Source organism: Mammaliicoccus sp. H-M34, from assembly GCF_022386495.1.
Classification (GTDB): Bacteria; Bacillota; Bacilli; order Staphylococcales; family Staphylococcaceae; genus Mammaliicoccus; species Mammaliicoccus fleurettii.
In genome coordinates, this window is the sequence record NZ_JAJNIK010000003.1 from 173,014 (window position 1) to 403,699 (window position 230,686).

Consider the following 230,686-nt stretch of genomic DNA (forward strand, 5'->3'; position numbering starts at 1 on the left):
TGTAAACAGATATTATTTTTTTGACCCGCATGGGACGAAAAACGTCTAACCCAGGTTAGATTATGCCCATCTGTTAATCTTAGAGGAGGCGACTTGTTTATGGAAGATTTATTAAAGATACAACATAGACTCGTTCCTGACTTGATTGACAAGATGTATCGACGCTTTAATATCTTATCGACGATTGAGAAGAAACAACCTATTGGTCGAAGATCGTTAAGTGATGTTATGAATATTACTGAACGGGTATTGAGAACTGAAATTGAAATGTTAAAACAACAAGATTTACTCAGCGTTCAATCAACAGGCATGAAATTGACCGAAACAGGTGAACAAATTCTCGCTTCGTTATCACATTATTTAACACTATATTCTAGCTTTAATCATATTGAGGATGAAATATTTAATCGATATGGTGTGAAAGCACATATAGTGAGAGGTAATTCGGATTCAGATGAGATGGTTAAAGCAGAAATGGGTAATGTTACAGCAGAACTACTAGAACAGTCATTGTATGATCGAGCTTCAGTTTCAGTAACGGGTGGTTCAACAATGGCTAGAGTTAGTGAGTCATTACATCCATTGAATAAAGACATTTTGTTCACGCCAGCGCGTGGTGGTTTGGGAGAAAACGTAGTATTCCAGGCTAATACAATTTGTGCAAGTATGGCAAATCGAACAGGTGGGTCGTATAAGGTCTTGTATGTTCCTGACCAAGTAAGTGAAAGTTCGTATGAAACGTTGTTGACAGAACCTGCAGTAATTGAGGTACTTGATGCAATACGTCATTCAGATTTTATAATTCACGGTATTGGTGATGCGCTGAAGATGGCACAAAGAAGAAAAACATCAGAAGAAGTATTAAGCCAATTGAAACATCATCATGCAGTCGGAGAAGCTTTTGGGTATTACTTTGATTCCAAAGGTGAAGTCGTACATCGTGTTAAAACAATCGGTTTGCAACTAGAAGATTTAGCAACTAAGACAAATATTTTTGCAGTAGCAGGGGGTGCTTCTAAAGCAGAAGCTATTAAGGCTTATCTTGAGATAGCACCTAAGAATACCATCCTTATAACAGATGAAGGTGCTGCAAAAGCAATGATTAACTTGGAATAAAAGGTTTAATCGCCTTTTTGAAATAACAAATATAAAGGAGGCCATCAATAATGGCAACTAAAGTAGCAATTAATGGATTTGGCAGAATAGGTCGTTTAGCATTTAGAAGATTACAAGAAGTAGAAAACATCGAAGTAGTAGCAATCAACGATTTAACAGATGACGCAATGTTAGCTCATTTATTAAAATATGATTCTACACAAGGTCGTTTCAAAGACGAAGTAGAAGTTATCGAAGGCGGATTCCGCGTAAACGGTAAAGAAATCAAAACTTTCGAAAATCCTAACCCTAAAGAATTACCATGGGGCGATTTAGATATCGACGTAGTATTAGAATGTACTGGTTTCTTCGCTGACAAAGAAAAAGCTTCAGCTCACATCGATGCAGGTGCTAAAAAAGTATTAATTTCAGCTCCAGCTTCAGGCGATTTAAAAACTATCGTTTATAACGTTAACCATGACGAATTAGACGGTTCAGAAGAAATCGTTTCTGGTGCATCTTGTACAACTAACTGTTTAGCTCCAATGGCTAAAGTATTAAATGATCAATACGGTATCGTAGAAGGTTTAATGATGACTATTCACGCATACACTGGTGACCAAAATACTTTAGACGCTCCACATTCTAAAGGTGACTTCCGTCGTGCTCGTGCTGCGGCTCAAAACATCGTACCTAACTCAACTGGTGCTGCTAAAGCTATCGGCTTAGTAATTCCAGAATTAAAAGGTAAATTAGATGGATCAGCTCAACGTGTACCAGTAGCAACTGGTTCAGTAACTGAATTAACTGCAGTATTAGACAAAGAAGTTTCAGTAGAAGAAATCAATGCAGCAATGAAAAATGCTACAAATGATTCATTCGGTTACACTGAAGATGAAATCGTATCTTCTGATATCATTGGTATCACTTACGGTTCATTATTCGATGCAACTCAAACTCGTGTAATGACTGTTGGAGATCGTCAATTAGTTAAAACTGTATCTTGGTATGACAATGAAATGTCTTACACTTCACAATTAGTTCGTACTTTAGAATTTTTAGCAGCTCAAGCTAACAAATAATTTAAATAAATGAACTAAATAGGTTATGCTTATAAGTAAGCGGGGAGCACATCGCTTCTCCGCTTATTTTTAATCATGTTGTATTTTCTATTATCTAGAGGAGGAAGACAAATCATGTCAAAGAAGAATGTTAAAGACGTAGATTTAAAAGGTAAAAAAGTACTTGTAAGAGCAGATTTTAATGTACCAATGAAAGATGGTGCAATTACAAACGACAACAGAATCGTTCAAGCGCTTCCTACAATAAAATACATTATCGAGCAAGGCGGTAAAGTAATTTTATTCTCACATTTAGGTAAAGTGAAAACTGAAGAAGACAAAAAAGAATTATCACTTAAACCAGTAGCAGAACGCTTAAGTGAACTATTAAATAAAGAAGTAACATTTGTGCCAGAAACACGTGGAGAAAAATTAGAAAATGCTATCGATACATTAGCTGAAGGCGATGTATTAGTATTTGAAAATACACGTTTCGAAGATGTTGATGGTAAAAAAGAATCTAAAAATGATCCTGAATTAGGTAAATATTGGGCTTCATTAGGTGACGTGTTCATTAATGATGCATTCGGTACAGCTCACCGTGAACATGCTTCAAATGTTGGTATCGCATCTAACATTGAAACAGCATCTGGTTTCTTAATGGATAAAGAAATCAAATTTATCGGTGGCGTTGTAAGTGAACCAGAACGTCCTTTAGTAGCAATTTTAGGTGGAGCGAAAGTTTCAGATAAAATTGGTGTTATTGAAAACTTATTAACTATTGCAGATAAAGTTATTATCGGTGGCGGAATGGCTTATACATTCTTCAAAGCTCAAGGTAAAGAAATAGGATTATCACTTTTAGAAGAAGATAAAGTTGATTTTGCTAAAGAATTACTTGAACGTGCTGGCGACAAAATTATCTTACCAATAGATTGTAAAGTAGCGAAAGAATTTTCAAATGACGCTGAAATTACGGTCGTTTCTGCTGATGAAATTCCAGCTGATCAAGAATCAATGGATATCGGTCCTAAATCAGTTGAATTGTTTAGTGAAGCATTAGAAGGTGCAAACACAGTAGTATGGAACGGACCTATGGGTGTGTTTGAATTAAGTAACTTTGCTAAAGGTACAATTGGTGTATGTAAAGCAATTGCTAGCTTAGAAAATGCAACAACAATTATCGGTGGTGGAGATTCTGCAGCAGCTGCTATGGACTTAGGATTTGCTGATGACTTCTCACACATTTCAACAGGTGGCGGAGCTTCTCTAGAATACTTAGAAGGTAAAGAACTACCTGGCATCGTAGCTATTTCTGAAAAATAATCATAAAAGGAGTTTTTATATCATGAGAAAACCAATTATCGCAGGTAACTGGAAAATGAATAAAACAGTTCAAGAAGCAAAAGATTTTGTTAATGAACTACCAGCATTACCAGATACTAACGAGGTAGATTCAGTAATTTGTGCACCAACTTTACAATTAGATGCACTTGTTAATTTAACTAAAGAAGGCGTAGCACAAGGCTTACAAATTGGTGCTCAAAATGCATACTTTGAAGATAATGGTGCATTCACTGGTGAAACTTCTCCATCAGCACTTGAAGATTTAGGCGTTAAATATGTAGTATTAGGACATTCTGAACGTCGTGAATACTTCGGTGAAACTGACGAAGATGTTAATAAAAAAGCATTAGCAGTATTTTCTCATAATATGACACCAATCATTTGTGTTGGTGAAACATTAGAAGAAAGAGAAGCTGGTAAAGCTGAATCAGTAGTAGGCGGTCAAGTAGAAGCGGCACTTAAAGGATTTTCTAAAGATCAAGTAAAATCTACAGTAATCGCTTATGAACCTATTTGGGCAATTGGTACTGGTAAATCTTCTACTTCAGAAGATGCTAACCAAATGTGTGCACACGTACGTAACGTTGTAGCAGGAGCTTTCTCTCAAGAAGAAGCAGATGCTTTACGTGTTCAATACGGCGGTAGTGTTAAACCAGAAAATATTAAAGAATATATGGCTCAATCAGATATCGATGGCGCATTAGTTGGCGGCGCTTCATTAAAAGTTGATTCATTCGTTGCATTATTAGAGGGTGCTAAATAATGGCTAAACAACCAACAGCACTTATCATTCTTGACGGTTTTGCTAATCGTGAAGAAGAGCATGGTAATGCGGTAAAACAAGCCAACAAACCAAATTTTGATAGATATTACAACAAATATCCACATAATGAATTATCTGCATGTGGCTTAGATGTTGGTCTACCAGAAGGACAAATGGGTAATTCTGAAGTAGGTCATTTAAATATTGGTGCTGGTAGAGTCGTATACCAAAGTTTAACAAGAATAAATAAATCTATTGAAGATGGCGATTTCTTTGAAATTGAAGAATTAAAAGCAGCGATGAACCATGTCGTTAAAAATGATTCTACATTACATTTAATGGGTCTATTATCTGATGGCGGTGTACACAGCCACTATAAACATTTATTTGCACTTTTAGAATTAGCGAAAAAACAAGGCGTTAAAAAATTATATGTACACGGTTTTCTTGATGGACGTGACGTTGATCAAAAATCTGCTCTTAAATTTATTGAAGAAACAGAAGATAAATTTAAAGAAATAGGTATCGGTCAATTCGCTTCAATTTCTGGTCGTTATTATGCAATGGACAGAGATAATCGTTGGGATCGTGAAGAAAAAGCTTATGATGCTATGTCTAATGGTGAAGGTCCTGTCTTCAAAACTGCCATTGAAGGTGTAGAATCAAATTATAAAGAAGGTTTAACAGATGAATTCGTCGTGCCATTTATCGTTAAAGACGAAGAAAAAAATGTTGAAAACACTGGTGTTAACAGCCATGATTCAATGATATTCTTTAACTTCCGTCCTGATAGAGCGGCTCAACTTAGTCAAGTTTATACAAATGAAAAATTCGAAGGTTTCGAACTTAAACGTAAACTAGAAGATTTATACTTTGTAACATTCACAAACTACAGTGACGATGTATTCGCTGAAGTTGCATTTAAACCAGTTGATATTAAAAATACTATCGGTGAAGTTGCTGAAAAGCATAACTTAAACCAACTTAGAATTGCAGAAACTGAAAAATTCCCTCATGTAACATACTTTATGAGTGGTGGTAATCATTCAGAGTTTAAAGGTGAACGTCGCGTTCTTATCGACTCACCAAAAGTTGCAACTTATGACTTGAAACCTGAAATGAGTGCTTACGAAGTTAAAGATGCATTAATTGGTGAATTAGATAAAGGTGATTTAGATTTAATTATCTTAAACTTTGCTAATCCTGATATGGTAGGACATAGTGGTATGCTTGAACCTACTATCAAAGCAATTGAAGCAGTCGATGAATGTTTAGGTGAAGTAGTAGATAAGATTTTATCAATGAATGGTACAGCTATCATTACAGCAGACCATGGTAACTCTGATGAAGTGTTAACAGATAGTGAATCACCTATGACAACTCATACAACAAACCCTGTTCCTGTTATAGTTACAAAAGAAGGGGTAGAAGTAAGAAGTGGTGGTCGTCTTGCTGACTTAGCACCAACACTATTAGACTTACTTGGAGTAGAACAACCAGAAGATATGACTGGAAAAACATTAATTAAATAAAAATCAATTAACATTATAAAGGAGTTTTAATTATGCCAATTATTACAGATATTTATGCACGCGAAGTTTTAGATTCACGTGGTAATCCAACAGTAGAAGTAGAAGTATTAACTGAAAGTGGGGCTTTTGGTAGAGCATTAGTACCATCAGGAGCTTCAACAGGTGAATACGAAGCAGTAGAATTACGTGACGGAGACAAAGAACGTTATTTAGGTAAAGGTGTTCTTAAAGCTGTAGAAAACGTTAACGAAATAATTGCACCAGAAATTATTGAAGGTGAATTCTCAGTATTAGAACAAGTTTCTATCGATAAATTAATGATCGCTTTAGATGGTACACCTAACAAAGCTAAATTTGGTGCTAATGCTATCCTTGGTGTTTCTATGGCTGTAGCTCGTGCTGCATCTGATTTCTTAGGACAACCTTTATATAAATATCTTGGTGGATTCAATGGTGTTCAATTACCAGTTCCAATGATGAACATTGTAAACGGTGGTTCTCACTCAGACGCACCAATCGCATTCCAAGAATTCATGATTTTACCAGTTGGAGCTCCAACATTTAAAGAAGCTTTACGTTGGGGAGCAGAAATCTTCCATAACTTAGCTAAAATCTTAAAATCTCGTGGATTAGTAACTGCAGTAGGTGACGAAGGTGGTTTCGCTCCTAAATTTGAAGGTACTGAAGATGGCGTTGAAACAATATTAGAAGCTATTAAAGCTGTTGGTTTAGAGCCAGGTAAAGATGTATTCTTAGGATTTGACTGTGCAGCTTCAGAATTCTTCGAAAATGGCGTTTATGACTACGCTAAATTTGAAGGTGAAAACGGTGCTAAACGTTCTTCAGAAGAACAAGTAGACTTCTTAGAAGAATTAGTTAACAAATACCCAATTATCACTATTGAAGATGGTATGGACGAAAACGATTGGGACGGATGGAAAATCCTTACTGAACGTATCGGCGACCGTGTACAATTAGTAGGTGACGACTTATTCGTTACTAACACTGAAAAATTATCTGAAGGTATCGAAAAAGGTATCGGTAACTCAATCTTAATTAAAGTTAACCAAATCGGTACATTAACAGAAACATTCGAAGCAATCGAAATGGCTCAAAAAGCTGGTTACACTGCAGTAATCTCACACCGTTCAGGTGAAACAGAAGATACTACAATTTCTGATATCGCAGTAGCAACAAACGCTGGCCAAATCAAAACAGGTTCTTTATCAAGAACTGACCGTATTGCTAAATACAACCAATTATTACGTATCGAAGACGAATTATTTGAAACAGGTAAATTTGAAGGAATCAAAGCTTTCTATAACTTATCAAAATAATTGAGCATATAAAATGATTTATAAAGAGCACAAAAGGTGTAGACTCACCTTTTGTGCTTTTTTATTTTGAATAAATAAAGTGAGGTAGCCCGTGAATTTATCAAGACGTGGTCGACATGATAAATAGAAGGCGTGAATTTATCAAGACATGGCAAACATGATAAATAGAGCGGTTGAATATTTCAAGACATGGCAAACATGATAAATAGAACGGTTGAATATTGCAAGACATGGCAAACATGATAAATAGAACGGCTGAATATTGCAAGACATGGCAAACATGATAAATAGAGAGGCTGAATATTGCAAGACATGGCAAACATGATAAATAGAACGGCTGAATATTGCAAGACATGGCAAACATGATAAATAGAGAGGTTGAATATTGCAAGACGAGGCAAACATGATAAATAGAGCCTTACTTCACTACACAAAAATACATTAACTCAGGACATGTTCTTTAACGCTTTAAACCAGCAACATTTTGTCGTTTCATTCCATATCAAAATGTTCTATAATAGAGACAATGAATTTTTTAGGAGGATCATAGATGACGATTAATTTAAAAAGTGCTAAATCACCATGGTCTAGTTTAGATGGAGTAGAAGCATTAACACTTCATCCTATCAACCAATCTTTTAATAAAGAAGTAATTATTCCAGGAAGTAAAAGTGTAACTAATCGTGCTTTTATATTAGCAGGATTTAGTAATGGCACTTCAAAATTATCTGGATACTTAAAAAGTGATGATACGTATTGGTGTATGGAATCATTGAAAAAATTAGGTGCTACTTTCGAATTTATCGAAGATGAGATTCATATAACAGGAATTAATCATGCAGAATTGCCAGATAAGCAACAAATATTTATTGGTTCTGCTGGTACTACTGCGAGATTCTTACCAGGTATATTAGGTACACAAGAAAAAAGTGAAATTACAGTTACTTCAACTGAACAATTAGCAGTAAGACCTCATCAAACACTTCATGAAGCATTACAACAACTTGGAGTAGAGGTTAAATATCTTGAAGAAGAAGGTCAATTACCTATTACTATAAAAGGTACAGCGCAAACAGGTGGAAAAGTTTCAATTGCTGGTAACCAATCGAGTCAATTTATTAGTGGATTATTAATGGCTGCTCCTTTATTTAATCGTCCAACTGAAATAGAATTAACAACTAATATTGTTCAGAGCGCTTACGTTGATATAACAATTGAGATGATGCACCAATTTGGAATTAATGTTGATGTCTCAGATGATTATAAACATATGAAAGTTGAACAAGGTCAATATCAACCAGCTACATTACCTTTAGAAGCTGATTTATCAACTGCTTGTTATTTTATGGCGTTGGCTGCACTAAATAAATCAACAATTAAAATTAATCATTTAAACATGGAAAGTCATCAACCTGATTTAGAAGTTGTAGATATTCTTGAGAGAATGGGCGCAACTGTTGAAAAAGGTTCTGACTACGTCGTAATTTCTGGTCCTGAACAATTAAAAGGTCATTTAACGATAGATATGAATGCATGTTCTGACCAAGCTTTAACAATTGGTACGTTAGCTGCTTTTGCTGATGGTCCAATTACGATTACAGGAGTTGAGCATATTCGTCATCATGAATGTAATCGTGTTTCAGCATTAACTGAAAGTCTTTCTAAATTAGGTATCGATGTAGTTGAACATCAAGATGGATGGACTATCACACCAGGTCAAATTGAAGCAGCGACTTTAGACACATTTGACGATCATCGAGTAGCTATGTCACTAAGTTTAGTTGGTACTAAAATTGATGGAGTTAAGTTGCTAGACCCATCATGTGTTTCTAAGACTTGTCCGACTTATTTTGAAATGTTAAAATCTTTAGGTATTTCAGTTGAGTATAATTAACGAAAACTTGAGTGAATAATGTAAATATGCTATAATTCTACTGTTATAATAGACAGGAGGACCGAGTCCATGCATACATTTTTAATCGTCTTATTAATCATCGTTTGTATTGCATTGATTACCGTCGTGTTACTTCAAGAAGGTAAGAGTACTGGATTATCTGGTGCAATTAGTGGCGGAGCAGAACAATTATTTGGAAAACAAAAACAACGTGGAGTAGATTTATTTTTACACAGAGTTACAATTATTTTATCAATTTTATTTTTCTTATTAATGTTAGCAATTACTTACTTTAAAATGTAGTGGTCCGACTGTCTTGTCGGACTTTTTTGTTTGTTTACAAGTAAAAAAACGATACAATAGAACTAGATTATGTTAAAGGAAGGTCGATCATGAGAATTCAATTACCTAAACCTTTCTTCTTTGAAGAAGGAAAGAGAGCAGTTCTACTTTTACATGGATTCACAGGTAATTCATCAGATGTTAGACAACTAGGACGATACTTACAGAAAAAAGGATATACATCATATGCACCACACTATGAAGGTCATGGTAGACCTCCCGAAGAGATATTAGAATCAAGCCCATATGTATGGTTTAAAGATTGTCTAGATGCCTATGATTTCTTGGAAGAAAAAGGTTATACTGAAATAGCAGTAGCCGGACTTTCACTAGGTGGCGTTTTTAGTTTAAAATTAAGTTTAAAAAGAGATGTAAAAGGTATTATAACAATGTGTTCCCCTATGTTTATAAAAACAGAAGGCACAATGTTTGAAGGTGTATTAGAATATGCTAGAGAATTTAAGAAGTATGAAGGAAAAACACCTGAACAAATTGAACAGGAAATGAAACATTTTCACCCAACAAATACTTTGACTGAATTGCAAGATACAATTCAAGGTGTAAGAGATCAAGTTGATGAAGTGTTTGATCCTTTATTTGTCGTTCAAGGTAGACAAGATGAAATGATTAATCCTGATTCAGCTAATATTATTTACAATGAATCATCATCAGATGATAAAAATATTAAATGGTATGAAGAATCTGGTCATGTTATAACAATCGGACAAGAAAAAGAAAAAGTATTCGAAGACGTGTATCAGTTCTTAGAATCATTAGATTGGTCCGAATAAGACATCATAATATAAACGAGAAAGGAGGCCCACTATGAATCTAAGAGAAGAAGTTGAAGAAATCATCAATGATAAAGAATACAGTCCAATGACAGTAAGTGAATTTCAAGACGTAATGGGACTCAATAATGCTGATTCATTTAAAGAATTAATTAAAGTTCTAGTTGATTTAGAACAAACGGGTCAACTAGAAAGAACAAAGACGGATAGATATAAGAAGACAAGAGATAAATCAGATCTTGTTAAAGGTACATTGAGTCAACATAAGAAAGGTTTTGCATTTTTAAGACCTGAAGATGATACAATCGAGGATATTTTCATACCACCTAACCAAATTAATAAAGCAATGGATGGTGATGAAGTATTAGTAGAAGTTGTGCCATCTCGTGGTGACCATAAAGGTAAAATAGAAGGAAGAGTTAAAGCAATTACAACTCGTAATATTACGCAAGTAGTAGGTACATATACTGAAGCTAAGCATTTTGGCTTCGTATTACCAGATGATAAGCGTATCACTCAAGATATCTTTATCCCTAAAGGTAAAAATCTTGGTGCGATTGAAGGTCATAAAGTATTAGTAGAAATAACTGAATATGCTGATGGTTCACATAATCCTGAAGGGCATGTGAAGGCGATTCTTGGTCATAAAAATGATCCAGGTGTTGATATATTATCTATAATTTATCAACATGGTATCAATATTGAGTTTCCTGATAGTGTTATTGCAGAAGCTAAAAATGTACCCGATCAAATTAAACCTGATGAAATAAAAGATAGACGTGATTTAAGAGACGAACTGACAATTACAATTGATGGTGCAGATGCTAAAGACTTAGATGATGCTGTATCTATTAAAGCGCTTGATAATGGTTTAACAGAGCTTACTGTTAGTATTGCTGACGTCAGTTATTATGTGACTGAAAATAGTGAATTAGATAATGAAGCTTACGATAGAGCAACAAGTGTTTATCTTGTAGATAGAGTTATTCCAATGATTCCACATAGATTGAGTAATGGTATATGTTCATTAAACCCTAATGAAGATAGACTAACTTTAAGCTGTAGAATGGAAATTAACCAACAAGGTGAAGTGGTAAGTCATGATATTTTTGAAAGTGTGATCCACTCTGATTATAGAATGACTTATACGGATGTAAATTCTATTATTGAAAATGAAGATCAAGATATCCGAAATCAATATGCTGAAATTACACCAATGCTTGATTTAGCTCAACAATTATCACAACAATTAATCGCTAAACGTAAAAGACGTGGTGAAATTGATTTTGATATTAAAGAAGCACAAGTATTAGTAGATGAAGATGGCATACCAACTGACATTAAAGTAAGAGAAAGAAATGATGCTGAAAGATTAATCGAAAGCTTTATGTTATCTGCTAACGAAACAATCGCTGAGCATTTTAGTAAACTTGAAGTACCATTTATCTATCGTGTCCATGAAAATCCTAAAGCAGAAAGATTAAATAAGTTCTTTGAATTTATTGCTAATTTTGGTCTTGCTGTTAAAGGATCAAGTGAAGATATTCATCCATCAACATTACAAAAAATTGTTCAAGAAGTTGCTGGCCAAAAAGAAGAAATGGTTATTTCTACATTAATGTTAAGAAGTATGCAACAAGCTAGATACAGTGAAGATAATTTAGGACACTTTGGTTTGTCAGCTGATTATTATACACATTTCACATCACCAATTAGAAGATATCCTGACTTAATCGTCCATAGATTAATACGTAAATATTTAATCGATAAGTCTATGAATAGTAAAAATATTAGACATTGGGAAGAAGTGTTACCTAATATAGCTGAACATACATCTAAACGTGAAAGAAGAGCAATCGATGCAGAACGCGATACAGACGACTTGAAGAAATCAGAATACATGATACAACATGTAGGAGAAGTATTCACAGGTATTATCAGTTCTGTTGCTAACTTTGGTATGTTCGTTGAATTAGAGAACACAATAGAAGGTATGGTACACATCTCTAACTTAACAGATGACTATTATAATTTTGATGAGAAGAACATGGCTATTATAGGTGAACGCCAAGCTAAAGTATTTAGAATTGGTGACAAAGTGGAAGTTAAAGTAATTAACGTTAACGTTGATGAAAGAATGATAGATTTCCAAGTTGTAGGTATGCCAATAGCTGAAAAAAATAGAGAACGATTGGCGAGAGAAAAAACAATCAAAGCCAAAAAACGTACTACATCTAAAGAAGATGACAAGCCTAATCATCATAAAAAAGGCAGAGCAAAAGGTAAACAAGGCGGTAGACAAGATAACAAAGACAAAAAGCCTTATTACAAAGCTAAAAATGTAAAAAATAAAGCAAGAGGCAAGAAAAAATAGAAAGTAGGTGATGGATGTGCCAAAAGTTCAAAGCAAACCATTAGCGCAAAATCGTAAAGCAAGCCATGATTATACAATAGAAGATACGGTTGAAGCGGGAATTGTCCTTCAAGGTACTGAAATCAAATCCATTCGCCGAGGTAGTGCAAACTTAAAAGATTCATACGCACGTGTTTACAACGGAGAAATGTACGTATACAACATGCATATTGCACCGTACGAAGAAGGAAATAGATTTAACCATGATCCATTGAGAAATCGTAAATTACTTTTAAAAAGAAAAGAAATCGATAAACTCTTTGGTATTACAAGAGAAAAAGGGTATGCATTAATACCGCTTAAGCTTTACATTAAACACGGTTACTGTAAAGTGCTTTTAGGAGTAGCAAAAGGTAAGCGTGACTATGATAAACGACATGCTTTGAAAGAAAAAGAAGCAAAACGTGACGTTGAAAGAGCAATGAAACAAAGATATTAAATAATTATATTGATAAATCAATAAAAAATTGTTAAGATTAAATATACTTCTGCTAAAAAGAAGTATATTTCTTATTGAGGGGACGTTACGGATTCGACAGGGGTCCCCGAGCTTATGAAGCGTGTCGGAGGGTTGTCTTCGTCATCAACACAACAGTTATAATAACTGGCAAACAACAAAACTTAGCAGTAGCTGCGTAATAGCACTCTGCATCACCTAACAGCATCGCCTATGTGCTGTTAACGTGATTCAACTTTAAGTAGGATACGCTCGTCACTGCCGTTTGAAGTCTGACGAGAAGAGATTAATCAAACTAGCGTTGTAATAGGGTGTCAGCCCCCTGATACAACGCGAAACAATAAAGACTTGACTACACACGTAGAAACATTTGTATCAGGATCTCTGGACGCGGGTTCAACTCCCGCCGTCTCCATTATATAGCTCTCAGCCCTTGTGGTTGAGGGCTTTTTATTTTCGTTGCCCCAGTTACGCCAATGAGATAATATTTTAGGTTTTAAAACAAAAAAGTCATCCTATTTGGAAGACTTTTTTGTTCTAAAGTTTATAGTAACGAAGAAAGCTATAAATATTAACATTATAAAAAATAGTGAATTAATGAATATATCTAAGGTAAGAGATTTAAAAAAAGGTAGTTCACTAATCGTGAATAAAAGGCCAGTAATTAATATTACTATTGAAATAAGAATTATTACAATGAATGAAAATATGAAAAATGCCCAAAATTTCAAGCGTTCTTTTAATTTATTATATATTTTAAGCTCACTAAATAAGTCGAAATCATTAGAGTAATGAATTTTACGATTCATTATTTCATTAGAATTTATAATTATTCTTTCTAGATTAGAAGGTCTATTAAAAGTACAAATATAAGTATCTTCATATTTTTGCAATATGATTAATTTTTTGAATGAAATATCTAAATTGGGATAATCACTTTTCAATAAATAATAGTGTGGCATGGTATAGGCGTTTATGCTTTGTTTTATAAGTAGAATTATAAACGAAAACAAAAACGTGATTAGTGTAATAATTATAATGAACAAGTATAAGTTATCTTTATCTTTTAAGTATTCCTTTAAATCAATATCTGTCTGAGATATGAAAAAAATTTGAAAGAGAATTGAAATGAAAATAGAAGTTAAAGATAATATAAACTTATAAAAAGCACTATTTTTATTTTTTACATTTAATTTTATAAATTTGTCTTGAGTTAATGAAATTATTGAAAATATAATAAAAGAAAATAAAGTTAATGATATTGGCCCGATAAATGCCAAGCTACTCTTTACGTAAGTTAATATGTTTTCCATAATTGAAAAATCCTTTCGTGAATAATTATTCTTTTGAAATTTTTTTCTTCCTCTAAAACTCAATTCATCTATCTAAGTATTTTGTTCACCATCTATCAATCGTTTAATCAGCAACATTATTAAAATAATTACCAAATATTATATAGAACGGTTTGAATACGTGTTCTGATTTATGGCGTTTTTTATAATCTCTTAATGTTTCTATTATATGAGTTGGTGCGTAAACATCTCTAGTACCATCTTTTGTTTTAGGAATTATCATAACAGCATTATAATTAATTTTATCGTTGATATTTTTTTAGTCAATGGTGAATCTATAGAGAGAAATTATGGAATGGAGTTCTTAACTTTAATTTATGAATAATAACAAAGAAAAAAGAAAGATACTAATAAAATCCGTTGAATTAATTAATCATGATATTAGTGGATATCTTACAAAAATGATTTTTTCAGGTATTTGAAAAAACATAAGGTTGTTGAATATATATGTAGTAATAGAACTTGTTACAGATAGCTGTATGATTGATTTTATGTAACGTTCATTAGGATTCCAGTTTGAATTTTATATACAAAAATTATTCGGAGGACTTCTTTAAACCTCGTGTTTCGACTTGTGATTAATTGAGCAATAGTTTTTTGCGACCAAATTTCATATACTAAATATTTCAATGTGAAAAGATTCGCAATATGAATGATATATCATAAAACACTAGCTAGCAAAAACTAGGTAGGGTGATTTTTGTGTCATTAATTAACATCTGCAACTATGGTCTTCCAAGATATTAGTTGCACTTTTTATAAAATAATACTTTTACATTCATTTGGTGAAATGTATAATATTGTTAACTACACACAGGAAGAGGTATGGGAATGGATAATGATAAAATTAAAAACATTATTTGTAATGGTGATTTAACTTTATATTTATCAAAAAAACGCACTATAAAAGATTACAAATTATACGAATTAAAGATTTCAAAAGAAATAAGTACATGGTGTAAAGAGACACAATGTGATTTTATAGATAAAAAACAAAATTGTGATGTTGTTGACTATAATCCAGTAGCAAGTATTGATAATACAATCGAAACCTTAGATATAAAAGACTTAGAAGGTTTTGATTTAATTAAGGGAAAGTTTACACTACCTGACCATACTAATAATTTAGTGATACATAATTTAGATTTTCAGGTTTTCAGATTCCAATATAATAATGAGGAAGTTGTTATTTTTACGAGAAATCCGAAAATTGCAAAACTTGATAGAGGATTAATGGCGATTCCAGAAAAAGGAGTATATACTAAAATTAGTATTAAGAATCATATAACTTTAAATGAACATATAGAGATATTAATTTATAAAGATAAAGCATATGTGTATAAACATAATATAGTTGAATCATTATTTTTTACTAAAGAAATGTTTAAGGAAAAGGCTAAAAGTATTTTGGCAACAATAAATGAAAAAAACATAATTTCAAATTTTGATAAATTAGAAGAAGATATTTTAAATGATGGTAGATTATTTAAAAGAGTTGCAAAGTTATATAATGAAAATGATAGAGCTGAGTTGTTTATAAAAGAGAAGGAAAAGACTATTAATACTATTGAGGATCTGAAATTAGGTGTAAAATACGAACATACAGATGGGGAAAAGATAAAATTTATATATGATAGAAGTAATAAAGAGCAAAAAAGATTTTTCACTAATCTTATACTTGATGCGTATTATAAAACAATGATTGGTGGTAGAGCTGGAGAAAATAGCTCTTTCTAGTTAAAAAGGAGGGAGAAAATGTATAAATCAAGGAATTTTGATATTATAGGAGCTTTATTTAAAGCTGCATTATACATTTCTTCCTATATTCCACTTTTTGGGTTAATTTATATAAAACAAGCTGAAGAACACAAAGTAGGATTAATGAAAGTTTTTTTTATAAATAAAACTTTTTGGGTTATTATTATTATTATTTCAATTATTAGTTTACTTTTATTAATTATTTGGTTAATCGGAGAAGGGAAAAGTAAAAGGAAATATAATGAGATAGAAGCTTTAAATGTTGAAGTGTTGAATTACTTCATTACCTATTTAATCCCCATGTTATCCCTAGATGTTAGTAACAATTATAGTATTTTAATGAATGGTATTCTTTTTATGTTGATTGGTTTAGTGCATATAAGGTCTAATATGTATCACATGAATATTCTATTGTTAGTTATAGGATACAAAGTCTATAAAACTAAAAGTGGTCATATTTTAATAAGTAAAATTGAATTAGAAGATGAGACATGCGAATTAAATGTTAAACCTATAGGTGTGAGCAAATTTAATATTGTAAAAAGATGAATTCGAGATGATCTAAATAACTAAACCCCCAATAATGTAGTGAACCCAAAAAATTAAACGTTTTGGGTTCACTACATTATTTGGGGTTTTTATGTCGTTTCCAGAAAAATATTGTAAAAATTTACATAAAATGTATAATTAATACAGAAGGGCTCTAGGAGGTGTTTTTAGGATGAGTAGTTTAATAAAAAATATCATTAAAATTATAATTGTTATTTTAATGATATTAGTTTTAGTTTCTTTTGTTCAAGGTGATATAAACACAGTGATTTTTGGGATACTTTACTTTGTTTTTATTTTTATACTAATTTTTATTGATAAAGTTAACCAAAGGAGAAGATAATAATGAAAAAATTATGTCTAAGTATCATAGCAATTTCTGTTTTGTTAAGTACTTTAAGTATGGGATTACATAGTGCAGATGCTCAGGTAACACCTATAGAGGAAAAAACTTATATTCAAGATAATAAAATCTCTTCACAATATGTTGATGATGGAACAACATACTATGTTGAAGAAGAATTTACTGGAGATTACTCAGTTGAGACAAAAATATATAAAAATAATATTTCTAGTAAGAATTTAACTGAAAAAATTTATAGCTCAGTTGAAAATGATACATTAGTTCAAAAAAATGAAGACGGTAATATTATTTATTCAGAAAAAGTTGATAGTTTTTCTCCAGAAATAAATACAAATAATACCTCGACAGCTAATTCTCAAAAAGATGTTGTTATGATGGCTAAAAAGAAGGCGAAATGGGTAAAATCAGGAAAAGCATGGAGTGGTAGTAATAAAGCTAAAAAACTTACTATCGGTGCTTTAGCCATTACCATAGCAGCAATTACAAAAGTACCTGCAACTTATGCATGGGTAATTAATATCGCGAATTTCTTTTATCAAAGTACAGCGAGAACTGTTTATTATAAAGCCGTTCCTTATAAAGATGCAAATAGTTCTAAATATAGACCAACTGTTATGACTAAATATACTTTTTATAAAGATAAGGCTCATAAGAAGAAAATGGGTGCTAGAAATGTAGTTTTTAGACCATAATGAGTATTATATTTATTTAAGAAAAAGAATGGATTAGAATATAAATTACAGATATTAGCCCGCCTATAGGTATCGCCTTCAAATTGTTAGTATTCACTCTAACTTTCGAGGTGTGGTACCTAGGTGGGCTATGCTTATACCTACTATTTAGTAGTTTTGTTATACTAACAAATGATCTGTTTTGTAAATTGAATTTATTCGCTCAAGTGTCAAACGCGTGTCAATTTAGTTATAATTAAGGATGTTTCGTTACAAAGTTAAACTCTTATAAACGTTATACTTACAATATTTTACTATCATTTACATACTCTATAAAAGAATGCCGTCTCCATTATATAGCTCTCAGCCCTTGTGGTTGAGGGCTTTTTATTTTTGAGTGCACAAAATGGATGTAACAAACAAACCAAGGTCATTGATAAGTTACAGGTAGATTTATATAATGTACATCATAATAAGCATATAGAACGTATTGAACAGCGGGAAAAAATATTTACAAATAGACAATATACTTTCCGCATCCACTCTTCGTAGTGGTTATTTTTATGTGTATTTATGTTAGAATATTCAGTAAATCAAACGAAGATAAATTTTTAAAAATAGTGGGTGGCTGTAATGAGTGGTGCTATACATCATATAGAAATATATGTAGAAGATATAAATAAAACTAGAAAGTTTTATGAATGGTTATTACCTGAGTTAGGTTATAAGCTATACCAAGATTGGGAAAATGGTTTTAGTTTTAAATTAGATAAAACTTATATTGTTTTTGTAGAAGTCGAAGAAGAGTATAGAAAATATGGTTACCATAGAAAAAGAATAGGATTAAATCACATAGCTTTCAGTGTTTCAAATAGAAATAAAGTAGATAATATAAGTAATATTTTATTAGAGAACGGCATGAATATTTTGTATGAAGATAAACACCCATATGCTGGCGGTAAAAATCATTATGCTGTTTACTTCGAAGACCCAGATAGAATTAAGCTAGAAATCGTTAGTGAGGAGTGAATATTACATGATTCAATCTATAAATCACGTTACCTATTCTGTATTAGATATTAATCAATCTATTGTTTTCTATAAAGATATTTTGAAAGCTAAAATTTTAGTAGAGAGTGATTAAAACAGCTTATTTCATATTGGGTGGCCTGTGGTTAGCGCTTAATGAAGAAAAAGATATACCTAGAAATGAAATTCAATACTCATATACACATATGGCTTTTACAATAGAGGAAAGTGAATTTGACGAATGGTATCAGTGGTTAAAATATAACAATGTTAATATATTAGAAGGACGTAATAGAGATGTAAGAGATAAACAATCAATATACTTCACTGATCCAGACGGTCACAAATTAGAATTACATACAGGTACATTAAAAGATAGGTTAGACTATTATAAAGAAGAAAAGCCACATATGAAATTTTATATGTAAGGAGGTTATATTATGACAATTGAAGCAAGGTTATTTGAAGAAAAAGATTTAAATAAGATAAATGAATCTTTACCGTTTATGTAGTTTTCTTTATCACCATTAAATTTAACAAATAATGCTTCTTTTAAATTGGAATATTGTTTTGCGACATCTGAATGTTCAATTAAGTATGCTTTGAATGCGAGATATCTATTTATATCGAACTGATTATAAATATCGAATGTATGAACATGAAAAAGCCTTTCTTTTGTAACTTTATCACTTTTTGTAAAGTATCTTCTGTTTTTAATACCAAATTCACCAAGCACTTCATAATCAATGTTCTCAAAGTATGAATTATACTGGTCAACTTTGTTTATATCTTTAACAACAGGCAAAATATCGATAATAGGTTTAGCCTCTATACCCGGAATAGCTGTGCTACCAATATGGTAAATGTCAACTAAGTCTTGACCAAAAATTTGGCTAATCTTGTTAGCTTCTTTAGCGTAAATGTTAGCCCAATTTGAATTATGTGGTTCAATCGTGATTTTCATAGATTGTTCAACTCCTCAATATATTTAATTATAGTACCATTACACTAAATAAATATTCTAGTTTATAGTTTAAATAAGCTGTAGATTATTTATCAAAAAGTAATAAAATTACTTTTATAAGATTATTAGGAATAATTTAAATGAATGATGAATGTCTAAGACACATATAAAAAGAAATTTTTAGAATGAAGAAGTAATAACTGAAGAGCGAACTATACAACAGCCAACATTAGAACAACCTAAAGTCGGTAATGATAGCCAGCAAATTCAAGTCAAACAACGTGATCTACAAACATCTTCACAAGAAAAGTAATGAAAGAGAGGGTGATTACAGCACTCTCTTTTTTAAAAATATAAAATAACTAGTAAAAAGTTAAGAGCAATTTAATTTTGTGCTATCATTTTACTTCTTTTGTGATATGATATGTTTAATTATCATAAATGGAGGATAGAAAATTGAAAAAAATTATGTTGTTAATAATGGTGGCGGGATTATTTTTAGTAGGTTGCAATAGTTCGAACATTGAAAGAAAAGCTGAGTCGAATGATAACAAAAAGCATAAATCAACACACAGTAAACGTAAGGCAAATGAGCAAATGAAGACATTTAAAGTGGGAGAAGTTGTTGATGCAGACGGTGTTGATATAATAGTAACCAAAGTTGAATTTAATAATGATTATGATGAATATAGTGCTCCTGAAAATGGACAAGCGCTTAAAGTTTCATTTAAATTTAAAAATCATAATGATGACCAAGTTCTAGTTGATAATTCTGCATTTACGATGAAATCGAAACAAGAAAACTTTCAAGAGTGGTTTGGAACAGATGATAATCATGCAGGATTCTCTCATTTATTAAATAAAGGGAATATAGGTACAGGGTATATATATTATGATGTTCCAGATTCTCAAAGATATACGCTAGAGATGGATTTTGTGCCTTTATTCGATACGGTACGTGGTAAATGGGAAATTAGGAAATCTGATATTAAAGGGAATAGTAATACAAATTCAAGTACAAGTACAAATGAAACAACAAATGAAATGAAGGAAACAGAAGATGATAGTGAGGATTATCCTTATACTGCTGAGGAGTACAATTATTTAGTCGATGAATATAATTCTTTAACAGAAGGAGAAAAGATGAATCGTGTAAGTCGTGGTGTTACAAATAAAGAGTATAATGACTTATTAGAGAGAATTGAGAAAGAATACGATCGATTAGGCGATGAAGCAGATAAAGAATATGATGATTTTTTGAAAGAACAAGAAAAAATAGACGCTGAGTATGAAGAAGAAATGCGTAAAGAAGAAGAACGTCAAGCAAAAGAAGACGCAGCATATGAAAAAGAACAAGCAGAAGAAGATGCAGCATATGAAGAAGAAATGCGTAAAGAAGAAGAACGCCAATCGATAGAAGATGCAGCATATGAAGAAGAAATGCGTAAAGAAGAAGAGCGCCAAGCAAAAGAAGATGCAGAATTCGAAGAAAAAATGAAGGCTTTAGATGAAGAATAGTTACATATTAATATTATAATTAAAAAGGTTTATAAATATAAAAATAAGACACCTTCCAAACTATTTATAATCTGGATGGGTGTCTTATTTATTTTTGCTTAAATATCAATATTCAATATACATAGCGGGAGTGTTTTCTTTAACATATTTAAAGTCGTATTTTTTGTATAAATAGTTTGCTGGCATTTCAGATATTAAATAATGTATTAGACCTACTCTAATTATTACATATTAGTTATATACTAATTCTATTAGTAAAAATGACCATAAAAAATAACCATCTCTAACTTTAGCTGATTTTGATGGTTATTTTTTATAATGTATTCAATAAAGCTACCGTCTTTTTAACGGGATCGTGAGGGCGATGCATGTAAGTGCATCGTCCTTTTATATTATAAAATTACCATAATTTATAGATGTTGTCTATTGAGATAATTTTGACGATATATGCAGTTAACTATAACTTTTATAATGAATATCTAATCAGTTGTTATAAAAATTGAAAATGTGTATTGAATCAAGTGAATATTTAAGCTTTTCGCTATTAGACAAAAATTGGTAATGTAGATAAAATATTAAAGTGAGCAAGTTGGATAAATGGTGGCTAATCTCATGACAATGGGGTGATGCTTATGAAATATGGTTGAGCTCCAAGAAAGGTGCAACATTGACTGATTATGAGATATTAATGATTGTCATTTCAATCATTGGTATAGTGCTAATTAGTAAAAATGACCATAAAAAATAACCATCTCTAACTTTAGCTGATTTTGATGGTTATTTTTATAATTTACACAAAAAAGCTACCGTCTTTTTAACGGGCTCGTGAGGGCGAGGCATGTAAGTGCATCGTCCTTTTTATATTATAAAATTACCATAATTCATAGATGTTGTCTATTGAGATAATTGTGACGATAAATGCATTTAACTATAACTTTTATAAAGAATATCTAACCAGTTGTTATAAAAATTGAAAATATGCATAGAATCAAGTGAATATTTCATTACTTGCCCATTCTCTTTATGTGATAGAATTTAATAAATGTAAAAGACTATATAAATGAATAGATGAGTAAGTTTAATTATTTATAGTAAAAACTATCTAATATTGAGTAGGTGATTAATTTGGGAAAAGCAACAATAAGTGTTACAGAAAATACATTATTAAGAGATGCAAAATTAAGTGATGTTGAAGATTATTTAATTGTTCCTTTTGAAAAAGAATTATTAAAAATGTATGGTTCATCATTAGATCATCGTACTGAAAAGTCTAGAGAAAAAGCTGAACTTTTGATCAAAGAAATAAATAGTAACTCTTTAGAGTGGGTTATCGATTATGAAGGTGTGTTTATTGGACAAGTTAGTCTAAAACTTGAAGAAGAAGATAATAAAGCAAGATTTGCTATCGGTATATTTAATCCGAACTATTGGGGGAAAAGCATAGGAACTAGCGTTACCAAGGCAATATTAAATTATGGTTTTAATACATTAAACTTAAATAAAATATATTTAAGAGTATTGGATTATAATGAACGTGCCATTAATTCATATAAAAAAGCTGGGTTTATTGAAGAAGGCCGAGATAGAAAAGGAGCTTTAATAAATAATCAATATCATACAGATATTTATATGGGGATATTGAAAGATGAATATAAAGAATAAACCCACTTTAATTGGTGGGCTGTTTTTGTATGGTATATGATTATACATATTTTTTTAACTATTATTTTGGGAAGGTGTTTTCATGTCTAAGGTCATTATAATTAGAGGGAATTCTGGGAGTGGAAAACAACAGTAGCAAAATTATTGCAACAAAGGATTGGTTGTCAGACAATGTTGATTTCTCAGGATATGATTAGGAGAGAAATGCTGTATGACAAGCCAGGAAATCTAACTGTCGGTTTAATTGATAACTTAATTGAATATGGACTATTGAATTGTGAATTTATTATTATAGAAGGTATATTAAAAGAGCATAGATATGGTAATATGCTAAGAAAATATTTCTTAGGCAAAACAGATATATATGCATATTATTATGATATATCTTTTGAAGAAACTTTAAAAAGACATAACTCCAAAGGTGATATAGGTTTTGGTAAGAATGAATTGAAAGATTGGTTTGTTGCACATGATTATTTAGGATTAGAAAATGAAAAAGTTATAAAAGATGATGTTACAAAAGAAGAAATGATTAAAACTATACTTAAAGATCTAGATTTGAATTAATAAAAGAAACAAGATTTGTAATATATAACAAAGTGTCAACTAAGTATCAAAGTATTCTTGTTTATTATAATTTTTAAAATAGTATTCTGCCTTTAAATGCTATGTTTTAGGGTATCTAATCATAATAAATTTCATTGATTTACCTTTGATTTGGCTATTATGTATATCAAGTTGGAGTGAAAGACTATGAGAGAAATATATTCACATGACAGTGCTGAAAGTAGGTGAATTTAAGTTGAAAATCTTATTAACTTTATAAACCAAATGTTATAATATATTAGAAATAGATGTAACGATAGGTAACTAATTGTTGCATTTGGTAGTATATCTTAGTAAATAAGATATGTTATTGAGGAGGGAATCACTATGGATGTTATTTGGTCGAAGGACAATAAATTAGAAAAAATAAAATGGTTAGAAGACGAAAATAGTATAAACGATATGTCCTCACTGCAAATCCAGAAATTTTTATTTTTTTCTGAAATGTTTAATAGAGAAACCAACCAAAATTATGATTTATATAAGTTAAAAGCTTATGAAAAAGGTCCAGTTTTTAGTGATGTATATGGTGACTACACATACAGAAAAGATAAACTATTAGAAGAGGTAAGTAAAAAAGATATTAGTTTTTCTGAACAAGAAATCGAAAATATGAGAAGAGCCAAAATCTTAACATTAATTCATAATGATCAAGACTTATCTAATTTAACTCATAAATTCGATTTATGGAAATCAAAAGAAGAACGACTTCATTCTGGAGAAAGAGAAATAAAAATTCACGAAAATGATATTACATTACATGATTCAAAGTTGTTTAATCAATTATATAATTATGTAGATACTTTAAAAGAATACAAAATAGTGAAAGTTAATGATAAAGTGTTTTTATTTAACGAAAACGAAAAGGATTTATTAGAAGATCATATGTTAGAAACGCTAGAAAAAATTAGTGAAGATTCATCGTTAATAAATCCAGTGTATGTAGACATTGAGGATGGTGTATTGGTAGTTGATTAATGCAAGAGATGTTATTACTTTAAAGATCCCTTTTCCAACTATAAATGACACATTAGCATTACAAGCTCATATGTATGTGTGTTATGAAAATTCTGACACAAAAAAATTAATAAAAGCCCAAACGTATAAACCTTTATTGTTAGATAAGGTGAATTGTTATATAGATTCTGATGATTTTTTAAATGAACATCCATTTAAAAGAAGATCGCTCATAGATTTAGATAAATTCTTCATATGTAAAGATGTTACTATACCTTTAACTCTCAAAGTTAAAAATAAAAATGGAACAGTGTCCAAAAATATTTACAATCAAATTGATAATATGACAAAAGGGTTATCATTGTGTAAATCATTCCAGATCAATTCTAAAGAACTTAAAAAATTAAATCACAAAGTAATTTAACCCTATCTATAAATTAATATAGATAGGGTTTTTATTATTAAAACATCACTCTAATGTCACTCAAAAATTTAACAATATCTTAAATAAGTTGGTAATTATGTATTGTTGCTGCTTAGTTAAGTCATCCATATATACACATCCATATTAATTATTTATTACTATAGTATCCTTCCAATCTTTTAAACGCATTCTAATTGTTGTTCTTGCTTATGATGTTAAATATTATGAAATTTTTCAGTTATTATGCTAATTAATTCTTTACTTTCTTTTGACTTATTAATTTTATGTTTTTTATCCATGTTAACTAAAACGCTGATGAACTCTTTATTTAGTGTTGTTCTTTGATCAAAATAATCTTTTGTAATTACATCATTTAAGATTTTTAATCTGTAACTATCTAATTTACTTCTAGTGCCTTGGTACTTTGACCAATCACCTAGACTATTAGGTTCCTCACCATTGTCTAAATACCATAAATAACAAATAATGTTAGCCATCATATTAATTGAATAATTAAGATAATAATACTCTTCTCTTTTCTCTCTTTTATATGTTTCTATTAAATAAGATATATATTTATTTCTTACATAAACGATTCTTTCTGGTGATATAGTTACAGGTTTACTTGAATGAGTTTTAATTTGCGATAAAAAATCATCTGTATCTTTTATAATATCTATATTGTTTAACCAAATACTTGGTGTTAGTTCATCTTTATAATATACAAAAACATCTATCTTAAATAAGTCATCTAAATGAAATACGGAAAAATTATTTGATTTATCTTCTATAAATATTTTATTCTCAAATAAATCAATGAACTCGCATAAAAGTTTATCTTTTTTTGTTTGACTATCAATCACGATTCTTAAATCCATATCTGAAAAGATATCTGAATCATTTCTAGCAATACTACCTCCATAATATGCTGCGACTATTTTATCATTGTTACTAATATATCGTTCTACCATTTTTTTATACTTTTCCAACATAACCTCACCCAACCAGTTAGTAATTTTGAAATTAAGCTCTTTAAAGATAATTTTACATCATAACTATTGTTCAATCTATATTCTTTTTCTACTAAGTATTAATATTTGCGTACTCGATTTGGATACTCAGATAATAAAAAGGTCACTGAATTACAAATTCCATTTAAGTTAACACACTAATTCGATTGATCTAGTGTATAAGATCAAAAATAACCACATACTCATTGTAATTTAAATGATTTGAAATACTTTTATATGGATAGTTTTTGACTGCTAACTTGCCTAGAAATCCATTTGAGAGTTTCTGGTGTATATTTTTAAAAAATATATACTTATAGTGTGCAATTAGTTTATACTCAAATTAATCGTGTTAAATACATTTAAAGGAGAAAATGAATGAAAAAATTAATTATTTTATTATTTGCATCAATGTTAGTGTTAGGGGCATGTGGGCAGAAAGAAGAAAGTACATCTAATGATGATAATAAAGAGAATAAAAAAGAAGTTAAGAAAGATAATAGTAATAAAAAAGATAGTAAGAAGAAGGAAGACTCTAAGAAAGAAAATGCTAATAAGTCGGCATCTAATACTGAAGAAGAATCAACAGAAGAAGTGGTATCTAATGAGCAACAGTCAACAGAAGAAATACCGACTCAAGAAGTGAACACTTTGGAACAACCAACGCAACAACAAGAGGCTATGGAACAACCAACGCAACAACAAGAGGCTATGGAACAACCAACGCAACAACAAGAAGCTACTGATCAATCTGTTCAGCAATCACCTAGTAAAGAAGAAATAGTTGAACAATTCAAAAACGGACAAGATGTAAATGGTCAGGTTGATAATGAAGGCAATGAATATGTTCAGGCACAAGGTGGAGGAGATGCAATGGGATATTACAAACCAGATGGATCTTTTTGTACTGTGGGTGGTTGTGTCAGCCCAGAAGCTCAGGCAAGAATGGATAGAGAAATGGAAGAATCGGAATAAAACACGAAACCTCATTTAAAAAAGGTTTTTAATTGTTTATATTGATGATTAAAGTTTGTATTATGAAATATCAATTTATAACAAACAATAATATTTGCTAAATATGTTAACTGAAAATTTCATCATTTTTGTAATATTTTTAATGCACTTATAACCAATAGATTTCTTATTCCAATTTAAAAATATAAATGATTATACATGCTCGAATTTATAGTAGTTTGTATTCTTTTTTATAAAGTAAACTGTTTCTAATTAAAAAGATTGTTTTTTAGATGGAATAATAGTTGTGCAAAATTTAAAAGCATTAAATATTTGTATTATAAGACCATACAAAAAATATATAACATTGGAGGTATTTTAATGAAAAAAGCATCGTTATTCTTATCAATTTATTTATTAATTTTTATATTGGCAGCTTGTGGTAAGCAAAGTGATGAAATACAAGGGTCTTGGGCATCATCTGATAAAGTTTTTATAGTTGATGACGAAAAAATTATGGTATTTTATAAAGATGAAAAAGAAAAACCGTATACTACAATTTATTATACTATTGTAAACGAAGGTGACTATGATTTAACAGTTGATGTTTCAGATGAAAAAGATGATGAACCTTATAGTAGACAAAAATGGTATGTCGATCATGATGGAGCATTAAAATTATATATGGATAACAATGTTATAGAAGCTTTTCCATATGATGCAGATAGCTATGGTAAAGAGCAAACTGATACTAGTACAAGTGTTTCTGATGTCTTTTTAGTAACTATAATAATTATATGTTCCATAGCTGTATTTTTTGGGATTTCAAAAGCTATAAGAATCCCTAAAGTTAGGGAATTTTTCGGATTAGACGATTAAATTTTTAAGTTTAGGTTTATATAAAATATATTGTTATAAACTAGTGGCAACTGAGGGATGTTATTTAATGGATTATATTTTTATTAACGTTATAATTAAAAAGAGGCTTATTATCAAAGGAAGTTGTACATCTGAAACAAAAATTTAAAGAAATAAAATTCAATGAGAAGAAATCTTAAAAAATAGAAGTAGTAATACTAGATATAATTATTAAATAAAATCAGTTGTGTAATAATATAATACTATTCATATAATTTAAAGTGCACAAATTTTATGTTTTTCCTCAATTATAGGTATCAACACAATCAGTAATATAATCAAAACATAGTTATAACAATACTTATAGCGATAATTAAACGTATAGATAAACGGTATAATGAACTCCCATTGTCTCTATTATATAGCTCTCAACCCTTGTGGTTGGGGGCTTTTTGTTTTTGTTGCCACAGTATTGCCTCATCAGAGAAACAAGTCATTATCAAACTATAGTGTATAATGTAATTTAAAGTGTACTTATAGTGTGCGATTAGTTTATAATCAAATTAATCATGTTAAATACATTTAAGGGGGAAAATGAATGAAAAAATTAATTATTTTATTCTTTTCATCAATGTTAGTGCTAGCGGCATGTGGTCAGAAAGAAGATAGTTCATCTAATGATAATAATGAAGAGAATAAGGAAGATAACAAGCAAAAGGAAGACTCTAAAAAAGAAAATGCTAATAAGTCGGCATCTAATACTGAAGAACAATCAACTGAAGAAGTTACGACTGATGAACAACAGTCGTCAGAAGAAGTTAATACTAATGAAGAAGAAAATGAAAATTTGAATTATAAAAATGTTACTGATAGAGATACGTTAGTTAAAATATTATATGGTGACTACACTGAAGAACAAAAAGTTATTGCATACAATAGTGCAGTGAGTAATGATGTTATACCTCAAGGAAATGTATTAGAGGGGCCAGCAAGTGCTGCATATGAAAGTTCATTAAGAGTGGAAAGTGGTGAAGAAAAATCTATTTACGATGAATTACCTGATGATAATGAACCTTCTGATGAAATAGTTGATAGATCTAATGTTATGGATTTTGTTGAGGATTATGAGGGTGAAACTTTAGATACTGACTCATACACATTTAAAGAACCTGAGCATAGAGATGATGGTAGTTGGGGATTTGCTTACTATACTAAAGATGGTGAACTTGCGGGTTCTTACATTGTGGACGAGTATGGTATGGTTAGTAAATTTGATGAAGATGGAATTGAAGAATAAAAAAACCTCACTTAGCGTGAGGTTTTTTGTCTATATTGGTGAATATATAGTAATTTGCATTTTCAACTAATTATTCTACAAATGAATCTTCTCTGTTGAATAATAATATCCTTCTTTTTTTGGATGGATAAATATAGCCATAATAATCAGAATGCCTATTTTACCTATTATCATTAAAAGGATTAGTACGATTTTAGATATTGTTGTTAAATCTGCTGTAATACCGGTTGATAGTCCGACTGTACCGAATGCTGATATTGTTTCAAATAATATTTGTGACATGCTGAATTTTGGATTTTGAATCGATATGATAAATGTTGTGATTAATACTAAAATACTTGATAAAAAGCCGATTGTGATTGCTTTATTAATTTGTTCGTTGATAATACTTTTCTTAAATATATGAGAATGTTTTTGACTTTTTAATTGTGAGTATATATATACTAATATTATTGTAAAGGTAGTGACTTTTATTCCACCACCTGTACTCATGGGACCTGCACCTATGAACATCAACATATCGAATATTAAAAGGGTGGAATCATGTAATTGTCCAATATCTACAGTATTAAAACCAGCTGTTCGTGTTGAAACGGATTGAAATACTGATTTATATATTTGTACAATCCAGTTATCGTTTTTTAATGTATTATTTAATTCTAATAACCAAAATGATAGGGATCCGATAAAAATTAATGTTCCTGTAGCAGTTAGCACGATTTTTGAATGTAATTTTAATTTAGTTATTCTTTTTGATTGCCATAAATCTAATATAACGATATATCCAATGCCTCCTATTATGATTAACAATGGAACGATAACGTTTACTATTAAATTATCGCTATATGGAATCAGACTTTTAGAAAATAGTGAGAATCCTGCATTATTAAATGATGAAATTGATGTGAATATGCTAATGAATCCACCTTTTGCTATGCCGTGGTCAGGGATAAATACTGCGGATAATATGATTGCACCAATTAATTCTACTATTAAACTAAAAATAACTAATCGCATCGTTATTTTTAAGAGACCAGAATCATTATCCTCGCTCCATGTATATAATAATAATTCTCTATTTTTAAAAGAGATATTTTTTCTTGTTAAAATCAATATAAAAATGGTTAATGTAACAATACCTAAGCCGCCTATTTGTATTAATAATAAGATAACTAGATAACCTAAATCATTGAATTGGCTAGGTATATCCACTGTTGAAAGTCCGGTTACTGTAAAAGCACTTGTAGCAACAAAGAAAGCATCTATAAAGTGGATAGATTTTCTTCCTGTTATCGGTAAATAAAGCAATATGGAGCCAACAATTGTTGTAGTCAAAAATAGTGTAAGATAAAGTATCGTTAATTTAGATATAGTGTTCATGTTATATCACCTTTTATATGAGATAAATTGATATTAATCCTATATAACAAGAAAGGCAATTATAAAGTTGAAATTATTAATTCGATCAAACAAAAAATCTCTCAATCATTACGGTTGAGAGATTTTCTTACTTATTATATTTTTTCATCTGAAAAACATTTCACTTAAAAATTTTAATATAGCAAATAGGGTTAATAGTACACCAAACGAAAATAGAAAAATGTTGAAAATACTTTTTCCTTCCCATATTATTACTAGCAATCCTACTATTGTTATTATAATGCCACATAATAAGTACATATTTCCTCCGATTGTTTCTTCTAAATATTTCAAATTTATTTATTATTAATATTTTATCATAAGTATTAGAAAATTTTTATATGAAAGAATTGTGATCTAAAGATAAGATGATATTTTAGATGCAAGTTGCTACAGCAGGTTGCCCTTATTGCACAATTATAATACTATTGTTTTATAATTGTTATTACATAAATTTGATAATATAAAGGGTGATCGAATGGTTCGTGTATTTATTGGGATTGTTGTTATATTTAATGCTTTGTTAGTAATACTTGGTATTAGTTTTGATATATATACTTCAAATTTAGGGGTTAGAGATGTTTTTTATGAGTCTTTAATGGGTAAATTTAGACATCAGAATAAAGCAGGTACTACAATTGGTCTTGGCATGTCCTATTTATCACTGATATCTTTATTTCTTATTGTTTCCATCAAAAATTGGAATAAAGGGATGAAAATTGGGATACCCTCATTAATATTCTTTTTATTTTCGATGATATTTGTTTTTATTCAAATGTTAAGAGGGCTGAAATTCGTAATTGAATTTATTTTTACTAGAATGATTATCTAATCTGTGGGGGCATTTATGAGAAAAAAATATAAGAAGAATAAAGAGAACAAATTTAGTTTTTGGGATTTTTTTGAAGGGTTTTTTATAATTTGGGATTTGATTAAAGGTGCAGTTTTTATTATTCCAAGGTTGTTTGGATGGGCTATAAAATTACTTTTTAAAATATTTGATTAAAAACATCGTAAAGGTGTTTTTATTTTTTTTGCACATAAATTGTAAATATAATCTTTTTCTATTAAATTAAGCGATATTTTAAAATATTAATATTAATTTCTGAAAAATTTGGTATTATTAAAATAATGATAACTTAATTAGGAGAGAATATAATGAAAAAGGGTCTGTTATGGTTTGTAAGTATTATTATCGTGATGATTATCATAGGTGGTTGCAGTGAAGATAATACTGAAAATGACCAAGTTAGTAAGGAAAATGAAAAGTTAAAAAGTGAACAGAAAAAATTAGAAGAAACAAATAAACGTCTTGAAGATAAAGTGAAAAAATCTGAAGAGAAAAATGAATCAGATAAGAAAGAACAAGTTAAAGAAGAGGAAACAGTAGAAAGTTCAGAAGAGAAAGTTGAAGTAGAACAAACGGAAAGTACTTCTACTGCTACAAAGAAAGAAGAACAAAAGTCATATACGCCAGGTACGACTGATAGAATACCTGTTGAGCTTGCATCAACAGTTGATGGGGATACGGCTAAGTTCATTTATAATGGCAGCAAAGAATCATTTAGATTCCTGTTAATTGATACACCTGAAACGAAGCATCCTCGAATCGGGAAACAACCTTTTGGGCAAGAAGCTTCAGATAGAACGAAAGAATTACTCACTAATGCAAATAAAATTGAAGTCGAATTTGATGTAGGTGGCGAGCAAGATAAGTATCAACGATATTTAGCATACATATATGTTGATGGCGAAATGGTTAATGAAATATTAGTTAAAGAAGGTTTAGCAAAAGTAGCATATGTTTATCCACCTAGTACACGTTATTTAAATCAGTTAGAAAGTGCACAAGAAATAGCTAAAGAACAAAAATTAGGTGTTTGGAGTCTTGGAAGTGCGTTTGAAGAAGATCATTCTTCTGAACAATCAACATCAAGTACATCAGATGTTCAAAGCGAACTTGAGACAACGACAGAAACACCAAGTATAGAAAGTAATAGTGGTAGTGAATCTTATCCAAACTGTACAGCACTTAGAGAAGTATATCCAAACGGCGTACCAAGCACACATCCAGCATATGACTCGAAACATGATAGAGACAGCGATAACTTTGCATGTGAAGCAAGTTAATAAATAAACACCCTTAAGAGCCTGAGACAAATTAATTATCTCAGGCTCTTATCATTGTATTGGTATTATATGTATTAACTATTTTGAGTTCATGTTATCTCGTGAACTGTCATTTTATAAATGGTACAATTGATTTTAAATCATTTTATAGAGAGGTCATGATTATGACAAATTTATATTTTTTAAGACACGGTGAAACGGACTGGAATGTAATGGGAAGGATTCAAGGTAGGACTGATATTCCGCTTAATTCTAATGGTGTTCGTCAAGCTAAAGAGAGTAGTGAGTTTTTAACGAATTTAAATATAGATTACATTGTAACGAGTCCATTAAAAAGGGCGCAAGATACAGCGAAAATTGTTCAAGAGAAGATTAATGTAGATTTAATTGTAATGGAAGAGTTTATAGAATTATCTTTCGGTGATGCTGAAGGTATGACGTTAGATGAACGTTTAAAATTATATCCTGATCGCGTTTATCCAAATCAAGAAGAAGAATCTAGTTTTAAAACACGATTCTCTAAAGGGTTAGATATAGTACAAAATAAATATAGAAATAAAAACGTACTTATTGTATCTCATGGAGCGCTTATTAATGCGATCTTGTATCATTATTCTCATGGAGAAATTGGTACAGGGAAGATTAAACTTACAAATGGTGGGATTACATCACTTGAAATGACTGATGAGAAAGTAGAGGTTCTTGAATATAATAAAATAAATCATTTATCTCAATATAATCGAATAGGTGAAATCTAGGAGTGTGACATCATGAAAATCAGAATGTTTGAAACAAAAGATGCTCAAGAAGTATGTGACTTGATCATACATACGTTGAGAACGACAAATATCAAAGATGAATCTATTGAAGAAATAGAGAAGGTAGTTAGGACGATTACACCTGAATCTATAATAGAAAGAGCGAGCTTCACGAATTTTTATTTATTTGAAGATAATTTTAAAATTATAGCAACTGGAGCTATTGGTCCGTATTGGGGTAGTGAAACTGAAAGTAGTTTATTTACGATTTTTGTTTCTCCAGAATATCAAGGTAGAGGTATTGGCAAATTAATTATTGAAACACTAGAAAATGATTATTACTTTAAAAGTGCAAAGCGTATTGAAATACCCGCTTCTGTAACTGCAGTTCAGTTTTACAGAAAGTATGGATATGATTTCAAAGATGGTATTAAAGAAAAAGACGACGAAGGTATCCATAGAATGGAGAAGTTTAGGTAATATTGTTTGTTAAGATATATTTACTTAATGAATAAATCACAAAATAAATAATACCCGCTCTTTTAATAATTAAGAGTGGGTATTATTTTTATTATATTGACCATTTAATTAAAACAGATGAATAAGTTAATCCTCCACCAAATCCTACTAGCATTAGAAGATCATCTTTTTTAATCTTGTTTTCTGAAATTGCTAGGTTAATGGATAATGGTATTGTTGCTGAAGAAGTATTTCCATAGTGTGCAAGACTCATTAAAGTTTGGTCTTTTTGAATTTTAGACTTTTCACAAATAGATTCAATCATTCTAGCATTTGCGCTATGAGGTACAAACCAATCTAAATCATCTATTGTATAACTAGATTTATCGAGTGTATTACTTACAATTTTAGGGACCGTACTAACAGCCCATTTATAAACGCCTCTTCCGTTCTGAACAACGAAACCGGGATTTTCTAATTCTTCGTTAAACATTTCTTTAGATAATTCTGAGCAATATAAATTACCACCTTTATTACCATCAGAGCCAAAACTACTCGTAATAAAACTTGGATCATCTTCGGAATATTCAACTAAAAATGCACCAGCGCCATCGCCAAATAATATGCATGTGTTTCTATCCGTATAATCAGTTATTTTTGATAATGTTTCAGAACCTATGACTAAAATCTTTTTATTTTGACCTGAAGTTATAAGTCCATTTGCTATATTTAAACCATATGTAAAACCTGCACAAGCAGCATTAATATCTATTGCACCAGCATTCTCAAGTCCTAATTTAGCTTGAATATATGACGCAACACTTGGTGTTTTGTAATCAGGTGTTAATGTTGCGTTGATAATCATATCCACATCACTTAAATCAACATTATAATTTTGTTGTAAATCTAGAACTGCTTTATAACTTAAATCACTGGTATATTCATTATCTTTGGCAATTCGACGTTCTATAATTCCTGTTCTTTGTTGTATCCATTCATCTGATGTGTCTACAATTTTTTCGAAATCTTAATTGTTCATTGCTTTTTCAGGAACATAAGCACCTTGAGCTGTTATTTTTGCGTAAGAAATCACTTTTATCACCTTATTTATCTCTATATTTAGTACCTAGTACTATTATTACATACTTATACTAAGTATTAAATATTTGAATATATTTAATTATAAGTTTTATGTGTATAATAATCTGTTCTCGGGTAATAGAAGTAAAGAAGGTTAATAACCAAATAAAAGCTATGTATGAGGAGTTGATATAGATGGGTAATGTGGTAAGACGTATTCTAAGATATGTAGGTACAGCGCTTATATTTAGATTTATTCGTAAATTATTTAACAAAGGTACGAATAAAGGCTAATTAATGGTAAAAATTATTAAACTTTTTTGAAAGTATTGTAAATTCAATGTTTATTTATACAATACGCCGGGTATTTAATGAGTACAAAGCTATTTACCTAGAGTGGTTTTGAAAATATTTATTCGTATATATGTAAATTAATAAACACATCATAATTATATTGTGAAGTGTTGGACTGTCAACAGAGGGGACTTTGTTGACAGTTTTTTTATGGCCTTTTTGATTGTAATATCTTATAAGTAGTGTCGTTAGAGACATAATTCCGAGAAATGTCCGTAAGAAGTGTTGTAAGGGACATAATTCTGAGAAATGTCCGTAAGAAGTGTTGTAAGGGACATAATTCCGAGAAGTGTCCGTAAGGGGTGTTGTTAGGGACAAAATTCTGAGAAATGTCCGTAAGAGGTGTTGTTAGAGACATAATTCCAAGAAATGTCCGTAAGAACTAGTATCTAAGGAGCACAATTCGTAATTCTGCTAGTAAGCGCAGTCTAAGCAGTGCAATCTAAGCATCAAACGACATATGCACTTCAAGCGACACAATCAAGTCTATTCCCACAAAGTTCACTTTCTCCATACACAAAAAAGAGCCGAGACAATTAATTGTCTCGGCTCTTAAAGCAATTTATTTTCTGATTGCTTTTAAAATAAATGAAAGTACTAAGATTAAGATGATTGAACCGATTAATGCTGGAATAATTGCAATTCCACCAAATACTGGTCCCATATCTCCTAATAATGATCCACCAATTGCTGAACCGATAATACCTGCAATAATGTTACCAATAATTCCACCTGGAACATCTTTACCTAAAATAACTCCTGCAAGCCAGCCGATTAAACCGCCGACGATTAACATTAATATAAAGCCCATAATAATTACCTCCTATTTTTGCACTTCTTCTTATATATCCAAAGTGAAGGATGTTTAAACGCATCTTTAAAATATAAATTGGAAAAATACACATTTAAAGTAATTATTTGGAAAATATTTGATAAATTCAATGTTTTACTGCTGTTTGTATATAACATATTTTTAAAATATTAAGCTTTATGGCCTGCGATTAAATCTTTTCTTTCTAACAATGTACCACTGTTTAATAAGCTTGAACCTCGCATTACGATATTCTTTCCATATTTCATACGTATAAAATCTAAATGATTCTCTATTGTTTCTGTCTTAACTTGAAATGGATCGTCAAATAAAGATAATTGTTTAATTTGATTTGGAATAAACTTACCAAATGAAATAGCAATTGTTCGATAAAGTCGATTAGGTTCTAATTGTTTCGATAAATAGTCCCATAATAAATTTACGATGACGTAAGTATTCATAAACCCATTCTTATTTGTAAATTGTTTACGAACACCGCCTATATCAGCATAGCCAACACTAACACTTATTCGAGTAGGGTATAAGTTTAACTTTCTGGATCTATAATAAACTTCATCTACTTGTTCGTTTAATACAGTTTTGAGTTCATTCATACTGTAATCACGCATGAGTATTTGAGACTTTCCTAAAGATTTATCATATGCCTTATGTGGCTGCCTAATCATACTTTCGTCTATACCATTAGCGTGTAAATGTAAGTCAACACCAATAACGCCAAAGTCCCGCTTCAAATATTCAACTGGATAGTTAGCTAAATGACCTACTGTAAATATACCTTTTTTGTTGAGCTTAGCTTCTGTACGTCTATTGATACCCCACATTTCTCTTAAAGGTTGAATTGACCAAACTTTATTAGGAACATCTTCATAACGCCATTCTGATATACCGAGTTGGGTATGTTTAGCATCAATATCCATAGATAGTTTAGCAAGTAACATATTCGAACCAATTCCAATCGTACTGCGAATATGGGCAAGATTAAATATACGTTCTTGCAACTGCATAGCCAGTGAAAAAGGAGAATGAGCAAACAAATGATATGATTCTGAAACATCCATAAAAAACTCATCTATACTATATTGATGAAAATCTTCAGGTGCTACATAATCTAAAGCAATTTTACTAATTTGAGTTGATAGTTGAATATACTTTTTCATAGATGGATTAATAACATAAATATCTTTACGTTGAGGAATTTCAAATAAACGAGATCCCGTTTTAATGCCAATTGCTTTTAATGGTGGTGTAGAAGCAAGTACGACAGAACCTGGACGTTTCGTATCAGCAACAACAGCAAGCTTCGTTGTTAATGGGTCTAGACCCTTTTCAATACAAGACACAGAAGCAAAGAAACTCTTCAAATCTACACATAAAATATCCCGATTTAAGCAATAACTGTAGTCATACATAAAAATCACCCCAGTCATATAGTATCTTTATTATACGAACATACGTTCTGTTTTGTAAAGTGAAAAGTCGTATAAAAAGTAATATATTTATCATGTTGATAAACAGGTAGATGGGGATTTGGTGTTTTGAATGGAATGATATATTGTTTGTAATAAATATTTAATATAGCGAAATATTCTTCAACTATATTAATTAATTATATTTTGTAATACAATGTAACAATAAAATCTAAGGGGGATTATTATGAAGTATAAGTTTGGAACAGCTTTAATTTTGACATCTAGTTTATTACTTTCTCAATCTCATTTTTATGTAAATGCGGATGAGAAAAATAATGAACAGACTGAGAACACAAGCAAATCAATTAGTTTTGAACAAGCACAGAAGATGAACCCAAAAGAATTAACTAACATATTAACAGACGAAGATTTAAAATTACATAATAAAGTTGCTGAAAAGAATTCAACAGATATGGAAACAAATCGCAATACAAATGAAGCTTATCAAAACGTAAATAGTTATATTGATAAAAATAATATTAAGCCTTCAGCGATTACGCAAGATTCTAGAATGAATAGTTTGCCAAAATATGATTACAAGTCAGATAAATTTATTGGCGTGATTATTCATGAAACAGCAAATTCTAATAGTACGATCGATGAAGAAATTAATTATATGTATAATAACTACGAAAGTGCCTTTGTCCATGCTTATGCAGGTAGTAGTAAAATTGTGCAAACAGCCTCAAGTGATTATTTAGCATGGGGGGCTGGTGCAAAAGCAAATCCCTATTTCTATCAAATAGAGTTGGCACAGTCTAGTACATTCGATCAGTTTGCTAAATCAGTAAATAACCAAGCATACTTAACAGCTAAAATGTTAGATCAAAATGGACTGAAACCATCATTAGCTGATAATAATGAGGGGACAGGAACAGTTATAAGTCATAACGCAATAAGTCAATATTATGGTGGAACAGATCATACTGATCCTATTAATTACTTTAGCCAGTGGGGATATGATATGAATCAGTTTTATAGTCTAGTTCAAAAGCACTATAACCAGTTGAATGAATCAAGTGATACAATTACTGGAGATACACATACAGTCGTATCAGGAGATACATTATATAATATTTCTCAAAGAAGCGGCGTAAGTGTAGCTGAAATTAAAGAACTCAATGATTTAAGTTCAAATGACTTAACAGTAGGACAAGTATTGAATTTGAAATAAATAGGATAGAAAACTAATTTATATACAAGGTTTTGTTAAGCCTATATCAATAAAACAATTAAAACTGTCGACAAAGGTCAGACTTTGTCGACAGTTTTTTTATGCATAATTTTAATGTTTATATGCAAACAAGTTTGTACTTTATTTAACGATTAATCTAGGTATCACCTTAATATAAACAAGTTCTCCAATAAGTTCGACTAGCGTTTGAGTAACAATAACAGTGGTAACGGTTGTTGACCATTGTATAGGTAGCGATAAAGCTAGTGGCAAAACGACTAATGCATTTCGTGTGCTTGAGCTAAAGGCCAAGGTTCTTTTTAAGGTTACATTTAAATTGAAAATCTTCCCTGACAGATATCCTATGAAAGGTGCTAAAATCATAAAGCATAAATAGAGCGGTACAACTGACAGTACAACTTGTAAATCAGTAACAATTTTCGAAATTTGAGAACCAATAACGGTCGTTAACACTAAAGCCATCAATGGTACAGGTATCCATTCAGACAGAGTTAATATATTTATCATTTTATTAGATTTTTTGCTTAAAAATTGCAGGATAATGGCAATTAATAAAGGTAAAATAATTAATAATATAAATGCTTTCAAGAAAGGTTTAATATCAATATATTGAGAAAAATCTTGATTTAAAAATATCCAAAAATAGATAGGTAATAATAATACTTGTAAAATAAATAATATCGGAGTAGAAATCAACATGAGTTCAGCATTACCGTGTCCTAGTTTAGTAAATACAATAACGTAGTCAATACAAGGCGTAAGTAGTACTAAATAAATACCGATAAGAAGCGGTGTTGATGTAACATTAAAAACTACAACCAGTACAAAAACAAGTATAGGAATTAATATAAAATTTGATAAAATAAGTGCGAAAATAAACCTTGAATTCAATACTTTATTTCGTAAAGTTAAAAAAGGTATTTGAGAAAACATACCAAACATTAAAATAGCGATAAGAAATGAAATAGAAGGTTCAAAAATTTGTTTAGTATTTTCAAAAAAGAGGCCACAAAATATGCCTAGTAATATAAAAACAATATATATATAAATCTGTTTAGTTTCTAAAAATGATTTTAACTGAGACATAGAAACCTCCTATAGTAATCTTTATTCATATAAATCATAATATGTACTACTATTTAATTCAATCGGAGCAAATGATAAAGAGCGCTTTTATAAGTTAATAGGACAGAAATAAGACTTTTTAGAAAAAATGAGATAAAACGTAGATTAATTTGTCCCAGCCGCTTCTAAAACAATTTATAATCTTGATTTATTTCGAAACTTGAAACAAAATAGATGAAATAATATTATAGATACTCTATTATGTACAAATATAATAGTTAATAAATCAAGGGAGTAATGAAAATGGAAAGTTTTCTATTTAGCGTTTTAGGAATTTTAGTATTAATGGCTTTTAGTGTGATGTTAGGCATGACGGTAGTTAAAGCAATTAGAAATACTAGGTTTAGAGTTCCTTTGCTAAGTACCATTGTGTTATTCTTCTTAACTTTAGGATGTGCTGTGGCAGTTGTCTCAACTGAACCAATGCAAGATCATCAGTCAAAAATAAATTTTGATGGTAATGTAGCAAAGGCTCAAGTGAGTGAGTATGCTCAAAATAAAATGAATCATTCTAAAGAAGTTGATTATGATAAATATAAGCATGAAACTTATAATCACAATCAATTATTAAAAATAACAAATGCTAAGGTTAATAAAATAAGTAATAGTGAAGCTGGTAACAAAGTTGTAGAAGTTACAAAAGGTACCGGTGAAGACGAAGATTCTTATTTTCTTATTGATTATGACCATAAAAATTTAAAAGAAGGTCAAACTTATACTTTTTATGGTAAAGAAGATTTGAAATATGATACGAATAGTCAATTACATGGTTTTAATGTATGGAAAGTTGAATAATTTATATAATCTTGAGTGAAGCAGAAATCTATTTAGTAAATTAGATTTCTGTTTCACTTTTTTTATTCAAAAATAACTGAAGAAAAAATAAAAATTTTTACTTGCCAAAAATAAAATTATGTATTATATTTAAAACGTAGTCATTACGATTTACCTCCGAGAGATGAAATGACTACTTTACTTACGTTAATATGCGATTTCAAGACTGGGCCAATTTGTTGTCTCAGTCTTTAATCATTAATGAATAAAAAGGAGTATATAAAAATGGCAAAAAAATCAAAAATTGCAAAAGAACAAAAACGTATACAAATGGTAGAGAAATACAGAGAGAAACGTGAAGAGTTAAAGGCTAACAATGATTATGAAGGCTTGAAAAAACTTCCTAGAGACGCATCTCCTACACGTATTACACGCAGATGCCAAGTAACTGGTAGACCAAGAGGGGTTTATAGAAAGTTCGGTATGTCTAGAATTGCTTTAAGAGAATATGCACATAAAGGTCAAATACCTGGTTTGAAAAAATCTAGTTGGTAAAAATAAAGATGAACATGAAAAATAGTTGTATTGGGAGGGAAGTATTTTGAATAAAGTACCAGTTACAGTATTGAGTGGTTATTTAGGTTCTGGCAAAACAACACTATTGAATAATATTTTGAAGAATAGAGAAGGTTTGAAAATTGCAGTAATCGTGAATGACATGAGTGAAATTAATATAGATAAAGATTTAGTAGTTGAAGGTGGAGGCATTTCTAGGACAGATGAAAAGCTAGTAGAGTTATCAAATGGCTGCATTTGTTGTACGTTAAGAGAAGATTTGCTTATCGAAGTTGAAAAAATCGTAAAACGAGGAGATGTAGATCAAATCGTTATAGAATCGACAGGTATTTCTGAGCCAGTACCTGTCGCACAAACTTTTTCGTATATAGATGATGAATCAGGTATAGATTTAACAAGTATATGTCGATTAGATACAATGGTAACAGTTGTTGATGCTCATAGATTTGTAAATGATATGTATTCAGAAGACTTATTGAAAGATAGAGATGAAGGTGTCAGTGAAGATGATGAAAGATCTATTTCTGATTTATTGATTGATCAAATAGAATTTTGTGATGTGCTTATTTTGAATAAAGCTGATTTAGTAGCAGACAAGGACTTAGAACAACTTGAAATCATTTTAAGAAAACTACAGCCAAGTGCCAAATTTATTAAAACAAGTTTTGCAGATGTTTCATTAACTGAAGTTGTTAATACAGGATTATTTGATTATGAAAAAGCGAGTCAATCAGCAGGATGGATTAAAGAATTAACTGAAGGTGGACATGCTAATCATACGCCAGAAACTGAGGAATATGGTATTTCATCTTTTGTATATAAAAGAAGATTGCCATTTCATGCTGAGAGATTTAATCAATGGATGGAAAATATGGAAAACAATATTATTAGAGCGAAAGGTATAGTCTGGTTAGCACAGTATAACCATGTTGCATGTTTGTTTTCACAAGCAGGTTCATTCGTTAATATTCATCCAATTACATATTGGGTTGATGCTATGAACGAACAACAAAAAAGAGAAATATTAGATGAAAGACCAGAAGTAAAAGCAAACTGGGATCCTGAATACGGTGATAGAGAAACACAATTTGTTATCATAGGCAGTAATTTAAATGTAGAAGAAATAACAAAATCATTAGATAAATGTTTAGTTAATTCACATGAAATAGATGCAGATTGGTCACAATTACATGACCCATATGTATGGCAGTTGTCTTGATTAATATGAGTAAAGAGAGCGGAATAGAAATCTTTTCAATAAATTAGATTTCTATTCCGCTCTCTTTAATTTTAAAAAATAATGGATAAAATATTTTTGATTATAATTAGACTAACGATTAATACGATAATGCTTGAAAATTTATTCAATATTATAATATATTTCCCGGTTTTATCGATAGAACCGAGTAGTTTCCCAAGTATAGCTAGCAAAATAAACCACAGCCAAGAAACGACAATAGTGGAGATACTAAACAAAAGTTTATCTGTTCCTGAATATACGGTTGCACTTGTACCAATAACACCAATAGTATCCATAATAGCATGAGGGTTTAACAATGATACGGATAAAGCGAACCCTATTTGTTTTTTAGCGCTCATAGAATTATACGTTTTTAAGTGATCTGGCTTTTCATGCCATAACGACCAAGCCATATATAATAAAAATACAAGTCCGACAATATATATCACAATTTGTAAAATTGGAAGTGACATTAATATTAAAGAAACACCTAATATAGCAAGAACTATTAAAAAAGTGTCACATAGACCAGCTGTAATGATCACAGGCAAAGTACCGATTAAGCGTTTTTGATTTGCTCCTTGATTAAATACAAATACATTTTGTGCACCCAAAGGTAAAATGAGTCCTAAGGCTAATAAAAATCCGTGGATTATAGGTTGTATCATAATGAACACCTTTCTTTAATGATATTCTTTTAGAGTAAAGGCTTAATTTAAGCTTCTATATATTATAATAATTTAAAAATTTAAAAATAACCAGATTATATATAAAATACCAACCAGTATAAATGAAATAGATAGTAGTCTTAAAAATTTAAGTGAAATTATTGAAAGAGTAAAATAAATGCATTTTGATGAGTACCTACCTTAATTGGTGGGTATTTTTTATGCTTAATGGTATGATATAAAATAAAATTGTTGTAAAAAGGGGAATTCAGATGATCTTAGAAACAGAGCGACTTAAACTCGTACCACCAGCAAATACATATCTTGATAAATTATTTGAAGTACATCATGATCCTTTAAATCAAAAATATAATCCAGCAGGTCCAGTAGAAGATAAAGAAGCATTTAAAGAAACATTGTCAGAGTGGATTAAACACTATAAAGAACACGGATTCGGATATTATGTACTAATAAAAAAAGACTACTATGAACCATTTGGTATATGTGGATTACAATTTAAAAATATAAAAGGTCAAACTTATTTGAATATATATTACAGCATAGAAGCAGCGCAAACTAAACAAGGACTTGTAGCAGAAGCAAGCCAAAAAATAATAGAGCATGTAAAAGAAATCACTGAGAACCAATATAAAATAGTAGCATTAACTAAAAAGGAAAATACACCATCCATAAAAACAGCAGAAAAATTAGGACTCAAACACGACCCAGAACTAGATGATTATGACGGGGCAGGAAACGTATATTACTTTAGTGAGTAAAGGAGTGTTGGCATGGAAGTGCGTCTATTAAATAAAAATGATGTTATTGAATTTAGAGATCTAAGATTGCTAAGTTTACAAACTGATGCACAAGCATTTGCTTCTTTATATGAAATTGAAATAAGTTATCCACTAAGTAAATTTGAAAAACGTCTAGAATCAAGCGATATGAAATTTACAATCGGTGGATTTGAAGATGATAAATTAGTGTGTGTAGCAACTTTTTATAGAGAGCCTGTTAAAAAACTTAACCATAAAGGGAACTTAGTGGCAATGTATTGTCATCTTGATTACCGTAGTACTGGTATAGCTAGTAGAGTTGTCAATAAGTTGATTCAACTAGCATCAGAGTTAAATGAATTAAAGTTTATAGATTTAAGTGTTCTTTCTAATAATAAGCGAGCGATAGAATTTTATAAAAAAATGGGGTTTCAAAAGTATGCTACAGAACCAAAAGCTATTTTTGATGGTGTAAGTTATTATGATGAAGATATGATGAGATATGAATTGGTAAATACGGACCGATAAAATAAAATAGCGGTCCAGAAATGAGAAATACGGACCGATAAATAAAATTACCGGTCCAGAAACGCGAAATACAGACCGATAAATAAAAATAGCGGTCCAGAAATGAGAAATGCAGTCCGATAAATAAAATTATCGACCCGGAAACACGAAATACAGGCCGATAAATAAAATTATCGACCTGGAAACACGAAATACGGACCGATAAAAAAATTTATCGACCCGGAAACACGAAATACAGGCCGATAAAAAAAATTATTGACCCGGAAACGCATTATCTCATCTATAACATAGTAAACTTATAAGGATAGTTTGGTATTAAAAAGAGAATTGTGATAAGATATTCCCAATCATAATAATACATAAACTAATTGGAGGATATCTAATGGATTACTATTTACGAGATTTAAAACGTTCAGATATAGAAGATATTCATGCATATGCTAATAAACCTGAAGTGAGTCAATATCAATCATGGGAGCCTCAATCTTATGAAGAAACTGAAGAATTTGTGGAAATGTTATTAAACCGAGATGAAAATTGGATGTACAATGTCATTGTAGATGCTGATACTGATAAAGTTATTGGTGCGATACAACTGGTTAGTGACACAAAAAATCAAAGTGGAGAACTTGGTTATATTGTACACCCAGAATATTGGGGTAACGGTATAGCAACTGATATTGGAAGAACTATTATAAAATATGGATTTAAAGTTCTTAAATTAAATAGAATATGGGCTTCAACTGATATACGTAACTCAGCTTCAGAAATCGTTTTACAAAAGTTAGGTATGAAACATGAAGCGATATTAAGACAAGATATAAAATTAAAAGATGGTTATAGAGATTCATTAATATATAGTATTTTAAAAGAAGAATATTAAAAGGTGATATTAAAAGGTTCGATACTCGTTAAACAGTACTCGAACCTTTTTTAATTCTATTACATATATGATTTAGCAATTTCGAAGTGGGTATAAAATAGAACAAGGTTTTTATAGAGAGGTGAAAGTATGATAAATATTATTCAAGCTATTGGTTCTATTGGTACGTTTATAATGGCCATTTTATATTTTATATCTGTTATGATCCAAATTCGTCAAATTAAAATATCTTTTATTCCTTATTTATCCTTTGATCAGATTATTTTAGAAAAGCATAAGCGTGGGATTAAAGTGATGAATTTGACTGCTTCTGACCATGAGTATGTGAACACGGCATTTAAATTATTAAATTTAGGTGGTGGCTCGGCGAAAGATATTGAAGTTATATTAAAGTTAAATGATGAAGAAATACTTCAAAGGAAACGTATTAACATTTTACCTAACAATCAGTTTTATTTAATTCCTATTAATCAAAAAGTACTCTCTGAGTTTAGTGATACTATTGAAAATAATGGTTATGAAACTAATATGACGATTGAGTTGAAGTATAATGGTCAGGTATCTAAAAAACGCTCATCTAATGAATATAGAATCTCGATTGATAGTTTTGTTAATTTAGATGATAAAGAATTATATGAATTAACTTTTGAAAGAATTGGTCAATTATAGTGAGTGATAATTTAGTTTAATACTATTATTTTGATTAATTCATGCTATGATAAAATAACTAATCAATCTAAGAGGAGAGAAAAAATGAGCAGTATACTTTTTGTGTTGTTATGGGTAGTTATATCCATTGCCTTTATTGTTACTTTGGCTATCACAGTAATAAAATATGCCAAAGAAAAACAGTATAGCAGCTATTTAGCAAGTACAATCGTGCTATTTGTAGTTGGTGTTATAAGCTTTGTTTGTATTTTTGTGAGTTTGTCTTTTGATAAAGAATATTCATACAAACAATTATTCAAAGAAGACAAGCCAAAGGAAGTTAAACATATATCTGATACACCTAAGAAAGACTTAAAAGATTTAAAGTTAGGTGACAAAATTATCGCTAATGGTTTAGAAGTAACGGTCACTAAGGCTGAGTTTGTTCTGCCTGATGATGGTTATTCATATTCTCAAAACGGCAAAATATTAAAAATCAATTATAAATTCAAAAATTTAGAGAAAGATAAAAAATTTATAGATAATTCTAATTTTAATTTAACAATTGATGGAGAAGTACAGCCACAGTTTAATGGTATGAAAGATAATAAAGGTGGTTTCCAACATCAACTAGAAAAAGGTGAGACTAAATCTAGCTATTTATATTATGATGTAGCGGATATGGATAAGTATCAAGTAAATATGGACTTTAAACCATCTAAAAAAGAATATAAAGCAAATTGGACTATAGCGAAAAAAGATATTAAAGAAGATTTGAATAATGAAAGAACAACTGAAGAAGTGGTGCCACCACAAGAACAACAAACTGTTGAACAACCTAACAATTCTGCAGAAGAACAGAAAAAATTAGATGAAGCAGAGAAGAAACGTCAAAAAGATGCTGAAGATAAAGCGGCTAAAGATAAAGCAGCAAAAGAAGAAGCGGATAAAAAAGCTGCCGAAGATAAAGCAGCTAAAGAGGAAGCAGATAAAAAAGCTGCTGAGCAAGAGAAGAAACAACAAGAAGCAGCTGAAGAAAAAGCAGCAGCTCAAAAAGAACAAGATCAAGCAGCTGCCCAAAAAGAAAAAGAACAGGCAGCAGCAGAACAGAAACGACGAGAGCAAGAACAAGCTGCAGCGGAACGAGAAAAACAACAACAGCAACAAAAAGACCAAGCAGCACAACAAGAAAAACAACGAGCAGCACAAGAGGCAGCACAAAAAGAAAAAGAACGAGCAGCACAGCAGAAGCAATCTCAGCGTGATTCAAATTCGTCTGAAGAACGATAATTGAATTAGAAGAATATTTATATTTGAAATAGTAGAAAGAGGTAAATTAATGCAGACAGTATATTTCAACCATGATGGTGGCGTCGATGATTTAATTTCATTATTTTTGTTATTACAAATGGATGATGTGAATTTAATTGGTGTTAGCGCTATTGGTGCAGATTGCTATGTTGAACCAGCAACGAATGCGTCCTGTAAAATTATTAATCGATTTTCATCACAGCAATTAGATGTCGCTTCTTCGCAAGAAAGAGGTAAAAATCCTTTTCCTAAAGATTGGAGAATGCATGCATTTTTTGTAGATGCAATGCCGATTTTAAATGAAGATGTAGATATTAAGTCTACTATTTCTGAAAATGAAGCTTATGAAGATATTATAGAGAAAGTCATGAATAGTTCTGAAAAAGTCACAATGTTATTGACTGGCCCTTTAACTGATTTAGCTAAAAGCTTAAAAGTTGAACCTAGAATAGAAGAACGTATTGAAAGAGTAGTTTGGATGGGTGGAACTTTGCTGGATAAAGGAAATGTAGAAGAACCTGAACATGATGGAACAGCAGAGTGGAATGCTTTTTGGGATCCAGAAGCTGTTCAAACAGTATTTGATACGAATTTACCGATTGATATGGTAGCACTGGAAAGTACAAACAAAGTACCATTAACTCCGGACATTCGTAAACGTTGGGCAAACGAAAGACAATTTGAAGGTGTAGATTTTCTAGGTATTTGTTATGCGCTAGTACCACCATTAACACACTTTGTTACGAATTCTACGTACTTCTTATGGGATGTATTAACAACTACGTACGTTGGCAAACCAGAAATTGTAGAGAAAGAAGAACAAAAATTATCTGTAATCACTCATGGACCTAGTCAGGGTCGTACTTTCAAAAGTGAAGAAGGAAGAATCGTTAATATTGTGAATGATGTAGACCGAGATGGATTCTTTGATTTTATGACTGAATTAGCTAAAAAAATATAACGAATTAAACACTCCGTTGAATAGATTACTTTAATGTAATTTATTCAACGGAGTGCTTTATTTATTTTTATTAATTTTAAACATGAGTTGAATAGGATTGTGAGATATTTTTTATAAATTTCAGTTTTTTTGATTAAAAACATTTTAATAGGCTATATGAATATATAGACAAAATGGGGAGTGTTTATAAAATTATGAAATTCAAGAAAAAGAACGTTAATGTTGTAGACGCTAGTAAAACTAAAAAAACTGTCGTCGCAACAGGGATTGGTAATGCAATTGAGTGGTTTGACTTCGGTCTTTATGCTCAATTAGCAGTTATTATAAGTATGAACTTCTTTGGTAACATGCCAAAAGAAATTCAACTTGCATCAACATTTGCAGTATTTGCATTTGCTTTTATTGTTAGACCAATTGGTGGCATATTCTTTAGCCATCTTGGAGATAAACATGGGCGTAAAGTTGTGCTATCGACAACTATTATTATGATGGCACTATCAACACTAGCTTTAGGTCTTTTGCCTACTCAACATGAAATAGGGATTTGGGCACCAATCTTATTATTAATTGTTAGAATGGTACAATCATTCTCAACTGGTGGTGAGTATGCAGGTGCGATGACATACATAGCCGAAATTTCGCCAGATAAAACAAGAGGTAAGTTAGGAAGCGGACTTGAAATCGGAACGTTGTCTGGAAGTATATTAGCTGCAGCACTCGTAGGTATTATGTATGCTGTACTGAATGATGAACAAATGGCTTCATGGGGGTGGAGAATTCCATTTATTGTTGCGGCACCATTAGGAATCATTGGTGTGTATTTAAGAAATAATTTAGATGAAAGTCCAGCTTATGAAACAACTCTCGAAGAACAAGAAGAACTTGAGTATTCTTATAAAGATATATTTAGAAAATATTGGAGAGATATAATCGTTTGTTTCGCTGGTGTAGCATTCTTAAATGTAGCAAACTATATGGTTTTATCATATATGCCTTCGTTCCTGAATGGTACGATAGATTTAGGTGGTACCATGAGTAGTATGCTAAGTATTTTAACTATGGCAGCAATGATACCGGCAGTATTCTTCTTTGGTTGGTACAGTGATAAAGTTGGAAATAAGAACACAATTTTATTTGGACTAATAGGATTTAGTTTACTCTCAGTGGTAGCTTTCTGGTTGATGAGTATTCCATCCATTCCAGTAGTCATTGCAGGATTATTCATTATTGCATTATTTATGTCTACATTTGAAGGCGTTATGCCATCAGTGTTACCAAGCATATTCTATACAAAAGTTAGACTAAGAACACTATCTCTTGTATATAACATAGGTGCAGCAATTTTTGGTGGTTTAACACCATTTATTTTAACAACTTTAGTAGAAACAACTGGTCAAAAAATTGCACCGTCATATTATTTAACATTTATAAATGTAGTAGGATTAGTCATATTCTTGTTTATGTTCAAAACAACTTCAAACAAATCACTAAGAGGATCATATCCGAATGTTGATAATAAAGAAGACTTACAAGAAGTATATGAAAATCCAAAAGATGCATTATGGTGGAATCAGGAAGAAGAAACAAACAAATCATAAGAAAAAAGCATCGGGTGATTTCACCCGATGCTTTTTTTATAATTATTAAACAGCTTCAACATTTAATTTAACGTCTATATTATTTCTAGTCGCTTTTGAGTAAGGACAGAAATCATGAGCATCTTTTAAATATTTTTCTGCGTCTTCTTGAGATACATTTTTAACTTTAGCATCAATATCTACTTCTAGTTTTGGGCTTTCAGCATTTTCGTCATCTACTAAACGTACAGTTAAAGTAACTTCTGGTTCAGCGTCACGTACTTTGTTTTGTTTTAAAATTAAATCAAAAGCGCCATTGAAACATGAAGCATAACCCGCAGCGAAAAGTTGTTCAGGGTTTGTAGCGTTACCATCAGCCTGTTGTGGTGGTAACACGTCTACATCAATTGCTTTATCATCTGTATAAACATGACCTTTACGTCCACCTGTGTTTGTTGCTTTTGTTTCATATTGAGTTGCCATAAAAAAATACCTCCTTTAGTATATATTAAATGTTTACCCCTAATTTAATTTTTAAATCATAGTTTCATAGATAATAGATCAATTAAGGAAGTTTTTAATTACCAATCAATTAAATAAGATGTTTATAAAGTATGTTATTGGGTATAAATTATATAGAATGGATAATCATTCAATTATGATTTATGAAGGGTGATATAAAATGGCAGACGAAAGCAAATTCGAACAAGCAAAAGGTAATGTTAAAGAAACAGTTGGTAATGCAACAGATAATAAAGAGCTAGAAAATGAAGGTAAAAAAGATAAAACTTCTGGTAAAGCTAAAGAAGCGGTAGAAAACGCAAAAAATAAAGCAAATGAAGTTATCGATAAATTTAAGAAATAATAATTAATTGAATTATTATTTCTTTATAGTATAAAAAGAGCAGGAATTCATTTTAAAAAATAAATTCCTGCTCTTTTTTGATTATTTTATGTCGTCTTCATCAATTTCCCATTTCATTTTGTAACGTTTATCTGATGAGCGTAATTGTAATTGTACGTCATATTGATCCGCTTCTGGTACATCATAGTATGCATAACCTGTATCTGACTCACCAGGTTTTAAACTAAATGAAAATCCATCATTTTCATCATCCATACCATAGAATTTTGAAACTCTACTACCATCAGCTGTAATTCCGAAGTTAGTATCACCAACGATTAAACTTGAGTTATTAACATTATCTAGTTTGTAAGAAACTTTTAATATTTTATCTTTAGAAGGTTTACTATATTTATTAGTTGGTTCAACAAATTCAGCTTTTTCAACTGTAATTTTTGTACCGATTGCACTAATTGAGTTTCCTACTGTTGTGTTTCTAGTAACAGTAGATGAATCATCATCTTCGTCTGTAGATTCTTCAGTAGTTTCCTCTTCAGTAGACTCTTCTTCAGTTGATTCCTCTTCAGTTGATTCTTCTTCAGTAGTTTCCTCATCTGTAGATTCTTCTTCAGTAGATTTTTCTTCAGTACTCTTATTTGTGAACTCGTCAATTTGGTCTTTAATTGGGCCAGCAGCACATGCACCCAAAATAACTGCTAAAATAATGAATACTATTAAACATCCACCACAGCCAAAGAACCAAGGTTTCATACTAGAGCCTTTGCCATCTCCCGATTGGCGTTGCTCTTGCTGATGATTATTACCATCAGTAGAATCATTAAATGGATTATTTTGTTGTGCGTTTTGTTGTTCTGAGGTGTTTTGGTTGAAAGGATTCTGATCTGATTGATTAGAATTAGCCATAATATTTCCCCCTTTATGTATTATTTTTTAATAAAAAACAATTGTCTATGTATGATTTTAAAACCTTATACACAAGTAAATAATCAATGTAAAACAATTGTTTTATTTATTAATTATTTTTAGTTTATAGTAAATTGGGTAATAAATCTAGGTCTATTATAAAATATACAAAATATTTATAGTAAATTAATATTTTATTATTTTTCAGAATGTAAAAAATTGAAAATAGGGCAACACTTAGTTTAGAATAGAGTAAAAGGAGTGGTAATCATGTATAAAAATATTTTGTTTGGCATTAATACAGAAATGAAAAATGAAAAAGTTTTAGAACAGATTGCTAAACTTGTTGGAGAAGGGTCAGAAGTCACACTTTATAACGTTGTTAGCGAAAAAGATTTAAAAGCTTCTGTACGTACGGGCGTCCATTTAGATGAACTTAAAGAAAAAAGACAAGAATCGATGAAGCATATATTTGATTATTTTAATGAACAAAATATCAAATATAATCTTCAATTTGTTCAAGGGAATCCTAAATCAGAATTGGTAAATAAAGCTAATAGTGGAGATTTCGACATTGTTGTTTTAAGTAATAGAAAAGCAGAAGATGAAGATAAACTCGTGTTAGGAAGTGTCAGTCATAAAGTTGCTAAACGAGCTGCAATCCCAGTATTAATTGTAAAATAAGTTTTAAAATTATGATGGGTAGCTATTTATATGATATATTCAACCATCGTTTCATAGAAAAATTTCCTCGACTAATGTAAAATATAAATAGAAGAACATTGGAGGAATGACTATGACTGAAGAACAAACAAAAACGTTTCCATATATCGTTGCGACAATATCATTAGAAACAGCAGATGATATTAAAAAAACAGTTGAAGAACTCATTTCAAATAAAGATTCAATTGATATCGTTGAATTTAGAGCAGACGCTTTAAAAAACACTTCAATTGAAAATATTAATGAAATATTAGAGAAATTTAAAAAAGAATATCAACTTGCACCGATATTATTCACTTATCGTTCAAAAGGGCAAGGTGGAAATGGTGATTTTGATCATGAATCGTATTACAAATTAATGCAAGACATTATTTGTAATAAAAAAGCTGATTATGTAGATATTCAATTAGATACTTACGAAGATAATTTAATGAATTGCATAACAAAAGCACAAAATAATGAAGTTAAAATAATCATATCTCATCATGACTTTAAATCGACGCCTGATGAAGAAGAAATGTTTGTAACTTATGAAAAAATGGCAGAATTAGGTGCAGATATCGGGAAGCTTGCCGTAATGCCACACAATGAAAAACACTTATTATCTATGCTTAATGCTTTGAACAGAGCTTATCATAAGCTGGAAATTGATGTGATTGGTATTTCAATGGGTGAACTAGGAAAAATGACTAGAATCACTGGTGGATTATTTGGTTCTAAATTCACTTATGGCTTTGTAGGTAAAGAAGCAGCACCTGGACAAATTCATGTTAAAGAAATTAAGAAACAATTAGATTTATATCAACATTAATATATGAGCTTAAATTCTATTATATTAGAATTTAAGCTCATTTTTATGATATAATTGATAATAATTATCAATGGGAATTGGGAGTGTAAATAATGGAATTAAAGAAAGCGATTATAGAGAGAAGAAGCGTAAAAAAATATGACTATGAGATGTATATTGATGAAGAGAAATTATTTTCCTTAGTTGATTTAGCAACTTATGCTCCAAATCATGGAATGAGAGAACCATGGAGATTAGTATATATAAATAAAAAACAAATACCTGAATTTGCTGAAAAAGTAGCACAATCTGCATTTGTAAATGATCCTGCTAAACAAGAAAAATATATAAACAAAGTGACTAAAGTCGGTGGCATGTTTGTTATACTTTCGAAAAGAGATTCAAGACAAAAAGAAAATCTTGAAAATCAAATGGCGATAGGTGCATTTATTCAAAATTTAATGTTACTCATACACGATGAAGGAATGGGTTCATGTTGGAAAACACCTGAATTTATATTCAAACCAACATTCCGTAAAATCGTTGGCGTAAATGATGATGAAGATGTTAATGGATTTTTATATGTTACAGAAAAAGACCCAAGTGTAAAAGTAATGACAAGAAAAAACAATTCACTTATTACAGAATGGTAATAATATAATGTATTAGGCTAAGTTGTAGATTAAGTAGTGAGTTAATCGAAGACATCCTCAAAATTATCACCATAAAGTAAGAGGCTGAGACAATTAATTGTCTCAGCCTCTTACTTATTTAAATCAACTATTTATTATTTTAAGTTTTCAGCTAAAAATGCTTTTACATCTTCAGGTGTTTTGGCATTTGCTGAATGTAAGTGAGCAAGTTTTTCGTTATTTTTAAATACTAATAAACTTGGAATTCCCATTACATCATTTTCTGTAGCCGCTTCTGGAACTTGATCGCGATTAATTTGATACCAGTTGAAATTATGATATTCGTCGATGATAGGATCAATCCATTGGTTCATTCTTGTGCAATCTGGGCACCAGTCTGCAAAGAATTTTACAACTACTGGTTCTTCGCTTTGTGTGATCTCTTCGAATTCTGCATATTGACTAATTGTTCTCATTTTTATTATGCTCCTTAGAAATTTTTCTTATAATTAAAGTATATCGCATTTTCAATATTTTAAAAATTATTTAACTCATTACTATATGTTCGTTAGTAATATTGTTATAATAGATTTAAATAGACATATGGAGGTAAAGACATGATAAAATTTTATCAATATCCTAATTGTACAACTTGCAAAAAGGCAGCAAAGTTTCTAGAAGAGAATGGTGCTAGTTTCGAACCGATTGATATTACACAGTTAACACCAACAGCTAAAGAATTAAAGGATATCATTGATGGAACAGATATTACTGTGAATCAATTATTTAATACTCGAGGCGCTAAATATCGCGAGTTGGGTTTAAAGGATAAAATGAATGATTTGTCTGACAACGAAAAATTCGATTTATTAGCTTCAGATGGTATGTTAATCAAAAGACCTTTAGCAGTTTTAGGAAATAAAGTTACTTTAGGTTTTAAAGAAGACGAATATCGCCAAACGTGGTTATAAAAATAGTTGCTTGAATAATCGCTTTATGTCATGATTATAGGTGAAATACATATAGGAGGGGATTACTTTGACAGTACCTAGTGAGTTAAAATATTCTAAAGAACATGAATGGGTAAAAATTGATGGTGATGTTGTAACAATTGGTATTACTGATTTTGCTCAATCAGAATTAGGGGACATTGTGTTTGTTGAGTTGCCTGAAGAAGGTGACGAATTAACTAGTGGAGATTCATTTGGAAGTGTAGAATCTGTTAAGACAGTTTCTGAACTATATGCACCACTATCTGGAAAAGTCGTTGAAGTAAACGAAGAACTAGAAGATAACCCTGAGTTTGTTAATGAATCATCATATGATAAAGCATGGATGGTTAAAGTTGAGTTATCTGATAAAGCTCAATTAGATGGATTACTAGATGCAGACGCTTATAGTGAAATGATAGGTGAATAATATAATATTAAACTCCACGATGCAAATGGTATCATGGAGTTTTTTTAAATCTTGAATACGAAGTTGAACTATAATATTAATTCATTTGTAGAAGGTGATGGCCATGGCGATGATTAAAAAAGTAATAATCGTAGAAGGTATTTCTGATAAAAAACGAGTGAAAGAAGTATTAAATGATCATGTTCATATTATTTGTACACATGGAACAATGGGTGTAGAAAAAATGGACGAACTTTTAGAAGAAATTTATGGTTCACAAGTATATGTTTTAGTCGATCAAGATAAAGAAGGTAAACGTATTCGAAAATGGTTTAAGAAGTATGTGAGTGAAAGTCGTCATATTTATATTGATTCGACATTTTCTGAAGTAGCTCGCTGTCCAAGACAATATTTAGCGAATGTGTTAAACTATCATGGATTTACAGTAAACAATGATTTTGTATTGAAAGGGAAGTATCGTTACCATGAAACACACAGAAATATTGAACGATATATACAAGCATTTTGATAAGGATTTACATTTATTATTTGGCTATACACCTACATGTGGAACGTGCAAAATATCTGAACGTATGCTGGATATAGCGAACGAAGTAACACAATTACCAATCAATAAATGTGATTTAAATTTTTATCCAGAGTTCTGTAGAGAATTTGAAATCTTATCAGTACCTGTATTATTCATTATGAAACAAGATAAGGTCATAGAAAGAATATACGCTTTTCAGTCTGTTCCTTATATTGTTGAGAATATTCAAAAAGTTATTGACGATAAAAACTTATCATGATAGTATGAATTTAATTAAATACGTAGTAACTCTTATCAAGAGTGGTGGAGGGATGTGCCCTTTGAAGCCCGGCAACCGTCATATATTTATGAAATGGTGCCAATTCACAAAAAGTGTAAACTTTTGAAGATGAGAGAAAGACATATTTCTAACGCCTTTCTCTTGATAATTAGAGTAAGGCGTTTTTAATTTAAAGATTAGGAGGCAGCAGATTTGATTGAGTTAAATAAAGTTGTTAAAACTTTCAAAACAAAAAAAGGTGACATTACAGCTGTTGACCATGTCGACTTAAAAATAGATAAAGGAAGTATATATGGTGTAATTGGATTTTCTGGAGCTGGAAAAAGTACATTAATCCGAATGTTTAACGGTCTGGAAACGCCAACTGAAGGTGAAGTTATAGTTGATAGTGCAAATATTGGCAAACTTTCTAAACAAGACCTTAGATTAAAAAGACAAAAGGTAAGTATGATATTCCAACATTTCAATTTACTATGGTCTCGTACGGTTAAAGATAACATTGCATTTCCTTTAGAAATTGCAGGGGTATCTAAAAGTGAAATAAACGAAAAAACAAAAGCACTTATCAAAAGAGTGGGTCTTGAAGGCCGTGAAAATGCTTATCCATCACAATTATCCGGTGGGCAAAAGCAAAGAGTTGGTATAGCTCGAGCTTTAGCAAATGATCCGCACGTATTATTATGTGACGAAGCAACAAGTGCATTAGATCCTCAAACTACTGATGAAATATTAGATTTATTAGTAGACATAAACAAAGAGCTCAATTTAACAATTATACTTATTACACATGAAATGCATGTCATTAGAAAAATATGTGATCATGTTGCAGTCATGGAAAATGGTAAATTTGTCGAAGAGGGAGAAGTTATCAATGTATTTAATGACCCTCAAACATATGTTACACAGCGTTTCGTAAAAGATGACTTAAAAGCTGATGATCTTCAAAGAACATTAGAAGATTTCAGAAAAGAACAACCAAACGGAGAAATTTGGAAACTGAATTTCGTCGGTGGAACGAGTTCGGAACCTGTGTTAGCAAAAATTATTAAAACATATAATGTCGATATTAATGTCATTGAAGGTGATGTTAAGTTGACTCAAAATGGCACATTTGGCCATATGATCGTTCATTTACCTCAAGGTGATTATTCTAAAGATCAAATTAAACAAGAACTTAATGATCTTGGTGTGAAAGTAGAGGTGAATGTAAGTGAATAAATCATTTGGAGATATTATAACTGAAATGATTACAATGCCTAATGTTAAATGGGATGCCGTATGGGAAGCGTTATATGAAACGCTATACATGACGGTAATATCAACAGTATTTACATTAGTATTTGGTTTAATATTAGGAACATTACTATTTTTAACATCAAGAGGGACATCTAAGAGCTCTCGAATATTTTATTCAATCGTATCATTCGTCGTTAATTTATTCAGAGCAATTCCATTCATCATCTTAATTCTACTATTAATACCTTTTACAGATATTTTATTAGGAACAATCAGTGGTCCAAAAGGTGCACTACCAGCATTAATCATAGGTGCATCACCTTTCTATGCTAGATTAGTAGAAATAGGTATGAAAGAAATCGATAAAGGCGTTATTGAGGCAGCTGTATCAATGGGTGCTACAACATGGACAGTAGTAAGAAAAGTGTTAATTAAAGAATCATTACCTGCCTTAGTTTCAGGTATTACAGTGACAGCAATTGCTTTAGTGGGATCAACAGCAATTGCAGGTGTAATTGGAGCAGGTGGGTTAGGTAACTTAGCTTACTTAACTGGATTTACACGAAATCAAAATGATGTCATTTTAATTTCAACAATCTTTATATTAATTATTGTATTTGTAATCCAATTTATTGGAGATATTATTGTTAAAAAAATTGATAAACGTTAAAGGAGTGTTTCACATGAAAAAAGTTTTTGGTTTATTATTCATTTCACTATTAGCAGTAGTGCTAGTTGCATGTGGTGGAGGAAGCGGCGATGACAAAGGCAAAAAAGAAACAATTAAAATAGGTGCATCACCAGCACCACACGCTGAAATATTAGAAGAAGCAAAGCCACTTCTTAAAAAAGAAGGTTATGATTTAGAAATAAAAACAATTAACGATTACACAACACCTAACAAATTATTAGATAAAGGAGAACTTGATGCAAACTTCTTCCAACATACACCTTATTTAGATACTGAATCTAAAGAAAAAGGATATAAAATTGAGTCTGCAGGAAATGTACACTTAGAACCAATGGCAGTTTATTCTAAAAAATATAAAGAATTAAAAGACTTACCAAAAAATGCTACAGTATACGTTTCAAATAACCCAGCTGAAGAAGGAAGATTTTTAGCATTCTTTGAAAAAGCAGGATTAATCAAAATTAAAGAAGGCGTTGATCCAGTAGACGCAACATTCGATGACATTACTGAAAATAAGAAAAATATTAAATTCAACAATAAACAATCAGCAGAATTCTTACCAAAATCTTATCAAGCAAACGAAGGTGACGCTACAATTATCAACTCTAACTTTGCAATTGAACAAGGATTAAATCCAATAAAAGATTCAATCGCAGTAGAAGGTAAAGAATCACCTTACGCTAACCTTATCGCAGTACAAAAAGGACACAAAGACGATAAGAAAATAAAAGCATTAACAAAAGTATTACAATCAAAAGAAATTAAAGACTTCATCGATAAAAAATATGATGGTGCAGTAATTTCAGCAAAATAAATTTATAAAAAGAGCATCTAGCCGAATGGCTAGATGCTCTTTTTATTTTATTGAGCGAGTTTTCATAGTCTTGACCGCTAATAATTTATACCATGCCATTAGCGAAATAAATAACAATCATGAAGACTGCTATTGCGTATAAAATAATGCCAATTGATCTATAGTTTCTTACATTAAATGTAGCGATACTAGCAATTGTCAATGCGGTTAAAAGAGTGTTGTATAAACTACTAATATTTATGACGCCTACTAAATTTAATAATAATATAAAAGCACATATTGCACTTATTACAAATGCAAATTGTTCATAGCGTTTCATTTGGACTTCCTTTCTGTATTTCAAATTTTATTTAACATCATTATAATATACATTTTCCTAAATAGCCTTCTTAAGCCATTCAAATAGATTTTACATAAAATGAGAATAGATTGAAATGATTATCATTTGAAAGACTTTTCAGAAAAATGTTATTTATGAAGCGTTTCTTCTATATAAATTGAGCGAAAGTGTTTAATTGACTTAGTAACTACGTTATAATGTGAAGGGTAAAGAATCATAACAAACTTTGACGTTAGATTAAAATTATTATAAACTAGAAAAGATAATGTAGGGTTATCTTTTTTAAATGTGAATAAATTCTCTGGAGGGAAAAAATAATATGGCATCAAAATTAGAAATCAAAGATTTACACGTAGAAATCGAAGGCAAGGAAATTCTTAAAGGTGTAGATTTAACAATACAACAAGGTGAAATTCACGCAATAATGGGACCAAATGGTACTGGTAAATCAACTTTATCTTCTGCTATTATGGGACACCCTAAATATGAAGTAACTAAAGGTGAAATCCTTTTAGATGGTGAAAATGTATTAGAAATGGAAGTTGATGAACGTGCTCAAGCTGGTTTATTCCTAGCTATGCAATATCCATCAGAAATTTCTGGTGTAACAAATGCTGATTTCTTACGTTCTGCTATAAATGCTAAACGTGAAGAAGGCGACGAAATTAACTTAATGCAATTCATTAAGAAATTAGATAAAGAAATGGATCTATTAGAAATGGATCAAGACATGGCTCAAAGATACCTTAACGAAGGTTTCTCTGGCGGTGAGAAGAAACGTAATGAAATTCTTCAATTAATGATGTTAGAACCTAAGTTTGCTATCTTAGATGAAATTGACTCAGGTTTAGATATTGACGCTTTAAAAGTTGTATCAAAAGGTATCAACAAAATGCGCGGTGAAGACTTTGGTTGCTTAATTATTACTCACTATCAAAGACTATTAAATTATATTACACCAGACTTCGTACACGTTATGATGCAAGGTCGCGTTGTAAAATCAGGTGGCGAAGAATTAGCGAGACGTCTTGAAGAAGAAGGTTACGAGTGGATTAAAGACGAACTTAATATTGAAGACGAAACAATCAACGCTGAATAATATATAAGAATTATAGTCAAGTAGGAGGAGTATAAATGGCAACTGAAACAAAGTTAAATATTAACATTGAAGACATCGTTAATTATTCAGCATCTCAGAACGAACCACAATGGATGACTGATTTAAGAAAAGAAAGTTTTCAAAATTTAGATAAATTAGAAATGCCTAAACCAGACAAAACTAAAATTGATAGATGGAATTTTGATACTTTTAACACTCATGTAGTTGAAAGTGATACATTCGATTCAATTGAAAGTTTACCTGAATCAGTACAAAAAATTATCGATACTGAAAATGCAACAAACTTAATTGTTCAACATAATAATACGCCTGCTTTTACTAAAGTAGACGAAAAATTAATTGAACAAGGTGTTGTAATTAAAGACTTAAAAACAGCTTTAATTGAAAATAGTGATTTAGTGCAAAAATACTTCATGACAGATGCTGTTAAAGTAGATGAACATAGATTAACTGCACTTCACGCAGCATTAGTAAATGGTGGTGTCTTCGTATACGTACCAAAAAATGTTGTCGTTAAAGATCCTGTACAATATGTCGTGCTTCATGATGATAGCGATGCGAGCTTCTTCAACCATGCGATTATCGTAACTGAAGAAAGTGCTGAAATAACTTACGTTGAGAACTATTTATCTACTGTATCTTCAAATAAAGGTCAGTTAAATATTGTTTCTGAAGTTATAGCTGGAGCTAACTCAAATATCACTTATGGTACAGTTGATTTCATGGACAAAGATTTTACTGGACATATTATTCGTCGTGGCACAGCTGATGCTGATGCAACAATTGATTGGGCATTAGGCTTAATGAATGATGGTAGTACAATCAATGACAACACTACTTATTTAATGGGGGACCGTTCAAACTGTAACCTAAAAACAGTAGTAGTAGGTCGTGGAGAACAAAAACAAAACTTTACAACACAAATCATTCAATATGGTAAAGAATCAATCGGACATATCTTGAAACACGGAGTTATGAAAGATAGTTCTTCATCTATCTTCAATGGTGTTGGTTACATTAAACATGGTGGTACTAAAGCAGATGCACAACAAGAATCTCGTGTTCTTATGTTATCTGAAAAAGCACGTGGAGATGCAAACCCAATTTTACTTATTGATGAAGATGATGTAACAGCAGGACATGCAGCTTCAGTAGGTAGAGTAGATCCAACCCAATTATACTACTTGATGAGTAGAGGTATTTCTCGTGAAGAAGCAGAGCGCTTAGTTATTCACGGTTTCCTAGACCCAGTTGTATCTGCATTGCCAATTGAAGACGTAAAACGTCAATTACGTGATGTTATCGAACTTAAAGTAACAACACAAATATAAATAAAGGCACAGAAAGGTCTGATAATGTGGCCGAATCAACATTTAATGTAGAAAAAATTATAAAAGATTTTCCAATATTAGAGCAACAAGTTAACGGTAGTAGACTCGTGTACTTAGATTCATCAGCCACAAGTCAAACACCTACGCAAGTAACGAATAGTATAGTAGATTATTACAATCGCTATAATTCAAATGTTCATCGTGGTGTGCATACACTTGGTACGCTTGCAACGGATGCTTACGAAAAAGCGCGTGAAACAGTTAGAAGATTTATAAACGCACAGTATTTTGAAGAAGTTGTTTTTACAAGAGGTACAACAACAGCAATCAATTTAGTTGCACATAGTTATGGTGACGCAAATGTTTCAGAAGGTGATGAAATTGTTGTTACACAAATGGAACATCATGCTAATATCGTACCTTGGCAACAATTGGCTAAAAGAACTGGTGCAAAGCTTAAATTTATTCCGATGTCAGAAAGTGGCGAACTTGAAAAAGAAGCCATCGATAACACGATAAATGATAATACTAAAATTGTTGCAGTAACTCATGTATCAAATGTATTAGGAACGATAAATGATGTGAAGTATATTGCTGAAGTTGCGCATAATCATAATGCTGTTATAGCAGTTGATGGTGCACAGTCAGCACCACATATGAATGTTGATGTTCAAGATTTAGATGTGGACTTCTTTAGCTTTAGTGGACATAAAATGTTAGGTCCTACTGGAATAGGTGTCTTATATGGTAAGCGTAATTTATTAGATAAGATGGAACCTATTGAATTTGGTGGAGATATGATTGACTTTGTTGGATTAGAAGATGCAACATGGACAGACTTACCAACTAAATTTGAAGCAGGAACACCTCTTATTGCTGAAGCAATTGCCTTAGCTGAAGCTATAAGATATATTGATTCTATCGGAATGGATAACATTCATCAGCATGAGTATGATTTAGTTAGTTATGCATACAATGAAATGTCTAAAATCGATGGATTAGATATTTATGGACCAGCTCCTGACAAAAGAGCAGGGCTAATAACATTTAATGTAGAAGGTGTACATCCACATGATTTAGCGACTGCACTAGATTCTGAAGGTGTCGCTGTAAGAGCAGGGCATCATTGTGCGCAACCATTAATGAAATGGTTAAACCAATCTTCAACAGCACGAGCAAGCTTCTATATTTATAATACTACTGAAGATGTTGACCAGTTAATTCAGGCACTTAATGGAGCGAAGGAGTTTTTCTCTTATGAATTTTAATAACTTAGATCAACTATACCGTTCTGTCATTATGGATCATTACAAGAATCCTCGTAATAAAGGTGTTCTTGAAGATGGATCTTTAACAATAGATATGAACAACCCTACTTGTGGTGACCGCATCCGCTTAACATTAGATGTTGAAGATAATGTTATTAAAGATGCTAAGTTTGAAGGTGAAGGTTGCTCTATTTCAATGTCTAGTGCATCAATGATGACTGAAGCAGTAAAAGGTCATTCAATCGAAGAAGCTTTAGCAATGAGCAAAGAATTTTCAAATATGATGCTTGGAGAATCTTACGATATCAATGAAGAAATGGGCGACATTGAAGCTCTATCAGGAGTGTCTAAGTTCCCAGCACGTATTAAATGCGCAACATTAGCTTGGAAAGCATTTGAAAAAGGAACAAAAGAGCAAGATAACGCGTAACTTTTGAACAATGGGCGAACGCTATTATAATAGAGGAGTGAAGAAAATGGCTAAAAAATCACCAGAAGTTGGAGATTATAAATATGGCTTCCATGATGAAGATGTTTCTATTTTCCGTTCAGGTAGAGGTTTAACAGAAGAAATCGTTAAAAAAATATCTGAAATGAAAGACGAGCCACAATGGATGCTTGATTTTCGTTTGAAATCATTAAAACAATTTTACAAAATGCCTATGCCAATGTGGGGTGGGGATTTAACAGAATTAAACTTTGATGAAATCACATATTATGTAAAACCTTCAGAACGTTCAGAACGTTCATGGGATGAAGTTCCAGAAGAAATTAAAAATACTTTCGATAAATTAGGTATACCTGAAGCAGAACAAAAATATCTTGCGGGTGTATCAGCACAATATGAATCAGAAGTTGTTTACCATAATATGGAACAAGACTTAGAAGATCAAGGAATTATCTTCAAAGACACAGATTCAGCATTACGTGAAAATGAAGATTTATTTAAAGAATATTTCGCAACTGTAATTCCAGCTGCTGATAATAAATTCTCAGCATTGAACTCAGCAGTATGGTCAGGTGGATCATTCATTTATGTACCAAAAGGTGTAAAACTTGAAACACCACTTCAAGCGTACTTCAGAATTAACTCTGAAAATATGGGTCAATTTGAAAGAACATTAATCATTGCTGACGAAGGTTCTTCAGTACACTATGTTGAAGGTTGTACAGCACCTGTTTACTCAACAAATTCACTACACTCAGCTGTAGTTGAAATTATTGTTAAAAAAGATGCATACTGTCGTTATACAACTATTCAAAACTGGGCAAATAATGTTTATAACTTAGTTACAAAACGTACATTTGTTTATGAGAATGGTACGATGGAATGGATCGATGGTAACTTAGGTTCTAAATTAACGATGAAATATCCATCTTGTTTCTTACTTGAAGAAGGCGCTAGAGGTATGACTTTATCTATCGCACTTGCAGGTAAAGGACAAGTACAAGATGCTGGTGCTAAAATGATTCATAAAGCGCCAAACACTTCATCAACAATTGTATCTAAATCAATTTCTAAAAATGGCGGTAAAGTTGTTTACCGTGGACAAGTACACTTTGGCCGTAAAGCTACAGGTGCTCGTTCAAACATTGAATGTGATACATTAATTATGGATAATGAATCTACTTCAGATACAATTCCTTATAATGAAATTATGAATGATAACATTTCATTGGAACACGAAGCGAAAGTTTCTAAAGTATCTGAAGAACAATTATTCTACTTAATGAGCCGTGGTATTTCAGAAGAAGAAGCTACTGAAATGATCGTAATGGGCTTCATTGAACCATTTACAAAAGAATTACCAATGGAATACGCTGTAGAAATGAACCGCCTAATCAAATTTGAAATGGAAGGTTCAATTGGTTAATCATTAACGACTACAGTAATACAATTTTATTAAAATAAATAACACCCAATCCGAAAGAAATACTACGGATTGGGTGTTTTATTTTTAATCTATTTCAGATAATTTTGCTGAAGATGTTCTGTTTCTTAAATCTACTTCAATTTCTTCTAAACTACGTCCTCTTGTTTCAGGAAGGTATTTTATAACGAATATCATTGCTAATATTCCGATTGCTGCGAAAATCAAGAATACTTGTTCAATACCCATTACTGACGTGAGTATCGGGAATAATTGAGCGACTAATAAACTACCAATAGATAATGATAATGTTGCAATTCCTGTTGCTGCACCTCGTGCTCTCATTGGGAATAATTCTGGTAGAACAATCCATAAAATAGGTCCCCATGTGAATGCGAAGAAAATAATAAACATTGTTAAGCATGCTACGATTATCCAAGCACCGACTGTGGAGTCTAGACCGATTGTCCATACAAGTGTTGCCATTATAAGTAATGAACTAACCATACCGATATTCCCTGTAATGAGTAGTTTTTTACGATCAATTTTATCCATAATCATAATCGCGAAAATAGTAACAATCACATTAACAGAACCAATTCCTACTGTACCTAAAATTGCAGTTGCATCTCCTAAACCTGCTTGACTAAAGATAGTAGGAGCGTAATAAATGATAGCATTGATACCGATTATTTGTTGTAATAAAGCAAATATACAGCCAATGAGAAGTACAGGTCTTAACCACACAGATTTCAATACTGTCCATGTGCTTTCTGATATATGAATAATTTCTTTCATTTCATCTATTTCTTTATCGATTTCAGATTGTTGACGTGTTATAGCCATAACTTTTCTAGCTGCTTCTTCACTTCTATGCTCAAGTAACCATCTTGGACTTTCTGGCATAAAGTAAACACCAGCCATAAGAATAATAGATGGTACAACAGCTAAACCTACCATCCATCTCCATGCCTCAGCATCAGCGAATGCATAGTTTACTAAATATGATGCTAGAATCCCTATTGTAATCATAAGTTGGTTTAACGAGCTGAGTGATCCTCTTGTATCTGTTGGTGCCATTTCTGAAAGGTACACTGGTACGATTGCTGTAGAACCTCCGACTGCTAAACCAATGATAAATCTACCGATAACAAGTATGACCATTGATTGTGCAAATGAAAGTATTAAAGCACCAAGTATAAATACGATAGCTATTATAAATACTAGCTTTCTTCTCCCGAGTTTGTCTGATAAAGGTCCACTTGCGCCCGAACCGAATATTGCACCAACTAACATGGAACTTACAACAAGTCCTTCGGTAAAGCTTGTTAGTGGAATATCATTTTTTATAAATAGTAAAGCGCCAGAAATAACGCCAGTGTCATATCCATAAAGCAAACCACCTAATGCACCAAGAAAGAATATTAACTTTGTTCGATAATTGCTTGCTTCCATCCTATTACCTCCAAATATTTTGAATAAGAACCGCGAATAACTAAAACTATTCGAGGAATAATTTATTTCAAAACCAGATTTAATTATTCTAAATAACTAAAAGGTTGTAATTATCTAAATAATCTGATTTAATTATAAATGTAAGCCTTTTCAATTATAAAATCAAGTTTTATTTCAAAATAAATCAATTATATAGTTATTGCACATTACTTAATTAAGGTGAGGAGGACTGTTATGAAGCAATCATCAAGGATAAATGTGAATTTGATGAAAGATTATAATAAACAACTTGTATTAAGAACAATTCAAAAGCACGGACCTATATCTAGAGTCGAGGTTGCGAATAGAATTGACTTATCTCGGCCATCAGTTTCAGAAATTGTTTCAATATTAATTGAAGAGCAATGGATTGAAGAAAAATCCTCTGAAGTAAAAGTAAGAGGAAGACAACCTATTCCTCTAGATATTAATAAAGAGAAAAAAGTCATAATTGGTTTAGAAATAGGTGCATATTCTACTAAGGTAATTGTTAGCAATTTAAAGGCAGAGATATTGAATGAGATAGCAATTGAAATGGATGTACATAAAAATCCAAATGAGATGATTCAGTATTTAGGAAATCAAATTAATTTAATTACTGAAAGATATAAAGCAAATCAAATTGAAGTACTTGGTATCGGTGTAGGCATGCATGGACTCGTTGATACTGAAAAAGGTGAAAATATATTTGCTCCTAATTTAGGTTGGAGAAATGTACAGATTAAATCAATATTAGAAAAGATTACACAATTAAAAGTCTTAATTGATAATGACTGTAATAGCGCAGCACTAGCAGAAATGTGGTTTGGACAAGGTAAAGATGAAAGTAATTTTATTTCAGTAATTGTTGACTATGGAGTTGGTGCAAGCATTATCAACAATGGTTCTATTTTTAAAGGGAGTCATCATGTTACAGGGCAGGTTGGTCATATAACGATAGATCCTGATGGTCCTTTGTGTTCATGTGGAAATTATGGATGTTTAGAAACTTTAACTTCTGAAACAGCTATTTTAAAAAAAGTAAAACGCAAATTAAAAATAGGTGAGAAAAGCAATATTTTAAATCAAAAGGATAACATTGAAGACTTAACCATCGATGATTTCTATATTGCAGTAAATAAAGGTGATGAATTTTGCATAAATATTGCGCACGAAGTTGCAAGAAATCTCGGGTTAGGATTCACTATTTTAATTAACTTATTTGGACCAAGATTTATAGTTCTTGGTGGTAGTTTAACTAAAATAAGTGATGCATTAATACCTGTTATAAAAGAAGTGATTCAATTAAAAGTAATGGGTGAAGAAGCTAAACATACACCAATCATTACTTCAGCTTTAGGAGATGATTTATACACTATTGGTGCAGCATCTTTAATCGTTGAAGATATATTCTCTTTACCAAGACCAAATAAATAAATTCAAGGAGGAGTCATAATGAGTAATTTAAATGAACAAGTTGCAATTGTCACAGGTTCTGGAAAAGGAATCGGAAAAGGAATCGCTAAGCAATTAGGGAGTAAAGGTACGAAAGTAGTAGTAGCGACTATAGATTCAGATTTTGGGAAAGAAACAGCTGAAGAAATCAAACAAAGCGGTGGAGAAGCTTATTTCATTGAAACAGATGTCTCAAAGGAAGAAAGTATTATAAATATGGTTAAAGAAACAGTTAAACAATATGGACAGATTAATACACTCGTAAATAATGCCGGAATTACGGTGTTTAAATCAATAGAAGAAGCTACTGTAGAAGATTGGGATTCTATTATTAATATTGATTTGAGAGGTACGTTTCTTTGTACAAAATACGTTATTCCAGAAATGAAAAAGCAAGGAGGAGGTTCAATTATCAATATCTCTTCTAATCATTCGATTGCAACTTTACCTGATACTGATATGTATGCAGCTGCGAAAGGTGGCGTAAATGGCATGACACGAGGTATGGCATTAAGTTTAGGTAAATATAATATACGAGTTAATGCTATTTGTCCTGGTTTTACAAATACTTCACATTTAAAAAATTGGTTTGATTCAATGGACAATGAAGATGAAGTAAGAAAAGGTGTGTTAGATTTACATGCTACTTCAAGAATAAATGAGCCAGAAGATATTGGCAAATTAGCACAATATTTAGCTTCTGATGATTCGGAAATGATGACAGGTGAACACTTAGTTATAGATGGTGGATTGTCAGCTAGATTATATAATGCAGAAGGTTATTAAGTTAAAGGAGTGAGGAAATAATGGATGTTTTATCTATTGGTGAAACGATGGTAGTTTTTTCTCCGAATGAAGTTGGTCCTATGCGTTACGCACACAGCTTTACGACTCATATAGCAGGAGCTGAGACAAATACGCTCATTGGCTTAGAAAAGTTAGATATAAAAACAGGATGGATTAGTCAACTTGGAAATGACGAACTAGGACATAAAATACTTTCATTTGTAAGAGGTGAAGGCATTAATGTTGATGCAGTTCAATTAATAGAAGATGCACCTACTGGTATTTTTCTTAAAGAAAAAGTACGTCAAGATCAAACACGTGTACATTATTATAGAAAAGGTTCTGCTGCAAGTCTCATGACAAATTCAAATATAGATAAAGATTATATAGCAAAGTTTAAATATTTATATGTTACTGGTATTACACCAGCACTAAGTGAAAGCTGTAAAGAGACAACATTCCAATTAATATCTATAGCAAAAGAACTAAACTTGAAAATTATATTTGATCCTAATTTGAGGCTTAAATTATGGAGTGAAGATGAAGCTCGAGAAACCCTTTTAAAAATGATTTCATTAAGTGATATTGTGTTACCTGGAATTAGCGAAGGTGAATTTTTATTTAATGAGAAATCTGAAGAAAAGATTGCTCAGAAAATTATAGAACATGGTGCATCTACTGTTGTAGTGAAACTAGGGAGCAAAGGTGCATATTATCATAATGAAAATTATGCTGGATATGCAACAGCTTCAAAAAAGATTGAAGTTGTTGATCCGGTTGGTGCAGGTGATGGATTTGCAGCTGGATTTATAGCGGGTTATATTGATGGATTGTCTATTCATGAGGCTGTCGAACAAGCATGTAATGCAGGAGCACTTGTGACTACTGTTAAAGGTGATGTTGAAGGATTGCCAAGTAAAGAAGAAATCGAAAAAATGAAAAATACAAACATTACTGATGATGTAATCAGATAAGGAGTAATTATAATGGATACTTTAAAAATTATAAAAGAAACTAAGCTCATTGCAATTTTAAGAAATGCAGATCCAAATAATATTTTACCTATTGTTAAAACGTTATATAAAGCAGGAGTTAGGGCAATAGAAGTTACAATGAATTCGCCTAAAGCTCTAGAATCAATAGAGTTAATAGCTAATGAAATGAAAGGAAAAGTAGTCGTTGGAGCAGGTACAGTATTAGATGCTGAATCTGCAAGATTAGCGATATTAAGTGGTGCTACATTCATCTTATCTCCAACAGTTAATAAAGATACAATTAGAATGAGCAAGAAATATGGTGCAGTTAGTATTCCAGGAGCATTAACACCTACTGAAATATTAGAAGCGTATGAATATGGTGGAGATATCATTAAAGTATTCCCAACTACTACGATGGGTCCAGAATATATTAAAGATTTACAAGGTCCATTACCACATATTCCACTTTTACCAACAGGTGGGGTAGATTTAAATAATGTTGAAGATTTTATTAAAGCCGGTGCAGTTGGTGTTGGATTAGGAAGTGCTTTAGTAAATACTAAAGTCGAAATTACCGATGGATATTATGATGATTTAAAAAAAACTGCGCTATCATTTTATAATAAAGTAAATTCTGAAAAAGGACGTGTATAATATGAAAATAATTGATTATGAATTGTTTCAAGTACCACCTCGTTGGTTGTTTTTAAAAATCACGACTGATGAAGGCATTGTTGGATGGGGAGAACCCGTAATTGAAGGTAAAGCGAGTACTGTTGGGGCAGCAGTAGATGAATTTATGCAACAATTAATAGGCAAGAATCCATTAAATATAGAAGATCATTGGAATATGATGTATAGAAGTAGCTTTTATAGAGGTGGTCCCATATTAATGAGTGCAATCTCTGGAATTGATCAAGCACTATGGGATATTAAAGGTAAATATCATAATGCACCTGTACACGAACTACTAGGTGGTGCGTGTAGAGAATCTATGAAAGTTTATTCTTGGATTGGCGGAGATAGACCTCAAGATACATCTATGGCAGCAAAAAAAGCGCATGATAATGGTTTTGAAGCAATCAAAATGAATGCAACAGAAGAATTACAATATGTAGATAGTTATGAAAAAATAGATAGTGTAATAGAACGTGTAGCTGGCATTAGAGAAGCGGTTGGTAATCAATTAGGCATCGGTATTGATTTTCATGGGAGAGTTCATAGACCAATGGCTAAAGTATTAGCTAAAGAATTGGAACAATTCAAGCCAATGTTTATTGAAGAACCAGTTTTAAGTGAAAATATAGAAGCAGTAAGAGAAATTAGTCAAACTACAACAATTCCAATAGCATTAGGAGAGAGACTTTTTTCAAGATGGGACTTTAAACCAATATTAGAAAGTGGCTATGTAGATATTATACAACCTGATTTATCTCATGCAGGTGGTATTACTGAATGTAAAAAAATTATTTCTATGGCTGAAGCATATGACGTTGGCGCAGCACCACACTGTCCACTAGGTCCGATAGCATTAGCATCTTGTTTACAAGTAGATGCAACATGCCATAATGCTTTTATTCAAGAACAAAGTCTTGGAATTCATTACAATAAAGATAGTGATATTTTAGATTATATTAAAAATAAAGAAGTGTTTGAATTTAAAGATGGGTATGTGGATATCCCTAAAAATCCAGGACTAGGTGTCGAAATAGATGAAGAACATGTTAGAGAAATGGCTAAGCAAGGTCATGACTGGCATAATCCTATATGGAGACATAAAGATGGAAGTATAGCAGAGTGGTAGTTAATAGGGAGTAGGACAATTAATTTGCCTTATCTTCTTAGTCATAGCACGCTTATATTAACACAAGTTGAGAGAAGTGTAAGCAAGGGTAGCCATATTCACACAAGTCAGTAGAAATGTGAATAACCTTTATAAAAAAAGAGCAGAAATTCAATGTTGAAATTGAATTTCTGCTCTTTTTAAATTATTGTCCCATCCTCTATCGTTAATTTATTTCTCTATATTCAAATACTTGAAGTGGATTAAATTTAATTAAATAATGATCATACCAAGTACTTAAACCATATTTTTGTTTATAATGTTCTAAAGCTTCGTCAATATATCCTTCCGATACATCTAAATAATTGCTTAACTCAAATTTGTTTTGAATACCTGATTGATATGCTTGGACTATACTTTTTAAAGGTATGATTTTTTCGAATCCTAATCTTCTTGCTTTATGTTCGAATTTCCATTTCCATAATTCATTTGTATCAAGTATATCGCCATACGTTATATCATGATGGGCCAATTCTTCTCCTAGAACTTCTAACTTTTCTTTGTTAGATAAATCATCTTTCAATAAAATTAATCCATCTACATATAAACCTTTCAATTGATGTGGAAGGTTATTTGTTTCTTTTATGACGATGTGTTCATTATTGATAAGTGTTTTTTCGTATCTATTCAAATTATCCCCACCATAAGTTTTGTATAAAATATGTTTTATTTATTTCTTTGTTTTATGAAATCAACATATTCTAATACTTTTTTTAATTCTTCTTCAGTTAATTCTCCATCTAGATGTGCTGCAATTGTTTCGGCAGTTGAATTATATGTCCCTTTAGCTTCCCCATCTAAAATATAACTCACACTCACATTAAACAATTTAGCCATTTCTTCTATTTTTTTCATCTTTGGTGCTTTACGACCTGTTTCCCAATATGAAATGGATTGCTTTGAAACTTGTAATTCATCTGCTAATTGTTGTTGCGTCCATCCATTCCTTGTTCTTAATAAACTAATTTGTTCAGAGAGTTTATTTTCAGACACCATAAGTTTCCCGCTCCTTATATGATTTATACTTATATTATAACTCTTGGTTATATTTTTTCAATGAAATAATAAGAAATGTAACCTAAAGTTATTGACGTCAACCAAAAGTTATACTATAGTGTAACCAAGGAGGTGATAAACATGGTTAAAATGAATTTCAAAACAGATAAAGTTAATTTGAATTATTCAGAAGATGAGAACAGAATCCAAATTGATCCGGATAAAGTTAAACAGTTCATCGCAATGATAGGTGGTTTTGTTGGAGCGTTGTACTTAGCTTTAAATGCTTCTGGTATTCAAGTCGAATGGCTGAATCCTCAAAAGTTAAATGCATGGATGAATGTATTAAATACAGGTATTCCAATTGTGTTTGTACTATATGGAATTTGGAAAAATACATTCATTTTAACGAATCACTCTAGGGAACAGGAAAAGATTTTAAAGCAATCAGGTAAGAAATAAAAATTGAGAGGATGATTGAATGTTAACAGCAATAAATTATTTAACTAAAAAAGGATGGGAAATATCTTCAGATCCAAGAACGTACGATAACTATCCAAAGCAATATGGATATAGAAACTACACAGAGGATGGTATCAATTATGATGCTTATTGTAGCGGATATCATAGAGCTTTCGACGTATTTAATAATAAGACAGATAATATTCCTGCAGTTGCAAGTGGAACAGTAATTCTCAGTGAACCGTTTGGAAACTTTGGTGGAACAATGGAGATTAGAGATAGCAATGGTAATGATTGGATATATGGGCATATGGAAAGAGATTCTTTGAAATATTCCAAAGGAGATAAAGTCATTCAAGGAGATATTATTGGCTTACAAGGTAATTCAAATTATGCTGACAATCCAATGAGTGAACATTTGCATATTCAACTACGTCAAAAAGGAGAAAACATAGCAAATGAAATCACAAGAGTTTGCAGTGGTATGCCAATAGAAAAATATGATATTACAAAATTAAATCAAAAATTAGATCAATCTAAAAATAAAGGAGCAGTTCAAATGAGTAGGAAAATTATGATCGTAGCAGGGCATGGGTATAATGATCCAGGAGCAGTAGGAAATGGTACAAATGAAAGAGATTTTATTAGAGCAAATATTGTGGATAGAGTAGCTAATTATTTAAGCCAAGCAGGAAATGATGTTGCTGTATATGGTAAAAACCAAGACATGTATCAAGATACAGCATATGGACAACAAGTAGGAAACAAGACAGATTATGGGCTGTATTGGGTTAAATCACAAGGTTATGAAATAGTAGTAGAATTTCATTTAGACTCAGCTTCAGCATCAGCAACTGGAGGACATGTCATTATTCCAAGCGGATTAGCACCAGATAACATTGATAAAGCATTACAAGCAGCAATTCAAAAACATGTCGGCACAATTCGAGGCATTACTGAAAGAAGTGACCTATTAAATTGTAATGTTGCAAAAGCAGAATATATCAACTATAGACTTGTAGAATTAGGATTCATCACGTCAACAAAAGATATGAATGCCATTAAAAATAATTTAAGCGCATATACAAAATCATTAGCAGAAGCAATACACGGAGCAGCAATTGGAAGTAATCCATCAACATATACAGTCGTAGCAGGAGATACGTTGTGGGGAATCAGTCAAAAAACAGGCGTGACAGTTGCAACATTAAAAAAATTAAACGGCTTAACATCAGATGTGATACAAATCGGACAAGTATTGAAATTGAAATAGGAGATGTAAAAATGAAAGTTAAAAACGAAAAAAATACCTTAGACATAAACATTACCCAATGACGGCCATCATTTAATAAGTCTATGCAAGGTATCTAACTAATTTAAATATAACACAAAACCCTTGCTATCAACAAAAGATAGCGAGGGTTTTGTAATGGTAAGAAATGTATAATTTATAATTGACAGAATATTATGAATTATTTATATTATAATTAAGCTAGCTTAAATCACATAAGGGAAGTGTAAGAATGAAAAATATAACAAGAATAACTATATTTTTTACATTCCTTACTTCGACATTTTTGTTTTTGAATTTTTATAAATATTACGATGAAATAGGCATTCCTGGTTATGAAGAAGGATTTATAATAACTAATTTGGATAAAAAGCTGAGTAAAAAAGAAGCAAATAAAGTAATTGTTAAACTATCAAATAAGTATAATACTAACATTATAAGAGAGAATAAGAATTATGAAGATAATGGGAAATCAAAATATTTAGTGCAATATAAAAATGATAAGCACAGCTTTTCAGAGCGTCCATTTACTTACGATAAGAAATACAAATTATTAGAACCAAATGATGTAAAGGTAAATCAGTTAAAACTCGTTGGTACATTCTTTTTTACTGATGAACCTTTACCTCAAACGTTCTATAAAGAATTAGAAGATAATGGACTTACTTCGGTATATTTTAATCAACCTATTTTCTTTGTCCTTATAGACTATTTAAATGTATATAAATTGATTCCATCAATTGGAATGTTGATGATCATTTTATTTATTGCTATTTTGTATCATAATGTAACCTCAATTAAAGATATGTCTATAAAAAGGTTACACGGGTTTACTACACAGAAAATTTTTCGAATTAAATCAAAAGAACTTTTTATCATTTTTCTTAAATATTTCTTTGTAATTAATATGATTATGACAATAGGTCTCTTAATATTTAATAAATTAGTACAGTTCATATATGTTCAATTATCATTTTTGGTTTTCGCATTAATATTTTTAACCATCCTATTTATAATGATGTCTATATCTTTTATCATCGTATACAAAGAGTCGTTTAAAATAACGAAATATATTAAGTATGATGGGATTGGAAATATTCTTAAATACTTACCAGGTGCAATTAAAATTTTGGTAATGTTAACCTTATTAAATGTTATTAATAGTTCGATGTTTAACTATAATGAATTAAAAGACAATTTAGTAAGTGAAAAATATTGGATTAAAAATAAGGATTTATTTATGACCGAAATATCAACTAATGAAAATGGTACAGATAAAGAAAAAAATGACAACGTTGAAAAAAGAATCTTAACTTTAATAAACAAAATTCCCGAAGATAAATGGCTATTATCTTATAACAATTATTATGATTGGAAAAATAAAGGCGAGAGATATGATTTAGAAAATGCTATTTTTGTAAATAAGACTTATGTAAAGAGAAATGGAATTAAAGTAAAGGGTGAAAAACAAATAGACTTTTCGAGATTGACTATTTTATTACCTGAAAAGGCATATAACAAGAAGAATATTTTTCAATTAAAAAAAGAAATGAATGAATATATCAACCAGCTTAATGATGAAAGAAGTATTACTAATAAAGAAAAATATTTAAATGTAGAGGTCTTGAAAACTGATAACCATTTCGAATTATTCAATTATAGTAGTATGTTTGAACTAAAAAATGCTATTTCATATAATCCGGTCATTGTAATTATGCCTAAAGAATTAAATCCATTTTCTTTTTATTCGACAGCTGCATCTAATGGAAGTTTATTGTTTAAAGACTATGATTTTATACAAAATAAAATAGAAAAATATAAACTAGACGATGAAATTCAAGGTTTAACGAACATTTATAGTAAAGTCATAGATGATATTCAACAACTAAAATTAAATTTAGGAATATCTTTGATTACGGCCATTTTTGGGAGCGTTGTTCTTTTTAGTGTTTATATTTTTAATGTATGTTTATATTGCGATTCTGAAAAGAAAAAAATATTTGTTAAGACAATTCATGGATATTCTTTTGTGAAAAAGCATTATCACTTTATGATGATAAGTATTGTTTCTTCATTGATATCTTTGTTAATTGTTAAATATTTTGATGTCTTATCACTTTCATTTCCGGTGATTTGTTCAGTTATATTATTTGAAATATTATCTTTGATTTTTGTGATTCGACGTTATGAGTATTACTTATTAAAAAATGCACGACGAGGTGAGAGTCAGTAGTGAAACGAATATTTATTATTATTATTTCTATTATATATGTGATTTGTATATCCTTACTTATTTTTAAATATACTGAAGAGAAAATAGATAGATTTAATCCTTTAGTTAAAAGACAGTGGAGTTATGCTAAAGTGCCTAATAGTGAATATCCTGATAAATTAAGTACTAAAGAAATTGAAGAAATCCAAGATTATAAAGATATCGAATCGTTTGATGAAAATGGTAAAAAGAATAGTTATTTATTAGATTTTAAAGGATTTAATCCAGCTGAAAAATATGTCAAAATTGATCACAAAGGAAAATGGGTATTCTTCATTGATTATATAAGTAAAACTGAATATGAAAAGAGAATTCAACAATGATTCAAGTGAAAAATTTAAGTAAGCAGTTTAATGAACATTATTTATTTTCGGATTTTAATTTATCTGTTAACGAAGGTGAAATGATTGCTATAACTGGGAAAAGTGGTTCTGGTAAATCAACTTTATTAGCTTGTATGTGTGGACTTGAAAAGTTTGATAAAGGTGAAATTGAAATTAATAAACTTAATATAGCTAAAATAAAACAAAAAGATAAAGTGTTAATATATAGAAATGAAATTGGATATTTATTTCAAAATTATGCTCTCATTTCTCATGAAACAATCAATTACAATTTAGAAATTGTATTGAGTTATAAGAAATTAAATAAAGGAAAGAAGAAAGAGCAGAAGTTAGATGCCTTGCGTAAAGTTGGTTTAGATAAGTCACTAGATACAAAAGTTTATACTTTGAGTGGTGGAGAGCAACAAAGGGTAGCGATTGCAAGATTATTATTAAAAGAACCTCTTATTATATTTGCAGATGAACCAACTGGTGCATTAGATGAAGTTAATAAACATATTATCTTAAAATTATTACTAGAATTCAAAGGAAAAACAACGATAATAATTGTTACACATGATGAAGAAGTTATGAGTTATTGTGATAGAAATATACAGTTAAGTAAATGATATTATGGAATAGTTAAAGTAGGAAGAGACAAATTAATTGTCTCTTCCTTTTTTATTATATAGACAAAAAGTAATCTTCTTTTTACATGATTTTAATCAAACAAAATGAACTATAAATACTCGATATGGTATGATAAATGTGGTGATAATATATGATAAAAATTGGCCTAACTGGATGGGGAGATCATGATAGTTTATATGAGGATCTTTCTAATAAAAAAGATAAATTAAAGGCATATGCTGCTCATTTTCCAATTGTGGAATTGGATGCGACTTATTACGCGATTCAGCCACAAAGAAATATTGAGAAGTGGATTCGTGAAACACCAAATAATTTTAAATTTGTTGTTAAAATACATCAGGCTTTAACTGGTCATGCTGAAATAACTGATTTTGCTTCAGGTAAGGTAGAGTTGTTTAACTTATTTAAAGATTCTATGGCGCCCTTAAAAGCTTCTGGTAAATTAGCGATGATTCTAGTTCAGTTCCCACCTTGGTTTGATTTACAACCTCAAAATATTAATTATTTACGTTATGTTAGAGAGCAATTAAAGGATTTTGATGTGTGTATTGAATTTCGAAATCGTTCTTGGTTTAAAGATGATGTAAAAGAATACACTTTAGAATTTTTAACTGAGATGAAATTTATTCATAGTGTTTGTGATGAGCCGCAAAGCGGTGAAGGTTCTATTCCATTTATTAATCGTATTACACATGATGTAGCTTTTGTTCGATATCATGGGAGAAATGTTAATGGATGGACTAAAAAAGACATGACTGATCAAGAGTGGCGTGATGTAAGATATTTATATGATTATAATGAAGCGGAACTAAAAGAACTATCAGATAAAGTTAAGATCTTAAACCATAAAGCAAAAGATATATATGTAGTATTTAATAATAATTCCGGTGGTCATGCTGCACAAAATGCCAAAACTTACCAAAAGTTATTAGATATAAAGTATGAAGGGTTAGCACCTAAACAACTTAAATTATTTTAGAGGTGGAAATTATGGCATATTTAGTGTTGATTATTATAGGCGTTTGTTCTGCAGTTATAGGCGCTTTAGTAGGAATAGGTGGCGGTATAATTATTGTTCCATCACTTGTTTACTTTGGAATTGATCACCATTTACTCTCAGGTATGACGCCACAAAGAGCAATTGGTACATCATCTGTGATTTTAATTACAACAGGTTTGACTGCTACGTTAGGCTATTTAAAAACGAAACAAGTTGATGTGAAGAATGGTTTAATATTCTTGATTGGCATTATTCCTGGAGCTTTAGTAGGTGCATATTTAAGTAAATATTTCACATTAGATTCATTTAATTTATATTTTGGTATTTTTCTAATACTTATATCTATTATTTTAATGATTCGAAATCAAGTGAAACCAATTAAATATTTTCAACAAGAAAAATATTTAAAATCATTTATTGATAAAACAGGAGAAAAACATCAATATGGCATACCACCAATTGCAGCTGTTATATCAGCATTTATTGTAGGTATTACGACTGGATTATTTGGAATCGGTGGTGGCGCATTGATGACACCACTCATGATTATTGTATTTAAATTCCCACCACATGTTGCAGTAGGGACAAGTATGATGATGATTTTCTTCTCTAGTTTATCAAGTTCAGTGAGTCATGTTATACAAGGCAATGTATTATGGGTACATGCAATTGTATTGATTATCTCAAGTTACTTTGGAGCGAAAATTGGAGTGAAAATTAATAGTAGAATGAAATCAGACACAGTTGTTTTAATTTTAAGAATTACAATGTTAATCTTAGGTATATATTTGATTATAAAAAGTATTTTATAAGGAGTTGAATCTGTGAAGCTTACAATTTTTCATACGAATGATATACACAGCCATTTAAATACATATGCAAAAATATCTCAATATATTAAAGATGAAAGAAGCAAACTTCAACATGATTCATTATATATTGATATAGGTGACCATATAGACTTGTTCCATCCATTAACTGAAGCATCTCAAGGTACTGAGAATGTTAAAATATTAAATGATAGCAATGTAGATGTTGTGACACTTGGAAATAATGAAGGCATGACAATCTCTCATGATTCACTCAACCATTTGTATGATGATGCTCAATTTGATGTAACATGTTGTAATTTGTTTGATCTTAATAGTAATTTACCTAATCATTTAACATCTCATGTACTCAAAAATGTTAATGGCATTAAAGTATGTTTGATAGGTTTAACAGCACCATTTAATCATATATATGAAACTTTAGACTGGAAAGTGACTTCACCGTTACTTGCATTAAAAAATGAAATCTCACAAGTTCAAGAAGATTATGATGTATTAATTGTTATGAGTCATGTAGGAATCTTTTTTGACGAACAGTTATGCGAAGAGTGTCCAGAAATTGATGTGATTTTTGGAGCACATACACATCATTATTTTGAACGTGGAGAAGAAAAAAATGGGGTGTTGATGGCTGCTGCAGGTAAGTATGGACACTATGTTGGGCAAGTAGATTTAGAGATCGAAAATAATAAAGTTATTCATAAAGAAGCAAAGATACTCGATACAACTTTATTGGATGAAATTCCTAATAATTATGAAGAAAAAGGGAAATCACTATTAGATAAACCGGTTTTAAATAGGAGAATAACTTTACCTCGCCGTTTAAATAGTGCGAGTTATACGACGGATTTACTTTGTGAAAGTGTATTAGAGTTTACAGAAGCAGATTGCGCAATCATAAATGCAGGCTTAATTGTTAAAGAAATTGATGATAGTAAAATAACTGAATATGATATTCATCAAATGCTACCTCATCCAATAAATACTGTTTCAATTGAATTAAGAGGCGTGGAGCTTAAACAAATTATTTACAAAGCGATGGAACAGTCCTATATGGATGAAATTGCGATTGGTTTTGGATTCAGGGGAGATATTTTTGGTGGATATGTATTTAAAAATATCGGCTATATAGAATCCACTGGCCAATGCTTTGTAAAAGGTATTGAAGTTCAAGATCACGAGCAATATAAACTAGGAACAATTGATATGTATACATTTGGTAGATATTTTCCGATATTGAAAGATATGAATATAAATTATATTATGCCCGAGTTTTTAAGAAATATTTTTGAACAAAAGTTAATACAAAAAGAAAAGAAAGTGTAAGGAGCATTTAAATTTATACGTATTTTGGTTATAATGAACGAAGATGAAAATTAATTATAGAAGGGTGTTCACGTATATGGCTACTAAAAATGAAGAAATATTACGTAAACCAGACTGGTTAAAAATAAAGTTAAATACTAACAAGAACTACACTGGATTAAAGAAAATGATGCGTGAAAAGAATCTACATACTGTATGTGAAGAAGCAAAATGTCCGAATATTCATGAATGTTGGGGAGAACGACGTACTGCAACATTTATGATTTTAGGAGCAGTATGTACAAGAGCATGTCGTTTCTGTGCAGTTAAGACAGGTCTTCCAAACGAATTAGACTTAGACGAACCACAACGTGTTGCAGAATCAGTACAATTAATGAACTTAAAACATGTCGTTATTACAGCTGTTGCAAGAGATGATTTGAAAGATGCAGGTTCAAACGTTTATGCTGAAACTGTACGTAAAGTAAGAGAATTAAATCCATATACAACTATAGAAATATTACCTTCAGATATGGGCGGTAGTTATGAAGCGTTAGAAACTTTGATGGATTCTAAACCAGATATTTTAAACCATAATATCGAAACAGTTAGAAGATTAACACCAAGAGTTAGAGCACGTGCAAAATACGATCGTACGCTAGAATTTTTAAGACGTTCAAAAGAAATGTATCCAGATATTCCTACAAAATCAAGCTTGATGGTAGGTTTAGGAGAAACTGTTGAAGAAATCTACGAAACAATGGATGATTTACGTGCAAACGATGTTGATATCATGACAATCGGACAATATTTACAACCATCACGTAAACATTTAAACGTTCAAAAATATTATACGCCGTTAGAATTTGGTAAATTAAGAAAAGTAGCAATGGAAAAAGGCTTCAAGCATTGTCAAGCTGGCCCAATGGTACGTAGTTCATATCACGCTGACGAACAAGTAAATGAAGCAGCTAAACAAAAACATATTCTAGGTGAGCAGGAACTTAATAAACAATAAGGTGATTGAATGTTAACTAAAATAGAAAATAACTATTTTGAAGTAATTAAAGACGATCAACAATCATTCAATGAAGAACAATTTACATCACGTTATTCTGAAATACTAGATAAATATGATTATATTGTTGGCGACTTTGGCTATGACCAACTTCGTTTAAAAGGTTTTTATCACGATTCTAATAAAAAAAGCGATGCCAATAAACGATTTTCGGCAATACAAGATTATTTACTCGAGTATTGTAACTTTGGATGTAAATATTTTGTACTAAGACGTTTATCTAAAGGAGAAATCACGAAATTAACAGCTGAAGACGCTGACTTTGTAGATGAAGATAATAAATTAGATGATGTAAAAATCGAACCATCAATACAACAAAATAGTAAACAAGAAATCGAAGAAGTAGAAATTGTAGAAGAAAAAATTATAGAAGAAGACACAGTTGAAACACAACAAACTTCTAGAAATACTTTAAAAGATTATTTATAGAAAGTAGAGGCTGGGACAAATTAATTGTCCCAGCCTTTTTACATAGGCCATCTATATTCAGACAAGGTGGAAGAAGTGTGAATGATATTTAAATTTATAGCATATTTTTCTCACATCCTTCATTTTTGGACCGTTAATTTATTTTATCGGTCCATATTTCTGATTTCTACACCTCATATAAGTACAACTGCGGAAAGGACACACATAGAAAAATGCCGACAAAGTTTAAGACTTTGTCGGCATTTTGAGACTAAGATAAATCTATGAACCAATCTAAATTCTAATCTGGATTGGTTATTTTTCATGAACATTTTAGTAATAAGTGCTATTTGTGATAGTCACATAACTAAGTCTCAATTCATTAAATATCTATAACATCGTGTAAATATTCTGTTACTTCTTCTCCTTCTTCAGGTGATAAACCTAGGATGTGGCTAATATAACCATCTTCTTCTAAATCGTCTTTTCCGATTATTCCAAATTTATTGTTTTGAGTATTAAGCACGATTGTTTTACCGTAATGTCTGTCTGTATAAATAAGTGTTAAGTCATATCTACTATGTTCACCTACAAAACCGACAAATTGAATTTTTGCTTCATCTTCTTCATCATATAAAAACATTTCTACCATAAATAGTTACTCCTTTATTTAAAAGCTTTCTTTAATTGTTTAGTATACAGAGCAATGCCGTATATTTCAAAATTATGATATTATTATATATGAATAGGAGGTTTTCTACATGTATTTCGTAGATAGCAAAACATTAAATTTAAAAATGAATTATTTAGAAAAATTAACAGTTGATTTTGAAGTTGAGAAGGATTCTTCGTATGCTTTAGAAAGAATTGCACACATGATGATTGAATCTGTCGTAGATATTGGGAACTTAATTATTGATGCTTTTATATTAAGAGACCCTGGAAATTATAAAGATGTAATTGATATTATGGAACTTGAAAAAGTATTCCAACCTTCAACTGCTGAAGCTATTAGAAATTCTATTGATTATAGAAAAGAATTAATTCGTAATTATGAAAGCATTAATCACGACGAATTAAAAAAAGCTTTTGAAATAGCTAATCCTTTTTATAAACAAGCAATTGAAGACACTAAACATTTTTTGAAAAATGAAAATGTACCCGTTACAGCATTTGGTGAAGGAGATAAAAATGAAAGATTATAAAGGTTATTTTATTGATATTGACGGAACTATGTATAAAGGTTCAGAAATAATTGAAGGCGCAATCGAGTTTATAGAATATTTAAATGCAAACAATAAAGATTATTTATTTGTAACAAATAATTCTTCCAAAACTCCTGCTGAAGTAGCTGAAAAATTAAATAAAATGGGGTTTAATACTTCAGGTGAGCATGTTATCACTTCAGCTATGGCTACTGCAGGATATATTAGTGAAGAATCACCAGGAGCTTCTGTATACATGGTTGGTGGAAGTGGATTGAAATCTTCTTTGAGTGATGCTGGTTTAGTAATTAAAGAAGATCAAAATGTAGATTATGTTGTTATGGGACTGGATGTTAATATTTCATATGAAAAATTATCAGTTGCATGTTTAGCAGTAAGAAATGGTGCGAAATTTATTTCAACAAATAAAGATGTTTCAATACCAAATGAAAGAGGCTTCTTACCAGGTAATGGTTCATTAACTAGTGTTGTAAGTGTTTCTACTGGGCAAACGCCAATCTTTATAGGAAAGCCAGAAACAATTATTATGGAACAAGCAGTAGAAAAAATAGGTCTCTCAAAAGAAGAATGTGTAATGATAGGTGACTTGTATGATACTGATATTTTAGCAGGTATCAATAGTGGAATTGACACATTACATGTGCAAACGGGCGTTACATCTTTAGAAGAAATTAACTTAAAAGAGATATTACCAACTTATAGTGTTAAGAACTTATTTGAAGTAATTAAATAACTGAAATAAGGAGATGGGAATATGGGAGAGAAAGTATTAGTTGCTAGACAGTTGCCAAATAAATTTATTCAACAAATAGAACAATTTGCAGAAGTAGATGTTTGGGATAGTGAATTAGAACCTATGCCAAGAGAACAATTTTTAAAGCGTGCTGCAGATGCCACAATTGTAATCACAACATTAAGTGAGAAAATAGATGAAACCTTTTTTGAATCTGCACCTAAAATTAAAGGAGTCGTAAATTTAGCAGTAGGGTATGACAATATCGATATTGAACTGGCTCATAATAAAGGTGTTATTGTAACAAATACACCAGAAGTGTTAACAGAAACGACTGCAGAATTAGGATTTACATTAATGTTAACTGCTGCAAGAAGAATTGTAGAAGCGGTTGAGTATGTAGAAAATGGCGAATGGAAAAGTTGGGGTCCATACTTATTAGCAGGTAAAGATGTTCATGGATCTACAGTTGGTATATATGGAATGGGTGCAATAGGTGAAGCTTTCGCCAGAAGATTAAAAGGGTTTAATTGCAAAGTGATATATCATAACCGTTCTAAAAAAGAAAAAGCTGAAAAAGAATTAAATGTTGAATATAGAAATATGGATGAACTGTTAGCAGAAAGTGACTTTGTAGTTTGTACTGCTCCATTAACATCTGAAACCAAAGGCATATTTAATAAAGCAACATTTAAGAAAATGAAAGATAGTGCAATATTGATTAATATCGGTCGCGGCGGACATGTCGTAGAATCTGATTTAATAGAAGCAATTGAGAAAAAAGAAATTCTCGGTGCAGCATTAGACGTAGTAGAAAATGAACCTATAGCAATGGATCATCCATTTTTAGAAATGAAACAAGTAATAGTTGTTCCTCATATAGGTAGTAGCTCAATAAACACAAGAGATCATATGGTTCAACTTTGTGTTGATAATGCAAAACAAATTATCGCAGGTAGTGAACCAGTAACACCAGTGTAGAAATAGAGATGACAAAGATTGAAAAAGCGTGATTTAAGTCTATTTCGCTCCAGTAAACGACTTTTAATTTAATGATTAGATGGTGAGATAATTAATTTATCTCACCATCTTTTTTTTATAAGAGGTATTAAAATTAAATTTCATTAAACTTGTTTATAAGGACTGTTATGACAGTTTATATGTCAATTTTGTAATGTGTTTAATCCCTTTTAAATTCCAATAAATGCTAAAATTTTACATATTTTCGTTGATATCTCTTTATACATAGAATATAATATAAAAATAGAATAATTACAAAATAAAAACATGAGGAGATTTACAATGGAAAAAATTAGGCAAATATTACTATCTGAGAATTGCAAAATAGTTGGTTTAACCATTTTTTATTTCTTAATCATGATTGTTTTATTTTGGATTTATGCTGGTGGTAGTGCAAGTAACGATTTTATATATAATGAATTTTAATGAAGGAGAACATTTATGAGAGACATCTTAGAACAAGTAGAGTTTATGAGTAAGTGGTATACCGATAAAATTGCTATAAACTATAGAGAAGAAGAGATGACTTATGGTGAACTAGATCTTTATTCAAATAAATTAGCTACGTTAATCCAAGATTCTGATAAGCCAATTGTATTATATGGTCATATGTCACCATTTATGATTGTAGGTATGATTGCGAGTATGAAAGCAGGCATTGGATACGTTCCAATAGATATATCGATTCCTTTAGAAAGAATAGAGCATATCATTGAGAAGGTAGAGCCTGCTTTTATTTTTAACACAACTGGTAATTTATTGAATAATATACAAATTAATCAAATAACAATAGAAGCATGTAAAGAAGCGCAAATAAACTTGGAAGAATTAAATAGAATTAATAATTTAGATACTGTTTATACAATTTTTACATCCGGATCCACTGGATTGCCAAAGGGTGTACAAATTAGTTATGAAAGTTTAATGGACTTTACTAACTGGATGTTACAACTTAATAAGCTTGGCGACAACAGTATGTGGTTGAATCAGGCTCCATTTTCTTTCGACTTATCAGTTATGGCAATATATCCATGCTTAATGACAGGTGGGACGTTGCAACTAGTTGATAAAAAGATGATTGAAAAGCCAAAACAATTATATGAATTACTAAATAGTAAAGACATTGAATCTTGGGTATCAACGCCATCATTTTTAGAAATGTGTTTATTATTACCAGGATTTAATCAAGATCAACATACTAAATTAAAGCAGTTTTTCTTCTGTGGAGAAGTGCTGAGTCATAAGACAGCACAGAAATTAATCAATCAATTTAAAGATTCGATTATTTACAATACATATGGCCCAACAGAAGCAACGGTTGCTGTAACAAGTATTCAAATTACTCAAGAAATTCTAGATAAATTTAATCCTTTACCAATTGGTACTGTACGGCCAAATTCACAATTAAAATTAGCTGATAATGAAGAATTAGTGATAATTGGTAAAAGTATTAGCCAAGGATATTTAAAAGATGAAGAAAAGCACAATAAAGTATTTAAAAATATAGATGGTCGAATAAATTATTTTACTGGAGATAAAGCAGAGTTTCGTGATGGTTATTGGTTTATACATGGAAGAATAGATTTCCAAATAAAAATTAACGGCTATCGTATGGAACTAGAAGAAATTGAAATGGTTTTAGAGCAATTGCCAGAAGTTAAACAAGTCGTTATATCACCAATTAAAAAAGGTGAAAAAGTTCAATATTTACATGCTACTGCTATTCTTACAAATCAAGAAATAGATAACGAAAATGACATGATACTCCATTTAAAACAGGAATTAAAAATTCATTTACCTGAATATATGATTCCTAGAAAATTTAGTTTTGTGAATAATCTACCACTAACTGCTAATGGTAAGTTAGATAGAAATAAAGTATTAGAGAGGTTAAAACCATGATTCCATATGGGGATTTTACCTATTTTTATATCTGTTTAGCCTTAATGTTACCAGTAATTATATTAGGGTTAGTCGGAAAGAGAAGTCTTGTTTATAACCGAATAATTACGTTAGTTATGCTCATACTAATATTTTCGGATGAAAATAAAAACTTATTTGATAATAAATTTTTAAGTTATCAATTTATTTTCTTTGCTCTATATATATGTTATCAAGTTGTATTGATTAGAGTTTATATTTCGATAGCAAAGAAAACAAACCAGTTTAAAAATTATGCTTTTGCAATAGTACTTTCAATATTACCTTTAATTATTGTGAAAATATTACAAAGTAGTTGGCTAGGGAATTTTCAAATAACAGTTCACGGTAATAAATTAATTGAATTTATAGGATTTCTAGGTATTTCGTATATTGCATTTAAAAGCGTTCAACTCATTATGGAAATTCGTGATAATAGAATAAAGTCAATCAATACAATGAAACTAATTGATTTTATTACATTCTTTCCAACGATATCTTCAGGTCCTATAGATAGATATAAGCGATTTATAAAGGATGAAGAAAAGATTCCTGAACCCAACGTTTATTATGGAATGCTTATAAAAGCTATACATATGGTGTTTATGGGATTTTTATATAAGTATATTATTGCTTATTACATAAATGAAAATGTAATTAAAGTTACGCCAATTGATACAGATCCTACCTTTTTAAATTATCTTTATTACATGTACGGATATAGTTTTTATCTGTTTTTTGATTTTGCAGGATACAGTTTATTTGCTATAGCATTTAGTTATTTATTCGGAATTCAAACTCCAATTAACTTTAACAAGCCATTTAAAGCTAAAAATATTAAAGAATTTTGGAATAGATGGCATATGAGTTTATCTTTTTGGTTCAGAGATTGTATATATATGAGGTTTGTTTTTTGGGTATCCAAAGAAAAATTACTAAAAGATAAGCTGTTAATATCTAACCTGGGATTTTTAATCAATTTCTTTATTATGGGAATTTGGCATGGTATTGAAATACATTATATTCTTTATGGTTTATATCACGCATTCTTATTTATTGCATATGGTTATTTTGAACAATGGCGCAAAAAGCATCCGCCAAAACTTAATTATAAGTTAATGAATGTGATCGCAATATTAATTACATTCCATAGTGTAGCATTTGGATTTTTATTATTCTCAGGAAAATTAATACATTAAATAAGGGAGTTATATTATGAATTTTGAAGAAAAAGTATTAAATATATTAGCTGAAGTTGCTGAAAATGATATCGTAAAAGAAAACCCTGATATCGAAATTTTTGAAGAAGGGATTATAGATTCATTTGCAACTATAGGCTTGTTGTTAGAAATTCAAAATAATTTAGACATTGATGTTACAATTACGGATTTTGATAGAGATGAGTGGGCAACACCGAATAAAATTATAAAAGTACTTAAGGAATTACAATGAAAATAAAATTATTGTTGCCTTTATTGTTAAGTGGTATTTTATTTGGCTTATTTTTATTAATTCCAGTTGAATGGCTTACATCTTTATCTAAACAAGACAATATTAATAAAGAAGCAATTTCTTTAAATGATTCTGTACTAAAAGGCGTGCACTCTCAAGAGGAAATGTTGTTAAGTAAACATTATTATCCTATATTTGGCTCAAGTGAATTGGAAAAACAAGATATATTTCATCCAGCGCATATTTTGAAAGATAAAAATGCTAAATTAAAGCCATATTTAATTGGAACAGGTGGCTCTACAGATTTAATCCATGCAATTAATGTTGGCAGCCAAGCACACAATCTAAATGGAAAAAAAGTAGCTATCATCATTTCACCCCAGTGGTTTACTGATCATGGGTTAACAAATGATAACTTTAGCGCTAGATTTTCACCATTACAAGCGGATCATTTATTTAAAATTAAATCTTTGAGTCCAGAATTAAAAGACAGATTTGCAAAAAGATTAGTTCAATTTAAACAATTAAAATCAGATCCATATTTAAATTCTGTATTAAGTAAAAAAAATCATCAGTATGATGAAGGAACGTTTATGAATGATTTTGAAAATAACATCCATGAAAAACATGATGCTTTAAAGTCTATTTTTGGTAGAGAAAAAGTCGCTTTAACCAATAGTTCTAAACATCATTTTAGTCATATGAAATGGGATGAAATGAGATTATATGCTAATCAATATGGTGAAAAGCATTCTACAACTAATAATTTCGGAATGAATGACCAATATTGGAATTTATTAAAAGAGCAACGAAAAAGATACAATAGAAATTACGAGTTCAATAACAAGTCGAAAGAATTCGATGACTTACAGTTGTTAATTGACACATTAAAAGAAGTAAATGCAGATCCATTATTTGTTGTTATTCCAGCAAATGGAAAATGGTATGATCATATTAATGTTAATAGAGACAAAAGAGAAGCAGTATATCAAAAGATTAATAAAATGCTCACATCGAATAATATGAAAGTATATGACATAACCGATAAAGAATATGAACCATTTGTCATAACAGATGCAGTTCATATAGGTTGGAAAGGTTGGGTCTATATTAACGAGCAAATGATTAATCATATAAATGGACAATATGATAATAAAGTAAGTCGACAATATTAATAATATTACCTAGGAAATATTAAAAAACACCGTGCCAACTTTATGGCACGGTGCTTTTTTAATACTTATAAATAAAATGAAAGTGATTAGAAAACTTGTTCTACTTCTACAACGCCAGGTACTTCTTCTAGTAAAGCACGTTCTATGCCAGCTTTTAGAGTAATTGTAGAACTTGGACATGTACCACATGCACCGAGTAATCGTAGTTTAACGATACCATCATCTACATCTACTAATTCACAGTCACCACCATCGCGTAATAGGAATGGTCTTAATTTCTCAAGTACATCACTAACTTGATCAAACATTGTTTGTTGTTCAGTAGTCATATATATAAATACTCCTCTCATCAAGTGTTATTAGATACATTAATCTTATTTATCTATTATAATAGATATAAGGTAAAAAATCTATTCATCAAACTAGGGGGATGATTATATGTCCAAAGCAAGTATAGTAGTTTATGGTGCAGATGTTGTATGTGCGAGTTGTGTCAATGCACCATCATCGAAGGACACATATGAATGGTTACAAGCTATTTTAGGAAGAAAATATACGGATTTAGAATTTGAATACACTTATATTGATTTTTTAAAACAGACTGAAAATTTAACAGATCATGATCTTCAGTTTATTGAAAGAATTAATGAAGATGAATTGTTTTATCCACTTGTTACAATAAATGATGAATATGTTGCTGATGGTTATATTCAGTTAAAGCATATCACGAGATTTATTGATGAACATGTCGCCATTGAACAATAAAAAAAGTAGCAGATATTTCTGCTACTTTTTATCATTATCCATTATGGTATTTATATAACCAGAGTACTCCTGATTTAATGACTCTTGCTAATCGTCCTGTAACTGTTTGTTCCATTAGATAAGCGAAGCCTTGTTTCTCACCAAGTGAACCTACAAATCCTTGAGGTTTTAACTCGGGCATTTTTTCTGGTAAAGGTTTATCAGTCCATTGTAATTTCATAACTTCAGCAATTTGATCTGCTTGTATTTCTGCTAAATAAGCACTTGGTGCGTGAGGCAATGCTGCACAGTCACCTACAATATATACATTTTTATAAGTTGGAATTTGATGATATTGGTTTACAATAACTCTTCTACCATCATTAGTATCAACTGGAAGATTTCTTACGATTTCAACTGGTTGAATGCCGGCAGTCCAAACGACTAAATCTACATTATGAATGTCTTCATTGTTGTATAATTGGCCAGGCTCAACTTGTGTAATATTTGAATTAGGAACAACTTCTACATTATGTTTATCAAACCATTTCTTTACATATTTACTTAACTTTTCTGGAAATGCAGGTAAAATTCTAGAACCTCTATCAAAAAGTTTAATCTTGATATCTTGTCTGCTTTCACGTAATTCACTAGCTAATTCGATACCACTTAAACCCGCACCAACAATTCCGACAGTAGCATCACTTGGTAAGTCACATATTGCTTGATATGTTTTACGAGCATTTTGTACTGTTTGAATACTGTAAGTGTAGTCTTTTGCTCCAGGTACATTATGATATTTATCTTCACATCCTAAGCCGATAACAAGTTCATCGTAATCAACACGTGAGTCACCAACTGAAACAATTTGATTATCTAAATCAATATCAGTAATTTCCCCATATACTGTATTAATTTTTTTGTCTTTAGGAAATTGAACGCGAATATCTTTATCTGGTTTTGTACCTGCTGCTAATGCGTAGAATTCTGTTTTTAAACCATGAAATGGCATACGATCAATCAGCGTAATTGAATAATCGGACGGTAAAATGCTTGGAAGGATTTCTTTCATCAAACGCATATTACCATATCCGCCCCCTAATAATACTAAGCTTTTCATCGTTATTCTCCTTTGTCCATAAATCAAATTTCTACAAATTTGTATGTATATATTTTATAATATATAAGTATACTTTTAGTATAATCTTTTTTGGCATAAACTACAATGAATGTTAAAATAGTTTAATGAATATAAAGTGAGTAGGTGAACACATTGAATCCGATTGTCGAATTTTGTATTTCAAACTTAGCCAAGGGTGCTGATGTAGTGTTTAACAAGCTCGACAATGATCCAGAAGTAGATGTATTGGAATACGGTTGTCTACAAAATTGTGGACCATGTGCAAGAGGGTTATATGCACTAGTTAACGGAGATATGGTTAAGGGAGAGACACCAGAAGAATTACTAGAAAATATATATAGTCACATAGAAGAAAATTGGATTTTTTAGGAGGAATAAATATGTCAACAGTTATATTAACTGAAGCAGCAGCTTATGAAGTTAAAGATATGATGAAAAGTAACGATATGCCAAATGGTTATTTAAGAGTATCTGTTAAAGGTGGCGGTTGCACAGGATTATCTTACGGTATGTCTGCAGAAGAAGAACCTGCTGAAAACGACGAAACACTAGAATTTTTTGGTGTTAAAGTAATAGTAGATAAGAATGATGCTCCGATACTAAATGGTACAACAATTGACTTCAAAACATCATTAATGGGCGGTGGATTTTCTATTGAGAATCCTAATGCAATTGCAGCTTGCGGTTGTGGAAGTTCATTTAAAACAAAAGACGTTGCAGGTACGCCAGAGAATTGCTAAGGAAATAACATGTGACACTTGAATTTATCTTTATAAAAATATACAATTGTACTTGTATGTAAATAGCAGTATCATTACTTGTGATGAAAAACACAAAGTGACACAACTTTCCTATAAGTGTCAAACAAATATTAGAAAGTATAGGTGAAAATAATGGGATTTGAACGTAAAAAAGTTCTCGTATTAGGGGCAGGTTACGCTGGCTTACAAACAGTAACTAAATTGCAAAAATTAGTTTCAAACCAAGATGTTGATGTTACTTTAATCAACAAAAATGATTATCACTATGAAGCTACATGGTTACATGAAACTTCAGCTGGAACATTAAATTACGAAGATGCTTTATATCCAATTACAAATGTAATTGATAGAAATAAAGTAAACTTTGTAAAAGCAGAAGTTAGTAAAATCAATAAAGATGCTAAAACAGTTGAAACATCTAATGGTATATTTGAATATGACATTTTAGTTGTTGCATTAGGATTCGAAAGTGAAACATTTGGAATTGAAGGTATGAAAGAACATGCTCTTCAAATCGAAAATATTAACACTTCTCGTCGTATTTCTAAGCATATTGAAGATAAATTTGCTAATTATGCTGCATCTAAAGAAAAAGATGAAAATGATTTAGCTATTTTAGTAGGTGGCGCTGGTTTCACTGGTGTTGAATTACTAGGGGAATTAACTGAACGTATCCCTGAATTATGTAAAAAATACGGTGTAGATCAATCTAAAGTTAAAATTACTTGTGTTGAGGCTGCTCCAAAAATGTTACCAATGTTCTCTGAAAACTTAGTGAACTATGTTGTTAAATATTTAGAAGAACGTGGAGTAGAATTCAAAATTTCTACACCAATCGTTGCTTGTAACGAAAAAGGCTTCGTAGTTAAAGTTAATGATGTAGAACAAACTCTTGAAGCAAACACAGCAATCTGGGCTGCTGGAGTTAGAGGTAGCAAATTAATGGAAGAATCATTCGATGGCGTTAAACGTGGTCGTATCGTTGTTAAAGATGATTTATCAATCGATAATTACGATGATATCTTCGTTATCGGTGACTGTTCAGCTGTTATGGCTGGCGAAGGAGACAACAAACGTCCACTTCCAACAACAGCTCAAATCGCTATGCAACAAGGTGAACACCTTGCTAAAAATATTAAAAACATCTTTAACGGTGAAAAAACAGAAGCTTTCTCTTATGATGACAAAGGTACTGTATGTTCATTAGGTAGCCGTGACGGTGTTGGTGTCGTTATGGGTCGTGAAATTACTGGTAAAAAAGCAGCATTCATGAAAAAAGTTATCGATACTCGTGCTATTTTCAAAATCGGTGGTATCGGATTAGCCTATAAAAAAGGTAAATTCTAATTGATTAATTATTAAATGTAGAGACCTGCTATTAGGCGGGTCTCTTTTTTTAAAGGAGGTTAGCTATGATATCTTTACCTCAAGTTATCATATCAATGGCATTGTTTTTTGTTTTGTTTTTTGGCATCGCATTTATATTGAATATGCTATTAAAAACTACTTGGCTAATGGTTGTATTTTATCCATTCGTTATTTTTGCGATTGTAGATAAAATATCGACAGCTATGTATTTTACAGAACCATCAACAGCATTTTCAAAACTTATTTCTGGCATAACAAATATACATACAGCTGACATATTAATGCTCGGTTCAGGATGGATTGGTGCGATTGTAGCAGGTTTTGTTATAAGGAATTTAAGAAGAAGTGGTTATTCAATGTTTTAACAAAGGGGATAATAATATGAAATTTAACATTTTAGAAAAATATTCAAATAATGAATTTCCAATTATAATAGGTTGCCCAAGTCATTTAAATCAAATGCATAATTTTGAAGAAGTGAATAATATATTAAATGGGCAGTTAGATAATTTGAAAAAACAACAAATTATAAGTAGTGAACTAGGTGAAGTTACAAGTACTGCCGTTACTGTTAATAATAATATTGTTAAATTAATTTCTATAGGTTTAGGAAATTTAAAAGAAATTAAAGAAAACGATTATCAAGTTATATATGGTAATTTAAGCCGTTATCTACATAGCAATAAAATAGAAACTGTTAATTTATTTGATGATACATTTTTAACACAAAATGTTACTGAAAAAGAACGATTATATCGATTCGGATGGTTATCAAAACAAGCTGTATTCCAATTTGATCATTATAAGTCAAATAAATCAGCGAATGTTGAAACTACGATAAACTTTATTTCTACATCTAATGAAGATATTGAGTCATACATTAAGCACGGTGAGATTTTAGGAGATAGTATCAATTTGGCGAGAACTTATTCACAAACACCTCCTAATATTTTGACACCTGATTATTTTGCACAACAAATTGAAGAACATTTTAGAAACTCTAAAGTTCAGGTCACTATCAAAGATGAACAAGCTATTCGCGAGGAAGGTATTGGCTTATTAGATGCAGTTGGTAAAGGTTCTGTAAACCCTCCACGTCTAGTTACTTTAGAGTATAAAGGATCTAAAAATGATCCTATCGCCTTAGTAGGAAAAGGGGTCACATACGATTCTGGTGGTTATCAAATTAAATCCAAAACAGGCATGCCTACTATGAAATACGATATGAGTGGTGCTAGTAATGTAGTAGCAATGGTTAATGCGATCTCAGAATTGCAATTACCTGTTCACATTGTTGCTGTATTGCCGTTAGCTGAAAATATGGTATCTAGTAATGCAATGAAACCTGATGATGTATTTACTGCTTTAAGTGGTGAAACTGTTGAAATTACAAATACAGATGCTGAAGGTAGACTTGTTTTAGGAGATGCAGTTTCATATGTTGCTCAGTATAAACCAGAACTTATTATGAACTTTGCTACATTAACAGGTGCAGTAGTTGCTGCATTAGGATTAGGAAAAACAGGTATATTCTCTAGTGATGCAGATCAATATATTGAAGATGTAAAGAAAGCAGCAAGGTATTCAAATGAAGTAAGTTTCGAATTACCAATTACAGACGAAGAAAAAGATGATATTAAGTCTTCAGAAGTTGCCGATTTAACAAACTGTATATTAAATAAAAATGGTAAAGCGTTATTTGCTGCAGCATTTGTAACACATTTCAGTGGAGATATTCCTCATTTACATTTTGATATTGCTGGATCAGGTGAAACTGAAAAAGTATCGTTCCGTGGACCAAAAGGCGCTACTGGTGCAATGATTCCTACGGTTATTCATTTCTTAAAAAACAGATAATGCGATATATTATTAAATAATCGAAAAATGCTTACAAAGTCACGCTGGTTTTGTAAGTATTTTTTAAATTATATTATTCTAAAAATTCTGACTAGTTATCGATATATTGACATCATATTTCTCAACTGATATGATAAATTCATCATTTTACTTTATCGTGGTAGAGAGTTAAAGAATGGAGTGGGTCTTTTTGGAATTTAATGCAGTACTTGTAGCTGTTATTGTAATGATTATACTTTGTTTAATGAGACTTAATGTCGTTTTGAGTATTTTCGTGGGTGCATTAACAGGTGGTTTGTTAAGTGGTATGTCGCTTGATAAAGTGATATCTACATTTGGAAAAACAATCGTTGATGGTTCAGAAGTTGCACTATCATATGCTTTATTAGGTGGATTTGCGGCACTTATTTCATATAGTGGAATTACGGACTACATAGTTGGTAAAATCATCAAATCAATGAAAAAAGAAAATTCGCAAAAAAGTAGACTTAAAATTAAAATTACTTTGGTAGCTGTATTACTGGTTATTTCAATTTTAAGTCAGAATATTATACCTGTCCATATAGCTTTTATACCAATCCTTATACCACCATTATTAAGTTTATTTAATGAATTAAAAATGGATAGAAGGTTAATAGCAACAGTAATAGGTTTTGGATTATGTTTTCCTTATATATTATTACCATACGGATACGGACACATCTTCCAGTCAATTATATTTGATGCATTTGGCAAAGCAAATGTAGATATAGAATTTTATAATATTTGGAAAGCAATGCTTATTCCTTCAATGGGCTATGTTGTTGGATTAATAATTGCAATCATACTTTATTGGAGACCAAGAACATATAAAACAATAAAAATAGAAGAAGAACAAGAATTGAAAACTTTAAAACCATATCCTTTAATTGTTACTGGAGTTGCCATTTTAGCAACATTTATTGTTCAGACATTTACAGAATCAATGATTTTCGGTGCTTTAGCTGGTATTTTAATCTTCTTCTTCTCAGGATTATATAACTGGAAAGATTTAGATGTTAAATTAGTTGAAGGAATTCAAATAATGGCATATATAGGTGTTGTTATTTTAACTGCGAATGGTTTTGCGGGTGTAATGAATGAAACGAATGAAGTAGGTACACTAGTTAAAAGTCTCTCTTCTATTACAGGGGATAACAAAGCTTTTAGTATCATAATGATGTTGATAATAGGATTGATTGTGACATTAGGCATAGGTTCTTCATTTGCAACCATTCCCATTATTGCAAGTTTATTTATCCCATTCGGACAAGAAATTGGTATGAGTTCTATGGCACTAATAGCAGTTATTGGTACTGCAGGTGCATTAGGCGATTCAGGGAGTCCTGCAAGTGATTCAACATTAGGTCCAACAGCAGGATTGAATGTCGATGGCGAACATGATCATATAAGAGATACTTGTATACCTAATTTTATTATATATAATATACCATTATTGATATTTGGCTTTATCGCTGCTATGGTATTATAGTATCAATAAGGGGGATCATAATATGGACTTAATAGAAAATCTTCAAATAGAAACAGTAGAATCAAAATATGGTTATATTGAAATGACAATGCCTGTAACTGACAAAGTCAAACAACCATTTGGATATTTACATGGTGGCGCAACAATCGCATTAGCTGAAACAGCAGCATCTGTTGGTGCACATATATCTTCAAATGAAGATGAAATACCTTTAGGATTAGAGATTAATGCAAATCATATTAAATCTATACGAAGCGGTGAAGTAAGAGCTGTGGGGAAAGCACTTCATATCGGACGTACTACACAAGTATGGGATGTTAAAGTAACAAATGAAGAAGATCAATTAATTTCAGTAATCAGAGCAACAATAGCTATAAAAAAGAAAAGATAAAAATAGAGGCTGAGACATAGATTTATAGAATCCCAAAGAAAAAGACGAAATTCACGATAAAGAGTGAATTTCGTCTTTTTTAATTCCTAAAGTATTGTTTCTAAGGTATTACTTCTACGATTTTGTAAAGTGCTGACGCCTGAGGGAATAGTATGCGTGAGAGACTACAGGCTCGAACCATACCCTAGGCAAGCATGCACGAACAAAATCATAAGATATTATAAACAAAATAAAGAGAGCTAATCCAAAAATTATGGATTAGCTCTCTGAATTTGAGATGCCCAAGTTCATTGTTTATTTTGCATCTTTTAAATCGTCTCGAATTGTACGTTCAGTAGGTTTAACGCCCATATAATACGCACTTCTTGAAACTAAGTGTCCTGCTAAAGGACCTGTAATAAATATGAAAATAATACCTAGTAATAATTGAACATTGAAATGACCTTCTTTACCTATGAAGTAGATCATTACACCTAATAAAATTAACATAACTCCAAGAGTTGAAGCTTTACCAGAAGCATGTGCTCGTGAGAACACATCTGGTAATCTTAGAATACCTAACGCTGCGAAAAAGCTAAAGCATGCACCAATGACCATCATAATTATTGAGATACTAATAAGAATCGTTTCTATCATTTTCAATGATCTCTCCTTTATCCATGAATTTCGCAAATGCTGCAGTACCTAAGAATGCTAAAATACCTATTAATAAAAGTATAACGAATAAATATCTTGTGTTAGTTAATACAGAGAACAATGCAATCATTGCCATTAAAGTTATGCCTAATGCGTCAAGAGCGATTACTCTATCAGCTAAAGTTGGTCCGATTATGACACGAACAAGAATACCTATCATAGAGAGTGCAACGATGATAATCGCGATTATTACGAATATATTTGTCATCGTATGCTCACCTCCTTGATTGCTTTTTCAAATGAATCTTTAATAGAACTTATTTCCGAATCTATATCAGAAAAATCTATAGAGTGGATATAAAGTGTTTTTTTATCATCTGAAATGGCTACGACGATTGTTCCAGGCGTTAATGTAATCAATTGTGATAGTAATGTAATTTCCCAATCATGCTCTAGTTCTGTTGGGTATGCAAAGAACGCTGGTTTATTATGAATTTCTTTTTGGATAACAATTTTAATTACATCTATATTAGCAAGTATCAATTCTTTCATAAATAATATAGCTAATAAGATACTTTTCCATACTGGACGTAAGTACAAATGTTTGCCAGGTAGTAGGGGTAAAGCAACTAATATAAACAATATACCGAATAAATATCCAAATATGAATGCACCAAAAGTATATGTTTCAGAAAGCATCATCCATAGAGTTGCTAATAGAACATTAATTAGTACTTGTATAGCCATTAATAATCGCCTCCTAACGCATTTACATATGTCTCAGGGTTATAGAAAGGCAAGGCTGCTTTTTCTATAAGAGGATATAAAAAGTCTGCGCCAAGTCCAAATAATATTGCCACTACTGTAATTGTGATTGATGCGATCATTAACTTATTAATTGGTAATTTAGGATTGTAAACATATCCTTTTTCTTCTCCCCAAAATGCCATTAAGAAGATTCGTATTACTGAGTAAAGGACACATAAACTAGATAATAATACGACAATACCACTTATATAATGACCATTTTCAAATGTAGACATTACGATAAAATACTTACCGTAGAAACCACTTAATGGAGGTATCCCGGCTAATGATAGTGCAGCAATAAAGTATATCCATCCTAGAACTGGATAATGGTTGATTAGACCACTATATTTTCTTAAATCTGGTGAACCAGTTATTTTAATGATGACACCAATTAATAAGAATAAAGAAGCTTTAATAATCATGTCATGTAGTAAGTAATAAATGCTACCCATCATACCATTTTTGTCCATCATTGCAGCACCGATAAGAATGACACCAATCGCAATCATAATGTTATAAATAATAATCTTTTTAACATCATAGTATGCAATCGCACCTATACAACCCATAATAATGGTTAGTATAGCAAGTACAATCAATGTTTGAGTTATAAACTCACTATTCGTTGAATAGAATAAACTGAAAGTACGCATGATTGCATATGCGCCAACTTTAGTTAGTAATGCACCGAATAAAGCAATAATCGGGATAGGTGGTGCGTAATAAGCTCCAGGTAACCAGAAATACAATGGGAACATACCTGCTTTAGTAGCAAAAACAAATAAAAACATAATAAAAGTAATTACGACTATATTTAAATTTGCTTCTGAAAGGTCAGCAAGTTTAACGTGTAAGTCACCCATATTTAATGTTCCTGTTATGGAGTAGAGCATACCAACACCAAGTACAAAGAAAGCTGAAGTTAAAACGTTAACTAATATATATTTAATACTTTCTTGTAATTGAATTTTTGTTCCACCAATCACTAGTAATAAATATGATGACATTAAGAATACTTCGAAAAATACGAATAAGTTAAATAAATCGCCTGTCATAAAGGCACCGTTAACACCAGTAACCATCATTGATACACCAAAGTAATAAAAATATCTTTCCCGGTGTATACCAATCGATTGGTGTGAGTATATGAGTACTACGAGAGTAATAAACAAACTCGTACTAACTAACAAAGCACTCAACATATCAACGTATATGACAATACTATACGGAACTGGCCAACTACCTAAGTTCAGTGTTTGTGTGCCATCCATATTAATCATATAGATATTATATAAACTTACTAAAAAGGCTAATGTAAAACCAGTTAGTACGACTTTACGCTTTAAATAAGGTCTTGGACCTACAAAAATTAAAGTAACAGCCGTTAAAAATGTAATGATAAGAGGTACAATAATCAAATTATTCATCTTTCGGTACCTCCTTCATCTCTTCTAAATTATCAGTTCCAAGCTCTTTATAACTTCTAAAAGCTAGTACTAAGAAAAATGCTGTAACAGCAAATGCAATAACAATTGCTGTTAAAATCAATGCTTGTGGTAATGGATCAACATAATTTTTGATGCCTTCTTCTTCAATTGGTAAAGCACCTTTCTTTAATCCACCCATAGTAAGAAGCATTAAATGAACGCCGTGTGAAAGTAACGTTGTACCAATAATAATCCTAATTAAACTTTTAGAGAGAACTAGGTATACTGATACAGATATAATAATACCAGAAACGAAAATCATTAATATTTCCATTATTCATTCTCTCCAATCGCTAATATAATCGTTATCGCAGTACCTACAACAGCTAGCAGTACGCCTAAATCAAATAGCATTGCTGTATGCCAATGTACTTCACCAAATATAGGGAGATGAAATTCCCCAAATGCGTGTGTAAAAAATGTTTTATTGTAAGTCCAACTTAAAATAGGTGTAAGAACACAAAAGAATAAACCAGTGCCTGTCACCAATTTAAAATCAAAAGGAAACATTTTCTTTAATGTTTTAGTGTCAAATGCTATCCCGATGATGATAACTGCAGATGATAGTAATAAGCCACCAACGAATCCGCCACCAGGTGTATAGTGTCCACCAAAGAATATAGAAACAGCATACATCATAATAATTAAGAAAATGATTATGGAATTAAACTGAAAGAACACATCATTCGATTGTTTCTTCATGTTCTTCACCTCCATTTTTATCATTATTACGTAGTTTAATTAAAGTATAAATTCCTAAACCAGCAATACCTAATACTGCAGATTCAAACAATGTATCAAAACCACGGAAGTCTACAAGTATTACATTGACCATATTTTTACCTGCTGCTAAGTCATAAACATTATCAATATAATATTTAGAAATTGAATCATAATGTCTATTACCATATGCAATTAGCCCAATTGTAATTACAGCAATACCTATACAAATAGAAATTATGAAATTACCGATTTTAAATTTACGGTTTTCATCGTGTCTATTCATTTTAGGTAAATGATAGAAACATAATAAGAATAGGGCAGTTGAAATTGTTTCAATAGATAATTGTGTTAGTGCCAAATCAGGTGCACCAAAGAATACAAAGAATAACGCAACTGAGTATCCAACTGCAGCAAGCATAATGATACTGAACAATCTTGATTTTGCTAATACGATACAAAATGTACTTACTAAAATTAATCCCATTAAAATCACTTCATATGGTCTAATTTCGCTTATATTATCAAATGCGATACTAACAGGATGCGTGAATAAAGTTAGTGCAGTCATAATAATAAAGAAAGCAAATATATACATTAAGTATGTTCTAATAAATCCAGTCATATAACTTTGAGTAATTTTATTAGATAAATAAGAGCTTAATTGAATACCTCTATCGTAATAATAATTAAACGTTAAATATTCTGGCTGAATATTGTAAACACCAATCCATTTTTCAACGGATTTAAATAATATGAAACCTACTATAAATACAATTAATGTACCTATTAAAGCAGGTGTGATACCGTGCCAGTGTGATATATGTACTTCAGGAGCATCAGCAAATGGTGCTATAGCTCTTACAGCTGGAGCAATAATACTTTCACTTAATATATTTGGGAATAACCCGAAAAGCACTACTAAAAATGTTAGAATACCTGTTGGCAACAACATAAGCATTGGTGCTTCGTGTGGCTTTTTAGGTAATGCATCTGGTTTATAATCACCAAAGAATACTTCATGTACATATTTAAATGAATACACAAACGTGAAGATGCTACCTACAATAGCGACGATTGGTAGTAAGTAACCAATTGTTGATAAGCTGAAAACATCTGCTTTATGAGCATCAAACATTGCTGTTAAAAATAACTCTTTAGATAAGAATCCGTTAAACGGTGGCACACCAGCCATACTTAAAGCTGTAATAATCGTGAATGTACAAGAAATCGGCATGATGGTCATTAGTCCACCTAACTTTTTAATATCTCTTGTACCAACTTCATGATCAATTGTACCTGTAATCATAAATAACGCGCCTTTAAATGTAGCATGATTAATTAAATGGAAAACTGCTGCGATTATACTCGCTAAGAATAATTGACTTTCTTCTCCAGAGTAGTGATAACTTACTGCACCAATTCCTAACATCGACATAATCATACCGAGTTGAGAAACAGTTGAAAAAGCTAAAATACCTTTTAAATCTTGCTGTTTTACGGCATTAAATGATGCCCAGAATAGTGTTATTAAACCTATTGCAGTCACCGCCCACACAAATCCTGCGCTTGCTGCGAAAATCGGTGTAGTTCTAGCAACTAAATAAATACCTGCTTTAACCATTGTTGCTGAATGTAAATAAGCACTTACTGGGGTAGGTGCTTCCATTGCATCAGGTAACCATATGTGAAATGGAAATTGTGCAGATTTAGTCATTGCACCAATTAAAACTAAAATCATCGCAAAAATAAAGTAAGGTGATGATTGTATTGTTTCTGCATTCTGTATAAGTGAAGTAATACTCCATGAATTACCAGCTAATGCTAAACAAATGAATCCACCCAGTAACATTAATCCACCAAATACTGTGATTAAAAGTGACTTTTGAGCACCATATATTGATGACTGTTTATGACGCCAATAAGCGATTAGTAAGAAACTTGAAATAGATGTTAATTCCCAGAATAGATAAAGCATAAGTAGATTATCTGATAAAACAACACCTAACATTGCACCCATAAACATTAATAAATAACAATAAAAATTCCCTAATGATTCATTCTTACTTAAATATGTAATGGAATAAAGAACGACTAATGCTCCAATACCTGTAATTAATGATGCAAATAATAAACTCAAACCATCTAGATGAACTGAAAAATTCATTCCTATTCTTGGCATGAATTCCCAAATGACAATAAATGGTTTGTCCGAGTCTGGAACCTTTATGTATGACATAAAATAACTAAATATAATAATAGGAATCGGTAATACAAACCATCCTAGATGAGTTCCTTTATAAAACTTATATAAAATTGGTATTATGATTGCAAAAATTAAAGGTAATAAAATCATAATATGCATTAAACTCATTTAATAACCTCCCTCCAAAAATTCACCTAATTAATATTATACACAATAATCTCAATGCTTGAAAATACTAGCATTACTATATTTCAGAATTTTTAGGCGATTTTTAAATATGAAGAAACTCGTAATAAATTTCTTGAATTTTTTTGTAAAATTTATATATTAACCTTATATTGTCTCGAATAATCTTTTTTCAATTGTTCTATACATTTTAATGCTTGATCACTATAAGCGTTATTTTTTTTCTTCATCTTCTCTTCTAATTCATAAATAGAAGATTTTAGTGATTCAATATAATTCGGAACCTCTTCATTATACGCTTTCAAAAATTGAGCTGTTGTATATCTTTTTTCAAACTGACTCAATGCTTTTCTTTCATGGAAAAACACATTTTCTACTTCATTAGGGCTATGTAAATCACCTTGTCTAGGATGTCTCAATACTGCTAAAATTTTAACAAGAAGTTGATCTCCTTTTTCTTCAATTACTTCTACAACATACTGACCAGTTTTATGTGGAAATTGATATAACATGTTGATATCCCCTTTCTATTAAATTATGTTATGATATCACTATTGTAATTATTTTAACATGAATGGAGAATTTTAAATGACAAACTATCCACAATTAACAAATGAAATACTAGAAGGTGAAAGAGTTGTAGAAATTAAAACAACTAAAGGTAATATGACTTTCAAATTATTCCCTGAGTTAGCACCTAAAACAGTAGAAAACTTTATCGGCTTAGCTGAGAAAAAATATTACGACGGAATTATTTTCCATAGAGTAATTAATGACTTTATGGTTCAAGGTGGAGACCCAACAGGAACTGGTATGGGTGGAGAAAGTATTTATGGAAGTGCTTTTGAAGATGAATTCTCATTACAAGCATTTAACTTGTATGGTGCATTATCAATGGCAAACGCTGGTCCAAATACAAATGGTTCTCAATTTTTCATCGTCCAAATGAAAGAAGTACCAGCCAATATGTTATCTCAACTTAAAGATGGCGGTTGGCCAGAAGAAATAGTTGATCGTTATGCTGAAAAAGGTGGAACACCTTGGTTAGACCAAAAACATTCAGTATTTGGTCATATCGTTAAAGGTGAAGACATTTTAGAAGAAATCGCTAATGTTAAAGTTGGCGCTAATGACAAGCCAGCTGAAGACATAGTAATCGAGACAATTGATATTATAAAATAAATCGACATTCAATTGTCATAAAAAATCAATTCATTCGACTTAATCTTTGTTATAATCTAGATGCTAAGGGAGTGGTCGGATTATGATGGAATTTCTTTATTTTCCAGATAATAAATTAGAATATATTCCTGCTGTTGCTACGTTGTTATTATTTATGGTTTTGGCGTACATTGTTTTTATGATGTTTCGTAAAAAATCAAAAAAAGACGAAGAGAAAATGAAATCATTTGAAAAACAAGTGATGGATCATTTAGAGCAAGAGGAGAATAAAAGTAAAAAATAACTAAGTGAATATTGCTTTGCACCAACTTCTATCTGATTGAAATCCTATGAAGTTTGAGGATTAAACAATTGTAAGATCATGGTAATAAAAGTAATATCATTATTAACTAGTTGAGAAATGTAATATAAGAAAATACTTTGGGATATAAATGTCCTAGAATTTATTAAGAGCAGAAATTCATTTTAACATTGAATTTCTGCTCTTATTTTTTATGAAAATTATTGTTCAACTCATAGACTTTGTTGGTATTTTTTATGCGCATGCTTTCCGCGGGCATGTTATCAGCCTGTAGTCTTCGAATCACGCTTTTCCCGCAGGAGTCAGCGCTAAAAAATACCAAATATTAATTAAATATTTATTATATAGTTGGAATTCATTCAAGAACTGATTCTATGTTTAATAAATCTACTTATAAACATGACCAATATGAAATGTTTTATCTTTTTTTCTATATAAATATGGATATTCATACGATTTTGTAAGTGCTGACGCCTGAGGGAATAGTATGAGTGAGAGACTACAGGTTCGAACCATACTCCTAGGCAAGCATGCACGAACAAAATCGTTAGTTTCTATAAAAAATGGTTATTAGTAGTATTTTTTTGAGTTATGTTTTATGTTCCAAGTTCATTCTTAAGTTATATTTATGCATTGTATTTTCAGAATTATATATCAAATTAATGGTTAATTAAAAATAACTATGCTATGATGTAAGTGTTAATAACTATAAGTACAAGGGGTTTTCTAAAAGTGGGAAAACAATATAAAGTTGGTCAGTTTGTAAAGGTAAAAGTGACTGGCATACAGCCATATGGCGCCTTTGTTGAAACCCCTGAACATGTGGAAGGTCTCATTCATATATCAGAAGTGATGAATGATTACGTGCATAATCTCAATCAATTTTTAAGTGTTGGTCAAATTGTTAAAGCAAAAGTGATCAAAGTTGAAGTAGATGGTAAACTAAATTTATCACTAAAAGAGAATGAGTATTTCAAGAGACAAGAGCGTAAGAAAGAAAAGCGTTCAGTTCTAGATGAAATACGTGAGACAGAAAAATATGGGTTTCAACCTTTAGAAGAAAGGTTGCCTAAATGGATTAATCAATCTAATAAGCATCTTGAAGACGATTAAATAATTATTTAATCGTCTTTTTGTATACATATTTTTTGTTTAAAAGAACTATAAAGAATAAAACACTGCTATTTGTAAGTGAAAATTATGAAAAAATATTAAATTTTTATAGTGTTTAAGTGAACTTTTAATCGTCTTTTTGTATATTTATTTGAAGTAATTTTACAACTTATTTTAATCCTTAATTTTTGGAAAAAAATAGCTTGAAGTAATCTATAAAAGTGTGTCATTATAGGGATGTAAGGGGTTTCTTTTTTGCCCCATATAAACATAGGGAGGTTTACTTTAATGATTCCATACAAACACGAACCATTTACTGATTTTACGAAAGAGGAGAATAAGGCTGCTTATTTAGAAGGTCTTAAAACTGTTGAAGGATATTTAGGAAAAGAATATCCGATTATTGTTGGAGGGGAAAGAATTTTTACTGATGATAAAACACGTTCTTATAATCCTTCTAATATAGAAGAAACAGTTGGACTAGTTTCTAAAGCAAACAAAAAGCATGCTGAAAAAGCAATGGAAGCGGCTAAAGAAGCTTTTAAAACTTGGAGAGAAACTGATCCAAGTGTTCGTGCAGATGTGTTATTTAGAGCAGCTGCAATTACTAGACGCCGCAAACATGAATTCTCAGCGTTACTTTCTAAAGAAGGTGGTAAACCATGGAAAGAAGCTGATGCTGATACAGCTGAAGCGATTGACTTTATGGAATACTATGCGCGCCAAATGTTAGAACTAAAAGACGGTAAAAAAGTAGAAAGCCGTCCTGGAGAATATAATAAATATAATTATTTACCAATTGGTGTTAGTGTCGTTATTTCACCTTGGAACTTTGCATTTGCTATTATGGCAGGAACTACTGTAGCACCAATCGTTACAGGTAATACGGTATTGTTAAAGCCATCTTCAAAAACACCTGTTATTGCTTATAAATTTATGGAAGTTCTTGAAGAAGCTGGTTTACCAAAAGGGGTAGTAAACTATATACCTGGTTCATCAAGTGAAATCGGTGATTACTTAATTGATCATAAAGATACAAGTTTAATTTCATTCACAGGTTCTCGCGATGTTGGTGTATCTATTTATGAAAGAGCAGCAAAAGTACAAAAAGGTCAAACACATCTTAAGCGTGTAATTGCTGAGATGGGTGGTAAAGATACTATCATTGTTGATTCTGAAGGTGATTTAGATTTAGCTGCAGATTCTATAGTACAATCAGCATTCGGTTTTTCAGGACAAAAATGTTCTGCATGTTCTCGTGTAATTGCTGTTGAAGATATTTATGATGATTTATTAGATAAAGTGGTTGAGCGTACTGAAAAATTAACAGTCGGCGATTCTACAAATCATGAAAATTATATGGGGCCTGTAATCGATGAAAATTCATTAAATAAAATTAAAAAATATATTGAAATCGGTAAAAAAGAAGGCCGTATTGTAGCTGGTGGAACAACTGATGAAGAAAAAGGTCATTTTGTTAACCCAACTGTTATAGCTGATTTGAAACATGATGACAGAGTGATGCAAGAAGAAATCTTTGGACCAGTTGTTGGTTTCAGTAAAGCGAAAGATTTTGATCAAGCAATCGAATTTGCAAACAACACTGAATATGGCTTAACAGGCGGCGTTATTTCTAATAATAGATTTAAATTAGAACAAGCACGCAAAAACTTCTTAGTAGGTAACTTATACTTTAATAGAGGTTGTACAGGTGCGATTGTTGGATATCAACCATTTGGTGGGTTCAAAATGTCTGGTACAGACTCAAAAGCTGGAGGCCCAGATTACTTAGTACTTCATTTACAAGGACGAACTACGTCAGAAATGTTATAATAATGTTGGAATATTCAAAATACAGTAGGGCGTATACATGCTCTACTGTTTTAATGGGAGGAGATTTAATATGACAAAATCACAAGAAATAATTGAACAAACAAATACATTTGGTGCTCCAAACTATTTGCCATTACCAATTGTAATTTCAGAAGCAGAAGGCATTTGGGTGAAAGATCCAGAGGGTAATCGTTATTTAGATATGTTATCAGCATATTCAGCTGTTAACCAAGGTCATCGTCATCCGAAAATCATCCAAGCATTAAAAGATCAAGCGGATCGAGTAACACTAACTTCACGTGCATTCCATAGTGATCAATTAGGTCCATGGTATGAAAAAATATGTAAACTTGCCAACAAAGAAATGGTACTACCTATGAATACAGGTGCAGAAGCTGTTGAAACAGCAATTAAAGCTGCAAGACGTTGGGCATATCAAGTGAAAGGTGTAGAAGATAATAAAGCAGAAATTATTGCGATGAATGGAAACTTCCATGGTCGTACTATGGCTGCAGTTTCACTTTCTTCAGAAAAAGAATATCAAAGAGGTTATGGTCCATTATTAGGAGGATTTAAACTCGTTGATTTTGGTGATATTGAGCAAATTAAATCAGCTATTACACCTAACACAGCAGCTGTGTTAATTGAGCCTATTCAAGGTGAAGCGGGTATTAATGTACCTGAAGATGGCTATTTAAAACAAATTAGAGAAGTCTGTGATGAAAATAATGTGTTGTTTATAGCAGATGAAATTCAAGCAGGTTTAGGAAGAACTGGAAAATTATTTGCTACTGATTGGGATAACGTACAACCAGATATGTATATTCTTGGTAAAGCATTAGGCGGAGGCGTATTTCCAATTTCATGTATTGTAGGTAATAAAGAAATATTAGAAGTATTTAATCCAGGTTCTCATGGTTCTACTTTTGGTGGTAATCCACTTGCTGCTGCTGTTTCAAATGCAGCATTAGATGTAATAATTGATGAAAAATTACCAGAGCGTTCATTAGAGCTTGGTACTTATTTCAAAGATGAATTGAAAAAAATCGATCATCCATCTATTAAAGAAGTAAGAGGTAAAGGATTATTCATCGGAATCGAGTTAACTGAAGATGCTAGACCATATTGTGAGAAATTAAAAGAATTAGGACTATTATGTAAAGAAACTCATGATACAGTAATTCGTTTTGCACCGCCATTAATCATTGAAAAAGAAGATTTAGATTGGGCACTTGATCAAGTTAAGTCTGTTTTTAAATAAAAAAGCTGATAACGTTTACAAAAAAGTGTTAAAGACCTTTTAAAAATAATCAATTATGTTACAATTATTTAGAGATTAAAAGTATTTAAAAAAGAGGCGAAGAGGATCATGAGCGAAAATTTAAATTTAGTTTCATCGACACAAGAAATTATTGGTGTAGCCCTTAATAAATTAGGTTTTGATGAGGGGATGTACGATTTAATTAAGGAACCAATGAGATTATTAACAGTGCGTATACCAGTTAGAATGGATGACGGTTCTGTTAAGACATTTACTGGGTATCGTGCCCAACATAATGATGCAGTTGGTCCAACAAAAGGTGGCGTACGTTTCCATCCTGATGTTGACGTTGAAGAAGTAACAGCTTTATCTATGTGGATGACATTAAAATGTGGAATTGTAGATTTACCATATGGTGGCGGTAAAGGTGGTATCGTTTGTGACCCAAGACAAATGAGTATTCATGAAGTTGAAAGATTATCTCGTGGATATGTTCGTGCTATTTCTCAAATAGTAGGGCCAACAAAAGATATACCAGCACCAGATGTATTTACAAATTCACAAATTATGGCTTGGATGATGGATGAATACAGTCAAATGGATGAATTTAATTCACCTGGATTCATTACTGGTAAGCCAATTGTGTTAGGTGGTTCTCAAGGTAGAGACCGTTCTACTGCATTAGGTGTAGTTATTGCAATTGAACAAGCTGCCAAAAGACGCGATAAAACAATCGAAGGTTCTAGAGTCGTTATACAAGGCTTCGGTAATGCCGGTAGTTTCTTAGCGAAATTCTTATATGACCAAGGGGCAAAAATTGTAGGTATCTCTGATGCTTACGGTGCACTTCATGATCCTGAAGGTTTAGATATCGATTATTTATTGGATCGTCGTGATAGCTTTGGAACTGTTACTAATTTATTTGATGATACTATTTCAAATAAAGAATTATTTGAAATTGACTGTGACATTCTTGTTCCAGCAGCAATCTCAAATCAAATTACTGAAGAAAATGCAAATGACATAAAAGCTAATATTATTGTTGAAGCAGCAAATGGTCCAACTACAATGGGAGCTACTAAAATTTTAAGTGAACGTGGTATTTTATTAGTACCAGATGTATTAGCAAGTGCGGGTGGCGTAACTGTTTCATACTTTGAGTGGGTACAAAATAACCAAGGTTATTATTGGACTGAAGAAGAAGTTAATGAAAAATTACGTGAAAAACTAGTTAAAGCATTTGATACAGTTTATAACTTATCAGAAAACAGAAAAATAGATATGCGTTTAGCAGCTTATATTGTAGGTATTAAACGTACAGCAGAAGCAGCTAGATACAGAGGTTGGGCATAAGCTTCGATCCAGTAATCTACTGTGAATAGAATGATTTGAGGGTGAGACAATTAATTTGTCTCACCCTCAAAATGATTTTGGGACATGAAATTCTATCTCAAAATAAATAAGCATATCACTTAACTGATTTTTTAAAGTTTATAGTGATATGCTTATTTTTTAAATCTTACGATTTTGTATGTGCATGCTTGCCTAGGGGTATGGCTCGAGCCTGTAGTCTCTCACGCATACTATTCCCTCAGGCGTCAGCACTTACAAAATCGTTAGAAACATTCATTTTTATATGCATTTTTTCTACGATTATACTTATAAGGGGTTCATTAAAAGCAATACTAGGTAAAATTGCTGATAAGAGGTGCGTTAAAAGCAATTCTCAGTAAAATTACTGATAAGAGGTGTGTTAAAAGCAATACTAGGTAAAATTGCTGATAAGAGGTCCATTAAAAGCAATACTAGGTAAAATTACTGATAAGGGGTGCGTTAAAAGCAATTTTCAGTAAAATTGCTGATAAGAGGTCCATTAAAAGCAATACTAGGTAAAATAGCTGATAAGAGGTGCGTTAAAAGCAATTCTCAGTAAAATAGCTGATAAGAGTTACAGTAAAACCGGATTTGACTACAAAATGGAGGCTGAGACAATTTAATTGTCCCAGCCTCTGGAATAATACTTTAATTTTAAATAAGTTCTTTAGCTACATTAATCTGATGTTGTACGGACTCTTGTCCTGTTGAACCATAACTTTTTCTACGGCTTAAGCAATTTTCAGGTTTTAAATAATCATATACATTTGATTCGATTTTATTGTTATATGATTGATATTGTTCTAAAGGCACGTCTAATAAATACTTTCCATTTTGTATACACCATAATACGATTTTACCTACAATTTCGTGTGCTTCTCTAAATGGTATATTTTGTTCTACTAAGTAATCTGCCAATTCTGTCGCATTTGAAAAGTCTTTATGAACTGTTTCATTTAAACGATCTTTATTGACTTGCATTGATGTAATCATACCTTCAAATATACGTAAAGATCCTTTAATAGTATGAATAGCATCAAACAATCCTTCTTTATCTTCTTGCATATCTTTGTTATAGGCTAAAGGTAGTCCTTTTAATGTAACTAACATACTCATTAAGTAACCAGTTGTTCTTCCTACTTTACCTCTAATCAATTCTGCCATATCTGGATTTTTCTTTTGTGGCATGATAGAAGATCCTGTTGAAAAGCTATCTGATAAAGTTACGAACTTAGCTTCATCTGTGGACCAAAATATTATTTCTTCAGCAAATCTTGATAAATGGACCATCGTTAATGAAATGTTATGCAATGTTTCAACAATGTAATCACGGTCACTTACAGCATCAAGACTATTTTCATACAAACTACTGAAACCTAGAAGTTCTTGTGTACGATGTCTATCTATTGGATGTGTAGTACCACTTAATGCTGCTGCACCAAGTGGATTAATATCAATCCTTTTAATGCTGTCATTAAATCTTGATTTATCACGTTCTAACATCCAAAAATACGTCATTATATGGTGAGCAAACGATATTGGTTGCGCTCTTTGAAGGTGTGTATAACCCGGCATAATTGTATGAATATGATCATCTGCAATGCTGATGATAGATTTTTGTAAAGATTCAACAAGTTTAATAATTTCTTGGACATTTTCCTTTGTATAAAGATGCATGTCAGTTGCAACTTGATCATTTCTACTTCTACCTGTATGTAGCTTTCCACCGACTTGACCAATTTTTTGAATTAATGCGTGTTCAACGTTTAAATGAATGTCTTCTAATGATTCTGATAGTTCTAAATTATTGTTGTAATAATCTTGTTTTATTTCTTTTAAACCTTGAATAATTAATTCAGCTTCATCATTTTGAATAATATTTTGTTCAGCAAGCATTGTTGCGTGCGCAATACTGCCTTGTATATCTTGATCAATCAAATTTTTATCAAAATGGATAGATGCATTGAATGCATCTACCCATGATTCAGGGTTAGACTCGAATCTTCCACCCCATGCTTTTTTTGTCATTTTAAAACACCCTCTGTTTCTAATAATGCTTTAACTTTTGTAGGTAAACCAAAGATTTCGATAAAGCCTACTGCAGCTTCTTGATTAAATGCATCTTCTTTAGTATATGTTGCAAGTTCTTCATTATATAAACTAAATGGAGATTTACGTCCATTTACAATAACATTTCCTTTGAATAGTTTAACACGTACTGTACCAGTTACTTGAGTTTGAGTAGAATCAATAAATTGTTTTAAGCTCTCAGTTAAAGGTGAGAACCATAAGCCATTATAAATTTGTTCTGATAATTGTTTTTCGATAACTGGTTTGAAATGTGCAACATCTTTAGTTAAAGTAATCGTTTCTAAAGCTTTATGTGCTTCCATAATTACTTTTGCACCAGGTGTTTCGTACACTTCACGAGATTTAATACCAACTAGACGATTTTCTACATGGTCAATTCTTCCGATACCATGTAAACCAGCAATTTCATTTAAATTTAAAATGAGTTGATCTAATGGATACGACTTATTATTTATTGAAGTAGGTAATCCATTTTCAAAAACAATTTCAAGTTCTTCTGGTGTATCCGGAGTTTCTTCTATTGGATTAGTTAAATCATATGCATCTTCTGGTGGTGTTGCGAATGGATCTTCTAAAATACCACATTCATTACTACGACCCCATAAATTTTGGTCAATTGAATAAGGAGAGTCTAAATTGATAGGAATTGGGATATTATGTTTTTTTGCATAATCAATTTCTTCCTCACGACTCCAAGACCATTCACGAACTGGTGCTAGTACTTTAATATGCGGTGCTAATGATTTAATAGCAACTTCAAAACGTACTTGGTCATTACCTTTACCAGTACAACCATGTGCGATAGCAATAGCGTCTTCAGCTTGAGCTATTTCTACTAATTTTTTGGAAATAAGAGGTCTACTTAATGCAGATACTAAAGGATATGTTCCTTCATACATTGTATTACCTTTAATTGCATAACCAACAAAATCTTCGCTAAATTCTTTAGTAGCGTCAATGACATATGATTGTTCTGCTCCCATATCGAATGCTTTTTGTTGTACAAGGTCTAAGTCTTTACCTTCACCAACATCTAAACAACATGCAACTACTGAATAACCTTTTTCTATTAACCATTTTACTGCAACACTTGTATCTAAACCACCTGAGTAAGCTAAAACTACTTTATTAGACATAACTTAAATCGCTCCCTTTTGTATTAATATTTAATATCTTGTATATTTAATCGATAAACATACGATACCATATTGATTTTGTATTTTCAATAGTTTTATTAAATATTTATGCATTACAAAGTATATCGTTACATTTCAATTGAAAGCCTATGAAAACTAGAGTAAAATAAAGACGTTGTTTAAATTAACTATGAATTCAATAGGAGGATACTATGTCACATATTCAATTTGATTATAAAAAAGCTTTAACGTTTTTTGGTGAACATGAACTAGACCAATCAAGAGATTTAGTAAAGAATATACATCATGTTATACATGAAAAAACAGGAGCAGGTAGTGACTTTTTAGGATGGGTTGATTTACCTGTTGATTACGATAAAGAAGAATTTGATCGAATCTTATCAGCTTCTAAACGTATTAAAGAACAATCAGAAGTATTACTTGTTATCGGTATTGGTGGTTCTTATTTAGGTGCACGTGCTGCAGTAGAGATGTTGAATTCAACATTTGCTAACTACGAAAAAGGTGAGAATCCTCAGATTATATTTGTTGGACATCATTTATCATCATCATATGTACATGATTTAATTGAATATATAGATGGTAAAGATTTCTCTATTAATGTTATTTCTAAATCAGGTACAACGACTGAACCAGCTGTAGCATTTAGAATTTTCAAGAAAATTTTAGAAGAAAAATATGGTAAAGATGAAGCTAAAAATCGTATCTTTGCTACTACAGATAAAGAAAAAGGTGCTTTAAAAGATTTAGCTACTGGAGAAGGTTACGAAACATTTGTAGTGCCAGATGACGTAGGTGGTAGATATTCAGTATTAACAGCTGTAGGATTACTACCAATTGCAGCAAGTGGTGTAGATATTCAAGAAATGATGAATGGTGCTGCTGCTGCACGTGAAGATTTATCATCATCTGAACTTGAAGAAAATATTGCATATCAATATGCAGCAATCCGTAATATTCTTTATGCAAAAGGTTATTCAACTGAAATGTTAATTAACTATGAGCCTGCATTACAATACTTTAGTGAATGGTGGAAACAACTATTCGGTGAATCAGAAGGTAAAGACTATAAAGGTATTTATCCTTCAAGTGCAAACTTTACATCTGACCTTCACTCATTAGGACAATATGTACAAGAAGGACGTCGTTTCTTATTTGAAACAGTTGTTAAAGTTGAGAGCCCTAAATATGATATTACAATAGAAGAAGATAAAGACGATTTAGATGGTTTGAACTTCTTAGCTGGTGAAACTGTTGATTTTGTTAACACTAAAGCATTCCAAGGTACACTATTAGCTCATACAGATGGTGGCGTACCAAACTTAGTTGTTAAAGTACCTCAATTAGATGCATATACATTCGGTTATGTTGTATACTTCTTCGAGTTAGCTTGTGCTATGAGTGGATACTTACTAGGCGTTAATCCATTCAACCAACCAGGAGTTGAAGCATATAAACAAAATATGTTTGCTCTACTTGGTAAACCAGGATTTGAAGATTTGAAAAAAGAATTAGAAGATAGACTATAATATGAGAATGATTTTAAAAAAGTCCCCGAATTTTTATTCGGAGGGCTTTTTTTGATTTGTAAGTGAAATTTTGAAAATATGAGGTGAAAAAATTTTGAAGTTGATTAACAATTTATTCATTGATTATGTTGAAGCGGTTAAAGAAAGGGTGGAAGATTTTCCAAAAGAATTAGATGAACAATACCAAGTCATTAAACAAGGTTTCGAAGGAGAAAAGCAATTTGCAAGCCTTCTAAATGAAATAGAAGGTCTATGGTGGATATATGATTTACAAATTAAGAATTATAACCAAATTCAATTTGATTTCTTAGTGATAACTGATGATGAAATCATTCAATTTGAAATTAAAAATTTCACAGGAGACTATTACTATGACAACCAAAAGCTATATAGAAGTTCTGGTTATGTAGCAAAAGATCTGATTAATCAATTTGAAGTAGCACATGATGGATTAAAAAGAGTTATTCAGAAATATAAAATAAATAGAAAGGTGAAAAGTTATATTGTATTTATACATCCAACATTTACATTACATGGTGATTTAAGATCTAAAGTGGATATTTTAGTGAATAGCGAGTTGTACAAATTAAAAGAAATGGTATCAAATAACTTCAAATATGATCACAATAAATTGATTTATGACAAGTTGAAATCACTACACCAGCCATTTTTAACCAACAATAAACATTTTCAGAAAATACAGTTTGATGAGATAAATGGAGGGGTAAGATGTACAAAATGTCGGAAGATGTTGCAAACAGAGTTGATTTATAATAAACGAAAATATTTAAACTGCAACCATTGTGGTACCGTATTGATGAGAAGTGATATTATTATAAAATCATTAAAAGAATTATATTTATTGAAAGATGCACCTTTTTCAGTCAAAGAAGCAGAAGAATGGACAGGTGTTTCAAATAGCGCCATTAAACGAATACTTTATTGTAATTTTGAAAGAGTAGGTCAAGGGAAAGCTACTAAATATGTTACTAGATAATTGAAATACAGGTCGGTAAAAAAATTTATCGACCCGAAAACGCGAAATACAGGCCGATAAAAAAATTTATCGACCCGAAAACGCGAAATACAGGCCGATAAAAAAATTTATCGACCCGAAAACGCAAAATACAGGCCGATAAAAAAATTTATCGACCCGGAATAATCCTAATTATCATCATAGCGCCATACGACCACTCTATAAACTTCAAATATCAATTTATCCAATAAATCCACTAAAACTTTCATAACAACTTATCTACGACTTTTATACGATGTCAATTTACTTTTCTAATTACACTTTTATAGATATAATTAATATAAATTTAAGAAGGAAGTTGCATGACATGTTATTTCAAGACATTATAAATTGGTTCACTTATGAAAATATTACTGAATTAATTGAAACGTTTAGATCTTTCGGGATATTTATTGCGTTTTTATTACCATTTATTGAAGCATTTATTCCATTTTTACCTATTATTTTGTTCGTTATAGCTAATGTGAATGCATATGGTTTATTTTTAGGATTTATAATTTCGTGGGCTGGAACTGTTGCGGGAAGTTACCTTGTCTTTTTATTTTTAAGATTAATTTCTAAAAAGCCATTTATGAAAAAAATTGTAGAACAACCAAGAGTTGTAAAGTTTATTCACTGGATTGATGATCACGGGTTTGGTCCATTATTTATTCTACTTTGTTTCCCATTCACACCTGGTGCATTAGTAAATATGGTGAGTGCTTTTTCAAATATTAGTAAGCAAGTGTATTTAATAGCATTGATTTTATCAAAAGCGATTATGATATTTACTTTGAGTTTCATCGGGGCAGACATAAATTCCTTTTTTGAAAGTCCTAAAAAGAGTATAATAGTATTCGTGATTATATTTATGCTATGGTTAGTAGGTAAAGGATTTGAAAAATATTTTGACAAACGATTGAAAAACAGGAGTTAGCGATGAAAAAAATATTCGAATGGGCAATTGCAATTATTATCGCGTTAGTATTATTATTTATAGTGAGAACTTTTTTATTTATAGGTTATATTGTTGATGGTGATTCAATGGAGCCAACTTTCCATGATGGAGACAGATTAATTGTTAACAAACTTGTTAAAAACATTGGACAGATAGATAATGGAGATGTTATTGTTTTTCATGCTAATAAAGAGTCTGACTTTATAAAAAGAGTAATTGGTTTACCTGGTGACACTGTTGAAATGAAAAACAACAAATTGTATATTAATGGTACACAAGTTAACGAGCGTTATTTAAATGATAATATAAAAACTGATGATTTCAGTACAAGAACAATTCAAGGTTCTAAAAGTGACGTTATTCCTAACAATGAATATTTAGTATTAGGAGATAATCGCGGTAATAGTAGGGACTCAAGAGAAATTGGGTTTGTTCACGAGAAAGATATTGTTGGAAAAGTTAATTTAAGATATTATCCATTTGATAAAATAGATGTAAATTTCGATAAATAATAATAATGAGGTGGCATTTTTGAAAAAAGAGATATTTGAATGGGTTGTAGCAATTGCAGTCGCAGTTGTATGTGTATTATTAATACAGAAATTCTTATTTGTAACTTATACAGTTTCTGGTGATTCGATGCATCCAACTTTAAAAAATGGTGAAAAAGTAATTGTAAATAAAATTGGATACAAAGTTGGAAATATTGATAACGGAGATGTCATTGTATTTCATGCAAATGAAAATGATGATTATGTAAAGCGTGTTATCGGTAAACCAGGTGATACAGTAAAATATGATAATGATCAATTATATGTAAATGATAAAAAAGTACCAGAAGAATACTTAAAAGCAAATAAAGCAAATAAATCTCGTGATTTACTAACTGAGAATTTTGAAGTTAAAGACCTCGTTAATTCAAACGGCGTTAATAAAATTCCAAAAGGTGAGTATCTAGTACTTGGAGATAATCGTGAAGTAAGTAAAGATGGACGTTCATTTGGACTAATTAATGAAGATGTCATTGTCGGTGAAGTCGCACTTAGATTCTGGCCAATCAATCAATTCCATTATGATTTTGACCCATCTACAAATTAGTAATATAAATAGGTTGAACACCTCACTTAAAATTAAGTGAGGTGTTCTTTTTATGTTAAAATATATACATGAGAAATTGCCAAGGAGGTCGAATTAATGCAACTAAATGTATGGACTGGTCGAAGTGGCACCGGAAAAACTAAACAAATGATTGAACAAATGACAGAAGCTATGATAGAGAACCCATTAGGTGACCCAATTATCTTTTTAACACCTACTCAAAATACGTTCCAATATGAACAAGCATTTGTTCGAAATCCAAAATTAAAAGGAAGTATAAGAACCTCAGTATTTGGCTTCGAAAGACTAAGCTGGAGAGTCTTGAGTGATGAGGGCGGTTTAATAGAACAGCAAATATCTGATGAGGCATTAGAAATGCTTACTTATCATTTATTACATACACACAAACAACAATTAAATTTATATCAATCTACAATTCAACATTATGGATTTAGTCATAAAATGATGAATGAAATTAAAGATTTCAAAAAATATAATGTGCAACCAGAAGATATCTCAGTATATATTGAAAATAATGATAATATACCAAAAAGAATGAAAGATAAATTAAGTGATATTGAAACGATTTATAAAGCATTAGAAGGGCAACTCGATGGTCGCTATGTGCAAGCTGAAGATGTATTGTACAAATTAATAGAGAAAATTCCAAATTCTGATTATATCAAACAAGCTGATATTTATATTGATGGATTCCATAACTTTTCAACTTTAGAATATCGTGTTATTGAAACACTTGTAAAATACAGCAGGTCTGTAACGATAGGATTAACGACTGACGGGGATAAAGATCCGTTTAGTTTATTTAGAAAGACATCTGAAACATTAAGTCATATAGAAGAAGTTGCACATTCATTACATACTACAATAAATAAAAAGCATTTTAGTAATTCTACAAGATTTAACAATAATCAAGACTTAAAACATTTAGAAAGCCAGTTTGATGCGTTATTACCAAACAAAATTGATAGTAAAAATTTAAAGGTTATTGAAGCATCAAATATGAGAGAAGAAGTTCAATATGTAGCTAGAGAAATCTTGAGACGATCTCGTGAAGACAATTTATCATATAAAGATATTGCCATACTTTATCGTGATCCGAACTATGAACAGCTAATTGAAACAGTTTTACCTCATTTTGATATTGCTTTTAATCATGATGCTAAAAAGAAAATGGCATACCATCCTTTTATAGAATGTTTAAGGTCAATGTTAGAAGTGATTCAATCAGGTTGGAGATTTGAACCTGTCATGAGAATGCTGAAAACAGGTATATTGACGAGTCATATACCAAACGATTCTTATTTAATTGATATTCTTGAGAATTATGCTTTTGAAAGAGGTATATCAGGTAAAAGATGGACTAATCCAGAATTTTTCACTATTGAATCATTTGAAAAATTAGGGAAAAAATCGTTGAGAAAAGAAGAAGATACTTTTGTTGAAGAAGATATTAATACAATTAAAAGTGTAATCAACTTAAAAGATTATATAGTTAGTCGAATTGAAAAGTTGAACAATGCTTTATCTGAAAGTAAAACAGTAGAAGACTTTACGGTTAGATTATATGAAGTGATAGAGAAATTTGAATTACCGACTCATCTAATGACGATGAGAGATGAGTTAGAAATAAAGAGTCAATTTGAAGAAGCTGAACAAATAGACCAAGTGTGGGAAGGTACAATTCGAATATTTGATGACATTGTAGAAGTATTAGGAGATGTTACTTTATCACTTAATGAGTATATTGAAATTCTTGATCGCGGTTTAGATGAATTAGAATTTTCAATGATACCTCAAACATTAGACGAAGTAACAGTTGGTAATATGGATTTAGCTAAAGTAGATAATAAAGAAACAGTATTTTTATTAGGTATGAACGATGGTGTCTTACCAAGTGTATCCAATCAAATGCTTTTACTTACAGATGATGAGAAAAAGGAATTGGCAGAAACAAGTGGATTGGAACTCAGTCCGACAAGTGATATTTTACAAATGGATGAAGCGTTTGTATGTTATATTGCGATGACACGTGCTAAAAGAGAAGTCATATTTACGTATAGCCTTATGTCTGACAGTGGAGAAGTAAGAGAAAAAAGTCCATTTATCAATACAATTCAATCATTATTTACAAATTTAGAAGTTAAGTCACTTAAATCAAGTATTGAGAATAATCCTATCCAACTTTTAGAACATGAACATCAAAGTCAAATGCATATATTTGAACACTTAAACGATTGGTTAAATGATGAAATCGTTAATGATATTTGGTTAGATGCTTACTATGCAGCTCAAGATATACATTATTTAGACAATACAATTCAATTTTTAACAACAGCTTTAACTTATAAAAACGACACAGTTCAGCTTAATACAGAAGTATCAGAACAATTATATGGTAAAAAAATAAACGCAAGTGTTTCAAGATTTGAAACATACAATCAATGCCCATTTAAACATTATGTATCACATGGATTAAGGTTGAACGAACGATCTAAATATCAAATTCAGAGTGTAGATATTGGTAATATATTCCATCAAACTTTAAAATATATATCTGATGAGGTTAACGGAGATTTTAGTAAATTGTCAGCTCAAACGATGACAAAATTAATTAATGAAGCCATTGATGAAAGTTTGCCTAAAATTCAGTTTGATGTATTACACCGAACAGCACATTACAGATATTTAAAATTAAGAATACAAAATATACTTAAATCAACATTAGAAGCAATGAAATATCAAACAGGTCATTCAAAATTTAAAGCCTATCAATTTGAATTGAATTTTGGTGCTACATCTAAACATCAATTGAAAACAACGCCACTTGCGACTAAACGTCAAATACCGATTAATATAAGAGGGCAAATAGATAGATTAGACGTTTATAAAGGAAAAGATAAAGACTACGTTTCAATAATTGACTATAAATCGTCTGAAACCAATCTAGATTTAACAAAAGTTATGTACGGAATGCAAATGCAAATGTTTACTTATCTAGATGTTGTATTACAAAACAAGACAATATTAAATCTACAAGATGAAGTGTCGCCAGGGGCACTTTTATACTTCCATGTACATGAGCCTGAAATAAAAGCAAAAAGCTGGGGAGAAATTCCTGAAACTGATGATATATATCAACATACAATTGAAAAGTTTAAAATGGATGGTTATGTTAACAAAAATCCAGAAGTAGTAGATGCACTAGATGATAAATTAAATGAACAACTTAAATCGGATATGATACCAGTTGCAAGAAAGAAAAATGGTGATTTATACAGCTATAGTAAAGCATTGGATGAAGATTTATTCTATAAATTAATGAACAAAAATAGAAATAATTTTGTTGAAACGGCTACACAAATTATGGATGGTCATACAGAAGTTACACCTATGAGATATCAAAAGAAACTACCTTGTCAATTTTGTGAATATAAGTCAGTATGTCATATTGATCCTATTACAGATACTGACCAATATAGAGAGATAGACCATACTTTAAGTAAAGATGAATTGATTAATATGTTAAGAGAGGAGGAAGAAGAATAATGTCATTACCTGTTAAGCCATTTGATGCACAATGGACAGACGATCAGTGGAAAGCTATTTATACTGAAGGAAGAGATATTCTAGTTGCTGCAGCTGCAGGAAGCGGTAAAACTGCTGTATTAGTTGAGCGTATTATTCAAAAAATCATGCGTAATAAACAAGATGTGAATAAATTACTTGTTGTAACATTTACTAATGCGAGTGCTAGAGAAATGAAAGCAAGAGTGAATGCTGCTATTCAACAAGAAAGTTTAAAACATCCTGAAGATGAACATTTAAAATACCAAAGAATAAAAATTCATCAAGCACAAATATCTACACTTCACAGTTTTTGTTTATCATTAATTAAATCACATTATGATGAAATAGATATAGATCCAAACTTTAGAACAGCAAATGAAGTAGAAGGTATCGTACTTTTAGAACAAGCAATTGATGATGTATTAGAAATGTATTATGAAAAAAATGAACAACCGTTTTTAGATATAGTTGAACATTTGTCAAACGACCGATCTGATGAGCCATTAAGAGATACTCTGAAACGGTTATATCGATTTAGTATTGCACATGCCAATCCAATTGCCTGGCTGGATCATTTAGATAAACCATATAAAGAGATAGATACAAAACATCCATATTTCAATATGTTGAATCAATTAATCAATCGTAAATTAGATAGTGCAATGCATGCTTTATATCAATCATTGGATTGTTATCAACATTTGAATGATGTCGACAAGCATATGACTTATCTTGAAGGTGAAAGAATTTGGATTGAACAAGTTATAAATGGAACTAAATCACTTGATAATCTCCATTTAGATGTCGCTTTAAAAAAATTGCCAACTAATACTGCCAAAATTAAAAGTCAAAATGAAGGTGACGAGCAGTTATTAGAACTTGGAAAGAATTATCATAAAGATTATATTGACCATTTAAAAGCGTTATCAGAAGGTTATTTAAGTCGTGATAGAGAAGAATTAGTTCAAGATATGCATGAGATGCATCCAAGAGTAAGGGTAATTGCTGACATTACAAAAGACATCATTAAGTATTTCAAAAGTTTAAAACAGAATAAACGTATTATCGACTTTTCTGATTATGAACATTTAGCTTTAGAAATATTAACTGATGATGAAGGTAAACCATCAGAGATTGCACTCCAATATAGAGAGTTATTCGATGAAATATTAGTAGATGAATATCAAGATACTAACAGAGTACAGGAAGCAATTATAAGCTGCATTAAACGTGGTGAAGAATATAATGGTAATTTATTTATGGTTGGAGATGTAAAACAATCCATTTATAAATTTAGACAAGCAGAACCAGAATTATTTATAGAAAAATATAAACGCTTTAATCAAGCAAATCATGAATCAGGAGAAGTCATCGATTTATCTAAAAACTTTAGATCTAGAAGAGAAGTATTAGATAATACGAATTATATATTCTCACACATGATGGATGAAACTGTTGGTGAAATTGAATATAATGATGAAGCTAAATTGTATTATGGTGCTGATTATGATGAGCAAAACACACCATTAGAAATGGATATTTTAGTTCAAGATTCATTTGAAGAGGAAGACAATAATCTTATAGAAGCGAAATGTATCGTAGATAAAGTTCAACATATTCTTGATAATAAACAAGTATATGATAGAAAAACACAAAGCTATCGTCCGGCCACTTTTAAAGATATTGTCATTTTGGAAAGAAGTTATAGTAACGCAATGCATTTACAGCAACAATTTAAAGATGCCAATATACCTTTTTATGTCGAATCGAAGAAAGGTTATTTCGAACAAAATGAAATTCGCTTAATGCTTTCATTTTTACGAGTTATCGATAATCCTTTACAAGACAAATATTTAGTAGGATTAATGCGTTCAATTGCTTTTCAATTTAAAGAAGATGAGTTAGCAGAAATTAGAAATAAAGCACCACAAGAAATTTATTATTTCGATTCAATATATAAATATATAGCTGATTCTGAAGCAGATACACAACTAGTTGAAAAGCTTAATAATTTCTTAAAACAACTGAAAAGTTACCAATCTTATAGTAAGGCTGTTCCTGTTTGGCAATTGCTAGATAAATTATACAACGATTACTATTTAATTTCTTATTTTAGTGGACTTACTGGTGGCGTACAAAGAAGACAAAATTTATACGGATTATTAAATAAAGCAATTCAGTTTGAAGCGTCTAGTTTACGAGGAATCTTTCAATTTATAAGGTTTATAGATGAGTTAATAGAACGTGGCCAAGATTTTGGACAAGAAAGTGTTATTGGTCCGAATGATGATGTCGTACGTATGATGACAATTCATAGTAGTAAAGGATTAGAGTTTCCATTTGTTATATATTCAGGTATTACAAGAGAATTTAATCGTGCCGATTTGAGGAATCATGTTATATTAAACAATCGCTATGGTATAGCTTTATCTTATTTTAATATTGATAAAGCATTAACATACCCAACATTAGCGTCTATTATCTTTAAAAATATAAATGAAACTGAAATGATATCTGAGGAAATGCGTTTAATTTACGTCGCACTAACAAGAGCTAAAGAAGGTTTATATCTAGTTGGTCGAGTTAAAAATGAAAAAGCAGTTGAAAATTTAGGATTAGTAAATGCAGATAAATATGAAATGATTGATCCTGAATATAGAGTAAAAGCTAAATCGGCATTTGATCTCATTTCTACTATTTTGTCTAAGTCAAAATCTCACGGCTTATCAAATGCAATTACATTTAATTCAACTCAAAATGAATCATTCAATATTAATATCATTAGAGAAGAAGAAAGCAATGAAGAAGATGATGTATTAAATGACAAACCTACAATTGAAACACTATTAAATTATAAGCCATCCGATAAAAAAGATGAGATATACAATCAAATGGTGTACTCATATCCTAACGAGAGCCTATTAAATATAGCAGCAAAACAGTCAGTATCAGAAATTAAGAGACAGCGAGAAACTGAAGAAGCGGGAACAGATTATCAAATCGTAAGACAATATCAACTAGGTACAAAATCATATGACAAACCTAAATTCTTATCTAATCAAAAGAGACAAAGTGCTGAAATAGGTACTTTAATGCATGCAGTGATGCAACATCTCCCTTTGAAAAGCGGTGGCTTAAATATTGACCAACTAAAAGATCTTGTGAATGAACTCATAGAGAAGGACATTTTACCAGATGACACGTTAGAAGATATCGACTTATCACTTATTCAAGGATTTATTCAATCAGACTTATATACTCGATTAGTAAATGCAGATAAAGTATTTAGAGAAGTGCCTTTCGTAGTTGGTCAAGATGATATTGATCAAGGATTAACTTTTAATGTTTCTGAGGATGACAATAAACCTATCATTCAAGGGATGATTGACTGTATATTTGTTGAAGGAGATAAAGTTTCTTTCATCGATTATAAAACAGATGCATTTATTGTACGAAGAGGTAAGACTGAAGAAGAAGTGGCAGAAACAATGAAGCAAAAATACGAAGTACAAATGCAATATTATAAAAATACTTTGGAAACAATTTTACAACAACCAGTTGAAGGGTATTTATATTTCTTTCAATATGGCACGAAACACATCAAGGAGAATAATTAATGGCAAAACAAAGAATATTTAGTATTGATGCATTAAGAGGATTTAGTTTATTAGGCATATTACTTATGAACATCTTAACATTTGCTTTTCCATATCAAATCATCAATCCATTTGAATTTTTTCAACAACAAGATGGTGCATTATTTAAAATAAGCTCACTTTTTATTATTGCATCATTTTATCCAATATTTGCATTTTTATTTGGGTATGGCTTATCCATAATGTATCAAAATAGTATAGAAAAAGAACTGAATTATTATCCTATGATAATAAGAAGATTGTCATTTTTATTACTAATTGGAATGATCCATGGCATATTTATATTTTACGGTGATATTTTAGCTACATATGCACTGTTAGGATTTATTGCGATTATTTTCGTGAGACTAAAGCCACAACATTCGTTAGTTGCGTTAACTATTGGTTTTGGCATTTTAATTCTTTTGTATATTTTACCTATGGTTTTATTACAAGATGCTACTCAAGTTGAAAATTTTGTAGGGTTACAAGAATTAGAAAGAGTCAATAATATATTAGCAAGTGCAGACTATTTATCAATTATAGGAGTTAACTTGAAGTACTTTGGCATGAATGTAGCAAATACTATTTTAGTTGGTCCTTTTAGTATATTACCAATTATGTTATTCGGAATATATGCACATCAAATAAATTGGTTGAATAAAATTCGTAATCATAAAAATTTATACACAGTAATTGGACTCGTTATTTTTATTTTAGGATTAGCGATTAAAATGATTCAAATCGTCTTAGAAGGATCAATGACATCTCAATTAATTAGTCAAATGCTTGGTGGGCCAATTGTTGCGCTAAGTTATATTATCTTTTTTGTACTATTATGTGAAGATGCAACAGCCAGAAAAGTGTTAAACCCGCTACAATATATTGGTAAATTAAGTTTAACGACTTATTTAACACAAAGTGTAATTTGTATCTTTATCTTCTATGGAATTGGGCTGAACTATTATGGTAAATTACCAGTACTCACAATATACACAATTGCTATTGTTATATATTTAGTTCAATTGTTATTGAGTTATTTATATTTAAAGAAATTCAAACAAGGTCCAATAGAGAAATTGTGGAGAAAAGTGACATATTTAAAATAATAGTTTGAAAATAATGCGATTTATCAAAAAATTCGTTATAATTAAGGATAAGAACAAGAAGGAGCTGACAGAGTGGATGAAATTTTTAACTTTTAAATACAAAGATATTACTTCTTATGGTGTGAAAGTAAAACGCGAAGAAGCAGTTTGGGACTTACGTAAAGTATTCGCAGACTTTGGAGAAGAGGCATTCAATCCTAAGACATTACTAGAAGGCTTACAATTTAATATTAACGTTGACTTTCAAGAGGCAGTTCGTAAAGCAGTAGTCAAAGTAGAAGAAACTGCTGAAAAAGACGATTATAAATATAGCTTCGAAGATATCGAATTTTTACCACCTGTAACACCTACAAATAATGTTATAGCTTTTGGTCGTAATTACAAAAAACATGCTGAAGAATTAAATAATAAAGTTAATAGACTATATGTATTTACTAAAGCAGCATCTTCATTAACAGGAGATAATGCAACAATTCCTAATCACAAAGACGTAACTGACAAATTAGATTATGAAGGTGAACTAGGTGTTGTAATTGGTAAATCAGGAGAGAAAATACCACGCGGTCTAGCATTAGATTACGTATATGGTTATACAATTATCAATGATATTACAGATAGAAATGCTCAAAAAGAACATGATCAAGCATTTTTATCAAAATCATTAACTGGTGGTTGCCCAATGGGACCTTATATCGTAACAAAAGATGAATTACCTTTACCAGAAGACGTTAATATTGTGACAAAAGTTAACAATGAAATTCGTCAAGATGGTAATACAAACGAAATGATATTAAAAATTGATGAACTAATTGCTGAAATTTCTAAATATGTTGCTTTACATCCAGGAGATGTTATCGCTACAGGTACACCAGCTGGAGTTGGAGCGGGTATGAACCCAGCTCAATTTTTACAACCTGGAGATGAAGTAAAAGTAACAATCGATGGAATAGGTACCTTAACTACTTTCATTAGCGAAAAATAATAGTATTAGTAGAATATTAAGTTGATGAGTTGGAGATAATGAAACTTTTTGAATAAATTAGATTTCATGCTCTTACTCATCTTCTTTTTGTCGTTATAGTAATAAACTTTTGAATAAATTGTGAAATATAAGCAAACATGATTATTTGGTACGTAAAAAAAGGCTTATTCTAATAATGCATATGTTATAATGCTATTGGAAAACAAATATTATTATTTAGGGGGAACTGAATATGATACATTTCCATATTTTTAGCTGGTTAGTAACAATTATTCTATTTTTCGTAGTTTATATGAAAGTTACAAATAAATCAGTTCATATGGTATTAAGGTTATTCATGGTGCTTACATTAATTTCTGGTTTTGTTATTTTTATACAAGCCATGGGTATTAATGGTATGTTATATGGCATCAAATTTATTCTTGGACTTGCAGTTATTGGATTAATTGAAATGACAATTGCTAAGAAGAAAAAGAATAAAAATAGCCAAGGATTTTTCATTGCAACAATAGTTGTTATGGTATTAACAATTTTATTAGGTAGTTATTTACCAATGGGCGTATTACATTTTGGTTAATTACTAACGTTAACAAATCCATTCATAACTTTATTCAATAAAGTTATGAATGTTTTTTTATGTGAAATAATTTATGACAATTTCATGTAGTTCTATCAGTAAAGTAAACGTTTTAGTATAATAGAGATAATTGGGTAATAAAGAGGGTTGAATATATGAATAAATGGACAAAGTTAGTAATAGCAGTAATATTGATGGCACCACTTTTTAATGGCTATGCTTTTGCGAAAGATAAGAAATTTGAAGATGTGAAATATCCTAGAATATATAGTCTAGTTGTCGATCGTTTTATGAATGGTAATAATGATAATAATAAAATGATTATAAACAACGACAAATCTAAAGATTTACCACTTGGGGGAGATTTCCAAGGGATTAAATCTAAATTAGATTATATTCATGACATGGGCTTCAACACAGTACATATTTCTCCAGTCTTTTCACACGAACAAAATGACTTTTTAGGCTATAAAGTCAATAATTACGATGAAATTGATAAAGTATTAGGTGGGGAAAAGGCTTTTAAATCACTCATTAAAGAAGTGCATAAAAAGGACATGAAAATTATAGTTGATATGCCTACTACTTATACTGATACATTTAAGCAATCAGTTAACGGTGATTTAAATAGCGTGCAAAAGTCATATTTTAAAAATGACAAATTTATAGATTTAAAAAATAATGAAAACCAAGGTATTTATAAATCTAAAGTTAAAAAATTTATAGATCAATATGAAGTTGATGGAATATCAATGAATATTGTACAGGATGGCATAGATGCTCAAGCATTTTTACCTGAAGGTATAGATACTTATGGCATCATTAACAAAGACGGCATTGATGCCAAGAACTTTAAACATTTATCTACTAACAAGAAACGTACTGCACTTCAAGATGCGTTTAAAACGGTAAATACAAACATTCCATCATATAAACAAGATGGAGAGGTACTTTTAGCTGATACATGGTTTACAGAAAGATTTACTAAGCATGCAGCTGATGAAAATATGTTTCCAGGAACACGTATCAAACAATTAATGACTTATATGTGGGGATATAAAGGTCCTATAATGATGAATTATGGTACTGAAATAGCAGTTAATGGTTCTAATATCGAAACGATAAATCAACTACAGAATTTCAGAACCGATAAAGAAGTAATTGATTATTTAGAAAAAATTTCAGATACCTTCAAACAATATCAAGAATTATTTGAAGGAGAAGTGAAAGTTCTACCTCATAATAAAGGAACTAATGTATTTTATTATGATACGAACACGATTGATTATATATTGAATATTAATGACTCAAGTAATTCAAAAAAAGTAACTTTAACAGACAAAGTAATTGAAAAAAACAAAATGCTTTCAGGGTTAATATTGGGAGATAATATAAAGAAAAAGAATAATCAATATGATTTAATCACTGATAGAGAAGAAAGTGAATTATATGCAGTGATTAACGAACGAGGATTAAATAATAGTTACTTTATTGCAGCTATTTTAGTTGTATTATTATTCGGATTATTCATATTCCTTGTTTCAAGAAGAAGTAAAAGACAAAGAAGTAAATCTTAAACATAGCAAAGGCTGAGACAATTAAATTGTCTCAGCCTTTTAGTTATAGGGTATCTATGCTCACACAAGTTGGTAGAAGTGTAAGTAAGAGTATCTATATTCACACAAGTTGGTAGAAGTGTAAGCAAGAGTATCTATATTCACACAAGTTGGTAGAAGTGTAAGCAAGGGTATCTATATTCACACAAGTTGGTAGAAGTGTAAGTAAGGGTATCTATATTCACACAAGTAGGTAGAAGTGTAAGTAAGGGTATCTATATTCACACAAGTTGGTAGAAGTGTAAGTAAGGGTATCTATATTCACACAAGTCTATAGAAGTGTGAAATATTTGTATAAGAAAAAAGAGCAGAATTTAATTTTTACAATAAATTTCTGCTCTTTTTAATTTTCTTAGATATTTATAACCTGGATTTCTCTAATCTATTTTTATTTTGATTGTGCTTTGTAACCAACCATATTGACGATATCTTTTGGACTTGAGAAAGGAGGGGCATAAGCAATTTCTATGTCTCTCATTTCATCTATAGTCAAATCACCGATAATAGCAGTTGATAAAATATCGATTCGTTTATCTGCGCCGTCTTTTCCTACTGCACATGCACGTAATATTTTACGCGATGATTTATCGAAATAAACACGTAAGGTGATTGGTTCTGCGTTAGGATAATACCCAGCATGTTGTTTTTGAATTTGTTCAACGACACCGTAATTGTAGTCCTTCAATTCTTGTTCTGATATGCCTACGCTTCCTAACGCGTAATCAAATATTCGTACAATATTAGTTCCAAGTAGACCACGAAAAGCCGATTTTTCATTAGGTGATTTCGCTGCAAGGTTTTCAGCTATTATTGCTGCTGCTCTATGCGCTCCCCAAGCTAATGTAATACTTGTAGGTTTTTTTGTATGTCTATAAAATGTTTCAATTACATCACCTAAAGCGTAAACACTGTCTAAATTTGTTTCGAAATATTCATTTACAGGTATATAGCCTTTTTCATTTAATTGTAGTGATGATGATTTTAACCAGTCACTATTAGGCTCAATTCCAACACCTGTGATGATAATGTCATATTCTTCAACGATACCAGATTTAAAAGTAACTTTACGGTCTGAAATATCTGCAATTTCTTCGTTTAATCTATATTTGATATTTCTTTTATCTAACTCATCAAAAATGACATTATTTAAATCTTTATCCATACTTTTATTTATATGGTCACTTCTGTGAATTAATGTTGGTTCTATACCTCTAGCATAAAAATTTTCTAAAATTTCTAAACTGACATATCCGGCACCAACTATTAATGCAGATTTTACATTTTCATTTACGATAAAACTTTCGATTTTGTCAGTATCAACTAAGTTTCTTAAAGTAAATAATCTATCAGATTGGAGTGGTAAGTGTCTTGCGCGACACCCAGGACTTAAAATAAGTGTGTCATAATGATCATCAAAAGTTTCTCCAGTTTGATGATTTTTTACTGTTATTGTTTTATTTTTATCATTTAATGCAATAGCTTCATGAAAAGGTTTTACAGTTATATTCTTTTTATCATGAAATTTTTGAGGTGTAGCAGATAGCATTAAATTTCTGTCTTCTACAACATCTCCTAAATAATAGGGTAGGCCGCAATTGGCGAAGCTCATATCTCTATCTTTCTCGTATACTACAATTTCACTTTCTGAATCAAGTCGTCTAATTTGTGATGCAGCTGTAGCACCACCAGCTACTGCACCAATAACGATAATTTTATTCAATATTATCACTCCTTATAATAAAAAATTGCTACCGTGCCACTACCTGTATGAGAACTAATAACTGGACCAATGTCTGAAATAATAACATCTTTTGGTGATAAAGATTGTTGCATTAATTCTTTTAGTTTTTCAGCGTCTTCGATATCATCAGCATGAGTTATATAGATCGTTTCATTTGAAAAGTCGCTATTTTCATTTTTCATTTTATCTATAATAGCGTGCCATAGTTTTTTTGAACCACGATATTTCTCGATTGGAACGAGTTTTCCTTCTTCTACATGTAACAACGGTTTGATATTTAATAAATTACCTAAAAATGCCTGACCTTTAGATAATCTACCGCCACTTGCTAAATAATTTAAGTCTTTTACTGTGAATAAATGTCTTATTTTATCTAGTTTATTTTTAATATATTCATCTAATTCTTCGAAACTATAATTCTGTTCGATTTTATCTTGTACATCGAGTATAAGCTTGCCACATCCCATAGAAGCGCTTAAAGTATCATAGATTGTTAAATCAAGATTAGGATAATCCTCTTTAACTTGTTCTTTAACTAAACAAGCAGTTTGATATGTTCCACTTAATGCACTACTAAAAGCTAAATAAATAGCTTGTTCATTATTTTCAGCAATTTCAGTGAATACTTTAGTCATTTGTTCCATAGTTGCTTGGTTAGTCTTAGGGTGTTTATTATTTTTAATAGCAGCTAATACTTCATCGTTTGATATTTCATATTGATCAACTTTACTTTCATTGTCGATGACTATTCCATAAGGTAAAAAGTAGAATCCGTATTTTTCAATTTGAGATAATGTTAAATCTGATCCACTGTCTACTATCATTTTCATTTGAATAACCCCTTACATATTTAGTCCAAAATGTTTGTTTAAGTATTTTCCGATACCATCATTATTATTAGTGTCTGTAACTTCATTTGCTATTTCTTTAAGTTCAGGTATAGCATTACCCATAGCAATTCCATAATTAGCAAATTGAATCATTTCATTGTCATTATCTTCATCGCCAAATGCAATAATATTATCAAAATCTACATTCAAATATTCAGCAACATATTTCACAGCTTTACCTTTATTAATACCCTTTTTAACAATTTCAATAACTGGAAACGGTGCTCCCCAACGACGATGTTCAATAAATTCAGCATAATGTTTGTTTAAATGTTTTTTTATGTTAGGAATTTCATCATCTTCTGCTTGAATCAATAAACTTGTAGGTGATTCCGTAAGTAATTCATTTAATTTACCATATTTAATTTCAGGATTACCCATGCTGAAACCTTCAAATAATGTTTGGTCATAGTTATTAATATAAACTTGATCTCTTACTTCTGCTATAATATTTTTAACATTAAGTTGGCTAACATCTTGAAAAATTTTAGAAGCTATACGTGCGTCAAATTGTTCATGTTTTGGTTCAAATCTATTGTCAGTCGGATGATGAATATATGCGCCATTAAAATTAATAATAGGTGTATTCATATCCATTGCTCTATAATAATCTACACTTGCTCGATATGGTCTACCAGTTGAAATAATGATTTCATGACCAGATTTTTTTAAATATTGTAGTACTCTTTTTGTATAAGGTGAGATGTGCTTTTCATCGTTTAATAATGTGCCATCTAAATCTAAACAGATTAAATGTTTTTCCATATCGATAACTCCTTAGTCATTTTCTTTTTGATACATACTATAATATCATATCATTTTCTTTAACCAATGCTTTAAATTTGATATATTATATGTAGTAACTTTTAGAATGAGGTGAAAATATGGAAGAAGCAATGAAAGATAGTATCATTGGTGCACTTGAAAATGTAATTGACCCAGAACTAGGAATTGACATAGTTAACTTAGGTCTTGTATATAATGTAGACTTAGACGACGAAGGATTATGTACAGTAGAAATGACATTAACTTCAATGGGTTGTCCGATGGGGCCACAAATTATAGATCAGGTTAAAACAGCATTAGCTGAATTGCCTGAAATTAAAGAAACAGAAGTAAATATTGTCTGGAATCCACCATGGGGCAAAGACAAAATGTCACGATACGCTAAAATTGCATTAGGTGTAAGCTAATAGAATAAAGAAAAAGCCTAGGATTTCTATCCTAGGCTTTTTTTGGTTTAATTCAATAAAAACGCACGAAGACTTCAGAGATATCGTGCGATTCGGCGCAAATCGGGCAAAAACGCACGAAGACTTCAGAGATATCGTGCGATTCGGGTTAAAAAGGGCAAAAACGCACGAAGACTTCAGAGATATCGTGCGATTCGGGTTAAAAAGGGTAAAAACGCACGAAGACTTCAGAGTTATCGTGCGATTCAGGTTAAAAAGGGCAAAAACGCACGAAGACTCCAGAGATATCGTGCGATTCGGCTAAAATCGGGCTAAAACGCACGAAGACTTCAAAGATATCGTGCGATTCGAGTGAAATCGGACAAAAACGCACGAAGACTTCGTAGATATCGTGCGATTCGGGTTAAAATGGGTAAAAACGCACGAAGACTTTCGAGATATCGTGCGATTCGGCGCAAATCGGACAAAAACGCACGAAGACTTCGGAGATATCGTGCGATTCAGTTCAAACCCTTATCAAATCCAGCTCAATATATGTGATAGCTCTATTCAATCCTACAAATTGATAAAGGACAATTTTCACAGTTTATGGATTTTTTTAAGTATTCAAGGTCATGTATTGTAATTCTTTTATGATTGACGGATACGATATTTTCTTTTTTTAAATAGCTCAACATTCGATTTACACTTTCTCTTGTGACGTTGCAAAAATTAGCTAATTCGTGATTTGTTAAATCGACATTAATCAATATACTATCACCAACTTGAATACCGTATGTGTTTGATAATTTTATAAGTATAGAATAGAATGCGCCAGTTTTTCCTAATGTATAAACATCTCTTATTAAATATTCATTCTTTTCATTTTCGTTTTGTACCCACAATAACCATTCGTATTTAAGTACTTCATCATTTAAAATCGCTTCTTCAAATTGAATTTTGGGTATGCTATATACGATGGCTTCTTCTTTTACTCTAGCTGATAGGGTATGTTTTTTTCTGCCGCAAAATAAAGTAGTGGATCCAAAGATGCTATGACGTCCAAGTAGTTTAGTATTAAATTCTTTACCATCTTCCATCACACGATGTGTAATAACTTTTCCTTCAGAAATAACGTAAATATGGTTACATAAGTCCTCAGTATGGTATATATAATGGTGAGTATGAAAATGTAACTTTTGTCCATGTGTTTTAATGTATTCAATAACTGAAGCTGCTTCTGTATATGTAGTTTGCAAAAGATCACTTCCCCGTTTATTTTCATTTATATTTTACCATAAAATGTAAGTGAAAAGGTTTGTAATTTTGATGCTTTATATTTGTCAAAGAAGGTCAAACGGTATATAATCAAGTTAAGGTCAAAGATAGTCAAACTATTAGACTGATGAAAAATTTAAAGAGGTGATACATTTGGATATTAATCAAATGACTTATTCAGTTCAAAGTGTTATCGAGAAAGCGCAACAATTATCACAATCATATGAACTACAAAATATTGAAATAGAAGCTGTATTATTATCAGCATTAAATGAAGATGAAAGTATTTTCAAAAGAACATTAGACAGAGCTCAAATTGATACAGACGAATTAGAAAGTAAATATAAACAAAAGTTAAATCAATATTCAGTAGTTAAAGGCGATAACATCCAATACGGACAATATATTTCTCCTAAACTTAATGAATTATTTAACAAAGCTAATCAAATTAAAGAAGAAATGCAAGACGACTTTATGTCTATGGAGCATATTTTAAAAGCATCTATAGAAGTCGATCAAACAACTAAAGATATAGTTGGTAATAAAAAAGAAGTTATAAATGAAATTATTAATAAAATAAGAGGGGGTAATAGAGTGACATCACAAAATCCTGAAGTACAATATGAAGCATTATCTAAATATGGAAGAGATTTAGTTGAAGAAGTTAGAAAAGGGAATATGGACCCAGTTATTGGTAGAGATGAAGAAATTCGAAATACTATTCGTATATTGAGCAGAAAAACTAAAAATAACCCAGTATTAATTGGTGAACCTGGTGTAGGTAAAACAGCAATCGTTGAGGGATTAGCACAACGAATAGTTAGACGAGATGTTCCAGATTCACTTTTAGATAAGACAATATTTGAATTAGATTTATCAGCATTAGTAGCTGGTGCTAAATTCAGAGGTGAATTTGAAGAAAGATTAAAAGCAGTCTTAAAAGAAGTAAAAGAGTCTGAAGGTAGAATTTTACTTTTCATTGATGAAATTCATATGCTAGTTGGTGCAGGTAAAACAGATGGTGCAATGGATGCAGGTAACATGCTTAAACCGATGTTAGCTAGAGGTGAATTGCATTGTATCGGTGCAACAACGTTAAATGAATATCGACAATACATTGAAAAGGATTCTGCATTAGAAAGACGTTTCCAAAAAGTGAATGTTAAAGAACCAGACTTAGAAGATACGATTTCAATTTTAAGAGGTTTAAAAGAAAGATATGAAGTTCACCACGGTGTACGTATACAAGATAGAGCATTAGTTGCAGCAACAGAATTATCAGATCGATATATAACTGATCGATTCTTGCCAGATAAAGCGATAGACTTAGTAGACCAAGCTTGTGCAACTATTAGAACAGAAATGGGCTCTAATCCTACAGAATTAGATGCTGTAAACAGACGTGTGATGCAACTTGAAATTGAAGAAAATGCACTTAAATCTGAATCTGATCAAAGTAGTCAAATTAGATTATCAGAACTTCAAAAAGAATTGGCAGATGAAAAAGAAAAACAACAACAATTACAAAGTAAAGTTGAACAAGAAAAAGAACAAATCAAATCTCTTCAAGATAAAAGAGCAGAGTTAGATGAAAGTAAACAAGCGTTAGAAAATGCAGAAAATCAATATGATTTAGGTAAAGCTGCCGAACTTAAACATGGTAGAATACCTCAAATAGAAGCAGAATTAAAAGAACTGGAAAATGAATTTGCAGAAGAAACAGGTTCAGATCATGATAGATTAATTAGAGAAGTAGTAACAGATGAAGAAATTGGTTATATTGTAAGTCAATGGACAGGTATCCCTGTTTCAAGATTAGTTGAGACTGAAAGAGAGAAATTACTTAAACTATCAGATATATTACATGAGAGAGTTGTAGGTCAAGACGAAGCAGTAGATTTGGTCTCTGATGCAGTAGTTAGAGCAAGAGCAGGTATTAAAGATCCGAATAGACCAATTGGTAGTTTCTTATTCTTAGGACCAACAGGGGTTGGTAAAACTGAACTAGCTAAGACATTAGCCGCAACTTTATTTGACTCTGAGAAACATATGATAAGAATAGATATGAGTGAGTATATGGAAAAACACTCAGTTGCAAGATTAATTGGTGCTCCTCCTGGCTATGTAGGTTATGAAGAAGGCGGTCAATTAACAGAAGCGGTAAGAAGACAACCTTATTCAGTAATTCTTCTAGACGAGATTGAAAAAGCTCATAATGATGTATTTAACGTATTGCTACAATTATTGGATGAAGGTAGATTAACAGATGCAAAAGGTCGAAGTGTTGACTTTAAAAATACAATCATTATTATGACAAGTAATATAGGTTCCCAATATTTATTAGATGGTGTAACAGATGAAGGTGAAATCGATGAAGCAGCTAAAAAACAAGTAAATGAAAGTTTACATGCATACTTCAAACCGGAAATATTAAATAGAATGGATGACATCGTACTATTTAAACCATTATCAATTAAAGATATGAGCTACATTGTCGACCACATTATTACTAATTTAAATATTAGATTAGAAGATCAACACATTAAAATTAATGTAGATCAAGAAGTTAAAGAATGGATCGCACAAAAAGCATATGAGCCACAATTTGGTGCAAGACCTTTAAAACGATTTGTTCAAAGACAAATTGAAACACCATTAGCGAGAATGATGATAGGTCAAGAAATGAAAGAAGGTACTATTATAGATGTACATCTCGTTGAAGACGAAGTGAAATTTGAAATAAATGAATAAAAAAATTCCCGTCAACTAAAATTGACGGGAATTTTTTATGAATGTTGTGCGTTTTGTTTGTCCGAAGAAGATTTACCAACTAAAATATCTAATAGAATAATAACTACTGTAAAGACAACAGCATAAACTGTAGGACTAACAAAATTCAGCGATTCTGTTGAGCCACCTAAACTATGTAAAACAAAGTTAATCATTTGTGATAATACGAATGCCCAAATTAATGTTAAAATGTAATGCATGACTCATCCTCCGTAACTTTTTATATCATATCTTTCATTATAATTAACTTTTTATAAATTGTATACCTATTATGATGAAAACGATTTAAAATATTTCATAAAAGAACTCAGCGCTTGTGCATTAAGGCAAAAGTATGTTAAATTAGTACCTGATAATAACAACAGATTATAAGAAGGTGTCAATATAATGGATATTGGTATAAAAGGTTTTGGTGCATATGCACCGAAGCAAGTGGTAAAAAATGATCATTTTGAAAGTTATTTAGATACATCAGATGAATGGATAACTAAAATGACTGGTATAAAAGAAAGACGTTTTGCTGCAGAAGATGAAGATACAAGCGATTTAGCATATGAAGCGGCAGTAAGAGCGATAGAAGATTCAGGTATTGATAAAGAAGAAATTGAAATGGTCATTGTAGCAACATCAACAGGTGATAAACCATTTCCAACAGTTGCAACAACTTTACAAAAAAGACTAGGCTTAAACAAAGTACCATCAATGGACCAACTTGCAGCATGTACTGGGTTTATTTACGGTATAGTTACTGCACAACAATTTGTAAATTCAGGTTTATATAAAAATGTATTAGTAGTTGGTGCTGATAAGTTAACAAAAATTACGGATATGAATGATAGAAGTACTGCAATTTTATTCGGTGATGGAGCCGGTGCTGCGATAATTGGTGAAGTATCTGAAGGTAGAGGTATCTTAGGTGTTGAACTTGGTTCAGATGGAAACGGTGGACCATACCTATATCAAGATATGGATGAACATACTATTCAAATGAATGGACGTGAAGTGTTCAAGTTTGCAGTAAGAATTATGGGTGAAGCTTCTACTAAAGTAGTGGAAAAAGCAGGTTTACAATCAAGTGATATTGATATGTTTGTACCACATCAAGCCAATATTAGAATTATGGAATCTGCACGGGAAAGATTAGGTATTGAAAAAGAAAAAATGAGCGTAACGGTAGATAGATTTGGGAATACTTCTGCTGCATCAATACCCTTAAGTATTGCATATGAATTAGAACAAGGTAAAATAAAAGACAATGATACAATAGTCCTGGTAGGATTTGGTGGTGGCCTGACTTGGGGTGCCATAACGTTACGCTGGGGTAAATAGGAGGAAATTGAACAATGACAGAAAATAAGCGTGTTGTAATGACTGGTTTAGGGACATTAAACCCTTTAGGTAATGATGTACCTACAACTTGGAAAAATGCAATTAACGGTGAAAACGGCATAGACGAAGTAACAAGAATTGATGTTTCTGAATTTCCAGCTAAATTAGCAGGTGAATTAAAAGATTTTAGCATTGACGAACATATACCTAAAAAAGATGCTCGTAAAATGGATAGATTTACTCAATATGCTATTGTAGCCGCTCGTGAAGCTTTAAAAGATTCCAAATTCGAAATAACAGATGAAAACAGTCATCGTATTGGTGTTTGGATTGGATCAGGTATTGGCGGAATGGAAACATTCGAATACTCACATAATATGTTATTGAAACGTGGTCCTAAAAGAGTAAGTCCATTTTTTGTACCAATGATGATTCCAGATATGGCTACTGGACAAGTATCAATCGATTTAGGTGCAAAAGGTCCAAACGGTTGTACAGTTACAGCTTGTGCAACAGGTACAAACTCAATAGGTGAAGCCTTTAAAATCATTCAACGTGGCGCTGCTGATTTGATGTTAGCTGGTGGGTCAGAAGCACCTATTACAGAAATGGCAATGGCTGGATTTAGTGCTAATAAAGCATTATCTACAAATCCTGATAAAAATACTGCATGTCGTCCTTTCCAAGAAGGTAGAGATGGTTTTATCATGGGAGAAGGTGCTGGAGTAGTCGTTCTTGAATCACTTGAGTCAGCTGAAGCTCGTGGCGCTCACATATATGCTGAAGTAGTAGGTTATGGATCAACGGGTGATGCATACCATATTACAGCTCCTTCACCAAATGGAGAAGGCGGAGCACGTGCTATGCAAGAAGCAATTAAAGATGCTGGAATTAAACCAGAAGATATTCAATATTTAAATGCTCATGGTACAAGTACACCAATCGGCGATTTATATGAAGTATTAGCAATTAAATCTACTTTTGGTGAAGCTGCTAAGAACTTAAAAGTAAGTTCGACTAAATCGATGATGGGTCATTTACTTGGCGCAACAGGAGCAGTTGAATCTATTTTGACAGCATTATCAATTGAAAATAGTATTGTAGCACCAACAATCAATGCTGATTCACCTGATCCAGAAATAGATTTAGATTATACACCTAATGAAGCTGCTAAATTAGATATCGAGTACGCTATGAGTAATAGTCTTGGCTTCGGTGGACATAACGCAGTATTAGTATTTAAAAAATATCATAAATAATAAAGCTAGACAGAAGTCTAACTAGAAATATATTATAATTTTCAACATAAAGCACCTCGTTAATTTGATTTTATTAATTAAATTATACGAAAGTGCTTTATTTTTTTGCGTGAAAATAGATATTGGTACGATTTTGTAAAGTGCTGACGCCTGAGTGAATAGTATGCGTGAGAGACTACAGGCTCGAACCATACCCTAGGCAAGCATGCACGAACAAAATCGTAAGATTTTATAAAAATAGATATTGAGAGCGATTTAGTAAGTAATGACACCCGAGGGAATAGTATGCGTGAGAGACTACAGGCTCGAACCATACCTTAGGAAAGCATGTACAAACAAAATCGAATGATTTTATAAAAATAGATATTGAGAGCGATTTAGTAAGTAATGACACCCGAGGGAATAGTATGTGTGAGAGACTATAGGCTCGAGCCATACCCCTAGGCAAGCATGCACGTACAAAATCGTAAGATTTTATATAAATAGATATTGTTAACGATTTTGTAAAGTGCTGACGCCTGAGGGAATAGTATGCGTGAGAGACTACAGGCTCGAGCCATACCCCTAGGCAAGCATGCACGTACAAAATCGAAAGATAAAAAAATAAGCATATCACTGTAAACTTTAAAAAATCAGTTAAGTGATATGCTTATTTATTTACAATCATTGAATTTAAACGATAAAGCCAAGAATAATCGAAACGATGAAAAATAAAGTACTCAGTACGACGAAAGAGAATATCCAATTATATTGTTTTCTTTCTTTTAAATGTAATTCTTTCATACTTGGATTCATCATTTCATCATCTTTCAAATAATCTTGTGATGCTTTTGACTTCATATGGAAATTAAACTTCCTAATAGCCTGTCTTGATACAGTACCAACACCATCCTGTTTCATAGCCAAAACCCAACTCGCAGCAAAAAGCAAAGTCATAATATAAAAGTATATATTAATCGCTTGATCAATATCTTTTAAAAAGATAAGACAAAGTAATAAAAATAAACCAATATAACTAATTGTAAAAATACTCCAATATTTCATAATTACCTACCTCAACTGATTAGAATTACTTGTATTATAACAGATTGAAAAAAATTTTTTATGTTTTGCGGAACTTAATAAAAAAAATAGTGTAATATTACTTATGTATATTTTGTGTATGTTGCTACATAGTAAATGACAGAAAATTAGCAAAAATAGGTAATCAATACATTGTTTATGAATAAATATACGGTATATATGTATATAACTGTCGCGTTGTCGCTTTATTGTAATAAAACAATTGCGTATTTCAAATAGTTTCATAATTAAAATTCAGAATATTCGTGTTGATTTACATTGTATAAATTATGTATAATGTATATAAATATTTCTGAATATTAAAAAGAAATATGAAATAGATAAGGGGATTGGAGGCAAAACAATGGTTAGGTATACTTTGAAACGTATTATTTATATGTTCATATCATTGTTTTTAATTATGACGATAACATTTTTCTTAATGAAATTGTTACCGGGTTCACCGTACAACGATGAGAAATTATCAGAAGATCAAAAGGTTATTATCAACGAAAAGTATGGTTTGAATGATCCTGTACCAGTACAGTACGCAAACTATTTGGGCAGTGTTGCAAAAGGGGATTTCGGTATTTCATTCCAATACGATAACAGAGAGGTTTGGAGTTTAATTAAACCAAGACTTGGACCATCTGTAGAAATGGGTACATACGCAATGATTTTAGGAACTATAACAGGATTATTACTTGGTATAGTTGCTGCAATTAGACAGAATACAATTATAGATTATGGGGCCACCTTCCTATCGGTAATATTTATATCTGTTCCATCATTCGTTCTAGCAGTACTACTACAATATGTATTTGCAGTTGAATGGCAAATATTCCCTGTAGCAGGTTGGAGTGGATTCATGACAGCAGTACTACCGTCGATTGCTCTAGCAGCTGGTGTAACAGCAACAATTGCACGTTACATTCGTTCTGAGATGATTGAGGTCCTAGGTTCTGATTACATAGAATTAGCGAGAGCTAAAGGGATGTCTAGCGCTCGAGTTATATTTGGACACGCAGTTCGTAATGGTTTAATTCCAATTATTACGATTATCGTTCCAATGTTAGCAGGTATTTTAACAGGTACTTTGACAATTGAAAATATATTTGGCGTACCAGGTCTAGGTGACCAATTCGTACGTTCAATTCAAACTAATGACTATCCAGTTATTATGGCTTTAACATTACTATTTAGTTTCTTATTTATTATTTCAATCTTTATAGTAGATGTACTTTATGGATTAGTTGATCCACGAATTCGTGTTGAAGGAGGTAAAAAATAATGGCTAACAATGAAGATAACAAATTAAATAATAGCGGTTATGATAATGCCTCAGTCACACATTCTTCACAAGGTATACCTGCTGAAAAGTTTGTGTTACATGGTAGAGACAAAGTAGTAGAAGAGAAATTTGAAAGGCAAAGTCGTACATTTTGGCAAGATGCATGGAAACAATTAATAGGTAATAAATTAGCTGTAATAGGGCTAGTTGGATTATTAATCATGACTTTATTATCACTTGTTGGTCCATTGATGAATGATCATAAATTTAGTGACCAAAATGTATCACACGCAAACTTACCACCTAAAATTCCAGTATTAGATAAAGTTCCTTTCTTACCATTTGATGGTACTGATAGAGATGGCTTTGATTTATATGAAAGTCAAAGTGTAAATGAAAATTACTGGTTTGGTACAGATGAACTTGGACGTGACTTATGGACACGCACATGGAGAGGAACTCAAGTATCATTATTCATCGGTTTAGTAGCAGCAGCATTAGATATCTTTATCGGTGTAATATACGGTGCAGTTTCAGGGTACTTCGGAGGTAGGATTGATGATATTTTACAACGTATAGTTGAAATTCTTTCTTCAATTCCTAACTTAATTGTCGTAATTTTATTCGTATTACTATTCGATCCATCAATGTGGACGATTATATTAGCCATGTCAGTAACAGGTTGGCTCGGTATGAGTCGTATCGTTCGTGGTCAATTCTTAAAACTAAAAGAACAAGAATTCGTAATGGCTTCTAGAACATTAGGTGTTTCAAACTTTAAATTAATCTTTAAACATATCCTGCCAAATACACTTGGTCCAATAATTGTAACTTCAATGTTTACAGTTCCAAGTGCGATATTCTTTGAAGCTTTCTTAAGTTTCATCGGTTTAGGGATTCCTGCACCACAAGCGTCACTAGGTTCATTAGTTGATACAGGAAGAAAGATGTTATTAATCTTCCCACATGAATTATTCGTACCAGCTGTTGTACTTAGTTTGTTAATCTTATTCTTCTACTTATTCAGTGATGGTTTAAGAGATGCATTCGACCCTAAAATGCGTAAATAATAAGGAGGAAATTAAATATGGCTAAGAGAATATTAGAAGTAAATAATTTACATGTTTCCTTCGACATTGACGCGGGGGAAGTACAAGCAGTAAGAGGTGTTGACTTTTATTTAGATAAAGGTGAAACACTAGCTATTGTTGGTGAATCAGGTTCGGGAAAATCAGTTACAACAAAAGCTTTAATGCAATTATTACCTAAAAAAGTAGGTAGAATTAAAGAAGGCTCAATCTTATTTGATGGAAAAGATTTAGCTAAATTAAGTGAAAAAGAAATGCAAAAAATTCGTGGTAAAGAAATCGGGATGATATTCCAAGATCCAATGACTTCGCTTAATCCAACTATGAAAATTGGTAAGCAAGTAATGGAACCACTTATTAAACACCAAAAATTATCAAAAAGTGATGCCAAAAAAAGAGCGTTAGATATCTTGAACTTAGTAGGATTACCGAAAGCTAAAGAAAGATTTAATAACTTTCCACACCAATTTTCTGGTGGTCAAAGACAAAGAATTGTTATTGCGACAGCATTAGCTTGTGATCCTAAAGTGCTAATTGCAGATGAACCTACAACAGCATTAGACGTAACGATACAAGCACAAATTTTGGAGTTAATGAAAGAATTACAACATAAAATTGACACATCTATTGTTTTTATTACGCATGATTTAGGTGTTGTAGCAAACGTTGCTGATAGAGTGGCAGTTATGTATGGCGGTCAAATTATTGAAACAGGTTCAGTTGATGAAATTTTCTATAATCCGAAACATCCTTATACTTGGGGGCTATTATCTTCTATGCCAAGTTTAGAGACATCACATGACACAGAACTATTAGCAATACCTGGTTCTCCACCAGATTTAATTAAGCCTCCAGTAGGCGATGCGTTTGCGAGACGTAGTGAATATGCCTTAGATATTGACTATAAGGAAGAGCCACCTTGGTTCCAAGTGTCTCCGACGCATTTCGTTAAATCTTGGTTATTGGATGATAGAGCACCTAAAGTAGAATTGCCAGAAGCTGTTAAATTAAAACAAAGAGAAACACCAGAACAATTTGACAAGCCAAAACGTGTAGAAAGGGTGACGTTCTAATGGCTGATAATAAAGAAGTATTAATTGATGTTCAAAATTTAAAGCAATATTTTAATGTTGGTAAGAAAAATGAAGTTAGAGCAGTTGACGATATCTCTTTTAAAATCTATAAGGGTGAAACATTAGGTTTAGTAGGTGAATCTGGTTGTGGTAAATCCACAACTGGACGTACACTTATCAAATTATATGACGCTACTGACGGTAAAGTGGTATTTGATGATGTTGATATACAGAATATTAAAAAGAGAAAAGATTTATTAAGATTTAATCGACGCATGCAAATGATATTTCAAGATCCATATGCCTCATTAAATCCAAGGTTAAAAGTTATGGATATCGTTGCTGAAGGATTAGATGTACATAAACTTGTATCAAGCAAAGAAGAAAGAAAAAAACGTGTCTATGATTTATTAGAGACAGTTGGTTTATCAAAAGAGCATGCAAATAGATATCCACATGAATTCTCTGGTGGTCAAAGACAAAGACTGGGAATTGCACGTGCATTAGCTGTTGAACCTGAATTTATTATTGCAGATGAACCGATATCTGCACTAGATGTATCTATTCAAGCTCAAGTAGTTAACTTAATGCAGAAGCTACAAGATGAAAAAGGTATAACTTTCTTATTCATAGCGCATGATTTATCAATGGTTAAATATATTTCAGATAGAATTGGTGTAATGTACTTTGGTAAGTTGGTTGAACTTGGGCCTTCAGATCAAATATATAAACATCCACAACATGAATATACAAAATCATTATTATCAGCTATTCCATTACCAGATCCTGATTCTGAAAGAACAAGAACAAGATCATCATATAATCCTGAAGTACATAAATATATGGATGATGATAAATTGGAATTAAGAGAAGTAGGACCTGATCACTACGTTTATTGTTCTGAAAAGGAATTTGCTGAGAAAAAAGAAAACTATAACAAAACTTTTGATTTATCAGAAGCGTAATTTTAACAAACCTTAAAATTGCTATAAATTGTTATAAAATTATTTTGTAGTATAACTATTGTTTGAAAATTGTGTGAAATACTATTGTCTTTCATACATTTTTAAAATATAATAAAATTAACAATCTTCTGAAAATTCAGAAGAAAGTAAACAAGGGGGAAAAGCTATATGAGGAAAAGACTTTCGGTTTTATTGTCAATATTAGTTGCAGCTGTTTTAACGTTAGCAGCATGTAGTGGTGGCGGTTCTAAAAATGATGAGGGAGGTAAAGGCGGCGTTAAAAGTGAAAAATCTGAAAACGTCTTAAACTTATCTTCAACATCTGATATTCCTACGATGGATTCATCATTAGCAACAGACCAAGTTTCATTTATCAACTTTAACCAGACATTAGAGGGATTATATGTACTAGATAAAGATGATAAGGCAGTACCAGGTGTTGCTAAAGGGGAACCTGAAAAATCAGAAGACGGGAAAACATGGACAATTAAATTACGAGATGATGCAAAATGGTCAAATGGTGATCCAGTTACTGCTCATGACTTCGTATATGCATGGCAAAGAACGGTAGATCCTAAAACAGCTGCTGAATATGCATACATGTTTGAAAATATCGAGAATGCAAAAGAAATCTCAGCAGGTAAGAAGAAACCTGAAGAATTAGGTGCTAAAGCAATTGATGATCAAACATTAGAAATCAAATTAGTGAAAGACGTACCTTGGATGCAAAGCTTATTCGCTTTCGGTTCATTCATGCCTCAAAATGAAAAATTCGTTAAAAAACAAGGTAAAAAGTTCGGTACTACAGCTGAAGCTACTTTATCAAATGGACCATTCCAATTAAAAGAATGGAAAACAGAAGATAACTGGAAATTAGTACCAAATAAAGAATATTGGGATAAAGACAAAGTTAAATTAAAAGAAGTAAACTATAAAGTCGTAAAAGAATCTCAAACATCTTTAAACATGTATCAAACAGGTAAATTAGATTCAGTAGGATTAGACCCACAAAATGTTAATAAATATAAAGATAAAGAAGATTTTACAACTGAATTAAACACTTCAAATTATTTCTTTAGAATTAACAGTACGAAAAATAAAGATTTGAAAAATGAAGATTTAAGAAAAGCATTTGCAAAATCAATTGATAAAGATGAATATGTAAAATCATTATTAAATAATGGTTCAACTGTTTCAGATAAATTAATGGTTAAAGATTTCGTTAAAGATAAAGATGGTAAAGATTACATCGATGGCGTGAAATCTCCATTAAATTATGACAAAAAAGAAGCGAAAAAATTATTAGAAAAAGCTAAAAAAGATACTGGTAAAGACAAATTCGATATTGAATTATTAACTTATGATGCTGATGAATCTAAAAAAGCAGCTGAATTTGTAAAAGAACAAGTAGAGAAAAACTTACCAGGCGTTACATTAAAAATTAAACAACAACCGTTCAAACAAAAATTAGCTTTAGAATCTAAAGGCGACTATGATATTTCGTTCGCTGGTTGGGGTCCTGACTATCCTGATTCAACAACTTTCTTAGACTTATTCAAGAAAGATAGTCCACATAACCAAACTGGATATTCAAATCCTGAATACGACAAAGCTTTAGAGAAAGCTAACTCTGATGAAATGTTGAAAGAAGAAAATAGTGCTAAACGTACTAAAATATTACAAGATGCAGAATCTAAATTCTTAGACTCAGCTTCAATTGGACCACTTTATCAACAAGGTGTTGCACGTTTACGTCAACCATATGTTAAAAACTGGGAACCACATAAATTCGGTGGAGACTACTCACTTAAACAAGTAGAAATCGCTGGAGCTAAATAAAAGTGAATGAAAGCAATCAATGGAAACATTGATTGCTTTTCTTTATATCAATTTCTATATTTTAAAAATTAAAAGGGGGATTATCAATATGCATAAAAGATTAAAAATAATTTTTGTAATGTTAGTGTCTCTTGTAGTGACCTTGTCTGCGTGTAGTAGTGATAATAAGGAGGGAAAAGATAATAATATTAAACAATCTAAATCCAAAAACGAATTGAATTTATCATCTGGTGATGATATTCCTACAATGGATCCTTCATTAGCAGCTGACCAAGTATCATTTACGACTTTTGCTCAAACACTAGAAGGCTTATATGTACTTGATAAAGATGATAAACCAATTCCAGGAGTTGCAAAAGATAAGCCTAAAAAGTCGAGTGATGGTAAAACATGGACAATTAAATTAAGGGATAATGCAAAATGGTCTAATGGTGACCCAGTTACAGCTCACGATTTTGTATTTGCTTGGCAACGTTCAGTAGATCCTGAAACTGCAGCAGAGTTTGCATATATGTTTGAAAACATTGAAAATGCAAAAGAAATAACTGCTGGAGATAAGAAGCCTGAAGAACTTGGTGTTAAAGCAATTGATGATCAAACACTAGAAATTAAACTTATTAAAGATGTACCATGGATGGAAAGTTTATTAGCTTTCGGATCTTATATGCCTCAAAATGAAAAATTTGTTAAGAAACATGGAGACAAATTTGGAACAACAGATAAAACGACTTTATCAAATGGTCCATATAAATTAACAGAATGGAAACCAGAAGATAGATGGAAATTAGAAAAGAATGATGAATATTGGGATAAAGATAAAGTGAAAGTTAAAGAAGTTAATACTAAAGTAGTGAAAAACACACAAACTGCTATTAATATGTACCAAACAGGCAAATTAGACATGGTCGGTTTAGACGCTCAAAATGTTAAGAAATATAAAGAGAGAAAAGACTTTTCAACGGAGTCTACATCGGGCAGTTATTTCTTTAGAATCAATAAAGAGAAGAATGAAAATTTGAAAAATGAAGATTTAAGAAAAGCGATAGCTAAATCAATTGATAAAAAATCATATGTTGATTCATTATTAAATAATGGTTCTAAACCTTTAGATACTTTAATGATTAAAGACTTTGTAAAAGATAGTGATGATAAAGATTATACTAAAGGTGTTAAATCATCTTTAAACTATGATAAAGATGAAGCTAAGAAACATCTAGATAAAGCTAAAAAAGATTTAGGAAAAGATAAATTTACAATAGAATTACTGACTTATGATGAAGATGAATCTAAAAAAGCAGGAGAATTTGTAAAAGAGCAAGTAGAGAAGAACTTACCTGGTGTTACTTTGAAAATTAAACAACAACCGTTTAAACAAAAACTTGCATTAGAATCTAAAAAGGATTTTGATATATCATTTGCAGGTTGGTTCCCAGACTATCCAGATCCAACAACATTCTTAGATTTATTCACATCTGACTCACCACATAACCAAACAGGATATGCGAATAAAGAATATGATAAAGCATTAGAAGAAGCGAATTCAGATGAAATGCTCAAACCAGAGAACAGCGATAAAAGAATTAAAGCGTTACAAGACGCAGAAACTAAATTCTTAGATTCAGCCTCTATTTCGCCATTATTCCAGACAGGCTCTGCAAGGTTGAGACAACCATATATTAAAAATTGGCAAAATCATAAATATGGCGGGGACTATACATTGAAAGGTGTAGAAATAGAAGGAGCTAAATAATTGTGAAAGACTGGGACAAATTAATTGTCTCAGCCTTTTTTAAAAGCATGATCACAAGTTTATAACACCTTATAAAAGTGGACTTAAAAACAAAACTCAACGAACTTATTATAAGTGCTACTTTATAAATGAATTTTCATAACCGACACGCCTGAGGAAACGGCACAAGTCGAAGACTACAGGCTGAGACTGTACCCTAGGCAATGGAGGTTATGAAACATTTTTTAGTATAAACGAAGAAGCATGACTCGTATAAGTTGTACTTCTTTTTGATTAATAATAATAATATTTAAAATTAAACAATATATTTTAAGTATATAATGTTAAGTTATGTTGCGACAAATGGAAAATAACATTATAATTGAAGAAAGTTCAGAAATGACTGAATTTTCAAAAATTGAATAAGGGGAAATGTTTATGAATAACAAGCATTTTAGGTGGAGTTTTTTAGTTTTATTGTCGGTTGTATTACTTTTATCGGCATGTAGTGGTGGAAATGGAAAGAAGGATAGTGACTCTTCTGCAGGGGATGGCAAAAAGTTACGATTAATTTCAATTTCTGATATTCCATCAATGGATTCAACGTTAGCAACAGATGCTGTTTCATTCGATGCGTTAAATAATACAATGGAAGGATTGTATAAGTTAGACAAGAATGACAAGGCAATCCCGGGAATTGCGAAAGGTGATCCTAAAAAATCCGACGATGGTTTAACGTGGACAATCGAATTGAGAGATGCGAAATGGTCTAATGGTGATAAAGTTAAAGCTGATGATTTTGTATATGCTTGGCGTAAGCTTGTAGATCCAAAAAACGCTTCTGAATATGCATTTATCATGTTTGATATTGAAAATGCAGAAGATATTAACAAAGGAGATAAAAAGCCTGAAGAATTAGGTGTTAAAGCGATTGATGATAAAACAATAGAAATTAAACTTAATCGTGAATTACCTTATTATCAAGAACTATTAACATTCGGATCATTCTTACCACAAAATGAGAAGTTCGTTAAAGAAAAAGGCGATAAGTACGGTACAACAGCAGAAGATACATTATATAACGGTCCGTTCACATTATCAGATTGGAAAACGGAAGATAATTATACATTGACTAAAAATAAAGAGTACTGGGATAAAGGTAACGTGAAGTTAGACAGCGTTAACTTTAAAGTAGTTAAAGAACCTCAAACAGCTTTAAATATGTATAATGCTGGTGATGTTGATGAAGCTTTAATACCAGCTGAAAATGTTAAAAAATATAAAAAAGATAAAGCTTATAATACAGAACTTGAATCACGTGTATACTTTATGAGATTGAATCAAAAAGATGTACCTGAATTTAAAAACAAAGATTTAAGAATGGCTATTGCTCAATCAATTGATAGAGAACAATATGTTAAGAGTAATTTAAATAATGGTTCTAAAGCAGCAAAATCATTAGTACCTACTGAATTTGTAAAAGATACTAAAGGTGAAGATTATACTAAAGGCGTTAAGACTGAAAATAAATTTAACAAAAAAGAAGCTAAGAAACATTTAGAAGCTGCTAAAAAAGATCTTGGCAAAGATGAATTTACTTTTGAACTGTTAACATATGATCAAGATAATGCTAAAAAAGATGCAGAATATTTTAAAGAACAAATTGAACAAAATCTACCTGGCGTTAAAATTAAAGTTAAACAACAGCCATATAAACAAAAGTTAAAGCTTGAATCAAGTATGGATTATCAAATTGCGTTTGGTAGATGGGGCCCAGATTATCCAGATGCGATGACATTCCTAGAATTATTTACAAGTGATAATGTAATGAATGAAACAGGATGGAAAAACAAAGATTATGATAAAAAAATTGAAGACGCAGGAAATAAATTACTAGATAAAGAACAAAAACGTGTAGAAACAATGCAAGATGCTGAAACATTGCTGTTGGATGAAGCTGCAATTGTTCCAGTCTATCAACAAGGTAATGCGAGGTTAACACAAAGTTATGTAAAAGGTATTGAAAGACATAAGTTTGGTGGAGACACAGATTTAAAACATGCACATATTCAAAAGTAACAGATCGATAGTTTATATAAATAGAAAACTAGGGGGATGAGGTTACATGTCGAAAATGTTCAAATTTTTAGCAATGATGTTAACTGCAGTACTCGTATTAAGTGCTTGTTCATCAGGCGGAGGTAACAAAGACTCTAAAAGTGATGAATCATTAGACTTACAAATCAATGGAGACGTTCCAACAATGGATTCAGCGATGGCAACAGATGGTTTATCATTTGATATGTTTTTCCAAACTATGGAAGGACTATATACATTAGATAAAAACGATAAAGCAATACCAGCTGTAGCAAAAGGGGAACCTAAAATCACAAATGATGGTAAGAAATGGACTGTAAAATTAAGAGAAGATGCTAAATGGTCAAACGGAGATCCAGTAACTGCCAATGATTTTGTCTTCGCTTGGAGAAAAGTAGTGGATCCAGACACTGCATCAGAATATGCATATATTTTATATGATATAAAGAATGCTGAAGACATAAATAATGGTGACAAAAAGCCAGAAGAACTTGGCGTGAAAGCTGTAGATGACCATACTTTAGAATTTGAACTTACAAAATCATTACCATATTATAAAGAACTATTGTCATTCGGTACATTTATGCCACAAAATAAAAAGTTTGTTGAAAAACAAGGTGATAAATATGGTACAACTGTAAAATCAACTCTTTATAATGGTCCATTTAAAATGAGTGAATGGAAAACAGATGATAAGGTTACTTTAGAAAAAAATGATAAATATTGGGATAAAGATAAAGTTAAATTAGATAAAGTAAATTATAAAGTAGTTAAAGAAGCATCAACAGCTGTAAATTTATATGAAACTAATAAATTAGATATAGTAGATTTACCAGCTGAACAAGTGAAAAAATACAAAGACGATAAAGCATTTAATACTGAGTTAGATACTGTGACTTATTACTTTAAATTAAATGAAGATACAGTGCCTGAATTTAAAAATCAAGACTTTAGATTAGCATTTGCAAAAGCAATTGATAAAGAAGCTTATGTAAAAAATAATTTAAATAACGGTTCAATTCCGAGTGATAATTTTGTGCCAAAAGACTTTGTTAAAGATAGCAAAGGTAAAGAATATCAAGATGGTGTAAAAAATACAAATCAATATAATGTTAAAGAAGCTAAAAAACATTTTGAAAAAGCTAAAAAAGCATTAGGTAAAGATAAATTCACTATAGAATTAATGACTTATGATAAAGATACAGCTAAAAGAGATGCTGAATACTTTAAAGAACAACTTGAGAAAAATTTAGATGGCGTAACAATAAAAATTAAGCAGCAACCATTTAAACAAAAACTTGATGTAGTATCTAAAGGACAGTATGAAATGTCGTTAGAAAACTGGATTCCAGATTATCCAGACCCAATGACATTCTTAGAGTTATATGTAACGGATGGATCGCACAACAATACAGGATGGTCTAATAAAGAATATGACAAAATTATTAAAGCAGCTGATTCATCATTAGCAAGCGATCCTGACAAACGACTTTCTGAACTACAAAGAGCAGAAGGTATGTTATTAAATGAAGCGGGTATCGTTCCACTTTATCAAGTAGGCGTAGCTCAACTTCAAAAACCAAATGTTAAAAATGTAGTAAACCACCAATTCGGAGGCGTTTCTACTTTAAAAGAAGCATACATTGAGAAATAAGAAATAAGAGAATCCACAGCGACATTGTTTATGTCACTGTGGATTTTTGTTTATCAAGACATGGTCAACAAGATAAATAGAGAGGCTGAATGTTGCTAGACAGGCCAAACATGATAAATAGAGATGCTGAATGTTGCTAGACAGGCTAAACATGATAAATAGAGAAGCTGAATATTGCAAGACAGGTCCGACTAGCAACATAGAGCGACTGAATGTTGCAAGACTGGCCAAACATGATAAATAGAACGGCTGAACATTGCAAGACTGGCCAAACATGATAAATAGAACGGCTGAATGTTGCAAGACAGGTCCAAACATGATAAATAGAAAGGCTGAATGTTGCAAGACTGGCCAAACATGATAAATAGAGCGACTGAATATTGCAAGACAGGCTAAACATGATAAATAGAACACATCCAATTACTACAATTTAATAATCTGATATATTACGACAAAATAAAGAAGATACTGAAACAATTAATTGTCCCAGTATCTTCTTTATTTTAATATTTATTTTCTTTTACGACCTAGTCCCATAGCATTTTCCATTTTCTTCAATGTTTTATTAGCTACAAAGCTAGCTTTATCTCTACCTTTATCAAGAATTTCATCTAATACTTCTTTATTTTCATAGAAGTAATTAAATTTCTCTTGGAATTCTAATAGGAATTTCTTAACTTCTTCAGCTAAGTCTCCTTTAAAGTCTCCGTATCCTTTATCTTCATATTGAAGTTCAAGCTCTTCTATTGATTTGCTTGTAATACTTGAGTAGATGACTAATAAATTACTAATACCCGGTTTGTTTTCTTTATCATATCTAACGATGCCATCTGAATCTGTTACCGCACTTTTAATTTTTTTGGCTGCAACGTTTGGTTCGTCTAGTAAAGAAATAAAGTTTTTTTGATTGTCATCACTTTTACTCATTTTTTTAGTAGGGTCTTGTAAACTCATTATTCTAGCACCAAATTTAGGCATATGAATAGCTGGTTTTGTTAACACGTCATTGTATTTAGAATTAAAACGGTCAACAACATTACGAGTTAGTTCTATATGTTGTTTTTGATCATCTCCAACAGGGACGATGTTTGTATTATAGAGCACGATATCTGCTGCCATTAATGGTGGATAAGTTAATAAACCAGCAGGGATACCTTGTGTTTGCTTTTGTGCTTTATCTTTATATTGTGTCATTCTTTCTAATTCACCAATTGAAGTAATCGTAGTTAAAATCCAACCTGCTTGAATGTGGGCTGGTACTTCTGATTGGATGAATAAAGTTACCTTTTCATGATCTAAACCTGATGCTAAATATATAGCAGCTAATTTACGCGTATTTTCTCTTAATTTAAGTCTGTCTTGAGGTACTGTTATAGCGTGTTGATCTACAATACAAAAAAAGCAGTCATAATCATGTTGAATCTCATTAAATTGTTTTAAAGCACCAATATAATTACCTAAAGTTGGAATTCCACTTGGTTGGATGCCTGAAAATAAAGTTTCCATTAAATGTTGCCTCTTTTCTACAAAATTTCTTTATATCATTATAACAGTATTTTATTCATTTGTAAGTTGTGTTATTCTTAGTAGTAGATAAATATATTGTTTAAAGTAAATTCATCTATATTTTATGTGCTTTTTAATGAATTATTAGAAATTTCTCATTTAATTTTAATCTTTGAGTTATATAATATATTTATAGCAATTAGAAAAAGATTAAACCAAGTGAGCAACATATGTTTAACCTAGGGCTATATGGGGTATACATAACTAAGTGCATTTTATCTTATAAGTTCACTGACGTTTAACATAAATAATATTCAATTAGGAGAGTGAGATGTATGGTAACATTATTTACTTCACCAAGTTGCACATCTTGCCGTAAAGCGAAAGCATGGTTACAAGAACATGACATTCCGTATACGGAGCGTAATATTTTTTCAGAACACTTAACATTAGATGAAATTAAATCAATTTTAAAAATGACAGAAGATGGAACAGACGAAATCATTTCTACTCGTTCTAAAACTTATCAAAAATTAAATGTAGATATCGATGCATTACCTCTACAAGAATTATATACAATTATTCAAGATAATCCAGGTTTACTACGTCGTCCAATCATTTTAGATGACAAACGTTTACAAGTTGGATATAACGAAGATGAAATTCGTCGTTTCTTACCTAGAAAAGTACGTACGTTCCAACTATTGGAAGCACAACGTATGGTTGACTAATTTAGTCTAATATTAAATTTGTAGCTCCTGTTTACAGGGGCTATTTTTGTATAAAAAATTAAATGCGAATAGTTTAAACAAATTACTGTTAAAATGTATTTGTTTATAATACAATGAATGTACTATTCCTAGAGTAAGGGAGTGTGACATTATGAGAATAGAACGAATTGATGAAACAACTGTAAAATTATTTATAACTTATCAAGATATCGAAGCAAGAGGATTCAAACGAGAAGATTTATGGACAAACCGTAAACGAGGCGAAGAATTTTTCTGGTCTATGATGGATGAAATTAATGATGAAGAAGAATTCGTTGTTGAGGGGCCTTTATGGATTCAAGTGCATGCGTTTGAAAAGGGTGTTGAAGTAACAGTTTCTAAATCTAAAGGTGATGAACTGTTAAATATGACTGACGAGGAATCTAATGAGCAATTAGAATATCAAGTCAATGATTTCTTATCTCAAGCACTCGATTCTGACCAGAATATCGGAGAACTCTTAAATGATGGCAAAGAAGATGAAGAAAAACAATTTATTCCTAAAGACATCGGATTACTTGTTAGGTTTGAAGAGCTAGAAGATATTATCGAATATGCACATTATAATGAACATAAAGATATTGTATTTACAGACTTATTATATATGTTAGATAACAAATATTATTATTATGTACAATTTGATCAAATAGATAGTGAAGAAATTATTAATGATTTCTATGGGCAACTACTTGAATATGCAAATCCAACTCAAGTATCTAAATTATATCTAGATGATTATGCAAAAATTGTCATGAGTTATAATGTTATGGGTCAAGTAACAAGATATTTTGAACCGAAAAATTAAATAAGTAATTTTAGCACCTCTTTACGTTTTATATAGTAAAGAGGTGTTTTTATGTTAATAGGACTAAATCAAAATAGCGAACTCATATATGCGCAACATGCTAAATCACAAGAAATATATAAATGTCCTGAATGTTTATCAGAACTTATTTTGAAAAAGGGCAAACATATGGTAACCCATTTCGCACATAAAGCAAATAGTTATTGTATGAGAAATAGCTATAAGAAAGAGTCTTTAATGCATTTAGCCTCTAAACATCACATTTATTCACACTTGAATAATAAAGTGACAATAGATATGGAATATTATTTACCAGAAATTGATCAAATACCTGATATTATAATTAATAGAAATTTAATAGTTGAATTTCAATATTCTTCAATTAGTCTTGATTTATTAATGGATAGAACAGAAGGATTTAAAGCACTAAATATGAAGGTGATTTGGGTAGGGAAAGATATAGATTATCGTAATGGAATAATGCATTTAAGTTATTTTGAAGCTGCATTAATCAATCACTGTGAAAGAACATTGATTACTTATGATCCTAATAATCAAATGTTAATTAGATATGAAAGGATTCAATCGCTTGATAAGCATACATTTATTGGTTTTAAAAAAGAAATTAAATGGGAAGACTTATTGAATAGCTATCATGTACAAGACGTTCCTAATTTACATTTAACAGATAATGCATATGATAATTATTTATCTAAATGTAGAAAAAGTAAAAATGTGTTAGAACCTACTCTTTCACTATTATATAACGCAAGGTTAATACATAAGAAGAGGCTACAAATAATAGGGGTAATTGTACCTGAACAAATATATTTCTTAACACATTGTATAACTTGGCAATCATATTTGTTTTTTGAAATGGAGAAAAGAACTTTTACTTTTGAGAAATTCTATAATTTTATTGAATTTAGAACTTTTCATGATTATAGTTTTTCAAAAAAAGAAATACTATTAAAGGCGTTAAATTCATATATATCGATTATCCATCAAAAGGCTATATCACGTGCAAATTTGATTGTTTAATGAGAAAATTATAAATATGAAATTCAAAGGAGGCTATTAATATGGCTAATTTAATTACAAGGGAAGAACAGCAAGAACAATATACATGGGACCTTACAACTATTTTTGATTCAGATGAAGCATACGAAGAAGCTTTTAAAGAATTAGAAACATATTTAGGTAAAGAAGAACAATTCAAAGGACATTTGAAAGATAGTTCTGATACACTTTATCAAGCTTTATTATTGGATAGCGAAATAGATGAGAAACTAGGAAAAGTTTACGTGTATGCACATTTAAAGCACGATCAAGATACGGCTAATGATAAATATGCTGGCTATGAAGCAAAAGCAGCTACATTAGCGAACAAGTTTGCTAGCGCATGGAGTTTTATATTACCAGAATTAATGTCTATAGAAGAAGCAACATTGAATGAATTTGTCGCTTCTAATGATAATTTAAAGAGATATCAATTTGATATTGAGAAATTAAACAAAAAAAGACCACATATTTTAAGTGATAAAGAAGAAAAAATACTTGCAGAAGCAGGCGAGGCATTACAAACACCAAGTAACGTATTCGGCATGTTTAATAATGCAGATTTAGAATTTAAACCTGCTGTAGATAAAGATGGAAATGAACATGAATTAACACAAGGTACATATACTAAGTTGTTAGAGTCTGAAGACCGCATTTTAAGAAAGTCAGCTTATGATAATGTATATGATGCGTATGGTAGCCATAATAACACTTTAACTGCTACATTAAGTGGTAAAGTTAAGACTGCAATATTCAGTTCTAAAGTACGTCAATATCAATCAGCTAGGGAACAAGCATTATCCAACAACTTTATCCCGGAAGAAGTATATGATAACTTAATTGAAACTGTACATAAGTATTTACCATTGTTACATCGCTACACTGAACTTAGAAAAGAGTTGTTAGGTTTAGATGAAATGCATATGTACGATATGTACACTCCATTAGTAAAGAACTCATCATTTGAAATGACTTATGAAGAAGCTAAAGACTGGATGGTTAAAGCTTTACAACCGATGGGTAAAGAATATATCGAAGTTGTAGAAGAAGGACTAAATAATAGATGGGTAGATGTGTATGAGAATAAAGGTAAACGTTCAGGAGGTTATTCTTCTGGCGCACATTTAACAAATCCTTTCATATTATTAAACTGGTCAGATTCAATTTCTGATTTATTTACACTTATTCATGAATTTGGACATTCAGCTCACAGTTACTTTAGTAGAAAGCATCAACAATCAAATGAAAGTGATTATTCAATATTTGTAGCTGAAGTTGCATCTACAACAAATGAAGCACTATTAAGTGAATATATGGATAAAAATTTAGAAGATCCAGAAAAACGTAAATATTTATTGAACCAAGAGTTAGAAAGATTCAGAGCTACATTATTTAGACAAACAATGTTTGCTGAATTTGAATATTTAATCCACAAAATTGTAGAAGATGGTGAACCATTAACGTCTGAACGATTAAATACTGAGTATGCTGAACTAAATAAAAAGTATTTTGGTGATTCAGTTGTAACAGATGATAATATATCTAAAGAATGGTCACGTATACCTCATTTCTATTATAATTTCTATGTTTATCAATATGCGACAGGCTATAGTGCTGCACAAGCATTAAGTAAACAAATATTAGATGAAGGTGAGCCTGCAGTTAAAAGATATATTAATGAATTCTTAAAAGCAGGTAGTTCTGATTATCCTATTGAAGTATTGAAAAAAGCAGGAGTTGATATGACTTCTAAACAGCCTATAGAAGAGGCGATGGAAGTCTTTGAACAAAAATTAAATGCTTTTGAAAAACTCGTAAAAGAGAATTAATTGTATGTACACGTTTCCAATATGACAACTGTGTGACAAATAAAAAAAACCGATGTTTTTTGTTGAATTTAGTGTCCATAGCATGTTATATTTTATACATGAAATTAATCACATAACAAACATACCCCTTTGTTTGAAGTGAAAAATTTCTCCCATCCCCTTTGTTTAAGCACCGTGTAATCAGACACGGTGTTTTTTTATTTATTTGTTCATAGTTAACATCCCAAAAGTTATCTATTAAATGCTAAATAGAAGTCAATTGGACTTTTATTTAGACAAGTAGTGTATGAAAGTTAAATTTATACACATAAAAATCCCAATCCGTTAAATTTTCGGATTGGGATTTTTTTATTTTATTTAGTTTTCTTGAATTTCCAAAAGTCACCATGTGCAGAATCTTGTTGTTCGATATAATTTTGTAAATGTAGTTTTTTTAATTCTCTTTTAACAATTTTTTCTGGCCATTCATATATTGTCGCTATTTCTTGTTCGGAAATAATGCTTTGCGATTGTATATAATCTATTAGCTTAGGAGGGAGTTGTTTTTCAACTTCGGTTCCAATAAGTTCTTGAATAATATACGTATATATATGATATGGGTAAATACCTTCTACTTTGAGTCCTTCTGAATGTACATCTTCATTAAAGAAAACAAGTGATGGTGTCATATTAATATCCATCTCTCTAGCGATGTGTAAATCAGTTTGTAAACTTTCAGTAAGTGAGTGCTCTTTTAAATCTTTAATAAATACAGGTAAGTCAATTCCTGATTTATATGCACACTTTCTAATTAATTCCGATGTTATGATTTTTTCATGAGGTATGATTTCATTCTGAACTAAATTTAAAAATCTACTCGCTCTATTATGTCCTTGTAGTTCTGCTGCTTTAAAAGCTAAAGCTACATTATCAAATTCACATGTGCTTTGAGCCTGACATTTAGTTAAAACTTGGAGAGAGGGGTTCAAAATCTGACGAATTTTAACATATTTTTGATATTCAATTTTTAACTTTGCTAATGTAGATGATAGATTAAAACAGTCTTCGCAAAATGGATCAAAAAATGAATAAATTTCGATTTTGCTTACTGGTGATAAATCTATGTTATTTTGTTCATTAGCATGGATTAATCTTAATTCTTCGGCCATATTATCCACCTTCAACTATATTAAGCGTTAACCATGTGATTTGCAGTTAGCTTGAGTCTTTCATATAAATATTCTTGTACATCTTCATTTAACTGAGAGCTGGTAATTGCTTCTCGCATATTTTCTAACCAAGCATCTCTTTCTTTATCCGTAATTCTGAAAGGCAAGTGACGTTGACGTAACATTGGATGACCATGTTCTTCAGTATATAATGAAGGACCACCCAGAAATTGTGTTAAAAATTGCTTCTGTTTACGACTCGTTTCTGCAAAGTCACCAGGGAAAAGATGATTAATCCGATTATCCTTTTCAACTAGATAATAAAAGTGATCAATCATGTCGTACAAATCTTGGGGGTTGATTACTTCATATGGGGTCATAATTTCACCTTTTCTTGCTTATTTCAATATCGATAATATTAATATAACATGTTCATAAATTTTTAAAAGTATTTCGACTTGTAACGAAAATGAATTCATGTTGTTCTGCTTTGCGCATCAAAGAACCGTTTCACTTTATTATCAGGGACTTCTCTGGATATATTCAAGGTTCCTAATATATCGTTGAAAGCGATTTCGCCTTGAGTGAAGTCTGTTACTTCAAATTCAAGTTCATAATCCTCAATTCCTAAATAAATACTATGATCTAAGACTAATAAACCAGATTTCAATTTCTTTTCAAGTCTATAAGTTGTTAAATCACCAAGAAGACGAAGTTCAGATAATGGTATATTATGCTTAGTTAATATTTCAGTAATATTTTCTGGAAGAATTTGTATGTCTATTTGACGATTTTGTTCGGGTAAGCTATCTATCACTTCATTATATTCTAATAGACCGACTTCTTGCGGAACTTTTAATGTCAATTCGTAATCATTGTTTTTTTCACGAATTCTTAAAGCCATTTTATTTGAAATAATTTCATGATTTGGTGTGTCTATATAGTAATTAGTTTGTTTAAAGGGTTCACTTTGTTTAAAATAATATTGTTTGATTAGTTTATATTCATCAATAGTTAGTAAATTTTTGAATTCAATCTCTAATTCTTGTCCCATTTTTAAATGCACTTCCTTTTATACTATTATTATAGAAGATTTACGGATAAACAAGTAATTACATAAAATTAACTTGATGATATGAACGTTTAAATTAAAATGTGTTAAAATAGATTGGAATAAGGAGGAACAGCAATGCGTATTTATGTGAATGAAATTAAGATAAATGATAATCAAATCAAATGTTATACTGATCAATCAACTGAGGGGTTAGAACCAGCAGAACATATGATTGTAGACAGTGATAATCATGCATTTGTATATATGCTAGATAACGGTGAAAATTATAATTACTTATTATTTGTAGAAGAAACATGGTCAATGATACACGAACATTTTGATAAAGAAATTATCGTCAACGACCATTTAGTATTAACTTCATTTAAAGAGGAAATGGAATTTTTATTAGATAATATTGCAGATAATCACAATTATGGAAAAGAGTTTGTGGCTTCTGTAGAGAAAGCATTTGAATTAAACAAAGCGGAGTGATAGCTATGAATCAATGGGAAGAATTTTTGGCTCCATATAAACAAGCAATTGATGAATTAAAGATTAAATTGAAGGGGTTACGTAAACAATATGAATCTTCAGATAGACCTTCACCAATTGAATTTGTTACTGGTCGAGTTAAGCCGATTTCAAGTATTATTGATAAAGCAAATCAACGTAACATTCCTTTCGATAGATTAAGAGAAGAAATGTATGATATTGCTGGTTTAAGAATGATGTGTCAGTTTGTAGATGATATTGATGTGGTCGTAGAATTATTAAGACAACGACAAGACTTTGAAGTTGTAGAAGAGCGTAATTACGTTGAATATACAAAAGAAAGTGGTTATCGTTCTTACCACGTTATTATCAGCTACCCAATCGAGACATTACATGGTCAAACAAATATTTTAGCAGAAATACAAATTCGTACTTTAGCAATGAATTTTTGGGCAACAATTGAACATACTTTGAGGTATAAGTATGATGGCGATTATCCTCCTGAAATTAGAAATAGACTAGAAAGAGCTGCAGAAGCGGCATTTTTACTGGATGAAGAAATGTCAGAAATACGAGAAGAAATACAAGAAGCTCAAGAGTATTATTCAAGACAAAAAAGTAATAAACATAAACATGATTAAGGGGTGAATGCTTTGAAGTATAATATATTATCTAAAGGAGATTCAAAATCTAATGCTTTAATGTATAAGATGAAAAATCATATGAATGACTTCAATATGATTGAAGATAAAGAATCCCCAGATATCGTAATTTCAGTTGGTGGTGACGGTACTTTATTACAAGCATTCCATCAATATAGTCATATGTTAGGTGATGTAAGTTTTGTAGGTGTACATACTGGACATTTAGGATTTTATGCTGATTGGTTACCTCATGAAGTTGAAAAATTAATAATAGAAATTAATAATTCAACATATCAAGTAATTGAATATCCATTATTAGAAGTAATTATTCGTTATAAAAAAGGTGGATATGAAACAAGATATTTAGCATTGAATGAAGCGACGATAAAAACAGATAATGGTGCTACATTAGTAGTAGACTTAGTATTAAGAGGTGAGCAATTTGAAAGGTTTAGAGGAGATGGATTATGCGTCTCTACTCCTTCAGGCTCAACAGCTTACAACAAAGCATTGGGTGGAGCATTAATACACCCTTCACTTGAAGCTATGCAAATAGCGGAGATAGCTTCTATAAATAATAGAGTTTTTAGAACTGTAGGGTCCCCATTAGTATTACCTAAACATCATGTATGTCATATACATCCTGTTAATCATGATACGTTGCAAGTTACAATTGATCATGTAAATGTAAAACATAAAAATATTGAATCTATTCAATATAGAGTTGCTAATGAAAAAGTTAGATTTGCTAGATTCAGACCATTTCCATTTTGGAAAAGGGTACATGATTCATTTATATCAAACGAGGAATAAGAAATGAAAGCAATACAATATAAAGCGACATCGTCTATGACATTAAAAGAATTTTTATATGATAAAGGCATTTCTAGAAAGAGTTTAAGCGCCATTAAGCAGAATGGCGCTTTATTAGTTAATTCAGAAAATATGACCGTAAGAAGTTTAATTCAGGAAGGTGATAAAGTAACAGTTTGTTTGCCGAATGAATTACCTAGTCATAACCTTAAACCTTTTAAAATGGATTTGAAGGTTTTATTTGAAGATGAATGGTTTATAATAGTTTCAAAACCAGCATTGATAAATATTGCTCCTTCAAGAGAACATCCTCATCATAGCTTAGTTGAAGCGGTATTGTATCATATGAATAAAAATGAAGAGCAAACAATTCCGCATATTGTGACACGTTTAGATAGAGGAACAAGTGGTATTGTAATATTTGCTAAGCATCAGTTGTTACATCATATGATTTCAAAGACTACATTAAATAAATATTATTTAGCAATTGTACATGGAATTGTAAAACAAAAATATGGACAAATTGAAGCGCCGATAGGTAGAGCTAAACATTCAATTATTGAACGTGAAGTATCTGAAGAAGGCAAATTTGCGCATACGGAATACGAATATTTAAAAGATGATAAACGAAATAGCCTGCTTAAATTGAAACTGTTAACTGGAAGGACTCATCAAATTAGAGTTCATCTTGCGCATATAGGTCATCCAATAGTTGGAGATAGTTTATATGGATATGAAAATAAAGAAATTTGTCACCAACTATTGCAATGTTACAACGTTGAATTTAAGCACCCAATAACTATGGAAAAAATAAATATAATTGATGAAATACACTATCACTTAGAAGGTATAGGTATGCTATAATAAATTGTATTTTTATGAGGAGGTGGCAAAGTTGGTTAACGAAAATAATGAACAATACATCGAAGACGAAGCGTTTGATAAAGAACAATTAGATACATTATTAGCAAATGGTGAAATTGACCAATTTCGAGAAGTTTTTTTAACAATGCATACATACGATCAAGGTGAATACTTTGAAATATGTGATAATGATATTAAACAAAAAATATATCAATATCTTTCTCCTGAAGAAGTTGCAGACTTTTTCGAAACGACTGAATTAGATGATGATGAATACGAAGAAATTTTTCAAAATATGAATGCCAACTATGCTAGTCAAATGTTAAGTGAAATGTCTTATGATAATGCTGTAGATATGTTAAGCGTATTATCTAAAAATAAAATAGCCACTTTACTTGCACTCATGAATCGTGAAGATGCTCGAGAAATAAAAGCATTACTACATTATGACGAAGATACTGCCGGTGGTATCATGACCACTGAGTTTATTTCAGTATATTCTACTATGTCTGTCAAAGAAGCGATGTTCTATGTTAAAGAACAAGCTCCACAAGCAGAAACAATATATGTCATTTTTGTAGTGGATGAAAATAAAAAATTAGCTGGCGTTATCTCACTTCGAGATTTAATCGTTGCTGAAAATGATTCATATATAGAAGAAATTATGAGTGAACGTGTCATTAGCTCTAACGTAGCTGATGACCAAGAAGATGTAGCACAAACAATGCGTGACTATGACTTAATTGCTTTGCCTGTTATTGATTATCAAGATCATCTGTTAGGTATTATTACAATCGATGATATTTTAGATGTTATGGATGAAGAAGCAAGTGAAGACTACTCTAAATTAGCCGGTGTTTCTGATATCGATTCTACAAATGATTCAGTCTTCCAAACAGCTATGAAACGTTTACCATGGCTATTAATTCTAACAGTATTAGGTATGATAACAGCATCAATACTAGGGCAATTTGAAGAAACGTTATCACAAGTAGCGTTACTTGCCGCATTTATACCTATAATAAGTGGTATGAGCGGGAATTCAGGTACACAATCACTTGCTGTATCAGTACGTAATATTTCTACAGGTGAAATTAATGAGCAAAGTAAATTCAAGCTTGCTTTACGTGAGTCAGGATCAGGGTTATTAACTGGTTTCCTTTGTGCAATAAGTTTATTTCTTATAATTGTATTGTTATATCGTGAACCTGTATTAGCATTAATCGTATCTATCAGTTTAACAATTGCAATGACTGTAGGTACACTAATGGGCGCAATCATCCCAATGTTTATGAATAAAATGAATATCGATCCAGCCGTTGCTAGTGGACCGTTTATTACAACGATAAATGACATAGTAAGTATGTTAATATATTTCGGTTTAGCAACAGCGTTTATGTCTTATCTAATATAAGGAGAATAATATGGAGCATTCTAGTTTTACATCTCTTGTTATCGTTGTTATAGCTGCATTTTTGACACCTATACTTGTTAATAGACTTAAAATTTCTTTCTTACCTGTAGTTGTTGCTGAAATCATAATGGGGATCATTATTGGAGATTCATTATTTGGTTTAGTAAAAGAAGATGCATGGTTATCTATACTATCAACATTAGGTTTTATATTTTTAATGTTTTTGAGTGGATTAGAAATAGATTTTAATGCTTTTAAAACGAAAAAACACTCTGATGAAGATACGAAAAATATACCGAGTAATATATATTTAACAACAGTTGTCTTCTCATCAATTATGGTGTTATCTATTTTAGCAGCTTATATATTTAAATGGACTGGTTTAATAGATGATGTATTATTAATGGTCATAATTATTTCGACAATCAGTTTAGGTGTTGTAGTACCAACGTTAAAAGAAATGAATATCATGCATACTAATATTGGACAATTCATCTTATTAGTAGCAGTAGTAGCTGATTTAGCTACTATGTTGTTATTAACTGTTTATGGCACAATTTATGCAAAAGGAGATTCACCATTATGGTTGATAGGAATATTGATAGTATTCAGTATTGTCTTCTATATAATGGGGGGATTATTTAAAAAATCACCTTTTTTAAAAAATTTAACATCAGGAACGACACAAATCGGTATACGTGCAGTATTTGCTTTAATAATTTTACTAGTAGCATTAGCTGAAGGTGTAGGAGCTGAAAACATACTTGGTGCTTTCTTAGCAGGTGTAATCGTTTCATTATTAGGTCCTGACCAAGATATGGTTGAAAAGTTAGATTCCTTTGGATATGGTTTCTTTATCCCTATATTCTTTATTATGGTCGGTGTAAATCTCAATATACCTTCACTTGTTAAAGAACCGAGTTTACTAATTATTATACCGTTACTGTTTATTGCATTTTTAATTACTAAGATTATTCCAGTGGCTTTTATTGGTAAATGGTATGATAAAAAAACAACGATTTCATCAGCATTTTTATTAACATCAACATTATCACTAGTTATCGCAGCAGCAAAAATAGCTGAACAACTTGGTACAATTAGTTCTGAAATTTCAGGTATTCTAATTTTAAGTGCAGTTATAACTTGTGTATTTGTTCCAATTGTATTTAAGAAAATGTTCCCAATGCCTGAAGAAACGAAGACGATTGTTAAAGTGAGCTTTATTGGTAAAAACCAACTGTCTATTCCAGTAGCTCAAAGTATACACTCTCATATTTATCAAACAACGATGTTCTTTAGAAAAGATCTTTCTGATAATAGAAAATTAGATCAAAGTATTAAAACATATGAACTTGATGATTATATTGAAGAAGAATTAGTTGAATTAGGTTTATTCGATTCAGATATTATAGTATGTTCAGCAAATGACGATGATATAAATAAAGAAGTTGCTTTAATGGCACATAATCATGGAGTTAAAAGAATCATTTGTAAACAAGAGAATGGTTCTGAAGATGAAGAATTTGATGGTAAGAATATTGAATTCTTTAGTAGCTTCTTAAGTAATAAAATATTGCTTAAAGGTTTAATTGAATCACCAAACATGTTGAACTTATTAAGTAATGTTGAAACATCATTATATGAAATTGAAATGAAAAATCATAGCTATCACAACGTATTGTTAAGATCATTCCCATTCGCAGGAGATGTAATCTTTGTTCGTATTATCAGAGGAAAAGATTCAATCGTGCCTCATGGGGATACGGAGCTACAATATGGTGATAAATTAATTGTAACTGGTTCGAAAGAATACGTTTCACAATTAAAACAAGATATGGAATTTATATAATAATTTAGTAAAAATGAGGAAGTACAAATGATCCTCATTTTTACTTTTTTTAAAATTTAAAATGAAAGTATAATGCTTGTCAGGTGGTCTGACCAGTGGTATCATAACGAGTGAATGTTATGAATAATATACATATTAAAGGAGTATAACTAATGTTTAATTTAGAAGGTAAAACATATGTAATCATGGGTATTGCAAACAAAAGAAGTATTGGCTTTGGTGTAGCTAAAGTGTTAGACGAATTAGGAGCTAACTTAGTTTTCACATATAGAAAAGAACGTAGTAAAAATCAATTAGAAAAACTATTTGAAGAATTAAACAATCAAAAAGAGCAACATATTTATGAATGTGATGTTCAACAAGATGATCACGTTGTAAATGCTTTTGAACAAATTGGTAAAAAATTTGGTCATATTGATGGCGTATATCATTCAATCGCTTTTGCTAACATGGAAGACTTAAGAGGTAGATTTATAGATACATCTCGCGAAGGCTTCTTATTAGCTCAAGATATTAGTTCATTCTCTTTAACAATTGTAGCTAGAGAAGCTAAAAAACTTATGCCTGAAGGTGGAAGTATTGTAGCGACTACTTATTTAGGTGGAGAATTTGCAGTACCTAACTACAATGTAATGGGTGTAGCAAAAGCAAGTTTAGAAGCAAATGTAAAATATTTAGCACGTGATTTAGGTGAAGATAATATTAGAGTTAATGCAATTTCAGCTGGACCAATTCGTACATTAAGTGCGAAAGGAGTAGGCGGATTTAACTCAATACTTAAAGAAATAGAAGAACGCTCACCACTAAAACGTAATGTAGATATAATTGAAGTAGGTAAAACAGCAGCTTATCTATTAAGCGATTATTCAAGCGGTGTAACAGGCGAAAATATCCATGTAGACTCAGGTTATCATATCGTAAGATAAAAGATTTGAGCAAATAAAAAAACTGAAACCAGTATTGGTTTCAGTTTTTTTATTTTAAATCATTATCTAGAATTGGATCGTCTTCTACTGTTCTACTTGCGGTTGAACTTATTGATTGTCTATGTGTATATACATTTCTTACAATTGTCTTAAGGACTGCATATGTTGGTACGGCTATTAATATAGCTACGAATCCGCCTAAATTACCAGCTGCTAAAATAACAGTGATGATTGTTAATGGATGTATGTTTAGTGATTTACCCATTATATTAGGTGTAATTACGTTACCTTCTAGTTGTTGACAAATTAACGTTATAATACTAACCCACACAAGCATTACTGGATCTTGTATTAATGCAATTGTTGCTGCTGGTATAAAAGCTAACCATGGTCCTAAGAATGGTATCATGTTTGTTAATAAAGCTAATAGTGCTAATAACAAAGCATAATCTAAATCTACAAATGTATAACCTAAATACAATAACACACCTAGAATAACACTGACTGTAACTTGTCCTTGAATGTATGATTGTAAAGTTTGGTTAATATCTTTACTTAAGTTTACTACGAACCATTTTGTGCGTCCTTTAAATGGTTTTGCAATAAATGGAATAAATCTTTCGTGATCTTTTAACATATATATTAAGAAGAATGGCACTAAGATTAATAAGAACATTGTTGATACAAATGAAGAAATATAACTGAATAAGTTAGTAATCATGTCTGTAACTATGCCACTTATACTTTCAATAGAATCATTGATTTTTTGAGATATATTATCTGGTAATCTGTCTCTTTGTTGTAATGCGTAATCGACGACATTTTGTATTTCTCGTTGTATATAAGGTAGATTTTTAATCAAGTTATTAATTTGATCAGTTAATACTGGCACGATTATTGAAATAAATAATATGACTACAAGCATTAAGGCGATTAATATAATAGAGATGCTACCCCATCTAGGTACTTTTCTTTTTTCTAACATTTTCTGAAAAGGTAAACAAATATAGAACAAGAATCCACCTAATAGTAATGGAAGTAAAATTGATTTTACGACGATAATGACCGGGTAAAATATTTCATTTATTTCCATAAATATTTTTATAATTAGAAATGTTAGGAGAATGGCAATTCCTGTACGAAACCAAGCTTTATTTAACAATAGTAGTCCTCCTTATCAAACTTTCTCATACTTTTATATTATAAGGGAAATTACAGATTAAACAATGATAAATCATATTGTTGAAAAATAAAGATATATATTAATTTTTTAAGTTGTGCGGATTAGAATAATTATTAAGTAATTATGAATATAATATTAACGTGAGATTCTAACATATTAATGAAGAAAAGCTTTTTGATAATGAAGTAAGCGCTTACAAAAAATGTGTGATTCACTTTAAAAAATGATTGATTGTGTATTTATACATGGTATAATCATAACAAGGTAATTTCGAAATTTTCTGAACAAGGGGTTATCTTAAGGCTTACAACAAAGGGGAGATTGATTATGGAGTCTATTGTTAGCTTTGCAAATGACATTGTTTGGAGTAAAGCGTTGGTATACGGTTTATTGCTGACTGGTATTTTATTTACATTTATGATGAGGTTCTTCCAAGTTAGACATTTTAAAGAAATGATAAGGTTAATGTTTCAAGGGGAAAAATCACCAACTGGTATATCCTCATTCCAAGCGATAGCAGTATCATTAGCGGGTCGTGTTGGTACAGGTAATATTGTCGGTGTTGCAACAGCGATTTTCATCGGGGGTCCTGGTGCTGTATTTTGGATGTGGGCTACTGCATTTCTTGGAGCAAGTTCGGCATTTATAGAGTCAACACTTGGTCAAATTTATAAAAGAGAAATTAATGGTCAATATCGTGGTGGACCAGCATACTACATAGAGTCAGGAATTAAAGGAAAGACTGGTAGAATATATGGTATCGTTTTTGCACTTGTTACAATTCTATCAGTGGGCTTATTGTTGCCGGGTGTACAATCAAATGCCATCGCTTCATCTATGAAGAATGCTTTTGGTTTAAATCCGTGGATTATTGCTATCGTATTAGCAGCATTGTTAGCCTTAATTATTTTCGGTGGTATTAAAGCGATTGCGAATGTTGCAACAGCTGTTGTTCCATTTATGGCCATTGTATACATAGGTCTAGCATTTGTAATTATTATTATAAATATTGATGCCGTTCCAGGTTTAATAGCAATGATTTTCAAATCAGCATTTGGTGTTGAAGCTGCATTTGGTGGTATATTTGGTGCTATGATTGAAATCGGAGTTAAACGTGGACTGTACTCAAATGAAGCAGGTCAAGGTACTGGACCACATGCTGCTGCAGCTGCAGAAGTATCACACCCAGCTAAACAGGGACTTGTACAAGCATTCTCAGTATATGTTGATACTTTATTAGTATGTACTGCTACAGCATTAATGATCTTAATGTCTGGTACATTTAATACAACAGATGGTGGGACTAATAAAGATGGTTCGCCTCATTTAATGCATGATAACGGCATATATGTACAAAGTGCCGACGGAAGTAAGGATGTCACAGGTACTGCAATGTACGCTCAAGCTGGTATAGATAAAGCTTTTAAAGGAGATAGTTATACGTTTGATCCAGGATACTCTGGATTTGGTTCGTACTTCATTGCTATTGCATTATTCTTCTTTGCCTTTACAACTATTCTGGCATACTATTATATCGCAGAAACCAATGTGAGTTATATCATTCCTTCCGATAAGCAAAAAATATGGATTATTTTAGTCAGACTTATCTTAATAGCTGCTACGGTTTATGGTTGTGTAAAAACAGCTGATGTTGCCTGGGCAATGGGTGATTTAGGTGTAGGTATGATGGCATGGTTAAACATCGTAGCTATATGGATACTCCATAAACCAGCTTTACGAGCATTACGAGACTTTGAGAACCAGAAAAAACAAAAAGGTACTGGTAAATATGCAATTTATAAACCAGCACCAGATGAAGTGCCTAATGCTAAATTCTGGCATGAAGATTATCCAAAACGTTTAAAAGAATTTGATTTAGAAGATAAGTAATTAAACAATATCAAACGCTTTCAAATATACGCTCTCTACTGTACAATAGTCTTATATGTACAGTTGGGAGCGTTTTATATGGAGAAAAAAATAGGTCTAGTTGACCAAATAAAACTTGAAAGTAAATTTTTAAAAAGGGAAGTGACGATCTCAATTTACTTACCTAAAGACTACACTGATCTATATAAACATCATGTTGTGATTACATTTGATGGCAGAGACTTTTTCCAATTTGGACAAATACATCGAGAATATGAAAAGTTAAGAACTGCAGAAATGGTAGAAAGAGCGATTATCGTTGGTGTTCACTATGAAGATGTAGAACTTAGAAGAAAAGAATTTCATCCTGATGGAGAGCACCGAAAAGAAATGTCACAATTTGTTGTAAAAGAACTATGTCCTTATATTGATAAAACATTCTCAACTTTAAAAGTAGGAAATGCAAGAGTATTATTAGGTGATAGTCTTGCAGCAAGTGTAGCATTGGTTACTGGTTTAGAATATCCACATCATTTTAGTCAACTTGGTCTGTTTAGTCCATTAATAAATGATACGGTAACTGAAAAGTTTCAAAATTGTTTATCTAAAGATCTATTAACAATTAAACATTATATTGGTAAAGAAGAAGATTCATTTAAACTGATTAGTGGAGATCTAGCAGATTTCTTAACGCCTAATAGAGAATTTAGTGAACGTGTTAAACAAGCTAACTTAACATATGAATATGAAGAATTAGATGGTGGACATACTTGGAAAACATGGAAACCTGAATTAGGAAATATATTAAGTTACTTTTTAAGTCATCAAAATCAGAAAAATTTGATATAATAAAAAGGAAGACAAACAAAGGAGGAAGTATCATTATGAAATTAGGCATCGTACTTATTCCATCAAAACCATTCCAAGAAGCAGTGAACGCTTATCGCAAAAGATATGACAAGCACTACGCATTAATCACACCACATATTACAATTAAAGAAAAATTTGAAGTTGATGATAATATGCTTGATGAGGTTAAGTCTAAACTTGAAGAAACAGCTAAAGAATTCGAACCAGTGGAAATTCAAGTTTCAAAAGCATCAAGCTTTGCACCAACTAAAAATGTAATTTATTTTAAAGTTACTAAAACTGATGAATTAGTTTCTTTATACAGTAAATTCAATAACGGTGACTTTTATGGTGAAAGTACTCATCCATTCGTTCCACACTTCACAATTGCACAGGGGTTATCAAGTCAAGAATTTGAAGATATTTATGGACAAGTTAGAATGGCTGGAATCGATCATTCAGAAACAATCGACACAATTAAATTAATGAAACAAAATGAAGACGAAACATGGTCAGAAGCAGCTTCTTATACTTTAGGCTAATTTCATGTTTTCAAAATGCCAACAAAGCTCAAACTTTGTTGGCATTTTTTTATGCATGCTTTCCGCGGGCATATAAGAGGTACGTTATCAGCAGTTCTAGGTAAAACTGCTGATAAGGATAGCGTTAAAAGCAGTACTAGTCAAAATTGCTGATAAGGGTAGTGTTAAAAGCAATTCTAAGCAAAACTGCTGATAAGGGTAGTATTAAAAGCAGTTCTAGGCAAAACTGCTGATAAGAGTAACTATAAAAGCAGATTTGATTACAAATTAGAGCTTAAGACATAAATATCCTAGAATAATATTTTAAGAGCAGAAATTCATTATTAAAATTGAATTTCTGCTCTTATTTTTTTTAAAATCATTCACGCTACTTCCGACTTGTGTAAATATAGGTACTCTTACTCACACTTCTTTAGTCTAGTGTAAATATAGCTAGCCTTGCTTACACTTCTTTAGACTTGTGTAAATATAGCTGTTCTATAACTAAGAGGCTGAGACAATTAATTTGTCTCAGCCTCTTAGCATTGTATAAAAGTAGTTATTTGTAACGATTTTGTAAGTGCTGACGCCTGAGGGAAAAGTATGCGTGAGAGACTACAGGCTCGAACCATACCCTAGGCAAGCATGCACGAACAAAATCGTAAGATTGTTATAAAAATAGATATTGTTAACGATTTTGTAAGTGCTGACGCCTGAGGGAAAAGTATGCGTGAGAGACTACAGGCTCGAGCCATACCCCCTGGCAAGCATGCACGAACAAAATCGTAAGATTGTTATAAAAATAGTTATTGGTACTGATTTTGTAAGTGCTGACGCCTGAGGGAAAAGTATGCGTGAGAGACTACAGGCTCGAGCCATACCCCTAGGCAAGCATGCACATACAAAATCGTAGGATATTATAAAAAAATAAGCATATCACTGTAAACTTTAAAAACCAGTTAAGTGATATGCTTATTTATTTTGAGTTAGGAAATATGATCCAGTTATATTGATTTTTTCTTTTTGTAATTCAAAACAAAGTAAGTCCCATAGAATAATGCTAAGAATAAAAACATTAAACTAGATGCATAAATTGTATAATAGACGTCTCTAAATACTTCTGATATTAAGCCACCTATAAGAGGCCCAATCATTGTACCGAAACCTTGAACACTATTGAATACGCCCCATGTTTCTTCTTGAACTTTACTATGAATATGACCTGCCATAAAAGTGTTCCAAGCTGGTAAGAGTAATCCGTAAATTGTACCTATAAGCAATGCGATTAATAGTACGATTAATAATTGAGTTAATAGTGTTAATCCAAAAATAAATGAACTATAAGCTAAGAAACCTACGAAAATTATAATATGTGTAAACGTCTTAGAGTGCTTATCCATTAATTTTGAGAAGAACAGCATTGATATCGTACAACCAATTCCACCAACAATGAGTATAATTGTATATTCTAAAGTAGTCACACCCATATGTTTTGTTGCATACGTAGGTAATATTGGCACAAGCATACCTATTGCAGACCCTTGCAAGAATATTCCTGGGAATAGTAGTAAATGACGTCTCGTTACTTGAACAATTTCTTTGAATTGTTTTTTGACTGATTTACTTTCGTAGTTAGTTAATTGAACTTTAACAAAATAGAACAAAATCCAAGCAACTAACACGCAAACAGCCATCATAAATGTGAATCGAGTCGGATGCAATTTGAATAGTAAGTTCATAAAGATCATACCTGAGAGCATACCAACTAACCAACTAAAATAAACATAGCCCATTTGTTTGCCTCGTGATGATTCACTTACACTTGATAACATAATGACCCATATAGGACTTACAGCGATACCAAGTAATATTGCACTTAATATAAATATCACTGGTGATGGTATAAATATAATTAACGCTAAACTAGAAAAGGCTAGTAAAAATCCACAAGTTAAGATAACTGTTGGACCGAATCTTTTTAGAAGAAAACCAATAACAAAATTTGTTAATGCATCACTTATAAAATGTAAAGAGATTGCTAACGAAGTAATACCAACAGTCACTTTAGCAGTGGTTGTTGGTAAAATAGGTAAATAACTTAGAATATACATACCTCTAGCAAATTCCATCATGAATAATATGATAAGCATTAACCAAAAATCTTTTTTATAAAATGATTTATCTGATGAAGTATTTGGCATACATAGGAACCTTTCCATAAACTTCATTATATGAAAGTGAGTCACTTAATAATGATAGTAAATCGTTACAAATATTTTCTGTTGATTTTTTTATATAATTCTCTTCTAATAGTTTAGTCATCTCTTTCAATTTGTTAGGTTGATTCGTAAGTGAAATAACCATTTTAGTGGCTTCTTCCGGTGTGGTTGCAATTTTTCCATAGCCTTTTTGTGCAAAATAATCAGCATTTTCTAATTCTTGACCTGGTGCTGGATTTAAGAATATGAGTGGTAAATGTCTTGAAAATGCTTCGGAAATCGTGATGCCACCTGGCTTAGTAATCATAAGTTGACTTGTCGCCATCCATTCATTCATATGTTTAGTATAACCAAGTATTAAGACATTCTTATTACCTTTAAAATGTGTGCTCAATTCATTCTTTAAAGATTTACTGTTACCACAAATCATCACAACTTGTGCATCTTTAGCATACATATCAATTTTACTTATCATGGTAGAAAATCCAGTAGATACACCAAATGCACCAGCAGACATTAATATAACCTTTTTGTCAGGATCTAATTTGTGTTTAGTTAACCATCGATATCGATCTATTGGTTCTTCAAATTGTTTCGAAATCGGAATGCCTGTAACTTTAATGTCTTTGTCATCAATACCAATAGAATGAATTTCATTTTTTAAATCTTTAGTTGCTACATAATAACGATTTGAGTGTGGTGTAACCCAGTTCTTGTGTAAACGGTAGTCTGTCATAACTGTTGCAATAGGTATATTTAAATTAAACTGTTCTGTTAAAACTGAAACGACTGGTGTCGGAAAAGTTAACAAAATTAAGTCGGGCTTTTCTTTTATAAGTAAATTAAGTAATTTATTTAGTCCATAATATTTATAGAAACATTTATCAATTTGTTCTGGTCTACTATAGTAGAAGAATTTATACATGTTTCTAAAATATTTAAAGCTGTTTATATACCATTGTTTAGCGATGGAAGTCATAATAGGGTGTGCTTCTAAAAATAAATCATGTTCTATAACAGTCAAATGATTTAAATTCATTTCACCAAATTGTTTCACAATACTATTCGTAACTTGTAAATGACCGTTACCGAAAGAACCAGTAATAATCAATAATTTTTTGTTTTGAGAAACCATTAGACACACTCCGTATTTGTATTTAAATTCTATGATAGTTTAACGCATTTTTCCTCTTTTGTGAAAAGATATAGCATATTATTACAAAAATTACATAGAATCTTTAAACTAATTCAATGTTTCTTTAGTAATTCTTCATCAATTGGATTTTCATCATAATATCATCTATTTGTATATTGAGTAAATACTCATTTATTTTATAATTCTTTATACATATAGTCAAAGCTATAAAATCATTATCATAAAGTGTATAATAAACCTATTGAAAATAAAGGAGAAATAACGATGAACGTTAAGACGTTATTAAATAAAATTAAAATTAAAAAAATATATGGTAATGAAGACCAAGAAGTAGTAGATATTACTACAGATTCTAGAAATGCATTTGAAGGTACAATCTTTGTTGCTTCACAAGGTTATACAGTTGATAGCCATAAATTCATACCAAATGTTGTTGAACAAGGTTGTACAGTAGTTGTAAGTGAGAATTACATGGAACTACCAGATCATGTATTATTAATCGTTGTCAAAGATACATTAAAAGTAGCGAGTATCTTTAGTCATATCTTATACGACTTTCCAAGTCAAAAATTAACTACAATAGGTGTGACTGGTACAAATGGTAAAACAACAATTGCTACAATGATTCATCATTTAACAAGAGGACTTGGAAAAGGAAGTGCTTATTTAGGTACAAACGGTTTTCAAGTTAATGAAAAAATTACAAAAGGTGTGAATACCACACCAGAAACTGTAACTTTAACAAAACATATAGTAGAAGCGGTAAACGAAGAATGTGAAAGTATGACATTTGAAGTTTCAAGTCATGGTTTAGTTATCGGTAGGTTAAGAGGTTTAGAATTTGATATTGCGATTTTTTCTAATTTAACGCAAGATCATTTAGATTTTCATGGTACTATGGAAGCTTATGGACATGCGAAATCTTTATTATTTAGTCAATTAGGACAAGATTATAGAAAAGATAAATTTGTTATACTCAATGCAGATGATAAATTTACGAAAGAATTAATACCAGTAACACCATTTGAAATCTTTACATATGGTATTGATAATGAAGCTGATTTTACGGCTAAAAATATTAAAGAATCAATTAGTGGAGTAGCGTTTACACTTGTAACGCCTTTTGGTGAATATGAAATCAATTCTCCTTATTTAGGTAAATTTAATGTACTTAACTTATTGGCTAGTATTTTAGGTTTATGGGTGCAAGGTTATGATTTATCAAAAGTTGCTCAGGCTGTGCAAACTATGCCACCTGTTGAAGGTCGTTTAGAAGTGTTAGATAGAAAGCTTCCTATTGATTTGATTATAGATTATGCACATACACCAGATGGTATGGATAAATTAATTGATGCTGTTAAACCATTCGTTAAACAAAAACTTATATTTTTAGTTGGAATGGCTGGAGAAAGAGACTTAACAAAAACACCAGAAATGGGTAAAATAAGTTGTCGAGCAGATTATGTCATATTTACACCAGATAATCCTGCAAATGATGACCCTAAAATGTTAACAGCAGAATTAGCTAAAGGAGCGACACATAATAATTATGTAGAATTTGAAGATAGAGCAGAAGGTATTAAACACGCAATCGAAATATCTGAACCAGGTGATACAGTCGTACTAGCATCGAAAGGTAGAGAACCTTATCAAATTATGCCTGGTCATGTAAAAGTTCCTCATAGAGATGATTTAATAGGTCTAGAGGCTGCTTATGAGAAGTATGGAGGAAAGCCAAGTGAAGATTAGAGAAAGTCATTCGCAAAATTTGAATTGTAAAGTTTATATATATGAGAATAAAAAAGAAGAATATTTTGTAATATCTATTCCTGATTTGTTTTGGTCTATTAAAGTAGACTATGATTTATACGGAGAATCATTAATTGAACATCTGTATTTGCATTTATTTAATGTGCTTGATGAAGATGAAGCGAATGAATTAGCGAATAGAATTAGCCAATGGACATCCGAACTATAAGGAGAAATGAATTGTGACGATAAAACAAGAAGTAGAAAGTAGAAAAACATTTGCGATAATATCCCATCCAGATGCCGGTAAAACAACATTAACTGAGAAGTTATTACTTTTTGGTGGTGCTATTAGACAAGCAGGTACTGTTAAAGGGAAAAAGTCTGGGAAGTTTGCAACAAGTGACTGGATGAAAGTAGAACAAGAACGTGGTATTTCTGTAACAAGTTCAGTTATGCAATTTGATTATGACAACTATAATATTAATATTTTAGATACACCAGGGCATGAAGATTTCTCTGAAGATACTTATAGAACATTAATGGCAGTAGACAGTGCAGTTATGGTAATTGACTGTGCAAAGGGTATTGAGCCACAAACATTAAAGTTATTTAAAGTTTGTAAAATGAGAGGTATCCCAATTTTTACTTTTATAAATAAATTAGACCGAATGGGTAAAGAGCCTTTTGAATTATTGGAAGAGATTGAAAAGACATTAGAAATAGAAACTTATCCAATGAACTGGCCTGTTGGTATGGGACAAAACTTTTTCGGCATAATAGACAGAGCTGAAAAGACTATTGAACCATTTAGAGACGAAGAAAATATATTACATTTAAATGATGATTATGAATTAGAAGAAGATCATCCAATTAAAAATGACTCACAGTTTGAACAAGCAATTGATGAATTAATGTTAGTTGATGAAGTAGGAGAGCAATTTGATGAAGAAATGCTATTAGCAGGTGAACTAACTCCAGTATTCTTCGGATCAGCTTTAGCGAACTTCGGTGTTCAAAACTTTTTAAATGCATATGTAGATTATGCTCCAATGCCTAGTGGACGTAAAACTGAAGAAGGAGATGTCGTTGATCCATTTGATCAAGACTTCTCAGGATTCATCTTTAAGATACAAGCAAACATGGATCCAAGACATAGAGACAGAATTGCATTTATGAGAATTGTAAGTGGTGCGTTTGAAAGAGGTATGGATGTAACACTGCAAAGAAATAAGAAAAAGCAAAAGATTACACGTTCAACTTCATTTATGGCTGATGATACTCAAACAGTCAATCATGCAGTAAGTGGTGATATTATCGGTTTATATGATACAGGAAACTATCAAATAGGCGATACACTTGTTGGAGGTAATCAAAAATTTCACTTTGAAACGTTACCACAGTTTACACCTGAAATATTTATGAAAGTTAGTGCCAAAAACGTAATGAAACAAAAGCATTTCCATAAAGGTATTGAGCAATTAGTTCAAGAAGGTGCTATACAACTTTATAAGACGCTTCATACTAATCAAATTCTTCTTGGAGCAGTTGGACAACTTCAATTTGAAGTCTTTGAACATCGTATGAAAAATGAATACAATGTTGATGTCGTAATGGAACAAGTCGGTAAGAAAATTGCGAGATGGATTGAAAATGAAAAAGATATAACAGACAACATGAATTCAAGTAGATCAATTTTAGTGAAAGATCGCTTTGATCAATATGTATTCTTGTTTGAAAATGAATTTGCAACGAGATGGTTTGAAGATAAATTCCCTGAAATCAAATTATTTAGTTTGTTATAATTCATAAATCATTGTATAATAATATAGTAAAACTAAATAGACCTACGACTTTGTCGAAGGGGAGTAACTTTAGAACTTAAAAATTCTAGCATATTATCGTCATTACGAAGCGGAAGTTTCCGGTAATATGGACATACTATAAATGTTAAGTGAGACCTTTGCCTTTAATTAGGCATGGTCTCTTTTGTTTTTTATTAGAAAAAAATGGAGAGTGAATAAGATGGATCCGAGTTTATTTTTGAGTTACGGTTGGGTATTAATCGTATTAATTTTTCTAGAAGGATTGTTGGCAGCAGATAATGCTGTTGTAATGGCGGTAATGGTTAAACATTTACCAGAAGATTTAAGGAAAAAAGCATTATTCTATGGCTTGTTAGGTGCTTTCGTATTCCGTTTCATATCATTATTCTTAATTAGTTTCTTAGCTAACTTCTGGCCAATACAAGCAGCAGGAGCTATATACTTAATTTACATGTCTATTAAGAACTTGATAGACTTCAAGAAACATAAAGACGAAAAAATTAAGACAGCAGATGATATCGAAGAAGAAGAAGAAGATTTTACAGAATCAGAATTCCCTTCAGATGGAAAAGGTCATCATAAGTTGAAAAAGAATTTCTGGATGACAGTATTAAAAGTAGAATTCGCAGATATAGCATTTGCTATTGATTCAATGTTAGCTGCATTTGCAATAGCAGTTACACTACCAGCATTAGGTGTAGACTTTGGAGGCATGGATGCTGGTCAATTCGGTGTTATGTTCGTAGGTGGTATGATTGGTGTAATCATCATGAGATTTGCAGCAACATACTTTGTAGAATTATTAAATAAATATCCGAACCTAGAAGCAGCAGCATTTGCTATCGTAGGTTGGGTAGGTATCAAATTATTAGTAATCGTACTAGCACATGATGAAATTAAAGTATTACCACATGACTTCCCACACGGTATATTGTGGCAGTCAATATTCTGGACAGTATTATTATTGTTAGTTGTGATCGGCTGGATTACATCAGTCCGTAACAACAAAAAAACAAATGAATAACTAGCATGATATGAGGCTGAGACAATGAATTGTCTCAGCCTTCTTAATTTACATCTTCTTTTATTTTTTCGAAAAATGAGGTAATTTCAACCTTAGCTAATTCTCAATTTATGATAGTAATTTCTTTAGTTTTCAAGTTATTTAGCTATTTAGTAAATATATGTAAAAATAGGTGTATAATGTAGAGAAATACAATGGTTTTGTGTTAATAATTTTAATATTATATGGCATAATAGATACATTAAGTGTTTAGATTGAGGAGGGCAATAAATGTCACGAAAAAAACATGTCATTCCTAGAAATGAATATAAGAGACAACGACGTGAATTTTTTCATAATGAAGAACGTGAGAAAAGAATTGAACAAGAGAGAAAAGAGAATGAGATAAAAAGAGCAAACGAGTTAGAGTTACAGAAGAAAAATGAATTGCGTGTTAAAGAAAATATGCAAAAAGCTCGTATTGAAAAATTAACTAAAGAAGAAATTAAAAAGCAAAAAGAAGAATCTAAATCACACCCAACGATTGATTTAGATGATGATAGATTAGCTGCTACACAACAAGGTCATACGGAAGTAGATATCAAAGCTGATAATAAAAGTGAATTAGATAATGACAAAGTTGATGTAGATAATGAAGAAGATATTCAAGAAATAAATTATAAAAAAGTGAGAAATGAAAGTCATAATAAAGATAAAAAACATGTTGCTAAGGACAATGATTTTGAAACTAATAAGCAACTTGGTGCAATACATGATGAAAAGGTTGAAGAAAAATCTCAAAATAAAAATAATGTTTTGAATACTATTTTATCTAAAATTGAAAAACATTGGCCAATAATTGCGATTATTTTAGCCATTATACTAATCTTTATTTTAGTTTGGAGTATCTTCCAAAATGTGAACCCTCCAAATGAAAGTAGAAAGACTATTGAAGAACAACAATCTCAAAAAGGATTCCAAAAACCTATTACAAATGTAATGGAAGCAGTAGAAAAATCTAAGCATTCAGTAGTAGGTGTTTCTCATGAAGATTCTGATATATCTAGCAAGACTGAATCTTCACAAAAAGAAAAAGAAGAAAATAGCGGCGTCGGTTCTGGCGTCGTTTATAAAGTTGATGATAATAAAGCATACATAGTAACAAACGCACATGTTGTTTCAAGCGATAAAAAACCGATTATCACAACTGCAAACGGTAAGAAATATGATGGTAAAGTTTTAGGTACTGATCAATGGTCAGATATAGCAGTGGTAAGTGTGCCTATTGAAAAAGATGATAAATTTAAATCTATTAAATTTGAAGACTCGGATAATTTAATATTAGGTGAAACAGCGATTGTTATTGGTAGTCCTCTAGGTGCAGAATTCCAAAATAGTATTTCTACTGGCGTAGTTTCTGGCTTAAATAGAAAAGTTCCTGTTGATTTTAATGGGGATGACGAGTATGATTGGGAAATTAAAGCAATTCAAACAGATGCTGCAGTCAATCCAGGTAATTCGGGTGGCCCAATATTAGATTCACAAGGTAATCTTATTGGTATAGTATCATTGAAGATTGATATGCCAAATGTAGAAGGGATGGCATTTGCTATTCCATCAAACGAAGCAACTGATTACATTAATACTTTAGAAAAAGACGGTGAAATTAAACGTCCTGAACTAGGTATAATGGCTCAAAATTATACTAAATTAAGCTCTAGCGAAAAATCTCAAATAACTTTACCTGATAAATATAAATCAGGTATGGCGATAACGGGTGTTACTAAAGATGGTAATGCTGATAAAGCAGGGATTAAGTTTAACGATGTAATTGTAGGCATTGATGATACAAAAATTGAAAATAATCTTGAATTTAGGAAAGAATTATATAATAATCATAAAATAGGTGAAAAAGTTGATTTGAAACTTATTAGAGATGGTAAAGAAACTACTAAAACATTAACATTGAAATAAATAGAGGTGACAATTTGTGTCCATTATAAAATACTTTTTTCAAAAAATGACTCCACAACAAGGTATTGTATTATATTATTTGGGCGCAATCATTGTCGCCTTTTTATTATTGAATTTACCTTATGTAGTTAAACCTGGTGTAAAAATTGCACCTGTCGATACGCTATTTGTAGCGGTATCTGGCGTAAGTGTGACTGGGCTTACACCCGTTATAATTGAAGATACATTTACAATGTTTGGACAGGCAATAATATTAATTATACTTAATATTGGCGGTATAGGTGTCATGGCGATTGGTACTTTACTTTGGGTAATACTAGGAAAGCATATTGGTTTAAGAGAACGACAACTCATTATGCTAGATAGTAATTCAAATGCTATGAATGGCGTAGTTAAATTAATATTAGATATTGTTAGAACTATATTAATGATAGAAGCAATTGGAGCGATATTATTATCTTTTTATTTTTATAAAGATATCGGCTCTGTTAAAGATGCGATACACCATGGTATTTTTGCATCTGTATCTGCTACAACGAATGGTGGTTTAGATATCACTGGGGAATCGCTAGCACCATATGCAAATGATTACTTCGTTCAAACGATTATAATGTTACTTATCATGTTAGGTGCAATAGGATTTCCAGTATTGATAGAAGTAAAAACATATATGCGAAATACGCATCCGAACTTTAGATTTTCATTATTTACTAAAATTGCAAGTGCGACTTATTTGTTCTTGTTTTTATTAGGAACAGTTGTAATATATTTATTTGAGTTTTCAAATGCATTTAAAGACATTTCGTGGCACAAAGGTATCTTTTATGCTATGTTCCAGTCTTCATCAACACGAAGCGCAGGATTATCTACAATAGATCTTGGACAGTTTACTGAAGCAACGAATTTCTTTCTAGGTGGATTGATGTTCATTGGTTCATCACCAAGCTCAGTAGGTGGAGGTATAAGAACAACAACATTTGCAATACTTGTTCTTTATTTAGTCAATTTTAGTAATGGCCGTACAACGATAAAAGCATTTAATAGAGAGATACATCCTTTAGATATACAAAGGTCATTTGCCGTTATATCATTGGCTTTAGCTATCACATTTGTTGGTGTGTTATCTGTAGTACGATTTGAAGACGGTAAACATGATTTACTTTCAATATTTTTTGAAACAATGTCAGCATTTGGTACATGTGGATTATCAATGGGTATAACCGATAATTTACAATTAGGTTCGAAAATCGTGATTATGATACTTATGTTCATTGGGCGTGTCGGGCTACTATGTTTCGTAGTTATGTTAGGTGGTAAATCAACGCCTGATAAATTCCACTATCCAAAAGAACGAATTCAAATAGGTTAAAAAACTGGGACAATAACTTGTCCCAGTTTTTTATTTATATATTAAATATGCTTAACTACAGGTATCATAATAATAAAAGTTGTGCCTTCAGTATTGTTAGCCACGCTTATTGTACCATCCCAATCTTCAATTAATTTTTTACTTAAATAAAGTCCTAGTCCACTACCTGAATCTTTTGTAGTAAAGAAGGGGTCAAATACTTTTTGTTGAACTTCTTTTGACATGCCTATTCCATTATCTTTAAATACTAATTTTACTTGTTTTGTATTTGTCTTTAGTAGTTGAATTTCTATTGAAGCATTATGTACGTCAGTTAATGCGTCTTTAGAATTTTGAATTAAATTGATCAGTATTTGTTTTAATTGGTCTTCAGATAAAAAGGCATAAATGGGTTCTTCTGGTAATGATAAAGAAATATTTATGTTGTTCTGTTCTAATTCATACTTTAAAAATTGCTCTATATCTTTGATTGTCTGGCTAATATTAACATTTGTGTAAGCTAAGTTTGTTGGTTTACCTAAATATAAGAATTGTGTAACGATGTTATTAATTCTATCTAATTCTTCGGTAATAATATTAAAATGGTTATCTTGCTGGTTTTGATCATATTTCATTCTAGTGAGTTCTATAAATCCATTAATACTCGTTAAAGGGTTTTTTATTTCATGCGCGGTATTTGCAGCCAATGTTCCTATTAGTCGCAATTTTTCATTATTTGCTTGTTCGATTAACTTTTCATGTTCTAATCTATCTGAACGACTTTTAAATATTAAAGTTAAAATTGTTAATATTAAGAAAATAACTAAGAAAATAAATATACTTGGTAAAATTACGCGCGTTATAAAACTATATTGTCCAGTAATGCTAATTGTGACAGGTAAGTTATTGTAAAAATAAGTGATTGTTTTTGTATGTTTATATGATTTGCCGACTTGATAAATTTGAGTACCATCTATACCTTGTACTTGTATTTGGAACCTCTTAGCAATTAACTTTATTTCATTTTTAAATGAATTCATATTTATTTCTGCAGCAACAGTATAGTCTTGATTTTTAATCTTTAATCGATTTGTAAGTAATAATGTTTTAGGTCTGTCTAGTGATCTCTTTTTACTGCTTAATGTGGATTTTTGAGTAAATGGGAAGTGATACTTATATTGATTAAAGTCTTCTATTGATGTATAGTTTGGTCCTTTAGAGTCATAGACGATTTGATTTTTATTATTCAAAATATAAATATGATCTATCCAAGTATATCTAGTATGATTATCTTTTAAAAATTGATTAATAAATTTTTCATCGTTACTATTAGATAAAATAGTCGTTAAAGATTCAGAAATACTGTTTGATTCGCTTATGAATGTATCGATTTTTAAGTTAATAATTTCTTTAGTAGTATCAAATCTTTGATTAATTCTATTATTATAGTTTTTACTAATGAGTGCACCAATTAATATAGAAACGATAAGTGCAAAAACAATATTTAGTATGATAATTTTATTAAAAGGTTTCATATTAGTCTCCTATGTATATATACTCTTAATTGAGTATATTATGATTAACTAATATTGCCAACATAAAATAAAATTACATTATCAATATTCAAATTAGTTTAAAAAGACATATCATTTTTTAAAAATGGTAAAATATAAAAGAAAGAGGGGGAATAGCATTGAATACGAATGAAATCATTACGATTGATTTATTAGCTACTTCTGACTTACATGGTCGAATTAGTAGAAGTGGTATAAGTGGAAATATATTAAAGATGGCTACTTACGTAAAACATAAACGTAAAGCAAACCATCGTGTATTATTATTGGATAATGGTGGAATGTTGTCGGGTTCAATGTTTGCTTTTTATTATGCACAAATTGCACCATACAAAAGAAACCCTATGATTAAAATTATGAATGAAATGCAATTTGATGCAAGTGGTGTTAGTCCTGATGAATTTAATTTCGGCTTAGACTTCTTAAATAAGTCTATTGCCCTAAGTAGATTTCCATGGCTTGCAGCTAATATAGAACATAGTAAAACAAAAGAACCTTATTTTACTACACCTTACACAATCAAATACGTTGATGGTATTAAAATTGGTATAATTGGGTTTACTTCAAGTGGCTTAATGGAAAATAAAAATATAGAATTCGAAGATGAAGTTATTGTTGGAGAATCAATGGCATCAGCAAAACGTTGGGTAAGATATTTGCACGAAAAAGAAAGTCCTGACTTTTTAATTATGCTATATCATGGTGGGTTAAACACTTACACTGATAAAAATAATTATAGATCATATTATAGTAATAACGCTGAAAACATGATTAAAAGTACAGAAGGCGTTAACGTCATTATTACAGGTCACCAAGAACATGTCGTGGATTTAAAAGTTGCAGAAACTCAATTTATACAACCAGGTAAAGATGCGACTAATATTGTAGATATGTCGATTCAATTTAGAAAAAGAACTAATTCAGTTGAAATTATTGATACATCAATTAAACATGTTGAACTTTCTAGTTATCCAGAAGATAGGGATTTACTAGAGTTAACTTATTTCGACCAAAAAGCAGTACAACATTGGTCGGAACAAGATGTAACGGATATGCCTGTAGTACTAGATTATAAGCAATTAACTGACCTATATATTAAGCCACATAAATTTATTGAGTTAATTCAAAATAGTATGAGTAAAGCATTTACAGAAATAGACTTTATTTGTGCACATATTGGAAACCCATTAGGTAATGGTTTAAGAGGAGAACTCAAAGTTAAAGATATATATAAATCTTATGTTCATACAGATAAACCAGTCAAAATAAAACTAACTGGTATTGAAATTAAACGTATATTAGAAAGAACAGCAACAGCAATGTACAAAGAAGAAGGAACAATAAAGTATAACGAAGAAATTTTAGAGCCAACATTAATGACAGTATGGAAAGGTTTTAAGTATAAAATTGACTTAAACAAACCTGTAGGAAATAGAGTTGAACTTTATAATATAAATCTAGAAGACAGTTATAATGTAATCATGACAGATTACTTATTTAGACATGTTAATAAGATTATTTCAGAATCAACATATGAAAGATCTAAAAAAACTGTGATTGAATATATGGTGGAAGAAATAGGGGAAACTAAAGGTAAATTCGAGCTAGAACATAATTTTGAAATTGAATAATAAGACATGTCGAGTTCGAAGGAGTTAGTTGAATATTTCTTAATCGTTAGCCGACAAAAAAATAAACAAAGTAAGTAAATAAATATAAAAAAATCCAAACACTGCTGTGTTTGGATTTTTTAACTAAATATTATTACAAGTATAATTATTGCTGCTACTTGAGCGATATATGAAGTTACGATTCTTTTAGTGTAGAAATATAAAGTAGATAATATTAATTGAGCTAAAAATATAAAAATGAATATAGCGAAATTACCTAAATATAAAAATAGTGAACTAGAAGCAAAAGCACTTACAACGATTGCAACAATAGGTCGTGACAATTTAAGTTGTAGTTGATTTTGTAATATCGTTCTAATATAAAGCTCGTGACAAGGTATCGCAATAACAATTGTTACTAACATTTGCCATTTATAAAAAACGCCTGCGTGCATTAATTCTTTTAATAATGATGCATACGATAAACCATTATAAATTTGGGATAATAAAAGTTGAAGTATAACTAACAATACTGCACCAATTAAACCATATCCTATTGATTGTAATAATCGTTTAGACTTAATCTCGCGTTGATAAAAGACATAGCTAATGCCTGCAATCATCATAATGCCAGTATATAAGTACCAGAATACTTCTTTTTCACCTTGCATTAAAAATAAAATAAAGTGAAAAATAATAAAACTCGATATGAACCATATTAATTGAGGATTAATTTGTTTTTTCACTATTATCCCTCTTCAGAAATTATAGTATAACGCTTGTGATTTACTACAGTTTTTTCAGGTAGTTCTAAACTTTCAAAGTTGTCCATGATTGTTATGTCTACTATAACTGAGTTTTCATTAATCTTTTCAACTCTACCTCTTAAGCCATCTTGAAATTCTATGATATTTCCAACTTCTGCGATTGTCATGATATTCCTCCTAAATAATACTATGAAATATTATACTAAATAACGGTTCATTTATAAAGTAATAATAAGATATACATCTATTTTATCACAAACATATCATTCATATTATTATTTAAACATATGGTAATATTAAAGTAAGGCAACAAGGGGAAAAATAAGGAGGAAATATAAATGAAATTTGTAAGTAATAATGGAATAAACGATCCAATGATCAATTTAGCAATGGAAGAATATGTACTTACTTCGCTTCCTAAAGATGATAGTTATTTTTTATTCTATATTAATCAACCATCTATTATTGTTGGTAAAAATCAAAATACTATTGAAGAGGTAAATCAAGAGTATGTTGAAGCTAATAATATTAAAGTTGTACGAAGAATTTCTGGTGGTGGGGCAGTTTACCACGACTTAGGGAATTTGAATTTTAGTTTCGTTACGAAAGATGATGAAGATAGTTTCCATAACTTCGCAAAATTTACACAACCTATTGTAGATGCTTTAAATGAAATGGGTGTTAATGCTGAATTATCAGGTAGAAATGATATTCAAGTCGGAGAAAAGAAAATTTCTGGTAATGCAATGGTAAAACAAAAAGATAGAATGTTCTCACATGGTACTTTAATGTTAAATAGTGAAATTGAAGAAGTTGTAAATGCTTTAAGAGTTAATGAAGCAAAAATTAAATCTAAAGGTATTAAATCTATTAGATCAAGAGTTGCTAATATTCAAGAATTTTTAGAAGAGCCAATGGATATTGAAACATTTAAACAACGCATACTAACTTCAATTTTCAAACAACAAGGTAGTGAAGAAGTAGAGGAGTACCATCTTACTGATGAAGACTGGGATAATATTAATGAATTGAGCAAAAATAAATATCAAAAATGGGAATGGAATTATGGGAAAAACCCTAAATACAACTTTGAAAGAAGCCATAAATTTGATAGAGGTTTAGTTCAAATAAAATTAGATGTCAAAAAAGGTATAATAGAACATGCAGCAATCTTTGGAGACTTCTTTGGAGTGGGAAATGTAAATGATATTGAAGAAGCTTTAATAGGCGTACAACATCAAAAGTCTTCTATAAAAGAAGCATTAAAAGATATTGATGCATATCATTACTTTGGAGATATAGATAAAGAAGAAATTATTAACTTAATGTTATAAAAAATAAAAGAGACGATTTTTGAATGTTTTCAAAAGTCGTCTCTTTTATGTGTTAATTTTTAAATGATAACTCACGATTGTAAATCCTCCAACTGTATTAATTCTGCACTATATTGTTCAAATAAAGTATTGTTACGATTCAAAAGTGCTTCATCGATTAAAGCCATCAATTCTCGTTTGCGATTTTCACGTAAAGCAGAATCTATGACTAGTTCTACAGATAAATCATTTAAGTTATTAACGAAAGTTTCTAAACTCTGATGCTTAACTTGAGAATATTGTTTCATTTTAAACAACCCCTTGACTTTATTTGTTAAAATTATAGCGTATTTATTTTCTAAATGCAATGAATATTCAGAAATTTTAAAAAAGTAATTCTTTTTAACGAATTTATTGATAAACTAACTTTATAATTACATTATAATTTAGTATTTATAATTTTCAAATTATTATGCTCATAGCCACATTAGTGGGGTGTGATTTATTGTAAAAATAATACTTTGAAAGTTAAACATGAGAATAAAAAGGAGATATTAATATGTATAAGCTAAAAATGTGGGACCATGTTCAGTTGTCAGCTCCAAAAGGATCAGAGGAAAAGGCGAGAGCGTTTTATGTAGATCAATTAGGATTTAATGAAGTTGAAAAACCGGAATCTTTAAAAGGTAATGGTGGAGTTTGGTTTAATATTAACAATATTGATTTGCATATCGGCATCGAAGAAAATTTTATACCTCTTAAAAAGGCACACCCAGCAATTAATGTTGAAAATCTCGAAGATTTAATTGAACACTTAACAGAAGAAAAAATAGATTTTAAGACAGATAATCGATTTCCAGGTGCTAAAAGACTACATTTATATGATCCTTTTAATAACAGGTTAGAATTTATAGAAAAACAATAGAATTTCATAAGAAAAATATTGACTAAGAATTAAATATATATTATATTTAATTTAGATAGATATAAAAGTAAAAATTTATCACTGAGAGGAGTTTGCGATGAAAAAGTATGTAATAAAACAGAATACAATGTATATAAGGGGTATTAAAGTAAATGAACACACTGTTCATACAGAGGTTTCTGAAGCAGGTAAATCACCCTTTATTATCGAACAGAGACCTCAAGAAATTATGAATCATTCCTGTCGCTTTTATGGAGAACATTTTCAAGAAAGGAAATTATTCACTAAGCGACTAACTAGTATTACTAGTAAACCTCCAATTTTAGTTTCTCCTGTAACATCCACTTATTTTTTCTGTACTCATTCCGAAAGATCTGCTGACAACACATGGATTAATTTACTCTATGTTAAACATTTCTCGAAATTCAAAGGTAATAAAACTAAAATATTTCTAGAGCAAGATCAGTCACTTGTATTCCCAATTTCTTTTCATGTAATTAATCATCAATATTTGAACTGTACATGTTTATATTATAAGAATCATAGAAATAATATTTTTATAAAACAGTTAAATACACCCAATATTGATTTGACGCAAGATGGTTATAGTGTGTTGGATGTTATAAAGATGTATCTTAAAAATCATCATTAGAGAGTCAAAGTGAACATTAACGGAACAAGTGCCACTAAAGTGTAAATGTTCCGTTAATTTTTTTAAGTTTTCACTTGAAAATATTGTGATGGTTGATATAATAGTACTTGTGCTTGATTAAATCATATTAATCCACAGTAGCTCAGTGGTAGAGCTATCGGCTGTTAACCGATCGGTCGTAGGTTCGAGTCCTACCTGTGGAGCCATGGAGATGTACTCAAGTTGGCTGAAGAGGCGCCCCTGCTAAGGGTGTAGGTCGTTCTGCGGCGCGAGGGTTCGAATCCCTCCATCTCCGTCATATAGTCTGTAACCGTTATGGTTGCAGGCTTTTTTTGTATGTGTAATGATTTTATATGTGTATAATGAAGCTAAATATAAACTGAAAAGGGGATTTTTATGAGTGTTAATTTAAAGTTAATGCAAGAGCATGAATTTAAAAATTTTTACGAAATTTCTCTTAAAGAGTTTTCGGATGAACAGGTGAAGAATGATACATGGGATAAAGATGAAGCTGACAGTAAAGGTAGAGCGTATTTTGAAAAATTATTACCACAGGGTTTGAATACGGAAGGTCATAAAATTTTCAATGTACATTCAGGTAATGAAAAAGTTGGAATTTTATGGTTACATATTTTTGAAAAAGATAATACATTGAAAAGTTTTATTTATGATATAAAAATAGAAGAAATACATAGAGGAAAAGGGTTAGGGAAAGAAACGATGCAAGCTTTAGATAAATATTGCAAAAGTCATAACATTGAAAGCATAAAGTTACATGTGTTTGGCCACAATAAAATTGCTTATTCATTATATGAAAAAATGGGATTTGAAACAACGAACTATTATATGGAGAAAAGATTATAGAAAACAAGTAGCGGAGTGATTGTGTTGTTGAAGTTAAAAGAAGCGCGTAATGTGTATTTAAAAGGTGGAAGTGAAGCTGTATTGTTATTACATTCTTTTACTGGAACAGTTCGAGATGTAAAAGAATTGGCGACCTCATTAAATGAAGTTGGATACACTTGCTATATACCAGCGTATAAAGGACATTGCTTAAGTGTCGAGTCATTAATGAAATATAATACAGATGATTGGTGGCAACAAGCTCAGGATAGTTATCAATTTTTAGTAGATGAGGGCTATAAAGATATAAATGTTCTCGGTGTGTCTTTAGGAGGATTAATGTCTCTTAGACTAGCTGAAACATGTGATATTAAAAAATGTCTAGTTATGTCAGTACCTAATAATCGTACAAGTGCCGATATAAAACGAAGACTATACAGTTATGGGAAAAGAATTAATCAAATTCAAAATTTAGAAACTGAAGAAAGTGAAAGACAACTTGCTTTAATTGATGATTATAATGAAGGTGCACATGTTTTTACGAAATTTATTGAGAATACGATGAAAAATTTGAAATCTATTCAAATACCAATTTCTATAATGTATGGTGAACGAGATCAAATAACTTATCAAAAGAGTGCAGAAAATATTTATAGAGAAGTAGGCACGCATAATAAATTGCTTACTTCTTATGAAAAAGCTACGCATCTTATGACACGTAGTGCTGATAAGGATAAAGTAGAAAAAGATATTATCCGATTTTTAAATAATTAATTAAATTATACGAAAGTGCTTTATTTTTGTATAAAAAAAGATATTAGTAACGATTTTGTAAAGTGCTGACGCCTGAGGGAATAGTATGCGTGAGAGACTACAGGCTCGAGCCATACCCCTAGGCAAGCACGTACAATAATGTAAGATTATATAAAAATAGTTATTGAGAGCGATTTTGTGAAGTGCTGACGCCTAAGGGAATAGTATGTGTGAGAGACTACAGGCTCGAACCATACCCCTAGGCAAGCATGCACGAACAAAATCTCAAGATTGTATAAAAAATAAGCATATCACGGTAAACTTTAAAAAATCAGTTTAGTGATATGCTTATTTATTTTGAGTTAGTATTTTTGTCCAAGATCGTTTTTCAAATAACTATAAGCCGCCTAATATGCCACTAATATAAACTCCAAGTGCTAATAGTAAACCAAATATTGTGTTTGTTTTACCTGTTGCTGCCATCGCAGGCATCATTGTTTGCGGTGTATCGTTCTTATTAAAGCGACGTACTGCTTTAATTGGGAATGGTGCTGAAATAAGCACTAATAACCATAATATTGATCCATACGGCTTGAATAATGCTAAGTAAATGACAAACACATATGAGAAAATGTATAAAATAGCCATAGTCATAATTGAAATTCTTTTTCCGACTAAGATAGCATACGTTTTTCTACCACTTTGTTTATCTTTTTCTCGGTCTCTAATGTTGTTAGCTAAGTTGATTAATCCGATTGTGATAGATACAGGTATACTTAATAATGCTGGATAAAAACTTAATGTACCAGTTTGTATGTAGAATGAGATCATTACAATTACGAATCCCATAAAGAAACCGGCGAATATTTCTCCAAATGGTGTCCATGATATAGGATAAGGTCCACCAGTATAGAAATAACCAATTGCCATACAAACAAGTCCGATTGGTATTAATAACCATGTACTTTGCATGCAAATATATATACCTAAAATTACTGCGATTATATAAAATGCTATGGCTAAGTTATATACGGATTTTGGTGACATACCGTTTCGTACAATAGCACCACCAATACCAACAGATGTATGATCATCTAAGCCACGTTTATAGTCGAAATACTCATTAAACATGTTTGTTGCTGCTTGGATTAAAATGCTTGCTAATAACATAGCTAATACTACTGAAATTTTAATGGATGCTTCAGCACCTGTTAAAAATATCTTTGATGCCGCTGTTCCTAGCAATACTGGTACAAATGAAGCAGTAAGCGTATGTGGCCTCATTAAATGATAATATTTTTTTATGCCTGAATGCTGTGATAAATTTTGTGACATTTATTTACCTCTTATTTATTAATATTTTTGACAGTATTAGTATATGCTTTCGACATCAATTGGTCAATCACTGTATTTGTGTAATATTTTAATATATATTCTATTTATAAAGTACAATATTAACGCATGTTATGTTAAAAAATGATAAAATAAGAAGATAGATATTTTTCGGAAAGAAGTGGAAATGAAATGGCCTTGAGGACCGATTTGAAGCAAAAAATGATTTCTGAAATCGATGGAAATAAAAATTATATTTCAGTTGAAATTGAGCTTCAATATCAACCAGATTTAATCCATTTATTAAGGGAAGAAATCAATTATATTGGACAACGTTTTTATTACAAGTCAAAAGATTTCAAATTAGAAATGTGTGGTATCGGCTATTTATTAGAAGCTAGATACTCACATTTAGAGCACGATGAAATTTATGAGTATTGGCAAAATATTAAAGAACAGTTAAGTACGGTAATTATGCATGATGATAAACATCATTTGAAATTCTTTGGAGGATTTCAATTTTCAGAGCATTCTTTAACTAATGAGTGGAAAGATTATGGAATGAGTCATTTTGTTTTACCAAAATTTTTGATTACAAAAGAAAATGGTCGTTGTTACTTAACATATACTGACGATAACAATAAATTTGATATAGAAAATATTGAACGCATATTAAATGCTATCGATTCAAAAGCTCAAACGGGAGTATTATCAGAACCTTCAGTTGTAGAAAATAAAGACATTCAAAGTGAAGAATGGAAAGATTTAGTAACAAAAGTTGTATCATTGATGAATGAGTCAGTTGCATTGCAAAAAGTTGTATTATCTCGAAGAAGAAAAATTGAATTTCAAGATGATGTTGATGTTGAAGATGCTTTGCAAAGATCTCTTGATAGCAATGAATCTAGCTATTTATTATTATTTGAATCTGGTAAATCACAATTCATATCACAAACACCTGAACAACTTTGTCAAATAGATAATGGAAAATTATATACCAATGCAATAGCTGGAACAATTGTTAGAACTGAAGATGAAAGTGAAAACAACAAATTAAAAGCTGAACTTTTAAATGATTCTAAAAATCAATTCGAACATCGTTATGTTGTGGATAGTATTATTCATGATATCCAATCGTTTACTAAACAATTGGAATACGATAAAAAGCCAACGATTTTAACAAATAAACATTTATATCATTTATATACAAAGATACAGGCAGATTTATTATCCGAAAATGTTTTAGAAATCGTAAATCAATTACATCCTACGCCTGCTCTTGGAGGATTTCCAAAGGTAGAAGCTATTAAATTTATTGAGCATGAAGAATTTGGTACAAGAGGTTTCTACGGTGCACCTTTAGGTTATATTGATTTAGATAATAATGGGGAATTTGTTGTTTCAATTCGCTCAATGCTTGTAAGAGGAAATGCAGCAACATTATATTCTGGTTGTGGCATCGTTAAAGATTCGAATGCAATTTCAGAATTTGAAGAAACAGATTTAAAATTCAAACCAATGTTAAAAGCGCTAGGAGTGATGTAGATTTGAGTACACATACTGAAAGTTTAACAAAACAAGTGTTTACATTTGTTTCTAAATTATACGAATATGGTGTTGATGATGTCGTAATTAGTCCAGGGTCAAGATCTACGCCACTTGCGATTGCTTGTGAGAGACACCCACATATTAAAACGTGGATACATCCTGATGAAAGAAGTGCTGCTTTCTTCGCATTAGGTATAATCAAAGCAAGTCAGAAACCAGTTGCGATCATTTGTACTTCAGGTACAGCAGCTTCAAATTATACACCTGCAGTTTCAGAAGCATATATAAGTAGATTACCACTTGTCGTTGTGACGAGTGACAGACCACATGAACTTAGAAATGTTGGCGCACCACAAGCAATTAATCAAATTAATATGTTCCAAAATTTCACTAAGTTTCAATTTGATATGCCTATTGCAGATGAAACTGAAGGTACAATCAATGCAATAAACATGAATATGATAAAAGCTGAAAAACATTTCGTGGGACCACAAAGAGGTCCTGTACACTTTAATTTTCCATTTAGAGAACCGCTTATTCCAAATGTGAAACTTAGAAGATATTTATCTTCTAAGAGAAAAATAGCAACGAAATATCAAAAATCAATTGATTTTTCAAATATACAAACATATATTGAAAAACCACGTGGAATCGTCGTAGTAGGAGATACACAAGGGCAAGATTTATCACAAATATTAACTTATTCAGCCATTCATAATATACCTATTTTGGCAGATCCATTGAGTAATTTAAGAAAGTTAAATCATCCAAATGTTATTGCTACTTATGATGCACTTTTTAAAGGTGGTTTAAGTATAGAGCCACAATTTATTATAAGAGTTGGACAACCAGTTGTTTCTAAACATTTAAATAATTGGTTAAAAGATGTTAAATGTCCACAAATACTCGTACAAAATAATGCTACACCAGATGCTTATCCAAAAGTACCAACACTTTCTGTAGAGTTAAGTCCAAATGACTTCTTTAGACAGGCACAAGATGTGACGCCAACTCAAAATAAAAATTGGTTAGAAAAATGGATCACTATGGATAAAGAAGCTAGAGCATTAATAGAAAAGTATATTCAAGAAGAAACTGACGAAGGTGCTGTTGTAGGCAGTTTATTGAAAAAAATGTCTTCAAAAGATACTGTTTTTGTTGGTAATAGTATGCCAGTTAGAGATGTAGACACTTTCAATTTAGATTCTAAAGCTGAAATTGCAGCTAATAGAGGCGCTAATGGCATTGACGGTGTTGTATCAACTGCATTAGGGATGTCTGTTTATAAAAAAGTAACATTAGTTATTGGAGACATTTCGTTCTTCCATGATATGAACGGATTAATAATGAGTAAGTTGCATGATTTAGATATTACCATCGTATGTTTGAATAATAATGGTGGGGGCATCTTTAATTATTTAGCACCGAAAGATGAAGCGCCAGAGCATTTTGAAAAATTATTTGGAACACCTTTGGATTTAGATTTTCAACATGTTGCTCATTTATATGAATTAGGATATGAAAAATTTGAAGATGTGGCTGAGTATAAAAGACAAACTTTACCTCAATTTGGTTCATATTTATATGAAATTTTAACGAATAGAGAAGAAAATACAGAAACGCATAGAGAACTATTTGAAAAGATGAAAGGTATACAATATGTTAACTCACCACGTTAAGCAGTTAGATATTGATAAACCTACAATTTTATTGTTACATGGATTTATTAGTGACCATACAACTTTTCATTTAGTTGAAGATGCAATTATCAAACATGGTATTAATGTGATATCTATAGATTTACCAGGTCATGGTGATGATAAATCAAGTCATGATAAACATTGGTCTATGGAATTTATAGCAGATAAGATTAAAGAATTGATTGCACATCTAGAATTAAAGACGGTGTATATACATGGATATTCAATGGGTGGACGTGTTGCATTAAGCTTTGCAATTCAATATCCTGAATGGTTAAATGGTCTTATTCTAGAAAGTGCAAGCCCTGGTATAGAAAATAATAAAGAGAAGCTTAATCGAATAGAAGTAGATAAAGCTAGAGCTGAATATATACAAAATATCGGGATGACAAAGTTTGTTGAAGAGTGGTCACAATTATCCTTATTTGAAAGTCAGTCCATTCTTTCCCATAAAGAAAGAAATCGGATAAAGAAAATGAGACTCTCTCAATCTCCCGTTGGTCTGAGTAAAGCTTTAATTGATTATGGAACAGGTGCTCAACGATCTTATTGGGATAAATTAAATGATCTTGATTTACCTACATGTATTATAGTAGGTGAGAAAGATAAAAAGTTTATAGAAATAGGTAAACGAATGCACGAATGTATTAAAAATAGTAAATTTCAAATTGTTAATGATGCTGGGCACACAATTCATGTGGAACAACCAGAAAAGTTTGATACAATAATAATAGAATTTATTTTAGGAGGCAAATTATGTCAAGACAATGGGAAACTTTAAAAGAATATAAAGAAATTAAATATGAATTTTTCGAAGGTATCGCAAAAATCACAATAAATCGTCCAGAAGTACGTAATGCATTTACGCCATTAACAGTACAAGAAATGATTGATGCATTTTCTAGAGCAAGAGACGACCAAAGAGTTGGATCTATTATCTTAACAGGTGAAGGAGACTTAGCATTTTGTTCAGGTGGAGATCAATCAGTACGTGGACACGGTGGTTATGTGGGTGAAGATCAAATCCCTAGATTAAACGTATTAGACTTACAACGCTTGATTCGTGTTATTCCTAAACCAGTAATAGCAATGGTTAGAGGATATGCAATCGGTGGTGGTCACGTATTGCATATCGTATGTGACTTAACAATCGCAGCTGAAAATGCAAGATTTGGACAAACTGGTCCTAAAGTAGGTTCATTTGATGCTGGATACGGTTCAGGTTATTTAGCAAGAATCGTTGGTCATAAAAAAGCTCGTGAAATTTGGTTCTTATGTCGTCAATATGATGCAAAAGAAGCAATTGATATGGGACTTGTTAACACAGTAGTGCCATTAGACAAAATAGAAGACGAGACAGTGCAGTGGTGTAAAGAAATGATGCAACACTCACCAACAGCATTACGCTTCTTAAAAGCAGCAATGAATGCAGATACAGATGGATTAGCAGGATTACAACAATTCGCTGGCGATGCAACATTGTTATATTATACTTCAGACGAAGCAAAAGAAGGTCGTGACGCATTTAAAGAAAAACGTCAACCAGACTTCGATCAATTTCCTAAGTTTCCTTAATATAGATAAAAGGCATGGCGTAATCGCCATGCCTTAGAGTGTCGACAAAGTCTTAGACTTTGTCGGCATTTTTTTATGCGCATGCTTTCCGCGGGCATGTTCTCAGCCTGTAGTCTTCGAATCATGCTTTTCCCGCAGGAGTCAGCGCAAAAAAATACCAAATATTAACAAATTATTTTATAAAAAAGATTTCGTAGTCCCACTCCGGCAAGGATGACTAGGATTGAAGAAGCTTGATATAAGCGCATTTTCAATCCAGTCATCTACTGCCTCTATTTTGTTATTATTGATTTTTATAATAAATGCTTCTTAATAACTTGTTCGATTATGGATGGTATTTCTTCAAAGGCACTTTTCATATTGATTCTTTCTGTAACTTGATGTGCATCTTTTCCAATTGGACCGATATTAATAACAGGCGCGCTTATCTCTTTAATATCGTTAAATGGTATAAAGTAAGATTCGTTAAATACTGGTGTTTGGTTAATATAACTTTCAAAGCCTAAATCATCTAGTCGATATTTTGCATAGCTTAAATCACTAATACCATTAAAGAAATATTGTCTTTTAGAAACTCTATTAAATTTAGATAATGAAAGATCACTAACAGTTTCTACTATTTCATCTATAAATGGATCTTCTGATGAGTGTGCAGCTGGATAATAAGGTGGTGCAAAGAATGTTATAACACTAGGGCCAAGTCCTTTTAGCATATGCATGAAGCGGTCAGTAATTTCTATTGATTGAGCTCGTTCATCATGAATTTGCTCAATGACTTCTTTTATTACATATTTAATATGTGCTTCACCAAATTCTTTAATTGCTAAATCTTTTAATTCTTTATAGCTTAAAACATTTATAGATATATTTTTATTGAAACCTTCAGATTTTAATTTATCTTGAAAGGTTTTTTCACAAACTGATACAGCATCTTTTACTACATCATTAAATATTGTGAAGACATCTTCTGCATTCCTATTAAATAAAAATACATTATATAAAGCAACTGTTCGAAATGGTGTTTGTACATCATAATGGTCTTTAATATCTCGACTCATCAGTGATACTGGAAGTGGTGTCACTTCGTTTTTATAATGTTCTTTAAAAAGATTGCTATATTCCATCTTACTATTGATAAAGCTTTGTATATAATTTGAACTGATGCCATTTAAAGGCTGTCCTACATGTGTTTCTTTACCATAACAAAGTGCAGATGGCATAATTTTACCTATTGTGCCTGAATAAACATAATGGTTAGCATCATTTTCTGCTTGTGAAAATGTAGGCTCACTGTTTAAATGTAAAGCTATTTCTAAATTATCTTCTTTTCTAATTTGATTGATTCTTTCAACAGCTTTATGCATGCCTAAAGATTCAACTTCTTCATCTGGAACTGAAACAACGATAATATTGATGTCCCATGACTCTTGTATTGCTTTTTCAATTAAAGACATATGTATCATTAGACCAGGTTTCATATCCATAGAGCCACGGCCAAATAAATAATTATCCGAACTGAGATCTTCTTTAGCATTTGAAGATAAATATTTATCATCTTCACGAAAAATATCTGTTATATTATCCATATCAAATGCTTCACTTTTATATTCACTATAATCGTCAATGCCAACAGTATCAAAATGACTAATACATATGAGCGTTTTTTTAGTTTTTGGTGCTTTATAATATGCAAGTACTGCATGTCGACCATCCCCAGTCGGTTGCAAAATCACTTGTTCATTATTATTTTTGAAATAATCGAGTTTTAAATATTGTTCTTTTAAAAAGTACGGAAATGTTCTTTCGCCTTCTGAATGTGTAATAGAATCATGTTTAACCAAGCTTTTTAATAAATTTCTTCGAGTTTCAAATGTTTGCCATAAAAAGTTCATTGAAATTCATCCCCTTTAAAATAGTTCTTGAATCATTCTTTCCAATCTATTTAACCCTTCCTCAAGCGCTTTAATGTTGTATGCATAAGAAATTCTTATATATCCTTCACCAATATGAGTGAAAGCTGAACCAGGCACAATTGCAACGTGATAATCTTCAAGTGCTTTCATACAAAATTCATAATCACTTATACCAAATTGAGAAATTTTAGGGAAAATATAAAAAGCTCCTTGAGGCTTTTCGTTCAGAATAAATCCCATATCAATTAAACGTTTATATACGTAATCACGACGTTCAATATATGCTGAGTTCATTTCTTTAGGTGAGTCAACAGCATTAGTAAGTGCTTCTATTGCAGCGTATTGACTCGGTACATTAGCACAAATACAGTTATATGCATGCACAAATGTCAGTTGTTTCATCACATACTCAGGTCCTAGTAGAAATCCGATTCGTAAACCAGTCATAGAGTGAGATTTGCTTAATCCGCCTAACAATATACACTGGTCTTTAATAGCATCATATGAAGCAAATGAGGTATGTTGTTGACCAAACGTATTTTCAGCATAAATTTCATCACTTACTACATAGATTGGATAATCCTTGAACACGTTAACCAGTGATTCAACTTCATATTGATTTAACGTAATGCCAGTGGGATTGTTTGGATAATTCAATAAAATGGCTTTAGTTTTATCTGTAATATGAGATTTTACTAATTCAGGTGTTATTTTTAAACCGCTTTGGGTAGTATCTATGTATATAGGTTTAGCTCCTAATAATTCAATTAATGGAACATAGCCAGCGTATACAGGTGAGGGAATTAACACTTCATCTCCTTGTTCAAGTATACCTCTCAACGTAGTATCAAGCGCTTCACTAGCACCGTTAGTAATTAATATTTCATTCGTATTAAAATTTGAACTGAATCGGTTTTTATAATAAGATTGGACGACTTTCCTTAGTTCTAACAATCCGGCATTATGAGAATAAGTCGTAAAGTTACGATCAATAGCTTGTTTCATTGCATCTTTAACACTTGTTGGTACTTTGAAATCGGGCTGACCAACTGTTAAGTTAATGACATCATCAATTTCAGGTATACGGTTGGAGATAGCTCTTATACCAGATACTTGAAGTTGAGATGCAAATTTATTTAATGGTAATTGCATTTTTTTCACCTCTTCAAAACGATAATTTTATTATAACGATAAAAAGAGAACAAATAAATGAATATAGCAAAAATTTTGAAAACGTATTACAATAAGAGAAACATTACAATAATAGGGGATGTTTATATGGTGAACTTAACAAATATGAATCAACGATTAAAGTTATTACTTTCATTAAATATTTTTGAATGGTTACCACATCCAACTTTTGTACTTATACAAAATAATGATGAACAATGGATGATATCGTTTGAAGAAGATTCAATACATATATGTAGAGCAGAAGCTCAGTTACCACATTTTCATCGATATTACTTTGGACAAGATAATCGCCTTATTAAAAATGCACAGTTTCATATTAAATTTAAATCAAAAGAAGAGCTCTCGCTTGATGAAAGAAAATTTGTTTCAGATTTTATGCAACCAACAGCTAAAAAAGAAAATCCTATATTGTTTATACAATCAGACACACCTTATACCCAAGAGTGGATTGATTATTTAACTTATTTATTAAGTGCGAGTTATGAAGTGTTAGAAAACTTATATAATAATAATCATGAACTAGCACCCGTAACGCATAAACATGTTCAAATACCAGCATATCTATTAAATCAAGAAGATAAATATATCGGAACTATTTCGTATGAATCATTACTTAGGTAAAAATTGAATATAGTTTTAACTATAAAAGAGGATAGGACAAATTAATTTGTCCTATCCTCTTAGTCATTAGGAGACCCATATTCACACAAGTCAGTAGAAGTGTGACTAAGGGTAGGTATATTCACACAAGTCGGTAGAAGTGTAAATATGGGTATCTATATTTTCATAAGTTGAGAGAAGTGTAAGCAAGGGTATCCATATTCACACAAGTTGGTAGAAGTGTAACTATGGGTAGGTATATTCACACAAGTCAGTAGAAGTGTAAGCAAGGATAGCCATATTCACACAAGTCGATAGAAGTGTAAGTGATTTTTATAAGAAAAAAGAGCAGAAATTCAATTTTAATAATGAATTTCTGCTCTTTTACTTATTTATTTTTTTTCGGTGGTTTTTTTAAATTAACAACTGGATTAGCATAATGTCTAACTATATCACTACTGAAGAAGTACACAATTGTTATTGTAATAAGCACAATTGCTACCCATACATACGGTTGATCTAATAACATTCTATCCCAATCTTTAGAACGGAATAATCCAACGAATAGTCCATGAAGTAAGTAAATAAACATTGTTCTTGAACCAATATAAGTTAATGGTAATTTTCGTTCTGGTATTAAATTCATAAAACTTAAAGTTGAAACAAAGATAACAACGTAAATAAATAATCTCTTCAATGCACTGTAAACATCAACATCGCCTTCGAGTGCTGAATATGGTTTACTTCCGAATAACCATTCAAAGTTATAGTCAGTTAATAAATAAGCAATAAAAATAACTAATAAACTTAATGTAGAAAGCCATAAGTATTTTTTATTTCTTAAAATAAATGACTGTTCTTTATTGATATAATAACCTAATAAGAAAATAGGGAAGAATACAAATGTTCTTGATAGACTAAGTTTTGCATTAATAAAATCAAAGTAGCCAACTATCAAACCTACTAATATAGCAACTGCAAATGTTATATATGGATTGAAGTTTCGTACAAAGTGTAAAATAACATGCCATGAGAATAAGCTGACTAGGAACCACATAGCCCATTGTGGATCAAACGGACTAATGTTTAAAGTATCATCTCTATCTATATAGTAATAATATAACCCATAAAACAATTGGAATATCAGATAAGGTAACAATAGCTTAATGGTAACTTTTTTTATGTAACCAGGTTTACCAACACTTTTTGCGAAAAATCCTGATATTAGAACAAAAGCGGGCATATGGAAACTATAAATAAACATATATAATGCTTTAAATAAATGACTGTCATTAACATATGATCTTGTTAAGTGGCCAAATACAACTAGTACTATTAAGAAAAACCTAGCGTTGTCAAAATAATGATCTCTTTCTTTACCGTTTGCCATGAAAAGTACTCCTCTAAATCGATTGTCTACAGTTTTCTTGAAATGTAGATTATAAATTAAAATTTCTGAAAGTACAAATAAAATTATTTAGAAATAATTAAAAAATCAAACCAATGCCTTAAAAGGCATTGGTTTATTCAGTATTCATTTAAGAATTATGATTTATATTGATCAACATCATAGAATTGACCATCAGTTTGAATTTGTTGATAGAAGTCACTAATACGTTTTGCGTTAGATTTTGAAAAATCTATGCCAGTTGCATATTGGTGTACGCCTGGTTTTTGTGGATTAAATCTCATTTTATAAAGTGTATTTTGTCCTGCTTTAATATAATTGTTTGCTATAAATTGAGCGCCACCGAATATAGCTTTTTCTGGTGTGTTCCATCCAGCTTGTTGTGCATATTTGATACCACCGTATAATGCATTCTTATCGATCGCACCTACACCAAACATATTATAGTATTTAGTTTTTGAGTTTAAATCAACTTTTCCATTTTTATCAATATTTCCACCATTTGCTAATTGACTTGTTCCATTACCAGTCTCTAATAGTGCATGTGAGATTAAATAGATTTCATTAATACCAACAGCTTTTGATGCTTGACTAAATGCATTACCTTGGTTTTCTAAAATTCCTTTACCTCGAAGTAATTCATTTAATTTAGATGGAGAAATATTTTGTGATTTATTTAAATCTAAGAATTGATACTTTTGAACTGGATCATTCACATACTTGCTTGTATCCATTGCATCTTTAACTTCTGCTCTAGTAGCATTTCTAATACCACTTGGTAATACTTTTTTAGGCTCAGATCCATTTCTTAACGCCATTTGAATATCAACAGCTTGATCAAGAGTATATGGACTAGTAGAAATATTTGTAGCCTCTGTTGCTAGTTGTAAATATTTAGAATTAATCCATACTGTTTTACCATTAAGTAAACCTTTATACCAAAGTTCATTTCCAACTTTTTGTGAAGAAATAACTTTAAAGTACGCATATTGATAATTTTGTAGTGACCCTAATAATGTAGATTTAGACACATTCGGTTGACTATAGAAATAACCAGTATTATCAAAGATTAAATAATTAGTATAATTTTCTTTTAAATTCATTGGTTGATTGTTTACAACATTGGATTTAATAGCATTAGTCTTTTTAGGTTGAGCAGGCGTAACTTGTTTTACTGGTTTAGGTTGAACTCTGTTAGTTTGTAATTGTACATCGTTAGCTTTAACCCATCCTAAAGGAATTGCATTGTTATCTTGTAATAAATAATATGTTTGATTATTGTATGTTGATTGTTTACCAATCTTAAATGTTCTACCAGCTTTATTCATAGCAGGTACTGTTTTTTGATCATAAACAGAAGTATAAACGCCAGAAATATTGTTATTAACCTTACCAACATAATTAACTCTAACCGTTTTTGCAACAGGTTTAGTTGCAGGTTTCGCAACAGGTTTAGTTATAGGTTTTGCAACAGGCTTAGTTGCAGGTTTCGCAACAGGTTTAGTTGCAGGTTTTGCAACAGGCTTAGTTGTAGGCTTCGCTACAGGTTTAGTTGCAGGTTTTGCAACAGGCTTAGTTGCAGGTTTTGCAACAGGCTTAGTTGTATTCTGTAATTGAATATCACTAGATTTAACCCAACCTAATGGAGTACCTTTAGTATCTTGTAATAAGTAGAACACTTGGTTATTATATGTTGATTGTTTACCGATATTAAATGTTTTACCAGCTTTATTCACAGCAGGTTTAGTTGTTTTGTCATAAACAGAACTGTAAACGCCAGACGCATTTGTATTAACTTTACCTTTATAGTTAACAGCAACAGTTTTAGCTGTGCTTGCAACAGGCTTAGTAGTTGGTTTCGCAACAGGTTTAGTAGTTGGCTTCGCAACAGGTTTAGGTGTTGGTTTCACAACAGGTTTAGGCGTTGGTTTCGCAACAGGTTTAGTTGTTGGTTTCACAACAGGTTTAGTTGTTGGTTTCACAACAGGTTTAGTTGTTGGTTTCGCAACAGGTTTAGGTGTTGGTTTCGCAACAGGTTTAGGCGTTGGTTTAGTTACAGTCTGTAATTGAATGTCGCTAGATTTAACCCAACCTAATGGTGTACCGTTATTGTCTTGTAATAAGTAAAACACTTGGTTATTGAATGTTGATTGTTTACCAATATTGAATGTTTTACCAGCTTTATTCGTCGCTGGTTTTGTTGTTGTGTCATATACAGAACTATATACACCAGATGCATTAATGTTCACTTTACCTTTATAGTTAACAGCAACAGTTTTAGCTGTGCCTACAACGGGCTTAGTTGGTTTAGGTTTAGTGACTACTGGTTTAGTAGGTTTAGGCGCTGGTTTAACAACAGGCTTAGTTGGCTTTGGTTTAGTTACTATTGGTTTACTTGGTGCAGTTAGAGTACCTGTTTTATACTGATACTTCTCATGCACTAAATCTACAAGTTCATTAAATGTATAGTTGTTTTCAGCAAACCAGCCGTATGGATCACTATGATTTGTACCACCTAAATATTTTGATACAGCATCATGTGACCATAAAGTACCATTACCATCGTATTCAGCACTATCAAATGGTAATCCATAATAAGCTAAATTAGTAGCAATATAATCAGCATAATTATTGATAGAACGTGCGAAGCGATCACCGCCATAAACACGAACAAGTTCAACATGTATGAAACGTTGGTTAGCAACACCACCAGCACCCCAAGCAAGATAGTCTGTTGGAGCAACTTCAATAATGTTATTGTCATCAACGAAAGCATGTACAAATGCACTTTCATAATTATTTTTCATGTATGCAATTTCACCATGAATAGTTGAATTAGGGTTTGCCGTTTCATGAGCAATAACACCTTCAGGTTTGCCAACACCATTACGATAAGGAATTTTAGGAATATGGCTAGAAAAGTCTTCAACATAATTAGGTACAGCATAATTATTATTTCTAATTTGATTATTAATCGTTGAGCTAACAGCGGCGTTGTAAGTACTTCTATATGTTGAAGTAGGGATACTGCGTGCTGATCTAGCTGCAAAAGTTCTAACTTGTGGCTTAACATTAGCACTTTCAAGTTGAACATTTTGATTATTATCAATACTATTTGATTCTATATCGTTAGAAGTGTCATCTTGGTCATCAAAATCAAAATTATATTCATCGTCAGAAGTGTTATCTTCAGTATCTTGAATATCTTCAGTACTATTTTGATTTTCAACATCTTTAGAAGTAGTTTCATCAGAATCTACAACGTCAGAAGTATCTTCAGAAGTGTTGTCTTCTGTATTTTGAGCAACTTCAGAACCATCTTGGTCTTCAACATCGTTAGAAGTAGTTTCATCAGAGTCTACTACGTCTGTAGTATCTTCAGAAGTGTTGTCTTCTGTATTTTGAGCAACTTCAGAACCATCTTGGTCTTCAACATCTTGAGAAGCAGATTCATCAGAATCTACAACGTCTGTAGCATCTTCAGAAGTGTTGTCTTCTGTATTTTGAACAACTTCAGAGCTATCTTGATCTTCAACATCTTGAGAAGCAGTTTCACCAGAGTCTACAACGTCTGAAACATCTTCAGAAGTATTATCTTCTGTATCTTGAATAGCTTCAGTACTATTTTGATTTTCAACATCTTGAGAAGCAGTGTTATCAGAGTTCACATCGTCTGTAGTATCTTCAGAAGTGTTATCTTCAGTATCTTGCACAACTTCAGTACTATCTTGATTTTCAACATCTTGAGAAGCAGTTTCATCAGAATTCACAACGTCAGAAGTATCTTCAGAAGTGTTGTCTTCTGTATCTTGCACAGCTTCAGTACTATCTTGGTCTTCAACATCTTGAGAAGCAGTTTCATCAGAATTCACAACGTCAGTAGTATCTTCAGTAGTGTTATCTTCTGTATTTTGAGCAACTTCAGAACCATCTTGGTCTTCAACATCTTGAGAAGCAGTGTTATCAGAGTTCACAACGTCAGAAGTATCTTCAGAAGTATTATCTACTGTATCTTGCACAGCTTCAGTACTATCTTGATCTTCAACATCTTGAGAAGCAGTTTCATCAGAATTCACAACGTCAGAAGTATCTTCAGAAGTGTTGTCTTCTGTATCTTGAGCAACTTCAGAACCTTCTTGGTCTTCAACATCTTGAGAAGAAGTGTTATCAGAGTTCACATCGTCAGAAGTATCTTCAGAAGTGTTATCTACTGTATCTTGCACAGCTTCAGTACTATCTTGGTTTGTAACATCTTGAGAAGCAGTTTCATCAGAATTCACAACGTCAGTAGTATCTTCAGAAGTGTTATCCACTGTATCTTGCACAGCTTCAGTACTATCTTGATTTGTAACATCTTGAGAAGCAGTGTTATCTGTGTTCACAACATCAGAAGTATCTTTAGAAGTATCTTCAGTTACTTTCGGCTCATCTATTATAGATGGATCCTTATATGTTTTTGTACCTGATACGTTCAAAGATTGGCTTTTTAATTCTTTTTGCTCATCTTGAATTTGACTAGCATTGTTATGTTGCTCAATGATGTTTTTGTTATCTTTGCTTGATGTTTCTTCTGCATTCACCTGATGAGAAACGAGTGTCGTACCTGCTAAAGTCATAGCTACAAGTGCAGGGGTTTTGTAATAGAATTTTTTATCCATAAACAATCTCCTTTGAATAGGTATTTTATTTAATAACATTATAAGGCTTTTTGACAGTAAAGTATGAAAATTATCTAAATTGTAATGTAACTTTAATATTTGAGATGAATAATAATTTAGCTAAAAGTCAGTTTCATATGATAGTGGGGGATGTTTTCTTCTAAAAATTCTTCGCCTTCAGTTATATATCCTAATTTTTCATAAAAACCTTTTGCATGAGATTGGCCATTTAAGACAGTACCTAAGAATCCATCTTCTTTAGCTTTTAAATTTATAAAATCCATTACTTCTTTTCCATAACCATATTTTCTGTATGGTTTTAATACGGCTACTCTTTCAACTTTAGCGTAACCGTTATGATATGTTCTATATCTTCCTACTGCAGCAGGTTCTGCTTCATGATAAAGAATAATGTGCTTAGAAATTTCTTCAAATTCATCAATTTCTGCTTCTAATGGCACACCTTGTTCCTCTACGAAAACTGTTTTTCTTATTGTTAGTGCATCTTGTTTTTCTATATCATTTTCAACTATTTTTATCATGATAGTACCTCCATTAAATTGAATGCTTTTATTATACATTATTAACGTATTCCACTCTAATCAATTAAAAAACTCTCCTAATCCTAGTAAATAAAATTCGGATTGGAGAGTTGTATTTTTATAATTTTTAATTTTGAATTGCTGCTCTTCTTACAATCGCTGTATATTGCCAAAACAATCTAAGTTGATGGATGCTCCAATTGGTAATGCCCATTGTGTATCCACTTGGTGTAAATATTTGAATTTGGCTTGTTTCTAATGCTGCGGCAACGAGATATTGTAAGTGCACACTTAATGATTTCATTTCTTCTGTTAACCCTGTTTCAGTGTATACCCATGAGAATGGAAGGGGATTATCGAAAATGTTAATTGCATTAAATATTTCTGGAATTGCAATAATATAACAAGCACCATCTACAATTGGATCATGGTTTGCTTGATTATAATAAAGCAACAATGCTTCGTAATTTTCATGATGTTCATGATTAACATAGTATAAGTTCTTTCTAAAGTTAGATAAATCTCCAGAATGAATGATTTGATTTTCTAACGCATCAAACATTGTATTGATTTGTTCATACTTTTCATATGTTTTACGTTCAATCATAATATACCTCCTTTCCTAGTAAACATTAGGTTCTTGTTGCTGTTGTACACTAGGGTCTACTCCTGGATTAGTTTGTTCAGGAGCTTGTTGCGGTGTTTCTTGTGGTGCTTGTGGCACTTCTTGTGACGGCACTTCTTCGGTAGGTGGCTGCTCTACAGGCTGTTGTTCAATAGGCTGTTCAGTAGGTTGCTCTGTCGGCTGTTCTATTGATTCACCAGTATCAGGTTTAACTGCTGGTTCTACTGTCTCTGAAGAATCGTCTGTGTTAGTTTCACCACTTTTTAGACTTTTTTTCGAAACTTCGATATATGGCATAAGATCACCATAAGCTTGAGTCATTAAATAATTCATCATTTCTGTCTTTTTAGTTTTAGGTAGTTTTAAATCTTTTCTCAGTTTGTTAGAAAGTTCTAATAAGTTATCTAAATCTGGATTATAGAAATAAACACCATTATAGTTAGCATCTGTACCAGTTATTTGTTCTGTTTTAATTTTCACTTTGCTTGAAGAGTAAGTAGTTGCTAAGTTTTGAATATCATCAAATGTGAAATTATGTTTAGCATTTTTACCAACTATTTTAACTAAATCGTCTAGTTTATTAATTGAATTTGTTTCTTGTGCTTTTTTGATAATGGCTTTTATCATTTCCATTTGTCGTTTACCACGTTCTAAATCTGAGTCTTGTTTTCTTGAACGTACAACTGCAAGAGCTTCATCACCAGTTAAGTTTTGTTTTCCTTTTTTGACTTTAATTCTGCCTTTATCTTCTGTATTAGGTTCATTTAAACTGAATGGTACATCATATTCAATACCACCAAGCTCGTCTACAACTTCTACAAAAGCTTCCATATTAATTCGTGCATAAAAGTCTACTGGCACATTTAATGTAGATTCAACACTTTCCATTGAACCTTCTGGACCATCAATAGCATGTGCATGTGTAATTTTGTCATAGTACTTAACTGCAGGTATATAACTCAAAGTATCACGTGGAATACTTACCATACGTATTTGCTTTTTGTCTCTATTAAATGTAGTGTAAATCATTGCGTCTGTACGAGACTGGCTAGCTTTTTGGCCACCTTTACGTCTAGAATCGCTATCATCAACGCCTAAAAATAATACGGAAACATGATCTAAGCTTGGGTCTACTGGTTTATCTCTTAAAGATGATTTGCTTTTTTTTGAATCTAGAAATGAATCATTTATAGCACCTTTTGTTTCAAGATAAAGCATAAGGCCGAATACTACAGGTAGTATCATAAGAATCATGGACATCAAAAGTAAACCTATCTTTGCGAATCTATTCATATTATATATTTACCCTTCTATTCGTGATTTGATTTAAAATATAAATTTTTGCATATTATACATCATATACGATTATACAAGTAAAATTCAACAATTTAAATGAATTATGTGTATCGATTAACGAATGTTGAATGTAAATTTGTTGTAAATTATGTAGAAATGGTGTAAATTATAGTGAAGAATGTGAGGTGAAACAAATGGCAAAAGTACTAGAAAAAGATTTAAGAAGCATTGGTGAACAAATTAAATTAAATAGAGAGAATTCGTTTGATGTAATTAAACCACAAACAATAAATGTACTTGGTTTGCCATTTGCAAACCTTACAAAGTACGAGATGGTCGAACGAATTAAATATTTTGTTAACCAAGAAACCAATGATAATTTATTTGTTGTTACTGCGAATCCAGAAATTGCTCATTACGCTTATAACAATAACCATTACCAAAGACGAATTAAACATGCGGATTACATTGTACCAGATGGAATCGGTATTGTTAAAGCAGCTAAATATTTGAATACACCTTTGAAAGAACGTATTCCAGGTATCGAGTTAATGGAAGAAATGTTAAATATCGCGAATGCAAGCAGCAAGAGAGTGTTCTTACTGGGATCTTCTAAAGAAGGTGTCAAAGCTACTAGAAAAATTTTAGAAGAACAATATCCTAATATAACCTTTGATCATAAGCATGGATATAAACATGTACTTGATTATAAAGTTACTAAGAAAATTAAGAAATTCGAACCTGATTTTATTTTTGCAGCAATGGGATTTCCTAAACAAGAAGATTGGATATACTACAATCGTCATCATTTTAAACATACAGTAATGATGGGTGTAGGTGGGTCATTCGATGTTATAAGTGGTAATGTCAAACGTGCACCTAACATGTTTATTAAACTCAATTTAGAATGGTTATATAGAATTATAACTGACTTAAAACGTGTGAACCGTGCCCTTAAGATTCCATTGTTCTTAAAAGAAGTACAATTTCAAAAATCAAGTACACCTAAAAAGAATAAATATGAATATATGAAATACAAATAAATTTTAATAGAACAACTTGTTGTTGTGAGCTAATGCTTATCATGACAAGTTGTTTTTTTATTAATCAATATTGTTAACTAAATGATATAATATAGTTAACAATGTGAGAAGGTGTTCAGTTTATGAAAATTTTGGATCTAATTAAAGAACAAGTTAATTTAAAACAAGAAGACAAAGCAATTTACATAGAAAACCAATCGATATCATTTCGTGAATTATGGAATGAATCAGAAATTTTAGCTGGAAAGTTAAAGCAATATCCTGAAAATATAATGGTAGGTATTGCAATAAAGCATCCAATTCAATTTATGAAATGGTATATTGCCACTTTGATGAATAATCAAATTCCATGTGTATTTGATGCAAATTTAACAGATGAAAAGATAAAACATTTGATAGACATATATTATATTGATGTATTCATAGCAGATTCTAATAAAGTAAGTTATTTCAATCATTCTAATCATAACAACATATCAAACGACACTTTACATATTGGATTTACTTCAGGTACAACTGGTACACCTAAAGCATACATGCGCAATAATGATTCGTGGGTTAAGTCATTTAAATACAATGAGAAGTTAATGCAAGACAATACTCAAGTTATAGTAGCTCCTGGCCCTCATGCGCATTCATTATCATTATATGCCATGATTTATGCTTTATGTACCGGTAGAGGGTTCATTGGTCAATGTAAATTTAATGCACAATCTTTAGAAAAAGTAATGAATAAAATTAAAAAGCAAAAAACGATGTTTATTGTGCCAACGATGTTACACAGTTTACTTAATTATAAAGTTAACTTAAAGAAGGTTAATAGTGTATTTTCATCGGGAGCCAAATTATCAAATACGATATTTCAAACTTTCAAAAAAGAATATCCACAAATAGATGTCATTGAATTTTTTGGAAGCTCAGAAGCTAGTTTTATTAGCTATAATATTAATGGAAATGCATCTATTGAATCAGTAGGTAAGTTGTTTCCGAGTGTTAAAGTTAAATTTACAAACCAAGATAAAGACAATGTTGGTATCTTGTATGTAAAAAGTGACATGACTTTTAGTGGTTACTTAAATGATGAGAAATTTGAAGAATGGATTAAAATTGGTGATTGGGCATCCATTTCAGAACAAAATGAATTGTTTTTATATGGAAGGGAAAGTGATCGTCTAATTATTGGAGGGAAAAATATTTATCCTGAAAGTATAGAGCAAAACCTCTTAAACTCAAAAGAAATCTATGAAGCAATTATTATTAGTGAAAAACATAATAAGTTTGGAGAAATAGCTGTTTTAATATATAAAGGACAAGAAAAAATATCTTATTTGAAAGTTAAAGAATTGTTATTAGAATGTGGCTTAAGCAGATATGAAATACCATCTAAATTAATAAAAGTTAACAAAATGATATATACATCTAGTGGAAAGATAGCTAGACATAAGATGAAAATATTATACGACATAGGAGGAGAAGAATGGAACCAGTTATTGTAGCTGCGAAAAGGACACCTTTTGGTAAATATGGTGGTGTATTTAAACATTTAGAACCTGAAATATTATTGAAGCCTTTATATGAATATTTATTAAACGAACATAGTAAAGCGATTGAAGATGTATCAGAAGTCGTCTTAGGTAATGTTGTAGGTAATGGAGGAAATATCTCTAGAAAATCATTGCTAGAAGCAAAATTGCCACAACATATACCTGGCATAACTATAGATAGACAGTGCGGATCAGGAATAGAAGCTGTTACATATGCATGTCGAATGATACAAGCAAATGCTGGGGATATTTATATTGCTGGTGGTGTAGAAAGTACGAGTAGAGCACCTTGGAAAATAAAAAGACCACAATCAGTTTATGAATCCGATGTTCCAAATATTTTTGAAAGAGCGTCATTTGCACCTGATGGAGAAGACCCATCTATGATTGAAGCGGCAGAAAATGTTGCTCAAGTTTACCAAGTAACTAGAGAAGCACAAGATGATTTTGCATATAATAGTCATCAAAAGACAATATCTGCAATAAAAAAAGGACATATATCCCATGAAATATTACCTATTAAAGTGCGAAATGAATGGGTTGATCGTGACGAAAGTATAAAGCCAAAATTGACTTTGAAAACTTTATCTCGATTGAAACCGTTAATTAAGAGTGGGACTGTAACCGTTGGTAATAGTTGTATGAAAAATGATGGAGCAGTATTACTTTTAGTTATGAGTAAAGAAAAAGCAATTTCATTAGGATACGATGAAGGATTAGAATTTGTAGACAGCGTAGTAAAAGGTGTAAATCCAAAAGTATTAGGTATCGGTCCAGTACCTGCAATTGAATCTTTACTAAAGAAACAAAATTTAGATATAGATGCAATTGATGGAATAGAATTTAATGAAGCATTTAGTTCTCAAGTATTAGCATCTAAAGACATGTTAAATATACCTGATTATAAATTTAATATTTATGGAGGTGCATTAGCCATCGGACATCCGTATAGTGCAAGTGGAGCTCAACTTGTAACACGATTATTTCATATGAAGCATATCAATACTTCTATAGCTACAATGGGAATAGGAGGAGGTATGGGACATGCAGCATTATTCAAAAGATGGAACAGAAATAATTGATATAGTCTTTAGTACAGAAGATATAAATGCATATAAATTACTTATACAAAATAATGACCGTAAAGAGACCGTACCAGTCTTGTACTTAGCGAGTATTTGGCCAAAATTTCAAATGTTTGAGCAATTTTTGGAAACAGAAATTTACTTAAGAGAAACGAGTATTAATAAGTATAAAGACTTAATTGTAGATACATGGTATGAAGCGGTCTTAACTAAAGAAAAAAGAACTCATGTAAAATCTTATACAATCTATCAATTTAGCTTAAAGATAAAAAAAGAAGAAGAAACATATGTAACAATCAATCAAACATTTATAGAGAAGTGAGGAACAATATGAAATATGACTTAGAAACAGTTCAAGCTTACTTAATACTTATCAATGACTCTAATCCTATACATGATGAAATTGTTCCTGGACAGTTAGTTTGCGAATGGCTACTAAATGACGTGGTCTGGTATAAATATAAAGTTCAATATAAAAATCCAATTAAGATAAATGAACCTTTAATAAAAGAAATAAATAAAGATAAGATAGTATGTATGAATGAAGATGGAACAGTAAAGATAGTTGTGAGTAGAGTAGAATAAAAATAGGCTGAGACATAAATTTGTCTCAGCCTATTTTTACTTTGGTTATTATATTTAATTACTTAATATAAAAACGAGTAGAATCTAATTCATCTTTAAAAGCTTTTTTGTCTTTAGCAGATTTCTTGTTGAACTCTTTTAAGAATGATTGATATTTAGGTAATACTTCTTCATTAGAGCCAAATTCTTTTAATTTTCCGCCTTCAATCCAAGCGATTTTTGTACAAAAATCTTTAACTTGTCCAATATTATGACTAACGAAGAAAATTGTCTTTCCTGCTTCTTTAAATTCATTCATTTTATCTAAACTTTTTTTAGTGAAAGTTTGATCTCCTACAGACAAGGCTTCATCTATAACTAAAATGTCAGGGTTAACTGTAACATTAATCGCAAAACCTAATTTAGATTTCATACCACTTGAATATTTTTTAACTGGTTGATAGATAAATTCGCCTAACTCTGAGAATTCGATAATTTCAGGAGTTAGTTCTTTAATTTGTTTCTTAGTAAAGCCAAGTAAGAGCATTTTATATTCGATATTATCTACACCATTTAATTGCGTGTTTAATCCTGAATTAATTGCTATAACATTCACATCACCATGACGTTCAATATCACCACCAGTGGGTTGTAAAGAGCCACCTATAATATTACTCAATGTTGATTTACCAGAACCATTAATGCCTACTAAACCTATAATATCTCCTTCATAAGCAGTGAAAGTAATATCCTGTAGTGCAAAAAATCTTTTAGATTGATGTTTTGGTAAAAACACATCTTTCAATCTCTCTTTATTACTTCTAAAAATTTTATATTCTTTTGTTAGATTATTAATGATAACTGATTCTTTCATATGTACTTCATTCCTTATAATTATTAACAATTCTATTATGCATTATTTTAAGAGTTTAGTAAATTTATTGTAAATTTTGTTGGAATCATGTAAATTATATATGTTCTGTAATTATATGATTAACCTAAAGATAAATATATCATCTATTAGTAATTGATGCTATATTATTGATTAAGTAATAAATGTCTAAGCGAGAGAGTGATATTCATGAATGCTGTATTTACTGTGATAAAAGAGCATGTTAAAAACTTTTATCTAATACAAAGATTAGCGATGTTCCAATTAAAAATTTCAAATCATGATAACTATCTTGGTTTAGCTTGGGAAATTATAAATCCTATGCTTCAAATCTTTGTTTATTGGTTTGCGTTTGGATTTGGGATACGACAAAATGCACCAATTGATGGTGTGCCATTTATTTTATATTTATTAGTCGGTATAAGTATGTGGTTCTTCGTAAACCAAGGTATATTAGAAGGTACTAAATCTATATCAACTAAATTTAATCAAGTAGCGAAAATGAACTTTCCATTATCTGCCATACCTGCTTATATTTTAACAAGCAAATTTTATGGTCATCTTATTCTAGTTTTAGCTATTGTTTTAATTTGTATTCCAACAGGTATCTTACCATCGATTTATATTTTACAATTGTTTATATATTTGCCTTTAGTATATGCATTTGCATTCTCAGTATCAATGCTTACATCAACATTAGGTGTGCTTATACGTGATACTCAAATGGCTATGCAAGCTATTCTAAGAATGTTGTTTTATATGTCTCCGATTTTATGGATACCAGAAAAAGGTTCTATTATAGAATTGATCATGAAATTAAACCCTGTATTTTTCTTTGCGGAAGGATATAGAGCGGCAATTCTTTATGATAATTGGTACATAATCGACCATTGGCAATTGGCGCTATATAATATATGTGTAACAGCATTATTCTTTGTTGTCGGTTCTATATTACATGTTAAATTTAGACAAAGATTTGCTGACTTTATTTAAAATAATAATCAATAAAAAAGGATTGCTCGTATGAGTAATCCTTGTTTTATAAAAAGAACTTAATTCATGTTAGGAAGTGTCAAAGTGATTAGAAATGTGATTAAACAAGTTTATCTTTCTTTATTATTCATATTTAATAAATTTTTCAAACACAATATAAAAAGTCAGAATGTTGTTGTATTTATGACTTTTAAAGAAGATGTATTACCAATTATTGAAGAACTTAAAAGAGAAGGCTACTGTATCACAATCATTGCACACCCAAAATGGCTTGAATTTGCTAACAGTTTAGAAGTTGATAAAGTGATAAATTTAAAAAATAAATATGTATTCCAGCAACTTAAAGCAATTAAAAAAAGTAAAACAATTATTATTGATACATATTATTTATTACTTGGTAGTATTAGTAAATCAAGAGAACAATCTGTCATTCAAACTTGGCATGCTGCAGGTGCATTGAAGAACTTTGGACTTGAAGATAATAGTATAAACAAAGGTAATAAACAGCTTATAAAAAATTATTTATCTGTTTATCATTTTACAGATTACTATCTTGTTAGTTCAGATATCATGAAAGATGTTTTTATAAAAAGTTTAGATGCTAAAGAAGAACAAATGTTACCGTTTGGATTACCGAGATTAGATCAATATAAAAATAAACATACATATAATGTTCATTCAAAAAAAATCGCTCTATATGTTCCGACATATAGAGATTATACGAATGAGATACAAACAATTGATAAAGAAGTATTTGAAAAAATGTGTCCTGATTATGAACTCATAACTAAGTTACACCCGAGCATTACAAGTTATGATTCAGACGAAAGAAATATTCAAGAATTGGTTGAAATAGCAGATGTTATTATTACAGATTATAGTTCTCTAAGTATAGAAGCTTCATTGCTAAACAAACCTATAATATTTTATTGCTATGATGAAGAAAAATATGATGAGATGAGAGGGTTAAATAAATATTATTATGAAATGACTAAAGAAAATAAAGCATATAATTTAGAAATGCTTTATAAACTAGTTAATCGATGTAAAGTTAATGAAGCAATTAAGCCAATGTGGCATCAATATACTCATTTTGATGCGACGAAAAAACTAATTGATTTTATAAAAAAAAGGAGTATAAACCTATGGAAGTAAGTGTCATTATACCAATTTATAACGCTGAAAAAACAATAGAAGAAACGATTCGCTCTATAAAAAGTAACTATGAACATGAAATAATTTGTATTAATGATGGTTCCAAAGATTATAGTGCAGATGTTATTAGTAAAATAAACAATCCCAACATTGTTCTATTAAACAGAGAGAATAAAGGGGCAGCAGCAACGAGAAACGAAGGTATAAGTATTGCTAAAGGTAAATACATTATGTTCTGTGACGCTGATGATAAGTTAGGCGAGGGAATAATCGATAAAATGGTTAAAGCTATAAAAGAAAACGGCACAGATATTGTTGTTGGTAAAGTATCACATTTAATTGGAGAAGAAATAAGACCAATTAAAACATACAATGATTTAAAAGCTATCGAGCATACAACATTAAATCGAACACCTGAAATCATTCAGTCAATTGGACCATATGGAAAACTATATAAGAGTGAAATCATACGTGATATAAGGTTTGATGAAGATATAACATTTTGTGAAGAACACACTTTTAACTTAAAAGCTTGGTCGAACAGTAAAATCACTATAATAGATGATCTAGCATATTTATATAATATTGGAATTGAAGATTCTATTGTAGCATCTAGTTATAAACATATTGAAAAGTATTTAAATGATGCCACAGAAGTAAGAAAAAGATCCTTAGTTATTTTAGATGAACTAAAAGAAAAAGTAAGTAATTATTACAGTTATAGAATGGACTATTTAATCATTTATTTCTTAATCCGTAACAATTTTATGAAGGTAGAAAATTTAGATGATTTAATAAACCCAGCTACCAAATATTTAAAAGGCATAGAAAAGATTGAAACAGATAGTGTGAAAGAATTGAAAGAGCTTATATTAACAATCTCTTCAGGGTCACAATATGAAAAGTACGTTGAAGTATCAAAAGAATTGAAATTAGAGTTTAATAAAAAGACATATAGAAATTATCAAATGAAACTTATAAAACTCAAAACAAAAATGAATTTAAGAAGTATAAAAAATAAAAGTAAGAAAATATCTCATTAAAAAAAGAGGGTGGCTCGAACAATTAATTTGTCCGAGCTACTCTCTTTTTTTAATAAAATAAATATCTATGTTAATTCTATTATTTTTGTTTCAATTGTTGTCCCAGTATATTAGTGAATATATGTTGTGCCATCTTCTCAGTTTCTTGATTGTATGGTTCTGGTAATTTATTGCTTGCTATAGATACGATATAGCGATCATTAGAATATGTAACGATATCATTTTTATAAAAAATACCTCTATATCTTTGATAATTTAAATAGTTATAAAAGCCGTATCTATAAGTACCTGGGTATAAATTTAAATCTCCTGTTGAAAGTAAGTTTACTGTAGATGAATGAGATAGGATCCTATCAGATTTAAATTTCTTTACGAGTTTAGCCATATCATCTGTAGAAATATAAATATTACCTGCGCCATCATACTTATCTAAGTTCATGGGTTGTACATAAATATTTTGGTTATGGATAGATTTATATCCTTTTGCCATGTATTGTTTATGCTCAACCGAATCATAACGTGATGTATATTTTAAATGGGCCTTGTTAAGTATTAGTTCGTTGAGATTTTCTTCAAATGTTTTTTTAGTTGCGACTTCAATGATTTTAGCTAGGGTTATATAGTTTGCATCATTATAGTTAAATTGATGATACTGTGCAGGTAATACACCTTGTGACTTAATACTTGCTATAGCTCCGTCTAAGTTATGCAAATTAGGATTTAAATTTATTTTGGCTAATCCACTGCGATGCAACATTAAATCTTTAATACTAATGGGATATTTATTTTGGAAGTTTGGTATATATTTGTTCACATTATCGTTTATATTGATTGTGCCTTTTTCTTCTAACTGGCGTAACATTAATCCGGTTATGAATTTATTAGCGGACCCGATTAAGTACATAGACTTAGAATCATTTTTTATACTATTTTCAAAATCTCTATAACCATATGCATTACTCATCACGAGTTTATTATCTTTATATATTGTGATATTTCCATTGAAATTTGATGTAGTCAAATAATCATTAACGTCTTTAAATTCAGTGAAAGTTTCCTTATCAGAGTTAGCAATATTTTTATGATTTTTACTTTGATGAGAATGTATAAAAGCATCCTTCTTTTTATTAAAATCTTTAAATTGATTAATAAACAATATAATGATTAATCCCACAATAATACATAGGGAAAATTTGTATAAATTTTTCATGTATCTCTCCTAATGTTTTTAACATTATATTACCATAATTACTAAATTTTAACATTTATAACCAAAAAAAAAAGAACACAATTAAGTGTTCTATTCGGTACCATATAATTCTTTTTTAATTTGAGTTGTTGAAATACCTTCAGTTCTTTTAAGGTATATGACTTCACATTCATCTTTTAAGAAGTCAAATTCACCTTCCCAATCATGGCCCATTAAGAATGTATCTACGTTATAGTTTTTAACGTCATCTGTTTTTTGTTCCCAATTATTCTCGGGAATTACAAGGTCTACATATCTTATTGACTCAAGCATCATTTTTCTTTGTTCATAATTATAGTATGATTTTTTGTTTTTAAGTTTATTAAATTCATCAGTCGATAATGCAACAATTAGATAGTCTCCATATTGTTTAGCTCTTCTTAAAAGTTCAATATGGCCATAATGTAGTAAATCATATGTTCCATAAGTAATTACTCTTCGCATTTTTTTCACCTCATTATTTTATATATCAAGCTTAATATATATGCATATCAATGTAAACTATTTGTCTACTTTGTAAATTTTATATTAAGGTATTTTAGGTTATTATTTCATCAAAATCATCATTTTACAATTCTGAAAATGTTTATAATGTATATTTATTACTTATTAGTATATTATACTAGAATATGTTGAGTTTGAGTAAAATGGGATGACCTTTTATCAAAATGAAAACTTTCCAGAAATGTTATAATTATAACAATGAAATTAATTATAAATCTTACATGGATAGACAATGAAGTCAATTTATTGTATTAATTTAATATTATTAGAGGTGTAAAATGATTAAAATTATAGATATTCATGAGCAACCGAACTTAGAGAACTTCATAAATACGCATTGTCGGGAAGTAAGTCATATTATTTTAAAAGATAAATATACTCAAGTTAGAGAAGATATCGTAAAAAGTACAGAGCTAGATGACAATTCTTATATAGTCGATTATACAAACAACGGATATTATACAAACGATAGTAGATATATGGGAAAAGCATTTATAACAATATCTGATTGGTTCAATAATGTAACACTTCAACCAAATATTATTTTTGAAAAAGAAGATTTGAAATGGTTAATCACTAATTTTGAATGGGAAAATATTTTTGATATTACTTTAAATGCTTTAATTCATTTAGATGAAATTAAAATAGATTCTCATGTTGTATTTGATTTTTATGATCAAAACCAACCAAGTATACATGGAATAAAAGCTTTGAAAGAGCAAAATCTTGATTCGGAGTCGAAATTTTATATAAATAAATTAGCGCTGCTTAGCTCTATGAACAGTGTGTTTGAAATGAAAGAAGTCAGCTTACCGTATAATGCTAGAACGATTGACAAGATAATGCTGAAAACAAAGTTTAAATTACCAAAAAGCACCTATCAAAATTTAAATAAAAAAGCTGTACAAAAACAGTTGGAATCTATAAACATTTATGAAAAGGATAAAACAAAATTAAAACCTTATATTGTATTTTTAGGTTTTGATTTTGGATATAGAGGTAATTCAAAGTATTTGTTTGAGTATTTAACAGAACAATATTCGAAATACACGGTATATTTTGTTACCGATGATAAAAAAGGTGATCATTTTATTTCACCTGGTCATATTGAAACAAATGAAATGATAGAAAGAGCTAGTGTCGTGATACTGGAGAGTTATTTACCAGACAATATAAAACCTAATGGAACGATTATCCAATTATGGCATGGTACACCATTAAAACGGTTATTTTTAGATAGTAAAGAACCTAAACAAAATATTGATATTTTTAATTATAGAGCACGTAAGTATAATAAATTAATTAAGCAAGATTATTTTATTACTGATGTTGAATCGATTAACTATGTATTTGAATCTGCATTTCCTATGCAAGACACAAAGATAGTATCTTGTGGTTATCCTAGGAATCAATATTTATTGGAATATAAAAGGGATATGAATGAAATCGAAAGTATTAAACAACTTTTAAATTTAAATAAAGAGAAAAAAACGATTCTATATACGCCAACATGGAGAGATAATAATGATGAAGAATTTTTACTTGAATTTCCTGAAGAAATAAAGTCGAAATATAATATCATATATAAATATCATGAAGAAGATCATTCTAATAAACATAAGAATTATATTGATACAGCTCAATTTGAAACGCAACAACTTATATTAGTATCCGATATTATAATTAGCGATTATTCATCTATTATATTTGATGCGTTAACGATTGATAAAAAGGTATACCTATATACACCTGACTATAAAGTATATGACTACAATAGAGGTTTATATAAACATATTTATGAATTAGTAAATGAGAATCAATACTTTGAAAAAGAGGCTTTATTTAAAGCAATATTGAGTGGGGAATATTACGACATTAACGAAAAATTTATTAATAAAAATAATGAATCATACGAAACTATCACAAGTTTGATAGATGAGTCCATGATCTGAAATAGGTGATTATTATGAAGTCTTTTACATTTTTAGTTCACAATATATATCATATGGGTGGTACAACTAAATCAATTTCTAATTTGGCAAATATTTTAAGTGAAAAAGGACATAAAGTAAAAATTATTTCAGTTTTTAAAGCAAATCAAAAACCTTATTTTGATTTGCATGAAAAAATTGAAATCAAACCAATTATAGAGTATAACAAAACATTTAAAGGTTTAACTAACATATTTATGAATAGAGTGAATAAATTCACACCTTTACTTAAACCGAAAATGATACATCCGTCTGAGCCAGGATTACATCAGTTTTCAAATTATATAGAGAAACAAATTATTCGAGAAATTAAAAATGTTCGTACAGATATAATTGTAGGTACACGTGCAAGCTATAATATACTTGTTGCAGATTATGGTCCAAGTGAGGTCTTAAAAATAGGTATGGAACATATGTATTTACATGCGCATAATGAACAATATCAAAAAAGCATTCTTGAATCTTATAATAAGCTAGATTTGGTAACAACCTTGACGAATGAAGATAAAATGGATTATCAGCAAGGATTGTCAGAAACCAAGGTTATAATAGTACCTAATATTCTTAAAGAAACTAAATATGATATTGCAAAGCAAAATGTTATTACTGCTGCTGGTCGTTTTGAACAAGAAAAAGGTTTTGATTTACTAATAGAAAGTATTAACCATATACAAGAAACTATGAGGAAATACGACTATCAACTTGAAATATACGGTGATGGCCAAGAAAAAGAACATTATAAAAAAATGATACAACAATATGGTATAAGTGATATCGTTCAATTGAAACCAACTACAAATCAACTATCTAAAATTTTAGCATCTAGTAAAATTACCGCAGTTCCATCCAGAGTTGAAGGATTTGGATTAGTCATTTTAGAAGCGATGTATCAAAGTAATATTGTGGTGAGTTATAAAGGTTGCTATGGACCAGAATTTTTAATAGATAATAAAGTTAATGGTTATCTAATAGAACAGCAAGATATAAAGCGTTATGGGAATCAATTGGCATATATTATTGAAAACTATAATAGCGATGAAATACAGAATATTATAAGTTATGGTGAACAAAGAAGTGCACATTTTGAAGGTGACACAATATATCATCAATTTATTAAAAACATAAATCTGCATATGAAATAGTAGAATCCCTAACAATTCAATTGTTAGGGATTCTTTAATTACGTATTAAGATATTGTAAATATTATATATTTATCTTTCTAATGAATATCTAGATAGATATACTAACATTTGTATAATATTAAAAGGAGTTTTTCATATGCAGACACAACCAATCAATATAGAGAGGAAATTTAGACCTGAAATCGAGGGTTTAAGAGTCATTGCAGCATTGCTAGTAGCAATTTATCATATATGGTTTGGAAAGGTATCAGGAGGCGTAGATGTATTCTTCGTTGTTTCAGGATTTCTTATAACGACATCAATCATATCTAGATACAATAGGGAAGGATCATTTAAATTTTTACCTTACATAACAGGTTTAATTAAACGATTATTTCCATCAGTTATCACAGTATTACTTACAACGGTCGTATTAAGCTTTTTCTTATTGCCTGAATCGATATTAGGTAAAACTATAAAAGAAATTATAGCTTCGTTGTTTTACTATCAAAATTGGCAACTCGCTTTATCAAGTACTGATTACTTAAATAAAGATCAAATGAAGACACCAGTAGAACATTTCTGGGCAATGTCTATACAAGGACAATTTTATATTATTTGGTTCTTATTATTTAGTTTGATTTTTGTGATATATAAAAAGAAAGCAAACTTGAAAATCGTAAATATAATGAATTTATTCTTAGGTACTTTATTTATTGTATCTTTTATTTATTCAATATATTTAACACATGTAAATCAACCATGGGCATATTTCCATACATTAACTAGAGTTTGGGAGTTTTCATTAGGTGGGTTATTAGCAATTAACTTATCTAAAATAAAAATATCCAGTGTAGTAGCTAGCATTATAGGTTGGTTAGGTCTAATTGGTTTGATCTTAACAGGTGTTATTTTCAATGTATCAACAATGTTTCCGGGATACATTGCATTATGGCCAATGCTTTGTGCAGTATTTATTTTAGTATCTGGAAACCACGAAACAAAGCTTGGTGTTAAGAAATTTCTAGGTTCTTCCTTTATGGTAAAAGTAGGTGGATTATCATTTGGGTTATACTTGTGGCACTGGGTAATACTTTCATTCTATCAATATCATAACAACGAAAAACCAGGTATTATTTTAGGGATTTGTATGATTTTACTTTCTTGGTTATTATCATACTTAATGACAAAATATATTGAAAAGCCAATTCGAACAGCATCTTCAGATAAAATTTCATTTAAAAAGTTAGGTATTGGTTTAGTAATTAATTTGTTAGCTGTGGCAGCATTATATTTCATTGTATTTAATAATCCATTAGAAAAAGATAAAGTTGCATTAAGTGAGGACTATCCTGGTGCAATGGCTGCAGAAAAACAAGTTAAAGTAAATGATGATGTAGATGTGATACCAGAATTTTCGAAAATTAGAAATGAATCTCCTGATTCTACTAGAGACAAAGTACATCAAAAAATAGGTGAGTCAAAAGTTTTAGTTGGAGAATATGGTAAAAAAGAAGATTATGATAAGACAATTGCATTAGTTGGGAGCTCTCATGCACAACATTGGCTTGGTGCATTACAAACCGCTGCTAAAGAAGGTAATTACAGAGTCTTAAACATGACGAAAAGTGGTTGTGTATTAACAACTAAAGATAGTGAGCAAGATTGTACGGAATGGAATAAAAACTTAATCAAAGAAATTGAAAAGCAAGATATAGATTTAGTTGTAACAACAGCAGATTCAAGTACAGATATAAATGGTAAAATAGATCCATTACAAATTAAACAATTTGAGAATATCACCGCAACTAAGACACCGATAATGGCAATAAGAGATAATCCGCGTTATGAATTTAATGTTCCAGAGACATTAGATAAATTTGGTGAAAAAGAAACAATCAATAAAATGAATGCAAAACAACGCTTACCAAAAGAGGATAAATGGAGTCAACTTGAAGAAAAGCCGAAGAATACAAAATATGTTGATTATACAAAGTACTTTAAAGAAAATGGCAAATTTGTACCGGTTATAGGAAATGTAATTGTCTATATGGATAAAGGACATATATCAAATAGCTATTCAAAAACATTCGGACCTAGATTAAAAACTGATATTGAAAAATATTTAAAAGAACTCAATTAATTTTGAGTTCTTTTTATTATTAAGCAAATGTAAACTATGATAAAAGAATGTAAACCCTTCCTTAAGTATCTGTTAAACAACTGTTTATTGCTTTAATAATAGTTACAATATAATTAATATTACATAAGTAATAGCTTAACAATTAATTATTAAAGGATGGATATAATATGAAATTAACTACTATTGGTTTAGGATACATCGGATTACCAACCTCAATTATGTTTGCGAAACACGGCGTAGATGTTGTGGGTGTAGATATAAATAAAGAAGCAGTGAATAAATTAAATAACGGTCAAATTCATATAGAAGAACCTGGCTTACAAGATGCTTATGAAGAAGTATTATCTAAAAATAAATTTAAAGCTAGCTTAAAACCTGAAAAAGCAGATGCTTTTATAATTGCAGTACCTACTCCAAATAATGATGATCAATATGAATCATGTGATATTTCATTAGTAATGGGAGCAGTTGAATCAATTGTTCCATTTTTAGAAAAAGGAAATACTGTTATTGTTGAATCTACAATAGCACCTAGAACAACGGATGATCACGTTAAACCTTATCTTGAAAGCCAAGGCTTTGAAATTGGTAAAGATATTTTCCTAGTACATTGTCCTGAACGAGTATTACCAGGAAAGATATTACATGAATTAATTCATAACAATAGAATTATTGGTGGTATCACGCCGGAATGTGTTGAAGCAGGTAAAAAAGTTTATGGCACATTTGTACAAGGTGAAATGATTGAAACTAATGCTAAAACTGCTGAGATGAGTAAATTAATGGAAAATACTTATAGAGATTTAAATATAGCATTAGCAAATGAACTCGCTATGGTATGTAATCATTTAGATATTAATGTATTAGAAGTGATTAAAATGGCGAACAAACATCCTCGTGTTAATATTCATTTGCCAGGACCAGGAGTTGGCGGACACTGTTTAGCAGTTGACCCATACTTTATTATTGCAAAAGATCCAGAAACTACACCGTTAATTCAAGAGGGCAGACGTATTAATCGTTCAATGCCTCAATATGTCATTGAAGAATCTAAAAAAATATTAAAAGAATTAGGTGGCAACAAGATTACAGTATTCGGCTTAACTTACAAAGGCGATGTAGATGATGTAAGAGAATCACCTGCCTTTGATATTTATAATGATTTGAGAAAAGAAGACGATCTTATAGTAGAAACATATGATCCACATGTTGAATTAGGCTTTGTTGAGAAAGATATTAAAAAGGCAGTTCAAGATGCATCATTAGTATTAATTCTAAGTGACCATTCTGAGTTTAAAACATTAACTGATCAAGACTTTGAAGGTATGAAAAATAAAATCATATTTGATACTAAAAATGTTGTTCAATCTAAATTTGAACATGTTAAATATTATAATTACGGCAATTTATATACATTCGGAAAAGAAATTGCATATTCATTTAATAAGTAAAGATTGAGGGGTCTTCGTATGATTGATGTAAAAAGTCCATTTATTCAAAGCGGATTAAGTTTTCAAATTATTTTAAGAGAACCAGAAAATCAAGAAATATTTGATGTAGATGACGATGAAATTATTGTAAATCATGTTTCTGATTATTTAAATAAGGCTTTAAAAGTTATTTCAGTAAAAGACATAGAAAGTGAACTTTATGGACTCGTTGTAAGAGGTACCAATATAATTGGATGGACTAAATTGAATAACTCTATCAAATTAATTTCAAAGCCTATAGAAACAATAAGAGTTGATTTAACTCATTTTAATACGCCACAAATAAATAGAGATTTAGGTTTTAAAGTAGATTATAACTTATTATTCCAAGAGAAGAACTATTCTTCTAGAGCTTTATATTTATATGAAGGTGAAATTTTAGAAGCAATATTTAATAAAGGTACATTTAGTGGTTTTGTAAAAACTGAAGATATAGACAGAGCAGTTATGATAAATACTAAAGTATCTATAAAAAATTCTACTTTATTTTATCAAGATAGTGCCAAGAACAAAACAATTGACCTTTCTTTAGATGAAGAACAATTTGACTTTAACAATGTGAATATCGATATGGTATTTTTAAAAGCGAAATCAGTTCGCGTTATTATTAAAAAGAAAAAATATTGGATTAGTCTTTCAGATTTAATTGATAACGAAATGATTGATTCTTTAGAAAGTATAAGTTATGAAAATTATAATGAATTGGAACTAGAACAGTTAGATATTATTACTAATTTTCAAGAAGAAAGAAAAGAATCTAAATCGGCTATTGTTCGTTTGATTAATGAGAATATTAATTTACAAAAAAGTCATAAAAAAGAAGAAAAAGCACAATACGAAAGACTATATCACAATTTAAGAAATTCTAAATTAGGAAAAATTCAAACGAAATACTGGAGTTGGAGAAATAGGAGGAAATCATAATGTCTTCAAATGAACCAACAAAAATCGACAAAAGTAATAAACTTCAAACAGCTAAAGAAGAATTAGTTAACTTTGACGACAAAACAAAAGTTGAACAATTAGAAGAAGTTCTGGATATTGTTGAACAAGATTATATGTATGGGTTGTATAAGCTTAAGAAAGTAAAAGATTATACTAATCATCATAATTATTATAAAAAAGTTGCAGATGAATCAAAATTAGATTTCCTTGAAAATCATCAACAACATATCTCACAACTTAATAGCTCTAACGAATCAAGAGTATTTGTAAAAAATAAATATAAAGTTGGTTTAATCGCTGATGAATTTTTATATAATTCATTTAAAGATATAGGTAATATTGTATATATAGATAGTGAGTTTTCATCATTAAGTGATAATATGGATGTGTTGATTGTAGCAACTGCATGGAGAGGTATAGATGGAAGCTGGACTGGTCTAGCATCAGTCAATAGCGAGAAGAGAAGAATGTTAATAGAAGGTATACAAAAAGCGAAAAATCTTAATATACCAATTGTATTTTACTCGAAAGAAGATCCTGTTAATTTCCATTTATACAAAGATATTGCTACTGAGTGCGACATTATTTTAACTTCTGCAGAAGAGGTTGTTAATGATTATAAAGAATATTGTCAAAATGATAATGTTCATGTACTACAGTTTGGAATTAATCCACATTATCATAATCCTGTTGGTTCAAGAAGCCAATATAATCAAGCATTTAAAAATGATGTTATTTTTGCAGGAAGTTGGACTGAAAAATATCCTGTAAGAAACCAAGAATCAGCAAGAATTTTTGATGAATTAATAAATAATGAAAATGATTTAACGATTATAGATAGAAATTTACCTTTAAGAAGAACGCGTTATCAATTTCCTATGAAGTATATTCCATTTTTAACAATGCCAATCGATCATAATGAACTTATGAGCTTACATAAAGTTTATAGATGGGCAGTAAATGTGAATTCAGTAAAATATTCAGAAACTATGTTTGCGAATAGAATTTTTGAATTACAAGCGTTTGGTAATTTAATCTTATCTAACTATTCAGTTGGCGTGAATAACCAATTTCCTAATGTGTTTATGATTAATCATAAAAGCGATGTAGCACCAATTATGAATCAATATAAAGAATATGAAATTGAAGATATGCAGGCGAAAAGTATTAGAAGTGTTATGAGAGATAGCACAACTTATCATAGATTAGATGAAGTTTTATCGTATATAGATATAGAACCAACTCAAAAGGACAGTAAAGTTTTAGTAATTGTTGATCAATTAACAGATAAAATGAATGATATTTTATCTCGTCAACTTTATGTGCAATTTGATGTAGCCGAAGCTAACCAGACTATAGATGATTATAGTCAATATAAATTCATAACATTTATGAAAGACTCTATTTCATATGAAGAATATTATTTAGAAGATTTATTTTCAGCTTTTAAATATGTAGATGTTGATTTTGTCACTAAGGATAAACAACATGAAGCACATCAATATATTGATGAAGCAAAAAACAAATATTTAACGATGTATCATAGAAATATTGTAGACGAAAACTTAAATATATTGCAATCCAATAATGGCTATAATTTAGATCGATCCGAAATTTACGAATCTACTTTATATGGTCAAAATAAGCAAAACAAAAAGTTGAGTGTAATTATCCCTATACACAATAATGGGACGTATTTAGAAGATAAATGTATGCGTAGTTTAAGAAGATCCTCTATCTTTAGTCAAATGGAGATTATATTTGTAAATGATGGAAGCACAGATTCAGAAACGATTTCTATTATTAATAGGCTAAGAAGAAGATTCCCTGATATTGTGTATTATGAATATGAACAAGGATCAGGAAGTGCATCAAGACCTAGAAATAAAGGTGCAGAGCTTGCTTCTACAAAATATATAACTTATCTTGATCCTGATAATGAAGCAACAGGCGATGGATATGCAACTTTATTAGAAGAAATCGAAACAAATAAAGATGTAGATATGGTTGTTGGAAATATTATTAAAGAAGACAACAAACGTAGAGCATTGTTTAATTATGCTGGAACTGTTAAGAAATACAATGACGGTAACTTATTAATTGAAGATCCTAAGAAATATATGAAGAAATGTGGATTACGAGCACAAAGTATACAAGCTTTAGTTATTAAATCAGCAATTATTAAAGATAATAACATTCAAATGATTGAAGGAGCAGCTGGGCAAGATACATTGTTCTTCCAAGAATTGATGATTAATTCTAAAAAAGTAAAAGCTGTTACTGACGTTATTCATATGTATTATGCAGCTGTTTCAGGTTCTGTAACTAATTCAATTTCCAAAAAATTATTCGATAAATATTATGCTTTAGAAATTGAAAGAATTCCTTTCTATGAAAAGCACGGCTTACTTAGTTCGTATTTAGAACATAGATTTAACTTCTATGTTAAAGGTTGGTATTTACCAAGACTTGA

At 30.8% G+C, this 230,686-nt stretch carries 214 protein-coding genes, 2 tRNA genes, 1 other RNA gene, 4 pseudogenes and 1 riboswitch (1 of these 222 cut by a window edge); of the genes and pseudogenes, 164 read left to right on the plus strand and 57 right to left on the minus strand.

The window, feature by feature from the left end:
- Window positions 1-99 precede the first annotated feature (99 nt).
- The 12 genes from LQ608_RS05105 to ssrA all read left to right on the plus strand — a co-directional run bounded on the left by LQ608_RS05105 (window position 100) and on the right by ssrA (window position 13,450).
- Window positions 100-1,116, plus strand: coding sequence for a sugar-binding transcriptional regulator (locus LQ608_RS05105; RefSeq protein ID WP_239750409.1), 1,017 nt, complete (start codon window positions 100-102; stop codon window positions 1,114-1,116).
- A 50-nt stretch (window positions 1,117-1,166) separates the two neighbouring features.
- Window positions 1,167-2,177: a type I glyceraldehyde-3-phosphate dehydrogenase gene (gene gap / locus LQ608_RS05110; RefSeq protein ID WP_239750422.1), complete on the plus strand. Its 1,011-nt coding sequence runs from the start codon at window positions 1,167-1,169 to the stop codon at window positions 2,175-2,177.
- Between the two features lie 114 nt (window positions 2,178-2,291).
- Window positions 2,292-3,482 carry a phosphoglycerate kinase gene (locus tag LQ608_RS05115; RefSeq protein WP_239750423.1) on the plus strand — a complete coding sequence of 397 codons (1,191 nt, stop codon included), beginning with the start codon at window positions 2,292-2,294 and terminating at the stop codon, window positions 3,480-3,482.
- 22 nt (window positions 3,483-3,504) lie between these two features.
- Window positions 3,505-4,266, plus strand: a complete 762-nt coding sequence (gene tpiA, locus LQ608_RS05120) for a triose-phosphate isomerase (RefSeq protein WP_239750425.1) — start codon at window positions 3,505-3,507, stop codon at window positions 4,264-4,266.
- Complete coding sequence (gpmI, locus tag LQ608_RS05125; protein WP_078357413.1) at window positions 4,266-5,798, plus strand: 2,3-bisphosphoglycerate-independent phosphoglycerate mutase; 1,533 nt, start codon at window positions 4,266-4,268, stop codon at window positions 5,796-5,798. The genes tpiA and gpmI overlap by 1 nt, the downstream gene beginning before the upstream one ends.
- Before the next feature lie 32 nt (window positions 5,799-5,830).
- Window positions 5,831-7,135 carry a phosphopyruvate hydratase gene (eno, locus tag LQ608_RS05130; protein ID WP_078357414.1) on the plus strand — a complete coding sequence of 435 codons (1,305 nt, stop codon included), beginning with the start codon at window positions 5,831-5,833 and terminating at the stop codon, window positions 7,133-7,135.
- Between the two features lie 550 nt (window positions 7,136-7,685).
- On the plus strand, window positions 7,686-9,029 hold the full coding sequence (gene aroA, locus LQ608_RS05135; protein ID WP_239734310.1) for a 3-phosphoshikimate 1-carboxyvinyltransferase: 1,344 nt from the start codon (window positions 7,686-7,688) through the stop codon (window positions 9,027-9,029).
- 69 nt (window positions 9,030-9,098) lie between these two features.
- Window positions 9,099-9,332: a preprotein translocase subunit SecG gene (secG, locus tag LQ608_RS05140; protein WP_078357416.1), complete on the plus strand. Its 234-nt coding sequence runs from the start codon at window positions 9,099-9,101 to the stop codon at window positions 9,330-9,332.
- Window positions 9,333-9,421: 89 nt separating this feature from the next.
- Entirely contained in the window at window positions 9,422-10,162 is a 741-nt protein-coding gene (locus tag LQ608_RS05145; protein ID WP_078357417.1) for an alpha/beta hydrolase, read from the plus strand.
- 34 nt (window positions 10,163-10,196) lie between these two features.
- Window positions 10,197-12,536 carry a ribonuclease R gene (gene rnr / locus LQ608_RS05150; protein WP_239750433.1) on the plus strand — a complete coding sequence of 780 codons (2,340 nt, stop codon included), beginning with the start codon at window positions 10,197-10,199 and terminating at the stop codon, window positions 12,534-12,536.
- Window positions 12,537-12,546: 10 nt separating this feature from the next.
- A complete protein-coding gene (gene smpB / locus LQ608_RS05155; protein ID WP_078358599.1) occupies window positions 12,547-13,014 on the plus strand; it encodes an SsrA-binding protein SmpB in 468 nt (155 codons plus the stop codon).
- A gap of 78 nt (window positions 13,015-13,092) precedes the next feature.
- Window positions 13,093-13,450, plus strand: a transfer-messenger RNA (tmRNA) gene (gene ssrA / locus LQ608_RS05160).
- A 998-nt stretch (window positions 13,451-14,448) separates the two neighbouring features.
- On the opposite strand, the gene LQ608_RS05165 is transcribed toward ssrA, so the two are convergent.
- On the minus strand, window positions 14,449-14,607 hold the full coding sequence (locus LQ608_RS05165) for a hypothetical protein (protein ID WP_239750435.1): 159 nt from the start codon (window positions 14,605-14,607) through the stop codon (window positions 14,449-14,451).
- 608 nt (window positions 14,608-15,215) lie between these two features.
- Here LQ608_RS05165 and LQ608_RS05170 point away from each other — a divergent pair.
- The 5 genes and pseudogenes from LQ608_RS05170 (at window position 15,216) to fosB (ending at window position 19,183) form a co-directional block, all read left to right on the plus strand.
- Window positions 15,216-16,121 (plus strand): Kiwa anti-phage protein KwaB-like domain-containing protein, encoded by a 906-nt coding sequence (locus tag LQ608_RS05170; protein ID WP_239750438.1) that lies wholly within the window; start codon window positions 15,216-15,218, stop codon window positions 16,119-16,121.
- Window positions 16,122-16,139: 18 nt separating this feature from the next.
- Window positions 16,140-16,691 (plus strand): hypothetical protein, encoded by a 552-nt coding sequence (locus LQ608_RS05175; RefSeq protein WP_239750440.1) that lies wholly within the window; start codon window positions 16,140-16,142, stop codon window positions 16,689-16,691.
- Window positions 16,692-17,036: 345 nt separating this feature from the next.
- Window positions 17,037-17,747, plus strand: a complete 711-nt coding sequence (locus LQ608_RS05180) for a hypothetical protein (RefSeq protein WP_239750442.1) — start codon at window positions 17,037-17,039, stop codon at window positions 17,745-17,747.
- Window positions 17,748-18,359: 612 nt separating this feature from the next.
- Window positions 18,360-18,755 carry a VOC family protein gene (locus LQ608_RS05185; protein WP_115337698.1) on the plus strand — a complete coding sequence of 132 codons (396 nt, stop codon included), beginning with the start codon at window positions 18,360-18,362 and terminating at the stop codon, window positions 18,753-18,755.
- A 7-nt stretch (window positions 18,756-18,762) separates the two neighbouring features.
- Window positions 18,763-19,183 (plus strand): annotated as a pseudogene (gene fosB, locus LQ608_RS05190) (FosB/FosD family fosfomycin resistance bacillithiol transferase).
- 5 nt (window positions 19,184-19,188) lie between these two features.
- On the opposite strand, the gene LQ608_RS05195 reads toward fosB, so the two are convergent.
- On the minus strand, window positions 19,189-19,719 hold the full coding sequence (locus LQ608_RS05195; RefSeq protein WP_239750444.1) for a GrpB family protein: 531 nt from the start codon (window positions 19,717-19,719) through the stop codon (window positions 19,189-19,191).
- Window positions 19,720-20,175: 456 nt separating this feature from the next.
- Here LQ608_RS05195 and LQ608_RS05200 point away from each other — a divergent pair, with 456 nt between their 5' ends.
- From LQ608_RS05200 to LQ608_RS05220, 5 genes are all read left to right on the plus strand, one after another.
- Window positions 20,176-21,237: a DUF4352 domain-containing protein gene (locus tag LQ608_RS05200; RefSeq protein WP_239750449.1), complete on the plus strand. Its 1,062-nt coding sequence runs from the start codon at window positions 20,176-20,178 to the stop codon at window positions 21,235-21,237.
- 1,125 nt (window positions 21,238-22,362) lie between these two features.
- Complete coding sequence (locus LQ608_RS05205; RefSeq protein WP_239750451.1) at window positions 22,363-22,899, plus strand: GNAT family N-acetyltransferase; 537 nt, start codon at window positions 22,363-22,365, stop codon at window positions 22,897-22,899.
- A gap of 171 nt (window positions 22,900-23,070) precedes the next feature.
- Window positions 23,071-23,466, plus strand: a complete 396-nt coding sequence (locus LQ608_RS05210; protein ID WP_239750452.1) for a P-loop NTPase family protein — start codon at window positions 23,071-23,073, stop codon at window positions 23,464-23,466.
- Window positions 23,467-23,832: 366 nt separating this feature from the next.
- Window positions 23,833-24,483, plus strand: coding sequence for a hypothetical protein (locus tag LQ608_RS05215; RefSeq protein ID WP_239750454.1), 651 nt, complete (start codon window positions 23,833-23,835; stop codon window positions 24,481-24,483).
- Window positions 24,476-24,886, plus strand: coding sequence for a hypothetical protein (locus LQ608_RS05220; protein WP_239750456.1), 411 nt, complete (start codon window positions 24,476-24,478; stop codon window positions 24,884-24,886). Before LQ608_RS05215 ends, LQ608_RS05220 begins: the two co-directional genes overlap by 8 nt.
- A gap of 215 nt (window positions 24,887-25,101) precedes the next feature.
- Here the strand turns inward: LQ608_RS05220 and LQ608_RS05225 are convergent, their stop codons facing one another.
- Window positions 25,102-25,875 carry a nucleotidyltransferase domain-containing protein gene (locus LQ608_RS05225; protein WP_239750464.1) on the minus strand — a complete coding sequence of 258 codons (774 nt, stop codon included), beginning with the start codon at window positions 25,873-25,875 and terminating at the stop codon, window positions 25,102-25,104.
- A 399-nt stretch (window positions 25,876-26,274) separates the two neighbouring features.
- On the opposite strand from LQ608_RS05225, the gene LQ608_RS05230 reads away from it, so the two are divergent.
- The 3 genes and pseudogenes from LQ608_RS05230 to LQ608_RS12520 form a co-directional block, all read left to right on the plus strand.
- Window positions 26,275-26,871, plus strand: coding sequence for a hypothetical protein (locus LQ608_RS05230; protein WP_239750466.1), 597 nt, complete (start codon window positions 26,275-26,277; stop codon window positions 26,869-26,871).
- Window positions 26,872-27,231: 360 nt separating this feature from the next.
- On the plus strand, window positions 27,232-27,729 hold the full coding sequence (locus LQ608_RS05235) for a hypothetical protein (protein ID WP_239750468.1): 498 nt from the start codon (window positions 27,232-27,234) through the stop codon (window positions 27,727-27,729).
- Window positions 27,730-28,780: 1,051 nt separating this feature from the next.
- Window positions 28,781-29,005 (plus strand): annotated as a pseudogene (locus LQ608_RS12520) (hypothetical protein); the annotation flags it as partial.
- Window positions 29,006-29,080: 75 nt separating this feature from the next.
- Here the strand turns inward: LQ608_RS12520 and LQ608_RS05245 are convergent.
- Window positions 29,081-30,385: a TrkH family potassium uptake protein gene (locus LQ608_RS05245; protein WP_239750476.1), complete on the minus strand. Its 1,305-nt coding sequence runs from the start codon at window positions 30,383-30,385 to the stop codon at window positions 29,081-29,083.
- Between the two features lie 517 nt (window positions 30,386-30,902).
- Between LQ608_RS05245 and LQ608_RS05250 the strand changes: the two genes are divergently transcribed.
- The 5 genes from LQ608_RS05250 (at window position 30,903) to LQ608_RS05270 (ending at window position 33,792) form a co-directional block, all read left to right on the plus strand.
- Complete coding sequence (locus tag LQ608_RS05250) at window positions 30,903-31,256, plus strand: hypothetical protein (RefSeq protein ID WP_239750478.1); 354 nt, start codon at window positions 30,903-30,905, stop codon at window positions 31,254-31,256.
- A gap of 15 nt (window positions 31,257-31,271) precedes the next feature.
- A complete protein-coding gene (locus LQ608_RS05255; protein WP_239750480.1) occupies window positions 31,272-31,430 on the plus strand; it encodes a hypothetical protein in 159 nt (52 codons plus the stop codon).
- 152 nt (window positions 31,431-31,582) lie between these two features.
- Window positions 31,583-32,554, plus strand: coding sequence for a thermonuclease family protein (locus LQ608_RS05260; protein WP_239750481.1), 972 nt, complete (start codon window positions 31,583-31,585; stop codon window positions 32,552-32,554).
- 164 nt (window positions 32,555-32,718) lie between these two features.
- The gene (locus LQ608_RS05265; RefSeq protein WP_239750482.1) at window positions 32,719-33,312 is read left to right on the plus strand and encodes a histidine phosphatase family protein; all 594 of its coding nucleotides are present in this window, start codon (window positions 32,719-32,721) and stop codon (window positions 33,310-33,312) included.
- Between the two features lie 12 nt (window positions 33,313-33,324).
- The gene (locus tag LQ608_RS05270; protein WP_239750483.1) at window positions 33,325-33,792 is read left to right on the plus strand and encodes a GNAT family N-acetyltransferase; all 468 of its coding nucleotides are present in this window, start codon (window positions 33,325-33,327) and stop codon (window positions 33,790-33,792) included.
- A gap of 91 nt (window positions 33,793-33,883) precedes the next feature.
- Here LQ608_RS05270 and LQ608_RS05275 read toward each other — a convergent pair.
- The 3 genes and pseudogenes from LQ608_RS05275 to LQ608_RS05285 all read right to left on the minus strand — a co-directional run bounded on the left by LQ608_RS05275 (window position 33,884) and on the right by LQ608_RS05285 (window position 37,446).
- Window positions 33,884-34,864, minus strand: a pseudogene (locus tag LQ608_RS05275) (beta-ketoacyl-ACP synthase 3).
- 903 nt (window positions 34,865-35,767) lie between these two features.
- Window positions 35,768-36,016, minus strand: a complete 249-nt coding sequence (locus tag LQ608_RS05280) for a GlsB/YeaQ/YmgE family stress response membrane protein (protein ID WP_078357738.1) — start codon at window positions 36,014-36,016, stop codon at window positions 35,768-35,770.
- A 170-nt stretch (window positions 36,017-36,186) separates the two neighbouring features.
- A complete protein-coding gene (locus LQ608_RS05285; protein WP_239750484.1) occupies window positions 36,187-37,446 on the minus strand; it encodes a Y-family DNA polymerase in 1,260 nt (419 codons plus the stop codon).
- A 244-nt stretch (window positions 37,447-37,690) separates the two neighbouring features.
- Between LQ608_RS05285 and LQ608_RS05290 the strand changes: the two genes are divergently transcribed.
- Window positions 37,691-38,680 carry a LysM peptidoglycan-binding domain-containing protein gene (locus tag LQ608_RS05290; protein WP_239750485.1) on the plus strand — a complete coding sequence of 330 codons (990 nt, stop codon included), beginning with the start codon at window positions 37,691-37,693 and terminating at the stop codon, window positions 38,678-38,680.
- A 141-nt stretch (window positions 38,681-38,821) separates the two neighbouring features.
- Here the strand turns inward: LQ608_RS05290 and LQ608_RS05295 are convergent, their stop codons facing one another.
- Entirely contained in the window at window positions 38,822-39,787 is a 966-nt protein-coding gene (locus LQ608_RS05295) for an arsenic resistance protein (RefSeq protein WP_239750487.1), read from the minus strand.
- A 282-nt stretch (window positions 39,788-40,069) separates the two neighbouring features.
- On the opposite strand from LQ608_RS05295, the gene LQ608_RS05300 reads away from it, so the two are divergent.
- The 3 genes from LQ608_RS05300 to LQ608_RS05310 all read left to right on the plus strand — a co-directional run bounded on the left by LQ608_RS05300 (window position 40,070) and on the right by LQ608_RS05310 (window position 42,395).
- A complete protein-coding gene (locus tag LQ608_RS05300) occupies window positions 40,070-40,621 on the plus strand; it encodes an NADH-quinone oxidoreductase subunit J (RefSeq protein ID WP_239750489.1) in 552 nt (183 codons plus the stop codon).
- Window positions 40,622-40,885: 264 nt separating this feature from the next.
- Window positions 40,886-41,155, plus strand: a complete 270-nt coding sequence (gene rpsN / locus LQ608_RS05305; RefSeq protein ID WP_078357734.1) for a 30S ribosomal protein S14 — start codon at window positions 40,886-40,888, stop codon at window positions 41,153-41,155.
- 46 nt (window positions 41,156-41,201) lie between these two features.
- Window positions 41,202-42,395, plus strand: a complete 1,194-nt coding sequence (locus tag LQ608_RS05310) for a GTP-binding protein (RefSeq protein WP_239750491.1) — start codon at window positions 41,202-41,204, stop codon at window positions 42,393-42,395.
- Window positions 42,396-42,466: 71 nt separating this feature from the next.
- Here LQ608_RS05310 and LQ608_RS05315 read toward each other — a convergent pair whose 3' ends face one another.
- Window positions 42,467-43,084, minus strand: a complete 618-nt coding sequence (locus LQ608_RS05315; protein ID WP_107508960.1) for a LysE/ArgO family amino acid transporter — start codon at window positions 43,082-43,084, stop codon at window positions 42,467-42,469.
- 272 nt (window positions 43,085-43,356) lie between these two features.
- Between LQ608_RS05315 and LQ608_RS05320 the strand changes: the two genes are divergently transcribed.
- The 7 genes from LQ608_RS05320 to LQ608_RS05350 all read left to right on the plus strand — a co-directional run bounded on the left by LQ608_RS05320 (window position 43,357) and on the right by LQ608_RS05350 (window position 49,792).
- On the plus strand, window positions 43,357-43,863 hold the full coding sequence (locus LQ608_RS05320; protein WP_239750493.1) for a GNAT family N-acetyltransferase: 507 nt from the start codon (window positions 43,357-43,359) through the stop codon (window positions 43,861-43,863).
- Window positions 43,864-43,875: 12 nt separating this feature from the next.
- Window positions 43,876-44,391: a GNAT family N-acetyltransferase gene (locus tag LQ608_RS05325; RefSeq protein ID WP_239750494.1), complete on the plus strand. Its 516-nt coding sequence runs from the start codon at window positions 43,876-43,878 to the stop codon at window positions 44,389-44,391.
- Window positions 44,392-44,773: 382 nt separating this feature from the next.
- Complete coding sequence (locus LQ608_RS05330; RefSeq protein WP_078357729.1) at window positions 44,774-45,274, plus strand: GNAT family N-acetyltransferase; 501 nt, start codon at window positions 44,774-44,776, stop codon at window positions 45,272-45,274.
- A 129-nt stretch (window positions 45,275-45,403) separates the two neighbouring features.
- On the plus strand, window positions 45,404-45,943 hold the full coding sequence (locus tag LQ608_RS05335) for a hypothetical protein (protein WP_239750496.1): 540 nt from the start codon (window positions 45,404-45,406) through the stop codon (window positions 45,941-45,943).
- 84 nt (window positions 45,944-46,027) lie between these two features.
- A complete protein-coding gene (locus LQ608_RS05340; protein ID WP_239750497.1) occupies window positions 46,028-47,212 on the plus strand; it encodes a DUF4352 domain-containing protein in 1,185 nt (394 codons plus the stop codon).
- A gap of 49 nt (window positions 47,213-47,261) precedes the next feature.
- Window positions 47,262-48,194, plus strand: coding sequence for a nucleoside hydrolase (locus tag LQ608_RS05345; protein WP_239750499.1), 933 nt, complete (start codon window positions 47,262-47,264; stop codon window positions 48,192-48,194).
- A 194-nt stretch (window positions 48,195-48,388) separates the two neighbouring features.
- On the plus strand, window positions 48,389-49,792 hold the full coding sequence (locus LQ608_RS05350; RefSeq protein WP_239750500.1) for an MFS transporter: 1,404 nt from the start codon (window positions 48,389-48,391) through the stop codon (window positions 49,790-49,792).
- 45 nt (window positions 49,793-49,837) lie between these two features.
- On the opposite strand, the gene LQ608_RS05355 is transcribed toward LQ608_RS05350, so the two are convergent.
- Complete coding sequence (locus LQ608_RS05355) at window positions 49,838-50,254, minus strand: organic hydroperoxide resistance protein (RefSeq protein ID WP_239750502.1); 417 nt, start codon at window positions 50,252-50,254, stop codon at window positions 49,838-49,840.
- Window positions 50,255-50,453: 199 nt separating this feature from the next.
- On the opposite strand from LQ608_RS05355, the gene LQ608_RS05360 reads away from it, so the two are divergent.
- Window positions 50,454-50,636, plus strand: a complete 183-nt coding sequence (locus LQ608_RS05360) for a CsbD family protein (protein ID WP_239750504.1) — start codon at window positions 50,454-50,456, stop codon at window positions 50,634-50,636.
- A gap of 81 nt (window positions 50,637-50,717) precedes the next feature.
- Here LQ608_RS05360 and LQ608_RS05365 read toward each other — a convergent pair whose 3' ends face one another.
- Window positions 50,718-51,539, minus strand: coding sequence for a DUF4352 domain-containing protein (locus LQ608_RS05365; RefSeq protein ID WP_239750510.1), 822 nt, complete (start codon window positions 51,537-51,539; stop codon window positions 50,718-50,720).
- A gap of 270 nt (window positions 51,540-51,809) precedes the next feature.
- On the opposite strand from LQ608_RS05365, the gene LQ608_RS05370 reads away from it, so the two are divergent.
- From LQ608_RS05370 to LQ608_RS05380, 3 genes are all read left to right on the plus strand, one after another.
- Window positions 51,810-52,223 carry a universal stress protein gene (locus tag LQ608_RS05370; RefSeq protein ID WP_239750517.1) on the plus strand — a complete coding sequence of 138 codons (414 nt, stop codon included), beginning with the start codon at window positions 51,810-51,812 and terminating at the stop codon, window positions 52,221-52,223.
- Between the two features lie 112 nt (window positions 52,224-52,335).
- The gene (gene aroD, locus LQ608_RS05375) at window positions 52,336-53,073 is read left to right on the plus strand and encodes a type I 3-dehydroquinate dehydratase (RefSeq protein ID WP_078357720.1); all 738 of its coding nucleotides are present in this window, start codon (window positions 52,336-52,338) and stop codon (window positions 53,071-53,073) included.
- A 92-nt stretch (window positions 53,074-53,165) separates the two neighbouring features.
- Window positions 53,166-53,705, plus strand: coding sequence for a nitroreductase family protein (locus LQ608_RS05380; RefSeq protein WP_239750519.1), 540 nt, complete (start codon window positions 53,166-53,168; stop codon window positions 53,703-53,705).
- A gap of 134 nt (window positions 53,706-53,839) precedes the next feature.
- On the opposite strand, the gene LQ608_RS05385 is transcribed toward LQ608_RS05380, so the two are convergent.
- On the minus strand, window positions 53,840-54,160 hold the full coding sequence (locus tag LQ608_RS05385; RefSeq protein WP_078357718.1) for a thioredoxin family protein: 321 nt from the start codon (window positions 54,158-54,160) through the stop codon (window positions 53,840-53,842).
- 141 nt (window positions 54,161-54,301) lie between these two features.
- On the opposite strand from LQ608_RS05385, the gene LQ608_RS05390 reads away from it, so the two are divergent.
- The 7 genes from LQ608_RS05390 (at window position 54,302) to LQ608_RS05420 (ending at window position 58,653) form a co-directional block, all read left to right on the plus strand.
- A complete protein-coding gene (locus LQ608_RS05390) occupies window positions 54,302-54,655 on the plus strand; it encodes an arsenate reductase family protein (protein WP_078357717.1) in 354 nt (117 codons plus the stop codon).
- A gap of 67 nt (window positions 54,656-54,722) precedes the next feature.
- A complete protein-coding gene (gene gcvH / locus LQ608_RS05395) occupies window positions 54,723-55,103 on the plus strand; it encodes a glycine cleavage system protein GcvH (protein ID WP_239750521.1) in 381 nt (126 codons plus the stop codon).
- Between the two features lie 103 nt (window positions 55,104-55,206).
- Window positions 55,207-55,611, plus strand: coding sequence for a toprim domain-containing protein (locus LQ608_RS05400; protein ID WP_078357715.1), 405 nt, complete (start codon window positions 55,207-55,209; stop codon window positions 55,609-55,611).
- Complete coding sequence (locus LQ608_RS05405; RefSeq protein WP_078357714.1) at window positions 55,568-55,891, plus strand: thioredoxin family protein; 324 nt, start codon at window positions 55,568-55,570, stop codon at window positions 55,889-55,891. The genes LQ608_RS05400 and LQ608_RS05405 overlap by 44 nt, the downstream gene beginning before the upstream one ends.
- Before the next feature lie 29 nt (window positions 55,892-55,920).
- Window positions 55,921-56,027, plus strand: a riboswitch (SAM riboswitch).
- 77 nt (window positions 56,028-56,104) lie between these two features.
- Window positions 56,105-57,130, plus strand: coding sequence for a methionine ABC transporter ATP-binding protein (locus LQ608_RS05410; protein WP_239750523.1), 1,026 nt, complete (start codon window positions 56,105-56,107; stop codon window positions 57,128-57,130).
- Window positions 57,123-57,818 (plus strand): methionine ABC transporter permease, encoded by a 696-nt coding sequence (locus LQ608_RS05415; protein WP_078357712.1) that lies wholly within the window; start codon window positions 57,123-57,125, stop codon window positions 57,816-57,818. The genes LQ608_RS05410 and LQ608_RS05415 overlap by 8 nt, the downstream gene beginning before the upstream one ends.
- 13 nt (window positions 57,819-57,831) lie before the next feature.
- Complete coding sequence (locus LQ608_RS05420; protein WP_239750524.1) at window positions 57,832-58,653, plus strand: MetQ/NlpA family ABC transporter substrate-binding protein; 822 nt, start codon at window positions 57,832-57,834, stop codon at window positions 58,651-58,653.
- An 85-nt stretch (window positions 58,654-58,738) separates the two neighbouring features.
- Here LQ608_RS05420 and LQ608_RS05425 read toward each other — a convergent pair whose 3' ends face one another.
- Window positions 58,739-58,972: a hypothetical protein gene (locus LQ608_RS05425; protein ID WP_107509710.1), complete on the minus strand. Its 234-nt coding sequence runs from the start codon at window positions 58,970-58,972 to the stop codon at window positions 58,739-58,741.
- Window positions 58,973-59,312: 340 nt separating this feature from the next.
- On the opposite strand from LQ608_RS05425, the gene sufC reads away from it, so the two are divergent.
- From sufC to sufB, 5 genes are read left to right on the plus strand one after another with little or no spacing between them, the layout of a single operon-like run.
- Complete coding sequence (gene sufC / locus LQ608_RS05430) at window positions 59,313-60,092, plus strand: Fe-S cluster assembly ATPase SufC (protein WP_078357710.1); 780 nt, start codon at window positions 59,313-59,315, stop codon at window positions 60,090-60,092.
- Window positions 60,093-60,127: 35 nt separating this feature from the next.
- Window positions 60,128-61,444 (plus strand): Fe-S cluster assembly protein SufD, encoded by a 1,317-nt coding sequence (sufD, locus tag LQ608_RS05435; protein ID WP_107509709.1) that lies wholly within the window; start codon window positions 60,128-60,130, stop codon window positions 61,442-61,444.
- Window positions 61,441-62,712: a cysteine desulfurase gene (locus LQ608_RS05440; protein WP_174221883.1), complete on the plus strand. Its 1,272-nt coding sequence runs from the start codon at window positions 61,441-61,443 to the stop codon at window positions 62,710-62,712. Before sufD ends, LQ608_RS05440 begins: the two co-directional genes overlap by 4 nt.
- Complete coding sequence (gene sufU / locus LQ608_RS05445; protein WP_078357707.1) at window positions 62,702-63,142, plus strand: Fe-S cluster assembly sulfur transfer protein SufU; 441 nt, start codon at window positions 62,702-62,704, stop codon at window positions 63,140-63,142. The genes LQ608_RS05440 and sufU overlap by 11 nt, the downstream gene beginning before the upstream one ends.
- Before the next feature lie 46 nt (window positions 63,143-63,188).
- Window positions 63,189-64,586 carry a Fe-S cluster assembly protein SufB gene (gene sufB, locus LQ608_RS05450; protein WP_078357706.1) on the plus strand — a complete coding sequence of 466 codons (1,398 nt, stop codon included), beginning with the start codon at window positions 63,189-63,191 and terminating at the stop codon, window positions 64,584-64,586.
- A gap of 84 nt (window positions 64,587-64,670) precedes the next feature.
- Here the strand turns inward: sufB and glcP are convergent, their stop codons facing one another.
- Window positions 64,671-66,038, minus strand: coding sequence for a glucose transporter GlcP (gene glcP, locus LQ608_RS05455; RefSeq protein ID WP_239750526.1), 1,368 nt, complete (start codon window positions 66,036-66,038; stop codon window positions 64,671-64,673).
- Between the two features lie 234 nt (window positions 66,039-66,272).
- Between glcP and LQ608_RS05460 the strand changes: the two genes are divergently transcribed.
- The 5 genes from LQ608_RS05460 to dgoD are packed head-to-tail and all read left to right on the plus strand — an operon-like array spanning window position 66,273 to window position 71,078.
- Complete coding sequence (locus LQ608_RS05460; RefSeq protein WP_239750528.1) at window positions 66,273-67,493, plus strand: ROK family transcriptional regulator; 1,221 nt, start codon at window positions 66,273-66,275, stop codon at window positions 67,491-67,493.
- Between the two features lie 18 nt (window positions 67,494-67,511).
- Complete coding sequence (locus LQ608_RS05465; RefSeq protein ID WP_239750530.1) at window positions 67,512-68,297, plus strand: SDR family NAD(P)-dependent oxidoreductase; 786 nt, start codon at window positions 67,512-67,514, stop codon at window positions 68,295-68,297.
- A gap of 20 nt (window positions 68,298-68,317) precedes the next feature.
- Entirely contained in the window at window positions 68,318-69,271 is a 954-nt protein-coding gene (locus LQ608_RS05470) for a sugar kinase (protein WP_239750532.1), read from the plus strand.
- Window positions 69,272-69,283: 12 nt separating this feature from the next.
- Window positions 69,284-69,928 (plus strand): bifunctional 4-hydroxy-2-oxoglutarate aldolase/2-dehydro-3-deoxy-phosphogluconate aldolase, encoded by a 645-nt coding sequence (locus LQ608_RS05475; protein WP_239750540.1) that lies wholly within the window; start codon window positions 69,284-69,286, stop codon window positions 69,926-69,928.
- Window position 69,929: 1 nt separating this feature from the next.
- Window positions 69,930-71,078 carry a galactonate dehydratase gene (gene dgoD, locus LQ608_RS05480; RefSeq protein WP_239701295.1) on the plus strand — a complete coding sequence of 383 codons (1,149 nt, stop codon included), beginning with the start codon at window positions 69,930-69,932 and terminating at the stop codon, window positions 71,076-71,078.
- Between the two features lie 205 nt (window positions 71,079-71,283).
- Here dgoD and LQ608_RS05485 read toward each other — a convergent pair whose 3' ends face one another.
- Window positions 71,284-71,748: an ImmA/IrrE family metallo-endopeptidase gene (locus tag LQ608_RS05485; RefSeq protein ID WP_239750541.1), complete on the minus strand. Its 465-nt coding sequence runs from the start codon at window positions 71,746-71,748 to the stop codon at window positions 71,284-71,286.
- A gap of 35 nt (window positions 71,749-71,783) precedes the next feature.
- On the minus strand, window positions 71,784-72,113 hold the full coding sequence (locus tag LQ608_RS05490) for a helix-turn-helix transcriptional regulator (protein WP_078357698.1): 330 nt from the start codon (window positions 72,111-72,113) through the stop codon (window positions 71,784-71,786).
- Window positions 72,114-72,254: 141 nt separating this feature from the next.
- Between LQ608_RS05490 and LQ608_RS05495 the strand changes: the two genes are divergently transcribed.
- The 10 genes and pseudogenes from LQ608_RS05495 to LQ608_RS05540 all read left to right on the plus strand — a co-directional run.
- Window positions 72,255-72,575: a phage holin gene (locus LQ608_RS05495; protein ID WP_239701396.1), complete on the plus strand. Its 321-nt coding sequence runs from the start codon at window positions 72,255-72,257 to the stop codon at window positions 72,573-72,575.
- A gap of 19 nt (window positions 72,576-72,594) precedes the next feature.
- On the plus strand, window positions 72,595-73,848 hold the full coding sequence (locus tag LQ608_RS05500) for an N-acetylmuramoyl-L-alanine amidase (RefSeq protein ID WP_239750543.1): 1,254 nt from the start codon (window positions 72,595-72,597) through the stop codon (window positions 73,846-73,848).
- A 250-nt stretch (window positions 73,849-74,098) separates the two neighbouring features.
- Window positions 74,099-76,099 carry a DUF1430 domain-containing protein gene (locus LQ608_RS05505; RefSeq protein WP_239750545.1) on the plus strand — a complete coding sequence of 667 codons (2,001 nt, stop codon included), beginning with the start codon at window positions 74,099-74,101 and terminating at the stop codon, window positions 76,097-76,099.
- Window positions 76,099-76,461 carry a YxeA family protein gene (locus LQ608_RS05510; RefSeq protein WP_239750547.1) on the plus strand — a complete coding sequence of 121 codons (363 nt, stop codon included), beginning with the start codon at window positions 76,099-76,101 and terminating at the stop codon, window positions 76,459-76,461. Before LQ608_RS05505 ends, LQ608_RS05510 begins: the two co-directional genes overlap by 1 nt.
- Window positions 76,458-77,090: a putative bacteriocin export ABC transporter gene (locus LQ608_RS05515; protein WP_239750548.1), complete on the plus strand. Its 633-nt coding sequence runs from the start codon at window positions 76,458-76,460 to the stop codon at window positions 77,088-77,090. The genes LQ608_RS05510 and LQ608_RS05515 overlap by 4 nt, the downstream gene beginning before the upstream one ends.
- Window positions 77,091-77,242: 152 nt before the next feature.
- Complete coding sequence (locus tag LQ608_RS05520) at window positions 77,243-78,091, plus strand: DUF72 domain-containing protein (protein WP_239750556.1); 849 nt, start codon at window positions 77,243-77,245, stop codon at window positions 78,089-78,091.
- Between the two features lie 11 nt (window positions 78,092-78,102).
- Window positions 78,103-78,924 (plus strand): sulfite exporter TauE/SafE family protein, encoded by an 822-nt coding sequence (locus tag LQ608_RS05525; protein WP_239750565.1) that lies wholly within the window; start codon window positions 78,103-78,105, stop codon window positions 78,922-78,924.
- A gap of 12 nt (window positions 78,925-78,936) precedes the next feature.
- On the plus strand, window positions 78,937-80,268 hold the full coding sequence (locus LQ608_RS05530; RefSeq protein WP_239750566.1) for a bifunctional metallophosphatase/5'-nucleotidase: 1,332 nt from the start codon (window positions 78,937-78,939) through the stop codon (window positions 80,266-80,268).
- Window positions 80,269-80,344: 76 nt separating this feature from the next.
- The gene (lipA, locus tag LQ608_RS05535; RefSeq protein ID WP_078357689.1) at window positions 80,345-81,265 is read left to right on the plus strand and encodes a lipoyl synthase; all 921 of its coding nucleotides are present in this window, start codon (window positions 80,345-80,347) and stop codon (window positions 81,263-81,265) included.
- Between the two features lie 9 nt (window positions 81,266-81,274).
- Window positions 81,275-81,652, plus strand: a pseudogene (locus tag LQ608_RS05540) (YutD family protein); the annotation flags it as partial.
- A gap of 463 nt (window positions 81,653-82,115) precedes the next feature.
- Here the strand turns inward: LQ608_RS05540 and LQ608_RS05545 are convergent.
- On the minus strand, window positions 82,116-82,385 hold the full coding sequence (locus tag LQ608_RS05545) for a DUF3055 domain-containing protein (protein WP_115337669.1): 270 nt from the start codon (window positions 82,383-82,385) through the stop codon (window positions 82,116-82,118).
- A 109-nt stretch (window positions 82,386-82,494) separates the two neighbouring features.
- Here LQ608_RS05545 and LQ608_RS05550 point away from each other — a divergent pair, with 109 nt between their 5' ends.
- The 8 genes from LQ608_RS05550 to dltD all read left to right on the plus strand — a co-directional run bounded on the left by LQ608_RS05550 (window position 82,495) and on the right by dltD (window position 89,259).
- Window positions 82,495-82,938 (plus strand): DUF86 domain-containing protein, encoded by a 444-nt coding sequence (locus LQ608_RS05550; protein WP_239750568.1) that lies wholly within the window; start codon window positions 82,495-82,497, stop codon window positions 82,936-82,938.
- On the plus strand, window positions 82,925-83,692 hold the full coding sequence (locus LQ608_RS05555) for a TIGR01457 family HAD-type hydrolase (RefSeq protein WP_239750575.1): 768 nt from the start codon (window positions 82,925-82,927) through the stop codon (window positions 83,690-83,692). Before LQ608_RS05550 ends, LQ608_RS05555 begins: the two co-directional genes overlap by 14 nt.
- 21 nt (window positions 83,693-83,713) lie before the next feature.
- Window positions 83,714-84,673, plus strand: coding sequence for a 2-hydroxyacid dehydrogenase (locus LQ608_RS05560; RefSeq protein ID WP_239750577.1), 960 nt, complete (start codon window positions 83,714-83,716; stop codon window positions 84,671-84,673).
- 321 nt (window positions 84,674-84,994) lie between these two features.
- On the plus strand, window positions 84,995-85,138 hold the full coding sequence (locus LQ608_RS05565) for a teichoic acid D-Ala incorporation-associated protein DltX (protein WP_078357683.1): 144 nt from the start codon (window positions 84,995-84,997) through the stop codon (window positions 85,136-85,138).
- A 15-nt stretch (window positions 85,139-85,153) separates the two neighbouring features.
- Window positions 85,154-86,614 (plus strand): D-alanine--poly(phosphoribitol) ligase subunit DltA, encoded by a 1,461-nt coding sequence (gene dltA, locus LQ608_RS05570; RefSeq protein WP_239750578.1) that lies wholly within the window; start codon window positions 85,154-85,156, stop codon window positions 86,612-86,614.
- On the plus strand, window positions 86,611-87,831 hold the full coding sequence (gene dltB / locus LQ608_RS05575) for a D-alanyl-lipoteichoic acid biosynthesis protein DltB (protein ID WP_239750579.1): 1,221 nt from the start codon (window positions 86,611-86,613) through the stop codon (window positions 87,829-87,831). Before dltA ends, dltB begins: the two co-directional genes overlap by 4 nt.
- A gap of 16 nt (window positions 87,832-87,847) precedes the next feature.
- Window positions 87,848-88,084, plus strand: coding sequence for a D-alanine--poly(phosphoribitol) ligase subunit 2 (dltC, locus tag LQ608_RS05580; protein ID WP_078357680.1), 237 nt, complete (start codon window positions 87,848-87,850; stop codon window positions 88,082-88,084).
- Window positions 88,081-89,259: a D-alanyl-lipoteichoic acid biosynthesis protein DltD gene (dltD, locus tag LQ608_RS05585; RefSeq protein WP_239750586.1), complete on the plus strand. Its 1,179-nt coding sequence runs from the start codon at window positions 88,081-88,083 to the stop codon at window positions 89,257-89,259. Before dltC ends, dltD begins: the two co-directional genes overlap by 4 nt.
- Window positions 89,260-89,345: 86 nt before the next feature.
- On the opposite strand, the gene LQ608_RS05590 is transcribed toward dltD, so the two are convergent.
- The gene (locus tag LQ608_RS05590; protein ID WP_017001072.1) at window positions 89,346-89,588 is read right to left on the minus strand and encodes a NifU family protein; all 243 of its coding nucleotides are present in this window, start codon (window positions 89,586-89,588) and stop codon (window positions 89,346-89,348) included.
- Window positions 89,589-89,697: 109 nt separating this feature from the next.
- Here LQ608_RS05590 and LQ608_RS05595 point away from each other — a divergent pair, with 109 nt between their 5' ends.
- Complete coding sequence (locus tag LQ608_RS05595) at window positions 89,698-90,024, plus strand: YuzD family protein (RefSeq protein ID WP_239750588.1); 327 nt, start codon at window positions 89,698-89,700, stop codon at window positions 90,022-90,024.
- A gap of 34 nt (window positions 90,025-90,058) precedes the next feature.
- Here the strand turns inward: LQ608_RS05595 and LQ608_RS05600 are convergent, their stop codons facing one another.
- The gene (locus LQ608_RS05600; protein WP_078357677.1) at window positions 90,059-91,123 is read right to left on the minus strand and encodes an NAD(P)/FAD-dependent oxidoreductase; all 1,065 of its coding nucleotides are present in this window, start codon (window positions 91,121-91,123) and stop codon (window positions 90,059-90,061) included.
- A 153-nt stretch (window positions 91,124-91,276) separates the two neighbouring features.
- On the opposite strand from LQ608_RS05600, the gene LQ608_RS05605 reads away from it, so the two are divergent.
- The 7 genes from LQ608_RS05605 (at window position 91,277) to LQ608_RS05635 (ending at window position 97,031) form a co-directional block, all read left to right on the plus strand.
- Window positions 91,277-91,513 carry a YuzB family protein gene (locus tag LQ608_RS05605; RefSeq protein ID WP_025904683.1) on the plus strand — a complete coding sequence of 79 codons (237 nt, stop codon included), beginning with the start codon at window positions 91,277-91,279 and terminating at the stop codon, window positions 91,511-91,513.
- Between the two features lie 11 nt (window positions 91,514-91,524).
- Window positions 91,525-91,884, plus strand: a complete 360-nt coding sequence (locus LQ608_RS05610; RefSeq protein WP_078357676.1) for a HesB/IscA family protein — start codon at window positions 91,525-91,527, stop codon at window positions 91,882-91,884.
- A gap of 153 nt (window positions 91,885-92,037) precedes the next feature.
- A complete protein-coding gene (locus LQ608_RS05615; RefSeq protein ID WP_239750596.1) occupies window positions 92,038-93,252 on the plus strand; it encodes an NAD(P)/FAD-dependent oxidoreductase in 1,215 nt (404 codons plus the stop codon).
- A gap of 65 nt (window positions 93,253-93,317) precedes the next feature.
- Window positions 93,318-93,638 carry a YuiB family protein gene (locus LQ608_RS05620; RefSeq protein WP_239750599.1) on the plus strand — a complete coding sequence of 107 codons (321 nt, stop codon included), beginning with the start codon at window positions 93,318-93,320 and terminating at the stop codon, window positions 93,636-93,638.
- Between the two features lie 16 nt (window positions 93,639-93,654).
- Window positions 93,655-95,130 (plus strand): M17 family metallopeptidase, encoded by a 1,476-nt coding sequence (locus tag LQ608_RS05625; protein ID WP_239750600.1) that lies wholly within the window; start codon window positions 93,655-93,657, stop codon window positions 95,128-95,130.
- Window positions 95,131-95,305: 175 nt separating this feature from the next.
- A complete protein-coding gene (locus LQ608_RS05630) occupies window positions 95,306-96,640 on the plus strand; it encodes a Na+/H+ antiporter family protein (protein ID WP_239750602.1) in 1,335 nt (444 codons plus the stop codon).
- A gap of 22 nt (window positions 96,641-96,662) precedes the next feature.
- Entirely contained in the window at window positions 96,663-97,031 is a 369-nt protein-coding gene (locus tag LQ608_RS05635) for a PaaI family thioesterase (protein ID WP_239750608.1), read from the plus strand.
- A 294-nt stretch (window positions 97,032-97,325) separates the two neighbouring features.
- Here the strand turns inward: LQ608_RS05635 and mnhG are convergent, their stop codons facing one another.
- The 8 genes from mnhG to kapB all read right to left on the minus strand — a co-directional run bounded on the left by mnhG (window position 97,326) and on the right by kapB (window position 103,588).
- A complete protein-coding gene (gene mnhG / locus LQ608_RS05640; protein ID WP_078357670.1) occupies window positions 97,326-97,667 on the minus strand; it encodes a monovalent cation/H(+) antiporter subunit G in 342 nt (113 codons plus the stop codon).
- Window positions 97,645-97,935 carry a Na(+)/H(+) antiporter subunit F1 gene (locus LQ608_RS05645; RefSeq protein WP_078357669.1) on the minus strand — a complete coding sequence of 97 codons (291 nt, stop codon included), beginning with the start codon at window positions 97,933-97,935 and terminating at the stop codon, window positions 97,645-97,647. Before LQ608_RS05645 ends, mnhG begins: the two co-directional genes overlap by 23 nt.
- Complete coding sequence (locus LQ608_RS05650) at window positions 97,932-98,414, minus strand: Na+/H+ antiporter subunit E (RefSeq protein ID WP_239750612.1); 483 nt, start codon at window positions 98,412-98,414, stop codon at window positions 97,932-97,934. Before LQ608_RS05650 ends, LQ608_RS05645 begins: the two co-directional genes overlap by 4 nt.
- On the minus strand, window positions 98,414-99,904 hold the full coding sequence (locus tag LQ608_RS05655; protein WP_239750622.1) for a Na+/H+ antiporter subunit D: 1,491 nt from the start codon (window positions 99,902-99,904) through the stop codon (window positions 98,414-98,416). The genes LQ608_RS05650 and LQ608_RS05655 overlap by 1 nt, the downstream gene beginning before the upstream one ends.
- Window positions 99,897-100,238: a Na(+)/H(+) antiporter subunit C gene (locus LQ608_RS05660; RefSeq protein WP_078357666.1), complete on the minus strand. Its 342-nt coding sequence runs from the start codon at window positions 100,236-100,238 to the stop codon at window positions 99,897-99,899. The genes LQ608_RS05655 and LQ608_RS05660 overlap by 8 nt, the downstream gene beginning before the upstream one ends.
- Window positions 100,238-100,666, minus strand: a complete 429-nt coding sequence (locus LQ608_RS05665) for a Na(+)/H(+) antiporter subunit B (RefSeq protein WP_078357665.1) — start codon at window positions 100,664-100,666, stop codon at window positions 100,238-100,240. The genes LQ608_RS05660 and LQ608_RS05665 overlap by 1 nt, the downstream gene beginning before the upstream one ends.
- Window positions 100,647-103,058, minus strand: a complete 2,412-nt coding sequence (locus tag LQ608_RS05670; protein WP_239750630.1) for a Na+/H+ antiporter subunit A — start codon at window positions 103,056-103,058, stop codon at window positions 100,647-100,649. Before LQ608_RS05670 ends, LQ608_RS05665 begins: the two co-directional genes overlap by 20 nt.
- Before the next feature lie 152 nt (window positions 103,059-103,210).
- Entirely contained in the window at window positions 103,211-103,588 is a 378-nt protein-coding gene (gene kapB / locus LQ608_RS05675; RefSeq protein WP_119634424.1) for a sporulation phosphorelay system protein KapB, read from the minus strand.
- A 76-nt stretch (window positions 103,589-103,664) separates the two neighbouring features.
- Between kapB and LQ608_RS05680 the strand changes: the two genes are divergently transcribed.
- The 6 genes from LQ608_RS05680 (at window position 103,665) to LQ608_RS05705 (ending at window position 110,119) form a co-directional block, all read left to right on the plus strand.
- The gene (locus tag LQ608_RS05680) at window positions 103,665-104,258 is read left to right on the plus strand and encodes a peptidylprolyl isomerase (RefSeq protein ID WP_078357662.1); all 594 of its coding nucleotides are present in this window, start codon (window positions 103,665-103,667) and stop codon (window positions 104,256-104,258) included.
- 82 nt (window positions 104,259-104,340) lie between these two features.
- Window positions 104,341-104,541: a hypothetical protein gene (locus LQ608_RS05685; protein ID WP_078357661.1), complete on the plus strand. Its 201-nt coding sequence runs from the start codon at window positions 104,341-104,343 to the stop codon at window positions 104,539-104,541.
- A 750-nt stretch (window positions 104,542-105,291) separates the two neighbouring features.
- Window positions 105,292-105,672, plus strand: coding sequence for a S1 domain-containing post-transcriptional regulator Ygs (gene ygs, locus LQ608_RS05690; RefSeq protein ID WP_078357660.1), 381 nt, complete (start codon window positions 105,292-105,294; stop codon window positions 105,670-105,672).
- A gap of 288 nt (window positions 105,673-105,960) precedes the next feature.
- Entirely contained in the window at window positions 105,961-107,505 is a 1,545-nt protein-coding gene (gene pruA, locus LQ608_RS05695) for an L-glutamate gamma-semialdehyde dehydrogenase (RefSeq protein WP_239750639.1), read from the plus strand.
- Window positions 107,506-107,575: 70 nt separating this feature from the next.
- Window positions 107,576-108,766 (plus strand): ornithine--oxo-acid transaminase, encoded by a 1,191-nt coding sequence (locus LQ608_RS05700; protein ID WP_239750641.1) that lies wholly within the window; start codon window positions 107,576-107,578, stop codon window positions 108,764-108,766.
- A 108-nt stretch (window positions 108,767-108,874) separates the two neighbouring features.
- Window positions 108,875-110,119 carry a Glu/Leu/Phe/Val family dehydrogenase gene (locus LQ608_RS05705; RefSeq protein ID WP_239750644.1) on the plus strand — a complete coding sequence of 415 codons (1,245 nt, stop codon included), beginning with the start codon at window positions 108,875-108,877 and terminating at the stop codon, window positions 110,117-110,119.
- Between the two features lie 675 nt (window positions 110,120-110,794).
- Here the strand turns inward: LQ608_RS05705 and argH are convergent.
- The gene (gene argH, locus LQ608_RS05710) at window positions 110,795-112,168 is read right to left on the minus strand and encodes an argininosuccinate lyase (RefSeq protein WP_208144038.1); all 1,374 of its coding nucleotides are present in this window, start codon (window positions 112,166-112,168) and stop codon (window positions 110,795-110,797) included.
- Complete coding sequence (locus LQ608_RS05715) at window positions 112,165-113,367, minus strand: argininosuccinate synthase (RefSeq protein WP_239750647.1); 1,203 nt, start codon at window positions 113,365-113,367, stop codon at window positions 112,165-112,167. The genes argH and LQ608_RS05715 overlap by 4 nt, the downstream gene beginning before the upstream one ends.
- Window positions 113,368-113,579: 212 nt before the next feature.
- Between LQ608_RS05715 and LQ608_RS05720 the strand changes: the two genes are divergently transcribed.
- The 11 genes from LQ608_RS05720 to LQ608_RS05770 all read left to right on the plus strand — a co-directional run bounded on the left by LQ608_RS05720 (window position 113,580) and on the right by LQ608_RS05770 (window position 129,456).
- On the plus strand, window positions 113,580-114,917 hold the full coding sequence (locus tag LQ608_RS05720) for a glucose-6-phosphate isomerase (RefSeq protein WP_239750649.1): 1,338 nt from the start codon (window positions 113,580-113,582) through the stop codon (window positions 114,915-114,917).
- A 94-nt stretch (window positions 114,918-115,011) separates the two neighbouring features.
- Window positions 115,012-115,914, plus strand: a complete 903-nt coding sequence (locus tag LQ608_RS05725; protein ID WP_239750651.1) for a nuclease-related domain-containing protein — start codon at window positions 115,012-115,014, stop codon at window positions 115,912-115,914.
- 346 nt (window positions 115,915-116,260) lie between these two features.
- The gene (locus LQ608_RS05730; RefSeq protein WP_078356662.1) at window positions 116,261-116,869 is read left to right on the plus strand and encodes a TVP38/TMEM64 family protein; all 609 of its coding nucleotides are present in this window, start codon (window positions 116,261-116,263) and stop codon (window positions 116,867-116,869) included.
- 2 nt (window positions 116,870-116,871) lie between these two features.
- The gene (lepB, locus tag LQ608_RS05735; RefSeq protein WP_239750653.1) at window positions 116,872-117,402 is read left to right on the plus strand and encodes a signal peptidase I; all 531 of its coding nucleotides are present in this window, start codon (window positions 116,872-116,874) and stop codon (window positions 117,400-117,402) included.
- Window positions 117,403-117,421: 19 nt separating this feature from the next.
- Window positions 117,422-117,988: a signal peptidase I gene (gene lepB, locus LQ608_RS05740; protein ID WP_078356664.1), complete on the plus strand. Its 567-nt coding sequence runs from the start codon at window positions 117,422-117,424 to the stop codon at window positions 117,986-117,988.
- A gap of 96 nt (window positions 117,989-118,084) precedes the next feature.
- Window positions 118,085-121,555, plus strand: a complete 3,471-nt coding sequence (gene addB, locus LQ608_RS05745) for a helicase-exonuclease AddAB subunit AddB (RefSeq protein ID WP_239750655.1) — start codon at window positions 118,085-118,087, stop codon at window positions 121,553-121,555.
- Window positions 121,552-125,193 carry a helicase-exonuclease AddAB subunit AddA gene (gene addA, locus LQ608_RS05750; protein ID WP_239750792.1) on the plus strand — a complete coding sequence of 1,214 codons (3,642 nt, stop codon included), beginning with the start codon at window positions 121,552-121,554 and terminating at the stop codon, window positions 125,191-125,193. The genes addB and addA overlap by 4 nt, the downstream gene beginning before the upstream one ends.
- Window positions 125,193-126,320 carry a DUF418 domain-containing protein gene (locus LQ608_RS05755; RefSeq protein ID WP_239750657.1) on the plus strand — a complete coding sequence of 376 codons (1,128 nt, stop codon included), beginning with the start codon at window positions 125,193-125,195 and terminating at the stop codon, window positions 126,318-126,320. The genes addA and LQ608_RS05755 overlap by 1 nt, the downstream gene beginning before the upstream one ends.
- Before the next feature lie 76 nt (window positions 126,321-126,396).
- Complete coding sequence (locus LQ608_RS05760; protein ID WP_078356668.1) at window positions 126,397-127,302, plus strand: fumarylacetoacetate hydrolase family protein; 906 nt, start codon at window positions 126,397-126,399, stop codon at window positions 127,300-127,302.
- 232 nt (window positions 127,303-127,534) lie between these two features.
- A complete protein-coding gene (locus tag LQ608_RS05765) occupies window positions 127,535-127,879 on the plus strand; it encodes a YisL family protein (RefSeq protein ID WP_078356669.1) in 345 nt (114 codons plus the stop codon).
- 155 nt (window positions 127,880-128,034) lie between these two features.
- Complete coding sequence (locus tag LQ608_RS05770; RefSeq protein ID WP_239750665.1) at window positions 128,035-129,456, plus strand: alpha-amylase family protein; 1,422 nt, start codon at window positions 128,035-128,037, stop codon at window positions 129,454-129,456.
- A 427-nt stretch (window positions 129,457-129,883) separates the two neighbouring features.
- Here LQ608_RS05770 and LQ608_RS05775 read toward each other — a convergent pair whose 3' ends face one another.
- Genes LQ608_RS05775 through LQ608_RS05785 form a run of 3 tightly spaced genes read right to left on the minus strand, consistent with a single transcriptional unit; the run spans window position 129,884 to window position 132,891 of the window.
- Window positions 129,884-131,215 carry a CoA-disulfide reductase gene (locus LQ608_RS05775; protein ID WP_239750682.1) on the minus strand — a complete coding sequence of 444 codons (1,332 nt, stop codon included), beginning with the start codon at window positions 131,213-131,215 and terminating at the stop codon, window positions 129,884-129,886.
- 5 nt (window positions 131,216-131,220) lie between these two features.
- Complete coding sequence (locus LQ608_RS05780; RefSeq protein WP_239750684.1) at window positions 131,221-132,066, minus strand: DegV family protein; 846 nt, start codon at window positions 132,064-132,066, stop codon at window positions 131,221-131,223.
- 12 nt (window positions 132,067-132,078) lie between these two features.
- Window positions 132,079-132,891: a Cof-type HAD-IIB family hydrolase gene (locus LQ608_RS05785; protein WP_239750685.1), complete on the minus strand. Its 813-nt coding sequence runs from the start codon at window positions 132,889-132,891 to the stop codon at window positions 132,079-132,081.
- Window positions 132,892-133,010: 119 nt separating this feature from the next.
- On the opposite strand from LQ608_RS05785, the gene LQ608_RS05790 reads away from it, so the two are divergent.
- On the plus strand, window positions 133,011-133,319 hold the full coding sequence (locus LQ608_RS05790; protein ID WP_037588867.1) for a metal-sulfur cluster assembly factor: 309 nt from the start codon (window positions 133,011-133,013) through the stop codon (window positions 133,317-133,319).
- Window positions 133,320-133,864: 545 nt separating this feature from the next.
- Here the strand turns inward: LQ608_RS05790 and LQ608_RS05795 are convergent.
- Window positions 133,865-134,557: a Crp/Fnr family transcriptional regulator gene (locus LQ608_RS05795; protein ID WP_078356674.1), complete on the minus strand. Its 693-nt coding sequence runs from the start codon at window positions 134,555-134,557 to the stop codon at window positions 133,865-133,867.
- A gap of 172 nt (window positions 134,558-134,729) precedes the next feature.
- Here LQ608_RS05795 and clpB point away from each other — a divergent pair, with 172 nt between their 5' ends.
- Window positions 134,730-137,327 (plus strand): ATP-dependent chaperone ClpB, encoded by a 2,598-nt coding sequence (gene clpB / locus LQ608_RS05800; RefSeq protein WP_078356675.1) that lies wholly within the window; start codon window positions 134,730-134,732, stop codon window positions 137,325-137,327.
- A gap of 35 nt (window positions 137,328-137,362) precedes the next feature.
- Here the strand turns inward: clpB and LQ608_RS05805 are convergent, their stop codons facing one another.
- On the minus strand, window positions 137,363-137,566 hold the full coding sequence (locus tag LQ608_RS05805; protein ID WP_239750687.1) for a YjzD family protein: 204 nt from the start codon (window positions 137,564-137,566) through the stop codon (window positions 137,363-137,365).
- A 187-nt stretch (window positions 137,567-137,753) separates the two neighbouring features.
- Here LQ608_RS05805 and LQ608_RS05810 point away from each other — a divergent pair, with 187 nt between their 5' ends.
- On the plus strand, window positions 137,754-138,695 hold the full coding sequence (locus tag LQ608_RS05810; protein ID WP_078356677.1) for a beta-ketoacyl-ACP synthase III: 942 nt from the start codon (window positions 137,754-137,756) through the stop codon (window positions 138,693-138,695).
- A gap of 14 nt (window positions 138,696-138,709) precedes the next feature.
- Window positions 138,710-139,954, plus strand: a complete 1,245-nt coding sequence (gene fabF / locus LQ608_RS05815) for a beta-ketoacyl-ACP synthase II (protein WP_239750688.1) — start codon at window positions 138,710-138,712, stop codon at window positions 139,952-139,954.
- 672 nt (window positions 139,955-140,626) lie between these two features.
- Here fabF and LQ608_RS05820 read toward each other — a convergent pair.
- A complete protein-coding gene (locus tag LQ608_RS05820) occupies window positions 140,627-140,998 on the minus strand; it encodes a DUF3899 domain-containing protein (protein ID WP_115337657.1) in 372 nt (123 codons plus the stop codon).
- 382 nt (window positions 140,999-141,380) lie between these two features.
- On the opposite strand from LQ608_RS05820, the gene opp3b reads away from it, so the two are divergent.
- The 8 genes from opp3b to LQ608_RS05860 all read left to right on the plus strand — a co-directional run bounded on the left by opp3b (window position 141,381) and on the right by LQ608_RS05860 (window position 152,752).
- Window positions 141,381-142,307, plus strand: a complete 927-nt coding sequence (gene opp3b, locus LQ608_RS05825) for an oligopeptide ABC transporter permease (RefSeq protein ID WP_078356680.1) — start codon at window positions 141,381-141,383, stop codon at window positions 142,305-142,307.
- Window positions 142,307-143,377, plus strand: a complete 1,071-nt coding sequence (gene opp3C / locus LQ608_RS05830; protein ID WP_078356681.1) for an oligopeptide ABC transporter permease — start codon at window positions 142,307-142,309, stop codon at window positions 143,375-143,377. Before opp3b ends, opp3C begins: the two co-directional genes overlap by 1 nt.
- 17 nt (window positions 143,378-143,394) lie before the next feature.
- Window positions 143,395-144,468, plus strand: coding sequence for an ABC transporter ATP-binding protein (locus LQ608_RS05835; RefSeq protein ID WP_239750690.1), 1,074 nt, complete (start codon window positions 143,395-143,397; stop codon window positions 144,466-144,468).
- On the plus strand, window positions 144,468-145,433 hold the full coding sequence (locus LQ608_RS05840; protein WP_239750691.1) for an ABC transporter ATP-binding protein: 966 nt from the start codon (window positions 144,468-144,470) through the stop codon (window positions 145,431-145,433). The genes LQ608_RS05835 and LQ608_RS05840 overlap by 1 nt, the downstream gene beginning before the upstream one ends.
- A 168-nt stretch (window positions 145,434-145,601) precedes the next feature.
- Window positions 145,602-147,272 carry a peptide ABC transporter substrate-binding protein gene (locus LQ608_RS05845; RefSeq protein WP_239750694.1) on the plus strand — a complete coding sequence of 557 codons (1,671 nt, stop codon included), beginning with the start codon at window positions 145,602-145,604 and terminating at the stop codon, window positions 147,270-147,272.
- A gap of 88 nt (window positions 147,273-147,360) precedes the next feature.
- Window positions 147,361-149,022: a peptide ABC transporter substrate-binding protein gene (locus LQ608_RS05850; RefSeq protein ID WP_239750696.1), complete on the plus strand. Its 1,662-nt coding sequence runs from the start codon at window positions 147,361-147,363 to the stop codon at window positions 149,020-149,022.
- A gap of 417 nt (window positions 149,023-149,439) precedes the next feature.
- Window positions 149,440-151,080 (plus strand): peptide ABC transporter substrate-binding protein, encoded by a 1,641-nt coding sequence (locus tag LQ608_RS05855; protein ID WP_239750698.1) that lies wholly within the window; start codon window positions 149,440-149,442, stop codon window positions 151,078-151,080.
- A 46-nt stretch (window positions 151,081-151,126) separates the two neighbouring features.
- The gene (locus tag LQ608_RS05860) at window positions 151,127-152,752 is read left to right on the plus strand and encodes a peptide ABC transporter substrate-binding protein (RefSeq protein WP_239750700.1); all 1,626 of its coding nucleotides are present in this window, start codon (window positions 151,127-151,129) and stop codon (window positions 152,750-152,752) included.
- 510 nt (window positions 152,753-153,262) lie between these two features.
- Here LQ608_RS05860 and trpS read toward each other — a convergent pair.
- Window positions 153,263-154,258 carry a tryptophan--tRNA ligase gene (gene trpS / locus LQ608_RS05865; RefSeq protein ID WP_239750703.1) on the minus strand — a complete coding sequence of 332 codons (996 nt, stop codon included), beginning with the start codon at window positions 154,256-154,258 and terminating at the stop codon, window positions 153,263-153,265.
- A 335-nt stretch (window positions 154,259-154,593) separates the two neighbouring features.
- Here trpS and spxA point away from each other — a divergent pair, with 335 nt between their 5' ends.
- From spxA to pepF, 4 genes are all read left to right on the plus strand, one after another.
- The gene (spxA, locus tag LQ608_RS05870; protein ID WP_016999380.1) at window positions 154,594-154,989 is read left to right on the plus strand and encodes a transcriptional regulator SpxA; all 396 of its coding nucleotides are present in this window, start codon (window positions 154,594-154,596) and stop codon (window positions 154,987-154,989) included.
- Between the two features lie 151 nt (window positions 154,990-155,140).
- The gene (mecA, locus tag LQ608_RS05875; protein ID WP_078356689.1) at window positions 155,141-155,833 is read left to right on the plus strand and encodes an adaptor protein MecA; all 693 of its coding nucleotides are present in this window, start codon (window positions 155,141-155,143) and stop codon (window positions 155,831-155,833) included.
- Window positions 155,834-155,884: 51 nt separating this feature from the next.
- A complete protein-coding gene (locus LQ608_RS05880) occupies window positions 155,885-156,874 on the plus strand; it encodes a competence protein CoiA (protein WP_239750704.1) in 990 nt (329 codons plus the stop codon).
- 41 nt (window positions 156,875-156,915) lie between these two features.
- Window positions 156,916-158,721 carry an oligoendopeptidase F gene (pepF, locus tag LQ608_RS05885; protein WP_239750705.1) on the plus strand — a complete coding sequence of 602 codons (1,806 nt, stop codon included), beginning with the start codon at window positions 156,916-156,918 and terminating at the stop codon, window positions 158,719-158,721.
- A gap of 353 nt (window positions 158,722-159,074) precedes the next feature.
- Here the strand turns inward: pepF and LQ608_RS05890 are convergent, their stop codons facing one another.
- The 3 genes from LQ608_RS05890 to LQ608_RS05900 all read right to left on the minus strand — a co-directional run bounded on the left by LQ608_RS05890 (window position 159,075) and on the right by LQ608_RS05900 (window position 160,923).
- A complete protein-coding gene (locus LQ608_RS05890) occupies window positions 159,075-159,869 on the minus strand; it encodes a DsbA family protein (protein WP_239750706.1) in 795 nt (264 codons plus the stop codon).
- Between the two features lie 20 nt (window positions 159,870-159,889).
- A complete protein-coding gene (locus LQ608_RS05895) occupies window positions 159,890-160,249 on the minus strand; it encodes a truncated hemoglobin YjbI (protein ID WP_078356693.1) in 360 nt (119 codons plus the stop codon).
- A gap of 95 nt (window positions 160,250-160,344) precedes the next feature.
- Window positions 160,345-160,923 carry a CYTH domain-containing protein gene (locus LQ608_RS05900; protein WP_239750708.1) on the minus strand — a complete coding sequence of 193 codons (579 nt, stop codon included), beginning with the start codon at window positions 160,921-160,923 and terminating at the stop codon, window positions 160,345-160,347.
- A 135-nt stretch (window positions 160,924-161,058) separates the two neighbouring features.
- On the opposite strand from LQ608_RS05900, the gene LQ608_RS05905 reads away from it, so the two are divergent.
- From LQ608_RS05905 to fabI, 7 genes are all read left to right on the plus strand, one after another.
- The gene (locus LQ608_RS05905; RefSeq protein WP_078356695.1) at window positions 161,059-161,415 is read left to right on the plus strand and encodes a UPF0738 family protein; all 357 of its coding nucleotides are present in this window, start codon (window positions 161,059-161,061) and stop codon (window positions 161,413-161,415) included.
- A 5-nt stretch (window positions 161,416-161,420) separates the two neighbouring features.
- Window positions 161,421-162,056, plus strand: a complete 636-nt coding sequence (gene yjbM / locus LQ608_RS05910; RefSeq protein ID WP_078356696.1) for a GTP diphosphokinase — start codon at window positions 161,421-161,423, stop codon at window positions 162,054-162,056.
- A gap of 12 nt (window positions 162,057-162,068) precedes the next feature.
- Window positions 162,069-162,872 (plus strand): NAD kinase, encoded by an 804-nt coding sequence (locus tag LQ608_RS05915; protein ID WP_078356697.1) that lies wholly within the window; start codon window positions 162,069-162,071, stop codon window positions 162,870-162,872.
- Window positions 162,873-162,875: 3 nt separating this feature from the next.
- Window positions 162,876-163,736, plus strand: coding sequence for an RluA family pseudouridine synthase (locus tag LQ608_RS05920; RefSeq protein WP_078356698.1), 861 nt, complete (start codon window positions 162,876-162,878; stop codon window positions 163,734-163,736).
- A gap of 31 nt (window positions 163,737-163,767) precedes the next feature.
- Window positions 163,768-165,150 carry a magnesium transporter gene (mgtE, locus tag LQ608_RS05925; protein WP_239750710.1) on the plus strand — a complete coding sequence of 461 codons (1,383 nt, stop codon included), beginning with the start codon at window positions 163,768-163,770 and terminating at the stop codon, window positions 165,148-165,150.
- Between the two features lie 10 nt (window positions 165,151-165,160).
- Window positions 165,161-166,999 carry a cation:proton antiporter family protein gene (locus tag LQ608_RS05930; protein WP_239750712.1) on the plus strand — a complete coding sequence of 613 codons (1,839 nt, stop codon included), beginning with the start codon at window positions 165,161-165,163 and terminating at the stop codon, window positions 166,997-166,999.
- Between the two features lie 152 nt (window positions 167,000-167,151).
- A complete protein-coding gene (gene fabI, locus LQ608_RS05935) occupies window positions 167,152-167,925 on the plus strand; it encodes an enoyl-ACP reductase FabI (protein WP_239750713.1) in 774 nt (257 codons plus the stop codon).
- 49 nt (window positions 167,926-167,974) lie between these two features.
- Here fabI and LQ608_RS05940 read toward each other — a convergent pair whose 3' ends face one another.
- On the minus strand, window positions 167,975-169,087 hold the full coding sequence (locus LQ608_RS05940; protein ID WP_078356702.1) for an AI-2E family transporter: 1,113 nt from the start codon (window positions 169,085-169,087) through the stop codon (window positions 167,975-167,977).
- A 345-nt stretch (window positions 169,088-169,432) separates the two neighbouring features.
- Here LQ608_RS05940 and LQ608_RS05945 point away from each other — a divergent pair, with 345 nt between their 5' ends.
- The 3 genes from LQ608_RS05945 to LQ608_RS05955 all read left to right on the plus strand — a co-directional run bounded on the left by LQ608_RS05945 (window position 169,433) and on the right by LQ608_RS05955 (window position 172,368).
- On the plus strand, window positions 169,433-170,998 hold the full coding sequence (locus LQ608_RS05945) for an alanine/glycine:cation symporter family protein (RefSeq protein WP_239750794.1): 1,566 nt from the start codon (window positions 169,433-169,435) through the stop codon (window positions 170,996-170,998).
- Between the two features lie 78 nt (window positions 170,999-171,076).
- Window positions 171,077-171,826: an alpha/beta hydrolase-fold protein gene (locus tag LQ608_RS05950; protein WP_078356703.1), complete on the plus strand. Its 750-nt coding sequence runs from the start codon at window positions 171,077-171,079 to the stop codon at window positions 171,824-171,826.
- Window positions 171,827-171,861: 35 nt separating this feature from the next.
- Window positions 171,862-172,368 (plus strand): YjcG family protein, encoded by a 507-nt coding sequence (locus tag LQ608_RS05955; protein ID WP_078356704.1) that lies wholly within the window; start codon window positions 171,862-171,864, stop codon window positions 172,366-172,368.
- A gap of 983 nt (window positions 172,369-173,351) precedes the next feature.
- On the opposite strand, the gene ltaA is transcribed toward LQ608_RS05955, so the two are convergent.
- Both ltaA and LQ608_RS05965 read right to left on the minus strand, forming a co-directional pair.
- Window positions 173,352-174,548, minus strand: a complete 1,197-nt coding sequence (gene ltaA, locus LQ608_RS05960) for a lipoteichoic acid biosynthesis MFS flippase LtaA (protein WP_239750715.1) — start codon at window positions 174,546-174,548, stop codon at window positions 173,352-173,354.
- Window positions 174,526-175,701 carry a diglucosyl diacylglycerol synthase gene (locus LQ608_RS05965; protein WP_239750717.1) on the minus strand — a complete coding sequence of 392 codons (1,176 nt, stop codon included), beginning with the start codon at window positions 175,699-175,701 and terminating at the stop codon, window positions 174,526-174,528. The genes ltaA and LQ608_RS05965 overlap by 23 nt, the downstream gene beginning before the upstream one ends.
- Before the next feature lie 285 nt (window positions 175,702-175,986).
- On the opposite strand from LQ608_RS05965, the gene LQ608_RS05970 reads away from it, so the two are divergent.
- The 6 genes from LQ608_RS05970 to LQ608_RS05995 all read left to right on the plus strand — a co-directional run bounded on the left by LQ608_RS05970 (window position 175,987) and on the right by LQ608_RS05995 (window position 183,643).
- A complete protein-coding gene (locus LQ608_RS05970) occupies window positions 175,987-177,471 on the plus strand; it encodes a UDP-N-acetylmuramoyl-L-alanyl-D-glutamate--L-lysine ligase (RefSeq protein ID WP_239750719.1) in 1,485 nt (494 codons plus the stop codon).
- A complete protein-coding gene (locus LQ608_RS05975; RefSeq protein WP_078356708.1) occupies window positions 177,461-177,700 on the plus strand; it encodes a YueH family protein in 240 nt (79 codons plus the stop codon). The genes LQ608_RS05970 and LQ608_RS05975 overlap by 11 nt, the downstream gene beginning before the upstream one ends.
- Window positions 177,701-177,713: 13 nt before the next feature.
- Window positions 177,714-179,276, plus strand: coding sequence for a peptide chain release factor 3 (locus LQ608_RS05980; protein ID WP_078356709.1), 1,563 nt, complete (start codon window positions 177,714-177,716; stop codon window positions 179,274-179,276).
- 220 nt (window positions 179,277-179,496) lie between these two features.
- A complete protein-coding gene (locus tag LQ608_RS05985; protein WP_239750721.1) occupies window positions 179,497-180,321 on the plus strand; it encodes a TerC family protein in 825 nt (274 codons plus the stop codon).
- A 270-nt stretch (window positions 180,322-180,591) separates the two neighbouring features.
- Window positions 180,592-182,274, plus strand: a complete 1,683-nt coding sequence (locus LQ608_RS05990; protein ID WP_239750723.1) for a S1C family serine protease — start codon at window positions 180,592-180,594, stop codon at window positions 182,272-182,274.
- 16 nt (window positions 182,275-182,290) lie between these two features.
- Window positions 182,291-183,643: a TrkH family potassium uptake protein gene (locus tag LQ608_RS05995; protein WP_239750726.1), complete on the plus strand. Its 1,353-nt coding sequence runs from the start codon at window positions 182,291-182,293 to the stop codon at window positions 183,641-183,643.
- Between the two features lie 41 nt (window positions 183,644-183,684).
- On the opposite strand, the gene LQ608_RS06000 is transcribed toward LQ608_RS05995, so the two are convergent.
- Window positions 183,685-185,157 carry an ATP-binding protein gene (locus LQ608_RS06000; RefSeq protein ID WP_239750727.1) on the minus strand — a complete coding sequence of 491 codons (1,473 nt, stop codon included), beginning with the start codon at window positions 185,155-185,157 and terminating at the stop codon, window positions 183,685-183,687.
- 158 nt (window positions 185,158-185,315) lie between these two features.
- Between LQ608_RS06000 and LQ608_RS06005 the strand changes: the two genes are divergently transcribed.
- Entirely contained in the window at window positions 185,316-186,827 is a 1,512-nt protein-coding gene (locus tag LQ608_RS06005) for a bifunctional metallophosphatase/5'-nucleotidase (RefSeq protein WP_239750729.1), read from the plus strand.
- A 119-nt stretch (window positions 186,828-186,946) separates the two neighbouring features.
- On the opposite strand, the gene LQ608_RS06010 is transcribed toward LQ608_RS06005, so the two are convergent.
- The gene (locus tag LQ608_RS06010; protein ID WP_078356715.1) at window positions 186,947-187,552 is read right to left on the minus strand and encodes a CPBP family glutamic-type intramembrane protease; all 606 of its coding nucleotides are present in this window, start codon (window positions 187,550-187,552) and stop codon (window positions 186,947-186,949) included.
- A gap of 2 nt (window positions 187,553-187,554) precedes the next feature.
- Window positions 187,555-187,740: a YkvS family protein gene (locus tag LQ608_RS06015; RefSeq protein ID WP_025905642.1), complete on the minus strand. Its 186-nt coding sequence runs from the start codon at window positions 187,738-187,740 to the stop codon at window positions 187,555-187,557.
- Window positions 187,741-187,911: 171 nt separating this feature from the next.
- Between LQ608_RS06015 and lplA the strand changes: the two genes are divergently transcribed.
- On the plus strand, window positions 187,912-188,907 hold the full coding sequence (gene lplA / locus LQ608_RS06020) for a lipoate--protein ligase (protein WP_078356716.1): 996 nt from the start codon (window positions 187,912-187,914) through the stop codon (window positions 188,905-188,907).
- Between the two features lie 71 nt (window positions 188,908-188,978).
- Here the strand turns inward: lplA and LQ608_RS06025 are convergent, their stop codons facing one another.
- A complete protein-coding gene (locus LQ608_RS06025; protein ID WP_078356717.1) occupies window positions 188,979-189,194 on the minus strand; it encodes an IDEAL domain-containing protein in 216 nt (71 codons plus the stop codon).
- A 251-nt stretch (window positions 189,195-189,445) separates the two neighbouring features.
- Here LQ608_RS06025 and LQ608_RS06030 point away from each other — a divergent pair, with 251 nt between their 5' ends.
- The 6 genes from LQ608_RS06030 (at window position 189,446) to LQ608_RS06055 (ending at window position 192,080) form a co-directional block, all read left to right on the plus strand.
- Complete coding sequence (locus LQ608_RS06030; protein WP_239750730.1) at window positions 189,446-189,811, plus strand: VOC family protein; 366 nt, start codon at window positions 189,446-189,448, stop codon at window positions 189,809-189,811.
- Between the two features lie 97 nt (window positions 189,812-189,908).
- Window positions 189,909-190,463 (plus strand): competence protein ComK, encoded by a 555-nt coding sequence (locus tag LQ608_RS06035; protein WP_239750732.1) that lies wholly within the window; start codon window positions 189,909-189,911, stop codon window positions 190,461-190,463.
- 131 nt (window positions 190,464-190,594) lie between these two features.
- Window positions 190,595-190,669: transfer RNA gene (locus tag LQ608_RS06040), tRNA-Asn, on the plus strand.
- Between the two features lies 1 nt (window position 190,670).
- Window positions 190,671-190,758 (plus strand) — tRNA-Ser (locus LQ608_RS06045).
- Window positions 190,759-190,859: 101 nt separating this feature from the next.
- Complete coding sequence (locus tag LQ608_RS06050; RefSeq protein ID WP_239750735.1) at window positions 190,860-191,327, plus strand: GNAT family N-acetyltransferase; 468 nt, start codon at window positions 190,860-190,862, stop codon at window positions 191,325-191,327.
- Between the two features lie 24 nt (window positions 191,328-191,351).
- Window positions 191,352-192,080, plus strand: a complete 729-nt coding sequence (locus LQ608_RS06055) for an alpha/beta hydrolase (protein ID WP_239750736.1) — start codon at window positions 191,352-191,354, stop codon at window positions 192,078-192,080.
- A 375-nt stretch (window positions 192,081-192,455) separates the two neighbouring features.
- Here the strand turns inward: LQ608_RS06055 and LQ608_RS06060 are convergent, their stop codons facing one another.
- Window positions 192,456-193,394 (minus strand): 1,4-dihydroxy-2-naphthoate polyprenyltransferase, encoded by a 939-nt coding sequence (locus LQ608_RS06060; RefSeq protein WP_107509600.1) that lies wholly within the window; start codon window positions 193,392-193,394, stop codon window positions 192,456-192,458.
- Between the two features lie 189 nt (window positions 193,395-193,583).
- On the opposite strand from LQ608_RS06060, the gene LQ608_RS06065 reads away from it, so the two are divergent.
- From LQ608_RS06065 to menB, 4 genes are read left to right on the plus strand one after another with little or no spacing between them, the layout of a single operon-like run.
- Window positions 193,584-194,936, plus strand: a complete 1,353-nt coding sequence (locus tag LQ608_RS06065; RefSeq protein ID WP_239750738.1) for an isochorismate synthase — start codon at window positions 193,584-193,586, stop codon at window positions 194,934-194,936.
- A gap of 2 nt (window positions 194,937-194,938) precedes the next feature.
- Window positions 194,939-196,618: a 2-succinyl-5-enolpyruvyl-6-hydroxy-3-cyclohexene-1-carboxylic-acid synthase gene (gene menD / locus LQ608_RS06070; protein ID WP_239750740.1), complete on the plus strand. Its 1,680-nt coding sequence runs from the start codon at window positions 194,939-194,941 to the stop codon at window positions 196,616-196,618.
- On the plus strand, window positions 196,599-197,420 hold the full coding sequence (gene menH / locus LQ608_RS06075) for a 2-succinyl-6-hydroxy-2,4-cyclohexadiene-1-carboxylate synthase (RefSeq protein ID WP_239750742.1): 822 nt from the start codon (window positions 196,599-196,601) through the stop codon (window positions 197,418-197,420). Before menD ends, menH begins: the two co-directional genes overlap by 20 nt.
- Window positions 197,393-198,214, plus strand: a complete 822-nt coding sequence (gene menB, locus LQ608_RS06080) for a 1,4-dihydroxy-2-naphthoyl-CoA synthase (RefSeq protein ID WP_239750797.1) — start codon at window positions 197,393-197,395, stop codon at window positions 198,212-198,214. The genes menH and menB overlap by 28 nt, the downstream gene beginning before the upstream one ends.
- A 293-nt stretch (window positions 198,215-198,507) precedes the next feature.
- Here menB and LQ608_RS06085 read toward each other — a convergent pair whose 3' ends face one another.
- On the minus strand, window positions 198,508-200,106 hold the full coding sequence (locus LQ608_RS06085) for a M20/M25/M40 family metallo-hydrolase (protein ID WP_239750744.1): 1,599 nt from the start codon (window positions 200,104-200,106) through the stop codon (window positions 198,508-198,510).
- 15 nt (window positions 200,107-200,121) lie between these two features.
- Window positions 200,122-201,279 carry an aminotransferase class I/II-fold pyridoxal phosphate-dependent enzyme gene (locus LQ608_RS06090; RefSeq protein ID WP_239750745.1) on the minus strand — a complete coding sequence of 386 codons (1,158 nt, stop codon included), beginning with the start codon at window positions 201,277-201,279 and terminating at the stop codon, window positions 200,122-200,124.
- Window positions 201,280-201,405: 126 nt separating this feature from the next.
- On the opposite strand from LQ608_RS06090, the gene LQ608_RS06095 reads away from it, so the two are divergent.
- Window positions 201,406-201,942, plus strand: a complete 537-nt coding sequence (locus tag LQ608_RS06095; protein ID WP_078356729.1) for a hypothetical protein — start codon at window positions 201,406-201,408, stop codon at window positions 201,940-201,942.
- Window positions 201,943-202,309: 367 nt separating this feature from the next.
- Here the strand turns inward: LQ608_RS06095 and LQ608_RS06100 are convergent, their stop codons facing one another.
- From LQ608_RS06100 to LQ608_RS06145, 5 genes are all read right to left on the minus strand, one after another.
- Window positions 202,310-203,311, minus strand: coding sequence for an acyltransferase family protein (locus tag LQ608_RS06100; RefSeq protein ID WP_078356730.1), 1,002 nt, complete (start codon window positions 203,309-203,311; stop codon window positions 202,310-202,312).
- Between the two features lie 155 nt (window positions 203,312-203,466).
- Complete coding sequence (locus LQ608_RS12480) at window positions 203,467-207,987, minus strand: GW dipeptide domain-containing protein (RefSeq protein ID WP_275583032.1); 4,521 nt, start codon at window positions 207,985-207,987, stop codon at window positions 203,467-203,469.
- A gap of 116 nt (window positions 207,988-208,103) precedes the next feature.
- Window positions 208,104-208,529 (minus strand): GNAT family N-acetyltransferase, encoded by a 426-nt coding sequence (locus LQ608_RS06135; RefSeq protein WP_115337627.1) that lies wholly within the window; start codon window positions 208,527-208,529, stop codon window positions 208,104-208,106.
- A gap of 127 nt (window positions 208,530-208,656) precedes the next feature.
- A complete protein-coding gene (locus LQ608_RS06140) occupies window positions 208,657-209,133 on the minus strand; it encodes a DUF2538 family protein (protein ID WP_078356886.1) in 477 nt (158 codons plus the stop codon).
- Between the two features lie 18 nt (window positions 209,134-209,151).
- Window positions 209,152-210,447, minus strand: coding sequence for an LCP family protein (locus LQ608_RS06145; RefSeq protein WP_239750747.1), 1,296 nt, complete (start codon window positions 210,445-210,447; stop codon window positions 209,152-209,154).
- Between the two features lie 197 nt (window positions 210,448-210,644).
- Here LQ608_RS06145 and LQ608_RS06150 point away from each other — a divergent pair, with 197 nt between their 5' ends.
- The 5 genes from LQ608_RS06150 (at window position 210,645) to LQ608_RS06170 (ending at window position 214,707) form a co-directional block, all read left to right on the plus strand.
- On the plus strand, window positions 210,645-211,493 hold the full coding sequence (locus tag LQ608_RS06150) for a WecB/TagA/CpsF family glycosyltransferase (protein WP_239750749.1): 849 nt from the start codon (window positions 210,645-210,647) through the stop codon (window positions 211,491-211,493).
- Window positions 211,494-211,615: 122 nt separating this feature from the next.
- Entirely contained in the window at window positions 211,616-212,989 is a 1,374-nt protein-coding gene (locus LQ608_RS06155) for an AMP-binding protein (protein ID WP_239750750.1), read from the plus strand.
- On the plus strand, window positions 212,971-214,119 hold the full coding sequence (locus LQ608_RS06160; protein WP_239750752.1) for a thiolase family protein: 1,149 nt from the start codon (window positions 212,971-212,973) through the stop codon (window positions 214,117-214,119). The genes LQ608_RS06155 and LQ608_RS06160 overlap by 19 nt, the downstream gene beginning before the upstream one ends.
- Complete coding sequence (locus LQ608_RS06165; RefSeq protein WP_078356736.1) at window positions 214,082-214,444, plus strand: hypothetical protein; 363 nt, start codon at window positions 214,082-214,084, stop codon at window positions 214,442-214,444. The genes LQ608_RS06160 and LQ608_RS06165 overlap by 38 nt, the downstream gene beginning before the upstream one ends.
- A gap of 8 nt (window positions 214,445-214,452) precedes the next feature.
- A complete protein-coding gene (locus LQ608_RS06170; protein WP_239750753.1) occupies window positions 214,453-214,707 on the plus strand; it encodes a hypothetical protein in 255 nt (84 codons plus the stop codon).
- A gap of 58 nt (window positions 214,708-214,765) precedes the next feature.
- Here the strand turns inward: LQ608_RS06170 and tagH are convergent, their stop codons facing one another.
- Window positions 214,766-215,560: a teichoic acids export ABC transporter ATP-binding subunit TagH gene (gene tagH / locus LQ608_RS06175; protein WP_115337623.1), complete on the minus strand. Its 795-nt coding sequence runs from the start codon at window positions 215,558-215,560 to the stop codon at window positions 214,766-214,768.
- Window positions 215,561-215,767: 207 nt separating this feature from the next.
- Between tagH and LQ608_RS06180 the strand changes: the two genes are divergently transcribed.
- From LQ608_RS06180 to LQ608_RS06190, 3 genes are all read left to right on the plus strand, one after another.
- Window positions 215,768-216,571, plus strand: a complete 804-nt coding sequence (locus LQ608_RS06180) for an ABC transporter permease (RefSeq protein WP_239750755.1) — start codon at window positions 215,768-215,770, stop codon at window positions 216,569-216,571.
- A gap of 84 nt (window positions 216,572-216,655) precedes the next feature.
- Window positions 216,656-217,726, plus strand: a complete 1,071-nt coding sequence (locus LQ608_RS06185) for a CDP-glycerol glycerophosphotransferase family protein (protein WP_239750756.1) — start codon at window positions 216,656-216,658, stop codon at window positions 217,724-217,726.
- Window positions 217,717-218,769, plus strand: coding sequence for a glycosyltransferase family 2 protein (locus LQ608_RS06190; RefSeq protein WP_239750758.1), 1,053 nt, complete (start codon window positions 217,717-217,719; stop codon window positions 218,767-218,769). The genes LQ608_RS06185 and LQ608_RS06190 overlap by 10 nt, the downstream gene beginning before the upstream one ends.
- Before the next feature lie 79 nt (window positions 218,770-218,848).
- Here LQ608_RS06190 and LQ608_RS06195 read toward each other — a convergent pair whose 3' ends face one another.
- Both LQ608_RS06195 and tagD read right to left on the minus strand, forming a co-directional pair.
- Complete coding sequence (locus tag LQ608_RS06195) at window positions 218,849-219,979, minus strand: serine hydrolase domain-containing protein (protein WP_239750760.1); 1,131 nt, start codon at window positions 219,977-219,979, stop codon at window positions 218,849-218,851.
- Between the two features lie 90 nt (window positions 219,980-220,069).
- Complete coding sequence (gene tagD, locus LQ608_RS06200; RefSeq protein WP_239750761.1) at window positions 220,070-220,462, minus strand: glycerol-3-phosphate cytidylyltransferase; 393 nt, start codon at window positions 220,460-220,462, stop codon at window positions 220,070-220,072.
- 338 nt (window positions 220,463-220,800) lie between these two features.
- On the opposite strand from tagD, the gene LQ608_RS06205 reads away from it, so the two are divergent.
- From LQ608_RS06205 to LQ608_RS06230, 6 genes are all read left to right on the plus strand, one after another.
- Window positions 220,801-222,474 (plus strand): CDP-glycerol glycerophosphotransferase family protein, encoded by a 1,674-nt coding sequence (locus tag LQ608_RS06205; RefSeq protein WP_239750763.1) that lies wholly within the window; start codon window positions 220,801-220,803, stop codon window positions 222,472-222,474.
- A gap of 14 nt (window positions 222,475-222,488) precedes the next feature.
- Window positions 222,489-223,655 carry a glycosyltransferase gene (locus LQ608_RS06210; RefSeq protein ID WP_239750765.1) on the plus strand — a complete coding sequence of 389 codons (1,167 nt, stop codon included), beginning with the start codon at window positions 222,489-222,491 and terminating at the stop codon, window positions 223,653-223,655.
- Window positions 223,656-223,792: 137 nt separating this feature from the next.
- A complete protein-coding gene (locus LQ608_RS06215; protein ID WP_239750768.1) occupies window positions 223,793-225,778 on the plus strand; it encodes an acyltransferase family protein in 1,986 nt (661 codons plus the stop codon).
- 167 nt (window positions 225,779-225,945) lie between these two features.
- Window positions 225,946-227,229, plus strand: coding sequence for a nucleotide sugar dehydrogenase (locus LQ608_RS06220; protein ID WP_239750769.1), 1,284 nt, complete (start codon window positions 225,946-225,948; stop codon window positions 227,227-227,229).
- A gap of 18 nt (window positions 227,230-227,247) precedes the next feature.
- Window positions 227,248-228,192, plus strand: a complete 945-nt coding sequence (locus LQ608_RS06225) for a hypothetical protein (RefSeq protein WP_239750772.1) — start codon at window positions 227,248-227,250, stop codon at window positions 228,190-228,192.
- Window positions 228,192-230,686, plus strand: the 5' portion of a protein-coding gene (locus LQ608_RS06230; protein ID WP_239750775.1) for a glycosyltransferase. Its footprint extends 136 nt past the window's final position; the window shows 2,495 of its 2,631 coding nt (coding positions 1-2,495); the start codon lies at window positions 228,192-228,194; its stop codon lies off the right edge, out of view. The genes LQ608_RS06225 and LQ608_RS06230 overlap by 1 nt, the downstream gene beginning before the upstream one ends.

Coding starts and splice junctions, on each gene's coding strand:
- LQ608_RS05105 (WP_239750409.1), top strand. CDS start 100: ATGGAAGATTTATTAAAGATACAACATAGACTCGTTCCTGACTTGATT.
- gap (WP_239750422.1), top strand. CDS start 1,167: ATGGCAACTAAAGTAGCAATTAATGGATTTGGCAGAATAGGTCGTTTA.
- LQ608_RS05115 (WP_239750423.1), top strand. CDS start 2,292: ATGTCAAAGAAGAATGTTAAAGACGTAGATTTAAAAGGTAAAAAAGTA.
- tpiA (WP_239750425.1), top strand. CDS start 3,505: ATGAGAAAACCAATTATCGCAGGTAACTGGAAAATGAATAAAACAGTT.
- gpmI (WP_078357413.1), top strand. CDS start 4,266: ATGGCTAAACAACCAACAGCACTTATCATTCTTGACGGTTTTGCTAAT.
- eno (WP_078357414.1), top strand. CDS start 5,831: ATGCCAATTATTACAGATATTTATGCACGCGAAGTTTTAGATTCACGT.
- aroA (WP_239734310.1), top strand. CDS start 7,686: ATGACGATTAATTTAAAAAGTGCTAAATCACCATGGTCTAGTTTAGAT.
- secG (WP_078357416.1), top strand. CDS start 9,099: ATGCATACATTTTTAATCGTCTTATTAATCATCGTTTGTATTGCATTG.
- LQ608_RS05145 (WP_078357417.1), top strand. CDS start 9,422: ATGAGAATTCAATTACCTAAACCTTTCTTCTTTGAAGAAGGAAAGAGA.
- rnr (WP_239750433.1), top strand. CDS start 10,197: ATGAATCTAAGAGAAGAAGTTGAAGAAATCATCAATGATAAAGAATAC.
- smpB (WP_078358599.1), top strand. CDS start 12,547: ATGGATGTGCCAAAAGTTCAAAGCAAACCATTAGCGCAAAATCGTAAA.
- LQ608_RS05165 (WP_239750435.1), bottom strand. CDS start 14,607: ATGATAATTCCTAAAACAAAAGATGGTACTAGAGATGTTTACGCACCA.
- LQ608_RS05170 (WP_239750438.1), top strand. CDS start 15,216: ATGGATAATGATAAAATTAAAAACATTATTTGTAATGGTGATTTAACT.
- LQ608_RS05175 (WP_239750440.1), top strand. CDS start 16,140: ATGTATAAATCAAGGAATTTTGATATTATAGGAGCTTTATTTAAAGCT.
- LQ608_RS05180 (WP_239750442.1), top strand. CDS start 17,037: ATGAAAAAATTATGTCTAAGTATCATAGCAATTTCTGTTTTGTTAAGT.
- LQ608_RS05185 (WP_115337698.1), top strand. CDS start 18,360: ATGAGTGGTGCTATACATCATATAGAAATATATGTAGAAGATATAAAT.
- LQ608_RS05195 (WP_239750444.1), bottom strand. CDS start 19,719: ATGAAAATCACGATTGAACCACATAATTCAAATTGGGCTAACATTTAC.
- LQ608_RS05210 (WP_239750452.1), top strand. CDS start 23,071: ATGTTGATTTCTCAGGATATGATTAGGAGAGAAATGCTGTATGACAAG.
- LQ608_RS05215 (WP_239750454.1), top strand. CDS start 23,833: ATGGATGTTATTTGGTCGAAGGACAATAAATTAGAAAAAATAAAATGG.
- LQ608_RS05230 (WP_239750466.1), top strand. CDS start 26,275: ATGAAAAAATTAATTATTTTATTATTTGCATCAATGTTAGTGTTAGGG.
- LQ608_RS05235 (WP_239750468.1), top strand. CDS start 27,232: ATGAAAAAAGCATCGTTATTCTTATCAATTTATTTATTAATTTTTATA.
- LQ608_RS05245 (WP_239750476.1), bottom strand. CDS start 30,385: ATGAACACTATATCTAAATTAACGATACTTTATCTTACACTATTTTTG.
- LQ608_RS05250 (WP_239750478.1), top strand. CDS start 30,903: ATGGTTCGTGTATTTATTGGGATTGTTGTTATATTTAATGCTTTGTTA.
- LQ608_RS05255 (WP_239750480.1), top strand. CDS start 31,272: ATGAGAAAAAAATATAAGAAGAATAAAGAGAACAAATTTAGTTTTTGG.
- LQ608_RS05260 (WP_239750481.1), top strand. CDS start 31,583: ATGAAAAAGGGTCTGTTATGGTTTGTAAGTATTATTATCGTGATGATT.
- LQ608_RS05265 (WP_239750482.1), top strand. CDS start 32,719: ATGACAAATTTATATTTTTTAAGACACGGTGAAACGGACTGGAATGTA.
- LQ608_RS05270 (WP_239750483.1), top strand. CDS start 33,325: ATGAAAATCAGAATGTTTGAAACAAAAGATGCTCAAGAAGTATGTGAC.
- LQ608_RS05280 (WP_078357738.1), bottom strand. CDS start 36,016: ATGGGCTTTATATTAATGTTAATCGTCGGCGGTTTAATCGGCTGGCTT.
- LQ608_RS05285 (WP_239750484.1), bottom strand. CDS start 37,446: ATGTATGACTACAGTTATTGCTTAAATCGGGATATTTTATGTGTAGAT.
- LQ608_RS05290 (WP_239750485.1), top strand. CDS start 37,691: ATGAAGTATAAGTTTGGAACAGCTTTAATTTTGACATCTAGTTTATTA.
- LQ608_RS05295 (WP_239750487.1), bottom strand. CDS start 39,787: ATGTCTCAGTTAAAATCATTTTTAGAAACTAAACAGATTTATATATAT.
- LQ608_RS05300 (WP_239750489.1), top strand. CDS start 40,070: ATGGAAAGTTTTCTATTTAGCGTTTTAGGAATTTTAGTATTAATGGCT.
- rpsN (WP_078357734.1), top strand. CDS start 40,886: ATGGCAAAAAAATCAAAAATTGCAAAAGAACAAAAACGTATACAAATG.
- LQ608_RS05315 (WP_107508960.1), bottom strand. CDS start 43,084: ATGATACAACCTATAATCCACGGATTTTTATTAGCCTTAGGACTCATT.
- LQ608_RS05320 (WP_239750493.1), top strand. CDS start 43,357: ATGATCTTAGAAACAGAGCGACTTAAACTCGTACCACCAGCAAATACA.
- LQ608_RS05325 (WP_239750494.1), top strand. CDS start 43,876: ATGGAAGTGCGTCTATTAAATAAAAATGATGTTATTGAATTTAGAGAT.
- LQ608_RS05330 (WP_078357729.1), top strand. CDS start 44,774: ATGGATTACTATTTACGAGATTTAAAACGTTCAGATATAGAAGATATT.
- LQ608_RS05335 (WP_239750496.1), top strand. CDS start 45,404: ATGATAAATATTATTCAAGCTATTGGTTCTATTGGTACGTTTATAATG.
- LQ608_RS05340 (WP_239750497.1), top strand. CDS start 46,028: ATGAGCAGTATACTTTTTGTGTTGTTATGGGTAGTTATATCCATTGCC.
- LQ608_RS05345 (WP_239750499.1), top strand. CDS start 47,262: ATGCAGACAGTATATTTCAACCATGATGGTGGCGTCGATGATTTAATT.
- LQ608_RS05350 (WP_239750500.1), top strand. CDS start 48,389: ATGAAATTCAAGAAAAAGAACGTTAATGTTGTAGACGCTAGTAAAACT.
- LQ608_RS05355 (WP_239750502.1), bottom strand. CDS start 50,254: ATGGCAACTCAATATGAAACAAAAGCAACAAACACAGGTGGACGTAAA.
- LQ608_RS05360 (WP_239750504.1), top strand. CDS start 50,454: ATGGCAGACGAAAGCAAATTCGAACAAGCAAAAGGTAATGTTAAAGAA.
- LQ608_RS05365 (WP_239750510.1), bottom strand. CDS start 51,539: ATGGCTAATTCTAATCAATCAGATCAGAATCCTTTCAACCAAAACACC.
- LQ608_RS05370 (WP_239750517.1), top strand. CDS start 51,810: ATGTATAAAAATATTTTGTTTGGCATTAATACAGAAATGAAAAATGAA.
- aroD (WP_078357720.1), top strand. CDS start 52,336: ATGACTGAAGAACAAACAAAAACGTTTCCATATATCGTTGCGACAATA.
- LQ608_RS05380 (WP_239750519.1), top strand. CDS start 53,166: ATGGAATTAAAGAAAGCGATTATAGAGAGAAGAAGCGTAAAAAAATAT.
- LQ608_RS05385 (WP_078357718.1), bottom strand. CDS start 54,160: ATGAGAACAATTAGTCAATATGCAGAATTCGAAGAGATCACACAAAGC.
- LQ608_RS05390 (WP_078357717.1), top strand. CDS start 54,302: ATGATAAAATTTTATCAATATCCTAATTGTACAACTTGCAAAAAGGCA.
- LQ608_RS05400 (WP_078357715.1), top strand. CDS start 55,207: ATGGCGATGATTAAAAAAGTAATAATCGTAGAAGGTATTTCTGATAAA.
- LQ608_RS05405 (WP_078357714.1), top strand. CDS start 55,568: ATGAAACACACAGAAATATTGAACGATATATACAAGCATTTTGATAAG.
- LQ608_RS05420 (WP_239750524.1), top strand. CDS start 57,832: ATGAAAAAAGTTTTTGGTTTATTATTCATTTCACTATTAGCAGTAGTG.
- LQ608_RS05425 (WP_107509710.1), bottom strand. CDS start 58,972: ATGAAACGCTATGAACAATTTGCATTTGTAATAAGTGCAATATGTGCT.
- sufC (WP_078357710.1), top strand. CDS start 59,313: ATGGCATCAAAATTAGAAATCAAAGATTTACACGTAGAAATCGAAGGC.
- sufD (WP_107509709.1), top strand. CDS start 60,128: ATGGCAACTGAAACAAAGTTAAATATTAACATTGAAGACATCGTTAAT.
- sufU (WP_078357707.1), top strand. CDS start 62,702: ATGAATTTTAATAACTTAGATCAACTATACCGTTCTGTCATTATGGAT.
- sufB (WP_078357706.1), top strand. CDS start 63,189: ATGGCTAAAAAATCACCAGAAGTTGGAGATTATAAATATGGCTTCCAT.
- glcP (WP_239750526.1), bottom strand. CDS start 66,038: ATGGAAGCAAGCAATTATCGAACAAAGTTAATATTCTTTCTTGGTGCA.
- LQ608_RS05460 (WP_239750528.1), top strand. CDS start 66,273: ATGAAGCAATCATCAAGGATAAATGTGAATTTGATGAAAGATTATAAT.
- LQ608_RS05465 (WP_239750530.1), top strand. CDS start 67,512: ATGAGTAATTTAAATGAACAAGTTGCAATTGTCACAGGTTCTGGAAAA.
- LQ608_RS05470 (WP_239750532.1), top strand. CDS start 68,318: ATGGATGTTTTATCTATTGGTGAAACGATGGTAGTTTTTTCTCCGAAT.
- LQ608_RS05475 (WP_239750540.1), top strand. CDS start 69,284: ATGGATACTTTAAAAATTATAAAAGAAACTAAGCTCATTGCAATTTTA.
- dgoD (WP_239701295.1), top strand. CDS start 69,930: ATGAAAATAATTGATTATGAATTGTTTCAAGTACCACCTCGTTGGTTG.
- LQ608_RS05490 (WP_078357698.1), bottom strand. CDS start 72,113: ATGGTGTCTGAAAATAAACTCTCTGAACAAATTAGTTTATTAAGAACA.
- LQ608_RS05495 (WP_239701396.1), top strand. CDS start 72,255: ATGGTTAAAATGAATTTCAAAACAGATAAAGTTAATTTGAATTATTCA.
- LQ608_RS05500 (WP_239750543.1), top strand. CDS start 72,595: ATGTTAACAGCAATAAATTATTTAACTAAAAAAGGATGGGAAATATCT.
- LQ608_RS05505 (WP_239750545.1), top strand. CDS start 74,099: ATGAAAAATATAACAAGAATAACTATATTTTTTACATTCCTTACTTCG.
- LQ608_RS05515 (WP_239750548.1), top strand. CDS start 76,458: ATGATTCAAGTGAAAAATTTAAGTAAGCAGTTTAATGAACATTATTTA.
- LQ608_RS05520 (WP_239750556.1), top strand. CDS start 77,243: ATGATAAAAATTGGCCTAACTGGATGGGGAGATCATGATAGTTTATAT.
- LQ608_RS05525 (WP_239750565.1), top strand. CDS start 78,103: ATGGCATATTTAGTGTTGATTATTATAGGCGTTTGTTCTGCAGTTATA.
- lipA (WP_078357689.1), top strand. CDS start 80,345: ATGGCTACTAAAAATGAAGAAATATTACGTAAACCAGACTGGTTAAAA.
- LQ608_RS05545 (WP_115337669.1), bottom strand. CDS start 82,385: ATGGTAGAAATGTTTTTATATGATGAAGAAGATGAAGCAAAAATTCAA.
- LQ608_RS05550 (WP_239750568.1), top strand. CDS start 82,495: ATGTATTTCGTAGATAGCAAAACATTAAATTTAAAAATGAATTATTTA.
- LQ608_RS05555 (WP_239750575.1), top strand. CDS start 82,925: ATGAAAGATTATAAAGGTTATTTTATTGATATTGACGGAACTATGTAT.
- LQ608_RS05560 (WP_239750577.1), top strand. CDS start 83,714: ATGGGAGAGAAAGTATTAGTTGCTAGACAGTTGCCAAATAAATTTATT.
- LQ608_RS05565 (WP_078357683.1), top strand. CDS start 84,995: ATGGAAAAAATTAGGCAAATATTACTATCTGAGAATTGCAAAATAGTT.
- dltA (WP_239750578.1), top strand. CDS start 85,154: ATGAGAGACATCTTAGAACAAGTAGAGTTTATGAGTAAGTGGTATACC.
- dltB (WP_239750579.1), top strand. CDS start 86,611: ATGATTCCATATGGGGATTTTACCTATTTTTATATCTGTTTAGCCTTA.
- dltC (WP_078357680.1), top strand. CDS start 87,848: ATGAATTTTGAAGAAAAAGTATTAAATATATTAGCTGAAGTTGCTGAA.
- dltD (WP_239750586.1), top strand. CDS start 88,081: ATGAAAATAAAATTATTGTTGCCTTTATTGTTAAGTGGTATTTTATTT.
- LQ608_RS05590 (WP_017001072.1), bottom strand. CDS start 89,588: ATGACTACTGAACAACAAACAATGTTTGATCAAGTTAGTGATGTACTT.
- LQ608_RS05595 (WP_239750588.1), top strand. CDS start 89,698: ATGTCCAAAGCAAGTATAGTAGTTTATGGTGCAGATGTTGTATGTGCG.
- LQ608_RS05600 (WP_078357677.1), bottom strand. CDS start 91,123: ATGAAAAGCTTAGTATTATTAGGGGGCGGATATGGTAATATGCGTTTG.
- LQ608_RS05610 (WP_078357676.1), top strand. CDS start 91,525: ATGTCAACAGTTATATTAACTGAAGCAGCAGCTTATGAAGTTAAAGAT.
- LQ608_RS05615 (WP_239750596.1), top strand. CDS start 92,038: ATGGGATTTGAACGTAAAAAAGTTCTCGTATTAGGGGCAGGTTACGCT.
- LQ608_RS05620 (WP_239750599.1), top strand. CDS start 93,318: ATGATATCTTTACCTCAAGTTATCATATCAATGGCATTGTTTTTTGTT.
- LQ608_RS05625 (WP_239750600.1), top strand. CDS start 93,655: ATGAAATTTAACATTTTAGAAAAATATTCAAATAATGAATTTCCAATT.
- LQ608_RS05630 (WP_239750602.1), top strand. CDS start 95,306: ATGGAGTGGGTCTTTTTGGAATTTAATGCAGTACTTGTAGCTGTTATT.
- LQ608_RS05635 (WP_239750608.1), top strand. CDS start 96,663: ATGGACTTAATAGAAAATCTTCAAATAGAAACAGTAGAATCAAAATAT.
- mnhG (WP_078357670.1), bottom strand. CDS start 97,667: ATGATAGAAACGATTCTTATTAGTATCTCAATAATTATGATGGTCATT.
- LQ608_RS05645 (WP_078357669.1), bottom strand. CDS start 97,935: ATGACAAATATATTCGTAATAATCGCGATTATCATCGTTGCACTCTCT.
- LQ608_RS05650 (WP_239750612.1), bottom strand. CDS start 98,414: ATGGCTATACAAGTACTAATTAATGTTCTATTAGCAACTCTATGGATG.
- LQ608_RS05655 (WP_239750622.1), bottom strand. CDS start 99,904: ATGAATAATTTGATTATTGTACCTCTTATCATTACATTTTTAACGGCT.
- LQ608_RS05660 (WP_078357666.1), bottom strand. CDS start 100,238: ATGGAAATATTAATGATTTTCGTTTCTGGTATTATTATATCTGTATCA.
- LQ608_RS05665 (WP_078357665.1), bottom strand. CDS start 100,666: ATGAAGAAACAATCGAATGATGTGTTCTTTCAGTTTAATTCCATAATC.
- LQ608_RS05670 (WP_239750630.1), bottom strand. CDS start 103,058: ATGAGTTTAATGCATATTATGATTTTATTACCTTTAATTTTTGCAATC.
- kapB (WP_119634424.1), bottom strand. CDS start 103,588: ATGTTATATCAATTTCCACATAAAACTGGTCAGTATGTTGTAGAAGTA.
- LQ608_RS05680 (WP_078357662.1), top strand. CDS start 103,665: ATGACAAACTATCCACAATTAACAAATGAAATACTAGAAGGTGAAAGA.
- LQ608_RS05685 (WP_078357661.1), top strand. CDS start 104,341: ATGATGGAATTTCTTTATTTTCCAGATAATAAATTAGAATATATTCCT.
- pruA (WP_239750639.1), top strand. CDS start 105,961: ATGATTCCATACAAACACGAACCATTTACTGATTTTACGAAAGAGGAG.
- LQ608_RS05700 (WP_239750641.1), top strand. CDS start 107,576: ATGACAAAATCACAAGAAATAATTGAACAAACAAATACATTTGGTGCT.
- LQ608_RS05705 (WP_239750644.1), top strand. CDS start 108,875: ATGAGCGAAAATTTAAATTTAGTTTCATCGACACAAGAAATTATTGGT.
- argH (WP_208144038.1), bottom strand. CDS start 112,168: ATGACAAAAAAAGCATGGGGTGGAAGATTCGAGTCTAACCCTGAATCA.
- LQ608_RS05715 (WP_239750647.1), bottom strand. CDS start 113,367: ATGTCTAATAAAGTAGTTTTAGCTTACTCAGGTGGTTTAGATACAAGT.
- LQ608_RS05720 (WP_239750649.1), top strand. CDS start 113,580: ATGTCACATATTCAATTTGATTATAAAAAAGCTTTAACGTTTTTTGGT.
- LQ608_RS05730 (WP_078356662.1), top strand. CDS start 116,261: ATGTTATTTCAAGACATTATAAATTGGTTCACTTATGAAAATATTACT.
- lepB (WP_239750653.1), top strand. CDS start 116,872: ATGAAAAAAATATTCGAATGGGCAATTGCAATTATTATCGCGTTAGTA.
- addB (WP_239750655.1), top strand. CDS start 118,085: ATGCAACTAAATGTATGGACTGGTCGAAGTGGCACCGGAAAAACTAAA.
- LQ608_RS05755 (WP_239750657.1), top strand. CDS start 125,193: ATGGCAAAACAAAGAATATTTAGTATTGATGCATTAAGAGGATTTAGT.
- LQ608_RS05760 (WP_078356668.1), top strand. CDS start 126,397: ATGAAATTTTTAACTTTTAAATACAAAGATATTACTTCTTATGGTGTG.
- LQ608_RS05765 (WP_078356669.1), top strand. CDS start 127,535: ATGATACATTTCCATATTTTTAGCTGGTTAGTAACAATTATTCTATTT.
- LQ608_RS05770 (WP_239750665.1), top strand. CDS start 128,035: ATGAATAAATGGACAAAGTTAGTAATAGCAGTAATATTGATGGCACCA.
- LQ608_RS05780 (WP_239750684.1), bottom strand. CDS start 132,066: ATGAAAATGATAGTAGACAGTGGATCAGATTTAACATTATCTCAAATT.
- LQ608_RS05785 (WP_239750685.1), bottom strand. CDS start 132,891: ATGGAAAAACATTTAATCTGTTTAGATTTAGATGGCACATTATTAAAC.
- LQ608_RS05790 (WP_037588867.1), top strand. CDS start 133,011: ATGGAAGAAGCAATGAAAGATAGTATCATTGGTGCACTTGAAAATGTA.
- LQ608_RS05805 (WP_239750687.1), bottom strand. CDS start 137,566: ATGCATTACATTTTAACATTAATTTGGGCATTCGTATTATCACAAATG.
- LQ608_RS05810 (WP_078356677.1), top strand. CDS start 137,754: ATGGATATTGGTATAAAAGGTTTTGGTGCATATGCACCGAAGCAAGTG.
- fabF (WP_239750688.1), top strand. CDS start 138,710: ATGACAGAAAATAAGCGTGTTGTAATGACTGGTTTAGGGACATTAAAC.
- LQ608_RS05820 (WP_115337657.1), bottom strand. CDS start 140,998: ATGAAATATTGGAGTATTTTTACAATTAGTTATATTGGTTTATTTTTA.
- opp3b (WP_078356680.1), top strand. CDS start 141,381: ATGGTTAGGTATACTTTGAAACGTATTATTTATATGTTCATATCATTG.
- opp3C (WP_078356681.1), top strand. CDS start 142,307: ATGGCTAACAATGAAGATAACAAATTAAATAATAGCGGTTATGATAAT.
- LQ608_RS05835 (WP_239750690.1), top strand. CDS start 143,395: ATGGCTAAGAGAATATTAGAAGTAAATAATTTACATGTTTCCTTCGAC.
- LQ608_RS05840 (WP_239750691.1), top strand. CDS start 144,468: ATGGCTGATAATAAAGAAGTATTAATTGATGTTCAAAATTTAAAGCAA.
- LQ608_RS05845 (WP_239750694.1), top strand. CDS start 145,602: ATGAGGAAAAGACTTTCGGTTTTATTGTCAATATTAGTTGCAGCTGTT.
- LQ608_RS05850 (WP_239750696.1), top strand. CDS start 147,361: ATGCATAAAAGATTAAAAATAATTTTTGTAATGTTAGTGTCTCTTGTA.
- LQ608_RS05855 (WP_239750698.1), top strand. CDS start 149,440: ATGAATAACAAGCATTTTAGGTGGAGTTTTTTAGTTTTATTGTCGGTT.
- LQ608_RS05860 (WP_239750700.1), top strand. CDS start 151,127: ATGTCGAAAATGTTCAAATTTTTAGCAATGATGTTAACTGCAGTACTC.
- trpS (WP_239750703.1), bottom strand. CDS start 154,258: ATGGAAACTTTATTTTCAGGCATCCAACCAAGTGGAATTCCAACTTTA.
- spxA (WP_016999380.1), top strand. CDS start 154,594: ATGGTAACATTATTTACTTCACCAAGTTGCACATCTTGCCGTAAAGCG.
- mecA (WP_078356689.1), top strand. CDS start 155,141: ATGAGAATAGAACGAATTGATGAAACAACTGTAAAATTATTTATAACT.
- LQ608_RS05880 (WP_239750704.1), top strand. CDS start 155,885: ATGTTAATAGGACTAAATCAAAATAGCGAACTCATATATGCGCAACAT.
- pepF (WP_239750705.1), top strand. CDS start 156,916: ATGGCTAATTTAATTACAAGGGAAGAACAGCAAGAACAATATACATGG.
- LQ608_RS05890 (WP_239750706.1), bottom strand. CDS start 159,869: ATGGCCGAAGAATTAAGATTAATCCATGCTAATGAACAAAATAACATA.
- LQ608_RS05895 (WP_078356693.1), bottom strand. CDS start 160,249: ATGACCCCATATGAAGTAATCAACCCCCAAGATTTGTACGACATGATT.
- LQ608_RS05900 (WP_239750708.1), bottom strand. CDS start 160,923: ATGGGACAAGAATTAGAGATTGAATTCAAAAATTTACTAACTATTGAT.
- LQ608_RS05905 (WP_078356695.1), top strand. CDS start 161,059: ATGCGTATTTATGTGAATGAAATTAAGATAAATGATAATCAAATCAAA.
- yjbM (WP_078356696.1), top strand. CDS start 161,421: ATGAATCAATGGGAAGAATTTTTGGCTCCATATAAACAAGCAATTGAT.
- LQ608_RS05920 (WP_078356698.1), top strand. CDS start 162,876: ATGAAAGCAATACAATATAAAGCGACATCGTCTATGACATTAAAAGAA.
- LQ608_RS05930 (WP_239750712.1), top strand. CDS start 165,161: ATGGAGCATTCTAGTTTTACATCTCTTGTTATCGTTGTTATAGCTGCA.
- fabI (WP_239750713.1), top strand. CDS start 167,152: ATGTTTAATTTAGAAGGTAAAACATATGTAATCATGGGTATTGCAAAC.
- LQ608_RS05950 (WP_078356703.1), top strand. CDS start 171,077: ATGGAGAAAAAAATAGGTCTAGTTGACCAAATAAAACTTGAAAGTAAA.
- LQ608_RS05955 (WP_078356704.1), top strand. CDS start 171,862: ATGAAATTAGGCATCGTACTTATTCCATCAAAACCATTCCAAGAAGCA.
- ltaA (WP_239750715.1), bottom strand. CDS start 174,548: ATGCCAAATACTTCATCAGATAAATCATTTTATAAAAAAGATTTTTGG.
- LQ608_RS05965 (WP_239750717.1), bottom strand. CDS start 175,701: ATGGTTTCTCAAAACAAAAAATTATTGATTATTACTGGTTCTTTCGGT.
- LQ608_RS05970 (WP_239750719.1), top strand. CDS start 175,987: ATGAACGTTAAGACGTTATTAAATAAAATTAAAATTAAAAAAATATAT.
- LQ608_RS05985 (WP_239750721.1), top strand. CDS start 179,497: ATGGATCCGAGTTTATTTTTGAGTTACGGTTGGGTATTAATCGTATTA.
- LQ608_RS05990 (WP_239750723.1), top strand. CDS start 180,592: ATGTCACGAAAAAAACATGTCATTCCTAGAAATGAATATAAGAGACAA.
- LQ608_RS06000 (WP_239750727.1), bottom strand. CDS start 185,157: ATGAAACCTTTTAATAAAATTATCATACTAAATATTGTTTTTGCACTT.
- LQ608_RS06015 (WP_025905642.1), bottom strand. CDS start 187,740: ATGACAATCGCAGAAGTTGGAAATATCATAGAATTTCAAGATGGCTTA.
- lplA (WP_078356716.1), top strand. CDS start 187,912: ATGAAATTTGTAAGTAATAATGGAATAAACGATCCAATGATCAATTTA.
- LQ608_RS06025 (WP_078356717.1), bottom strand. CDS start 189,194: ATGAAACAATATTCTCAAGTTAAGCATCAGAGTTTAGAAACTTTCGTT.
- LQ608_RS06030 (WP_239750730.1), top strand. CDS start 189,446: ATGTATAAGCTAAAAATGTGGGACCATGTTCAGTTGTCAGCTCCAAAA.
- LQ608_RS06035 (WP_239750732.1), top strand. CDS start 189,909: ATGAAAAAGTATGTAATAAAACAGAATACAATGTATATAAGGGGTATT.
- LQ608_RS06050 (WP_239750735.1), top strand. CDS start 190,860: ATGAGTGTTAATTTAAAGTTAATGCAAGAGCATGAATTTAAAAATTTT.
- LQ608_RS06060 (WP_107509600.1), bottom strand. CDS start 193,394: ATGTCACAAAATTTATCACAGCATTCAGGCATAAAAAAATATTATCAT.
- LQ608_RS06065 (WP_239750738.1), top strand. CDS start 193,584: ATGGCCTTGAGGACCGATTTGAAGCAAAAAATGATTTCTGAAATCGAT.
- menH (WP_239750742.1), top strand. CDS start 196,599: ATGTTAACTCACCACGTTAAGCAGTTAGATATTGATAAACCTACAATT.
- LQ608_RS06085 (WP_239750744.1), bottom strand. CDS start 200,106: ATGAACTTTTTATGGCAAACATTTGAAACTCGAAGAAATTTATTAAAA.
- LQ608_RS06090 (WP_239750745.1), bottom strand. CDS start 201,279: ATGCAATTACCATTAAATAAATTTGCATCTCAACTTCAAGTATCTGGT.
- LQ608_RS06095 (WP_078356729.1), top strand. CDS start 201,406: ATGGTGAACTTAACAAATATGAATCAACGATTAAAGTTATTACTTTCA.
- LQ608_RS06100 (WP_078356730.1), bottom strand. CDS start 203,311: ATGGCAAACGGTAAAGAAAGAGATCATTATTTTGACAACGCTAGGTTT.
- LQ608_RS12480 (WP_275583032.1), bottom strand. CDS start 207,987: ATGGATAAAAAATTCTATTACAAAACCCCTGCACTTGTAGCTATGACT.
- LQ608_RS06135 (WP_115337627.1), bottom strand. CDS start 208,529: ATGATAAAAATAGTTGAAAATGATATAGAAAAACAAGATGCACTAACA.
- LQ608_RS06145 (WP_239750747.1), bottom strand. CDS start 210,447: ATGAATAGATTCGCAAAGATAGGTTTACTTTTGATGTCCATGATTCTT.
- LQ608_RS06150 (WP_239750749.1), top strand. CDS start 210,645: ATGGCAAAAGTACTAGAAAAAGATTTAAGAAGCATTGGTGAACAAATT.
- LQ608_RS06155 (WP_239750750.1), top strand. CDS start 211,616: ATGAAAATTTTGGATCTAATTAAAGAACAAGTTAATTTAAAACAAGAA.
- LQ608_RS06160 (WP_239750752.1), top strand. CDS start 212,971: ATGGAACCAGTTATTGTAGCTGCGAAAAGGACACCTTTTGGTAAATAT.
- LQ608_RS06165 (WP_078356736.1), top strand. CDS start 214,082: ATGCAGCATTATTCAAAAGATGGAACAGAAATAATTGATATAGTCTTT.
- LQ608_RS06170 (WP_239750753.1), top strand. CDS start 214,453: ATGAAATATGACTTAGAAACAGTTCAAGCTTACTTAATACTTATCAAT.
- tagH (WP_115337623.1), bottom strand. CDS start 215,560: ATGAAAGAATCAGTTATCATTAATAATCTAACAAAAGAATATAAAATT.
- LQ608_RS06180 (WP_239750755.1), top strand. CDS start 215,768: ATGAATGCTGTATTTACTGTGATAAAAGAGCATGTTAAAAACTTTTAT.
- LQ608_RS06190 (WP_239750758.1), top strand. CDS start 217,717: ATGGAAGTAAGTGTCATTATACCAATTTATAACGCTGAAAAAACAATA.
- LQ608_RS06195 (WP_239750760.1), bottom strand. CDS start 219,979: ATGAAAAATTTATACAAATTTTCCCTATGTATTATTGTGGGATTAATC.
- tagD (WP_239750761.1), bottom strand. CDS start 220,462: ATGCGAAGAGTAATTACTTATGGAACATATGATTTACTACATTATGGC.
- LQ608_RS06205 (WP_239750763.1), top strand. CDS start 220,801: ATGATTAAAATTATAGATATTCATGAGCAACCGAACTTAGAGAACTTC.
- LQ608_RS06210 (WP_239750765.1), top strand. CDS start 222,489: ATGAAGTCTTTTACATTTTTAGTTCACAATATATATCATATGGGTGGT.
- LQ608_RS06215 (WP_239750768.1), top strand. CDS start 223,793: ATGCAGACACAACCAATCAATATAGAGAGGAAATTTAGACCTGAAATC.
- LQ608_RS06220 (WP_239750769.1), top strand. CDS start 225,946: ATGAAATTAACTACTATTGGTTTAGGATACATCGGATTACCAACCTCA.
- LQ608_RS06225 (WP_239750772.1), top strand. CDS start 227,248: ATGATTGATGTAAAAAGTCCATTTATTCAAAGCGGATTAAGTTTTCAA.